This is a genomic window from Bacillus sp. NS1, from assembly GCF_058248265.1.
Window position 1 is genome coordinate 815,952 of sequence record NZ_JBZAZF010000003.1, and the last position, 167,468, is coordinate 983,419.

The following is a 167,468-nucleotide window of genomic DNA, read 5'->3' on the forward strand; positions in this document are numbered from 1 at the left end:
TGAGCCTTTTACTACGGATGCAATTAATGAAATTACCGAGCAGATCAATCAGCTCGCCAAAAAAGGCATCGTCCCGACAAGACGCCTTGTATCAAAAGAAATGGTCAAAGAATACGTAAGCCGTATGTAAGCTGGATGATCCTGTCGCGAGTGAATCTCCTGCCGGAAGCATATACTATATGTATCCGACGTAAGGGGGGATTCATGTTGGGCAGAACAAAACTGGGAAACAGAAATGCACAGGCGAATAACAATGCCAAAAAGAAAAACGGATTTCAAACCCATTTTGACTCTTACGCAGGACGCGAAGCTGAAAAGCTGATCGCCAGCAACAAAAGACACAACGACTGATGTTATTAAAACAGTATCTCTAATCGAAGAGATGCTGTTTTTTATTTTTCGGCTGCTTTATGGTAAAATAGAAAGAATGAAAGAAAAGGGAGTTAACTTATGAATAATAATAATAAACTATTGCTAGTTGACGGCATGGCTCTTTTATTCCGGGCTTTTTTTGCCACGGCCGTGCATCGTAACTTTATGATAAATGACAGCGGGGTGCCGACGAACGGCGTCAACGGATTTTTAAAGCATTTGATCACAGCTGTTGAAACATTCCAGCCGACACACGTCGTCTGCTGCTGGGACATGGGAAGCAAAACGTACCGAAATGACCTGTTCCAAGATTATAAGGCGAACCGCAGCGCACCGCCTGTGGAGCTGATCCCGCAGTTTGATTTGGCAAAGGAAGCGGCTGATGAGCTTGGTATCATGAATATCGGCTTTGCCGGGTATGAGGCGGATGATTGTATCGGAACCCTTGCCGCTTTGTTTGCGAATGAAGCTGACATTACGATTGTAACAGGGGACAGAGATTTACTTCAGCTGTTAACGGATAAAGTAAGCGTGGCTCTGCTCCAAAAAGGAATTGGAAATTATAAAGTCTATACAACAGAGACTTTTTATGAAGAAACAGGCGTCCTGCCGAAGGCTTTAATAGATATTAAAGCGCTTATGGGTGATTCCAGTGATAACTATCCTGGTGTCAAAGGAATTGGAGAAAAAACAGCCTACAAACTGATTCGTGAATACGAAACGATTGACCGGTTATTAGAAAATCTTTCTCTTCTTCCGAAGGGACAGCAGGGGAAAATTCAGCAAGGTTTGAGCGATTTGGAGATGTCGAGGAAGCTTGCGGAAATTCATTGCTCCGTGCCGCTGGTCTGCACATTAAAAGACGCTCTATTTACCCTGAAAATGGAGCAGGCGGCTGACATGCTTCGCCGCCACCAAATCAAAGGAATTGAGCGTATGCTCGAAAAACTGAACGCTAGAGAGATCGTGTAGATCTTCTCTAGCGTTTTGTGTTGCTTTTTTTGGCTCTTTCCTCAAGCTCTGTTTTAGGGTCGTTATGTGTATTGCCTTCCAGGTCGCCTTGCGGAGTCACACCGCCGGTCAGCCGGCCTTTATCTTTCTTTTTCATGTTTGTTCACCTCGTCATTAGGATGACCATTGATCGAGATTTAATTCTTATCATTCAGCCGAACTGCTTCTTTTGCCAGATGGTCGGCTTTTTGGTTTTGCTTGCCCGGTATCCATTTGATGAAAAAAAGAGGGAAGGCCGCTTTTAATCGGATGATTTCTTCCACATACGGGTGAAACGTTTTATTTTTAACCATTTCAAACTCAGCGGCCCGTTCCACAATATCTGAATCGGTTCGAAAGGAAACAGATTGATACCCGCGCTTTGCACATAGCTTCATCCCTTCAATTAACGCAATAAATTCCGCTTCCTGGTTTGTATGCATTCCGATTGGAATAGAGAAAGATTCTGCTTTTCCTTCATGTTTGATAAAAATGCCGATACCGGAAGGCCCGGGATTACCGGCACTTGCGCCGTCTACATATATTTCTGTAGGCATTATGAACCCCTTTCGTCATTCGGTATCATTTTTTTTGCTGCATAGGCATAAGGCAATGAAATCAAAGATACCGCAAACTTAATCAAATATGTAGAAATAAAAATATGAAGCCAAACGCCTGCAGGATAAATGCCGAAAAAAGCGACTCCAGTAAATATAAATGTATCAAACAGCTGGCTGACAGCTGTACTGCCGCCATTTCTGAGCCATAAAAGCCGATCAGAAGGAAATATCCTTCTAATTGCCGAATATACATAAACATCCAGCGTTTGGCTGAAGATAAAGGCAAGCAGACTTCCTAGCGCGACGCGTGGAAGGAATCCGAAAATCGTTTCCAGCGCTGTTTGTGATATGTCGCTGGAAGCCGGTTCGAAAAGCAGCACGCCCTGCATGACAAATGTCAGCGTCAGGAGTGTTGAGAATCCGAGCCATACCGCTTTTTTGGCTTCAGCCGGTCCGTATTTTTCATTCAGCACATCTGTCGCAAAAAAGATTGTGCCGTACATCACATTTCCGAGTGTTGCTGTTAAGCCAAACAGTTCGACTGTTTTGACGACTTGAAGGTTGGCGCAGACTGTCGCAAAACCGATCCAAACAAATAGTCCCATTTTGCCAAATCCTTTATAAAATAAAAGAACAATGATAAAATGAATGATCGCAAAAATGATCCAAAACGAATTATTAAACAAAATGAAAAAGCTTCCTTTCCGGGGTAAGATTGGTTTGATTATAGCACAAGCCCGGCAACTAATGAATGGTAAGGTGATCGTAATGAAGCTCAGACCGCATATGAAAATAGAAGCAAAAGGGACGGGATCCGTCTCATTTTTGGGCGAAGACTGGCTGACTGCTCAGCAAGCACGTATGCTCGCCAGAGAACTTGGCCGTTTTCCATACATGAAAGAACTCGAGTTCGAAGACGAGAAAGGCGGCAGCTGGTCGCTGAAGGAATTGGAAAAGCTGACAGAGGAGCTTGCTCAAGAGCCTGATGACATTACTGTTTACTTTGACGGCAGTTTCGATAAGGAGAGCGAACTGGCCGGACTCGGAATCGTCGTTTATTATTCATTGGGAGGAATCCGGCATCGCTTGAGAAAAAATAAAAGCTTCCGGCTGAAAACCAATAATGAAGCTGAATACGCGGCGCTTTATGAAGCAATAAGAGAAGTAAGAGAGCTTGGGGCAAGCAGAAATTCAATTACGATCAAAGGGGACTCACTTGTTGTGCTGAATCAGCTTGACGGCAGCTGGCCTTGCTATGATCCGTCTCATAATGAATGGCTGGACAAAATAGAGGCACTCCTTGAATCGCTGAAGCTTACTCCAACCTACGAAACCATACAGCGGAAAGACAACCAGGAAGCTGACGGCCTCGCTAAAAAAATTCTATCTCATCAATTCGTAGAAAGCCACACGAAATTAGACCGTAACGGAGATGACGAAATTGGATAAGAAAATGATTTTTAAAGAACTGACAGAACTGCACGATGAATATTGCAAGGACTGTTTTATTAAGAAGCAGTTTCGCAAAGAATTTGGCAAAACCTATGCGCATTCATTTTGTATTAATAAATGTACGGTTGGTGAAAAGCTGAAAGCATATGGAGATGTCTTAACCAACCACTAAAGAATAAAAACCGCAGAAGCTGCGGTTTTTATTCTTTGAATTCATCAAGCTGGTGCTGGCTGTCATCCAGCAGCTGCTGTTGCTGCTGTACAAATTCAGGATCATCGAGAGCTGCCAGCTCTTCAGTTTGTGACAGTTCTCTTGCATCGTCAATGGCTTGGTATGCGGAATCGACTAATGTTGTGCTTTGGCCTCTCGTCGCAGCTCCTGTCGTTTTCTGCGCTGTTTCCACCGCTAGTTCCAGCTGCCGCTTATCCGTAAAGCCAGTTTGATCCTCATCATGAAATTCTGAAGTCACAAAAAACACCTCCGCAATTATTTTGCAGAGTTTTTTTAAAATATATGTACCAAAATAGAAAATAAAATGAAAATAAGCCGATATAACTATTGAACCAGAAAAAATAGGACTGTTTTACTATTTGAGGTATCTTGGCAGAGAAGGGGAGCAGCTATGGATGATAAAGACTTAAAGTCGATCCTTCACAAAACATTTATAGAAATATACAGTGATTTAGAAGAACTGGCGGATATCGCGAAAAAAGGGAAGCCGTCAATGGAAAAACATGTTGAAGAGATTGAACAGAGGTGCAAGCAAAATATTTTGGCGATTGAGATCCAGATGAAAATCAAATAGGAGAGGCAAATGCCTCTCCTCTATTTGTCATCTCATCATCATGTACTGAGTTTAGAGTTTTACAACATTAGAAGCTTGAGGTCCACGATTACCTTCGACAATTTCAAAAGAAACTTCTTGTCCTTCTTCTAATGATTTGTATCCATCTCCTTCGATAGCTGTGAAGTGAACAAATACATCGTCTCCGCCTTCAACTTCAATGAAGCCGAATCCTTTTTCGTTGTTGAACCATTTTACTTTACCGTTTTGCATATTGCTTAATTCCTCCTAGTACTGTAGCACCCGTGTGCTAAAAAAAATTTTGTCACCATTTAACAACGTTGATTCATTGTTAAATGATGGTTCAACTATACACCATCTGGGAGCACCCGTCAAGTTGTGAAACTGCTTATTTTTCAAAAGAAGGGCAAGTTTCACAAAAAAATGTAACCGCTTTTATAAAAAATTGAATATAAATAAAAAGAGCACACGAATTTCATGTGCTCTCCAAAACAACATTAAGATAGCGCTTTGGCTTTTTGTTTGGCTGTCATCATTTCTGATTCCTTCAGGATATCCTCTAGAATCACTTCAGATGAGTTTGCTAAATGAAGGTCCTTAATGTTTTTCTTCATGCGCTGTAACGTATCTTCATCTGCGAGAAGGGAAGTGACTGACTCGAGAATCTCTTCATGACGGTTCACGACGATGGCAGCTCCCCGATCTTCAAAGAAGTTTGCATTTTCTTTTTCCTGGCCAGGCACTGGTTTGTACAGAATGACAGGCACACCGATGGCAGTCGCTTCCGTCAAAGTAATGCCTCCAGGTTTTGTAATCATGCAATCTGTGATCCGGAACAGCTCATCAATGCGCTCCACATAGCCAAGAACTTTTAATTTGTCACCGTTTTCTGCTTCAAGCGCACTTAAAGATTCTTTTAAAGCCGTGTTTTTTCCGCATACGACAACCACTTGCACATGGTCATCTTTGACAAGGTTTTCGCACAGCTCTTTTACATTCTTTAATACTCCGTGGGCGCCAGCCATGATCAGAAGCACTTTTTTGTTTGGTGAAAGATTGTATTTTTTATATATCGGCTCCACTGGCATGGATTCTTCAAATTGCGGCCTGATTGGAATCCCGGTGATTTTCACATTGCTTGGATGAGTGCCGATCTCCAACAGTTTTTCCTTCACATAATCTGTCGCCACATAATATTTATCCACGTTTTCGTGAACCCAAATTTTATGAAGGCAAAAATCAGTCATAACGTTGAAGGTAGGGATGACTCTTCCTGTTCGGCGTCTGTATTCCGGCACGACGATCATCGGAAATGTATTAATAATAATATCGGGCTGATGTTCCTCGACAAGTTCGCCCAATCGTTTATTACCCATTTTAAAGTAAATATTGAATTTACGTTTATTATAGATTTTGTCAACTCCGTAATAAAACAAACGATAAAACTGTTTCCCGATTGAGAAGCTTTTTAAATAAAGGTACTGAGTTACCTCTGAAACAATCGGATTTGACTCTTGGTACAAATTAGAAACTGTTACATGCTGAAAGCCGAGACGTACACATTGCTCATAAAGCGTTTTGGCTACCTGCACATGTCCATTTCCGTAATTTGCAGTCAAAATTAATACTCTTTTATTGGTATTCAAGTAAATTCACCTCAATGTAATCAACAACAAGCAAGCTTCATGCATCGTAAGGAGTTATTGTCTATACATAAACATAACACAAATACATAATCGAATTATTAATGCAGTGAAAAAATTAAGCTAATTTTAAAAGATTTGATTCCAGTATTTTAAAATTTTGTTATACGCAGACTGAATCAGATGTATTTTATCATATTTTTTGCTCAGCGTATCACTAAAAAAAGAAAAATTAGTCCCATTCATAAGGAGTTTCTTGGTAAACGTAATAATTCAGCCAGTTCATAAACAATAATGTCGCATGCGCTTTCCAGCGATTCACCGGCTCATTGCTGTCTTCTGCAAAATAATGTTTAGGCGCCTCGACAGTAGAAAGGTTTCGTTCCAGATCTCTTTCATACTCTTGAAGAAGCGTATTTGTATCATATTCGGGGTGCCCTGTTAAAAAGACTTGTTTTTCGTCTTTAGACACAATTAAGCAAACCCCAGCTTCCTTAGATGCGGTAAGAATATTTAACTCGGGCACTGCTTGAAGCTGCTCCATATTTATATCTGTATGCCGGGAATGCGGCACGTAGTATAGCTCGTCAAAACCTCTGACCAATCTCTCGTGTTTTGAAAGAACTGTATGTTCGAACACACCGAAGATTTTTTTCGGCGTTTGAATTTTTTCTACACCGTAATGGTAATACAAACCTGCTTGAGCGCCCCAGCAAATATGCAAGGTTGAAGTGACATTTGTTTTGCTCCACTCCATGATCTCTTTGAGCTCTTCCCAATATGAAACATCTTCAAACGCCAAATGCTCGATCGGCGCACCGGTGATAATCATACCGTCAAACTTCTTGTGACGGATATTGGAAAAAGTCGTGTAAAATTCGTCAAGGTGTTCTCTTGCAGTATTTTTCGGCGTATGTGTGCTTGGGATCAAAAATGTAAAATGAACCTGTAAAGGCGAATTTCCAAGCAATCTGAGAAGCTGGGTCTCTGTTTGGATTTTTTTCGGCATCAAATTCAATATGATAATTTTTTGCGGCCGGATATCCTGATGAAATGCTCTACTTTCATCCATTACAAATATATGTTCACTCTCAAGCACCTGTTTTGCCGGCAGGTGTGTTGGTATATTAATAGGCAACGTGCCACCTCCATCATTTCCCCGTTTGATTTTCTTCATTATAGGAATTTTCACGCCAATTTTCAATCTATCTATAAGTGTTGAAGGGGAAACAACAGAAAACTCTTTAAATAAAACGCATAGATACACCTTTTGGTTTCACAGTAAAATGATTTTTCATGATGTATCTCAGAAGGGAATTGTATTATTTTATAGAATGATAAGATAAAAAATGAGCCGCATGAATTTATAATGAGCAGATGCTCACAGCTTATTTGATTCATTTCTTAAGAGTTCTGATAAATGATGTTTGCATTTTGAATTGAGCTATAAAAAAGGTAAAATAATCAGCAGCAGGGACATAGGAGGGACTTACATGTCTATATATGATATGAAGGTACGTACAATAACAGGGAAAGACATGACACTTCAGCCTTTTGCCGGAAAGATATTGATGATCGTGAATACAGCGAGTAAATGCGGCTTTACTCCCCAATTGAAGCAGCTTCAGGAGTTATATGATACATATCAGCAGGAAGGCCTGGAGATATTAGGGTTCCCCTGCAATCAATTTATGAACCAAGAGCCTGGTGACGAGGCAGGCATAAAGGATTTTTGTGAAACAAATTACGGTGTTACGTTTCCTATGTTTTCAAAAGTGGAAGTAAACGGGAAAAACGCCCACCCGCTGTTTGTGTATTTGACAGAGCATGCGAAAGGGATGCTGGGAACTAAGGCGATCAAGTGGAATTTCACGAAGTTTATAGTGGACAGAAACGGAGAAATCGTTGGCCGCTATTCACCAAATACAAATCCGAAAGAGCTGGAAGATGTTATCGTAAAACTATTAGGGCAATAAAAAGGGTGTTTTTATGAAGGAATTGAAGCAGGCAGAACAAATCAGGACATGGGTTCAATCTGTCCTAACTGGCGAAAGTTCTGGACATGATTGGTTTCATATATCAAGAGTTGCGGATCTTGCTTTGTATATTGGAGAAAAGGAAAACGCGGATTTGTTCATTATTGAAACAGCAGCGTTGGTTCATGATTTAATTGATATCAAACTCCCTGATGCGGTCAGGCTTTCTGTGAGCGAAGTATATGATCAGCTCGTTTCTTTCGGAATTGGGAAAAAGGATGCTGACAGAGTGATTCACATTATCACAAGGATGTCCTTTCGGGACAGGGGAAAGCTTGAGGAGGAGCCGCTCTCAACTGAGGGAAAAGTCGTACAGGATGCTGACAGGCTTGATGCGATCGGTGCTGTCGGCATTGCGAGAGCTTTCATGTTTGCGGGCGCAAAAGGGCATGGCCTTTATGGAGATGATCAAAGCGCCTACGCTCATTTTTTTCAAAAGCTGCTGCGGCTGAAAGGTATGATGAATACAGACACCGCACGGGAACTGGCAGAAGAAAGGCACGATTTTATGCTTCAGTTTGTCCGCCAATTAGAAAAAGACATACCCGGGATTGATGCCAAAACATCGTAATAGAAGGCTTGAAGCGACTATGATAGAATAAGTCACAGATATGCTATAGGAGGACGATCATGAAGATAAAATCAATTGAACCTACGCCAAGCCCGAATACAATGAAGGTCATCTTAACAGAAGAGCTTCCGGCGGGCAAAAGCAATAACTATAAACCGGATCAAGCAGAAGGCGCACCGCCTGTTATAGCGGAAATCCTTAAAATAGAAGGGGTAAAAGGGGTATATCACGTCGCTGATTTTCTTGCTGTTGAACGGAACGCAAGATACGACTGGAAAGACATTTTACCGCAAGTCCGCACTGCATTTGGGATGGAAAGTGCTGAAAGCAAAGAAGAAAACCGCTCTGATCAAGAGTCTTTTGGAGAGGTGAAAGTTTTTGTGCAAATGTTCAGCGGCATTCCTATGCAGGTCAAGTTGACGGATGGGGAGCGGGAAGAGCGCTTCGGCTTACCTGAACGCTTTCAGCAGGCGATCTTAAAACTCAGATCTGAAGCTTCAAATGTTGTGTTTGAGCGGGTCTGGAAAGAACAAGGTGTCAGATTCGGCGACTTCAATGAAATCGGTCATGACGTGACAGAAGAGCTTCAGGCCGCATACAGTGATGAACGGCTGAAACGGCTGACAGAAGCAGCCGCTCAAGGAAAGGGAGAAGCAAAACAAGCTGTACAGCGCAAAGCATATAAAGTAACGCTTGACATGCTGGATGATGAGGACTGGAAAAAGCGTTATGCACATCTGGAACAGATGGATCCGAAAGAGGAGGATATCCCGGTTTTACAGAAGGCATTGGATGATCCCAAGGTGTCCATCAGAAGACAGGCTGTTGTGTACTTAGGAATGATTGAAACACCAGGTGTTCTTCCTCTATTGTATAAAGCACTTGAGGACAAAGCAGTCTCAGTCAGAAGAACGGCTGGAGACTGCCTGTCTGATATCGGGGACCCTCAAGCCATTCCTGCTATGATCAAGTCGTTAAGCGACTCCAGCAAGCTTGTCCGCTGGCGTGCGGCTATGTTCCTGTACGAAGTCGGCGATGAAAGTGCAATTGAAGCTTTGCGTGCTGCCGAAGACGACCCCGAATTTGAGGTCAGCCTTCAAGTGAAAATGGCGCTAGAACGTATTGAGCATGGGGAAGAAGCAAAAGGCTCTGTGTGGAAACAAATGACGGAGAGCAGAAAAAAAGGTGAATAAAGAATAAAAAGGGTGCAGATCATGCACCTTTTTTATGTGAATTCACTTTTTATAAAAATTATTTCGAATATTGTTGAAAAATATCCGAAAACTATTTATAGTAAGTAACAATATTAATAGTTGGAGGGTTCACATCGACAGAAAGCTATATAAATATAAAAACATGAAGGAAACAATCAAGGCGAGGGCGGCCTGAATTTTATCTTTTAGCAAAAACAGCCCACAAATAAACTGAAAATTGTTAAAATAAAATCCAGTCTAACAATTGAAAGAATTTAGGGGGATCACCATGGCAGAATTACGCAGTAACATGATCACACAAGGAATCGATAGAGCTCCGCACCGCAGTTTGCTTCGTGCAGCAGGTGTAAAAGAAGAAGATTTCGGCAAGCCGTTTATTGCGGTTTGTAATTCATACATTGATATCGTTCCCGGTCATGTTCACTTGCAGGAGTTTGGGAAAATCGTAAAAGAAGCAATCAGAGAAGCTGGGGGCGTACCGTTTGAATTTAATACCATCGGAGTAGATGACGGCATCGCGATGGGGCATATCGGCATGAGATATTCGCTGCCGAGCCGTGAAATCATTGCTGACTCTGTGGAAACGGTTGTATCCGCACACTGGTTTGACGGAATGGTCTGTATTCCGAACTGTGACAAAATCACGCCGGGAATGCTTATGGCGGCAATGCGCATTAACATTCCTACGATTTTTGTCAGCGGCGGGCCGATGGCGGCAGGAAGAACTAGTGACGGGCGAAAAATCTCCCTTTCCTCAGTATTCGAAGGGGTAGGCGCTTACCAAGCAGGAAAAATTAACGAAAACGAACTTCAAGAACTAGAGCAGTTCGGATGCCCAACATGCGGATCTTGCTCCGGCATGTTTACGGCAAACTCAATGAACTGCCTGTCTGAGGCACTTGGACTTGCTTTGCCAGGTAACGGAACCATTCTTGCGACAGCACCGGAACGCAAAGAGTTTGTCAGAAAGTCGGCTGCGCAATTAATGGAAACCATTCGCAAAGATATCAAACCGCGTGATATCGTCACTGTAAAAGCGATTGATAACGCGTTTGCACTCGATATGGCGCTCGGCGGTTCAACAAATACCGTTCTTCATACGCTTGCCCTTGCAAACGAAGCCGGCGTTGAATATTCTTTAGAACGCATTAACGAAGTCGCTGAACGCGTGCCGCACTTGGCTAAGCTGGCGCCTGCATCAGATGTGTTTATTGAAGATCTTCATGAAGCGGGCGGCGTGTCAGCGGCGCTGAATGAGCTTTCCAAGAAAGAAGGAGCGCTCCATTTGGACGCGCTGACTGTTACAGGAAAAACACTTGGAGAAACCATTGCCGGACATGAAGTAAAGGACTATGACGTCATCCATCCGCTGGATCAACCATTCACTGAAAAGGGAGGTCTCGCTGTTTTATTCGGTAGTCTGGCTCCGGATGGCGCTATCATTAAAACAGGCGGCGTACAAAACGGAATCACGAGACACGAAGGGCCGGCTGTTGTATTTGATTCTCAGGATGAGGCGCTTGACGGCATTATCAACCGGAAAGTAAAAGAAGGCGACGTTGTCATCATTCGATACGAAGGGCCAAAAGGCGGACCTGGCATGCCGGAAATGCTTGCGCCTACTTCTCAAATCGTTGGAATGGGACTAGGACCAAAAGTAGCATTGATTACTGATGGACGTTTTTCCGGAGCCTCCCGAGGACTCTCAATCGGCCACGTATCACCAGAGGCCGCAGAGGGAGGGCCGCTAGCCTTTGTTGAAAACGGAGACCATATCATTGTTGATATTGAAAAACGTATCTTGGATGTACAAGTGCCAGAGGAAGAATGGGAAAAACGGAAAGCGAACTGGAAAGGTTTTGAACCAAAAGTGAAAACCGGCTACTTGGCACGTTATTCTAAACTTGTGACAAGCGCCAACACTGGCGGTATCATGAAAATCTAGGCAGCGGGGAACTCTTTCTCCTATTTTAAGGCGTGAACATTTGAAATCCGGTCCCCTCTATAGTATCCTTTACTTCAGATGAAGGATACTAGAGGGGGCTTTTATTATGTCAATGGCTTATGAAGAATATATGCGCCAGCTTGTCGTACCGATGCGCCGCGAGCTGACTGGAGCAGGTTTTGATGAATTAACAACAGCGGAAGAAGTAGAAAACTTTATGGAAAAGGCAGAGGGCACAACTCTTGTAGTCGTTAACTCTGTGTGCGGCTGTGCAGCTGGCCTAGCGCGTCCTGCGGCAACACAGGCAGTCCTCCAGAATGACAAAACACCTGACAATACGGTGACTGTATTTGCAGGCCAAGATAAAGAAGCTACTGCAAAAATGCGTGAGTATTTTACTGGTCAGGAGCCTTCTTCACCGTCAATGGCTCTATTGAAAGGCAAAGAAGTCGTACATTTTATTCCACGTCATGAAATTGAGGGACACGATATGGAAGAGATTATGAAAAATTTGACCGCAGCCTTTGATGCACACTGCTAAATGCCCGTTTTCCGGGCATTTTCTTTTTGGGAGTACAGAAGATGATAACAACAAGCTATAGACCGTCTGAACACACCATAAAAACCGCAAAGAAGCTTTCTAAAGAGCTGAATATGCCATATTGCAGCCGAAATAAACAAACGGTTGAAAACCTGCTGAAGTCAGCTGAACGTGATGTGCTTGTGGTCGGCAAAGAGCGGTTTGAGCTTTATACGAAACAAGGTGCCAAATTCTTTTTTCACCCGAATACAGCGATGTTCAGAGCCAAACGCTTCATACGAGGTGAACAGGAGCCGATGCTTCAGGCAGCTGGTTTATCGGAAGGGGATACGTTTTTAGATTGCACACTCGGGCTGGGTTCGGATGCCATTATCGCAAGTATGGCAGTAGGCGATACGGGTTCTGTGATTGGGATTGAAAAAAGCCATCTTGTTTCCGTTCTGGTGAGGATGGGACTGCAATCATGGGAAACGGGCATAGAAGAGCTTCAAGCTGCAATGAGAAGAATCCACGTGAAGAATGGGGATAGCTTTGAATACATCAAGCAGCTTCCTGACAACTCTGTTGATGTGGTTTATTTTGATCCAATGTTTCATGAGCCTGTAGAGACGTCTGACGGTATCGCGCCTTTACGGGATTTGGCAGAGGATTCCGTTTTGCACGAAGGGTATATCAAAGAAGCGGTGCGCGCTGCCAGAAAAAGTGTTGTGCTAAAAGACCACTGGAAGAGCCCGCGATTTGAACAGTTTGGTTTTACCGTCATGAAAAGAAAAACAGCATTATTCCATTATGGCGTTATTCAAGCCGCAAGCAAAACAAGCCCGTGATTGCTATCACGGGCTTTCTGTTAATCGGTGACTTCCATGACGACAAAGTATAACAATGTTAAGAGTGAAACTGTGGCAAACAAAGCGTCAATCATGCGGAAGGCCTCCTTTCACAGAATATTGTAAGCGTTTTTACACAAACCGCAAAGCAACGAATCTCCTAATTTGCATATCAGTTTCATATCATACATGACTTGCATGTTTCGGGTGTGCTAAAATAAGAGAAACATGACAATAAAATAGAGAGGAATAAGCAGTCATGAAATTGTGGATGAGGAAGACTCTTGTAGTTTTATTTACCATCGTAACGTTCGGGCTCGTATCTCCTCCGGCTGCTCTTATGGCGGACAAGCCCTCCGGACAGCCGAGCAGTCTTGAGCAGAATGATTACACCGCTTTTTATGATGAGCATGACCTGTACGATGATGCTGAGTCGGAAGACAGGCAAGACCCTGATCTGCTTTTTCAATCGTACAAGGAACAGCTCCTTGACAGTGCTGAGGATCAGTCCTTTTTGAAATTCGGCAGCAAAATCGCTCCGGTCATTGAGGATGACTATCGGAAAGAGATCCTGCCGCAAATTGAAAACGTGATTAGTGATTATTTAGCAACATTGCAAGATGATGAGGCATATCAAGATGTTGTGATTTCAAGCATGCCTTCAGCGGGCAAAACGGAAAAAATTTTCAACGTTTACAATCGGACGACTGGAGAAGATCTTCTCAGATTTCACGTGCGAAGAGACCACCCGCCTCACGATGGCTACTGGTTTAATTTTCACTATCATACAGCAGAGGATGGATTTCAATCACATCATGAGCTTGGGAGCATTTACTGGGACCGCAACACGCCTCCCAACTGGATGAGTGCGTAAAGGAGATGCCATTAGACATGAAAAAGTACACAATGAATGAAATGGTCGATATAACAAAAGATATGCTAAATAAACGGGGCGTTATGATAGAAGATATTGCGCAGATTGTTCAAAAACTTCAGGAAAAATACAATCCAAATCTGCCGCTCAGTGTATGCATGGAGAATGTAGAAAAAGTGATGAACAAACGTGAAATTATTCATGCTGTTTTAACAGGCCTTGCACTTGATCAGCTCGCTGAACAGAAACTTCTTCCGGAGCCGCTGCAGCACCTTGTTGAAACGGATGAACCGCTTTACGGCATAGATGAAATTATCCCTCTTTCAATCGTTAATGTGTACGGATCGATCGGCTTGACCAACTTTGGTTATTTGGATAAAGAGAAGATTGGTATTATTAAGGAACTCGATGAAAGTCCGGACGGTATTCATACCTTTTTAGATGATATTGTGGCAGCCCTTGCAGCAGCAGCGGCGAGCAGGATTGCCCATACGCATCAGGATCTGCAAGATGAAGAAAAAGAACAGGATGAAAAGCCTGTCATTAGCTGACTATAAAAAAATCATTTCTGGGTTCAGAAGTGATTTTTTATTGTGTTACACTACTAGAAGACTACTTTTAAAGGATGAAAAAAATGAAACAGTATAAGGATTTATGCAGACATGTCTTAGAGCATGGCGAAAAAAAAGGAGACCGGACAGGGACCGGAACAATCAGCACCTTCGGTTATCAAATGAGATTTAATTTACAAGAAGGCTTTCCGATGCTGACCACAAAAAAACTCCACTTTAAATCAATTGCGCATGAGCTGCTTTGGTTTTTAAAAGGGGATACCAATGTGCGCTATCTGCAGGAAAACGGAGTGCGGATCTGGAATGAGTGGGCTGATGAAAACGGTGAACTCGGACCTGTATACGGTTCCCAATGGCGTTCTTGGCGGGGAGCTGACGGAGAAACCGTTGATCAAATTTCCCGTCTTATTGAAGAAATTAAGACAAATCCAAACTCCAGGCGCTTAATCGTCAGTGCATGGAATGTTGGTGAAATTGATAAAATGGCGTTGCCGCCGTGCCATTGCCTGTTCCAATTCTATGTGTCTGACGGCAAGCTGTCCTGTCAGTTATATCAGCGCTCTGCTGATGTTTTCCTCGGTGTGCCGTTTAATATTGCTTCTTATGCCTTGTTAACCATGATGATTGCTCATGTGACTGGGCTTGAACCGGGCGAGTTTATTCATACATTTGGCGATGTTCATATTTATCAAAATCATATTGAACAGGTCAATTTGCAGCTGAAAAGAGATGTTCGTCCGCTGCCGAAGCTTCGTTTCGCCAGAGAGGTTGATTCTATTTTCAACTTTGCATTTGAAGACTTTATCATCAAGGATTATGATCCGCATCCTCATATAAAAGGAGCGGTCAGCGTATGATTTCGTTCATTTTTGCGATGGATGCCAACAGGCTGATCGGCAAGGACAATGATTTGCCGTGGCATTTGCCCAATGATCTAGCGTACTTTAAAAAAGTAACATCGGGCCATTCAATCATTATGGGCCGGAAAACATTTGAATCAATTGGACGTCCGCTTCCAAACCGGAAAAATATTGTCGTTACATCAGCGCCGGCTTCAAAATTTCCGGGATGCACGGTTATCAGTTCGGTAAAGGATGTTTTGGACATTTGTTCAGGCTCTGAGGAATGCTTTGTGATCGGAGGGGCTCAGCTCTACACAGCGCTGTTCCCTTATGCGGACAGATTGTATATGACGAAAATTCATCACGAGTTTGAGGGTGACCGCCACTTCCCTGAATTTGATGAAACCAATTGGAAGCTGGTTTCTTCTAAGCGGGGGATCAAGGACGAAAAAAACCAGTACGATTACGATTTTCTGATGTATGAAAAAAAGAATTCTTCTGAAGCGGGAGGATTTTAATTGGTTCGCTACAGCTTGCTAGTGGTTTATATTGTGTATATGCTGTTAAAAAATATGAAACAATTATTTAATCAAAGGATGCTTGACCCCCGTCTGTCATACAAAAAACAGATGACGCTTGTCTACAAGCAGCCAAAGGCATTTTTCGAAGGCTGTATCGGCATCACCGGTTCAGTTATAACGATCCATCAGCCTGAGCCGATACCGAGCGGTCCTGTTTTGTATGTGCATCCCCGTTTGCGTTTGGCTGAACTGGCTTTAATTGCTGGATATATTGAGGAACCGGCCGGCTTTATTGCCAAATCAAAAGTATTTCGCTTGCCTTTTATCGGGCAATGGCTAGATCGGATGGATGTGATTTCAGACGGGGATTCAGAAAAGGTATATGAAGATGTGACGATCCAGCTGGAAAAAGGACAAAGCCTGATTCTTTCATTAGATGGTTCTATAGATCCTGTAGAGCTTGCGGTCCGCTATCATCTTCCGTTGGTGATGGTGGAAACGAAAGGAACAGATGACCTGCAAAAGGGATCGTTCTTTAAACGTTTAAAACCAGCAGACATTGAATTGTCCTTTTCAAAAGCTTATATACCTGCAAATGAAAAACAATTACGAGCATGAAAAAGCGCAGTCTTAAAGACTGCGCTTTTCTGTTACGAAATGAAAGGCACCTTCACACAATAAAACAGCACACAGAAAAACATCGCAGCGCTTCCGCCTAATACAAAGCTATGCCAAATGGCATGATGGAAGGGGATCTTTTTCCAAATGTAAAAAATGGTTCCGACAGAGTATAAAATGCCGCCGAGAAAAAGAAGGCTGAATCCCGCTCCGCTCAGCGAAGCATATAAAGGTTTAACTGCGATAATCATCAGCCACCCCATAATCAAATACACTAAGGTTGATAATAGGATAAAGCGTTTCACGAAGAAAATTTTAAAAACGATTCCGCCTAGGGCAAGAGACCATACGATAACCAGCAGGGTGAAGCCGAGTGTGCCTTTCAGCGGCCCAAGCAAAAAAGGCGTATAGGTCCCGGCGATTAGTACATAAATGGCGCTATGATCAATAATCTCCAAAATATCCTTCGTCTTTTTATGTGTGATGCTGTGAAGCAGTGTTGAGCTTAAATATAACAGCAGCATAGAGACACCGAATATTGAAAAGCTGACAATGTCCCATGCGGACCCGTAATGAGCCGCAAATATGATCAAAAACACTAATGCCGGTATGGATAAGAGGACACCAATGCCGTGTGTAATCGCATTGGCGATCTCTTCTTTGATTGTAAACAAGTGCATTCTCCTTTCGATCGCTAGATCATTTGATTTTTTAGCGTTTCTAAAAAGGTCAAGCCCTCTAAAGTAATTTTAGTGCCGGCGCGTCCACGGCTTTTTGTGACATAATCTTTTTTCTCCAGATAATCGAGACGGCTTCTGACCTGCTGCGGAGTTAACGAGGTTTGGCTGTTTTTGCTATGTTCAGAAATGATTCTTCTGCTGGCAGGTTCTCCTTTTTCGTTTAACGCTTTTATTGTTTCCAAAATAAACAAAAACTCGGCTTTTTCCATTAAAGTCAGCAGCTTTGCTTTTTTCTTCGATGCTTTTCCGTCTATTGCGCCTCTTATATATGGAGGCACGTCATATGGATGAATCGTTCCCCCGTTTGAGACTGCCGCCATATAATCTGTGGCGTTTTTTAATTCCCTGACATTTCCTTCAAATGTGTGCTGCTCAAGCAGCGGAAAGACTGAGGGATCAATTAACAATTGCTGACCGGAATTTGAGAGAAAATACTGTGTCAAAAGCGGTATATCGCTTTTTCGTTCAGACAATTCCGGCAGTGTGAGCGTTAAAATATTCAGCCTGTAAAATAAGTCTTGCCTGAATGTATGTTCCGCGCTTCCGCTTGCAGAAGCACAGATGATTCGCGGTTTCTCCGTGTCTGAATCAAGCGCTTTTAGCAGCTGAGCTTGTACAGAAGGAGGCATGTGCCATACTTCATCAAGAAAAAGGGTTCCTCGAGCCGTTTTTTGAAACGCGCCTGAGTGTCCATTAGGGCCAAAAAGCTCACGCATAAGGCTTTCTTCCGAATGGGTACTGCAATTGACGCTAATAAAGGGCTCGCTGTATCTCGAAGATCTCTGGTGTATGGCTTGTGCAAAATGATCTTTTCCTGTGCCGATTTTTCCTGTTATCAGGACAGGATGCTCAGATAGTGAGAACTGCTTGGCGATTCGTTTCGCTTCCAGGAATGTTTGATGTTCTCCGATTAGATGTTGAAATGGTTTAGGTTTAATTATTGGTGCGGTATTCATCAATTGGCTCCTTTTGGTTCTAATTGGTTTTATTATATCATGCTTTTTGGCTGAAAACACCTCTTATTTACGATCATCTTTTTTCTTAGGCCCCCAGGATACTGGTGAAGCAGGTGTTACGCCAAGATGTAGTGAATGTTGTCTGTATTTTTTTAATTATTAAATATAAATAATTGTCTTATTTTTTGAATATTCGTGTTATAATGGCATATTAAATAGGGATTTAAAACAAGAAAGGAATCTGTACATGAAACCGTTGCTTAAAGAAAACTCTCTCATCCAAGTGAAAGACATTTTGAAGGCTCACCAAAACGTGAAGGACGTTGTAATTCACACACCTTTGCAAAGGAATGACAGACTTTCTGAGAGATATGAATGCAATATTTATTTGAAACGTGAAGACTTGCAAGTTGTCAGATCTTTTAAGCTCAGAGGGGCTTATCATAAAATCAAACAACTTTCCAGCGAGCAGACTGAAAACGGAGTTGTGTGTGCAAGTGCCGGAAACCACGCTCAAGGGGTGGCGTTCTCGTGTAAACATCTTGGCATTCACGGGAAAATTTTTATGCCGTCTACAACACCGAGACAAAAAGTATCTCAAGTTGAACTATTCGGTAAAGGATTTATCGATATTATTTTGACAGGTGATACGTTTGACGATGCGTATAAAAGCGCAGTTGAATGCTGTGAGGAGGAATCCCGGACGTTTATCCATCCGTTCGATGATCCGGATGTGATGGCGGGACAAGGAACATTGGCGGTCGAGATTTTAAACGATATTGATACAGAACCGCATTTTCTTTTTGCAAGTGTCGGAGGAGGCGGCCTTCTCTCAGGAGTAGGTACATATTTGAAAAACGTGTCTCCTGATACAAAGGTAATTGCTGTTGAGCCAGAGGGAGCGGCATCCTACTTTGAATCAAACAAAGCTGGGCATGTCGTTACACTTGATAAAATTGATAAGTTTGTAGATGGAGCAGCTGTTAAAAAAATTGGGGAGGAAACTTTCCAAACGCTGGAATCTGTCGTTGATGACATTCTCCTTGTGCCTGAAGGGAAAGTATGTACATCCATTCTTGAATTATATAACGAATGTGCGATTGTTGCTGAACCGGCTGGAGCTCTTTCTGTTGCAGCACTTGATTTGTACAAGAATGAAATTAAAGGAAAAAATGTGGTTTGTGTGGTCAGCGGGGGCAATAACGATATCGGAAGGATGCAGGAAATGAAGGAGCGATCCTTGATCTTTGAAGGACTTCAGCATTATTTTATCGTCAATTTTCCGCAAAGAGCGGGAGCGCTCCGCGAATTTCTTGACGAAGTCCTCGGGCCTAATGATGACATTACAAGATTCGAATATACGAAGAAAAATAATAAAAGCAACGGACCTGCTCTTGTCGGCATCGAGCTGCAGAACAAAGCCGACTATGGGCCGCTGATTGAACGGATGAACAGAAAACCGTTTCACTATGTAGAAGTGAATAAGGATGAGGACTTGTTCCATTTGCTAATCTAATTTTTTAACACAACCGCGTAAAATGACAGACAGCCCGGCTCGCATTGTATATAATAGAAGAAAAACAAAAAAAGAGGATTGATAGCTTGTTACTCAAAAGCCTAGAGTTCAAACGCAGAGACGGGATTCAGGTGAAAGTGACAGAAATACCTGTATTAAAGGAAGATGAGCACTATTTCTTTATGTTACATTACCATTTGCAATTCTACTTAAAAGAAGTGTTTTCATCAAACAGCAGGACAAAAGTGTATTCTTTCCGACATTATATGAAGCGCCGGATGAAATGGGCAGATTATCAGGCTGTTTTTCATCAAGCGGTGTTAAAGCACAACGCGTAATATGCCGTTTATACCTGTATGTCTCCCTTTGTAATCGTTGATTGGGAGCATGCAGGATTTTTTTTGCCCGGTATCGAATACAAACATGGAATACAGCAGGCAAGGCCGATTTTGGAAAGCGCTTTTATGCTGGCTGGAAAGGGTGAATGTCATGAAGGTTATCAAGAGTTTAACGGCAGGTCTGCTTTTTCTGCTATTATGTGCCTGCGGAGGACAACAGATTAAAGATCCGCTCAATTACGAGGTGGAGCCTTTTACATTTCAAAACCAAGACGGCAAGGACGTTTCTTTAGAAAGTTTAAAAGGGGAAGTATGGCTGGCGGATTTTATTTTTACCAATTGTGAAACTGTTTGTCCGCCGATGACCGCTCATATGACCGATCTGCAAAAAAAATTGAAAGCTGAGAATATAGATGTCCGCATTGTATCCTTTAGTGTCGACCCAGAAAACGATAAGCCGAAACAGCTGAAAAAATTTGCCGCAAATTATCCATTATCTTTTGATAACTGGGATTTCCTCACGGGATACAGTCAGAGTGACATTGAGGCGTTCGCGCTTAAGAGCTTTAAAGCGATTGTAAAGAAACCGGAGGGAGAGGACCAAGTCATTCATCAATCTTCTTTTTATTTGGTAGGCCCGGACGGCAAGGTGCTGAAAGATTATAATGGAGTGGAAAATACTCCGTACGATGACATTATCGCTGATGTGAAGTCAGCCAGTACACTCAAGTAAGCTAGAAGACTAGGCATTTTCAAATCTTCTAAAACATGATACACTTTCCACTAGTAGAATGGGAAGGAGCAACAAGATTGAAGCTGCGCATTTTTTCACTCATGGCCAGTTTGATTTTGCTTCTTACTGCTTGTACGGGGATACGTACAGCATCTGAGGGAAAACAAAAAGCTCATGAACCGAAAACGAAAGAGCACATTGTCATTGCGGCTGTCGGAGATTCGCTGACAGAAGGAGTCGGAGATCCAGACGGAGAGGGATATGTCGGCAAGGTTGCGGATTCCATCCGATCAGATAAACAAGTTAAAACGGTAGACGTAAAAAATTATGCCGTGAAAGGGAACCGTTCGGATGAGTTATTAGAGAAACTAAAAGATAAAAAGGTTCAAAAAGGCATAAAGGACGCAGATTATGTCTTTTTTACCATTGGCGGTAATGATTTGATGAAAGTCCTTCATCAAAACTTTCTGCAATTAACCGTTGAACCGTTTCAGGAAGCGGAAAAGCCGTACGAAAAGCGTTTTGAAAAAATCATTTCAGAAATTCGGGAGCTGAATGATCACGCTGAGCTGATTTATGTCAGCATGTATAATCCGTTTACGTTTACATTATCTGAATTAAATGAAATAAATGGAGTCGTCACTGATTGGAACCAAATTGCTGCAAAAGAGCTAAAAAAAGATAAACATGCGAAAATCATTCGTATTGAAGACTTGTTCAATGAAAAAAGTGACAGCAGCCGAATTTCTGAGGAAGATGATTTTCATCCTAATGGTACGGGTTATTCCCTTATCGCGAAGCGCGTCTATCAAGCCATAAAAAAAGAAGGATTACCGAAAGAGTAGGGTGACATCATGAATATGTGGAAACGACTGTTTTTTATATTGCTTGCAATCAATATGATCCTTGCCGTTGGGTTTATGGCATTTGTTATGCTGCCGGGAGAACAAGCTCAGGTAAAGGATTCAGCTGAGAGCGAGTATGGATTTCAAGTGACAAGCACAAAAGAATCATTAGCTGCGTTTGTCAACTCATATTTAAACGACAAAGCATCAAACAAGCTTGATTACAAAGTAGAGATAGATGATGATGTTCATGTCGCAGGGAAAATCAAGGCTTTTTCCACGTCCATTGATGCGTTTGTCGCTTTTGAACCGACCGTGAAAAAAAATGGTGATGTGGAGCTGAATGTTACGAAGTTTTCGTTAGGGAAATTGAGTATACCGATTAGCTTTGTGTTAAATTATATGGACAGCTTTTACGAATTGCCGTCATTTGTCCACGTTCATCCCGGCGATAAAAGCATTGAAGTGCGTCTGTCAGAAATGCCTTTAACGAATGGAATGTATGTCAAAGCGGATAAAATAAATTTAGAAAAAGATGAAATTGAGTTTTCCTATTACCATCCCAAACAATAGAGGTGACTGAAAATGAACCGGATTTACCAGTATTTCAGTTTATTATCCTTTACATTTTCTCTGTATTTTGGCTGGCTTGCATATCATCATCTAGCCGCTGAAGATATGGACCAAATGTACTTGAACATTTCCTATTGTGCCTTGTTCCTAAGTGTGATGGTGTTTACATTCGGTATGAGAGACCGGAAAAAAACCGATAAATCATGAAAAAAGAGACATGAAACAACGTCTCTTTTTTCGTGCGGTCTGACGAAAATTTGAGAACATAAGGAGAAAAAATGAAAGCATACGATTTTACACAGGGGAATGTGCTGAAACAGCTTGTGCTGTTTTCAACGCCTATTATGCTCGGAAACGCATTGCAGGTTTCCTTTCAATTTATAGACAGTTTGTGGATCGGCAATTTACTGGGGGCACAGGCTCTAGGGGCAGCAGCAGTATCAAGCACGATTGTTATAACCGTGCTGTCTTTTATTTTGGGCCTTAACAATGCGACGTTAACAATATTGTCACAGCAAAAGGGAAAAGATGATGAAAAAGGAATGGCGTCGTATATTAACGCTTTTGTCGTTTTATTAACAGGTTTAAGCATCGGATTCGGCGCGGCCGGTTTTTTTCTGTCAGAGCACTTGCTTCGTCTTCTGAAAACGCCGGAGTCGATGATACCGCTTGCTGAGACCTATTTACAGATTCAATTTATCGGCATTTTATTTTTGTTTGGCTATAACTTTATCAGTACTGTGCTTCGGGCGCTCGGCGACAGCAAGACACCTCTCCGGTTTATTGCGTTTGCCGTTGTGCTGAATACAGTGTTGGCACCGCTCTTTATTTCTGTGTTCCGCATGGGGATAGCGGGAGCTGCTTATTCGACGATTTTGTCACAGGGTATTGCGTTTCTATATGGATTGTTCTATGTCATCAAACACAAGCTTGTGCCGTTCTCTATTCCGCGAGTGCCCAAGTGGGAAGAGTCCGCGCTGATTTTGAAACTTGGGATTCCAGCCGGTCTGCAGATGATGGTGATCACAGGCGGAATGATGGCGATTATGAGTGTTGTCAACTCATACGGGGAGCAAGTGGTGTCAGGCTTCGGAGCGGTGCAGCGGCTCGATAGCATCATTACGCTACCAGCAATGGCTGCCGGTACGGCGGTTAACAGTATGGCAGGGCAAAATATCGGAATCGGAAACTATAAAAGAGTGGGGACGATTGCAAGGCTAGGTGTGATGGCTGTTATTTCTTGCATGCTGGTGATTGCAGTTGTGATTTGGGTATTTGGTAAATACCTTATGAGGTTATTTATCAGCGAGCCCGATGCGGTAGCGTTTGGTGAACAATATTTGCGATGGATTGCGTTTTTCTATCCTTTTATCGGGATTAACTTTGTACTGAACGGAATTGTCAGAGCTGCGGGAGCGATGCTGCAGGTTCTTGTTTTAAATTTGATATCGTTTTGGGTTTTGAGATATCCTTTCACAGCTCTATTTTCAGCTTGGCTTGGACAGAAAGGAATCGGGCTCGGCATCGGAATGAGTTTTTTATTAAGCAGCTGTGCGGCGTTTTTGTATTACAGATACGGCCGTTGGAAAACAATGAAATTGTTCACTGGAAAATAAGTGAAGCGCTTCAAAAAGCACATACCCATATGTAGCGGTATGTGCTTTTTTTTACCGTTTTTTATCTAGTTTGCTGAAGAGCTCAATTAGTGAGGCAAGTTCGGCATCACTGTAGCAGTCAAAGCGTTTAAAGAAATATTCCGTTTTTTTCTCGTTGAAATGCTGGAGGACTTTTTCGCCCGCTTCAGTGATATGAATGCGGATGATGCGTCTGTCTTCCTTCGATCTGATTCTCGTAATCCATTCCTTTTCTACTAACGCATCAGTCACGGCTGTAATGTGGCTTGCCGATACCTCTAAAATAGGCGCAAATTCGGTGACTTTTTTAGGCCCTTGTTCACTGAGGATCCGCAGAATGGTGAATTCATTCCGTGACAGCTCTTTATCTAGAATCTCATTGATTTCATTGCGTATTTGTTTAAAGACTTTACGGAGTAAAGTTTCCATATCGTACATCATCTGTGTTCTTACTTTCAAATTTGTGAACCTCCATTACATAAGCATATTGCTTAAAACCTATAGATTTTATTGAAAAGCAGAATCATTTTCATTCTATTTTTACATGCTATAATATAATAATACCACGTATTAACAAAGGAGGCACCAGTATGTCTGAAAAAAAAGAAATCGCCACATTTGCAGGAGGCTGTTTTTGGTGTATGGTTAAACCTTTTGACGAACAGCCGGGAATTGAAAAAGTGGTGTCCGGGTATACAGGCGGCCATACTGAAAACCCTACGTATGAAGAGGTGTGCAGTGAAACGACAGGACATCGTGAAGCCGTTCAAATCACGTTTCATCCTGATGTGTTCCCTTATGAAAAACTGCTTGAATTATTTTGGCAGCAAATCGACCCGACAGATGCCGGCGGCCAGTTTGCTGATCGCGGCAGTTCCTACCGTGCAGCCATTTTTTATCATAATGATAAACAAAAGGAGCTTGCGGAAGCTTCCAAGCAGCGCTTGGCGGAAAGCGGGATCTTCAAAGATCCGATTGTAACAGACATTTTAAAAGCTGAACCATTCTATGAAGCGGAAGGCTACCATCAGCATTTTTATAAAAAGAATCCAGGACATTATCAGCGCTACCGGACAGGTTCTGGACGTGCCGGATTTATCAGCGAGCATTGGGGGGCGAAATAAATGGCGTACAATAAAGAAGAAAAAATTAAGTCACTAAATCGCATGCAATATGAGGTGACGCAAAATAACGGCACGGAGCCGCCGTTTCAAAATGAATATTGGGATCATAAAGAAGAAGGGCTGTATGTAGACATTGTGTCAGGCAAGCCGTTGTTTACATCAAAGGATAAATTTGATTCCCACTGCGGCTGGCCAAGCTTTACAAAGCCAATTGAAGAAGAAGAAGTGGAAGAAAAACTAGACACGAGCCACGGCATGATTCGCACAGAAGTGAGAAGCCGTACCGCTGATTCTCATCTTGGCCATGTATTTAATGACGGACCGGGTCCAAGCAGGCTTCGTTATTGCATAAATTCAGCGGCGCTGCGGTTTGTGCCGAAAGATAAGCTGAAAGAAGAAGGATACGAAAGTTATCTGCATCTCTTTGATAAATAAAACACAAAAAACAAGCCTGCCTAATGGATAGACAGGCTTGTTTTTATGCCTTTTTTTCTTGATGCAATTCTTCAATAATCTGGGCAATTCTGTCTTTTGTAATGAGAGGGGCTTGATTTGATTGATACCCAGGCAGATTGACTTTGCGAAAATCAGGATGTTTTTCAGGTTCTGGAAGGATCGCATAAAGATTGCCCCATTCATACAGTGATTCAATTTCATGAGGAGATGTTAATTCTTCGTGAAGCTTTTCACCTGGACGTTTGCCGACTTCTACTGCAGCCGGCCGCGGAAGCCCGTGCTGCGATGCATATTCTTCAAACCCATGAATCAGTTCTTCAAGTTTCAGTGATTCCATTTTAAAAATAAAGGTTTCTCCGCCTTTTGTAATAGCAGCTGATTGCAATGTCAGGGTAGCCGCATCGTCTATTGACATGAAAAATCTGGTCATGTTCTTGTCTGTGATGGTCAGCGGTTCACCCTCCATCATTTGTTCAAATAAAATAGGGATGACCGAACCCCTTGAGCCGAGAACATTTCCGAAGCGGACTGAACAAAACACGGTTCCTCTGTTTTGAACGTGGCGGTTTGCTTGATGAAACAGCTTTTCGGATAACAGCTTGGTGGCACCCATTGTGTTCACAGGAGATACAGCTTTATCTGTGCTGATATTGATGACATGCTGCACTCGGTGTAAAAGGGCAGCCTCCACCACATTCTGTCCGCCGATAAGATTGGTCTGGATCGCTTCAAATGGATGGTCTTCACATGTCGGAACCTGTTTCAGCGCAGCCGCGTGAAAGACGATATCAACGCCTTTCATCACCTGATTCACCCTTCTGTAATCGCGCACATCTCCGAGTACAAATAAAAGCCGCTTATCCTCCGCATACTTTTGGCTCATGACATACTGTTTACTGTCGTCTTTGCTGAACACAATCACTTGTTTAGGTGTAAGCAGCAAAAGGCGTTTGACAATTTGACTCCCGATTGAACCCGTTCCGCCAGTGACTAAAACTGTTTTGTTATGGAAAAATGGTTCCAGCTCTGCTGTTTGCTGTTTAGGCATGGCTTATCCTCCAACTCTCGTTTCTCTACCATGCATCATATGTTCAACTTTGTAATCGAGTTAATGAAAGCAACCAATAAAACAAAATTTAGGGGAATGATCATGTCACAAAGTGTTCTTTTTTAAAAGAAAATGGAAAAATAGACGCAGCTAGAGGAAAAAATACTAAATAAACAATGTACTAAATTTTCAATGTTATTGTATTTCGCGCCGCAAAAGCCAATCTGACCGATTCATTTCACGTACCTCGTAGGCAAAAGTGGTTTATGAGTCAGAAACACTATAAAAAAAGGTTCATTTTCCTCACAGTTAAACACCTGTATATATTTTACAATAGAAGTGATAGTGATAAAGAGGAGGGTACCAAATGAAGGTTTCAAAAACAATGCTGCTAAGCACTGCTGCGGGATTATTGCTTATCCTGACAGCAAACTCGGTGTCGGCTCATCATGTAAATGCGGAACATCATTTTAAAGTGACAGCGCAAACCGAGACAGATCCTGTCGCTTCTGGCGATGACGCAGCAGATGACCCGGCCATTTGGGTTCATGAAAAACATCCGGAAAAAAGCAAGCTGATCACGACAAATAAGAAGTCAGGGCTCGTCGTGTATGATGTAGACGGCAAGCAGCTTCATTCTTACGAATTTGGCAAGCTCAATAATGTCGATCTGCGCTATGGTTTTCCATTGAACGGCGAAAAAATTGATATTGCTGCCGCCTCCAATCGGTCTGAAGGAAAGAATACAATCGAAGTATATGCAATTGACGGGGATAAAGGAAAATTGAAAAGCATTACAGATCCGAAACATCCTATTTCTACTGATATTTCTGAGGTATACGGCTTCAGCCTGTATCACAGCCAGAAAACAGGAGCATTTTACGCATTAGTGACAGGCAAACAAGGAGAATTTGAGCAATATGAAATTGCTGATAATGGAAAGGGTTATGTAACAGGAAAAAAAGTGCGCGAATTTAAATTGAATTCTCAGACTGAAGGCCTTGTTGCAGATGATGAATATGGGAACCTGTATATAGCAGAGGAAGATGAGGCCATTTGGAAATTTCATGCTGAGCCAGGCGGAGGATCAAAGGGGCAGGTTGTCGACCGTGCGACAGGAGAACATTTGACAGCTGATATAGAAGGACTGACGATCTATTATGCACCAAACGGCAAAGGATATCTCATGGCCTCAAGTCAGGGAAATAACAGCTATGCAATGTATGAACGGCAGGGAAGCAATCGCTATGTAGCCAACTTTGACATCACAGATGGCGAGAAGATAGACGGTACTAGTGATACGGACGGTATTGATGTTCTCGGTTTCGGACTTGGCCCAAAATATCCTTACGGGATTTTTGTGGCGCAGGACGGCGAAAATATCGACAACGGACAAGCCGTCAATCAAAACTTCAAAATTGTGTCGTGGGAACAGATTGCACAGCATCTTGGCGGAAAGCCTGATCTTCATAAACAGGTGAATCCGAGGAAGCTAAAGGACCGTTCCGATGGTTAGAAAAAAAGCAGCTGAAAAAGCTGCTTTTTTCTGTGAATGAAAAAATCGTTCATAGCAATGAACGATTTTTTTAAGAAAGCGCCAGATGAATCGCCTTTAGTTTTTCAGGAAGCTCATCATACGTATTTGCGGGTACGGTCTCTTTGTAATTGGATGCCGCAACTTTATGCCGTTCTTCAGGATGGTTGAGATAGAAAGCGGCTTTTTCCTTAAAATCGTTGAAGTTGTGATAAGAAATAAAGGATGAAAAAGGATGGGCCGCGGGTAAATCTGTTAATTGAAATGCTTCGCATGCAGCGATATCAAACGTTCGGTTATTAAAACTGGCATTTTTGATGCGAATGTTATTTTTGTTGAAAGCAAAATGATAAGGCCGATGCGTATTGATCACGATGTCTGCCCCGTTATAATAATGAACGGCCTGTTCGGGTGGAATCCATGTACTGACGACATCAATATGAGGCTGTTTGAGCACTTTTTTAGGCAGATATTTTCTCCATTCCTTTCCGATTACTCGAACCGTGAAAGGCAGATGTACCGCTTCTTTCATTAGCTGAACCCGATTAGGGTAAGGGTAGCCGATGATAAGCAGATTTGAATGAAAGGAATGTTCGGTGTCCATTTTTTTAAACAGCCGATGATTAACTGGAATCGGAACATAATAGACGTGCTGGAAGCCAAGCCCCCGATAATAGAGCGCGGCATTTTGTTCAATCGTTAATATGGCGTCAGCATGTTTAATCACCTGAAGACTGATATCAATATAAAATGGGTCTTCGGTTAGCCAAATATACACGGGAATACCCTTACCCTTTAACCAGGTCAGCCAGTCGTGAGGAACGCGGTCTCCAACCATCATAAGTGCGAAGTCTGGCTGAAACGTTTCGATCTTCACCAGAGATTCTGTTTCTGGTGTATCTGCTGACATATACTCTGTATGAGTATTCCGAAAACATTCTTCAGCCCAGCGATCAAAATAACTGTATATTCCTCCGTATCCCGACTGGATATACAAGACTTTCATCAGATGTTATGAAAAGAACGTAACGCTTTCTACTTTGTCTACATCAATTAATGTTGTAGCTTGACCTGCCGGAGTGACGGAGCTTTCCTGTGTTACAAATACGATACCGTGAACTTGATCGAAAGCAACAAAGACAACCGGGCCGATCATGTCACCGGAATCAGTCACAATGCTGATTGTCGTGCCTGGCGTAACTCTGGCAAAAATCCATCTTGCCGGAAGGGAAGGATCTAAAAGAGATTCAGCCGTAACGGTTTCGCTTTCATCTACTTTTTGATCAATGGCAGCTTCAAGCATATCTTTAAGATTATTATCCACGTTTACTCCTCCTTCTGTTGAGAATAAAGGGCTTAAAAGGGTTTTAATCAAATCCTTTTTTAACTGTGCATTTTCAGAGCTCATTACACACACCTCCTATCCAATAGTGAACTCACGTTAATCATATTCTTCTAATTGCCAATTGGTATGAGTCGAACGCCGTACCTGATCTATTTTTCAATATATTTAAGCAAAATGCTGAATTTTTAAAAGAGTGGACATAGCCTATACCATAAATTGAAGTCTTTCATATTGTGAAACAGAGTATAAGGAAAAGGGAGAGGGATTGTTTGGATTTAGAACACGTGAATCAAGAAGAAAATCAAGATGAACTTCATTTTATTCTGCTTTTGCTGATTCTGCTCATACGTCAATCATCTTCTGAAGGAAATCCATCTGATCTCAGACGACAGCTCGTATTTGCAAAAGAGCTTGGCGTACCGATTTCAACAGTTCATCTGTCGAATGGAGATACGCTTCAAAACGTCATCGTAAAAGAGGTTCTGACTGATTTGGTTATTTTTCAAAACCCGTTAAATAACACGAGATCGAATGTCGCACTCTCAAGTATTGTAAGCTGGGGTGCTTTTTAAATGATGACAGAGGCTCTGCTTGCTGCGGAGCCGTTTTTATGTTTGACGATAGGGGGCTGTATAGATGGGAGAAAAAGTGTCTATTATTTTAACAAGTTACAACAAACATGATTATCTGCAAAAAGCGATTGAAAGCGTCCTGAAGCAAACGTATGATCATTGGGAGCTTTTTATTATGGATGATCATTCTAATGAAGAAACAACAGCGGTGATTCACAAGTACCTTCATGACCAGCGCATTCGTTATCAAAACAGTTTCATACATCCTGCAGAACGATTAAAAACAACCCGTTATGCCACATTAATTAACGCAGCACTCCCATTTGCCGACGGCGATTACATTTCCTATCTCACCGATGACACTGTTTATCATCCTGAGCGGCTGAGCCGTATGGTGCAGACGTTTTTAGATAAGCCTGAAGCACAGGTTGTCTATTCAAAACAAAAAGTTGTACATGTAAACGAACGGGGAGAGGAAATCTCACATTTCTATAGAAATGCCAATGCAGTGCTAGATCAGGCCGCTTTTCAAGTCGATCATTGCTCAGTTATGCATCGCCGTTCGTTACTTGATCGTATTCAACATAAATATGGAAGCTATTGGGATGACGATATGAAGCATTGGAATCATGGCGACTCAATTTTTTGGGCCAGGATCAACAACTTTGCTCCATTTCTGCCGATAAATGAAGTATTAGATACAACCTATAAAACCCCCGATTCATTTCAAAATGCGTATCGGTTTCTGCCCGCCGATTTAATTGACGGCTCTTTTGTAAAAGGATCAGATCAAAATGTGTATTTTCTTGATCAGGGTGTAAGACATCCTGTCGGGGAAAGGTGGAGTTCGTTGTATCTAAATCGGACTGTGGCTGTTCCAGACCCGTATATATTCCAATATAGGATTGGAAAAATTTTAAACATTCCGAATTATATTTTGGTAAAGGAAGCTGATCATCCTGCAATATTTTATATCGAAGCCGGAAAAAAAAGACGGATTGTAGGTCAGTATGCTTTTCAGTTTTATCAATTTAAAAGAAGAGACATACTGACAATTGAAAAAGAAGAACTGAAGTCGCTGCCGGAAGGGCTGCCGATTACGTGGGAACGATCTGGATTAATCGAAAATCCGCCTGGGCGAAGGCTGTTTTTCATAGAACGCGAACCGTTTTTGTTTCTAAACGGCGTCTTTCACCCGATTAGTGAACAAGTAGCAAGGAAATTCTTTTTACATCAGAAGCCCATATCCGCTTCTTTCCGAAATATTCAGCAATTTCCAATTGGAAAGCCGTTTTATCCGGTGTACGATGAGATTATAAAGAAATTGAATATTGCAACTGAATAAAGGGATAGGTCATTAAAAGGAGACGTTCATGACAGGACATTATTCAAAAACGGAACATCAATATATATTGTTAACGTCTGAATCGGCATCGTTTGATCATTACAGCGTTTACAGAGATCCGAAGCTTCCGCAAATTTTTTCTCATAACTTTGTTCAGCTCCATGATACGTTTCCATTGGAGCGGTTACTGGACTTTTTGCCCTCCGTTCCAAAGCTGCTTGATGCGAATTATCTCCATTTAAAAGCGTCGCCGCTGCATGTTTTTCCGCTCGGTTTGAAGCAATCACTTGTCAAAAGCGGGTTTGTCGTCGAGGATGAGCTGTTATATGACATGAAGCTTAGTGACTGGAAGGGGCAGATGGGGCATCCGTTAACGGCGTGGGGGACGGCAAAAAGCCTTAGCGATGGATCTTCTATTATGAAAATTTATGATTCCATTTATATTGGAGAAGCGATCGCTGAACAAAAATTAAAAAGAAAATATCCTTTTTACGAATCGGGTGCGATCATCCTTGTTGTTTGTTACAGCGACCAAGCACAGAAGATTCCGATTGGCTGTGGCGAGTTGTTCATTCATCGGCAAGAGAAAACGGCTAAAATCGAAGAAGTGGCCATTTTGGATCAGTTTCAAAGGAAGGGCTATGGCAGTATCTTAGTAAAAGAAATGCTGTCCATCGCCAAATCATTAGGAATGGAAGCAGCCTATTTAGTGGCTACAAGCACTGACGGCGCAACCCATTTTTACGAAAAGCTGACGTTTAAAAAATATGAGCGGGTGCATACTGTTTTTCATTATTTCCTGACATGAAATAGGCGTTTGCACAAACCATTTGGGACTTGGCCCGCATAAAATGCCGTATATCGTGATAAGAAAGGATGAAAACAACATGTATAGATATTCTGGATACGGTTACGGATTTGGCTGCGGGACCAATACGTTTGTATTGATTGTTGTCTTGTTCATTTTATTAATTATTGTCGGAGCCGCTTTCATTTGCTAGATGATGAAATTTCAAAAGGAGCCTTTCCGTTCAGGAAGGCTTTTTTTGTGTGAAAAAGTTTTTGCGGGGAACGTCATGCCGCAAATTGAACACTCATACAATATATCAAATGGGTTTTTGAGGTGGGAGCATGAGCAGTTATTTGATTAAGCCGGAGCTTAGTTCGGCCTATCCGGTGGTTAGCTATGCAAAGGGTTCATATGTTTATGATCAGACCGGGAAAAGATATCTTGACGGCTCATCAGGTGCGGTGACATGCAATATCGGCCATGGGGTTTCTGATGTGACTGAGAAGCTGAAAGAACAGCTTGATCAAGTGTCTTTTGCTTACCGATCACAGTTTACGAGCGAGCCTGCCGAGCAATTAGCGGCTCTCTTGGCGCAGGAGCTGCCGGGAGATGTGAATTGGTCTTTTTTTGTCAACAGTGGATCAGAAGCGATAGAAACAGCTATGAAAATCGCCGTACAGTATTGGCAGGAAAAAAAGCAAACACAAAAATCCATCTTTTTGTCGCGGTGGAGCAGTTACCACGGAATAACTTTGGGAGCGCTTTCATTATCTGGTTTTTATGAAAGGAGATATCGATTCACCCATCTCGTTGAACGATATCCCGCTATTTCAGCTCCTCATGTTTATCGGCGGAATCATGGAACGGAAGAAGGTTTTGTTCAGGCTGCAGCTGATGAACTGGAAACAGCCATCAAAAGAATCGGAAGCCAATTTATCGCCGGCTTTGTGGCTGAGCCTATTATTGGTGCCGCAGGAGCAGCGATTACTCCGCCTCCGGGATATTATGAGAGATTAATGGAAGTATGCCGCACACACGAAGTGCTCTTTATTGCAGACGAAGTGATGACAGGGCTTGGGAGAACAGGAAGGATGCTCGCGACAGAGCATTGGCACACCGTTCCTGATATAGCTGTACTGGGGAAGGGTCTCGGTGCCGGGTATGCGCCTATTGCCGCGTCCGTTGTATCTGATTCTATTATTGAAACGATAAAACAAGGTTCAGGTGTGATTATGAGCGGTCACACATATAGTGCACATCCCTATTCAGCCAAAGCCGCTCTTGAAGTTTTGCGTTATGTGTTAAAGCAAGACTTGATCAAACAATCAGAAAAAAAGGGGGCTGTACTGAAAAAGAAGCTTGATGAAAGAGCGTCTCAAAGCGGAATCATAGGTGATGTGCGCGGAAAAGGTCTGCTATTAGGTGTTGAATTTGTAGCGGACAAGAAAACGAAGAACGTTTTCCCGCCAGAGCAGGCGGTTACCCAGCGTATTGTCGGCGAGGCGAAAAAACGCGGGCTGATTGTTTATCCTGCCAAAGCGGGAATAGACAGCGGAGAAGGAGATGCTGTCATTATTGCTCCTCCTTTTACCATTTCAGAAGGTGAAGTAGAAGAGCTGACATCAATTTTTTCAGAAACAGTTGCAGCGGTCGAAAAAATACTGAAAAAGGATTGAAATCAAATGGCGCCATTTCAAAAAACAATCAGCATCGAAACAGCAATTGCAGATGTTCAGGACGGATCGGTCCTGATGTTTGGCGGTTTTGGGGGAGTCGGCTCGCCTCCTTCATTGATTGAAGCTATATTGGATAGCGGCGTAACGGATTTAACCGTCATTTGCAATGATGCCGGGTTCCCGGAAATAGGGATCGGCCCGCTCATTGTCAATAAACGAGTCAAAACCCTGATCGCATCGCATATCGGTTCCAATCCTGTAGCCGGAAAACAGATGACAGACGGGACGTTAGAGGTTCAATTTTCACCGCAGGGAACGCTCGCAGAACGGATTCGCGCGGGCGGATCAGGACTCGGCGGCATTTTAACAGACGTCGGTATTGATAATCAAATGGTTTGTGAGGAAAAGGACATCGTGTCGGTGGCTGGCAAGCGATACTTGGTTGAAGAGGCGCTGACGGCTGATTTTGCTTTCATCAATGCGCACATTGCCGATGAATTCGGCAATTTAACGTATGACAAAACAGCACGCAATATGAATCCGCTTATGGCAATGGCCGCCAGGAGAACCTTTGCCGAGGTTAAACATATTGTCACGATGGGAGAGATCTCCGAAGAAATGATTGTCACACCGGGGGTTTTTGTCGAGGGGGTTGTGAGAAGCGAAGGAGTGAAGTGGAAATGGGCTTGGGAGTAGCAGAGAGAGAGCAGATCGCAAAGCGGGCCGCGTCTGAAATCAAGCCGGGCATGATTGTAAATCTCGGTATCGGCATCCCATCCTTGGTGCCGAACTTTTTGCCGCCTGACATGCAGGTCATGCTGCAGGCGGAAAACGGAGTGCTCGGCATTGGAGAAAGCCCCGGAAAGGGTGAAGAGGATGAACATTTATGCAACGCTGCGGGTTATCCTGTCCGCGCTGTAAAAGGGGCGTCTTATTTTGATACAACAATGTCTTTTGCGATGATCAGAAGAGGCAAAATTGACATTACGATTTTAGGCGCCCTGCAGGTGAGCCAGTCAGGTGATTTGGCAAATTGGCTTGTCCCGGGAAAAAAGGTGCCGGGCATGGGCGGAGCGATGGAACTGGCCCAAAAAGCGAAAAAAGTGGTTGTCGTCATGAGTCATACAGATCAAAAGGGAAGGCCTAAATTAACAGAAACATGCACGCTTCCGTTAACTGCAGCAGGCTGTGTAGATTTGATCATTACTGAAAAAGCTGTTCTTGAGGTCGGAGCCCATCATTTCATTTTAAAAGAGCTGATGAATGGCTCGACAATCGACGAGGTAACGAGGCTGACTGACGCTGAAATCAAAATAGATATGCCTTTCTCTTAAAAGGGGGAATGAGGATGCAAGACATTGAGAGAAAAGTAACCGGGTGGCTTGATCAGCATTCTGCCAAAGCCATTCGTCTTCTCAAAAGGCTGATTGGAGAAAAAAGCACTTTGGGCTCTGAGTTTCATGCCCAAGCTGTTGTGCTTGAAAAGCTGCGGCAATTTCACATGGACATTGACGTGTGGGAGCCAAGCCTAAAGCAATTAAAACAGCATCCCTACTTTAAATCAGACCGTTCCGATTTTCATGAGAGCCCGAACATCGTTGCAAAAAAAACGGGAGCGGGCGGGGGCCGGTCGCTGATCTTAAACGGTCATATCGATGTTGTGCCTGAAGGAAGCGTAAAGGATTGGAAGTATGAACCGTATCAAGCTTTCGAAGAAGACGGTAAAATATACGGCCGCGGCTCAACGGATATGAAGGGAGGCAATACAGCCCTTCTTTTTGCTTTAGAAGCCCTGCACGCCTGCGATGTTAAATTGAAGGGAGATGTATTGTTTCAAAGTGTTGTAGATGAAGAGTGCGGCGGTGCGGGAACACTGTCTGCCATCATGAGAGGCTATCGTGCTGACGGGGCACTGATCCCAGAACCGACAAATATGAAACTATTTATAAAGCAGCAGGGCTCGATGTGGTTTCGGATCACAGTGAAGGGATTAGCGGCACATGGGGGCACACGCTATGAGGGTGTAAGTGCGATTGAAAAAAGCATGCACGTTATCACAGCCATACAAGAGCTGGAGAAAGTCCGAAATGCGAGAATTTCAGATCCGCTGTATGACAATGTCCCAATACCGGTACCAGTGAATATCGGCACCATCTCAGGGGGTGCATGGCCTTCTTCAGTTGCAGACCGTGTCGTTATAGAAGGAAGATGCGGAATTGCTCCCCATGAAAAACCAGAAGCAGTAAAACTTGAATTGGAAAACTGGCTGAAGGATTTAGAATACCATGACGAATGGTTTAAACGCCATCCGGTAACAGTAGAATGGTTCGGCGCTCAATGGCTGCCGAATGATTTACCTGATGATCACCCTTTAATTTCAGTGCTTCAATCAGCCTATCAAAAAACGAGACAGACAGAGCCAATCATCGAAGCTTCGCCATGGGGAACGGACGGAGGGCTTTTATACCATGCAGGAGATACGCCAGTGATTGTCTTCGGGCCTGGGGAAACAAAAACAGCTCATCAGGCAAATGAATACATTGAGATTGAAGCCATGATAGAATCTGCTAAAATCATTGCACTTTTTGTTATGGATTGGTGCGGACTTCATACAGACGGGGAGGATGCGGATGCTCAAGTCGATAAAGAGTAACGGTGTTACAGTAGTACTGGACCTCGACGGCTTTAATAAACGAATCAGAGTGGTTCGTTATGACGGAGCCATTGAGAAGGCTCTGCCTGATATCGTGGCAGCGGCAAAAGAAGAGGATGCCGAAAAAATCATCGTCTATACGAAACAGCATGATGAGGCAGTGCTAGCCCAACAATTGTTTGTGCCGGAGGGTTTTCTCAAGGGCTATTATCTCGGCCACCCGGCTTGTGTCATGGTCCGTTACCTCACAGAAAACCGGAGACAAACAGATTCTTATATACAGGAACAGGAAACGATCGAAGCTTTATACCGCTCAGCCCCTCGCTTCCGCAGCGATAATACACCCGCCTTTACGATGAGAAAAGCAGAAACGAACGACATGTATCAGCTATCGATGCTGTATAAAAAAGTATTCCGTACGTACCCGACCCCGGTATTTGACCCTGCTTATATTGAAAAGACGATGAATACAAATACGATGTATTATGTCATGCTTGACCATGACCGCCTGATCAGCGCAGCAAGCGCGGAAATCAATCCAGGGCTGGGGCATGCAGAAATAACCGACTGCGCTGTGCTTCCGGAATATCGAGGCCATTCGCTGACAAGCTTTTTAATCGAGGCATTAGAAAAAGAAATGGCTGAAGAGAATATCTTTCATGTATTTTCTCTCGCCCGCGCTGCGTCTTTTGGGATGAATGCTGTGTTGTACCATTCCGGTTATCAGTACGGAGGAAGGCTGATCAATAATTGCTATATAGCGGAAGGTCTTGAAAACATGAATATTTGGTGCAAGCACCTGTAAGTCAAAAAATGATGCACAAGGAGGAATTCATTTGGAAAACAAATGGTACAAACCGAAACGGCATTGGAAGGAGATAGAGTTATGGAAGGACGTTCCGGAAGAGAAATGGAACGATTGGCTTTGGCAGCTGACACATACGGTAAGAACGTTAGATGATTTAAAAAAAGTCATTAACTTGACCGAAGATGAAGAGGAAGGCGTCAGAATTTCAACCAAAACGATCCCCTTAAATATTACACCTTACTATGCTTCTTTAATGGACCCCGATAACCCAAGATGCCCGGTCCGCATGCAGTCTGTACCGCTTTCTGAAGAAATGCATAAAACAAAATACGATCTGGAAGACCCGCTACATGAGGATGAAGATTCACCAGTACCCGGTCTGACGCACCGTTATCCCGACCGTGTGCTGTTTCTTGTCACCAATCAATGTTCCATGTACTGCCGCTACTGCACAAGAAGACGTTTTTCCGGACAAATCGGAATGGGAGTTCCTAAAAAACAGCTTGATGCTGCAATTGCTTATATCCGGGAAACACCCGAAATCCGCGATTGTTTAATTTCAGGCGGTGACGGACTGCTAATCAATGACCAAATTTTAGAATACATTTTAAAAGAGCTGCGCAGCATTCCGCATCTGGAAGTAATCAGAATCGGAACAAGGGCGCCGGTCGTCTTTCCGCAGCGCATCACCGATGAGCTGTGCGAGATTTTGAAAAAATATCATCCAGTCTGGCTGAACACCCATTTCAACACAAGCATCGAAATGACAGAGGAATCCGTTGAGGCCTGTGAAAAATTGGTGAACGCGGGAGTGCCGGTCGGAAATCAGGCCGTCGTGTTAGCCGGTATTAATGATTCCGTTCCAATCATGAAAAAGCTCATGCACGACTTGGTAAAAATCAGAGTCCGTCCGTATTATATTTATCAATGTGATCTGTCAGAAGGCATCGGGCATTTCAGAGCTCCTGTTTCCAAAGGTTTGGAGATTATTGAGGGGTTGCGAGGCCATACCTCAGGCTATGCCGTTCCTACCTTTGTCGTTGATGCACCAGGCGGCGGGGGGAAAATCGCCCTGCAGCCAAACTATGTACTGTCGCAAAGCCCTGACAAAGTCATCTTAAGAAATTTTGAAGGTGTGATTACGTCATATCCGGAACCGGAGAATTATATCCCTAACCAGGCCGACGCCTATTTCGAGTCCGTTTTCCCTGAAATCGCTGACAAAAAGGAGCCGATCGGGCTCAGTGCTATTTTTGCTGACAAAGAGGTGTCATTTACACCAGAAAATGTAGCCAGAATCAAAAGGAGAGAGGCATACACATCGAATCCGGAGCATGAAACATTAAAAGACCGGCGTGAGAAAAGAGACCAGCTAAAAGAAAAGAAATTTTTGGCGCAGCAGAAAAAACTGAAAGAGGCTGAAAGCGGAGGCGATTCTTCATGAAAATTTGCGAATGGTGCGGCGAACTTGAAGCGGTCTCTGGCAAGAACACAGTGTACTGGGAGCTCCCTGACGGAACTAGAGCCATAGAACTGACAGACACTCCCGCCATGGTGTGTGCTTCCTGCGGAATGACCTATCAAGAGGAAACCACGATTAAGGAGATTGAGGATCAGCTGCTTTTGATTCAAACAAAAAAACTGCCTGAAAGCCTGACATATCAGCAGCTCATGGAGAAAGAAAGGATTTTGAAACGCAACTATTTTGACTTCTCCTGAATGATGTTTCGGTATTCTTTTGTTGTAATTTTACACTTGAACTGTATAATAGAACAACAAAAGACAGACACCAGGAGGGGAAACCCATGAAATCCTTTTATCACTATTTATTGAAATACAGACACCCGAAGCCGCAGGACAGCATCAGTGAATTTGCCAATCAGGCGTATGAGGACCACAGCTTTCCGAAAACCTCAACCGATTATCATGAAATCAGTTCATATTTGGAACTAAACGCTGATTACCTTCACACGATGGCGACGTTTGATGAAGCTTGGGATTTATACGAGGCTGAGGTGCACGGCAGATAATATTTGTTTCATCCGCAGATCACTGCGGATTTTTTTATGTCCTCACCCATACCATAATTGGATATTTCCTTTGGTTTTCATGCCCATGCGAATTGGCGTCACCCGGCATACGATAGCGTATGAGAAATGTTGCGGCGAGGGGGAGACACCATGAAGCAAAATAAACCGAAATTCCAAGTAGGGGATATCGTAGTCGTCATTATGTATGGAACAGTCGGCACCATCACAAAAGTACACCAAATTGATAAACATTATCTTTATGAAGTGAATCATAATGAAGTCTTATACTTTGAATCGTCCATTCAGCTTTATAAAGATTATGAGGGTGTCATTGTCGACATGGAAAAGCTTGATATTGAGTATGAATTCCTTATTGGGGACGTCGTTTATGTCAAAGATTATGGAAAAGAACTCTTTCGCATTATTGGCCATAGAACAGAAATTTGGAGATATTTAGAAGATGGCTGGGAAGATATTATTTATGAGCTGACCCGTTTAAAGGATGGAGAGTGGCTTGAAACGGAGGAAGAGGATCTCACGCTGGTGCTGAGAAAATATGAAATGGACCAGTTTGTACACCAGCTTTTGTTTGTCCACTATGTCGGAGAAACTGGCCATGAGATCGGCGAAGATATCGCATCGTCTGCTCTTCTTCAGTTTGAAGGCGATGATGAAGATCAAGATACCCTTCACATCCTTGCTGTATCAATTGTTGATGAGCTTCTGGATATTTACAATGACTACAAAATTCTGTATGAAATGTTTCGAGATGAAGAATATAAAGATATGATGATGTTTGTTCTGGAAAGTTTAAAAGAACATTTCAGTTAGTTTGTGAACATACGGATCAAGACATATAAAAAATAAGGCAGACAGCCCCAAATCATCACATGCGTCATTCCTTTGAGCGTTTTTTCCATTATGATATCAAATCTTTCTCCGTCCAATGCTTCCATCATTTTAGCAATCATTGCGTCAGCCTCCCATGGCTAGTTTTTTATTCAATGTATATGACTGAAAGAATTGTTTAGAACACAGGGTATAATTCAGCCTGTTTTTTCATAAAACATAAAAAAGGAGGCGGTACGGAGATGAAAGAAATAGATCTTGTGATTGATACGGAAGAAATCGCTGAATTTTTTTACAGAGAGCTTGCAAGACGGGGCTACATACCGAGTGAGGATGAGCTGTTTGAAATCGCTGATATTACCTTTGATTATTTGATAGAAAAATGTATGATAGATGAAGAGCTGGATGAAGATGATTGAGGTTCAAAAACCGGAGCGATCAGCTCCGGTTTTATTATTTGTGATTTATGACTTCTGTGAAATCGAGGTGGTTAAATTGTTGTACAAGCCCGTTAGTCTGTTTCTTTTCTTTCTTTTACTAGCTGCGGCCATTCATACAAATGCTGTTCAATCAGCGGATGAAGCGATAAGCAAGGCAGCTGTTTTGATCCGTCAGCCATGGCTTAATGATGTCATGACAGGGATTACGCATCTTGGTGCTTCTTCTTTTCTGCTCCCTCTTATCGTGATCATTGGAGCTGGTCTGTTTTTTTACAGAAAAACATGGGACGGCCTTTTGATGCTCTTGGTATTTGGTGCAGATCGGCTGTTAAACAAAGTCTTAAAAGAATGGATCGAACGAGTGAGGCCTGATTTTGCACCGCTGGTTCATGAATCATCTTTCAGCTTTCCGAGCGGCCACTCTATGAACGCTGCCTGTGTCTATCCTGTCATTGCCTACTTTTTAGTGAAACATCTCCCGTTTTTGTCCAAACATAAAAAAATAGTATATACAATAGCTGGTTTGATCACAGTTTTGGTCGGCATAAGCAGAGTCTACCTGGGGGTTCATTTTGTAACCGACGTGTTAGGAGGCTTTAGTCTTGGTTTGCTTCTGTTTTTCCTTGTAAAAGGTTTTGACGAAAAGATGAAGCGGTTTCGACAAAAATAGAGAGAGGAAAACGTGACAAAAACGCCAATATGTTAAAGAAATAAAAGGGAGGGGATCTTGATGATGTTATCCGTGTTTAAAAAGAAGTCTTGTTCCTATGACGTGACAATATTTCAGACACCCCGGTTTGGCGAAAAAAAGGGCTACAGAGCCGTCTATCGAACTGAACTCAACGGGAGCGATCATCAAGACGTGCTGAAAAGAGCATTCTCTTTATTTAATGTATTTGACACCGTTCCAAGTGATTATGATGCGAGATTTATGGCCACAGGGGACGTGATTCTGATTGATGAAGGCAGAAAAGGGAAAACATATTACAAACTGCTTCCCGCCGGATGGAGAAAAATTAATCGTCTGATTGTACAAACGACATAACGAAAAGAAAACTGCGGATTTCCGCAGTTTTCTGCAGTTTAAGGCTTGCGTTTGGCAGCGGAATACTCTTTCCCGTGTGCCTCTTCAGCTGCAATTACGTCCTTTGCAGGTATGTGGTTGTTCTTTTTTTGTCCGGTGATCCGGTTGCGCTGTTTTTTACCCATGTCCTATCCCTCCTTCCTGCGGTTAGGTTTTCAAATAAACACGCCGATTATCCCGTTTTTCTCAGGAAGTGCCCAAACGGCCTCGGAACATTTCTTTTTTTGCCATATTCCTTTATAATCAATGCTGAAGTTTGTCTCATCATGATGTTCGTTGTAAAATGAACGGACTGGATGATAATTTAGATTTACAGGAGGATATGAGATGAGTGTACATATAGGTGCTGAAAAAGGACAGGTTGCGGATACAGTGCTTTTGCCGGGAGACCCTCTCAGAGCAAAATTTATTGCTGAAACGTATCTTGAAAATGTAGAATGCTACAATGAAGTGAGAGGCATGTATGGATTTACGGGTACATATAAAGGCAAAAAAATCTCCGTGCAAGGCACGGGAATGGGCGTTCCGTCTATTTCAATTTATGTGAATGAATTAATTCAAAGCTACGACGTGCAAAATCTAATAAGAGTAGGTTCTTGCGGCGCTATCCGTAAAGATGTCAAAGTGCGGGACGTCATTTTGGCTATGACCTCCTCAACTGATTCACAAATGAACAGAGTCGCTTTCGGAAGCATCGATTTTGCGCCTTGCGCAGATTTCGGGCTTTTAAAAAATGCCTATGATGCTGCAAAGGATAAAGACGTGCCGGTGACGGTAGGAAGCGTATTTACAGCTGATCAGTTCTACAATGACGATTCGCAAATCGAAAAGCTTGCAAAGTATGGTGTGCTGGGTGTTGAGATGGAAACAACTGCGTTGTATACATTAGCAGCGAAGCACGGAAGAAAAGCGCTGTCAATTCTCACCGTGAGTGACCACGTTTTAACAGGAGAAGAAACGACAGCGGAAGAGCGTCAAACTACATTTCATGATATGATAGAAGTGGCTTTACATTCCGTATCACAATAAAATAAATCAAGAGGCGTGCTGGGTGCCGGCAGCCTCTTCTTTGTGAATGCGGAAATGATTGATAAAAGGAAGGTAATGTAATATGAAAAAGTCCGGTAAATGGTTCTCACTGGCTGCCGCTTTGAGTGTAACGGCAATAGTCGGAGCCGGCTGCAGCATGTCGAATGGAGATGCTCAAAAGGATACGAAAACCACAGCAGAAACAAAGCAAACAGAACAAAAAACAGCTGACAGCAAAAAAACAAACACTCAAGACAATGAGTTTTCATTGGAAAGCAAATATTTCAATAACACTAAAAAAGTAGACGGTCTGGAAACCATTCAAAATCCAGAAAATATACTCGCGCTTGTCAATAAACAATACGCACTGCCCGGAAACTATGAACCTAGCGATCTAGTCATACCTGATGTAGAGTTTTCTTTTGAAGAAAAGATTCAAAAACGTTACATCAGAAAAGAAGCGGCTGATGCATTAAAAACGATGTTCGATGCTGCGAAAAAGGAAGGCTATGAACTGGCAGCTGTCTCGGGCTATCGTTCGTATGACAGACAGAAAGTCATTTTTGACAATGAAGTAAGCCTAAAAGGGGAAAAGAAGGCGAAGGAAGCGGTCGCTTACCCGGGTGAGAGCGAGCATCAAACAGGCCTTGCGATGGACATTTCGAGCCGGAGCAATGGCTTTGAGCTAAATGAAGCGTTCGGAAGCACGGCAGACGGAAAATGGGTACAGGACAATGCTTATAAATATGGCTTTATCATTCGTTATCCGAAAAATAAAGAAGATATCACGAAATATGAATATGAGCCATGGCATCTGCGTTATGTAGGCAAAAAGGCTGCAAAGGTCATCCAAGATAATGATTTAACGCTCGAAGAATACTTTGAAAAAGTGAAGAAAATCTAAAAGAGAAAGCCCGCTTACAATTGATAAGCGGGCTTCATTGTGTCTAGTGAATCTAGCATTAAATAGATAGTTATTCTATGCTTACCAGAAGAATAAACCAGCCAGAGCCACTCCTGTAATTAAACCGAGGGAAATACCGTAAGCCGCTCCATATCCCCAATAACCGCCCCAATATCCGTAACCGAAGCCTCTTGGCCCTGCGCCGGCCGGAGCTATATATACTTTGTCTCTTGTGACACGGGTAATTCTGCCGACGTGAACTCTTCCGCCTCTCTCTGTAATTCTGACGACTTTACCTTGATGGTTTCGGCAAAGATGGTAATATCTTTCCAATATTGTGTCCCTCCTAAACTGACTTTCTACCAGCATATGATAGATAGGAGAAAAAGGTTGGACGAAAACAGGGGGCGATACGCCGTTTTACTTATACGCGATAAAGATACAATGACCCATATACTCGCTATATATCTGCATGAGTTCATAATGTGTTTGAAGCGTATCGTAATAAATAGGAGCAATCGTTTGCGATAAATCCATTTCTGTGGTTGGCTCAAATTCCATGTCGTCCGGAAGAAGTGTTATCGCTTTAGTACTTTGAAAGCCATAAGACTTTAAGATTTTATGCCACTCGGTTTCTTCATGTAGGCAAGTAAAACCGTAGAAATCCATCATTCGCTCTTTTTCTGCAGGGGGCATCGGTTTTTTTAAAGCTGCTTCTATACCAATCAGCATCCCGCCGGGCTTCAATACTCTTGAAATTTCTTGAAGGGAGGATGTGAGATGGGAAAAACTGAGGACCGATTCTGACAGGACGCAGGAAAAGGACTCAGAAGAAAAGGGGAGGTGTTCCAGCTCCGCCTGATATGCAGGGATGGCAAGCCCTTCATTTGCAAATCTTTTTTTCGCTTTCTCAAGCATGATAGGATCTTTATCAACGACTGTTACAGGATACAGTAAATGTCCTAAGTAAGCCGCAGTTTGGCCTGTTCCGCATCCGGCATCAAGTATCGGCTGATTCGGGGAGGGCGCAGCCTTTTGCAATACCGCTTTTGAAAAAGCAAGCCCGCCTGGATGCGCGCCCGCGACACCGAATAAGGACAGCATTTCTAAATATCGGCTCAATATCAAATCCTCCTTTTTCTTTATCATATGTCGTATAAAGACATAGGTTTATGAAATGCGAAAGAAGGGCGTTTCTCTTTCATTTCTGCTCCGAGTTGACGAATAAGTATTCGTCCATGATAATATTGTAAGAAGAAAAAGGTGGTGTTTAATTGAAACGGCAATTTAAACTGTTTTTGATTGTGCTGATCACTGCGGTTGTCGCTTCAGCGCTTACTTTATTTATTACGGGCAATTCCAGTATCCTGGGCCAGAAATCAGCAAGCACGGGAGACAGCAAGTTCGACAAATTAAATAAAGCGTATGAGCAAATCAAAAGTGATTATTACCAAAAAACAGATGATGACAAATTAGTAGACGGAGCAATTAAAGGAATGATTCAATCTCTGGATGATCCGTATTCCACATACATGGATCAAGAGGAAGCAAAATCATTCGACGAGACGATTTCTGCATCCTTTGAAGGCATCGGAGCCCAAGTAGAGGAGAAAGACGGTCAAATCCTTATTGTGTCGCCAATTAAAGGTTCACCTGCTGAAAAAGCCGGAATCAAACCGAAGGACCAAATCCTGAAGGTGAACGGGAAAAGCGTTAAAGGCATGAATGTAAATCAAGCCGTCGCTTTAATCCGCGGCAAAAAGGGCACAAAAGTGAAGCTTGAGCTGAACAGGGCGGGAGTCGGAAATATCGATCTTTCCATTAAACGCGATACCATTCCTGTAGAGACCGTCTATTCCGAGATGAAAGACAACAACATCGGCGAAATCCAAATCACTTCTTTCTCTGAAACAACTGCTAAAGAGCTGACAGATGCGATTGACAGTTTAGAGAAAAAAGGCGCCAAAGGCTATATTTTAGACTTGAGGAGCAACCCGGGCGGCTTAATGGATCAGGCGATTACGATGAGCAACCTGTTTATCGATAAGGGTAAGAACATCATGCAGGTTGAATACAAAAACGGCTCAAAAGAAGTTATGAAGGCCGAAAAAGAACGAAAAGTGACCAAGCCGACCGTCGTTTTAGTAAATGACGGCACAGCCAGCGCCGCGGAAATTATGGCAGCTGCCCTTCATGAGTCGTCAGGCATACCGTTAATCGGCGAAACGACATTTGGCAAAGGCACAGTGCAAACAGCAAAAGAATATGAAGATGGCTCTACCGTCAAACTGACAATCGCCAAATGGCTGACTGCCGACGGTGAATGGATTCACAAAAAAGGCATCAAGCCTCAAGTGAAAGCAGAGCTGCCTGATTACGCGAAGCTGCCGTATTTGGACGCGGATAAAACGTATAAATCAGGTGATTCAGGCACAAACGTCAAAGTAGCTCAGCAAATGTTCAAAGCACTTGGCTACAAGGTAAAGGTTAACAGTACGTACGACCAGGATTTTGTATCTGTGGTTAAACAGTTCCAGAAAAAAGAGAAGCTGAAAGAAACAGGTGTACTGACTGGCGATACAACAATGAAATTAATGACAGAACTTCAAAAGAAGCTGTCAAATAATGATACGCAAATGGAAAAAGCAATTGAAACACTGAAAAAAGAAATGTAAAAACCATACGCGGTTTCCGCGTATGGTTTTTTTATGCACCCTTTTGATTCGAGTTAGCGTCTTGTTTTTTACCAAATAAACCTTCAATGACAGGATTGGACCCTGCCTTTTTGACGAACAGCGGATTCAGAATAACCACCGCGATGATGTTGGCGGCCAATCCCCAGAACCCTTCATAAATGCCATGTGCGGATTGAGTGGCATATACAATAAACGTTACCGCAAGGCCGACTAATAATCCGATAACCGTCGCTTCTTTGGTTTGATGCTTCCAGAATAGACTGACAGCAATCGCCGGGAAGATTTGCACCATGCCAGATACACCTAATAGCTGAAGTGTCACTAAGGCAGTCGGGAACAGCATTCCAAACAGAAGCGCAAGGCCGATGACAACAAACACCATTGAACGTGTGATGAGGGTCAGCTTGCTTTGAGACACATTCGGATGAATCAAATCCCGATATAGGTTATTGGCGAATAAATTTGATGCCCCGATTGCCATGATGGAACAAGGAATCAATGAAGCAAGTGCAATAGTGGCATATGCAAAACCTTGTGTCACGCCGCCATAAGATGTTTGAATCAAATGCAGCAGCGCCAGTCTTGGGTTTGTATCTTCCGGCAGGACAAGAAAGGCGATAAAGCCAAGAAAAATGACCAAAATTAACACAATATTATAAAGAGGCAAAAACATACTGTTTTTTCTTACTGCATCGGCGCTTTTCGCTGTGAAAACTCCTGTAGCGGCATGTGCCCACATAAATAGTGCCAGTGCTGAAACAATAGATGCTGTGATAAACCAAGGAATGCCTTTTGGCCCTTCTGTCGGTATCGTCAGCATATGCGGCGCTTCCTTCACTAACGTGTCAATCATTGGCGTCCAGCCGTTAAAATGAATAAGAGGGAGGGACACCACCATAAACAGCATAATGACCCATACTAAGATGTCTTTAATGATAGCCGTAAATGTAGGCCCTTTAATCCCGCTGAAGAATGTGTAAAGAGCAACAAGAATAAATGAGATGACCACAACGAATTTTACGTTAATATACCCGGTGCCGGCAACTTGGAGCGTATCTTGAATGCCGCTCAGCTGAAGACATATGTACGGTATAAGCATGAGTACACCGACGATGGCAACAAGGCTTGCTAAAAGCTTACTGTCAAAACGTTCCCGTGCATAATCTGCAAGTGTCGTTAATTTATGAATTTTTGCAACTTTCCAAAGTTTCGGCAGGAAGAAGTAGGCGATAAAGTAGGCCAAGACAGAATAAGGAATAGCAAAAAATGCTACACTTCCGCCTGTAAAAGCAGTACTGGTTAACCCTAAGAAAGTATAGGCCGTATAGAGGTCAGCGCCTACTAAAAACCAGACGAGAAGACCGCCAAAACGTCTGCCGCCGACAGACCATTCTTCCACCGAGGCGCGTGAGGATTTGTCTCTTCCGGCGAGAAATCCGATACAGACAACGGTTAAAACGATAATAGCTGTAATGAGAAGTGCAGTCAGATTCCCTTGCATTATTCAAGTCCTCCATCTTTTTTTTGCATCTGATAAATGCCAAACGAGCATAACGGCGTAATGATAATCCACATTAGCAGCCAAAAGTGGAAAAACGGAAGGCCGAAAATAATGGGTTCAATTCGATTCACAAGCGGCAATAGCGCAAGCTGAGCGAATGGTAAAAGAATGAGAATAACAATAAGTGCTTTTTTAACCATTTACTTTCCTCCTGAATCATGATAATGCTCACTATAATAGCAGTTGTAAGAAAAGATCACAAGATAATTATTAGAAAAAAGTGATTTTTTCAATTATTTAATCAAAACACATGGTTTGCATCTTCTTCAATAAAGGTTTAAAATAATAAATATCTTGAATTCGAGATAAGTAGGAGTGGGAAAATGAAAACAGAAGGATTGCACCATGTCACAGCATTCGCCAGAAATCCGCAAGAAAATTTGCGGTTTTATACAGAAGTGCTCGGGCTGCGGCTTGTTAAAAAAACAGTAAACTTTGATGATCCAGGAACGTATCATTTTTACTTTGGGAATCAAATTGGAGATCCCGGTACAATTATGACCTTTTTCCCGTTCCAAGGAAGCGGACAGGGAACGGTGGGCAAAGGCCAAGCGGGCCGGGTTTATTTTTCAGTTCCTAAAGGCTCCATGTCTTTTTGGAAGGAACGTCTTGAGAAAAACGGGCTGAACCTAGAGGAGAAAACGTTATTCGGTGAAAAGGGTCTTATTTTTGATGATACGGAAGACCTTCCGCTAGCGATCATTGAGGATGCGAAAAGCGGCAAAAGCGAGTGGACGCCTGACGGCATTTCAAAACATGAAGCGATTACGGGAATGAAAGGCGTGCTGCTGTATTCCTATGACCCGCAGGCGACTATTCAATTGTTAACGGAAAGCTTTGGATACACTAAAGCGGCGGAAGAAGCCCAGATTATCAGACTGACATCCTCAGCGGCTATCGGCGGCGTCATTGACATACATTTACACCCTGAAAAAAGAGGGGTGGGAGGTTATGGCACGGTACACCATGTAGCGTTTCGGACAACAAAAGAGGAACAGGCGAATTGGCTGCCGATTATTGCGAAAAACCTTCTTCCTTCGTCAGAAATCCTTGACAGAGAATACTTTACATCCGTTTATTTCAGGGAGAAAGGCGGTATCTTATTTGAAATCGCCACAGATGAACCTGGCTTTATGACAGATGAAACGTTTGATGAGCTAGGAACCTCATTAAAACTGCCTAAATGGCTGGAGAAACATAACAGCAAATTACAGACATTTTGCCTGAACTTTAAAAGGGGGACTTTACGATGAAGCATATTTATGAAAAAGGGACATCTGACAACGTACTTTTGCTGTTACATGGCACCGGAGGAAATGAACACGATTTGCTTTCATTGGGACGGTTTATAGACCCTCATGCCCATTTGCTTGGTGTCAGAGGATCGGTACTTGAAAATGGAATGCCGCGATTTTTCAAACGACTGAGTGAAGGTGTCTTTGATGAAAAGGACCTCGTGGAGCGGACAAGAGAATTGAAAAACTTTATCGACGAGGCTGCTGAAACGCATCAATTTGACCGCAGCCGAGTGATCGCGGTCGGTTATTCAAACGGCGCAAATATTGCGGCAAGCCTGCTTTTCCATTATAAAGATGTCCTAAAAGGGGCTATTCTGCATCATCCGATGGTTCCGATTCGCGGTATACAGCTGCCTGATATGACAGGACTCCCTGTTTTTATCGGTGCCGGGAAATACGACCCTCTCTGCACGAAGGAAGAATCAGAAGAGCTTCACCGCTATTTACGTGACAGCGGGGCATCAGCCTCCGTTTTTTGGCAGGATGGGGACCATCAGCTGACTCAGCATGAAGCTGAACAGGCTCGTGAATGGTACAAAGCTGCGATTGTATAAAAAAACCTTAGTCCGTATTTCGGACTAAGGTTTTTCATATCCTTACAGCCAAGTTGACACTTTTGAAAGCGGTAAGCGATTGCTTTGATGAGCAGGTTTCACTGCTTTTCCGATTGAAATAAGCATAACCGGAACAAAACGCTCACTGATATCAAATTGCTTTTGGAACTGCTCTTTGTTAAATCCGCCGATTGCGCAAGTGTCATAACCCTTTGCTTTTGCGGCAATCATAAGCTGCATAGCGGCTAAAGAAGCATTTAAGAAAGCGGAATCACGTGCGAATTGCTCGCTTTGGTAGGCGCCGTTAATTTGGCCAAGCAATGTTTGTTTGATTTCATCTGTAATATAGCCTTGGCTTGCTAATTCAGCGTAAACTTCTTCACCATTTTCGTTTGCTTTTAAATCGCCTAAAATAGCAACAACAGCAGAAGACTCAACGATTTGTTTTTGGTTATACGCTACAGGAAGAAGCGCCGCTTTTGATTCATCGCTGTGGAATACTGTGAAATGCCAATGCTGAAGGTTCCAAGCTGAAGGCGCTTTAGCCGCAAGGTCCAATAGCTCAGTCAGCTCCTCCTTAGAGATCGGAGCATTTGTATCATATTCCTTTACAGATGCACGTGCTTTTAAAACATCCAGAGTATTCGTCATAGTGTTTCCTCCTTCGGATAAACGTGGTATGATAATAGAAAAGTTAGAAGCTTACTAAATGTAACTTGAAAGATTATTGTAATGGATCATTGAATACATGTCAATCAATAGATGAAGGGATGAGGACTTGTGGGAAATACAATGTGCCCTAAAATGGAATCCGCTTTCTCATTGCTGGGAAAACGATGGAACGGTCTGATCATCCATGTGCTTATGGATGGGCCGAAACGGTTTAAAGAGATAACGGAAACAATACCGATGATCAGCCAAAAAATGCTGGCAGAGCGCCTTAAGGAGCTTGAACAAAACGAGATTGTCGAACGGCAGGTTCTCCCTGAAACGCCGGTCAAAGTCATCTACACGCTGACTGAAAAAGGAACAGCGCTTCAAACTGTATTCCAAGAGATGCAGGCATGGGCCGATCAATTTTGCGAGCCCGGTGACACAGTGTGCGAAGAAGAGAAATAGGGAAAGAGGCGTTCCGGGAAAGGGCCTTTGATAAAGTCATGTAAGGGGGGTTCATACCGTTTACATGACTTTTTATATTCGCCAGTAAGAGTCTAAGCCGGCGTTTCTTTTACAGATTTGCAAAAGTAATGTTAATATGAAGCGAATATACAAAAATAGGAAAGGGTCAATCTGTGAAAAAATTATTAGCAGCTAACCTATTGTTAATGGGGATCATCATTTATCTCGTTATGCAAGTCGGCAAAACGGAACTCTATCTGCCTGAATTTTATAGTTACGGCCAAAACCCAGTCAGCTTCCATTGGAATTACATTGACATCGAAACTGGATTTAAAAAAGGAGATCCAGGCTCTATCCACCAAATTTGGATCACTCCGTTATACCTCGTTTTGCTGGCAGTTTTCGTTCTGATGATTGCCGCTTTTATCAAAAAGAAATAAGAGAATAAAAGAGAGAGCCTCTGATGAAGCTCTCTTTTTTTACTATGTTTCATTACTTTATAGTTTTCCATTCAAAAACTGCGCCTCACCGAGACCGAAACTCCAGTCTGCGTCACCATTCTCGGTGATGGAAACCATTAGGTCTTCTGGGGAAACACCGCATTCTGCTTCTAGCTTTTCAGCCAGCAGGGCATACAATTTTTTCTTTTGGCTTTCTGTTCTAGTTTTGCTTGTCATACTAATGATGACTAGATCTTTGCTTCGTTGAAACCCTAATCCTGTATCCTGGATCATTAGTTCGTTTTCCGGATGCTGATGGACAATTTGATAACGGTCTCTTTTCGGAACACCAAACGCTTCGACCATCGCTTGGTGGGCAGTATCTAATAACAATTGCAGTGATTTTTCATCACGGCCTTCAATTAAATCAAAACGTAATAATGGCATGTGAATTCCTCCTCTTGAGAAGTTGTAATCCGTCTGTTTTCACATCGTTAGATTGCTTCCAGACAATGGATAGATAAAAAGAGTGGCTGTTTACTTGATAAAAAACATAACATATAACCAAAAGTTAATCAACATATAACTAAAAATCATTTAGGTAGGCAATAGGCAATCGTGAAAAATCCATAAAACAATTGACAGTCATTGATAATGAGATTAGTATGAATATACTAGTTAACCAAGAGATGACAATGATATAACCAAGATGTTTTTAGTTATTGTTGAAAGCGTTTTCTTTTTTGAGGTACTGAAATATTGTCATCGTATCATTTTTAAAATACATATGGAGGGGTATCATGCCGATTTTTATCGTTGCTGTCGGAGTACTGATTCTGTTATTTCTCATTATTAAAGTAAAATTAAATACCTTTGTCTCACTTATTGTCGTTTCATTTTTAGTAGCCATCGGACTTGGGATGGATATCAATAAAATTGTTCTTTCAATTGAAGCGGGAATCGGCGGGCAGCTTGGGCATTTAGCTTTAGTGTTTGGACTTGGCGCGATGCTCGGAAGGCTTGTCTCAGATGCTGGGGGCGGCTATCGGATTGCCATTACGCTGATTGACAAATTCGAAAAGAAACGAATACAGGCCGCGGTGGTTATTGCCTCGTTTATCATCGGCATTGCCCTGTTTTTTGAAGTCGGTCTTGTTCTGTTGATTCCGATTGTGTATGCGATAGCGAAAGAATTAAAAATGCCTTTTCTCTATCTGGGAATCCCGATGGCAGCCGCCTTAAATGTTACTCACGGATTTTTGCCTCCGCATCCTGCGCCAACTGCCATCTCAGTCGCATACGGGGCCCATATTGGCCAGGTGCTGCTTTTGGGAATCATCATCGCTGTTCCGACAACTGTGATTGCCGGGCCTTTATTCAATAAATTTGCAATGAAGCGGTTTCCCGGTGCGTATCAAAAACGCGGAAATTTATCGGCGTTAGGGCCGAGGAAAGAATTTCAGCTGGATGAAACACCAGGCTTTGCGATCAGTGTTGTCACGTCTTTATTTCCGGTTATCTTTATGGCGATTGCGACTGTTTTTTCTTTATTATTGAAAGAACATTCAAAAGGAAAAGACATTATAGAATTTATCGGCACACCGGGGACGGCAATGGTAATTTCGCTTTTGCTTGCGCTCTTTACGATGGGATATGCGCGTAAAATACCTATGAAGGAGATCAGCAAATCATTATCAGAATCAATTTCGCAAATCGCGATGATGCTGCTCATCATAGGTGGGGGAGGGGCGTTTAAACAAGTGCTGATTGACGGCGGGGTCGGTGATTATGTTGCTGATCTTTTCAGTCAAACAAACATGTCGCCGCTGCTTGTTGCATGGATCATTGCTGCTGTTCTGCGCCTATGTTTGGGCTCTGCTACCGTGGCTGCGCTTACCACTGCGGGAATGGCAGCTCCGCTTATGCAGGCGGGCAGTGTAAACCCGGCATTAATGGTACTGGCAACCGGAGCGGGAAGTGTCATCGCTTGTCATGTGAATGATGCAGGATTTTGGATGGTAAAGGAATTTTTCGGCTTGAGCATGAAAGAAACATTTCAAACTTGGACGCTGCTTACAACAGTTCTCTCAGTAACCGGGCTCGGCTGTGTGTTATTGGCAGGGCTTGTGATGTAACACCCATAGATTCAGTCCATAGCCCAATCGTTTTTCTTCCTTGTTGAATACCTTACGTATAGGCAGACATAAAGGAGGAAAAATCATGTACCCTCATCATTCGTATTATCGCGGGAACCCAGATCCAGCCGGATACCCGGCGCGTAATCCTTTCTTGTTTGGTGCTCCTTTAGTCGGTGGTTTATTAGGCGGTTTTCTCGGGAGTGCTCTGTTTAACTATCCCCGTCCCTATGCTTATCCGCCTGGCCCTTACGGATACGGAGGCGCACCGTACGGTTTTGGTGCCGGCTCGCCATACGGGGGTTATCCCGGCTTCTATTAATAAAAACGGCCTGCATCGGTGCAGGCCGTTTTTTATCGGATGATTTCTACCTCGGACATATTGTAGTCTTGCTGCTTCTGAAACATGACTTCCAGAAGGCCATCCTTATAGACGGCTTTTGTTCCTTTGCGTTTGACTAAACAAGGAAGGTTTACTTTTTTTGGATGATCTGAGTTTGGAAAGTTTTCTAACAATAATTCGTGAGATGTGTGTTTGATTCTCACCTGTTCCAGCTGCTCTTCATTGATTGGTACCTTTACAAACACATGGTCTGCTGTTTCGAATGTATCAATATCAGATTTGGCATCAGGTTTGGCGGGCTTTTCTTTTTGGGGGAGTGGATCGCGGAAAGGAAATTGAGCCGCATAGTCACTGCCGAACACACTTTCCATCACACGATTTACATACGTTTCAACTTCTTTTGGATCAGCTTTTTTTAATGCTTCCTTGGAAAATTGATTGTGGAAAGGAAAGTACTTGTTCCACTCAAACATCGTCATCACACCCTTTCTTCATGGACAAAATAGTATATGCCCGGCAGATCTTTCACGTGATATAATATAAGATGCTCTAAAGAAAGGCAGGGATTTACATGCAATATTCAGAGACAAAAAAAGGCGTTCTTTACACAGCCGTTTCCTTTACCATGTGGGGACTGTTTCCGCTCTATTGGAAGCTTCTCGAACAGCTGCCGGCTCTTGATATTTTGGCTCACCGCATTATATGGTCTTTTGTTTTTATGTGTATCGTACTTTTTTTCTTGCGGGAATGGAAAGCAGGGTGGCAGGAGCTGCGCTCTTTGAAAAAGAACGGAGGCATCCTTTCTTTATTTCTCGCTTCTATCTTGATTTCGATTAACTGGTTTGTATACATATGGGCGGTCAACCATGGATTTTTGCTTGAAGCCAGTCTTGGCTATTACATTAATCCGCTTGTATCAGTCCTACTTGGTATTTTATTTTTAAAGGAAAAACTGAATCGCCTGCAACTGGTGGCGGTTTCGATTGCGGCGGCCGGCGTCATCATCTCAGCATTCCAATATGGCTCCATTCCTTATGTAGCGCTTCTGCTCGCATTCAGCTTCGGGCTGTACGGGCTAAGCAAAAAAAGAACAAGACTGCCGAGCGCTATCGGTTTAACGCTGGAAACATTCATGATTATGCCGATTGCTTTGGGATATTTGCTGTTGAGCGGCCATGTTCAGCCAGCGGGTGCAGAAAGCGGGGGCACGTGGATGCTTCTCTTTTTTGCTGGTGTGTTTACGGCTTTGCCGCTATTATTGTTTGCGGAAGGAGCGAAACGGCTGCCGCTGTATCAAGTCGGTATCTTGCAATATATTGCACCGACTATTACCTTGCTGATCGGGCTGTTTGTTTACCATGAGCCATTTTCAAGCTCGAAGGCTTTTACATTCAGCTGTATATGGGCTGCACTGCTCTTGTTTACGTTTTCACAAGTAAAGTGGAAACGGGCGTCAAAAAGCCATTGAGGCCTTTGGCTTTTCAGTTGAAGCATATATTATGTATAATCATTTCATGTATGTAAGACATAAAGGAGCAAGACGATGGACAATGATAAAGAGATAGTAAAAGCCTACGCCTCACTTTGGAACAACAGATCTCTCGCAAGTGATGAGGCGGAAGCGGTAGCAGAGGCGATTGATCTTGAGCTTTTGGATAAACGAACACATCCGAGGCTCCGAAAACCGATGCTGGAAAAATATTTTGCCGCGATCCAGCGCATTGTGAATTCACAGCTCGAACCGGCTGTGAAATATCAGCTGGTCAAATTACATACAGAACGTGTAGAGCATCTAAAAGAAGAAAGAGGGGAGCAATCATGAAAGCAATCATAAAAGAAGATGTGCAAGCATCTTTGGAACGATATGCGGACCGCCCTGTATATATCCATTTAGAAACCACAACCGGTTCTTATTCAGCACACTTAAATGAAAAAAACATGACGGTTGTTGCATACATCCGCAATGCAAAAGTCACCTATCATCAGGCAAAAATCAAAGGAAGCGGACCTTACCGTGTGGGCTTAAAAACAGAAGAAGGCTGGATTTATGCTGAAGGTTTGACTGAATACACGATAGATGAAGAAAACCGTTTATTAATGGCGGGACACCTGCCGGGCGGTAAACTGGCTATTTCTCTGCAAATCAGTGAAAAACCGTTCACAGTTTAAAGAAAAGGGTGAAAAATAATGAAAGAACACGTACTTGTAATCCTGCCTCACCCTGATGACGAATCATATGGAGTGGCAGGCCTGATAGCCTTAAACAGAAAAAAAGACATTCCCGTTACTTACGCCTGCGCCACTTTAGGTGAAATGGGCAGAAATATGGGGGATCCGTTTTTTGCCAATCGGGAAACATTGCCGTTATTGAGAAAACAAGAGCTTATTAACGCTTGCAAGGAAATGGATATCAATGATCTTCGAATGCTTGGGCTCCGTGACAAAACGCTCGAATTTGAAGACGATGAGTATTTAGCTGATATCATGGAAGAGATCATAGATGATGTAAAACCAAGTTTAATTGTCACATTTTATCCTGGACACGGCGTGCACCCTGACCATGATGCATGCGGGGAAGCGGTTATTCGTGCATTGTACCGCAAAAAGAAAGAAGACCGTCCGCGCACGCTCTGCATGGCCATTACACGCAACAGAGAAGAGGTTCTCGGCGAAGCTGATGTCGTACTGGATATTAAAGAAGTAGCTGATATTAAAATGAATGCGTTAAGAGCTCACCGCACTCAAACAGAAGGCATGCTTAGAGAGCTTGAAGAAAAATTGAAAAACAATGAACCTGTTATGGCAACATGGTTTGAGGAAGAAGTATATTGGACATATCAATGGAATGATTAATCAAAAAGGTATAAGGCCTTTAAGCCTTATACCTTTTTTAATTTCAAGTCAGATGCAATCGCTGAAGCGAGGGTGGACCTCAAGGAAATATCTTCGAAAGACAACCCTAACTGAACCGCTGTTTGCGCGATTTCTGGACGGATTCCCGACAAAGTTGAAGAAACGCCGATTAAACGAAGCGCTTCAATCAAACTGAACAGCTGATGGGCAACCATCGTATCAATCACAGCTACTCCTGATAAATCAATATACAGTTGTGTCACCTTTTTCTCCGCACATTGATGCAGGGTGTTTTCCATAATCAGTTTGGCACGGACTGTATCAATATCTCCGATTAAAGGCAGCAGTCCGACGCTGTGAAACAGCACGATGACCGGCGCGCTCAATTCAGTAATCATATCTTTTTGTGCCTGAAGCTGAAGGCTTGTGTTTTTGTACATTTCTTCTATAAAAATATGGATCACAAGATCAAACGCTTTTATAAGGGAATGATAAAGGTCTTCGGCTTCTTCGCCTCCCACAGTGTCCTGATTGAGATGGACAAATTCTTTCACATAGGAAACATATAAATCTCTTACTCTAACAAACTCCCGGATAATATAGTGGATGGGAGTCTTTAAATGCTCTTGATCCTGTGTCACTTCAAAGGCCCATTCTTTCAGTATAGGCAGGTATACCTCCTCATCATCTATAAAAATGCGATTTATCTTATAATTGAAGGCAAGATTCTGGCTCTTTATATTGTGAATAACAGCAGGGTCTGTTGACGCATAAATGGAATTCGGATCAGTCTCCTCGATTGTTTCATACCATGTTGAACTGATGGTCTCCGCATGCTGAGAAAGATATTCGTATAATTCCTTATTTTTTGCCATGATGATCACCTCTTTTAAATGTATTGTTTTTGCGAATAACGTTTTTGCAGTTTAGCCAGCCTGAAAAACAGTCCAACTGCTCCGGCGGCGAGTCCTGCAATTAATCCAATCCAATAGCCAAACGCGCCTAGGCTTGTAAACGTACCGACCACATAACCGACCGGAAGGCCAATGACCCAGTAAGAGACAAATGCGGCCGCAAGCGTATAGTTCACATCTTTGTATCCCCTGAGTGCTCCCTGGATCGGTGCTGCAACAGCATCGGATAGCTGAAAAAACAGCGCATAAATTAAAAAGTGTTGTGTCAAGCGGAGCACATCGGGGTCAGAAGTGTACATGCCGGCAATTTGCTCTCTGAATAAAAGGATACAGGCTGCTGTCAACAAAGAAAAACCGATCGCCATCATGATGCCAATTAAGCTATATGAGCGCGCATCCTTAAAACGGGCTGCACCGGCTTCAAAACCGACAACAATTGTTAAAGCCATGGACACGCTGAGCGGCAGCATATATAAAAGTGAAGCAAAGTTCATGGCTGCCTGGTGGGACGCGATGGTCACTGTATTAAAATGGCTCATCAGGAGCGTGACAGCTGCAAAAATGCTCGTTTCAAAAAATACGGCGAACCCAATAGGCAGCCCGATTTTGAGCATGTTTTTGCATGCTTTCCAAGAGAACTTATGCATTGTAAGGAAAATCCCGTATTCGGAAAACGGCGAGGATTTATGAATAATGAAAAAACTGATGATGCAGATACACCAATATGTAAGCGCGGACGCTAGACCGGCACCGACGCCGCCAAGTGCCGGCATTCCGAATTTCCCAAAGATGAATACATAATTCAATGCAAAATTGATCGGAAGTGAACTGAGTGTAATCATCATTGTGACTCTCGTTTTTCCTAATGAGTCAATGAATGATCTCAAAACGGTGTAAACAAATAAAGGGAAAATTCCCAGTGACAAAAAGCCTAAAAAGTGTTTGGCAATCTGATGCACGTGAGTCTCAAGGTGCAACCGGCCAAGAATAAGGTCAACTGCAGCATATCCAATCGCTAAAACGGCGATGCTAAGAAGCGCGGCCACGTATACTGCCTGTAAAACAGTAAAGGGAATCTTCTGTTTTTTTTCAGCGCCTAATAACTGAGCGACAATCGGGGTGACCGCCATTAATATACCTGCAAGTCCTGTATAAACAGGGGTCCAAAGGCTTGAGCCAATGGCGACACCGGCTAAATCAGCGGGGCTGACTTTCCCTGACATCACTGTATCTAAAAAAGTCATAAGAGAAAGTCCCGCCTGGGTAATTAATATCGGAATTAAAATGTGTAAAAGCTGTTTGATCTTTTGCCTGGCGTTTCGAGTTTCTTTCATACATTGATCTCCGTTTCTTTTTCATAACGAGAGAAATTATAACATTTTATGTATAAAAAGCAATGAACGCCGAACCTATTCTTTTTTTGTCGGTTTCGTTTTTCTAAACATTTGGGCATAAATAAAAGAAAGCGAAATCACGCCTAAAAAGGTGCAAACATACTGAATGATTCTTTCGATTTCCATTCTTTACATCCCTCCTTTACCAATAGAATGTGCATCAATAAGATTAGCATGCGTGAAAAGTTGGAAATTTGAAAAGGAGTTGAAGGTCTATGCGTTATGAACAGATATCCGAAAATGCATTTAAGGGAAAAATACAAGTGTATTTAGAGCAAATATTAGGTGATGTGTCGCTAATCTTAAAAACGCTTCACGATAAAGACCAGTGCCTTCTTTGTGAATTGGATGAATTGGGGCACATTTTTCAGGACATGCAAGGCATCGCATCATCCTTTTATTTGCAATCATACATTGAGGAATTTACGCCGGCATTTATCGAGCTTGCCAAGGCAATTAAAACCCTATCGGAACATAAGCATGGTGCTTTAATTGTGATTGAAAGAGCGGACCCTGTTGAACATTTTATTCAAAAAGGAACATCCCTTCATGCGGAGATCAGCGCTTCATTAATTGAGAGCATCTTTTTCCCCGGAAATCCTCTACATGACGGCGCATTATTGGTAAGGGAAAATAAACTTGTCTCAGCAGCCAATGTCCTTCCGCTGACAACAAAGGAAGTGGATGTCCATTTGGGAACCAGGCACCGCGCTGCCCTTGGAATGTCGGGGTATACGGATGCGCTTGTGCTCGTTGTTTCAGAGGAGACAGGGAAGATGTCGTTTGCAAAAGACGGTGTTTTATATCCGTTAATTTCGCCAAGAACGTAAAAATAAATAAAAGGGCCTGATAATGAATCCTATCATGAGACAAAACGACTGAATTCGGACCTTTTTTTAAGCATTCACTTCAAGCTGAATGCTTTTTGTCTTGAAGACAGGAAATATAAACTGGTAGAAAAGTTATATTATATGAATATTAATTAAGTTAAATACTTTACCTGATTATGTATTTATAGTACCGTATAAAATATTACATAAATTTTAAAGGAAGGGTGTTTCTGCATGGCTCATGTATTAATGATCGGTTTTCCCGGTGAAGGGCATATTAATCCGTCTATCGGTGTAATGAAGGAACTGAAATCACGGGGAGAACATATTACCTACTACGCAGTGAAGGAATACAAAGAAAAAATTGCAGCTCTTGATATTGAGTTTCGTGAGTACCATGATTTTCGGGAAGATTACTTCGGAAAAAACGCAACCGGAGATGAAGAAAGAGATTTCGCAGAATTGATCTGCGCCTTTTTGAAAGGCTGTAAGGATATTGCGACACATATTTATGATGAAGTCAAACATGAATCGTATGATTATGTCATATATGATCACCATCTTTTGGCAGGTAAAATCATTGCCAACCTGCTGAAGCTGCCGAGGTTTTCATTGTGTACAACCTTTGCAATGAATGAGGAATTTGTAAAGGAAATGATGGGGGCTTACATGAAAGGATCAATTGAAGATTCACCTCATTATGATTCTTACCAGCAGCTTGTAAAAACATTAAATGCTGATTTTCAAACAGAGATCAAGAAGCCATTTGATGTTTTGTCTTCAGATGGGGACTTGACGATTGTCTTCACATCAAGGGAATTTCAGCCAATGGCTGAGCAATTCGGTGAACGGTATGTATTTGTCGGCCCTTCCATTACAGAAAGAGCCGGAAACAGCGATTTCCCATTTGATCAGATTGACAATGAAAATGTGCTGTTTATTTCGATGGGAACGATTTTTAACAATCAAAAGCAGTTTTTTAATCAATGTCTCGAGGTGTGTAAAGACTTTGACGGTAAAGTTGTGCTTTCCATTGGCAAACAAATTAAAGCAAGTGAGTTAAACGACATTCCGGAGAATTTCATTGTACGCCCGTATGTCCCTCAGCTTGAAATTCTAAAAAGAGCCAGCTTATTTGTGACCCACGGCGGAATGAACAGCACAAGTGAAGGTTTGTATTTTGAAACCCCGCTCGTAGTCATTCCGATGGGAGCTGACCAATTTGCCGTCGGAAATCAAGTAGAAAAAATCGGCGCAGGAAAAGTGCTGAAAAAAGAACAATTATCTGAAAGCCTTCTAAAAGAAACGATTCAAGAAGTAATGAACAATCCTGTATTTGCTGAAAAGGCGAAAGACATTGGACAATCACTGAAAGCGGCAGGCGGCTCTAAAAAAGCGGCCGACAGCATTCTTGAAGTTGTAAAACACAAAACTCAATCAGCCAACGCATAGTATAAAAGCCTGTTCTTATCAAAAGGACAGGCATTTTGGCATTTTCGTAAGAAAGCAGAGGAAGGGATTTGACACGCCAATAGAGAATTGATAAGAAAAACAGACAAGAAAGGAGGAAAATCTGCTTCGTTCATCAATAGAAAACCATCATTTTTGCCCCCGCTTAAATAGTTCCTTAGACTTTCGAAAAACATATGCAGGTTATGTAAAATGTTAGGTGTTTATTTGAAGGTTTAAAGGTCGAACGATGCTGAAATTGCTGCCAAAAGTTTGAAAAGGGTGTAACTTGCTGAAAAAGTGACGATAAAACTGATGTGTGCTATTTTTGGAAATAAAATACTAGCTGTTTTTTGCGCTATAAACAGTTTAGGAGGTTGAATGAATGAAAAAGAAGATTGTAGCCGGCTTGGCTGTTTCCGCAGTTGTCGGGTCATCGATGGCCACAGCACCCGCGGAAGCAAAAACGATAAAAGTAAAAAGCGGTGACTCTCTTTGGAAGCTTTCCCGCCAATATGATACGACAATATCAGCTCTGAAATCCGAAAACAAATTGAAATCAACGGTTCTTTATGTCGGACAAAGCCTTAAGATTCCTGAAAGCAGCAAAAAAAGCACGACATCCTCATCAAACTCAAACAAAACGTCAACATATACAGTTGCATATGGTGATTCGCTATGGATGATTGCTAAAAATCATAAAATGAGTGTTTCTGAGCTTAAAAGCTTAAACAGCCTGACCAGCGACCTAATTCGTCCCGGACAAAAGCTTACGATCAAAGGGACAAGCAATTCAAGCGGTTCAAACGGATCGAAGAAGAACAGCGGTTCCAATTCTTCAGGCTCTTCGAAAAGTACATACACGGTTAAGCTTGGTGACTCACTGTGGAAAATCGCAAACAGCTTAAATATGACTGTAGCTGAATTGAAAACCTTAAATGGTTTAACATCAGATACGCTTTATCCTAAACAGGTACTCAAAATAAAAGGAAGCAGCTCACCCAAGAGCGGAAACAGCGGTTCCAAGAAGCCGTCAAACTCTAATTCCTCAAAAACAACTACATACAAGGTGAAAGCAGGAGATTCGCTGTGGAAAATCGCGAATCAGCTCGGAGTCACTGTGCAAAGCATCCGAGATAAAAACAATTTATCATCTGATGTCTTGCAAATCGGACAGGTGCTGACCATTTCGGGAACAACAAAGTCTAACAATTCAAATCAGACAAAGCCAAAGGACAACTCAGGATCAAACATTCAAATAGGTTCGAAGATTGACAGAATGATAACAGAAGCGAAAAAATATGTCGGGGTACCATACCGCTGGGGCGGAAACACGCCTGCTGGTTTTGATTGCAGCGGCTTCATTTATTACCTCATTAATAATGTATCATCGATATCGAGATTGAGTACGGCAGGATATTGGAATGTCATGCAAAAAGTCAGCCAGCCGTCAGTTGGAGACTTTGTATTCTTTACCACATATAAATCCGGCCCGTCTCACATGGGGATATATCTTGGCGGCGGAGACTTTATTCATGCAAGCTCTTCGGGCGTCGACATTTCCAATCTCAGCAATTCATATTGGAAACAGCGCTACTTGGGCGCAAGAAGCTATTTTTAAAAATGAGTATGACAAAAAGCCTTTTTATAGGCTTTTTTGTTTATATCAGACAATGATTGACCACACTGTTAGAAAAAACAAGGGGGAGACAGTATGTACCGTCTCTTGCTGTTGATGATGGTGACGGCACTGGGAGCTGCGGGATGCGGACAAAAAAACCCTCATGATCCTCCTAAGCGGGTACCGGAAAAAGAGGCAGTTGAAACGTCAGCGTTTGGTCATCATGTCCAGCTGGTTAATCGTGAAGGCAAAGTTGTCGGTTTTATAGAAATCAAAGAATCAGAAGACGAAGGACTCGACATTCATATTTCCGCAAAGAGCCTGCGTCCCGGCGCTTCACTCGGTTTTCATATCCATGAGAAAGGTTCATGTGTCAGGCCGGATTTCGAATCAGCAGGAGGTCACTTTAATCCGCTGAACAAAGAACACGGCTTCAACAATCCGATGGGGCATCATGCCGGAGATCTGCCGAACCTTGAGGTCGGTGCTGATGGAAAAGTAGATGTCATTATGAATGCGCCGGACACCTCACTGAAAAAAGGAAGTAAACTAAATATTCTCGACCAGGACGGTAGTGCGTTTATTATTCATGAACATGCCGACGATTATTTGACGAATCCAAGCGGTAATTCAGGTGCGCGTATCGTCTGCGGAGCCCTTTCCGGCAATAACGAGAAGCAGTAAAATCATCCAAGCCCTTTTGTATTGAGCATACAGGGGCTTTTTTAGTATACTCGTTAATGGAATACGAATAGGAAAGGGAACCTGTCTATGACAACTCAATTACAGCACTTAACATTGCCGGAAGATATACAACAAAAGCTATTATCATATCAAGATCAGCCGATTTCCCCAGAGTTCCAGTCGCTCATCGGGACGTCAGGCTATGAGGCGGAGGATGAAGCGATTTTATTCGACGCTATAATCGCATTAGCCATGGGAAAAAATGTCCTGCTGAAAGGGCCTACAGGCTCGGGAAAAACAAAGCTGGCAGAAACACTGTCCAGCTATTTTCATAAACCGATGCACAGTGTCAACTGTTCAGTTGACTTGGACGCAGAAGCTCTGGTCGGCTATAAAACGATTGAAAATCAATCTGGCCAGGCGACGATCGAGTTTGTTTCAGGGCCTGTCACAAAAGCTATGAAAGAAGGCCATTTTCTTTATATAGATGAAATTAATATGGCAAAGCCGGAAACACTGCCTATTTTAAACGGTGTATTAGATTACAGAAAAATGATGACAAATCCGTTTACAGGCGAGGTCATTCGGGCTAAAGGCGGCTTTGGAGTCATTGCGGCCATCAATGAAGGCTATGTCGGGACTGTTCCGCTGAATGAAGCATTGAAAAACCGTTTTGTCATCATCGATGTGCCTTATATTAAAGGCGAGCTGCTGAAACAAGTGCTCATGTCTCAGTCAGCCCTGCAAGATGAGAAATTGATTGACCGGTTTATCACACTTTCCTCCGACCTGATCGTTCAGGCCAATAACGGACAGGTGTCTGAAGAAGCGGCATCCATCAGAGCTTTAATCGATACATGTGATTTAGCCGCTTATATTCCGCCGCGTCGTGCCATCGAGCGGGGAATTGTAGAGAAGCTTGATGATGACCGGGAAAAGGCGGCCGTCCGAAATATCGCAGAAACTCTGTTTGAATGAGGGAGCTGCGATGAAATTTATCAAATTTAACGACAGCACAATTGATTCGTTTTTATTTATGATGTTGACTGATTTGGCCAAAACACTCACCAAGAGTGAAGCGGTAGAAGTGGAGTATGGCGTTCAGTCCTATTACAATCCATTTGAAAAGAAAATCTATATGAGCCACTTTTGGAAAGACAGGGCAGCGGAGGACATGGAAGCGGGTCTGAAAAGCGACGTCTACCTGCGTTCGGTCGGAATGAGATATAGCTCGCTGCACGAGTTTGCAAACTTTTTGGATGATATCCATCGGCATCTTACATTCAAAAGCTTTGCCAAGCAGCTGTTTATGCTGCTTGAGGACATTAGGATCGAGGAATGCATCAAACACGATCGTCCGGGTACGAAACATGTATTTGCGAAGCGAAAAGACATGTACAGAAAACACTTCTCCACCCAGCTGACCTTGAATTTGGAACGAAGCATTTTTACGGATGCCCTCTTTTGCGCAATCTATGTCAAGCTAACAACGGAATCACCGCTCGAGACTCTTCCGTCTATGCGTGATGATATCGATCTGATGCGTCCGTTTATTGAGCAGCAGCTCTTGCGTGTATATGAAGCAGATTCGACGCGGCAGGTTCTTAAAATTGTTGAAGACCTTATGGACGGACTTGAAGAGGTGCTCGATAAAGACATGCTGAACACCTACTTCTTTTTGCCTGAGCTAGATTACGCAAAAGCTGCAGAGCAACCGTTATTTGAAGAAGAGAAAAAAGCGCCGAAGCTGAGTGATGACATCACGCTTCCAAAAAAATCTGACGGTGATGAGGATATCCATGAAGAAGAAATGCCGACATGGCACCGGGAAACAGAAGCGCCGTCTAAAAGCTTCCTTCAATTTGATATTGAACACGGCGCAAAATCAGATTTAGGAAAAGACGCTTCAAGGGAAGGCGACGATGGAGATCAAGCCCTTGGCTCTGTCCAAGGATCAGCCAGACAAACAAAACGGAAAGACTATTCCAAGCTGGAAGCGCTGGAGTCCCAAAAAGACCAGCCGAACGGAGCAGGTATGGCTGACGGCAAAGAAAATAAATACGCATTTCCGATTTACAAAGAACCGCAGCCGGCAACAAGTGAAGAAGAGCTTTCTTATAAACAGCAGGCAAAAACAATTGAATCGTATCAAAAGCGTTTAAAACAAATGATTCAAAAAACGCTGGAGCATAAAAAAACATTGCCAAGAACAGACCTTCATGCTGGACGGCTGAACAATAAGCTTCTCCGTTACTTCACTGAGCGAAATCCGCGTCTATTCTACAAAAAACAAGAGCCATCATCAGAAATTGACGCGGTTTTTACATTGCTGGTCGATTGTTCTGCCAGCATGTTCGACAAAATGGACGAAACAAAGCGGGGAATCGTGCTGTTTCACGAAGCGTTGAAATCGGTAGCGGTTCCGCATCAGATTGTCGGCTTTTGGGAGGACACAAACGATGCGACCGAAACAAGCCAGCCAAACTATTTCAATACAGTTATTCCCTTCCAATCATCATTAAGACAAGACGCTGGACCTGCAATTATGCAGCTTGAGCCTGAGGAAGATAACCGTGACGGCTATGCGATCCGGCAAATGACGAAAAAAATGCTGCAGCGCAGCGAGGCGCAAAAGTTCTTGATCGTTTTTTCAGATGGAGAGCCGGCCGCGTTTGGCTACGAACAAAACGGGATTGTCGATACAAGTGAAGCGGTTATTGAAGCCCGAAAGAGAGGAATAGAAGTGATAAATGTTTTTCTCTCCAACTCAGAAATAGAAGAATCGCAAATGAAGACCATCCAGGATATGTACGGAAAATTCAGTATATTTGTCCCAGATGTTGATCAGCTTCCGGATGTTCTGTATCCGCTGCTGAAAAAACTGCTCCATAAAAGCATAGGATAGCCCTTTATCCTATGCTTTTTGGTGTTTCTTTTTTCAAATGATTAAATTTTTTGTTTTTTATAAAGGTTTTTTACTATTTTGTGAACAATCAAGGTAGAATCAAATTGCAAACAGTGGTAAAATATCGTTGGAAGCGTTTTTATTACATAATTTTGGACACAGCGTTCGAAAGTTATTTTAAGATAGTGAATCATTCACTTGATTATCTAAGTTGGGGGTAATATTCAAATGTTTCAAAATAGTATGAAACAACGAATGAATTGGGAAGATTTTTACGGTCCGAACCTCGGCTATGCGCTGGAGCTTTACGATCAGTATACCCAGGATCCGAACAGCATCGATCCGGATCTAAAGGAAATGTTCGACGAGCTCGGTGCTCCGCCAAGCGATATAAAAGAGGCCTCGGGAACAAAAGAAAAGGGACGTGTTACAGCCGATCTGATTCAAAAGATCGCATCCGCAGTCAGACTTGCAGAAGATATCCGAACCTATGGCCATTTAAACGCTTCCGTCAATCCGCTCAGAAAGGATGGGAAAAAGAGTGAACTCTTTCCATTATCCGATTACGGGCTAACAGAAGAAGAAATAAAAGCAATACCTGCGTCAGTGATTTGCAAAGACGCTCCTAAAAACATTACGAACGGTTTAGAAGCCATTCAGTATTTACGAAATACGTATAAAAGGACCATTTCATTTGAATTTGACCATGTGCATGACTTTAAAGAGCGCGAGTGGTTGACGAAAATGATTGAATCCGGCGAGCTGTTCCAGAAGAACTCAGCTGAAAAGCTGTCGGCTGTTCTGGAAAGACTGACAGAAGTAGAAGGCTTCGAGCAATTTTTGCACCGCACATTCGTCGGACAGAAGCGCTTTTCCATTGAGGGTTTAGATGCTCTAGTTCCAGTGCTCGATGACATTATTGCACAATCTGTCAAATCCGGCACGACGAGTGTCAACATCGGGATGGCGCACAGGGGGCGCCTGAATGTCTTGGCACACGTGCTCGGCAAACCGTATGAAATCATTTTCTCTGAATTCCAGCATGCGCCGAACAAAGACCTTGTTCCGTCTGAGGGATCAATCGGAATCAGCTACGGATGGACAGGGGATGTCAAATACCATCTCGGGGCGAATCGGGAGCTTCAAGACGCTGAAACAAGATCAGCGCGCATTACGTTAGCAAACAACCCGAGCCACTTGGAATTTATCAATCCGATTGTTGAAGGCAGCACGAGAGCGGCACAGGAAACGAGAACACAAAGCGGATACCCGGTGCAAGATGAAACAAAATCGCTTGCCATTTTAATTCATGGAGACGCTGCATTCCCTGGGGAAGGAATCGTCGCTGAAACATTGAATTTAAGCTCTTTAAAAGGGTATCAAGTAGGCGGTGCGATTCATATTATCGCCAATAACATGATCGGATTCACAACAGAAAGCGCTGAATCTAGATCGACAAACTATGCCAGTGACCTTGCGAAGGGCTATGAAATTCCAATTGTTCACGTTAATGCGGACGATCCTGAAGCTTGTCTTTCTGCTGTTAAGTTTGCGGTCGAATACCGAAAAACATTCAACAAGGACTTTCTGATTGACTTGATCGGGTACAGACGCTACGGACATAACGAAATGGATGAGCCGTCTACTACTCAGCCGATGCTATATGATGCTGTCAGAAAACATCCGACCGTCAAACAAATTTTTGCCGAAAAGCTCGTAAATGAAGGCGTGCTTACCGAGGAAGTTGTTCAAAACATTGAAAAATCGGTAACGAAGCGCATTGAGGATGCTTATCAGAAAGTGCCGGCTAAAAAGGAACATACCGTCTGTGAAATTGAACTTCCAGAGCCTGTTTCAAACGGTTTCCCTGATGTGGACACATCCATTGATTTTGATGTGCTCCGCAAGCTGAATGGCGAATTAATCAACTGGCCGGAGTCATTTAACGTTTTCGGCAAGCTTAAGCGCATTTTAGAAAGACGCGCCAAGGCGTTCGATGATGACAGAAAAGTGGAATGGTCTTTGGCTGAATCACTTGCGTTTGCTTCTATTTTGAAAGACGGAACACCGATTCGTTTAACAGGACAGGATTCTGAGCGCGGAACGTTTGCCCAAAGAAACCTTGTGCTTCATGACAGTGAGACGGGTGAAGAATTTGTGCCGCTTCATCACTTATCTGACTGCAGTACATCATTTGCTGTTCATAACAGCCCGCTGTCTGAAGGATCGGTTCTCGGCTTTGAATACGGCTATAATGTGCATTCACCGGAAACGCTTGTATTATGGGAAGCGCAGTACGGAGATTTTGCCAACGCTGCTCAAGTGTATTTTGACCAATTCATTTCTGCCGGCCGCGCGAAATGGGGCCAAAAATCCGGATTAGTCATGCTGCTTCCGCACGGTTACGAAGGGCAGGGTCCTGAGCACTCAAGCGGAAGAATCGAGCGGTTCCTGCAGCTTGCCGCGGAAAACAACTGGACGGTTGCCAACCTGACAAGCGCCGCACAATATTTCCATATTTTAAGAAGACAGGCTAAAATGCTGCTTCGTGAAGAAATTAGGCCGCTAGTCATTATGACACCGAAGAGCCTTCTTCGTAATCCGAATACGGTTTCCGAAGTGCAGGAGCTCAGCGAAAGCCGCTTCCAGCCTGTTTACGAACAGTCCGGACTTTCTCATGACTATGAAAAAGTAACCAGACTTGTATTGTCCAGCGGTAAAGTGTCCATAGACATCAGCGACCATTTCAATAAGCTAGAAGACGGTAAAGAATGGCTTCACATTGCGAGAATTGAACAGCTGTATCCATTCCCTGCAAAAGGAGTCAAAGAATTATTTGCAAAACTTCCGAACCTGAAAGAAATTGTTTGGGTACAGGAAGAGCCGCAGAACATGGGGGCCTGGAGTTATATCAGCCCGTATTTGACAGAGATTGCACCACAGGGAGTAAGCGTTCAATATATTGGACGAAGAAGACGATCCAGCCCTGCAGAGGGAGATCCGACAGTTCATAAAAAAGAACAGGAACGTATTGTATCTGATAGCTTGACTCGCAAAAACTAAGGGGGAAATGAAAAAATGGCGGAAATTAAGGTACCTGAATTAGCAGAATCAATCTCAGAAGGAACAATAGCCCAATGGTTGAAGCAGCCTGGTGATTATGTAGAACAGGGTGAATATCTGCTTGAACTAGAAACGGACAAAGTAAATGTTGAATTGACAGCAGAAGAATCGGGTGTACTTCAAGAGGTATTGAAAGATTCGGGTGATACCGTCCAAGTTGGAGAAATTATCGGTACGATTTCAGAAGGCGCGGGTGAAAGTTCTGCCCCTGCACCTTCAGAGAAAGCTGAAAGCAAAGATAGCGAGAAAGAAGAGAAGCAGGCTGAACCAGCTGTACAAGAGGTGAGCGAGGAAGCGCAAACTGAAGCAAAATCAAGAACGATCGCTTCTCCTTCAGCCCGTAAGCTGGCAAGAGAGAAAGGAATTGACCTGTCTCAGGTTCCTACGGGAGATCCGTTAGGAAGAGTGCGCAAGCAGGATGTCGAAGCGTACGAAAAACCAGCGTCAAAACCGGCTCCTCAGAAACAACAGCAGCCTCAGGCTCAAAAAGCACAGCAAAGCTTTGACAAACCTGTCGAAGTGCAAAAAATGTCACGCCGCAGACAAACGATTGCAAAACGCCTTGTAGAGGTACAGCAAACATCAGCGATGCTGACTACATTTAATGAAGTAGACATGACGGCTGTCATGAATCTGAGAAAACGCCGCAAAGATCAATTCTTTGAGCAAAACGAAGTGAAGCTTGGCTTTATGTCTTTCTTTACGAAAGCGGTCGTTGCCGCATTGAAGAAATATCCGCTGCTGAATGCGGAAATTCATGGCGATGAGCTGATCGTTAAGAAATTCTACGATATCGGGATTGCTGTTGCAGCTGATGAAGGCCTTGTCGTTCCGGTCGTACGGGATGCGGACCGTCTGACATTTGCAGGAATCGAAAAAGAAATCGGCGAGCTTGCGAAAAAAGCAAGAAACAATAAATTAACCCTTGGCGAGCTTCAGGGCGGTTCCTTCACCATTACAAACGGAGGGACTTTCGGTTCACTGATGTCGACTCCGATTTTAAACAGCCCTCAAGTCGGTATACTGGGTATGCATAAGATTCAGCTGCGCCCTGTGGCTATTGATGAAGAACGTTTCGAAAACCGTCCGATGATGTATATCGCTTTATCTTATGATCACCGGATTGTAGACGGTAAAGAAGCGGTTGGTTTCCTAGTGACAATCAAAAATTTACTCGAAGATCCTGAACAGCTTTTATTAGAGGGCTAATAAAAAAAGGTACATCACTTCATCGTGATGTACCTTTTTTGATGCGTATTTAAAGAGACAGATCGCTGCTGTTGGCTGCTGTTTGTTTCTTTTTCGCTTTTTTTGACCAGTATGTTGCAAGCATTGATCCAGAAAGGTTATGCCACACACTGAATATCGCGCTTGGTACGGCAGATAGCGGTGAGAAATGAGCCGTGGCGAGTGCAGCCCCAAGCCCTGAATTCTGCATGCCAACTTCGATTGCAATTGCTTTTTGAGACGGATAATCCATTCTTAAAAGTTTTGCGCAAAGAAATCCAAGCAAATAACCGATACCGTTATGCAGGATGACAACAGAAAAAATGAGAAATCCTGATTGAAGCAGATTTTCCCGGTTGCCGCTGACGACAGCTGAGACAATTGCAACGATGCCAATAACAGAAATAAGCGGCAGGGCATGTACGGCTTTTGCCACTTGTTTTCTGAAAAACATTTTGACGATCACGCCTGCAATAATCGGAAATAAAACAGCCTGTAAGATTGAAATAAATAAAGACCCTGGCGAGACAGGAAGCCATTCCTTGGCAAACAGCATAATCAAAAGCGGTGTTAAAACAGGCGCCAACAAGGTAGAAATTGTTGTAACAGCAACAGAAAGGGCCGTATTTCCTTTTGCCAAAAATGTCATGACATTAGAAGCTGTGCCACCAGGACAGCATCCGACAAGAATAACACCCACTGCGATTTCAGCTGGAAGGTGCAGTCCAACTGCCAGACCGAAAGCTACGAGCGGCATGATGGTATACTGAACTATCACCCCAATAATGACATGCCAAGGTTTTCTGATCAGCTCCTTGAAATCATCGGCTTGCAGTGTAAGACCCATTCCAAACATGATAATGCCAAGAAAAATCGTAATATAAGAACTGATCCACGTAAAAAAAGACGGGAAAGAAAATCCCAGGACGGCAAAAACAATGACCCATATGCCAAAGGTTTGTCCCGCGAAATGACTGATTCTTCTAATGATGTCCATCAAAACACTCCTTACACACATTTATCAAGAACTTCAGCAGAAATTCTCACAGATTTTGAAGCATTCTCTTATTATAATTAATTTTCTGAATAATTCAATATTAATAGATGAATTAACTTTTGATAGATAACAATAAATATATTATGTAAACTAAATAAAATGTTCTTGACTATATAGGAAGATATTCTTACAATGAATCTTTATAATGGTTAGATAAAATAGGAGTGATAGGGTGAAGGAAGCGAATCAATGGTCTTCGAAGCTCGGCTTTATTTTAGCCGCGGCAGGATCAGCTATCGGGCTTGGCGCGATATGGAAATTTCCATATGTAGCGGGAACCAGCGGAGGAGGCGCATTTTTACTTATTTTTATTTTGTTTACGGTTTTAATCGGACTGCCTTTATTGTTAGGTGAATTTATCATAGGCAGAAAAACACAGAAAGATGCCGTACAGTCCTATAAAACACTTGCTCCGGGAACGAAGTGGCATTGGATCGGTTATTTAGGCATGGCGACGTGCTTTATTCTTTTATCTTTTTACAGTGTCGTCGGCGGATGGATTTTAATTTATATTACAAAAGGCCTCACTGGCGGTTTATCGCAAACATCTGGTTTTGATACGATATTTGCAAATACGATTTCAAATCCTTATCTGGCTGTAGGAGGCCAGCTGCTCTTTATGGTGGTGACAATATTAGTTGTTGCAAAAGGGGTTAGCAGCGGAATTGAAAAAGCAAGTCAAGTATTAATGCCGGCGCTTTTTATATTATTTGTTATTTTAATGGTGCGTTCCGTTACACTTGATGGCGCGATGGAAGGGCTCAAGTTTTTCCTGATGCCTGATTTAACTGCGATTGATGCCAATACGATTTTATATGCGATGGGCCAATCCTTTTTCTTATTAAGTGTCGGTGTATCTGTCATGGTAACGTATAGCTCTTATTTAGAAAAACAGGAAAATCTTGTGCAGTCCGCTGTATCAGTAACTGTATTGAACATGCTTGTTGCCGTAATGGCAGGAATTGCGATTTTTCCAGCTGTATTTTCATTCGGCCTCAAACCAGACCAAGGGCCGGTACTGTTATTTAACGTACTGCCGACTGTGTTTAATCAAATGCCGTTCGGAATTATCTTTTTATTAGCATTTTTAATTCTATTTTTATTTGCGGCATTGACATCCGCTTTCTCAATGCTGGAAATTTTGGTCGCAGTGCTTTCAAAAGGCGATGTCAATAAGAGAAAACGATTCGCCTGGTTAGGCGGAATTGCTATTTTTATTGTCGGTGTGCCATCTGCATTATCATACGGGGTCTTAAGTGACGTCTCTCTATTTCACTTGTCTATTTTTGATGCGGCCGACTACCTTGTGAGCAATATTTTAATGCCGTTAGGCGCGTTATTGATTTCTATTTTTGTTCCGCTAAAAATACCGAAACAGGATTTGTTTGATGAGCTGAAAAGCGGTTCCAATCTCAAACGAAAGTGGTTTGCGGTTTGGCTGCTGCTCATTCGTTATCTATCTCCTGTTGCTATTATCATCGTATTTTTGCATGTGGTAGGCATTTTTTAAAATATGAAGCCCCCCGGAAAAGGGGGCTTTTTTTAATAGAGTTTCCAAACAACTTCTTTTGCCTGCTCGAAACGTTTTTCTGCCTCGCGCCAATCCACGACATTCCACCAATGATCGACATAGCTTGCCCGGTCATTTTTATATTGCAAATAGTAGGCATGTTCCCATACGTCAAGCGGTAAAAGAGGGATCACATCCCATTGGCTTAAATGCTGGTGCTTTTCTGCCGTTAAAATCTCCAGCCGTCCCGATCGAGGTGCCCAGACCAAAATGGCCCAGCCGACACCTTCTACTTTTTTAGCGGCCTGCGTAAAATGTTCTTTAAAAGCGGAGTAGCTTCCAAATGAAAGATCAATCATTTGGAACAATGCCCCTGTAGGACGCCTTTTTCCGTTTGGATGCATCGAAAACCAAAAAATACTGTGCAAATAATGGCCTGCTCCATGGAATGCAAGTTCTCTTTCCCAATGAGTGACCAAATCAAAATTTTTTGATGCTCTCGCTTTCTTAAGCTCTAATTCTGCTTTGTTCAAACCGTCAACATAGCTTTGATGATGCTTCGTATGATGGAGGACCATAATCTCGCGTGAAATATAAGGCTCTAAGGCGGAATATTTGTACGGAAGCTTTGGCAGCACATGTTTTCCTATAGGGACATAAGCGCGTCTTTCACTTGTATCCTCTGATTCTGTAATATCCCGATATAGGGAAGCAGCCTGATTATACCAATCTTCTTCTGTTGTTTGATCATCTTCCAGTGCTTCAATCATCTTGTCGATTTGATCTTCAAACTGATCAAGCTGTCCTCGTTTTTGAATCTGATCCTTCAGGGCTTCACACCAATTGAACATCTCCGTTTGATAAGATTCACGTTTCATTTGCTGTCTCCTTTTCGATAGAATTCAAATACTTCCCGACAGCCAGCAAAGAGAATACATATGGATAACTGTGATAGCGGATATAAAATTGCTTTGGCAATCCGATTCCGGCGGGATAGGCAAAGCTATCGGCGCCATGAGAACTGCTGTCAGTAAGGTATTGCATACCTTTCATAACAGATGGGTGTTCAGAATTTTCGTATGTGAGCAAAGCGTCTAAAGCCCAGGCCGTTTGTACAATGGTTCCTTTATGAAGCGGGACGTACGTTTTGACTTCGGCACTTTTACAGGATTCTCCCCAACTGCCGTCATCATGCTGTATGGATTTGAGCCAGCGCAAGGCCTTTTGTATAGCAGGGTGCTTTCGGTCAACCCCGCAGGCATGCATACCCGTAAGAGCAGCCCATGTGCCGTAAATGTAGCAAACACCCCATCTTCCGTACCAAGACCCATTTTGTTCTTGATGTTCAAAAAGCCAGTTCATGGCGCGCTGAATATGTTGATGTTTCTCAGTGAAACCAGCTTTCTCGCCTAAAAAGTGCAGTACACGTCCGGTAAGGTCGGCGGTTGAAGGATCAACTGCCGCATCCTCGGCGGATTCAAGCGGGAGAAGGCGAATCAGAGGATGGTTCACATTTTTTTCAAAAGCAGAAAATCCGCCGTCATTGTTTTGCATCGATAAAAGCCAAGACACCCCTCGTTCCCAAGCTGAAGGAGAATAACTGCGGGGAAGCGCTTTTAATACGGCTGCAGTATCGTCACAGTCAGGGTTATTTGTATTGATGTTTGAAAATCCCCAGCCGCCGGGGGCGGCACTCGGATTTTTGACAGACCAATCTGCTATTTTCGTATGCTGGCGTTCTAGCAAAAAGGCAGCTGCTTTTGTAATAGAGCCGTCTGTTTCGTGCACACCGTTTTTTTGGAGGGCATAGCTGATCAGAGCTGTATCCCAAACAGTTGAAGTAGAGTTTTCAAGATAAGGAATTTCGTTGCACTTTGTCACCAGTGATTTGATGCCGTTAATCGCCCTCCTGATAACAGGAGAGTAGCGTGACACACCAAGTGACAGAAGGCTGTAAACCATAAATATGGTTGCGCTCGCATAGCTGTATAATGTTCCGTCTTTTTCGATCCGGTCCAGCATATATGTTTTAGCCGTCTGTAAGCCTAGCTGCTGAAAAGCAAAGGGTGCATGAAAAATGCGCTTCCAATGTGACCAAATAGGCGTGAGATCTCTTTCTTCAAAAGCATCAGATCGAAGCCATGTAAAAGGGTTTTTTGTCATGTGCGGATCGAGATGGCGAAGAGATGGAATATTGCGGTTTTTAAGAACGAATCGCTGATTGAGTGTTACGGCCATAGGAGCAAAATGAATTCGGGCATATGTGCTGAACTGATAGAAATGAACCGGTAATGTTGGGGGGAGCGCCATGAGCGATAATGGTAAATACAAAACAGGCCAAGGATACAGCCCGTTCACGGCAAGCATCCATTTTGTCATGAAATGAACATGTCTCAAACCGCCATGTGAGATGATAAATTGTTCAGCTTTCCTCATGTGCGGGTCAGATCTGTGAAAACATCCTGAAGCCAGCATCCCGACATATCCTTGGACGGTAGCTGTTATATTTCCACTCGTTTCATCAGGATAATTGATGAATGTGCCGTCGGGCTGCTGTTTTTCGCGAATGCCGGCTGCAAGCGCTGATATCAGTTCTTTTTCATTGTCGCCTTCATCTAGTGAGGTGAGGAGCAAAATAAAAAAGGAATTTGTCATGATTGGTCCTTCAAAGCAAAATGTCCACGAACCGTTAGCATTTTGCCTGTCTTTTAACTCTGCAATGGTTTTCTTTTGATAACGCCTCACTTTCTCCTGAAGTGTGCCCATCACGCTCAACTCCTTCAGAAGCATATATATTCAGCGTCTTTTACCGCCATTACAGAAAGAAAAAAACTGCTGGCAGGCAGCAGTTTTTTGACATACATGTCAGTCTTCGAGATTTATCCATACACTTTTAACTTCTGTGTAGTTATTTAAGGCATATGATCCCATTTCTCGTCCGAGTCCTGACTGTTTATAACCTCCGAACGGAGATGCTGCGTCAAATACATTATAGCAGTTCACCCAGACGGTTCCGGCTTGAAGACGGTCCGCGATATAGTGGGCATGCTTGACGTTCTCTGTCCATAGTCCGGCCGCGAGTCCATATTCTGAATGATTCGCTCGTTCAATGACTTCATCGACTGTTTCGTACGGAATGGCAGTCAGTACCGGTCCGAAAATTTCTTCTTTTGCGATGGTCATCTCGTCTTCAACATTGGCAAACACAGTCGGTGCGACAAAATATCCTTGTTCAAAAGGACAGCTTCCGCCAGTCACTGCTTTTGCTCCTTCGTCTTTTCCCTTTTGAATATAGGAAAGAACGCGTTCGTGCTGTTCCTTGCTCACGAGAGGCCCGATTTGTGTATCCTTATGAAGTCCCGCTCCTTGGCGGAGTGATTCAGCATAAGAGACCATCTCATTGACGACTTCATCATACTGGTCTTTATGAATGAAAACACGCGAGCCCGCACAGCAGACTTGGCCCTGGTTAAACATCACACCGTTTAAAGCGCCTGGGATCGCTTTTTTCAAATTCGCATCAGGCAGAAGAATATTAGGTGATTTTCCGCCAAGCTCCAAGGTAACACGCTTAATGCTTTTCGCAGCGGTGGACATGATTTTTTTTCCGATTTCAGTGGAACCGGTAAAGGCTATTTTATCAACCGCTTCATGGTTCGTCAGCGCTTCTCCCGCATCTTCACCGAATCCCGGAATGATATTGATGACACCATCCGGGAAGCCGGCTTGGTCAATTAATTCTGCCAAATAAAGAGCTGAAAGCGGTGTTTGTTCAGCTGGTTTAAGCACGATTGTACAGCCTGTTGCCAGAGCCGCGCCCATTTTCCACATCGCCATCAGGAGCGGGAAGTTCCATGGAATGATCTGACCGACGACGCCTACAGGTTCATGGCGCGTATAATTAAAATAAGCGCCGGAAACCGGAATTGTCTGTCCTGTTATTTTTGTACACCAGCCGGCGTAATAGCGCATATGCTCAATAGCCAGCGGTATATCTCCATTAGTCGTTTCGTTTATCGGTTTCCCGTTATCAAGCGTTTCAAGCTGAGCAAGCTCAGTTTTATGCTCTTCCATTAAGTCTGCCAGCTTATACATCAGTCTGCTTCTTGAAGCTGGAGACATTGTTCTCCATTCGCCTTGGTCAAAGGCTTTCCGGGCAGCTTTAACCGCTTTGTCCACATCCGCAGCCTGGGCTTCATACAGCGTCATTAAGGTTTCGCCGGTTGCCGGGTTGGGCGTGTCAAAGGTTGCCCCTGAGGCACTCGGAACAAACTTTCCATCAATATAAAGCTTCTTTGTTCCCTGTAAAAATGTCTCCAGCCTTTTCGTCACTTGCATCGTTAAAGAACTCATCCGTAACAAACCTCCAGTCAATTTTTATGGTCTGTTTTGAGATTCTTGGTGATAGCACATTAATTCCTTGATTGAATGGCAGAAATAAGCTGTGTTATTTGCTGTAAGAGTAAGCGTATACAAACATTCTATAATAGAAAACAAGGCAAAATCAATGAATAACCGATATTGCAATTTGTAAAAGAAAAAAGCTACAATAAGCGTATAGATATGTAAAGGAGATTTCGTTTATGATTCATAACAATTGGTTTGAAAAAGAAACAATCAAAAAGGTAAAATGTGTGCAGACAAACGCAAAAAAATATATCGTGAACCGCGTTTTAACTCCGGGAAAAGAATATGAAGTGAAAAATGAAACAGAGGAGTTTCTCTTTGTGATCGACAATACGAATAAAGTCGGCGGCTATTATAAAGAATACTTCGAAGAGATCTAATACCTGAATAAAGCAGAGAGTATATAAAACCGCAGCCGAGCTGCGGTTTTTTCTGTAAAACAGGAAAAATAAAACAAAACCAATGAAAACTTTAAAACCACTTTTTTAAAAACATTGCTGAATATTGAAACTTTTTTCTCGATACGAGCGTATTACTTGATGACAACAGCACAATAGACGAAAAACAAATCAAAAATTTGAAAAATGTAATCTGTTCGTAATGGTTTAAATGTCTTCTATGTCGTATTCTTATATAGGGATAAAGGACTTATTTTTATGTAGTGAATGATAAAACAAATAGATAAATGCAGAAAGAGGGGTTCTTCATTGGGTATTTTTTCTGTTAGCAGATCAACGGATGCAAAGAAGCTTGAAGCTTTGCTCGTTGAAGGGGAAAGAATAGAATCGATTTATAAGCTCCGGGTGGACCAAATTTGCTTTACAAATAAGCGGATTATTTTCTTTGACAATAAAATGTTTTCTAAAAAGAAGGTTCGTGTATTTCTTCCATATAAAACAATTGAAAGCTTTGCGATCCAAGAAGCGGGCATGTTTGACCCGGACACTGGGCTCTTATTGATGACAAGAAGCAAAACGTTCGAATTAGAATTTGCGAAAGACACCGATTTAAGCGAAGTTCAAGCGGTGCTGACAAAGCACTTGTGCAGCTGAATATTTGATGGGCCAGCCGTTCAAAAAATGGTTAGGCTTTTTTTTTATATAAAAAGCAAAGCAGAGCAGAGCTCACATGCTCTGTTCTGTTTACGCCACTTACATGCCGTCAGAAGAGTAGGACAAAAAGTGCCAAAGAAAATCCGAAGCATCAACGCCAGCGGTCAAGATCCGTTCAAAAAGGCAGTAGCTCATCTTTCCATCAATGTCCCATGTTTGACAGGAGGCGAAACGGGAAACAGGATAGAAAGGAGAGGATATACATGGCACTGACAAAAGAACAAACACAGCATCTCTATCATAAATTGCTCGATATGCAAAAAGAATTGTCTGGCGAGAAAAAGGAAACAGAATCAATGACTGAAGAAGTTGGGGAGCTTTCCAATGGGGTTGACAACCACATGGCAGACCACGGCACGCTCGTCACAGACCGGATGACAGACCAAACGGTGAGAGAGATTGACCGGGAGCTGTTAGAGGAGGTCAACCATGCATTACAAAAAATGAAAGATGGAACGTACGGAGTGTGTGAAAAAACTGGCCAAGACATTCCTTATGAAAGGCTTGAAGCTGTTCCCTATGCAAGAATGACAGTGGAGGCCCAAGCTGATATGGAGGATGATTTAGAGACAGACGCTCCATCATTTGAAAGAGAGTTTCACGAGCAGGTAAAAGATCTATCCAATAAAGAAACCATTGATCAAAAAAGCTCTCAGACGTATGAGATTTTGGACCGTGAACAAGATTCGAAGTGAAAATGGCAAGCAAGTACACCGATATTAGATGTACTTGCTTTTTTTTTGAAAAAAAATCTCATATTCAAAATAAAGTGATTGACTTCGAGTAAAAAAGAAAGTAACATACTATTTGTAAGTAAATATAAAAAGTTTACCGGGAGGAATACAAATGTCTACAGTATTATTTGTAAAATCGAGCGACCGTACAGCTGAAGAAGGCGTATCAACTAAACTTTACGAAGCTTTCTTAGCTGCTTATAAAGAAAACAACCCTGCTGATGAAGTGGTTGAATTAGATCTTCATAAAGAGAACCTTCCTTACCTTGGAAGAGATATGATTAACGGAACATTTAAAGCTGGTCAAGGAATGGAAATGACAGAAGAAGAGAAAAAACAAGCAGCAATTGCTGACAAATATCTGAATCAGTTTGTAAAAGCTGACAAAGTTGTTTTCGCATTCCCGCTTTGGAACTTCACAGTGCCAGCAGTTCTTCATACTTATGTTGATTACCTGTCTCGTGCAGGCGTTACATTCAAATACACACAAGAAGGACCAGTTGGTTTAATGGGCGACAAAAAAGTTGCACTTCTTAACGCGCGCGGCGGCATTTACTCTGAAGGACCAATGGCTGCACTTGAAATGTCATTAAACTTCATGAAAACAGTTCTTGGTTTCTGGGGTGTTCAAGACTTGCACACAGTTGTCATCGAAGGACATAACGCAGCGCCTGATCAAGCACAAGAAATTGTTGAAAAAGGTTTACAAGAAGCGAAAGATCTTGCTGCAAAATTCTAATTTTAAACAAAAACTTCTATCATTGCGATAGGAGTTTTTTTGTATACATATTATATAGAAGAAAGTGATCTCTCGCTTTTGGCGAAAATCCGCTGCTTTTTATTGTAATATATTTTTTGATTGTCGAATCGTCAGATATAATAGCGAAAAATCGCTTTTAATCACTGGAAAAAGTTTTTCTAAACAATTGTTCTGACCTCTTGATAAAAAGCAACTGATGGTGTACTATATTAAAGAAGCTACTTTGTGCGTATTGTTAATTAAGTTTTAACCTTTAAGCTGTAATAGGGAGTTTTATATCGAAGCTGGAATGTCATGCCTCCATTGCAGAGGACGACAGGAACGTTTCTGCAAACACCCACTTTGAGGAGTGGTGGTTTAAAACTTTCTTACTTGCATACGGCAAGACGTAGCGAAAGCCATTTCCTTTTTGGAAATGGCTTTTTATTTTATCTAAAAAAGATAGGTATAGTGAAAATTCAATTTCTGTGTGAAAGAAATGAAGGCCGCTTTTTTATGATATGATGGGAGAAATTCAAGGAAAAGCGAGGTTTACACGTTATGTTACATAGAGCCCAATCCCTTCTGGCCCATTACTTCGGTTATGAAAAGCTTCGCAGCGGCCAAGAAGAAGCGATCCGCTCGGTGACGGAAGCGAGGCAAAATACGGCCTGCATTATGCCGACGGGAGGAGGCAAATCGATTTGCTATCAAATTCCGGCATTGATGTTTGAAGGGACAACGATCGTCATTTCGCCGTTGATTTCCTTGATGAAGGATCAAGTCGATGCGTTAGAAGAAGCGGGGATTAACGCCGCCTACATTAACAGCACACAATCCAATCAGGAAATATATGAGAGGCTGAACGGGCTCAAAGAAGGGGCTTATAAGCTTTTTTACATTACACCGGAGCGACTAACATCCACGGAGTTTATACGGATTTTGCAGGGCATTGATGTTCCTTTAGTCGCAATAGACGAGGCGCACTGTATTTCTCAATGGGGCCACGATTTCAGGCCAAGCTACAGAAATATTGAAATCTTGTTCCGTGAATTACATGACAAGCCTGTTATCATGGCATTAACAGCAACGGCCACACCAGAGGTCCATGAGGATATTTGCAAACAGCTGCATATTCAAAAAGAAAACACGGTACATACCGGATTTTCCCGAGACAATTTAACCTTTAAAGTAGCAAAAGGGGAAAATAAGGATCGTTTTATTGATGAATATGTGCAAAACAACAAACATGAAGCTGGGATTGTCTACACAGCGACTAGAAAAGAAGCTGATCGGATTTATGAGAGATTGAAACGAAATCAGATCAGTGCAGGCCGATATCACGGGGGCTTGGCTGATGACGTGAGAAAAGAGCAGCAGGAAAGGTTTCTTAATGATGAGCTGCAAGTGATGGTGGCAACCTCTGCTTTTGGAATGGGCATTGATAAATCAAATATCAGATTTGTCCTGCATGCACAAATTCCGAAAGATATGGAAAGCTACTATCAAGAGGCTGGTAGAGCTGGACGAGACGGTCTTGCCAGCGAATGTGTTCTCTTGTTTTCACCGCAGGATATTATGGTGCAGCGTTTCTTAATTGAACAATCAGAGCATGAAGAGAAACAAAAGCAGGATTTAAAAAAGCTGAGACAAATGGTCGACTATTGTCACACGGAAGATTGTCTGCAGCGATTTATCCTTATGTATTTCGGAGAAAAGGAGCCTGATGCGTGCGGACAGTGCGGAAACTGCACTGATACAAGGACGGCCCATGACGTAACACGAGAGGCGCAAATGGTCTTATCGTGTATCATTCGCATGAAAGAACGGTTTGGCAAGACGATGGTTGCCCAGGTGCTCGCCGGCTCTAAAAATAAAAAAGTTCTTGAAAACGGCTTTTCCGATCTCTCAACATACGGGATATTAAAACACCAATCAGTAGGGGAAATCAGTGATTTTATCGAATTTCTTATTTCTGACGATTTCATCAGGATGTCAGACGGAACGTTTCCGACTCTTTTTGTCAGCAGTAAAGGAAGGGATGTGCTGAGAGGAGAATTCTCAGTAACGAGAAAAGAAGCGTTAAAAGCAGCAGCGATTACTGAAAATGACGAGCTGTTTGAACGATTGCGCATGGTTCGAAAAGAAATTGCGGCAGAGCAGGGTGTTCCTCCTTTTGTCGTTTTCTCTGATCAAACGTTAAAAGAAATGTCAGGAAAACAGCCCGTAAATGATAAGGAACTTCTGTCTATAAAAGGAGTTGGAGAACAAAAAAGAGCAAAATACGGCCGGCTTTTTTTACAAGAAATACAAGCTTATGCAGGGGTGACAGACTAAAAAAACAGTAAATCAACCTTTTTTTCTATAAAAAACACATTTTATTTTCTCTTTTTTTCCTCAAAATAAAAAGACTTGCGAAGCCTATTATATCAAGGGTTCAGCAAGTCTTTCCAACAGAGAGAAATCCTTCATGTAAAGGAACTGTAATCTAAATCATATCTTTTTGTTATTGATTTGACATTTACGTGTGTTACGATATCACCTGTTAGCCGCCAATAAAAAGCTAACAAGGGAGGATTTACTTATGAAGAAGACGATTATGTCCTTTGTAGCAGTTGCTGCACTTTCATCAACTGCATTCGGAGCTCACGCTTCTGCAAAAGAAATTACGGTGCAAAAGGGTGATACGCTCTGGGGAATCTCTCAGAAAAACGGAGTGAACCTAAAGGACCTAAAAGAATGGAACAAGTTAACTTCTGATAAAATCATTGCAGGAGAAAAACTGACCATTTCTTCAGAAGAAACAACCACTACTGGGCAATATACAATTAAAGCGGGAGATACGCTTTCTAAGATTGCTCAACAATTCGGTACGACAGTCAATAACCTGAAAGTTTGGAATAACCTAAGCTCTGACATGATCTATGCTGGATCTACGCTTTCAGTGAAAGGTCAGGCAACAGCAGCAAACACAGTTACTGAGAATACGCAAACAAGCGCACCTCAAACTGAAACAAAACAAGAAGCTGTGCAAAAAGAGCAACCTAAACAAGAAACAGTTCAACAACAACCAAAACAAGAAACAAAGGCTGCAGCAGAAACTTCTGTTCCAACAGAAGAAAAGGCTGTTCAATCAAATACAAATAATCAAGAAGCTTCAAAAGAACTAACAGTTACTGCTACTGCTTACACTGCTAACGACGGCGGCATTTCCGGCGTTACAGCAACAGGCGTTGACTTAAATAAGAACCCGAACGCGAAAGTTATTGCGGTTGATCCTAATGTGATTCCGCTAGGTTCTAAAGTCTATGTTGAAGGTTACGGTGAAGCAACAGCAGCAGACACTGGCGGCGCTATTAAAGGAAATAAAATCGACGTATTTGTGCCCAATAAAAGTGATGCATCTAATTGGGGCGTCAAAACTGTAAGTGTAAAAATCTTAAACTAATCATATAGATTGTGATAAAAGACGTGAGCTATTGGCTTGCGTCTTTTTTCGTATGTTTAGGGATGTATATATGTATCATATGCTGATAAAAGAAAAGCGGTTCCGATGTTTTTCACGTGTGAAAAATGGGTAGATGGTAAATGCCCCTATCATCTAACTATTTACAGAAGGAGTTGCTGGCTGTTGCTTTGGATCATTGTATCTTTTCTGGTTATCAATATCGGGATATTTCTATTTTCATGGCGGAGAACAAAGGAGGTTAACTTGCAATCGTCCGATGGATATTTTCTCGGAGGAAGAACCCTTACTGCGCTATATATCGGAAGCTCGCTGCTGTTAACCAATTTATCAACCGAGCAGATGGTCGGGTTAAATGGGCAAAGCTATGCAGGGTCTATGACAGCGATGTCATGGGAAGCGAGTGCACCGCTCGCGTTGATTTTCCTGGCCCTTGTCTTTTTGCCCCGTTATTTGAAAACGGGAATTACCACGATACCTGATTTTCTAGAACAGCGGTTTGATCAAAGAACAAGACAGATCGTTTCTGTTCTGCTCATCATCGGCTACGCTGTTTCATTCCTGCCGACAGTATTGTATTCAGGGGCTCTCGTGTTGAATCAAGTATTCCGCATTACAGAGACGTTTGGCATCAGCACATTTATGGCAGTTTTATTGATATCCTTGATCATTGGCGTAACGAGCTGCTGTTATATCTTTTTTGGCGGATTGAAAGCCGCTGCATCAGCAGATGCCATATACGGAATCGGATTAATTTTCGGCGGTTTTTTTATCGTGATATTAGGCATTCTTGCAGTCGGACAAGGCAGCTTTGGGGGCGGAGTTGCTCAACTGACGGCTTTACATACTGAAAAACTCAATTCAATTGATATCAGCAATTCGGCAGATGTACCGTGGCCGACAATTTTAACAGGGCTATTAGTGAATAATCTCTTTTATTGGGCTGTTAACCAAGCGATTGTTCAGCGTGCATTAGGAGCGAAAAACTTGGCTGAAGGACAAAAGGGCGCTCTTTTAGCAGGTTTCTTTAAACTTATCGGCGTTTTTTATTTAGTCGTCCCTGGAGTGATTGCCTTTCATTTATATGGGGGCGGAATTGAAAATGCAGACAGTGTATATCCCCGGCTGATCGTCGATCTATTGCCGGCATCGCTTACCGGTGTATTCGCCGCTATTTTATTCGGAGCGATTTTGAGCTCGTTCAACGGCTCTCTGAACAGTACCATTACGTTGTTTACGCTGGACATATACAAACCGTTATGTAAGCCTCAAGCAGATGAAGCTGATCTCGTCAAAACAGGAAGGATTTTCGTCGCAGTTCTCGGGATTGTATCGATTGTTATCGCACCCTTTATTTTATATGCGCCATCAGGGCTGTACAGCTATCTTCAAGAGATGTTCGGATTTTTTAATGTACCGATATTAGCAGCGATCGTCGTAGGTTTTTTCACAAAAAAAGTGCCGGCTTTAGCTGTGAAAATAGCGATACCAGCCCATATAGTTTTATACGGCTTATCAAAAATCTATTTAGGGCACATTCATTTTCTGTACATCCTAGCCGTACTCTTTCCATTTTCAGTGGCTGTTATGCTTCTGACAGGAAAGCTGTATCCGAGGAAAACAGAATATAAGCTCGAGCACAATCCGCAAGTGGATGTAACACCCTGGAAACACGTAAAGCTGGTGTCGTGTATCATTATTATTCTAGTTGCGGCGACGTACCTTTTGTTTTCCCCATGGGGAATTGCGGACTAACAAAAAGGATCTTGGCAGGTGCCAAGATCCTTTTTTATTTAAACCAGCCTTTTTCCTTTGATCGGGTAATGGCTTCTATTCGGTTTTTCACTTCAAGTTTGTCTAGAATCATTGAGATATAATTTCTCACCGTCCCGCTTTTGATGCTGAGTTCCTGAGCGATTTCTTTTGTATTTTTACCGTCAGCCACAAGTTCAAGCACTTCTTTTTCTCTGTCTGTAAGCGGGTTAGCCTCGCTGTATATGTCCTCCATCAGTTCAGGTGCATAGATGCGTTTTCCGTTCATGACGCTTCGAATGGCACTCGCGAGTTCTTCGCTCGGGCTGTCTTTTAACAAATAGCCCTTAACGCCTGTTTTAATGGCTCTCTGAAAGTAGCCGGGTCTAGTAAAAGTGGTTAAGATAATAATTTTGCAGCCTGTATCCTTTAACTCCTCAGCAGCCTCAAGCCCCGTTTTTCCGGGCATTTCAATGTCCATAATGCATACGTCAGGCTGATGTTTTTTAACAAAATCAACAGCATCTTGACCGTTTGTACCTTTGCCTACGACTTCCATATCGTCTTCTAAGTTTAGAAGTGATCCTAAAGCGCCCAAGAGCATTTGCTGATCTTCCGCAATAAATATACTAATCATGTTAGCCATCCTTTTTTGTTTATTTTGAGTTATTAGGAATTGACATGGTAAGCTTGGTGCCGTTTTTTGTATCGATGTGAAGGCTCCCGTTTGCAAACTCAAGCCGTTCTCTCATGCCAAGCAGGCCATGTCCTTTTGAAAAGTATTTCTCTTCACCTTGAAATGTTCCATCGTCAGTCACTGTAATGACAACTTCCTCCCAGAGCTGCTGAATGTCGACTCGGCAGGTCTTAGCCTGACTGTGTTTGACGACATTAGTGACAGCTTCCTTTAAGCACATACTCAATATGTTTTCATTAAGCAATGAGATATTTTCAGGTAATTTCTCTTCTTCATAGATAAACGTAATGCCGGCTGCTTCAAGAATTTGTTTGATGTTTATGATTTCATCCTTGAGCCGGATGCCTTTCATGGAGGATACGATTTTTCTGACTTCATTTAAAGACGTTCTCGCAGTTTGCTGAACGCTTTTCAGTTCACGTGTTGCTTGTTCAGGATCTTTGTAAATCAATTTTCTCGCCAAGTCGCTTTTTAAACCGATTAGAGAAAGCTTTTGCCCAAGTGTATCGTGGAGGTCACGGGCAATTCGCTGCCGCTCTTCTAATTTTACCAGCTCAGCAATCCGTTCATTTGCATCCTCGAGTTTTTCTTCCAGCCGTTCGCGCTCCTTGCGGCTTCTTATGCTAAAGGGCAATAAAATCGCGCTAATGAGTGTAATGACGACAAAAGGAATTTGAGTCAGAAAAAATTCCTTTTTTAATACGAGACTGAAATTAGCTGCAACGGCTGCGCTTATTAAATGGACGTAATATAAAATATGAAAGGGGACGCGTTCCTTTATGTTTCCAATAAAATAGGCGATAAAAAAAGCAAAATAAATATAACTGAACATAGTAATTGAAGCGGTTGAAATGCCGATTAACAAAAACGCCCACAAATAAATGGCCCAGCCTTTTGAGACAAATGCAAATCTATATACCGAAAAAAATAAAAGCGTCAAAATGATGCCGACGATGATAACAACTGTAGATGATGATTTCCATATAAAGTAGAAGGGGAGGATGAAAAATATCGTCCATATATAGGGCGTAATCCCGCTAAGTTTTTGAAATGTAAAATGTTTTTTAATCATGATATTACCTCATTTTCAGCTTTTCATCTTACATGTAACTTTATCATTGCGAAAGCCAGAATGCACCCTCAAACAATAAAAAGGAAGCCTTCTAAGAGAAGACCTCCTTCATCATCAGGCGTTCTTCCGCAGTTTCTGTTTTTCTGTTGAATCAGGCGGAAGGCTGGAAGGTATATGTTTGATATCCCGAAATGATACAAATTGTTTTGTATCTTCATCCCAAAGGCGGAATGCAAGTGACTGCAGACTTGTTTTTAAGGTAATTGTCGGTACGTTTTTTAATGGTTCATGATGTTCATGAGCAACTTCAAGCTTATAGTTAGGCACCTTTGGGCTCAAATGGTGAACGTGGTGGTACCCGATATTGCCTGTCAGCCATTGAAGCAGTTTCGGGAGTTTATAAAATGAACTGCCTTCCACTGCTGCCTGGACGTAGCTCCAGTTTTCATCTTCTTCAAAATAAGAATCTTCAAATGTATGCTGCACATAAAACAGCCATACACCGATTGAACCTGAGATCAGAAAAATAGGGCCTTGCACCAGTAAAAACGATTGCCAGCCAAAGATTAGACAGCAAGCAGCAGCCAACGCCACAATCGCCAGATTCGTAAGGTGTGTGTTCACACGCTCCTTACGTCTTGCACCTTTTTTGTTAAAACGGTTGGTGATCAGAAAAACATAAATCGGTCCGAGAATAAACATGATAAACGGATTTCTATAAAGTCTATATGCAAGTTTTGTTCGTCTGGATGCAGCTTTATATTCGTTTACAGTTAACATCCAGATGTCTCCTGTGCCGCGTTTATCCAGATTGCTGCTTGTCGCATGATGAATTGAATGGCTATGCTGCCATTGTAGATACGGGAATAAAGTCAGAACACCTGTCACAAAACCGAGAATATGGTTATAGCGCTTTTGTTTGAAAAATGATTGATGGCAGCAGTCGTGGAAAATGATAAAAATTCTTGTCAAAAATCCTGCGGCAATCACTGTTAATGCTAACGTAAGGAGATAGGAGACATTGAGGCTGAGATAAGCCAGAAACCATAGTCCGAAGAAGGGAATAAACGTGTTCAAAAGCTGAATCAGGCTGTTTTTTGTTTCGGGCTGAGCAAAAGTAGCAACTTGCTTTGTCAGCTGTTTTTGTTTATGCGCAATGGTTTGTTCAGTCATAGTAAGTATCCTCTCATTGTGTGTCTACGTTCAGTATACGCGAATGAGAGAAGTCCTTTGTAGTAGCACACATCATGCATCAGATATGACATTTGTCATACCTCCTCGTGCTTGCACAAATGTTTGCGTTAAAAAGCTTGTAAAAAGAAATTTACAAGCTGATTAATGTTTATCAATCCATATTCGTGAGGTGCCTGAAACAGCTTCAATCCTGCATGTTCCCCCTATAGGAAACGTGGCAATTGGTGAGGTGTGTCCGGCATTTACATTTACGATGATTGGGAGACCGGATAATTCTTTTTTTGTGCCAATGATGGCTTTAACAAGATCCATTGATACGTTTGATGCTTTTTGAAATCTGCCGATCAAAATCGCCTTTACATGTGAAAAAGCGGGGAGGTGGATGAGTGATTGCAGATCGCGGTCAAACATATGGATGTCTGACATATCATCATCTTCAATCAATAAAATAGTATGTTCTGTTTCAGGAAAATACTCCGTTCCCTGCAGCAAATTAAGCGTGCATAGGTTTCCGCCAATTAAAGTGCCTTCCGCATAACCTTCTTGGATTACAACAGGGCCGTTATTAGGATAAAAACGCCTGTTTTCTTGATCCATAAACCAGCGGTCATCGCTCCACTCACTTGAAGGAAGAATTTCAAACGAGTCGTCCGAAGCGCAGCAAGAAAGAAAATACTCTTGTGTATAATCAAGCCCTTTTTTCATTGCAAATGTTGAAAAGTGGGGGCATGAATAAGTAACAAGGCCCGTTTTTTGATAAATGGCGTTGCAAAGAGCTGTTATATCGGAATATCCGCACAGAATTTTAGGATGCTGTTTGATTTTCTCGTAATCAAGATAACGCAGCAGCTGATTTGAATTGAAACCGCCGAGTGTTGTTAAAATTGCTTTGACTCCGGGGTCAAAAAAAGCAGTGTGCAGGTCATGGACTCTTGACTCGATAGAGGATGAATCAAATTCGTTACATTCATTGGCATGTTCAGCGATGGTTACCCGATAACCTAAGCGTTCTAACGCAGTTTTTGCTTGCATTTTTGCTTCATTCGATAATATGGACATGCTGGTCGCGGGAGACACGATCCGAATTTCGTCTCCCTTTTTCAGTTTTGAGGCGTACATAGAGCCCTCCATTAATGGTTTTACACCATTACAGCACATCTTGGATCATTCTTCCAGAATTTTTTACAAATCAACCCACTTAATGCAGCCTGATTGTGTATCATGATCGACGGATACTTTGAATTGATGTTTTTCATAAAAATGAATCAGCCGGTCTACGTGATTCCAGTCCCGTTTGGCAATGTCACCGGTGACTTTCGGTATGTTGTGGTCTCTGGCGATATCTTTTAAATATTTCATGCAAATGGAACCAAAGCCGTGATTCGGAGGGCCTTTTATGTCGCCGATATGAATGGCATCGTCCTTGTAAGACGCTACAAGTGAAAAGCAGCCTTTTCCTCTATAAGCCGTTTTACAATCGGTAAGCATAATTTTGCATGTTTGGCCATCATCAATCGAGGAAACGATCATCCACTCTTCATGTTTCGATTGATCAATACCAAGCACTTTGGCATCTTTAGATAGGTCCTTCATATTCTCTTGCATGCGGTAAATTTGAAATTCTAAATCAAGTAGTTCTTCCTCAAGTTCTTGACGATTTTTTTCTTTAACAGTAAACAAGATCAATCTCCTTTCAAAAAACAGCTTAGAAACACAGTTACCAATTGTATTAGATGAGAGGTGCATTGTAAATAACAAATCCATTATTACTAGAAATTGCAAAAGTAAGGTTTGATCGTTTTTAAGAGAGGAAAAAGGAAACTAACCTGTGAAAAAGGAGGAATCGGAATGGCGATTGATTCATTGATTAACAAATTACAGTATGTCCAATTGGAACCGCCGGATAAAATTCTCTCCCTATATCTTAATACAGACATGAGAGATCCAGAGCAGCAGGGGGGAGAATGGAAAATTGCGCTAAAATCAGGCTTCGGCCGATTAAAGGAGTATTTGGCAGCAAGTGATCCAGGGGAAGAGAAGTGTCTTGATGGAATCAGAACGAAAATTGATCAATACCTTAATGAAATGGGAAAAGACATGCCCCGCAGTCTCGTATTTTTTGTTTCCGACAGCGGTATATGGGAACCAATTAAGCTTCAAATCCCTGTAGAAACAAGATTTTACTGGGAAGAAACAGCCGTTCTGGATCAGTTGAAGGATTTGCGCCAAACGTACCCAAGTACGGCGTTTATTTTAACTCAGCAGCATGAAGTGAAAATTATTGAAACCGTTTTAGGAAAGATTGAGGCGGTTGAGCATTATGAGTACAATATCATCAATGAGTCTTGGGAGAATTTCCATTCCTCTGCAAAAAAAACGGTGCCATTGGAAGAGAACCGAATGAGGGAACATGTGACGGAGAACCAAACGAGACTGTATAAGCGGCTGGCTGCCAATCTAGATCAAAAAGCGGCCGCGAAAAGATGGGAACGAATGGTCATCGCCGGTGATAAAGAAACGGCGGATATCTTAGATCAGCATATGAACAAACCCATTCATTCGAAAATCCAAAAGAACCTGCTAAATGAAAATGAACATAAGGCCGTTGAGCATTTGATCAAAGAGGCGTAAATCTAACAGGCCGGGGCTAAAAGCCGCCGGCCTTTGAAGTGTGTCTAATTTCTGACGAAGCAATCGAAAACGTTGACATCTTCTTTGAATTTGCATACGATTTGGATAGCCAGTACAAATTAGGAGAGGTCACCAAATGAATCAAACAGAAAATAAACCGAAAAATTATACGGGGATTGTCCTTACGCTGACAGTTCTGATTAACGGTTTAATCGCAGTGCTGTTTTTTATGCCTAAATTAGATCAGTTCAGCCATGCGAATATTCACATTTTGCCCATGCTGAATGCGATATTCAACAGCTTTACGTTTATCTTCTTATTGGCCGCGCTGATTATGATTAAACAGAAAAATATCAAAGCTCATAAACGCTTTATTTTAGCAGCATTCACAACAACATTACTATTTTTGATTTGCTATGTTGTTTACCACTCGATTGCTGAGAATACGCTGTATGGCGGAGAAGGTATTATGCGCACGATTTACTTCTTTATTTTAATTACGCATATCTGTCTTTCTGCAATCATTGTGCCGCTTGCGCTGTTTACGCTGATCAGAGGCTTCAGCATGCAGGTGGAACGCCATAAAAAAATTGCCAGATGGACAATGCCGCTGTGGCTGTATGTAAGCCTTACAGGCGTTATTGTATATCTGATGATATCACCTTATTATTAAAAGCCATACTCTGTATGGCTTTTTTAAACGTTTTTAAACATGGCAAAAGCCCAAATCTGTTTTGGGCTTTTGTCAGTAAATTGATAGACTCCTATTTATGAGCCTTTGATTCCATGGTTTCAAGTGTTGCAACCTGCAAAGATTCTTCAACAGTTTTTGTTTTTTCTTTTACTTTTTCTGCATACGTGTAATCACCGTAGCAATACGGATAGCGGAAATTGTTCACATTTCCCCCGCAAGTATACAGATCGGGATTTTTTTTGACTTGCTGCTCGGAGTATTGTTTTGCCAATTCCTCAGTATGCGTTCCTCCATGTTCAGCTACAAAATCAATGTAACCTGCCCCCATGTTGTAGCTTTGAATAATGGTATCCAAATCCACACCTTTTTCCTTACCGGTCTTGTACATGAGGGTAAATTGCTTGATGCCTTGTTTAACACTGAGTTGAGGGTCTGTTATCTCATTGCGTTTTAACCCCAGAGATTCAGAGGACTGCATGGGATCATTGCCTTTTCCTTTTGACTCCTGATACATCATGCCAAGAATGAGCGATGTATAATTTGAGAGTCCTTGGTTTTCAAGCTCGTCTTCCACCAGCGGTTTATAATCTGTTAAACGTTCCAAAACAATCGTTTTCGTATCGATCGGAAGTTTTTTGATTAAATCCCGGTTGAAAAAAAGCAAGACCAATAAAAAAGAGGCGATGACAAAGACAAAAATCATCATAAAACCCGCAGCAGCGAAACAGCCTTTTCTCTTTTTCTTCACTGTGTTTCACCCTCAATGTTTGGAGCAGTATGACCATTTTATTATGACATAGAACGATATATCAGACCAAGTAAAAACCTGATTTGAAACATAAATTTAAACTATGAGATTGAATTGGAACACAAGCAGGCTGGTTTGCACCCAAGCGCATTTGTTATAAGATAAAAGTATGAATAAAGAAAGGTGATACAGATGACTGAATTTAGAGAAACGGACCGGACGGCTGCTGATCTGGATGAGGAAACCTTGTTTCTAGTCTCTCAAACATTCAAAGCGCTTTCTGATCCTACCAGAATCAGAATTCTCCATTTATTATCCCAGGGTGAACATGCAGTAAACGGAATTGCAGAAAAGCTGAATTTATTGCAATCCACAGTATCCCACCAGCTCAGATTCTTAAAAAATCTTCGGCTTGTCAAATCGCGCAGAGAAGGAACATCCATTTATTACTCACCGGAGGATGAACACGTTTTAGATGTTCTTCAGCAAATGATCCATCATACACAACATGATTAAAAAAGACATCCTTGCTTAATCGCTGTTAGCGGGCAAGGATGTCTTTTTCTTTATTGTGTCCGTTCTGATCGAGTTCGTTTCTGCTGAGCTTGATGACAAAAGAAGAAAAACCGATATAATAAACAGCTATCAGAAAAAAGACGCCAATTGTCAGAGGATCCGTTCCAATTGACTGACTGTAAGATCCAATGCTGTTTAGATCAGGCGAAGTAAGATAAAGCTCTGTCACTCGATACAGAAATCTTGATAGAAACAAGGTTAAGAGAATCATTTCTACCCAAATATGAGTCCGAAAATAAATTTTTCCTCTGCGTTTTTCAAAGGAGATGTTTTTCTTTGCGAAAACGACAAGGAGCCATCCGCCAAGAATGCCGAAAATGAGATATCCATATAAAAAAGGGTGAATGACGCTGAATATTGAAAGACCAAAAGCAAACAGCGAGAAAAGAATCATACGGGTGAACAGCCAGCGAGGCTTCAGCGGCTGATATCCGATGGACCTTTTAATTTTTTTATACAGAAAAAAGATGATAATCATGGCAGGATAAACGCTTTGAAGTGTTAGATGCATGATGTGAAATCCCCTCCGTTGAGAAGTGTATGCTTATCCGGTTCGAAATAGTAGCTGAAATCAATACTGAACACAAAAAAGAAGGGGAAACCCCTGTTTTCATAACATATGCAAGGGGTATTTGGGCCGCATAATAGATATGCCCAAGCTTTATAAAAATGTTATGATTGTAAAATAAAAGAAGAAAAGGTGCAAAGAATGAAACTGGAACGTTTGTTAGCGATGGTTGTGTTATTAATCAGCAAAAAACAAGTGCAGGCCGCCGAACTTGCTGAGCTGTTTGAAGTGTCCGTCAGAACAATTTACCGTGATATTGAGACGATCAATAGAGCTGGTATTCCGATTGTAACCTCACAGGGCTCCGGGGGCGGGATTGGCATTATGGAGACATATCGGCTTGAGAGAGAATGGCTAAAAGAGGAAGAGCTGTTTGCGATCGCTTCCGCTTTGCAGAGTGTCTCATCTATGTATGAACCTGTTTCTCACAGCACAGCTTATCAAAAAATCAAGCACCTCATACCGGAGCAGTCTGCTGAAGCATTTAAGCACCAAACTGAAAAATGGTTTATTGACATGACGGCTTGGGGCCAGACTGAGGATCAAAAGGCGCTTCGTGAGAAAATCAGCGCCGCCATCGATCGATTGTCAACGATATTATTTACATATACAAACGCAAGCGGGGAAACACTTCAACGGGAAACGGAACCTTACACATTGGTTTGCAAGGCGGGGCACTGGTATTTATATGCCTATTGTCTGGTTAGAAACGATTTTCGCTTTTTTAAACTTAACCGAATGAAAGATCTGACCATTTTACATCATTCCTATATCAGAAAAGACATTCAGCTGGATTCCTTGCCGTGGGATAGGTGCTGGTACCAAAAGGACCGTTTAACTGAACTGATTATTCTTGTTCAGCCGCCTGCACGTCAGCGCATACGTGAATGGTTCGGAAATGAAGTGCTTCATTGTGATGAAAGTGAAAACTGCCGGGCAGTGATTTCTCTTCCCGAAGATCAATGGCTGATCGGTTTTTTGCTGCAGTTCGGAAAAGATATTGAGGTTTTGCAACCTCTTCATATAAGGGATAAAGTAAAAGAAACCATTCATCAAATGCAAAAAGTATATGAAACCTGACACACTGCTGTCAGGTTTCTTTTTTTATAATCTAGGTAAAAAGGAGGGATCGTATGAGTTTTTCACATATGACACACTTAGAACAGAAATGGTTTACCGGACTGTCACAGCGGACCAGCAACGCATTGGAAATGACGGAAGAAAGACGGATCCCGGCACTGTGGGACCAATTCTGGAAGCAGGATAGGAGTGTTCTTTTTTCACAGGCAAAAGATCAGAGCATTATCGCCTTATATTCCAATTACGAACAGGAGACGAAAGGGTTTTACACGTTTTCAGTCGGAACGTTTCAAGAGGACAGCACCCTTCTGGAATCATATGAAAGCATTGATTTGCCAGCTTCCGCTTATGCTGTATTCACTTCCAGAATCGGCCCTATTGAAGAGATTGTGCTTGAAACATGGAAGGAAATTTGGACTTGGGATAAGCGTCATCTGCGTACTTATACAGGTGACTTTGAGATATATGATCAAAGTGCAGCAGTACCACAACGGGCGCAAGTGAATATATATGTCGCCATAAAAAGTTAATAAACGCTTGAAAAACTAATGGTGTTAGTTAATAATAAAACTAACGCCATTAGTTTTTGTTAGGAGGAATAAAAAATGAGAGTTACCCAGTATCAAACGGTTTGGCAGCTGACTTTTTTTCCGGTCTTGTTTCCGGTCAATTGCTATTTAGTAGAGGAAGAAAACGAAGTCACCCTTATTGATGCCGCACTGCCAAGCAGCTATAAAGGAATTATTCAAGCTGTAAATCAGCTGGGAAAACCGGTTCAGCATATTTTACTGACCCATGCACATGGGGATCATGTCGGATCACTTGATGCATTGACACAAGCGTTTCCTCATGCAAAGGTGATGATCTCAGAACGGGATTCTTTCCTTCTGCAAGGTGATACATCCTTGCGTCATGATGAGCCGCAGACACCTATAAAAGGAGGTATTCCGAAACACGTTCAAACAAAGCCGCACCATCTGCTGACGGGCGGTGAAACAATTGGTTCTCTGCTTGCAATTTCTACACCAGGCCATACACCGGGCAGTATGTCATTTCTTGATACAAGGAACGGCACTATAATAGCAGGAGATGCATTTCAATTACGCGGAGGAATCGCTGTATCAGGCCAGGTAAAATGGACGTTTCCTTTTCCTGCCTTCGCCACATGGAATAAGGAGGAGGCCATCAAAAGCGCACAATTGCTCGCCGACAAGGCGCCTTCCTGTCTCGCAGTCGGACATGGGAATTTTCTGAGATCACCCTCAGAGCGGATGAAACAGGCGATACAAAAAGCAAAGAAAGGATGATAGCATGTCACCCAGAATAGGATTGAACCAAAACATGATTGTAGACGCGGCAGCGGAGATTGCCGATCAGGAAGGTTTGAATAGTGTCACGCTTGCCGCACTGTCTAAAAAAATGAATGTTCGCCCTCCATCACTGTATAATCATGTCAACGGGCTGCAAGCAATCAAAACAGAGCTTGCTGTCAGCGGACTGACAAGGCTTTATGATCAAATGGCCGACTCCGTAACCGAACAAAAGGGAGATATCGCTATGCTCTCTTTAGCTCATGCATATGTAGATTTTGCAGTTCAAAATCCCGGATATTATGAGGCGGCTTTGCTTAAGGTTCAGGACAAAAGGGCGGAAATCGTCTCAGAACAAATTGTTCAGCTTGTCACGCAGCTGCTCATTGAAAACGGCTATGCAAGCGAAGAGACTGCCATTCACGCGACAAGGGGGCTCAGAAGTTTGCTGCATGGCTTTACTGCTTTAATCGCAAAAGAAGCATTTGAACGTGAAGAGGATATTTCAGAAAGCCTGTCATTTTCAATTCAGACATTTTTGTCAGGATTATTAATAAACAATAAAAATATTATGTAAACTAATAAATAGATGTCTTATATTTCTGAATATTGTATAATGTCATGGTAGTATACATAGGGGAGAGACAGGCTATGGGTGACATTCACAAAATAGAGCGGTTAGCGGCAGTTTCATGGCCGTCTTATATTCAGAAAAGGATGGGACAATGGCTTCTCAGAGCGAACTTTGGCGTAACCAAAAGGGCGAACAGTGTGTGGACCTCTGCGGTTACACCTGAAGGAGATTACCAGCAAGCGGCCGAGCATTTTTATAAAAACTTAGGCTTGCCTGTTTGTTTTCATATCAGCAATGCTTCTCCGAATGGGCTTGATGACGCATTGGCAGACAGCGGATATGAAAAGGCAGACGAGTGCTTTCAAATGACAGCATTGTGCCGGGACATTATGAGCCATACTGATGACAACAGCCGATTTACATACAAGCGGGAACAGGAGCCGTCGTCTGTTTGGATTGATGATTTTATACGATTGGAAGGATTTTCGCCGGAGCGGCACCGAGGCTACACAAACATTTTTGAACGCATGCCGCCGTGTAAAGCCTTTTTCACGATGTATGACCAAGAGAGTCTGACAGCAGTTGGAACGGCTTCTGTCATTGATGGCTACGGGGGACTCAGCAACATCGTTGTAGCCAAGCAGCATAGAGGAAAAGGGACAGGAACTCAAATAATTAGGGCGTTGACTGAATGGGCAATCAATAACGGAGCGAAGTACATGTATTTGCAAGTGCTGAAAGAAAATCTGGCGGCAATTTCTTTATATGAAAAAATCGGATTTTCGACTATATCGGAACATCATTATCGGATCAAAAAATGACCAAAGGAAGGGGTTTGCTAATGGACTCGCTTCAAGAGATTATTTGCGAAAAACGGACATATACACGACTTTATCATTCACATAAGCACGAATACAGTCAATTTCTTTTTCCGCTTGAAGGGAGTATTGATCTTGAGACAGAAGGGCGCCAGGTAAAATTATGGCCGGATCATTTTTTATATATCCCGCCGGAGTGTGAGCATCGTTTCCGTTCAATAGGCCGTAATGAATGTCTTGTACTGGACGTTCCGCTTTTTGCGATGAAAATTGACGAATATCATGCAGGATCGGGAATTGAAGCTGCGCTTGATCCTTTCTGGTCTTCAATCAGGTACTTGCTGACAGAGGAAGCAAAGGCCGGCACAGCAAACTCGCTTCATATGCTTGTTCAATACATAAAAGAAAAGCTGCAATCCCATACCTACGCCTCAATTGCATACATTCACAGCCATTTATCTGAGCAGCTGACGATTAAGAAGCTGGCAGAAATAGAGCATTACCACCCAGCTTACTATTCAAGCTGGTTCAAAAAGCAGACGGGTAAGTCCCCGCAGAACTATATCGCTGATCTTCGCCTTGAGGAAGCGAAACGAATGGTGATGGAGAAAAATGAAACCCTTACTGTCGTGAGCGAGGCTCTGGGCTTTCAAAATCTATCTTCATTTACTAGATGGTTCACGAAAAGTACAGGCATGCCGCCCCGGCTATATCGAAACACCTTATATTCGGATAAAAAATGATGGTTCTTTGGTTAAACGAACCTTGGATATCTCTTTTATAATAAAAGAAAAAGGAGTTATTGATATGGCGGCCATTGAGGACTTTGAGAAATTAGATATCAGAACAGGCACTATTGTAAAAGCGGAGGAATTTCCTGAGGCAAGAGTCCCGGCGATTAAACTGTTGATTGATTTTGGAGCAGAAATCGGCATGAAACAATCGAGCGCGCAAATCACGAAGCGTTACCAGCCGGAAAATCTCATCAACAAGCAAATCATAGCAGTTGTCAACTTTCCGCCGCGCCGGATCGCGGGATTTAAATCAGAAGTGCTGGTTCTCGCCGGCATTCCCGGCCAGGGCGATGTCGTCCTACTGCAGCCGGATCAGCCCGTTCCAAACGGCACAAAAATCGGATAACACAAAAAAGACGTTTGCCTAAGGCAAACGTCTTTGCGTATTGAGGCGATGCACCACACGCCACATTCGTGTGTGCCGCAAAGGGCATGTACATCGGCTTACACAATTCAGCTCATCGCTATATGAATATAGCATGGTGGGTGAAAGATTGCAAGGGTTACTTTGTTATTGAATGAATTTGTCATCTGATCATGATCTGACTATATGAAATATTTGCTACATAACGAGCTTTAGCATAAGAGGTAAGCAAGATCTAAGGTAAACGACTGATTTCATAAGCGGCACGGATTCCAGATTCAATCGCGCCTTGCATCCACGCATGAGTGAGTGAGACATGTTCTCCTGCGAAATGTATTCTTCCCTCAGGGACAGGAATATAAGGATACAGCTCTAATTCTTGTCCTGGTTCGAAAGCTGTAAAGGCCCCCGCCGAATAAGGGTTCTGACTCCAGCTAAAAGAGGCGCCGGACACAAATTCAGACCATACAATATCGCCATATATTTCAGATAAATTCAGTAACGTATACTGAATACGTTCACCTTCTGAAAGACTGTCCCACATCAGTGCCTCGTCTGCCCATGTATAACTCGCCAGAACAACAGCATGTCCATTTGCTCCAATACCAGTGCTTGGATAATACGAAAATCGAATCGGAAGATCAGTAATAGATTTCCCGCCGCGCTGCCCGGCTTTTTCCCAAAATCGGCTTTTAAACTCTATGCCGATTTTTGTTGCGCTCATATAGTTCAGTTCGCGAATTGCCCTCCGTTTATAGTAGGAAAAAGAATGGTATGGTTCGACTTTCACAAATCGCAATGTTGAAAAAGGAATGGTTACAATAGCGAGATCAGCTGTGAACGTTGTATGTTCTGCTGTTTGTTGATGCTGACAATGGATCGTAACGTTGTTCTCATTTTGAGAAATTCCCATCATTTTTTGATGGTATAGAATATTTGTTTTCAGTTGAGGAAGAAACGCGTAAGGAAGCCGATCCATACCGCCTGTTATCTCATAGAAATGAGAAGGCGATGAAAAAAAGATGGATTCTCGTAACACTTCAACAAGAGACATCCCCATATACGCTTCCATATCCAGAAGTATACCAATCATATCGATCGCGCCATATGAAAAGAAAGTGCTTAAGAAAGAGCTTAATGAATAATTCTTGTATTGGTTTTCAACAATCTGCCAATTTCTTGCAGGGTTTTGATTAATAAAGTTTAATATAGGCTGCAATACAGAAAGCAATAGTTCTTCAGCCGATTTCCCTTTTTCGTTCGGTGCAACGGGGTATCTTAATATCTGAGGATTTCGTTCAAAAATATGGAGACGTGTTTTGATTCCATTCGTATATATGATATCCATGGGGGTTCTGTTGATAAATACATTTGTTGGCAGTCTGAATTTCTTTATATATTCTAAGGTTAGCAAATGGTTATTCGGTATACGCATCGGACCAACATTTAAATACAATCCATCACTAAAGGGAGACCTCAAAGTGCAGACACGGCCGCCTGCTCTGCCGCTCGCTTCGAGAATCGTTACTCTGTGACCGGCATTTTTTAGCAAAGATGCTGATACAAGCCCGGCCAATCCAGCTCCTACAACAATAATATGCTTTGGATGCTGCGATGCGCTAAGGCCGTTTCTAATGATCTTCATCAAGTCTTCATCCATTAGAGAATTCACTTTTGGGAGGCACCTCTTTTTCAAATTTATTGCATTATATTCAGTAAAAAGGGCGCTCATCACGATTTGTTCATATCTTTTGAAATTTGTATGCCAAATGGGACGTTTATTCTCGTTACAAGAACAATAATGGGGTGAGGTATTTGACTATTGTTTTGTTCTGAGGGATATATCATGGAGTTCCTTGTTACATTTTCAAAGGACAAAGCAATCATGATGACATTCAAAGTTTTGAAGCTAAACACCAGATTACCCTTTCAGAGGATTATCGGAAGTTCATGGCACTACATAACGGTGCGAAAATTTTTGAGATTCTTTCTGATGGGGAGAATATAGGTGGAGGACTTCAGCTATTTAGCCTTGAAGAGATTGAAGAGGAACTAAAATATGAGGATTTGTTTGAAGGTATCAATGGTATCCCAATTGGCTACTTATTGGAAGAATGCCATTTAATGATCGATAAAGATAAAGTGAATCAAGGTGATCCCAACTATCTTTATATATTTGAAAGTGGTTTAGAGTATACTCCATTAAATTTAAATTTTGAGATATTTCTAGGTCGGTATATACAATCCTATGGGGCAACTTTTTGGGAATGGCGCTATTATACCGCAGAAAATTATTATTGAACAAGATAATGCGATGTATAAGGCAGTCAGATTTGGCTGTCTTTTTCTGTTATTGAAATAGTTGATTATGGTAAAATTTACATGGAATGAAAGTAGGGTACGAGAATCTTGAACCGGCTCAGGTACAGCTTGCAGTGCAAATTGAACAGGCCAAACAGCTAGAAAGCGCAGGAGAAATCACCTGGGATATCGTAAAAGGTGTAATGCTCTTTACTAAGTTTTACTCGGGTAAAACAGTGAGAAGTATCTCAGTTACGTTATCAAATATTGAGGAAGATGTTAATCAGCAGCTGAGTTTATTTGAAGTGGATAATGAAAAGAGAAGGAAACTCGGGTTTGTAATGGATGGGATTAGTAGTAAATAACCGCTCAAAAGCGATTCTGAGAGCAGTTTCTTATACACTTGCAGGGAAGCACTTCACAGAGCTGGGCTTACTGGTGGACATAAATCAAAAAAATACGATGATAAATCTACAATGTTAATTTGCTGCTTTAATAGAGAAACATAACGTATTTTGTCACCAACACTTTTGGTTCTGCTGAATACAGAAAACATCATTTATTATACCATTAGACACATTACAGATTACTTATTTTTACTTAAATCGTTGGAAGTGGTTTTTCATCTGAGATAATAAAAATATAACTTTTCTCAATAAACGAGGTGAAAATCAATGAATGGTATAGAATTTTTAGAATCTGTGTCGCAACTTGGACAAATAATTTTATTGTTCTCCGGCTACGCCCTTTATTGGAGATTGAGTAAAATAAAAAGAGAACGAAGACTTACAAAATATGAAACTTTTCTTAGGTTCTTTGTAATGTTCGGGATATTAGCATGGGCGCTTTCGTTTCTTACTTTGCATTTGTGGTAACAAACTTTCCATTAAAATTTTATTTTGATGACAAAAGACCACACTGACTGTATTTTACAGTGCGGTCTTTTGAATTTAATTAGCAAATGATTAATCAAGAGTTGACAAATTAGTAACACCCATTGCTCAATAATGTTTCTAATGCGTTAAACATTAAACAAAAAATTATTTCCGCAAAATCTTCTCCATCGCTTTTCCCTTTGCTAACTCATCGATCAGCTTATCCAAATAACGAATTTCCTGCATAGTTGGTTCTTCGATGTCTTCCACTCGGACACCGCAGACCACACCTTTGATCAAAGCTCGTGAAGGATTCAGTTGGGGGGCTTCCGCAAAGAAGGTCTCGAAGTCTGTCTGTTTTTCCAGTTGCGCTTCTAACTCTTCCTGGCTATATCCTGTTAACCAACGGATGATTTCATCTACTTCTGTTTTCGTACGTCCTTTTTTCTCCACCTTCGTAACATAAAGGGGATAGACCCTTGCGATACTCATTGTATAGATCTGATGTTTGGTCATGATTTCTCCTCGCTTGTATGGTTTTCTTTAATATATCACGAAATATATTGAGTACAAACAAAGTAGCCGTTTGTAAGTGTCAAGATTCCCTCGCATAGTTATAGAAGTAGCCTAGTTCTAAAAGACCCCTTTAGTCAATTATCAAACAATTCCATTCGGTTGACGGCATTTACAAGTAAACTTGTTCCAAGGGGATTTAGAAAATGAAGAAGAGAATTACATATGTACTGCTTGTTCTTCTAGCAGTAGTAGCTTTCGCTTTCATTGATTCACCAAAAACCATAGCAGGAGAAGCGTCACCACCTTTATCATGTGCAAATTACGGGAAAAATATCTGAAGGAAACGATTTTGTTTGGGATGTCATTAACTTTAATCAAACCAAAGCTCCGAGCATTTAGCATTGCGTTCAGGCACTTTATTTACAGCCAAAAATTGATTTTGAAAGAGAGTGAACAAGGTGATTAGCACATCTAATTATGATGTAACCAAAGATCCGAAATTCTTAGCATTCTGCAGCTGCTACAGAAGGGTATGGAGGAAATAATTCAGCTCTCAGAAAAAATGAGGTAGTTGAGCCCGAGAATAAAAAAAGCTCACTTGACCTTAATAAGTCTTTAGATTATTGGAAATCGAGATTAAATGGTGGAGGTAGCCTTTATGCAATGGATTCGCAGGTATTAGATATTATCAGAAAAGCTTACAACTTAGAGGCATGGTTAACAAAGATAATATGCTGTTGCGAAAAACAAAGCTATAAAGGCTTATAAAAATTTAATATCGAAACAATACCCAAAATAAAAGTTGTATGTTGAATATGGATCGGAACTTATTATTCGAAATAAGTATATCCAGGCTGTATATTTTAAACACTATGAGTCTCAAATAAATAGAACTTCCTTATACAAAAACTAATTCAGGATTTCTTTAGGGGATTATGCAGTAACGGAGTCGGCTCGAACAAAGTTTTTTTATGTACTAATGGTAGCGGGAAATGAAGAAAGAACCTGGTGAAATTGCCCAGGTTCTTTTTGTATTGCACAAAAACAGACACGGTGATATAATCAGACCGCGTGCGCTTTCTGTGTAAAAAGTTATAAATACCCATCTTATATTTTTATTATATCATGCTGGAAAGCTCTCGTCAATTTTTTTTGAAGGGGAGATGTAGAATGAATTCTTTGGTTCTTGATTTTCACGAAATGGAAAAAACACAGCTTTTGCTCGTTGGGGGAAAAGGGTTAAATTTAGGGGAATTATCAAAAATTCAAGGGATACAAGTACCGGAAGGATTTTGTGTTACAACAGTGGGATACCAAAAAGCCATCGAACAAAACGAAATGTATCATGTTTTGTTGGATCGACTAACCATGCTAAAAGCAGAGGATCGAGACCAAATTGGTGAAATCAGCAGGAAGATACGGCAAATCATTATGGAAGTGGAAATTCCTTCTGACGTTGTAAAAGCAGTTACTCATTATCTCTCTCTGTTAGGCGAGGAACATGCCTACGCAGTGCGGTCCAGTGCGACGGCTGAGGATTTACCACATGCCTCTTTCGCCGGTCAGCAAGACACCTATCTAAATATTATCGGCAAAGATGAGATCTTGCAGCATATCAGCAAATGTTGGGCTTCACTGTTTACGGACCGCGCGGTCATCTACCGTATGCAGAATGGTTTCGATCACAGGCAAGTTTATTTATCAGTTATCGTTCAAAAGATGGTTTTTCCGCAGGCTTCAGGGATTTTATTCACCTCTGATCCAATTACCTCCAACCGAAAGCTGCTATCCATTGATGCCGGTTTTGGACTTGGAGAAGCGTTGGTCTCCGGTTTGGTATCTGCCGATAATTATAAAGTCCGCGATGAGGAAATCGTCGAGAGGAGGATAGCAACCAAAAAATTGGCTATCTATGGACGTAAAGAGGGCGGAACAGAGAGAAGGCAGATTGATCCTGATCAACAAATGACTCAAACCCTTACTGAAGAACAAATTTTACAATTAGCATGCATCGGAAGACAGATCGAAGCTTATTTCGGTCAGCCGCAAGATATCGAATGGTGTTTGGCTGATGATACATTTTATATTGTCCAGAGTCGGCCAGTCACGACTTTATACCCTATCCCTGAAACCGGCGATCAAGAAAATCACGTCTATATTTCTGTTGGTCATCAGCAAATGATGACAGATCCCATAAAACCATTGGGGTTGTCTTTTTACCTGTTAATTACTCCTGCACCTATGCGTATAGCCGGCGGGAGGTTGTTTGTTGATGTTGCACATTGGCTGGCTACAACTGTCGGCCGGGAAACTTTATTAAATACCATGGAATCCGATCCGCTCATAAAAGGCGCACTCATGACCATAATAGAGCGGGACTTTATAAAATTGTTACCAAATGATAAAAAAGAACAGAATCTCGGTCAAAGCCGTAAAGGTATTCCGTTTGCGGGTGCTCAAGCACAAATCGAAAACGATCCGGCCATCGTCTCTGATTTGATGAAGCGCAGTCAAACATCGATAGAAGAGTTAAAACAAACTATCCAAACGAAATCGGGAGCCGATTTATTTAATTTTATCCTGGAAGATCTCAAGCAATTAAAGAAGATTTTATTTGATCCGCAAAGTTCGGCTGTGATTAAAGCCGCTATGGATGCTTCAAGTTGGGTCAATGAACATATGAACAAGTGGTTGGGTGAAAAAAACGCAGCAGATACGCTTTCTCAATCTGTACCGGGCAATATTACTTCGGAAATGGGTTTGGCGTTAATGGATGTCGCAGATGTGATTCGTCCTTATCCGGAAGTCATTAATTATTTACAGCATATAAAAGAGGATGACTGTTTGGATGAACTGCTTCAACTGGAGGGTGGACAGGAGGCTCTGGACGCTATCTATGATTATCTCAGTAAATATGGAATGCGATGTGCCGGAGAAATCGACATTTCCAGAGCTCGTTGGAGCGAAAAACCAACTACACTTGTCCCCATGATTCTGAATAATATCAAAAACTTTGAGCCTAATGCCAGCCATCAGAAATTTGAGCAAGGGCGGCAGGAGGCTTTGAAGAAAGAACAAGAGTTATTAGACCGATTGAAGCAATTACCGGATGGTGAACAAAAAGCCAAAGAAACCAAACGAATGATCGACATCATCCGGAATTTCAGCGGTTACCGGGAGTATCCAAAATACGGCATGGTTCATCGCTACTTCGTTTATAAGCAGGCTTTACTGAAAGAAGCCGAACGACTCGTACAAGCGGGTCTTATCCATGAAAAAGAAGACATATTTGATCTCACGTTTGAAGAACTTCACCAAGCTGTACGCACCAATCAACTAGATTACCAGATCATCAGCAAACGAAAAGAGGAGTACAAATTATATGAAAAACTAACTCCACCGCGTGTGATTACCTCTGACGGTGAAATCATTACAGGGCAGTATAATCAGGAAAATCTCCCAGCCGATGCTATTGCAGGCCTGGCTGTTTCTTCCGGAGTTATAGAGGGGCGGGCACGTGTCATCTTAAACATGAAAGACGCTGTTCTAGAGGATGGAGATATATTAGTCACCTCCTATACTGATCCTAGCTGGACACCATTGTTTGTATCCATAAAAGGCCTAGTCACCGAAGTTGGCGGACTGATGACCCATGGAGCAGTTATCGCGCGTGAATATGGCTTACCAGCAGTTGTCGGAGTGGAGAATGCTACCCAACTGATAAAAGATGGGCAACGAATTCGGGTGCATGGTACAGAAGGGTATATCGAAATATTGTAATTGCTGTCTATTGCTCAAAGGAAAATGAGAGTTGAGCAAAGTACGTTGAAATCATCAATAGCCTTATTCAACAAACGAAAGACGATGGACAACGAACATAATGCAGTTGGTACATTTATCAATTATAAAAGAACTCTCTAGATTTGGAGGGTTCTTACATTATGGTTCTTAAAGAAAAGAGTATTGTCAAATGAAATACAGAAAGAAACCAGTTGTTGTCGATGCTATTCAGTGTACGGGTGAAAATTATACAGATATTGAAGAGTTTCTGGGCGATCCATTACTCTCTGATGAGTATGATGGACTTTTGATTGATACTTTAGAGGGAAAAATGATTGTAGGTAAAGACGATTACACCATAAAAAAGTGAGTATGGGAAACTTTATGTTTGTACGTCTACAGATTTTGAGAATGTAAACTGAAAAAAATTTAATTGAAAGATAGTTTTAATTAAGGAAATAAATATGGAGGGTGAATATAGATTGTCCTTGTTCTGGTTTAAGGATAATTCAAACATTCAAGTTGACACCTAGTATAGCAAGGATTTCATGAATATCTGCTAGTGTTGTAATGTTGCTTATAGTGTCAATAAATTGAGTATCCATGTTACCAACTCTCATCAAAAAAAGTCACAAAAAGAGGAACAAGTAAAGCGAACAATTTCTTTGCTGGTGTCGCAGCTGCGGAAATCCGCCTTCTGTGTTTGAAAGGAAATTATACCTTAGTTTTCCATATGGGATGAAAAATGAGTGGTAGATGAGGCTGATTAATAGGCTTGTTAGACCAATCAAGGTATTAATTTTAATAGTATGGCTAGCGAGCGATGGAGTGGCAAAGGCTATACTATATAATAATGCAACATTTCGTGAGCGGATTGAAACACTCCGTCACAGCAGATAAAAAGCCCTTCTGCAAAGCAGGTTTAGTATGATGAAAATAATAAAGACGAGATTATCCGAATTATTAAAGCGGTAAGTGAAACAATTAGAGCAGGAGAACAAGATTTAGACCAATTAAAGGTGTGCGTATGCAGAAGCTACAAGAAGATATAGCTGAGGCAACCTCCCCTTTGTTGTTCAAGTAAGGGCCAGATTGTTGAATAAGGATAGTATTTAAAGAGGTTATTGTTGTCTTAATATCGAATAAAGATTAAGTTGAAGTATTTTTGATGGGAGCTACTTTATAATGTATATAACAACAAAAAGGTTATTGATACGTGAATTTGAATTCAAAGACTGGCAAGCTGTATATGAGTATACATCAGATATTCATGTTATGAAGTATATACCAGAAGGGGTTTTTACTGAAGAGGATGCAAAAGAATTTGTAAATAAAAACAAAGGTGATAAGGCTGAAAAATTTCCTGTAGTACTAATAGATGAAGATTGTCTTATAGGCCATATTGTTTTTTATAAGTATTTTGGTGAACATACATATGAGATTGGGTGGGTGTTTAATCCAAATTATCAAAATAGAGGGTATGCTTCTGAAGCAGCACAAGCCATCTTGGAATATGGATTTACAGAAATGAACTTACATAGGATTATAGCTACGTGTCAACCTGAGAATATTCCATCATACCGAGTTATGGAGAAAATTGGAATGAGAAGAGAAGGCTTTTTTAAAAAGTGTATTCCTAAAGGCAATGAATGGTGGGATGAATATTATTACGCAATTTTAAAGGAAGAGTGGAAATGAACTATTAAGAGCTTTTAAGTCTTACCTCTTCAATAAATGTTCTATTATTGAATGCAGCAACATTGGCGATACAAAATATTGAGAGATGAAGCGCATCTGCAGCAAGCAGAGCGCTTTTTTTATGAGGAATCTCAATAAAAAGAGACATGAGCAATATGGATAAAATAAGTTAATGTCAAATAAAGTGTAAACAATGTGAAAAGCCGATCTCAACGAAAACGATAGAAGTCGAATATAGTCACCTAATCCTGGTCACGCAAGCAATATTAGTTAGTCTAAGTTTGGAATAAAACTTAATCAAATTTATGTTATTAACAATATTGATAAATGAACAAAAAGGAAAGAACATGTTTTGAAAAAAGATTGATCAAAACATGTTTTATAATGTAATTGGTTAACATCTTATTTAATCACTTGATTTACATTTGCGGGGGTTCCAAACCAAATTTTGTCCATTCCTCTTTTGCTGGACCATAAATACCTGGAACGCTTAACCCTGCTTGTCTCATAAGAACAGTCATTTGTCCTCGATGGTGATTTTGATGTTGAATTAAAAACATCAAAAGTGAGCCATTTGGCAATTGTTGACCAATAAAGTTGATTCGTTCTTGAAGTGTATGGTCAGTCCATTGGGTTTTTATTGCCTGTACAAATGCATTACTGGCTTGATGATAACTATCTGCTATAAACTGGGCCGAAGAAGGAACTGGATAATCTTCAGCTGGAGCGTGAAACGTTAAGTCTGTGTTTGAGGTAATGATACGAATGGCAGCAACAGTATGCCAAGCAATGCGGCCTAAAGTCCAATTTTGTGAAGTTATTTCCTGTTTAAGTGATTCATCAGTTAGACAATTTAGTATTCTTTGTGTTGCATCGGCTTCGAACTCCCAAGATTTAAAAAAATGATTTAAGGTTTGAAACACAAAAATCCTCCTTATAATTTTTTTGTTTTCTTTCTGTAAACCTGTAGTTCAATTATAATGTCACGTTTAGATAAAAAGAACAGAACTTTAAAAGGCATTGCGACATTCTTATAATCGTCACAACTTTAATTCAAAGCTACATTCAAAACCAACCTAAATGATAAGGAAGTCAAATAAGATTTGCTTGATGTTGAAATGCAAAATTCCTTTTTTACAAGGGTTCTGAATAAAACAACTGTTTTAAAGAGAAAGGGGAACAGCCTTACTTCTAATTAGAGACGATTCAGGAGAAGTACATAACAAGTAAAGAACCCAGCTGCAGTTTTTGATTCAGGGTTGCAGTGTTTTATTAATAATAGGTGTAGAAGAATCCATACAAGAATACCTTGAGAATATGCAGAACACATATCAAGCGCAGGGTTAAATGATATTGCAGATGATTTGTGTTTTATAGAGTTCCAAAAGATTGATAGGGTGTTCGTATCTGTGACTAAAATGGAAAGCTATATGCAAAGAGTGTTTGTCAATAAGCTGAAGAACAAAGGAGCTGGGGAACGTGTAATTCTTTAAATTTCACGTGATCATAAATAAAGAAGGAGATTACCTCACATGTAATGAATTATTATAGTAGGAAAGAGAAAAATTTTACAACAAAGGGAGGAATGAGTTAGTAATGAAGGGTTTTATCAAGGGTGCTGTTCTAACTGCTGTTCTAGGTGTTGGTGGTACTTTATTTGCAGGTGATGTATCTGCACACGGGTATATAAAAGAACCGGCTAGTCGAGCGTACATGGGGTCATTAGAAAAACAAATAATTGGTTGGACGGCGGCTGCACAAAAATATGGTTCCGTAATTGATAGTCCTCAATCGGTAGAAGGGCCAAAAGGGTTTCCATCTGCGGGTCCACCAGATGGGAAAATTGCATCAGCAAATGGAGGCTCGGGGCAAATTGACTTTGGATTAGACAGGCAGACTGCAGATTATTGGGTAAAACAAAACATGCGCGGGGGCCTAAACACCTTTACTTGGCACTATACTGCTCCTCACGCAACATCAAAGTGGCACTATTATATAACCAAGAAAGGTTGGAATCCCAATAAACCTTTAACTAGAGATGAGTTTGAATTAATTGGAACTGTAGATCACGATGGTTCAAAGGCTGATACTAATCTTTCTCATAAGATTTATGTACCAACTGATCGCAGTGGTTATCATGTCATTCTAGGGGTGTGGGATGTTGCGGATACTTCTAATGCCTTTTATAACGTAATTGATGTAAACATCTTACGGTGATGTTGAACCTCTACGGTTTTAATAGCTAACACCAGTTATGACTATATGGAGAAAGCGGTTAGTGTATCGGTTAGTGAAGTGTTGACTGTAATAACAAAGAAAAATGTAACGGAACCGGGAGAACACAAATTGTTTGAGTATGGGAGTTCCACAATCAAATGGGAAGCTGTAAAGCTTCTAAGGGAGCTATAGATCGGTTTGATGTTCGTGCATCTGCCGATCTTTTTTAACCCTAATAGAAGTGTACTCCAAAAGTATTTTGGTATATGCTTCATTTAGACCTCTCAATTACCTCTTAGAATCTTTTATATGGTGAAATTTAGTAGGGTAATTTAAATGGAGGAGCTTTATGGAAGAAGGAAATGTAGTTCACATGACACTCAATGGTATTAAGAAAGCCGTTTTTAATTGTGGTACATTCCCTAATGATTATAAAGCGTTTTTGTTACTACATAATAGGATGGAAATGTTTGATGGTATTGAATTACTTAGCACAGAAGGAATGATTGGTCACAATGAAGTCCAAGATTTCCCCGAGGGATACCTACTAATTAGATATCATTTAGTATTATAAACTGGTTTCAGAATAAGAAGACTCCAAAAAGGAGTCTTCAGCTACTATTTGAGATCGTTAAGGACGATTTTTGCTGCCTCAGCGATAAGAGCATTATCATAACTAGCATCTTTCGTAAATCGGTTAGATAGGATTGCCAAAACAATAGGAGCTCTATTAGGCGGCCAAACGATAGCAATGTCGTTTCGTGTTCCGTAACTTCCGGCTCCGGATTTATCGCCGACTTCCCATCCTATAGGAGCGCCTGCCCGAATCAGTTCGTCACCAGTAGCGTTCCCCCGCATCCAATCAGTTAAGATCGTGCGCTTATCAGCCGTGAGAGTGTTATCCACAGTGAAAGCTTTAAGGTCGGTTGCTAGTGCTTTTGCGGTGCTTGTGTCACGAATATCTCCAGGAATGGCAGAGTTTAGATCTGTCTCGAATCGATTAGCTTTGGTTACATGATCCCCAATCTGTTTCAGTGACTTTTCGAAACCTTTAGGGCCGCCAAGTTGTTGCAACAATATGTTCCCAGCAGTATTATCGCTGTAACGGATAGCAGCCTCTGAAATTTCCTTCAGGCTCATGCCTGTATCTACGTGTTTTTCTGTGATTGGAGAATATGTAACTAGATCGTCTTTGCTATAGTGGATGACTTCATTAAGTTTATCAATTGGGTTTTTCTTTAGGACAGCAGCTGCGGCTAAAACTTTATAGGTTGATGCGTAAGCAAACCGTTCATTCGGCCGATAGGTGATAGTCTTGTTTGTGCCTGTGTCAATTGCATAAACGCCAAGCCTGGCATCAAATTTTTTCTCAAGCTGAACAAATTTTTTACTAGTTATACGGCTTGTCATTTTTGTGTCTCCTATGGCTTTTGCTTCAGCATGCGTTGAACCGTCAAAGGGTTTGAAACCAGTAAGGCTTAAACATAAAAGTCCAATACATAATCCAAGTTTTAATGTCGCTTTATTTTTCAAATGAATCAAGGCCCCCTAAGTTGATTTTGTATTCACCTTCTATTAATACCACAAAAATAGGAGCAAAATCGATATATTTCCAATGAATCTTAGACAAAACCGTATCATTTATCTCGTTTTCTAATGTCTAATATGTTAAGAGAACAGGGGCGATGAGGGAAAAAGGAAGGAACAAGAAAATAGATGAAAACGAATTTTAAAGGTGAACATCATGTGAAATCTTACATCACTGATAATAGGGCAGGTGTAGTAAGGGATTTTTATAATCGTTCCTATTGCCACCCATATGGCATTATTTAAAAGGATGGGCACGAATTCATCCTAATGGGCTTTATCAATTATGATTGGAGTGTTATGGATGCAAAGAAAAAACGTTTATCTTTATGTATTTCATACAATGTCAGACTGGGAATATGGATATTTAATTGCAGAACTTCATTCAGGGAGATACTTTAGAAAAGGTGTAGCACCATTAAAAGTAGTTACAGTAGGAGTTAATAAAGAAATGATTACGACGATGGGAGGGCTAAGCATAAAACCAGATATTTCTCTTGATGAGTGTACTCTTGAGAGTAAAGATCTTTTGATTTTACCCGGAGGGAATACTTGGGGAGAAGAGATTCATCAACCGATCTTGAAAAAGGTAGGCGAAGCTTTAGAGCTTGGCACGATTGTAGCTGCAATTTGTGGTGCAACCGAGGGTCTCGCGAATTATGGCTATTTAGATTCGAGAAAGCATACAAGCAATGATTTAGAGTATATGAAAATGGTCTGTCCTACTTATAAAGGAGAAACATTTTACGAGATGAGACCGGCAGTATCTGATGAAAATTTGGTAACTGCATCGGGAATAGCTCCCTTGGAATTTGCGATGGAAGTACTGAAAAAACTAGATGTATTTGCACCAGATACATTGCATTTATGGTATAAGCTGAATAAGACCCATAAACCTGAATACTTCTTCGAGTTAATGAATACAATAAATTGATAGAATCATTACCAATTGCCCCTGAAATGAAGGGGCATTTTTTTGTTAAAGTCTAAATAATCATGAATGATGGAATATGTCTATTTATTAGAAAGAAAGCGCGTAACCGAAGGGAAGTAGGGTGAAACAAAAATTTGAAACAATAACAGCATGTAGCACGTATCGATAATAAAGTTTAAATATAAGTTGCATAATTTGCTTTTTTGTTTAGGCTGATATAACTGATGGAAAGGGGTATCCACATGCAACTTCATCATACACAAAGCGGAAAACAAAACAATCATCTTAAATGGTCGGTAACTATTTTGCTCAGTTGGGGAACGTTCGTTTTTGCTTTGTTTTTTGCTACTTTAATTGGTACAATGGCCCGCCAATCAGGGGCTTCCAAGCTTTTGCAGCAAGGTATCCAAGCAGGTTTAGTAACATTAATTACTGTCCCGTTGCTCTACATTCTTCTTAAACGGTTTTCTAGTAGTTCATTCTACTCTATCGGACTTTCTGGATGGCGGGAAGCCATACCAAAAGCCAGTATGGGAGCAATGTATGTAATTGTCCTATCCGGATCTGGATTTGCTATCGCCCATTTATTGGGCTGGATCAAAATTACACATTTTCACTTCTCTGCCCATTTAGTTACAGTATTGCTCTTAAACATGATGATCGCTTTCTTTTATGAAGCTTTTCCTGAGGAATTAACTTTTCGTGGGGCGGTGTACTATGCTCTAAACAGGCGATTTAATTGTTTCATAGCCTTGCTCCTACAGCCGATCTTATTTGTGCTTGCACCATTAACAGTAAGTGGTTTGCAATATATAGCAGGAATTGAATCACCTGCTATCACATTAGATTATATTGTTTTATTGTTGTTTTTTGGATTCATCCTTCAACTCCTGCGTATTGTAACAAAAAGCTTATGGACGTCTATAGCCTTTCATCTAGCCTTTCTCGGAAATTCACGGTTCTTCGTCCTGCAGGGGGATCAACGTTTTATTACCTATGAAGAAATTATTCCAGGAGTAGGAGCGCTGTTTGTGATCTTTTTTATGTTGCTTATTGTCGGTACTCTACTGCTAATACCTGCAGTAGTAGCTCGCTGGCAGCGTAGAAATAAGAGAAACGGCCAAGATGATTAATATCTGAATGAAACGGAAGTTTTATACACAAAAGTATAGAATTGTTTACTGTGAAAATGGTAACCTTTATGAATGAGAATATATTATGTAAAAAAGATTTTTTCATTTGATACTGTTTACAGGACTTTCAAACATTATAAAATCGAATTATCATGCGACCATAATGGATTGAATGGAAAGAGAATGCTGATTCAAGAGTAAGGGCTGAAGGGTTTATACGGGGTGTTATTCCGGAAAATATATGTAAAAATGGTTAAAGTAGATGAACGAAAAAATTTTTGAAAAGGGGTGACAGGTCATTAAAAAACTAGTTTTGCTTTCCAGTTTTATTGGAATCCTGTTATCAATCGTTGGACAAATATTTGGGATCTTATCTGATTTCTTTATTCCGGGAAATGCTCGGTTTATAGGTGTTATAGCGGGAATTTTTGTGTTACTTAGTTTGAAGGCAAGAAGTGTAGCAGTGCAATCATTTATCGTAGGATCAAGTACGGTGATAGGAATTATGGGTGCAGGAATTTTATATTTTCCAGCTGCAGTTATCAATATCTTTATTGGTTTCGAACTTAACAAAAAGATGAGAGAAGGAAACACTAAAGAGTATGTCTGAATAGATTGCTTTTTGTTTAAGAATGTAGAGAAGAATTGTGGCATAAAAGTAAAGTAATAATCGTTTTATTCAGAGTGAGGTTTATATGGAATTAAAATTTTACAGGCCACTTAGAACAAATGAAGTCGAGTTTTTTCAGGTAATACAAATAGAAACTTCAGATATTTATGGTTATATCTTAATTGTTGATTCAAAAAGAAAAGAAAAGCTGTGTGATAATCCAGTTTTAATTGGTATAGAGGATGAAAATGAATACGAGGGTTCCTCCAACTTTCTTCAGGTCATTGCATTCACTGAAGAAAGATATCTTGATGACTTTACAGCTGATACCTTTTCTTTTATAGATGGCCTGTTAAACATGAAACCAGATTGTCACTTCTTTATTAAAGAACACGTATATAAAACCAATTCTGAGTTGCTGGACTTTGATTTTCCTTTTGATATGACACCTATTATGGACTTCATTAAACCATATGCACTAGAGATAAACAAAGACATCAAGCTTAACAATATTAGCAACAGTGATTTCAATTACCTTTCACAAAAATAATTGAAAAAAATGAAGGTGAAAGATGATAATTGATTTTTACTAATTCAGAATTGCTTGGCTTTACTTTGAAGGGAGTCGAGTAAGATGGATAAGAAAAAGGATGAAATACAAAGAAAATATAGGGAACAAATGAGAGAGAAGACTGAACAAGAAAAAGAAGATAGCAGTTCACATACTTTTGAGATTGTTATTGTACTAGCCATCATTATCTTAATGTTTTTCTTTAATTCAGTATTTAAGGCTTTTTAGATAAAAAAATCCTCTTTGGTCAGCTGGAAAAATTCAAGGTGGAAAAAATTGATCATACATAAGCAATTATTATTTGAATTTTGCCGAAATATAAGCACTATACAATTGTATTACAAAAGCACCTCGGAAGTACTTGCTCATCAACCTAAACGCCAGCCATTAAAGCTAATGTCTCACATGCAGACATTAGCTTTTTCATTGTTTAATAGACTGCCGTCAGGATCCTAGAAGACGCATTCTTAAGCCGTCTCCTGTCATACGAGGCCAACATCGACAAGGAAAAAGTTAGCTTTAAAAATTCACACTTTCTGTCGTGAAAATCTAAATGTATTCATAAAAATGCCGCAGCATATCAGCAGTGCGCCGATGATGATGTTTACGGTGATTTGTTCGTGCAATTGCAACCATCCAAAGAATAGAGCCAAAACGGGAACGAACATTAATGCCATGGATGCTTTTGACGCTTCGATTTGATTGAGCACCCAAAACCATACGACAAATGTAAAGCCTGTAGAAAGCAAACCATTAAACAGCAATGACCAAACCGCCTGATATGACCACTTGGCTGAATGGACCGGCTCCAATATAAAGGAAAACACCAACAACATGACGGCTCCCATCAGAAGGTGCCAGGCATTCATATGAATGATATCGATATGCTTGAATTGAAGCTTGCTAAACACATTCGCAATTCCCCAGCTAAGCGCTGCCGCAAGGACGCACAGTTCTCCAAATAAAGCGCTTTGATCGACATTCAGCATTTCTTTTCCAAATATGAATAAAAGTCCGAAGAAGCCGCTTATCAGCCCGATCGTTTTATATACATTCATTTTCTCGTTTAATGTAAAATGGCTGATCACCGTAACAAATATAGGCATCGTATATACCAAAACAGAGGTTTTCCCTGAATCGACAAACTGCATTCCATACGTTAAGATCCCCATATAGCCCAGGCCCATCAGCAGGCTCATGATGATATAGCTTTTGACATATTGTTTTCCAATTAAAAGTTTTTTTCTTTGAATGAAGAGAATGAGAAATAAAGGAACCGCCCCGATGAACAGACGCAATGCAGAAAACAAAAGCGGGGGAATGTCATGAATTCCTACTTTCATCGCAACCCAAGTATAGCCCCAAATAAGTGTGACAGATATGATTCCCAGTATGACTTTTACCATTAATAAGCCGCCTTTCTTGTTTAAATATCGTGCTGGTTTCTATCATATGTTACATTTATATATAACTGAAATACATTTATATTATCGGGGGTATAACCAAATGGTTATGAATATGAACCATCTTCACATATTTATAAAAGTCGGGGAGAAATTGAACATTACAGAAGCGGCAAAAGAATTGTTCATCTCTCAGCCGGCAGTAAGCAAAGCGATAAAAAACCTCGAAAACTCGCTCCAGCTCAAATTATTGATCAGGGATAAACATCATGGTTTAGTGCTGACTGACGTCGGAAAGGAAATTTTGCTGCTGGCGAGGCAAATGAAGGGGATTGAAAGCAAAATATATCAAGTAGCCAACAGGGAAAACAAGCTGTTAAGCGGGAAGGTGAAAATCGGTTCATTTCCTGCTGTTTCAACAAATATCATGCCGCAGGCGATTGCGGCATTCAGATCAAACTACCCGCTGATCCGCATAGAATTGGTCGAGGGGACCTCTGATCAAATCAAAGGATGGGTCCAGGATCGGACGGTTGATATTGGGATCGCGGCATCTCCATTTGAACCGTTTGACTATCAACTATTATGTAACGACTATATGGTGGCCGTCATCCCTCCGCAAGATGAGGAATTAAAACAGGAAAAGCATGTCGACCTCAACACATATCAAGATGACCTTATTTTTTGCAAAGGCGGTCATGAAATTGCAATGTCAAACACGTTTCAGCAGCACCATATTGAATTAAAGGAAAACTTGACTGTGCAAAATGCCGAAACCTTGATCAATATGGTCAAAAATAACTTGGGCATAGGCATTATTTCAAACTTTACACTTTCATCTGTTCCGCATCAATTGATCAAAAAAGACATCATTCCCAGGATTACCCGTGATATTGGCGTCATCGCGCACTCATTTGATGAAATAACGCCGGCGGCGCATGAGTTTATCAAGGTATTGAAAGCTGTCGTCATCTGAATCCGTAGTCGTAATAAGGTGGCTCTAGTCAAGAAGAGGAGCGTAAAAACTCCTAGTTTAAGACGTTTTATAAAAAGAGTTCGAAGACTTTATTAATGTTCTTAGAGGATGGCCAAAGACGGTGAGCAAACCCTAGAGGAAAATGAATACTCATCGGTAGAGTTACAAAAAAGAAAAAAGCAACAATTCGAACGTTGCTTTTTCATTTTATTTGGTACTTTATACGCTAGGAGAACTTCAACCTAAAAAGGTTCATCAATCTCTGTCTTTGTGGGATTCTGTTCCTTAACTTGTTTTAACGTCGCTACTATAAGAAAGCTGACAATTACTAATAAGAGCCATGAACTCACCTTTCCTAGATGAACAAGACTCCATGCCTCGGTTTGATTTGGGTATTTCCAAGCCCCAAAAAATGTTGCGATATTTTCTGCTATCCATATAAAAAATCCGATAAGCACAAAAGAAAGTGCGAGTGGCATACGGTAACGGGTTCCATTTACCTCGTATATGACCCATGTTTGCCAAAAGACAATGATGACAAGTCCAGATAACCACCAGCGAACGTCAATTGAATAATGATGGGTGAAAAAATTTAAATAAATTGCAGCAGCAAGCAGAACAACTGCAAAAAACGGCGGCCACTTAACCAATTCAACCTTAAGTCTCCTCCACGCCTGGCATAGATAACTGGCTACACTTGCGTACATGAACCCGCTATACAAAGGGACCCCGGAAATTTTGGAATATCCTTCTTCTGGATAAGACCAGGAGCCCATGTGTACTTTGAAAAGTTCAAGAGCAAGTCCAATAAGGTGGAACAATGTAATCACCTTTAATTCATCCCGTGTTTCTAGACCGGAACGCACCATCCACCACTGCATGAGAACACAGATGATGAGCAGCCAGTCATACCGTGGCAAAAAAGGAAGAGGGATGAGTTGTGTAATAGCCAAAGAGGCAAAAATAACGAAAGGAAACAAACATGAAAGTGCCTGTTCCCAACCAAAACGAACGAGTTGTTTTAAGGCTCTCATGATGTGCGATTCCTCCAAAGGGTTTTTCTGAATATATGTAAGGAACGCTTCGTATAGCAGCTAAATGGAGATAGGGTTACGTCCATAGAATCACCACCAAATCACTTTGTTTTTTTATGTGTCTTCTTCACTTTGGTATTCCAAAATATCTCCGGGCTGACATTCTAGAGCCTTACAAATTGCTTCTAAGGTTGATAATCGAATGGCCTTTGCTTTTCCGTTTTTTAGTATGGAAAGATTAGCCATTGTGATGCCGACTCTCTCCGAAAGTTCTGTTACGCTCATTTTCCTTTTAGCAAGCATTACATCAATATTGATAATAATTGCCATGTTCATCACCTCAGACTGTTAAGTCATTTTCTGATTTTATATCAATTGCTTCTTTTAAGAGTTTTTGAAGAACAGCAGCAAAGACCGCAATCACCATTGAAGCAAAAATAATGACCAATCCGATGACTATGATACCCGGGGCGTCGTCTATCTCGGCCATCAGATAAAAGATCGGCAGGCCTGCTGCAAATAAGATACTGATTGTGACCGCACAGTGTTTTATATTCCTTAAAGCTTTTACGGAAATTTTAGAGAAAGCTTTGTTCTTGTCAATATAGCTTAAAAGTTTGAAAGCTTGATAAAGAGCAAAGTAAAAGGGTATCGCCGTCATATACAAATAGATGAAAATAAGATATTTCATATAAACGATAGTAGGAAATAATTCTGCTGCATAATTGGCTATCTTAGGCACCACAAAAATGCACAAAGCCAGAATCGGAATTCCAATAAGAATAACGGAAATCTTTAAAAATAGTGTTGAGACTCGATTCATAAAAAGCACCTCACTGATTTGTTGTCATTCTGAATGTAACACGATATTTATCGTTTTACAATAAAAAAGTATTGAAATAAATTATATTATTGTTGTTATAAGGGATCTTTTTCATTTTAGGATAAGACAAAAAAAGCATTTCTCATTCCAGGGAGATGCTCTATCATGTTTAAACCTGTGCAAACGAATTGAACCATGTGCTTCAGTCAGCTCGGGGAATTGGTGTGAACTCGATCTTGAAGGGTTTTTTTATTGCACAAAAATAAGTGAATCTACATATTCAAACAAACGATGGAAAGAAATACATCAAAGGATAAGCTGCTGTTCATACTAATGGTCGGGAGGTAAACCGACTTATGATACAAATTTGGATCACTGGTCTTTTATTATTGGCTCAACCGAGCGGGCCGCCTGACAGCTTAACGGTCACACAGCAAGGAAGGACGATTGCTACTGTTAACCGTGAAAATTTCACAATGCCTCTTCCCGGTACCCCGATGATTGACCATGAAAAGTACCGTAAATTCATCGAACAGCTGGATCGGCAAATTTACCGGGAGCCGAAAAATGCTGTGCTTAACGAACAGGGAAGCATCGTCCCGGGCAGGGTTGGTTACAAACTGTATCAACAGGCATTTATGGCAAAGTTTTATGCTTATTTCTATGGCCAAGGCCCCTCCAAGGTAGAAGTGCCGGAATTGAACATTTATCCGAAAGTGGACAGCGAAATGCTTGCTCACATCAGTACCCAGCGGCTCGGTCAGTACGTAACATATTTTAATTCGAATAATAAAAGCCGTTCACATAATATTTCTCTTTCTGCCAAAGCGATTGACAATCATGTTGTGTTCCCTAATGAGACATTTTCATTTAACCAGGTTGTCGGAATGAGAACTCGGGACAAAGGATACAAGAGCGCGCCCATTATCGTAAAAGGTGAGTTGTCTGAAGGTGTAGGCGGAGGAATTTGCCAAGTATCATCTACACTATTTAATGCAGTCGATCGCGCAGGGCTGCGAATCGTTCAGCGCTATTCTCATACAAGAAGCGTGCCGTATGTTCCGCCTGGACGTGATGCTACAGTAAGCTGGGGAGGTCCTGACTTTCGCTTTGAAAATCAATATAACCAGCCAATTCTAATCCGGGCAAAGCAGCATGGGGGAAGTATGGTTGTTACACTATACTCTTCTGATGTGGTCAATAACCAACTGAGAAAAGTTCCTAAAGCCCCATCTCAAATACCGAAAGAAATAAATGCCGAGCGGCAATAGGATACCATTATTGGACAAGTGAATGAAAAAGAAAGGAGGGATAAATGAAGTGAAGAAGGTATTATTTTTCTTATATGTAATATTATTTGCGTTTACTTTTGTTCAATCAAAAGCGCACGCCCTTACTTTTACGGTGTTGCCCATTACACAGAAAACAGAACAGTGGTCAGTAGAAGTAAGTGAAGCAAAAAATGCAAAGGAATTTGCGGCACCTAAGAAAGGGAAATATAATGTTTATTCCTTGGAAGTCAGAAATATTGGGAAAGAAGCAGCTACGGTGGATGTGCAATTGTATAGAAATGATCCTGATTCAATCACAAGGTTTTCACTTTTTGGATGCCCCGATGAAAATTGTGTAAAACATAAAGAGGATGCTAAAACGTTAGCTGAAAGTTTAAACGATGGCTCGCCGTTGAGGTTCAAGCATTTTATGCTGGCAGATAAAGCCTCTGAATTAGAAGTTGTTATTATATGGACGCAAAAGGGGCAAGAAGGACGCCATTTAAAACAGACATTTAAATTCACTGAAGATGGCGTTAATTAGGCGTTATAAATTTGCCAGTCCTAGAAATAAAATATTCATATTTCTTATATAGATGAGATGAATCACCATTAAGCATACTGCAAAGAAAGGGAAGAGGGAGAGTAAAACTGATAAGATGGGATGGTTTTGATGATTAGATCCATTACTTTGCCAGAGGAAAAAACGAAAATAACAGTTGGAAAACCAATCAAAGATGAGTCAAACGTCAAAGTTACTGCAATTTTTGACTATAGAGAAGAACCAGAAGAAGCTTTTTGGATACACTTATCTGATGGAAGTGAAATGTTTGTCGAGGATCATAAAGTCTTTATTGAATACGAATAGAGAAGTATTGAATTGAACAAGCAGTTGAATCACTTCCTGCGCATTTTAGCCTGACATTGTAAAGATAAAGACTGTTACACCTTTGAAAAAGCAAAAAAAGCACCCCAGTTATTCATTAAAGCCGTTAATTTCAAAATTCTCTATGTCGAGATTTAGGTTTTTCAATTGTTTCAACAGAACTTCAAATTTTAAACAACCCCCATTTTTTAATTCTTCTAGTATATTTTCAGGATGAGCAATTTTCATCCCGGACTCAATCCATTGTTTGCGATACAATTGAAATACCGCCTCAATTAAATGATCCGGAGTGAAAATAACCTATTCTTACATCACGATCCCCATTGTAGCCAAACTCAAAATCGCAACTTCTGAAGCAATCTTGCTCATCTAAACCTCTCTGTCTCCAAATTCATATCACAAAGATATTATCACAGTCATAGGGTATTTTTGTTAAAGAATGTAATCATTTTGAAGGTAATTGACTCAATGAAACAAAACATGCATTAAAGAGCATGTTATAAGTTTTAATCTTGTCCCTGTAACGCTTTAATTTAAGTTCTTATCAGTAACATTTTGACCCCATTTTCCTACTAAGTATGAGGGAAGTGAGGAAAATCATGAGAAAAAAGAACAACATTAAATGGAAGTTGATAATTGCTGTATTGTTAATCATCTGCATCGTAGCAATCATTGTAATGATCTCAGGAAACAAAGTGAAATATGAGGGCAGCGGAAGAAGCGGACTGTGGGTTTCTAACCTTGAAAAATCAGACAAGACGTCAATTGGACCTAATTACTTTCTAAATTTGTATTGGCAGGGGAGTAAGAAAGACGAGAAAAGGACTGTTGTTGAAAGAATTACTCTGTATGTAGATGGCAAAAAATATCAAGATGACAACATAAATGAGTACGACTTATCAGAATCACTGGTGAAGAAATGCCAGGTGGAGGACACATGGAGGACCACATCGCTACCTTTGATTATATGCCTGAAGATGAAGTGATAGGACATGATGTATTAGTGAAAGTAGAGTGAAAGACAGGCCAGAAAAAACAGACAGAAGAAATCATATTACATAAGAAGCCATGGTATAAAAGATAGCTTATTTGCTGAATTCTAGGCACAACCATATAAGATCATGCATAGGCTGGAATAAAGTCTTGTTCATTTCTAAAGAGGTGCTTGCTATTGGAAAAACAACCAATCAATCATGAAGACAGAAACGTGCCGCAGCCTATTCGAAGTGATGGAGCTGGAGCTATTGATGCGGGTCCGCGAAATATGATGCGGGATATTCAAAATCCAAATATACTTGTTCCGCCTGTTACAGACGAAGGTATGATTCCTAATTTGAGATTTTCATTCTCAGATGCTCCCATGAAATTAGATCACGGCGGCTGGTCACGAGAAATCACCGTCAGGCAGCTTCCGATTTCAACTGCAATTGCAGGAGTAAATATGAGCTTAACTGCGGGAGGAGTACGCGAACTTCATTGGCATAAACAAGCGGAATGGGCTTATATGCTTTTGGGACGGGCTCGTATCACCGCTGTTGACCAAGAGGGGCGAAATTTCATTGCTGATGTTGGCCCTGGCGATCTATGGTACTTTCCCGCAGGAATTCCGCATTCTATTCAAGGGTTGGAACACTGCGAATTTCTCCTCGTTTTTGATGATGGAAACTTTTCTGAGTTTTCAACGTTAACCATTTCAGATTGGTTTGCACACACGCCAAAAGATGTTCTGTCTGCAAATTTTGGTGTGCCGGACAATGCTTTTCGCTCTCTTCCTTCAGAACAAGTCTATATCTATCAAGGGAATGTGCCAGGACCAATAGACAGTGAAGACATTCAGTCACCCCACGGGAAAGTCCCCTTGCCCTTCAAATATGAGTTGTTGAATCAAACCCCCAGTCAAACGCCGGGTGGGAGCGTACGAATTGTAGACTCTTCTAACTTCCCGATTTCTAAAAACATAGCGGCAGCACTTGTTCAGATTGAGCCTGGCGCGATGAGAGAGCTTCATTGGCACCCCAATAGCGATGAGTGGCAGTATTATCTGACAGGACAGGGACGCATGACAGTATTTATCGGGAATGGGACTGCCCGCACATTTGATTATAGAGCAGGCGACGTTGGATACGTGCCTTCTAATGCTGGACATTATATACAAAACACTGGTACAGAAACGTTATGGTTTTTAGAAATGTTCAAAAGTGACCGCTATGCAGATGTGTCACTTAACCAGTGGATGGCATTGACGCCTAAAGAATTAGTGCAAAGTAACTTGAATGCAGGATCAGTATTGCTCGATTCTCTGCGTAAGAAGAAGGTCCCTGTTGTCAAATATCCCGGCACGTAAAGAAGGTAACCGATCAAACAACAGCTTTCATATTATTAAGATAAAAACTGTAATAAGGAAGAATTTGGTCATGCGTATTTCATGAATACAATAAACAGTAATTTAATCCCTATGTATACGTTATGTAGGGTTTTTCTGCTTGCGTAGTATAGTGATGAGCTTTAAAATGTTTGTGTGGAAATGATAACCATTCTAGTTGGCCATTTATAGCAATTTTCAAAATTCGATTTTGCTATAACAAAAAATCTCATAGCCTATCTTTATCTATTCAATCAGTTGATTACGTAAAATGAGATTGGCTTTAATACGGGGGGCGGGAATGAAAGCACTCACTTTCATATCCAGTTTTACTGCTATTGGAACCTCAATATTGGGGCAATGGCTAGGAGTGCTGGATGATTCTTATGCTGTTGGTAATGCTTGGTTTATAGGTGTTTTAGCTGGATTGATTACACTTCTCATTTTGATTGACAGTCAAGTTATGACAAAAAGTTTCATAGTAAGCTTAAGCACAATTTCAGGCATTATGGGAGTAGGATTTTTATATCTCCCAGCTGCAATCATCAACATTTTTATAGGTATTAAACTTGAAAAGAAAAAGAAAGAAGAAGACCTTAATTGAAGGCAAAATCATAATGTATTTCTTAGGCGGTGAAGTGTATAGATTTACACACATGGGCTTATATCATATCTACAATCATAGGTGCTGCAGGCTTCATAAGTTTAATGTGTTTCAGCTCTTTTTACGATAAAACTGAAAAGTAAAGCGATTTTCATTCTAGATGTTACAAAACACTTTGCTTTTTCTGCAAAGGATTAAGATGTAATAAGAAATGTAAACCCTATCATCTGAAGGAGTTTACATTTCTTATATATAGTTTACATAATATTATTATTTTAAATCCGCCGCATAAAAAGACCTAATTGATCTATGTACTAAATATTCATTATAACTAGAGTGGATTTGCACTAAGAAACAAAGCTTTTTACATAACCTATATTGTAGCTTCATCACTACACACGATTCTGTACATCAAGAAGCGCAGGTGAATTATTCTTAGGTGAGTTCACTAAAGGTGAAACCTGATATGCTTCCATGTCATCAGCATCATAAGGCAGCAGTAAGCTTTGCAGATCATCAGGATCTGTATTTAGAGGATTCAGCCACTCTTTTTCTTGATCATGAGTCAATATAACCGGCATTCGGTCGTGTATATCTTTCATGAGTTCATTAGGCGTAGTTGTGATGATTGTACAGGTGTAAAGAGGGTCCCCTTGATGTGTTTTCCACTTTTCATATAAGCCGGCAAACGCAAAAAGAGCGGATGATTTCAGTTTGATCCGCATCGGAATTTTGGTTTTGGGATCAAGCCGTTTCCATTCATAAAAACTGTCGGCTGGAATGATGCAGCGTTTGCTGACAAGCGGTTTCCGAAAGGCCTGTTTCTCGGTTATTGTTTCAGCTCGAGCGTTGATCATTTTATAGCCGATCTTTTCATCTTTGGCCCAGGGAGGAATAAGACCCCATCTAAGTTTGCCGAGGCGATTATTTGCTCCATCATTGATGATTGCCAGGATGTTTTGTGATGGTGCGACATTATAACTTGGATGGTATTCGTCCTTAGGCAAAAATTGATCGATGTCAAACTGGTCAATAATATCTTCAAATGTAGAGAATAAAGTAAACCTGCCGCACATGTTCATCATCCTTTTTTTGGGTTATTTGAATATTGTACAGGCTGGATACATGAAAATCAAAAATGCGAAATGGTCGATGGGAAAGAAGGAATGCGGGACGAACCTTTATTCAATAGAGTGTCAGAACAATTGTACAAATTATGTTTATTGATTTTAAGATTCTGTAAACTTGATTGAATGGTTATTCCATTATTTGTATAATAACTTTATAGCATAGATTTTACAACACTAATGCGATAAGGAGGAAAGTGAAATGAAGAAAATTGGGTTTGCTGTTTTGATGTCATTTTTCGTTTTTATCAGCTTAGTTCCAACAGTTGATGCTGCTGTCATTGATCATGACAAAGTAGTAGGGTTCAATGAAGTTACCCCAACGACTATTTCTCAAAAAGCCGCGAAACGGTTCCAGCCGTATTTGAAGGTTTATAGCGGCTGTGTACCCTTTCCGGCAGTAGATGCACAAGGCAATACGAGTGGCGGGTTAGAGCCGACTGGAGCGCCTGAAGGGCATTGCAGCAAACATACTGGACAAGTTTATTCACGTTCAACCTGGTACAACGATGTGTGGGCAATGATGTATGCTTGGTATTTTCCGAAGGATGAGGCTTCCCCAAGATTGGGGCATAGACATGACTGGGAAGGAATCGTAGTTTGGATCGACAATCCGGCTAATCAAAATCCTAAAGTTTTGTCAATTGCATACTCTGGACACGGAAAGTTTACAAATGTTCAACCAAATGAAAGGAATATGAAGGATACACATCCTTTAATTGCCTACGATAGCACATGGCCATTAAATCATGCATTACATATTAGTGATCAAGTAGGGGGCACTCAGCCATTAATTGGGTGGGAAGACTTAACTCCGGCAGCGAGGGATGCTTTAAATACAACGGATTTCGATAAAGCGAATGTCCCTTTTAATGATCCTAATTTCATGAATCATTTAGAAAAGGCATGGTTTAGATAATTCATGAAGTATGGTGCTGGATCAGTCATTAGATTGGTTCAGCGTTATCATGACAGGATGCAGGAAACTGACCCCAAAGACTTATTTATTAAAGTTTATATTGATCAAAGTTTCCAATTCCAATATATTGAAATAAAAAGGCTGGAGGAAACAAAATGAAAAAGTTTTTAATATTAATCTTAGCTTTGTTTTTGATGACAATCCATGCAGGGAATGCTTCAGCAGCTATTGTGAAAAATGAGGAAAAAGTAAGTTTTACGATGACAGAAAATCAAAAAGAGTTCATGATGTCCGATGAGTCAAATCCAAATAGGTTTCCGTCTCAGTTCGGATATCGATTCACAATTTTTGATGCAGAAGGATGCACGCTTCATGCTAGAATATTTCGCCTGTCTCTATCAGGAAATGAAATCACGCTAAGTGAGAAAGATTTCACAGGCAACCATTTCGATTTCAGTGCAACTGATCAAGCAGAAGCGATGCCGTACAAAAATCATTATTTAGAGTTAACGAAAGGTCAGAACTGTGGAGAAGTTAAAGTTAAAGGTTTATACGGTTATCAGTTTGATAATGTATACGAATATTGATAAAAGTTTGAATGTGAAGGCCGATCAAAAACGGGGCCTTTTTTTACTGTCTAAAGATAAGAATGAAAAGGGCATTGATCAATTGTTTTTTATGCGTAGAAAACTCTGATATCGGTATCTATGGCGGGGGGCAAAAAAATTTAGAGCCAAGCTTTCTTTTCTTTTGTCTCTGCAGTTTAAATGATGTAGAGAAAAGATGATTTGTTAAAATAAATATATAGTCACGATAACTCATTGCGAGAGGGGAATGTTTATGTCCAAGACAGCGATAGTTACGGGTTCTGCAGGAGGATTAGGAAGGGGCATCGCAGAGAGATTATGTAAAGATGGTTTTCGTGTAGTGCTGCATGATATTAATGAAGCAATGCTGCAGGAAACTGTTTCAGATTTCAAAAAGAAACACGTTCATGTGATTGGAGTGAAAGGTGATGTATCGAAACGTGATGACCAATTCAATTTGGTGAAAGAAGCAGTAGAACAATTTGGTCATTTGGATGTTTTTGTAAACAATGCGGGTATTGAAGCTGTTTCACCATTATTGGAGATAACCGAAGAACAGTTGAATAGATTATTTCAGGTTAACGTGAATGGAGTTGTCTTTGGCACTCAAGCAGCCGCTGACCAGTTTATGAAACAAAAAACTAAGGGCAAAATCATTAACGCATGTAGTATAGCTGGTCACGAATCATTTGAAATGCTTGGCACATATTCAGCGACGAAGCATGCGGTAAAGTCTTTTACACATTCAGCTGCTAAAGAGCTGGCGAAGTATAAAATAACAGTGAATGCATATTGTCCCGGAGTCGCAAAAACGAAAATGTGGGACAGAATTGATGAAGAAATGGTAAAACACAGTGATGATTTACAGCCAGGGGAAGCTTTTGAAAAATTTTCTTCCGAAATAGCCCTTAAAAGATATCAAACACCTAACGATGTTGCTAATTTGGTATCATTTTTAGCTTCAGATGCCTCAGATTACATTACCGGTCAAGCGATATTAACTGATGGCGGTCTAGTTTATAGATGATAAAAACAAATGACATTCAAAAAGAAGAATCTAGTTTGTTGAATGTCATATGGATTCATTTTAGTTGCGAAAAACTGGTATAATAAGAAAACAGGTTGAAAAGTTATTGTGAAAAAGAAAATACGCTTTTGGTAAGAATGATTTGACTGGCCCTTGGCTTGATGGAGTATAATAAGGTCGCTTAAAAATAGCCTATAAGTATAAAAAGAGGCTCGGCGTTTTTTACGCAGGCCTCTTTTGTGTCAGTAGCCAAATACAAGAGTTGTACTTTGTGATCCGGCATATTTTGTGACAAATTCTTTTGTATACTCCGGCGTTTGGACACGGTAGCTGTAATTAGATCCGGGATTCCAGGAAGTCAGCGGAGAGGTTTGCTTGTTGAGAGACGGGTAACTGCCTATATCTTTAAAATAACCAGTGCCCTTGTCATCGAGGATTCCGCCTTTTTCACTGCCTTTCCCAAAGTAATTATATTCGGAATATATTTTTGCTTTTGTAGCGATCGTAATCGCCTGATTAAAATTGTTGCTGTAATTGTTTTTAACATGAAAGTATCCGTATCTCATGAGACCCGGGCCTCTTACATACAAGTTCTCAAAATAATTGTTGGCGATTGTCATGTGGGGATAGCCGTCATATTGATGCTGCGAATCATCTGGGTATCCTAAAATCAAACCGTATTTATGATTTGCGAATTTTGAGTTGCTGATGGTAATATAATCTGCTGCTTTTCCGATATACAGGAGTTTGTCCAAATCACTACCGCTTGCACTATAGCTGTGGCCTGAGAATGTGACGTGGTCAATCCAATAGTTGATGCCGGAATCTAAATAAAGCTGGATATCATTATTTCCATTAATCTGCGGACTGTGTTCAAATGTCAGATTTTGAAAAATGACGTTTCCAGAGGCAGATGAAGTGGTTAAATAAATATTTTTTAGCGTTTTTTTCGCGTAAGAGCCTACGAGTGTTTTATTTGAGCCAATGGTAACTGTTGTTTTCGAAGATGCGGAAAGATCATTTTGAAGCACTAAAATTTTCGGAGTGGATCCTCCTAGATGGGTTTTTAAATCATTTACGCTTTGAATGTAAACAATCTGACCGTTTTTCCCCCCAGTTGTGCTCGCTTTAGAAATGCCTTTTTCATTTTTAGCATTTCCAGCGAATCCTAAAAGGCCATTCGTTGAGGTATTTGGAAAATCGACAGCTCCAAACGCTTTACCAGGCAAGAGAACCAATAACAAACCGAACACAGCGAACCATAAACAAAATCGTTTCATTGCATGCTTCCTTTCAAATGTAATAGTTTCCTCGTAAGGATTATTATTACAATAAATAAAAAGGAATGATAGGTTCAATCTTCCTAATTAATGCTGGATTATTTAAAATACAGATTGCGCTAAAAGACACACTAACAATCAGAAAGGATTGATGCACCGTTGACTGCAGCAGCTTATCGAAACACCTTGCTTTCACTTCTATGTTTAACAGCTGGAATCGTGGATGTAATCGGGTATTTAAGCCTGGGACATGTGTTCACAGCGAATATGACTGGAAATATTGTATTATTTGGGTTAGCGATCGGCAAATCTCTTCAAGTCACAGTTTTTAATTCTTTGACTGCGCTAATCGGATTTATATGCGGCGTAATGATTTCAACACTGATGGTCGGAAAGGCAGAAAATACTCTTTGGCCTTCTGCTGTGACAAAAGCGCTGGCACTTGAAGCATTCATTTTGTTCGTCTTTGCTTGTCTTTCTTTTTATTCAGTTTTTGTTCCTGTATACATCCTTATTATTCTCTTGAGCATTTCCATGGGGATTCAAACAATAGCAGCCAAAAAGCTCGGCGTCGCAGGTATTTCTTCAACTGTGTTGACAGGAACATTGGCTTCTCTTTTAGAGGATTTGTCCGACCGTTTGTTTTTTAAGAAGCAGAAGAAGACATTCTTAAGAGATGCTGTGTTAAGGGCGCTGGCTATTATCTTATATTGTGTGGGGGCCATTATTGTAGCTTTAGCTGAGCCTGATTTTTATGACATCATCATTTGGGTTCCGATTGTGCTGATATTTGGCATCATGATGACAGCTAAGTTGAAACTGAGCGGGAAAAAATAAATGTCTCCTGCTTAGCTGTTACGAGGTTTATTGCGACGTGAAAAATAGCTCAGCATAAACAAGTAATTCGGCTGATGTGCATACTCATTCATTTGTATTGGCTTTTTCATAAAAACCCTTCCTTTGATATATGAATAATAGTGAATCTGTCTTAAAATCATCTATGAATCTATTTCCTCTTTCAAACCAGGTGGATTGAGTCTTACAATGATAATGATTCTCATTTGAAGTCTGGGTGAAGGAGGACATGTATGAAAAAAAATATCAGTGCAATTGTTGGTGTGGTTTTGTTGATGATCCTTTGTTTTTCCCCGCAAGCTTCGGCAGCATATGACGACCTGCATGAAGGCTATGCAACGTATACAGGGTCAGGTTATTCAGGGGGAGCTTTTCTGCTGGATCCCATTCCTTCCGACATGGAGATTACGGCAATAAATCCCGCTGATCTCAATTACGGGGGAGTGAAAGCGGCACTTGCAGGCTCTTACTTGGAAGTCGAAGGGCCAAAAGGAAAAACAATTGTCTACGTTACCGATCTGTATCCTGAAGGCGCTCGGGGAGCTCTTGATCTGTCACCTAATGCCTTTCGTAAAATCGGTAATATGAAAGACGGAAAAATTAATATTAAATGGCGTGTTGTCAAAGTACCTATCGCCGGAAATTTCACGTACCGGATCAAAGAAGGCAGCAGCAGGTGGTGGGCTGCAATCCAAATCAGAAATCACAAGTATCCTGTTATGAAAATGGAATATGAAAAGGATGGTAAGTGGATTAACATGGAGAAAATGGACTATAACCATTTTGTCAGCACTAATGTAGGGACAAGCTCTCTGAAAGTCAGAATGACTGACATCCGCGGTAAAGTTGTGAAAGACACCATTCCGAAGCTTCCTGAAAGCGGAACGTCCAATGCATATAAAGTGCCGGGCCATGTACAGTTTCCCGAATGAAAAATACGAAACAGCGGACCTTTTCCCGCTGTTTTTTCATTTCGTTATATGAATAGATTAGATATCAATCATTACTATCTGCATGTAAAAACGCTTTAATCATGTTCACTTGCTGCTGCTTTGGATAACTGGTGTACAGCCTGCTGGAAATCCGAATAGGATCTCCGAAAAAGTATCTTTCGTAGTGAGTTTGCCTTGTGCCGAATGAACTCATTGTTAAATCCCACGCCAAACGGAAAATTTTCACACGCTCTTCAGCGTTTGTATTAGTTGCTTGGAGGTATTGGTCAAGATCTTCCCGTATCTCTGAGTCAAACGCATTTTCTGTCGGCAGCGTCACCATTCCGCTAGCGCCAATTAATTGTATGATTTCAGTAAATCGCGGATATAGAGTAGGAATGATCGTACTGATGACTTGAAGAGGAATCAAACTGGGACGCATATAGCCGAATTCATCTAACTGAGCGTCATTTTCTGATTTGTCAATGAGTGCTTTGATTGTTTCCAATCCAACAATAATTTCAGAGAGCTTTTCTTGTATGTGCTGGTATTCAGAAACATTAATGGTGTCGACCAAAAGTTGTGCAACACCTAATAGAAATTCAATTTTAATCATTTGCCTAATGACGACCTGATGAAAGGTAAAGGCATGAAAAGAGCTTTTTGTCATGAAATCTTTTGCTGCTTCAACATTATCGTAAAAAAACACCCGATCCCATGGCACTAACACGTGATCGAAAACAACAATTGAATCCATTTCTTCATACCTTGAGCTTAAGGGATGATTAAAGGCCGACTCGCTTAATACAAATGATTCTCTAGTGATAAATTTGATGCCTTTTGTATTAGAGGGAATCGAAAAAGCAAAGGCTTCATCCGTTTCAAAGAAAAATTTAGGTACTGAAAAAACTAAGATTTCATCCGTTAATCCGCCTTGGGTAGCTAGCAGACGCGCGCCATGTACAATTAATCCTTTTTCGGTCCTATCAATGACTTTAGCAGATATCGGTTTTTCACTGAAGCCAAAATAGGATTGTGACCGGTTCACTTGGGGGGTAATGAATGTATGGGTAAAGGAAAGATCACGCTTAGAAGCTTGCTTATACACGTCTAGTATATGTTCCGGAAAACATTTATCTCGATCTCTAAAAAGCTCTGCTGACGATGCAAAGCTCATCATCACCGTATTCATGTAATCCGGACTTCTTCCCATCATTCCATGGGTATGTCTAGCCCAATGTTCAATCATGTTCCTTCTTTTTTTCAAATCGCTCTTGGTTTTAGGTTGGAGATAGGACAGACCGATTCGATCATGATCTCCAGGAAGGCGATAAGTCAATTCATTCATTAACTCATCCTTCGTTTGCAAATCATAAAGCGAGCTTTTCGTTTTGAGTATTCCTTTAAATGCAGGATGATCAGAAATATGACCCTGTATTTTCTCGCCATCATACCATATTTCGTTTTCTAGTTTATTCAATCGCTCAATGAATTCTTTTCCATTGATGATCCCCATTTGACATTTCGCTCCTTCGAATCATGCTGCGTATTGTTATTATATTTTCGAAAGAACAGCCTGTTCAGCCAATTTGAGATAGGAAAAGCCTTTTTTAATATCCCATATAGAAAAAACGAAAAGGAGAATTTAAAATACAGAAGTGGAATCATCACAGGAACAGCTTAATTTAATAGAGGAAATCTCAAGAATCTCTATTCCAGTTGGCGGAAGAACTTCAAACCGCCATTCATCGTTTTAGATATTAATTAGGTTACATCACGTTAAAAATCCCATCTAATTCGGTGGGGTTTTACAACATCGTTACAGTGGTTGTTTCTAAAAATCGGAACTAACTTCTTTCAAGTTAGCTCCGTTTGAATGACTAGTCCAAATTTTGATCAATAGTCCCTTCAAAATAATCATCGCTCACCTGTTCATGAGTTTCAGCCAATCCTTTTTCCAATTGCGTGGATCCTTTATAATCTGAGGGGGCGAAATATTTTCCAGCCACATCTGTGGTGTCATTTATGTTTTCTTTATTATGATTTTGAGTTTCAGCGTTTGCATTTTCTGTCTTACCACTTTCATTTACAGTCTGCTGAAAATCATATTCCTTGTCAATTGAAGAAAATCTTTTGTAGTCATCCGGTCTGTCTGCTCCATTTTTTTGAGTCACTTTACTCACTCCAGATTATTGAAATTTAATTGTGTCATATCAAATTAAGGTTAAAAAGTTTATTTGTTTCTTTTAGGATCAGAACCATGTTTTTTAGGATCATCTACTTTAAAAGCTGTTTCAGTCTCATGGTCATTTCTTATTTGCTCCATACTTGAATTTTGAATTCCTTTTTTACTCATTGGTGTCACCCCTTTACGAAAAGTGTTGAATATCAACTCTTCTTATTCTGTCTGTTAGGCAGGTATTCATTCGCTTTTTTTCACTGGTTCTTTCCATTAGGCAAGAGAGTAAGTTTCATGTCAGTCATATTATTTAATATGGGTAAAGGTCATTTTGAAACCTTTTGTTAGCACACTGCGTATATCAAGAGGCTTTATAAAGGCTGAGAAAACACTGTACAATACTTTTGGAAGAAAGCGTTTTATTCAATTGGTTATTGATTAAAAATTTAAAAATAGAGGTGTTGGGGATGAGTATTCACATTGCTGGTGCGCCTTGCTGCTGGGGTGTAGACGATCCGAAAAATCCATATCTTCCGCCATGGGAGAGAGTGCTGAAGGAAGCATCCCAAGCCGGTTATAAAGGGATCGAGCTGGGGCCGTACGGCTATATTCCGATTGATATCGAACGAGTTCAAGCTGAGTTTTCTAAGAGCAATTTGTCCATTGTTGCCGGTACCATTTTCGATGATTTAGTAACAGCGTCAAATTTGGAAAAATTGCTGCAGCAAGCAGACGATATATGTTCTTTTATGACAAACCTTCATTTCTCTTTTCAGGAAAAAAGGGGGCACTTTACACCGCCTTATTTGGTCCTGATTGACTGGGGACACGACGAAAGAGATTACAAGGCGGGGCACCCTGATCAAGCGCAACGGTTATCTAAAAAGGACTGGAACCGTATGATGTCTCATATTCGGACAATCGCGCAACGGGCATGGAAGCGATATGGTGTGCGGACCGTCATCCATCCTCATGCAGGGGGCTATATTGAGTTTGAGGATGAAATTCAGCAATTATTAAAGGATATCCCATACGATATTGCGGGCCTTTGTCTTGATACAGGGCATTTGTATTATTCAAAGATGGATCCGGAACAATGGCTCAGAGACTGTGCGGACCGTATCGACTATATCCATTTTAAAGATATTGATGAAAATGTATATCAGCAGGTGATGGGGGAGCATATCCGCTTTTTTGATGCTTGCGCAAAAGGAGTCATGTGTCCGATTGGCCAAGGAATCATTAACTATGATTCAATTCATAAATTGCTGAACGACATTCATTATGACGGCTACATTACGATCGAACAGGAACGTGATCCGAGAAACTCTGATGCTAGTTTAAGAGATGTCAGTCAGAGTATTGCTTATTTAAAAAGTGTTGGTTACGAGTGATGGGGAAGCCAGAATGAATAACGGTGATAGACCGATAAGCTGGGCAATGGTTGGCGGTCGGTGAAGTCAGATTGAATACATTCATCGTTCAGCAGCAATTGCGTGATCATCACTTCCAATTAGTGCAGGCGCATCTGATATCATTCCGGAACGGGGAAAAGAGTTCGGTCCTGAATTTACATGTTTCTACGGAACGCTGTTATTCAGATTTTCGGAACATGTTTGAAGAAGAAGCCAAACATGAAGACAGAATTGAGGCTTGAAGCGGGAGTGGAAGGTGTCCATTGGGTGGAATATTAATAACATGCTGAAAGCGCTACGAAAGCATACGTTTATCAAGATCATAACGTTATCAATCAGCAGGAAAATAAAAAACAAATTGTGTGGAAAGGTCGTTTTTAGCGTTTTGAGAAAAGAAAAATAATTGTGTTTTGATCGTTTTATCACCGCTTTATGGCCAAAAGTTTTGGTGGTGGTCAATCCATACAGCTAAACTGAGAAGAACGTGATAATGAATCTCGTTCTCCTCAGATTTGCTTTATTCACCCTGATGTTTCTCAACTAATGTGAATGTCCATTCTTTTAACATATGTTTCTGTATATACCTTTTTCCGTTTATTTCTATGTAAGGAATGTCTTTCATGTCTCCGGCTAACTGTTTTGCCTCTGTTGTTGTTATTCCTAAAAAATGACCGATATAAAAGTAAATATCTCTTTCTTTTATAAGCAAGATATCACTCTGTTCATTACCTTTTGATTGGTTCATCTGCTTTAAGCCTTCTCCGATAAAATATCCAGCCAAAGCAACACCGATTCCTAAAAAAACGTCCATATGCATGCCTCCATTATGTCGATGTTATGTTATACGAGCTTGGCATACTCCGGGTTTCATTATTAACCAAAAAAACCGCCATAACGTGCTCTGGGCGGTTTTTTCGTTCATGCTTTTTCAATCTTCACACGGCCAGAAAAAAAGGTGGCGCCGCCGCCCATATCGGACAAGCGATCTGGGGTAAGCGCGTTTACAAGCTGTTTTTTTCCTGGTTCATCCGCCCATAATCCTTGGCTGACTACGACACCGGGCAGCACTTGTTCTCCGACTGCAGCGGTCAGCTCGCATTCTCCCCGGCCGTTCCAAATTCGTACAGGATCCCCATCAACGATTCCATGTTCTTCAGCATCTTTTGTGTTGATAAAGAGCTTTGGCGTTTTCTCAAGCTTGATGTGCTTTACATTGTTGGAGAACGTTGAGTTTAAGTAATTATGGTTTGGCCCCGGAACATACATAAACGGATGTTCGTCATCGCATGGAAGAGGCGTATGTGTCGGTAAAGCCGGGAAACCAGCTTGTTTCATTCTCTCTGAATATAATTCTATTTTTCCGCTTGGAGTTGGGAGTTCGCCTGGAAACAGCGGCTTTTCGCGTTGCGCTTTCATAAATGAATGCTTAGTAAGTGAATCGTAATCAATTTCCGCCAAATATGGGTTATCCGGATGGTCAAGTGCCTGGCGGATTAATTCTGCATCTGAATCTTTGAGCTCCTGGTCTGTGAATCCCATTGCTTCAGCAAGTAATCGGAACACCTCAGTGTTAGACTTGCTTTCTCCATATCTCTCAATCACCGGCAGCTGAAGCTGAATGTAATGGTGCCAGTAGGAGGTATAAAAATCAGTATTTTCAAAAGCGGATGTTGCAGGCAGTACAATGTCCGCATATGCAGCTGTTTCCGTTAAAAACAAATCATGAACCACAGTAAACAGGTCTTCCCGCAACAATCCCTGTCTGACTTTGTTCGCTTCTGGCGCGACAACGGCCGGATTCGTCCCGTAAATAAAAAGAGAGCGAATAGGTGGATCTGTTTCCAAAAGCACTTTGCCCAGCTGATTCATATTAAACGATCTCGGTGTGTGCCCTTTCAGTAAGTCAGGCCGCTGCAAGGCACTTGTGTTATATTCTAAAATTCCGCTGTTATGCTTAATTGCACCGCCCCCTGTGTGCAGCCATTGGCCGGTGATCGCCGGAAGACAGGCAATCGTCCGTACAATCATCCCGCCGTTATCGTGGTGCTGGAGTCCGTTTCCGATTCTGATAAAAGAAGGGGAGGTTTCGCCGTACATTCTTGCCAGCTGATAAATATCTTCGGTACTGACACCAGTGATCAGTGATACCTTTTCCGGATCATACTGTTTCACGTGTTCACGGAGCTCTTCATAGCCGACCGTGTATTCAGACAGAAATGCTTTATCATGAAGGTTTTCTTTAAATAAGATGTTCATGATGCCAAGGGCAAGTGCGCTGTCAGTTCCGGGTTTTATGGGAATAAACCAATCTGCGAGACGTCCTGTCTGATTTTGATGAACATCAATGACGACAATTTTGGCACCTTGTTTTCGTGCTTTTTGGGCGATAGTAATTTGGTGCATATTTGTGCTGACTGCGTTGATTCCCCAAAAAATAAATAGTTTCGTATGAATGGTTTCCTCGGGATCGATTCCCGCACTTATACCCATCGTATATTTATAGCCCTCAGATCCCGCTTTGCTGCAAATCGTTCGTTCAAGCTGGCTTGAGCCCATGCGGTAAAAGAATCGGCGGTCCATTCCTTCAGCTGTTAATTTGCCCATATTCCCGTAAAAACTGTATGGAAGTATGCTTTCAGCGCCCTCTTCATCAATTAGCTGTTTCCAGCGTGAGGTGATGGTATCGATCGCCTCTTCCCAAGAAATCGGTTCAAATATTGCCCGGCCTTTCGCCCCTGTCCGTTTGAGGGGTGTAGTCAGCCGCTTTTCATCATAAATGCGCTCCGTCATGTTTCGGACTTTGTTGCAAATGTTTCCGGCCGTGACTGGATGATCAGGATCACCTTGGACTTTCACAATTTTTCCGTCTTTTTTATGTATTAACAATCCGCACTGATCCGGGCAGTCAAGCGAGCAAACGGATTTAAAAATGCCGTTTTGTTGTGTGGCAAAAGATTTCATGGCCCAGTTCCTCTCTCTAGTTAGATATATTGTAAGAATTATAACATTTCGGATGATAACGTCAATTCTGAAAAAAGAGATTGACATCAATCTGAGACTTCTTTATTATAAACGTATTCTTCATTCCGAAAATTACATATTCAACGTTTTCTATCCAGAGAGGTGGAGGGACTGGCCCTATGAAACCTCGGCAACATTATTGTGCCAATTCCAGCAAGCGTCAGCTTGAAAGATAGGAAAGCAAGGTTTATACCGGCGTCTGTCAGTAAACAGGGCACGCTTATACATGAATCTCTTTCCATCTTCGGAAAGAGATTTTTTTTTATGAAAAATATGATGAAAAGGATGTTTTGCACCATGACGGTTTTGGTTACAGCACCGTACAACGAAGAAGGAAGAAAAGAGCTTGAAGAATTGTTCGGCTCAGTTATTTATCATTCCTGGAAGGAACAAGGCCGGGCATACCGGGAAGATGAACTCATTCAACTACTAAAAGAATCACATGCGATAGGCTTGATTACTGAGCTTGATCAAGTAACAGACAACGTATTTGCATCTGTTTCAGGCCTTTCATTTGTGGGCGTGTGCAGAGGAATGCCCTCCAATGTGGATGTGGCTGCAGCGTCAAAAAGGGGCATACCCGTTTTCTATACACCTGGGCGGAATGCACAAGCCGTTGCTGAAATGTTTATCGGCAATGTGATTTCCTTTCTCCGCCATACCAGCACCTCTAATCAATGGCTGAAGGATGGAAAATGGGACAGCGATTACTTGCAGGCTTATGTCAAATTCAAAGGGAATGAATTAACGGGAAAAACGGTCGGCATGGTTGGGTTCGGCGCGGTAGGGCAAAGGATTGCAAAACTGTTGACAGCGTTCGGCTGTAAAATAAAGTATTACGATCCATACGTACAGGACGATCTTCCCCTATATGAAAAAGTATCTCTTAAAACGGTGTTTTCAGACAGTGATATCGTTTCTGTCCATCTGCCTCGTACCGAGGAAACACTAGGACTTATTGATCGGTCGTATTTTGATCTAATGAAAGAGAGTGCGATTTTCGTCAATACTTCGAGAGCAGTTGTGGTAAACCGTGAAGATCTTTTATCTGTATTAAAAGAACATAAAATCAGAGGAGCGATTTTAGACGTTTTTTATCATGAACCTCCAGAGGAATCAGATTACGAATTCATCTCATTGGCTAATGTTCTGGCAACACCGCATCTTGCTGGAGCAACCTTCGAAGTGGAGGATCATCACGTGACGATCTTGAACGGAGCTCTCAAAAAGTGGAAGGGTGAAAAAACTCTTAATATTCCGACATTGTATAACAAAGATGAACTAAAAACAGAGGTATAAGAAAGGAGGGTAACGCAATGAAAAAACAAAAAGGCTATCTCGTTTTTGATATCGGCACAGGGAATGCGAGAGTAGCGGTCGTGAGTGTATCGGGAAATGTTCAAACAGTTGAACGGGAGGACATCGTGTATTCAACCGATACGCTTTACCCAGACAGCCGTTATTTTTCTCCTCAGTTGCTGTGGAAGCAAGTGATGAAACTGGCAAAACGTGCACTTTCTCGTTCTCGTGATATTGACATCATTGGTTTGACATCGACGAGTCAAAGACAGGGGATTGTGCTGATCGATCAAAACGGCGACTCTTTTCTCGGGCTGCCGAACATTGATAATCGCGGCCGTGAGTGGGAGGAGTGCATACCCAATCGAGAAGAGATATACAGCCGCACAGGCCGCCTTCCGACTGCACTTTTTTCTGCGCTCAAGCTTTATGGTTTAAAACAGCGTCAGCCCTCTTTATGGCAAAAAACTGCTAGCTTTACGAGCATCAGTGATTGGGTGACATACCAGCTGAGCGGAATTTTGACATATGAACCTTCGCAGGCAACAGAAACCCTGCTGTTTGACGTAAAGCAAAACACTTGGTCAGAAGAGATGTGCGGCATATTCGGCTTTTCACCATTTATCCTTCCGCCTCTAGTAAGATCGGGAACAGCGGTTGGAACAATAACAAATGAGTATGCATCCGAATTAGGTCTTTCTATAAATGCGAAGGTGATAGCAGGGGGCGGGGATACACAGCTGGCTGTGAAAAGCACCCGCGCTGCGCTTGAGGACATTGCCATCGTATCAGGGACAACAACGCCAATAACCAAAATTACTGCTGGCCATGGCGACACAAAACATAAAGCATGGCTGAATTGCCATACAGATCAAGGACATTGGCTTGTGGAAACGAATCCGGGAATTACCGGCCTGAATTATCAAAAATTAAAACAGATTTTTTATCCCAATGAATCGTACGAAGTAATGGAGGAAGAGATTTCTGCACTTGCTAAAGAAGACAATGCATGTGTGGCGGCTCTCGGTTCTTACTTATCGGCAGAAAAGAATGCGTTAACGAAAGGCGGTTTTCTTTTTGATGCCCCGCTTTCAGCAAATTTAAAGAGAGCACATTTTGTACGCGCGGCGCTGCAAGAAATCGCATTTTCGATCAAATGGAACTTTGACATATTAACAGAGGTGACTTCGTTTGAACGTGACTATGTTTGGGTGTGCGGAGGAGGATTCCAAAGCAAAGCGCTCACTCAATATACCGCGGACCTTCTTCAGAAGAAAATCTATGTCCAAGAGGGATATCATCAGGCCTCTGTCGTTGGGGCTGCAGTCATTTGCAATGAAACCTTTCAATTGACGGAAGAGATGGCAGCAAATGTCCGGGTGATCAAACCGCAGGACTGTCAGGTCCAACTTGCTTTATATGAGGAATGGAAGCAAACACAGCGCTTTTTTTCAAGTTCAGACAAAGTGTTGATATAAGGGGGCATTTGCTGCTTTTTTGAGGAATTATCTAATTTTTGGCTTTAATGAGGTAATACGGTAATTGATGTTAGCATCTAAGGAGGAGACAGATATGTTGGATAAAATCGGAATACCAAAGCGGCTAGCTTGGGGGTTTTTAGGGGTTGTTTTGTTTATGATGGGAGACGGGCTTGAACAAGGGTGGCTCAGCCCTTTTCTGATCGAAAACGGGCTTACGGTTCAGCAATCCGCTTCAATTTTTAGTATATACGGGGTTGCACTTGCCATAGCTTCCTGGTTTTCGGGTGTATGTCTTGAAGCATTTGGCGCAAAACGGACGATGTTTATGGGGCTGTTGTTTTATGTGATCGGTACAGCTGCCTTTATCGTGTTTGGATTTGAACAGCTGAACCTTCCTGTGATGTATGTGACTTACTTCGTAAAAGGGTTAGGCTACCCGCTTTTTGCTTATTCTTTCTTGACATGGGTCATTTACAGAACACCGCAAAGCAAACTAAGCACTGCTGTCGGCTGGTTTTGGATTGCATATTGCCTGGGCATGTTTGTGTTCGGCGCTTGGTACTCAAGCTATGCGATCAAAGCGTTCGGTTATTTGAATACGCTTTGGAGCTCTATTTTCTGGGTATGTCTTGGTGCATTCTTCGCATTGTTTATCAATAAAGACCGTTTTGAAAAGAAGAAAAGAAAAAGATCAGAAACAGCCGAGGAGCTTTTAAAAGGGGTTACCATTCTTTTTACAAATCCGCGGGTGCTTACAGGCGGCATCATCAGAATCATCAACAGCATTGGTACATATGGTTTCCCAGTCTTTTTGCCGATGCACATGGCTCAGCATGGAATTTCAACCAATGTTTGGCTGCAGATATGGGGAACGATTTTTCTAGGGAACATTGTGTTCAACCTTATTTTTGGAATTGTCGGCGATAAGTTCGGCTGGAAAAATACTGTTATTTGGTTCGGGGGAGTCGGGTGCGGCATTTTCACGGTCTTATTATATTATGCACCTGTTTTCTCCGGTGGAAGTTTAGCAGTTGTCAGCGTGATCGGCTTTATTTGGGGAGGTTTGCTGGCAGGCTATGTGCCGATTGGTGCAATTGTGCCGACGGTAGCCGGAAAAGACAAAGGAGCGGCCATGTCTGTATTGAATTTGGCTGCAGGTTTATCAGCGTTTGTCGGTCCTGCGCTCGCTTGGCTGTTCATCGGTCTCATCGGTGCAGAAGGCGTTGTCTGGATCTTTGCGGTCCTTTATCTTGCGAGCGCGATCCTGACGAAATGCATTCATATACCTGAAGAAAAAGCAGTACAGGAGGAAACCTCTCCTCAATATGCATCTTAATTAGAAAGCGCCCTGTTTTAGGGTGCTTTTCATCTTTTGTCCAGTGATGTAAGGATTTCCATGCTTGCAACAGCATTCGCTATCTTTATGGCTTCTGTGATGGACCGAAACATCAGTTTGATGGCGAGCGGTATCAGTGTGGTCACTTGTGTATTGTCAGGCTGTTTTATTTCTTTTGCTCCACATCACCCATTATTGAATGCCCTTTGTGCGATACTGCCGCAAAAAGCATATATGACTTTCATTCATGGGGTAGAAATGGGGGATTCAATGTGGGAATACAAGGCTCAGGTTGTCTATATTTTGATGTGGTCGGCTTTGTTTTGTTTCCTTGGGGTGTGTATTACAAGAAGAAGGACCAATAAAGGGATTTATGAATAGGGGGGAAAAGAACATGAGATGCATAGTGGTCTATGCATCTTTTTTTGTGCGTTATATGATCATAAGAGGTGAAAATCTTGAGGGAAGTGATCAAGAATCAAGATGTAATAGCTGGTGCAGGTTATGAATCTGACATTTTAAAGGGAAGGGGGATGTACGTGCAGAGCATACCGTTCATTCTCTTGATTTTAAAATAGAATATACATTTGTATCATAAGGAATTCCATCTTGATACATGTACTGTCGTAAGACGCCTTCTTTTTGGAATCCCATTTTTATGAGCAGTCGATTTGAGGCTTCATTTTGAGTAAAAACAACTGCACCAATACGCGTCAGTCCAAGAGCAGAAAATCCGTAGGATACAACCTCTGAAAGGGCTTCCAATGCAAATCCGTTTCGCCAATGCGCCGGAATGATTTCATAACCGATCTCTGCACGCCGATGCTTTTGAGCCAAAGCATGAAAGCCAATTGTTCCGATAAGTTCTTTGGTGTCTCTTCGTTCAATTCCCCACCGTATACCGCGTTTTTCTTGATAAAGGCCGGCAAACGTTTGAACCATTGAAATAGCCTTTTCTATAGATTCCATATTTTCAAGTCCGTAATAGCGTGTCACCGCATGGTCAGAAAAACAAGCAAAAATGGCTTCTGCATCTTGATCTTTGATTTGCCTAAGTGTAAGCCGATCCGTTTCTAATACAGGAAACATTCCACCACTCCCCAAGATTGTGTTTTGTTTATCATATCTCTTTCATTTCCTCTTTTCTATAGTGAAGTCAAACCTGAGGCAGCAAAGGAACGAATTTGTCTTTCTAGTTGCTCTTTATTTTTGTTGAACTGTTTCAACCGATGGCCGTTTGCGCCTGATGGGTGGGGAAAGCCGCGAAGGCAAAAAAAATTCCTGATGCAGTGATGGCTGATCAGTGTATCACACACTGTTTCGGCTGCTTTTCCTAACGGTATGAGAAGAGCCGGTCCTGTCAATTTATTAAGCTCAGCAGGGAAGTGCCCAAAAGCATAAATGCTTAGGATAGGTGAGCGAGTGATAGCTGGCCTGTAACCGGTATAGTTTTTTTTTTGCTGAATGAAGACAGGATATTTGATAACGGAAGTTGTATGAAGCATATGCCGTAAGTCTCCAAAAAGCTGTGCGGCGCTTTGAATGCCTAAAGCCTGTGGCAGCCCGCAAAAATCCAGCATCGAGATCAGGTTATGCCTCATCGAACCGGAGAGACCTGCTGCTTTTTTCGTGTCTACTGCCATTTGCTCAACAGACCGGCCGCACCGCAGGCTTTCTGCGGCTGTTTCGTATGCTGTTTTCATCTGGGAAAAACCTGGCGTGATTCCGGCAATCACAATAGAGGCAGTCCGGTTGATATATTCATTATGAGGTGAATAGTAGATGGCAAGTTCGTTTTCTTGATGGAGACGAAATGGAGAAGCAAGCAAATCAGACCTTGTAAGAGAAGAAGGAAGAGAATGCAGTTTCTCTGCGAACTCTTTTAAGCAGCTGCGGTTTACAATCATTCGTAAGCCTCCTCAAAAAAATAATATCCCATTGTCCATTCTGATCGTAACAATGGGATATCATACATCTTTATCTGCTATTTAAATGGCCTGCCTGCCACACCTCTTTGACTGCTTGAGGAACTTCTTTTACTTCAGCTGTTGTTTGTTGAAATACGTATTTTTTCATTTGGACATCCTGCTGAATCTCCTTTTGTTTCTGCGTCAGCAGCTGGGCTTCTGTTTTTAATCCTTCGACTTGTTTTTGCATAGCTTGGGTAACAGAGGTGAGCTCCTTTAGTGCGGGATCTATTTTTTTCTTGTTTTGAATCACATTAATCCCTAAATAAATGATAGAAATTGCCAATACTGCGAGACTGATATAAACAATAACCATATGTTCACTCCTTTTCTTATGTCATTACCCTGTTTTCGCTTTTTTAATCAGAAGAAATGATGTTTGTACAGTTCGTTTGATTTGCGTATTGGATTTATTGTACTTATAATGTGATATCGTACATATGTAAACAAAGAAAGGGTGCTTCAATTGCAAAGTTTACAAAATAAAACTGCTCTTATCACAGGCGGAGGTAGAGGGATAGGCCGCGCTACAGCTCTTGCGCTTGCGAAAGAAGGCGTGAATATTGGGTTAATCGGCCGGACTGCCGCAAATGTTGAAAAAGTGGCTGAAGAAGTCAAAGCGCTTGGTGTAAAGGCAGCATTTGCCGCTGCAGATGTAAAAGATGCCGAGCAGGTTAACCAAGCTGTAGCTCTAGTGAAGGAACAGCTCGGTGATATCGATATCCTCATTAATAACGCTGGCATCAGCAAATTTGGCGGTTTCTTAGATCTGTCAGCTGATGAGTGGGAAAATATTGTACAAGTCAACCTAATGGGTGTGTATCATGTGACTCGCGCGGTGCTTCCGGAAATGATCGAGCGCAAAGCCGGTGACATCATTAATATTTCTTCTACAGCGGGGCAAAGAGGAGCTGCTGCAACTAGTGCTTACAGCGCTTCTAAATTTGCGGTTCTCGGGTTAACAGAGTCTCTTATGCAAGAAGTGAGAAAGCATAATATCAGAGTCAGCGCGTTAACGCCGAGCACTGTTGCTAGTGATATGTCTATTGAATTGAACTTGACAGACGGTAATCCTGAGAAGGTTATGCAGCCAGAGGATCTTGCTGAATACATGGTGGCACAATTGAAATTAGATCCGCGAATTTTCATCAAAACAGCGGGACTATGGTCAACAAATCCGTAAAAATGAAAAGCCTGTCTAGGGGACTGACCACATAGGATGAGACAAATAAAAACACCTTCAAGTTTGAAAACGGATGATTGTTATCCGAAATTAGACTTGGAGGTGTTTTTTCTATGGGGACAAGAGTGAGTTATTCGGTTGAAGTTAAACAGAAGGCTGTAGACATGAGGTTGGCAGGCGTGCCTATGAAAGAGATCATGCAGAAATTGAATATTAAGAATAAGACACAGGTTCAGACATGGGTTAGATGGCATAAGGCTGGGGATACACATCGATTCCCAGCAATCCCGCTGCTGGTCATAATGGACAGGGGGATACTGTCATAAATCGGTAAATGAAATAGCTGGTCTTTTTCGAAAGTATAATTCTTTCATGGAATTGAGGTTGGCGTAACGTTCTTCCTTAGAAGGGCGTGCAGCTTGATATATCATTCTATCATCTCCTTTCTTATACGTTACCAAACCATGTTTTTTCAATTCAATGGACATAGATAGAATGAAGAAAAGGTAATTCGGACAATCGTTTTACATTGAAGATCATTGGAAAACCCGCTATAATAGAACTAAGTAAACTATGTACCAAATGTTCAATGTTTATTTTTTATTCCGCTACAATGATAAACAGCAAATATGAAAATTACTGCATTATCAGTCAATAATATAAAGAAGGAAAACAATAGAAGGAAATTGAATATTTAGTACATAGTGTTCTCAGTGATAGCGGAAGGAGTGCAAATAATGAAAGAAGAAAAAAGAAGTTCAACTGGCTTTTTAGTTAAACAGCGTGCATTTTTGAAACTTTATATGATAACGATGACAGAGCAAGAGAGGCTCTACGGATTAAAGCTGCTTGAAGTTCTTCGGTCTGAATTTAAAGAGATTGGATTTAAACCAAATCATACAGAAGTATACCGGTCTTTGCATGAGCTTCTTGATGACGGGATATTAAAGCAAATCAAAGTAAAAAAAGAAGGGGCTAAGCTCCAGGAAGTCGTCCTCTATCAATTTAAAGATTACGAGGCTGCCAAACTATATAAAAAACAGCTGAAGGTTGAACTGGACCGCTGTAAAAAACTGATTGAAAAAGCGCTCTCAGATAATTTTTAATAGAAACAAACACCCGCGCAGCAGTGTGCATCGGGTGTTTTCTGCTTTACATTATACATATTTGTCGAAAAGATACAATACAAATCAATGATGACCTTCACACTTGACATCATTTCCTCACGTGGTAACATTTTAAACGTGTGAAAATGCGAACAAATAAGCGAACAAAGGAGATGTTACCGATCTTTGATCAAAAAAAAGTAGCCTTTATAGGAGCAGGATCTATGGCGGAAGGAATGATATCAGGTATCGTTCGTGCCAACAAAATCCCGAAACAAAACATCTGCGTTACAAACCGTAGCAATACAGAGCGATTAGCTGAACTTGAACTTCAATATGGAATTAAAGGCGCCTCACCGAACCAAATGTGTATTGAAGACATGGATGTGCTCATTTTGGCAATGAAGCCAAAAGACGCCGAAAGCGCTCTGTCATCATTAAAATCACGTATTCAACCCCATCAATTAATCTTGTCGGTCCTTGCCGGCATAACCACCTCTTTTATTGAACAATCATTGCTTAATCAACAGCCGGTTGTCAGAGTGATGCCCAACACCTCCAGTATGATCGGCGCTTCTGCAACTGCCATTGCGCTTGGCAAGTATGTGTCAGAAGACCTGCAAAAGCTGGCTGAAGCATTGCTCGGATGTATGGGTGAAGTCTATACAATCCAAGAAAACCAAATGGACATATTCACCGGAATTGCCGGCAGCGGCCCCGCGTATTTTTATTATTTAATGGAATTCATTGAAAAGACAGGCGAGGAAGCGGGCCTCGATAAACAGTTATCTCGAAGCATCGGCGCACAGACGCTTTTAGGTGCCGCAAAAATGCTCATGGAAACAGGAGAACAGCCTGAGGTTTTAAGAGACAATATCACGTCACCGAACGGAACAACTGCTGCCGGGCTGCAAGCCTTGAAAAAGAGCGGCGGCGGAGAAGCGATTTCTCAAGCGATTAAGCATGCGGCAAAGCGTTCAAAGGAAATCAGCGATGATATTGAAAAAACAGCGGCCCCGCTATCAGGAGTGATAAAGTGACGCCTGATACAAACATGAAAAGAGTTGTTGTGAAAATTGGAAGCAGTTCATTAACAAGCCTTCATGGAGAAATCAGCATTCGAAAATTAGAAGCGTTAGTCGACCAGGTCGTCAAACTCAAAGACGCCGGCTATGAAGTGATTTTGGTTTCCTCAGGCGCAGTGGCGGCGGGATATCGAAAGCTTGGATTTATCCGAAGACCAGAGAAGCTTCCGGAAAAACAAGCATCAGCCTCAATCGGCCAAGGCCTGCTGATGGAAGCTTATTCAAAGCTGTTTTTGGCACACGGCTATGTTGCATCCCAAATTTTAATTACAAGAAGCGATTTTTCTGATGAATATCGATATAACAATGTCCGGAATACAATGAATGTACTCCTCGAACGCGGTATTATCCCGATTATCAACGAAAATGATACAGTTACCGTCAATCGGCTCAAGTTTGGCGACAATGATACGTTAGCAGCAAAAGTCGCAGGATTAATTGATGCAGATATGCTTGTGATTTTATCAGATATCGACGGATTATATGACGGCAATCCGCGCACAAATACAGAAGCGAAAAGGATAGAGCGGGTAAGTGAGATAACGCCTGACATCGAAGCGTGTGCAGGTGACACTGGCAGCGGCGTCGGCACTGGCGGTATGCGTTCTAAGCTTGATGCGTTTAAAATCGTAATGGCATCTGGAATTAAAGGGTTTCTTGGTCAGGCAGATGCCGATGATATTTTATATCAAGCCGTTCATGAAGTAGCGGAAGGCACCTATTTTGAAGCAGAGGGGATGCTTCCGTTGAATCAAAAGGAGCAGTGGATCGCTTTTAATTCCGGTCCGGAAGGTGAAATGATTTTATCAGATGATTATTCACGTAAAATAACAAACGGGCAAACAAGTTTATATCTGGACGGTGTACAGGAGATTAAAGGAAAATTCAAAAGCGGATCAGTTGTTCGGCTGATGGATTCACAAGGGGCAGAAATCGGGCTCGGAATCGTCAATTATTCTTCTGTACAGCTTCAAGAATCGGAAAAGAAGGAAGAGCTGATAAACAAAGCTTTGATTGATCAAGAAGCATTTGTTTGCCATGTAGATTTATCTTTGCCTGTAAATTAATTTGCAGTAAAAAACCCGAAGCTTCTTTTATAGAAGCTCGGGTTCATTTTTTATTGATACTGCTCCAGCTTAGAGAAGAATTGAATGACAAACTCATAAAAGTCATTCGCAGACGGAGCAAGCTCTCTGTTTTTCGGTTTAATGATCCCGACAGTCCGTTTTACTTGAGGAAACTCAATCGGAATTTTCACAGTAAAACGAGGTGTCGTTTCAGCAAAAGTGCTTTCAGGCAGAAGAGTAACGCCCATTCCCGCTGACACCAATCCTTTGATGGCATCTAAATCCTCACCCTCCGTAGAAACGAGAGGAGCAAATCCGGCTTGTTTGCAAGCGTCAATTGCCATTTTTCTTAGCACAAATCCTTCTGGGAACAATACAAACTGGTCGTTGCGCAAATCGATTAAATGAACCGTTTTTTGTTTGGCAAGCGGATGATTTAATGGAACAAGCGCGTAAATTTTTTCTGTGAATAAAATTTTCCCTGCTATGTCAGGAAAATTCGTTGGCACCGGCCCTAATAAGGCCAAATCAATATCGCGGTTTCTGACAGCTTCAATCAGAAACTTATAGGAGCCTTGGCGCAGCAAAAACTCGACGTGCGGATATTCTTCTTTAAATGCTGAAATGACAGTCGGCAAAAGCTGGCTGGCGAGGCTTGTAGGAAAGCCGATCTTTACAGTTCCGCGATGCGGGTCGAGATACTCGTCAATTTGTTCTTTCGCATAATCGATGGCTTTCATAGCCGTTTTCACATGAATTAAAAACTCTTTTCCGATCGGCGTGAGTTTGATATTTCTCCCTTCACGCTCAAATAATGTCACATTTAATTCTTCTTCAAGATTTGCAATTTGTCTGCTGATTGCTGATTGGGCCACATGCAAATGATCAGCGGCTTCTGAAACGTGTTCTCTTTCGGCCACCTCCATAAAATAACGCAGTTGGCGCAGCTCCATGTTTGTCTCACATCCATCTATCTCATTTTGAGATTCTTTTGATCTAAATTATATATTGTTTATATCGTTTTGAAAACCTACAATGATTATAGAGTGTTAGATTTTATGACCGGTATTATCGGAAATTGATCGGGGGAGAGGAATTATGACGTACAATCAAATGCCAAAAGCTCAAGGTCTCTACCGTCCTGAATTTGAACATGATGCATGCGGAATCGGCCTATATGCACACTTAAAAGGCAAGCAGACTCACGACATCGTCAAACAAGGGCTTAAGATGCTTTGCCAACTAGACCACAGAGGAGGCCAAGGCAGTGATCCGGATACAGGAGACGGAGCCGGCTTACTGGTTCAAATCCCTGATGCTTTCTTTAGGAAAGAGTGCAAAGACATCAATCTGCCGGAAAAAGGGCGTTACGGGGTAGGAATGGTCTTTTTCTCACAGAAGGAAGAGGAAAGAATAAAAATCGAGAAGCAAATCAATGCACTGATTGAACAAGAAGGCCAAGCTGTTCTTGGATGGAGAACTGTACCTGTAAATGTCGGAAAAATCGGAACAGTAGCGCAAAAAAGCTGTCCGTTTGTCCGTCAGGTATTTATTGGGGCAAGTTCTGATCTGAAGGACAATTTGTCTTTTGAACGAAAATTGTATGTCATTCGTAAACAGGCTGAAAACTGGGGAGTAACGGAAGGTTTTGATTTTTATTTTGCCAGTCTTTCAAGCCAGACCATCGTATATAAAGGCCTTTTAACACCTGAACAAGTTGATGCGTTTTATTCTGATTTGCAAGATGAAGCATTCGTTTCTGCTTTTGCGCTTGTCCATTCACGCTTCAGCACCAACACATTCCCTACATGGGAAAGAGCGCATCCAAACCGCTATTTGGTTCACAATGGTGAAATCAACACCCTTCGAGGAAACATCAACTGGATGAGAGCACGTGAGCAGCAATTTGTATCTGAAAGTTTTGGTGAGGACTTAAACAAAATTCTGCCGATTTTGAATGCTGACGGCAGTGACTCTTCCATTTTGGATAATGCATTTGAGTTTTTTGTGATGGCTGGACGCCAACCGGCACATACAGCAATGATGCTCATTCCTGAGCCATGGACGGAAAATACGCATATGTCTAAGGAAAAAAGAGCGTTCTACGAGTACCATAGTTCCCTGATGGAGCCCTGGGACGGACCGACAGCCATTTCATTTACTGACGGGAAACAAATCGGTGCGATCCTTGACCGGAATGGTCTCCGTCCGGCCCGTTATTATGTAACAAAAGATGATTATATTATTTTCTCATCTGAAGTAGGCGTTATTGAAGTTGAACAGGAGAACGTTTTATATAAAAACCGTCTCGAACCTGGAAAAATGCTTTTAATCGACCTGGAAGAAGGCCGCATTATCTCGGATGAAGAAGTCAAAACACAAATTGCAACTGAATTCCCGTACCAAAAGTGGCTTGAAGAAGAGCTTGTGCAAGTAAATCCTGATCCGGAATCAAGAGAGGAAGAACAGTTTACAGATCTTCTTACTCGCCAGAAGGCATTTGGATACACATATGAAGATATCCAAAAATATTTAATTCCTGTCATTAAAGAAGGCAAGGATCCTCTCGGTTCAATGGGAAATGACGCGCCGCTTGCTGTTCTGTCAGACCGCGCGCAATCACTGTTTAACTACTTTAAGCAGCTGTTTGCACAAGTAACGAACCCGCCAATCGACGCGATTCGTGAGCAGCTTGTGACATCTACGATGACCTGGCTAGGTGCAGAAGGCGATCTTCTTCACCCGAGTGAGCGAAACGTTCGCCGTATTAAACTGTATACACCTGTTTTATCAAATGAACAGTTTTACGCATTAAAAACGATTGTTCATCCTGATTTAAAAAGTCAAAAAATCGATGTGCTGTTTTCAGAGGATCTTGAACGCGGATTAAAGGATATGTTCACGCAGGCAGAGAAAGCCATCAGCCAAGGCGTAAGCCTGTTAATTTTATCAGATAAAAAGATGAACGAACGCTTGACACCAATACCGCCGCTTCTGGCAGTCAGCGCGCTGCATCAGCATTTAATCCGCAAAGGGCTGCGTACGAAAGTCAGCATCATTGTGGAATCAGGAGAAGCGCGTGAAGTACACCACTTTGCAGCATTAATCGGTTACGGCGCAGATGCGATTAATCCTTATCTCGCTTATGCGACCTACAAGCAGGAAATTGATGAAGGCCGTTTGGATATCAGCTATGAAGAAGCAGTCAGCAAATATGGAAAAAGCATTACTGAAGGTGTCGTAAAAGTCATGTCCAAGATGGGGATTTCAACTGTACAAAGCTATAGAGGCGCACAAATCTTTGAAGCGGTAGGAATCAGCCGTGATGTAATAGATCGCTATTTCACAGGGACTGCATCACAGCTCGGCGGCATCGACATAAAAACAATTGCAGAAGAGGCGCAGCGCCGCCACCGGGAAGCGTATCAGGATGATTACAGCAAAACGCTTGAACCAGGAAGTGACTTCCAATGGAGAAACGGCGGAGAGCATCACGCGTTTAACCCAAAAACGATTCATACCTTACAATGGGCGTGCCGCAGAAATGATTACAATCTGTTTAAACAATATACAAAAGCAGCAGATGAAGAACGTATCGGATTTTTACGGAACTTGTTCGGATTTGAAGAAAACCGCAAGCCTCTGAAATTGGAGGAGGTCGAATCCGCTGAATCGATTGTCAAACGCTTTAAAACGGGTGCGATGTCATTTGGATCCTTGAGTAAGGAAGCACACGAAGCCTTAGCAATCGCGATGAACCGTCTTGGCGGAAAAAGCAACAGCGGTGAGGGCGGAGAAGATCCAAAACGCTTTGTTCCAGATGAAAACGGCGATGACAGAAGAAGTGCAATCAAACAAATTGCATCCGGACGTTTCGGTGTCAAAAGCCATTACCTCGTCAATGCAGATGAGCTGCAGATAAAAATGGCGCAAGGTGCTAAGCCGGGTGAAGGCGGACAGCTGCCTGGCAATAAGGTATATCCTTGGGTTGCCGATGTCCGCGGATCAACTCCTGGTGTCGGATTAATCTCACCACCGCCGCACCATGATATTTATTCGATTGAGGATTTAGCCCAGCTGATCCACGATTTGAAAAATGCCAATCGTGACGCCAGAATCAGCGTGAAGCTGGTGTCAAAAGCAGGCGTAGGTACAATCGCTGCAGGTGTGGCGAAAGCGACTGCAGATGTCATTGTGATCAGCGGTTACGACGGAGGTACAGGCGCCTCTCCAAAAACCAGTATTAAACATACAGGTCTTCCGTGGGAGCTTGGTCTCGCAGAAGCACATCAAACGTTAATGCTGAACGGACTCCGCGACCGTGTTGTATTAGAAACAGACGGAAAGCTCATGACGGGCCGGGACGTTGTGATGGCTGCCTTGCTAGGAGCTGAAGAATTCGGTTTCGCAACGGCTCCGTTAGTTGTACTCGGTTGTGTCATGATGCGTGCCTGTCATTTGGATACATGTCCTGTCGGGGTAGCAACACAAAATCCTGAGCTTCGCAAAAAGTTCATGGGCGATCCTGATCATATTGTGAACTATATGCTGTTCATTGCTGAAGAAGTTCGTGAGTACATGGCTGCGTTAGGCTTCAAGACATTTGATGAAATGATCGGCCGCACTGACGTACTTAATGTGAGTGAGCGGGCGAAGGCGCATTGGAAGGCAAGCCAGCTCGATTTGTCTACACTTCTTTATCAGCCCGAAGGCGTACGAACGTTCCAATCGCCGCAAAATCATAAAATTGATCAATCGCTTGATATCACAGCGATCCTCCCGGCCGTACAAGAAGCCATTGAGTCTGGAAAAGAAGCGGATGTTTCTATCGAAATCAACAATACAAATCGTGTAGCCGGAACGATAACAGGCAGTGAAATTTCAAAACGCTACGGAGAAGAAGGGCTTCCGGAAGATACGATCAAGCTGCAGTTTACCGGATCAGCCGGACAAAGCTTTGGAGCCTTCGTTCCTAAAGGGATGACACTTTATTTGGACGGAGACTCAAATGACTATGTCGGAAAAGGGCTTTCTGGAGGAAAAATCATCGTCAAGTCACCGGAAGGATTTAATTCTGCATCAGATGACAACGTCATAATCGGCAACGTAGCGTTCTACGGGGCGACAAGCGGAGAAGCATACATTAACGGACGTGCGGGTGAACGCTTTGCCGTTCGAAACAGCGGTGTGAACGTGGTTGTAGAAGGTATCGGCGACCACGGCTGTGAATACATGACTGGCGGCAGTGTTGTCGTACTCGGTGATGTAGGCAAAAACTTCGCTGCAGGTATGTCAGGCGGAATCGCTTATGTTCTCGCTGAAGATATAAAAGCGTTTAAACGCAAATGCAACCTTGAAATGATTTTATTTGAATCATTAGAGGATGAGAAAGAAATCGAACAAATCAAAACAATGCTTGAAAAGCATGCTGGGTATACAAACAGCCAAAAAGCTGCAGACCTGCTTGATCAGTGGGAAGACAGCGTGAAAAAATTCGTCAAAGTCATTCCGAAAAACTATAAACATATGCTTGCAAGCATCGAAGAGCAAAAAGCTGCAGGCTTATCAGATGAAGAAGCGGTCATGTTCGCATTTGAAGCCAACACGAAGCCAAAGCAGAATACAGCAACATCGGGACAAAAACAAGCGGTAGTACAGTAAGGAAGGGGAGAGGAACATGGGGAAACCAACTGGATTTATGGAGATCAAACGAGAAAAACCTGCTGAGCGGGACCCTCTCACTCGCTTAAAGGATTGGAAAGAATATTCTGCTCCTTTTTCAGAAGAAGCATCGAAACGGCAGGGGGCGCGGTGTATGGATTGCGGTACACCGTTTTGCCAGATCGGTGCAGACATTAACGGATTTACCTCTGGTTGTCCGATTTACAACTTAATTCCTGAATGGAATGATCTTGTCTACCGGGGCAGATGGAAAGAAGCATTGGAACGACTGTTGAAAACAAACAACTTTCCTGAATTCACAGGGCGGGTATGTCCCGCTCCTTGTGAAGGATCATGTACATTAGCGATTTCAGACCCGGCCGTATCAATTAAAAACATCGAGCGGACTATTATCGACAAAGGATTTGAGAACGGCTGGATTCAGCCTAGAATTCCTAAAAAACGAACTGGCAAAAAAGTGGCCATTGTCGGATCAGGCCCAGCCGGACTGGCGAGTGCAGACCAACTGAATCAAGCAGGGCATTCCGTCACTGTTTTTGAGCGCTCAGACAGAGCGGGCGGCCTTTTAACATACGGCATTCCGAACATGAAGCTTGAGAAGGGCATTGTAGAACGCCGGGTTAAATTGCTGACGCAAGAAGGGATTGATTTTGTCACGAACACAGAGATCGGCGTTGACATTACAGCTGATGAGCTGAAGGAGCAATTTGACGCTGTAATTCTGTGCACAGGCGCTCAAAAACAGCGGGATCTACTAATCGAAGGGCGCGACTCAAAAGGAGTCCATTACGCGATGGACTACCTGACACTCGCAACAAAAAGCTATTTAGATTCTAACTTTAAAGACAAACAATTCATTGATGCCAAAGGGAAAGATGTCATCGTAATCGGAGGCGGAGATACAGGAGCTGACTGTGTCGCTACTGCTCTGCGGCAAAAAGCCAAAAGCGTACACCAATTTGGTAAACACCCGAAACTTCCGCCAGCCCGCACGAATGACAATATGTGGCCTGAACAGCCGCACGTCTTTACGCTTGAATATGCGTATGAAGAAGCAGAAGCAAAATTCGGAAGAGATCCGAGGGAATACTCTATTCAAACGAAAAAATTGGTTGCTGATAAAAATGGCAAACTGAAAGAGCTTCATACTATCCAAATGGAGAAAGTGAAAAATGAGCACGGAAAATACGAGTTCCGCGAGCTGCCTGGAACGGAAAAAGTATGGCCTGCTCAGCTTGTCTTCATCGCTATCGGCTTTGAAGGCACAGAACAACCGCTGTTGAAACAGTTCGGTGTTGATTCTGAAAATAACAAAATCAGCGCAGCATATGGGGATTATCAAACAAATATCGATGGCGTATTCGCCGCAGGGGATGCAAGAAGAGGCCAAAGCTTAATCGTATGGGCGATTAATGAAGGCCGTGAAGTGGCGCGTGAAGTAGATCGATACTTGATGGGGAGTTCAGTTCTTCCGTAAATAAAGGGGATTATGATATAAAGGAAACCGGTCTGATTGCCAGCCGGTTTCTTTTTTACTCCATTACGATTCCGATGTTACCAAACTGTCTGCCTTCCTGCATTCTCGTATATGCTTTACATGCTTTTTCTAAAGGATATGTGCGGTCAATTACAGGTCGCAGCTTATGTTTTTCAATAAAAGCGAGCATATCATGAAATTCTTCACAGCTTCCCATTGAGGTTCCCAATACATTGATCTGAGGAAAGAATATAGAACGCACCGGAAAACAGAGATCGTCACCTGAGCTTGCCCCAAAGCTGACAATACGGCCGTTCGGTTTTACATGGCGGAAGTATTCCGAAAAAAGGGCAGGGCCTATGCTGTCAAGAATAACATCAGCCTTTTTTCCCTGCATCTGTTCATCCCAATTGCTGTAGCTGTCAATTGCGTAATCAGCACCTAATTGCAGCGCCTTTTTTCTTTTCTCCTCACTGCGGGAGGTCACACTTACCGTTGCTCCAATCGCTTTAGCCATAAACAAAGCGTAGGTTGCAACACCACTGCCGATGCCGGGTATCAATAGGTGCTCCTCTTTTTTCAATTGGGCTTTTGTAAACAAGGCCCGATATGCAGTTAAAGCGGATAAAGGTAAAACGCCTGCTTCTTCCCAGGATAAATAAGAAGGTTTTTTGATTGCATTTTGTGAAGGGATGATCACGTATTCAGCCAGCGTTCCGTCAGAAGGCCCTCCCAGAATCTCAGGTACAGGCGGTACGTTCTCTGTCAAATCCCAGTTCAATGTCGGGAAAATGATTACTTCTGTTTGAATAGCAACGTTTTTCACGCCTTCACCAACCTCTTCAATAATACCAGCGCCGTCAGACCCCAGTATTACACGAGGATCTCGTTCAGACTTGTTTTTCATAAGAAACAGGTCACGATGATTTAGACCTGCAGATTTTAATTTGACTTTTACCTCTCCGTATCCGGGCTTTTTTGATGGAATGTCTTGAAATGATAATCCCTGCAGTCCGGTTTTTCCATTGTGAATTACAGCTTTCATACTGTCTGCCTCCTAATAGAATCGTATTTTCATATCTTTACATATTTTACATAGCGGTTTTCTTCAAGTAAAATGAACAAAAATGATAGCCGATATCACTTTTAATCATAGCAAGAAGGTGAGAGCCCATGGAAAGCGGAGATTTAAGGATTTTTCGTGCTGTTGCCCGCGAAGGAAGCACAACGAAAGCAGCCCAAATGCTGAATTATGTTCAGTCGAATGTGACAGCCAGAATACATAACCTTGAGGAAGATTTGAATATCAGGCTTTTTCATCGAACGAATCGGGGGATGAAGCTGACCGCTGCTGGAGAAAATCTTTTGCAATATGCTGATCAAGTATTATCGCTGTTAGAAGAAGCTGAAAAATCGGCACAGGTGAGCCAGCATCCGAAAGGGCCTTTGCGGATCGGATCGTTGGAAACAACGGCGGTAACGCATCTGCCCGAACATGCGGCCTCCTTTCTCAGACGTTTTCCTGAAGTAGATTTATCAGTGAACACAGCTGATACGCATAATTTGATTCAACAGGTTCTTGATCATAAAGTTGATGGCGCGTTTGTTTACGGGCCGGTTAAGCACACTGATGTCAGACAAATCCATGTTTCCCGTGATGAATTGGTTTTGATTTCATTTTGTGAAGGGACGGCAGAAGATATGCTTCGGCAACCGATGCTCTTTTTCGGAGCTGGCTGTTCTCATCGTTCCAGAATCAAAAGATTACTTGAGGAAGCAGGCATTCAAAATCAAAAAATCATAGAGTTTGGCACATTGGAAGCCATTATAAGAGGAGTATCCGCCGGGTTGGGTACGGCGCTCCTCCCGAAGTCCGCTGTCGACTGCTCCATTTATCGTAGGAATGTATGGGTTCATCAGCTTCCAGCAGCATATCAAGACTTAGAGATCGTATTTATATACAGGAAAGACTTCTTTATTACAAGTGCGTTTCAGAGGTTTATTGATGAGATAAGAGAAATAAAATGATGTATAAAAAAGCGTAGCCGATTGTCAAGACAGCCGGTATACAACAGAGTATCACCTAAACGCAAGTGAATATCAAAGTATGCATACAAAAAAACTGTACTCATTTGAAGCGAGTACAGTTTTTTCCTTTTTATTTCCGTTTTAAATTGATGCCGATCGCCGCGCCGTTTCTGCTTGAATCAGCTACGCCTTTAAAGGTGCCGTTTTCATGGTCGATAGAAATACTTTGTACGTTTCCGATTTCCACCGGGCTTTTGCCGAATTTATGGCCCATGCCGTTTAGTTTACTTAGGACGTCTTCAGGAACTCCGTCTTCGTATCGGTAGGAGCTCATGCTGTTTGTGTAAATTCTCGGCTCTTCAACAGCAGCTTTTAATTCCATGCCGTATTCGATGTGATAGAGAATGGTTTGCAAAACCGATGAAATAATGGTGGCCCCGCCAGGAGATCCGACGGTGAGGACAGGCTTGTCATCCTTAAATAAAATGGTCGGGGTCATACTGCTTAAAGGCCGTTTGTTTGGCTGTACTTCATTAGCTCCACCAGGAACCGCATCAAAATCTGTTAATTCATTGTTTAAAATGACGCCGTAATCAGGAACCATAATACCAGTTCCGAAAAGCTGTTCGATTGTCGTTGTATAGGAAACAACATTTCCCCAGCGGTCGGCAACTGTAAAGTGGGTTGTTTGGCCTTCTACTTTGTCTTTCGGCTGTTCGACTTGCTTATAGTTTGCCGATCCTTCTTGGTATTTCCAAGGATCACCGGCTTTCGGTTTTTTATTGACTTGATCTAAATTGATTAATTGCTGGCGTTCTTTAATATAATCGGGGTGAAGCAAACCTTTGAGAGGAACGTTTACAAATTCGGGATCACCTGCGTAAGACGCACGGTCGGCATAAGACAAATGCATCGTTTCAGCAAGCAGTTGATATTTTTCCCATGAGCGGACATCGTATTGTGAAAGGTTAAAATCATCAAGTATTTTCAGCATTTGCAATAAGAAAATACCGCCAGAGCTTGGAGGAGGAGTAGTTGCGATTTGATAGCCTTGATAGTCTCCCCAAATCGGTTCATCGATTGTAATATCATAATTTTCTAAATCTTTCTTCGTCATTGACCCGCCGAAATCCTGTACTGTGTCAGAAAGCGCTTTGGCAAATTTTCCTTCATAAAAAGCGTCAGTGCCTTTTGAGCGAATGAGCTTAAACGTTTTTGCCAAATCCTTTTGAATCAATGTATCGCCTTCTTTAAGCGGCTCGCCATTTGGCAAAAATACATCTTTTGCGGCAGTCCGTGACAGCTTTTCCTGATAATTCGAAATGGCATCTGCCAACACCGAATCAATCGGAAATCCTTTTTCAGCAAGTTTAATAGAAGGGGTGATTAATTGTTTCATCGAGCGGGTTCCCCATTTATCCAGAGCTTCCTCCAGTCCTTTCAGCGTACCTGGAACACCGACAGCAGTTCCTTTTGTCACACGCTCAGAGAAAGGAATGGCTTTGCCGTTTTCATCGAGAAACATATCGGGAGTTGCGCCTGCTGGAGCACGTTCACGACTGTCAATGATCGTTGTATCCTTTGTTTTTCCGTCATACACCATCATAAAACCGCCGCCGCCAATGCCTGACATCATCGGCTCTGTTACATTGAGTGCAAATTGAATGGCAACCGCCGCGTCAATGGCATTTCCTCCTTTTTTCAGCACATCAGCACCGATTTCCGAAGCGAGAGGATGTGCGGTGGCAACCATGCCGTCTTTCCCTACATCTACTTGTTTGTACTCATCGTAGCTTTTGGGCGGCTTTTTAGCTTCCGCGTGAAAAGGGACACTTCCAGCGACTAACAGAACACTAAGCAGAGCTGTTAAACAGACGTTCCACGTTCTTTTCATGTTCTCCCTCCTATATGAAGCTGTTATGTTACAATCTTAGCGTAAAAAACTTACAGCGTTTTCACAAGTGACAAATGGTATATTATATAGAACATTAACCCGTTTTTCTGTGCAAAATTGATTATATTGATATGAGCCATGTGCTATATTAGAATCAGAGCTACGGATTAAGAAAGGACTGCTATATGTATTTAACGATTAAAGAAACAGCAGAATATGCAAATCTTTCAGAGGATTATATTAAAAGCTTGGTGATCGAAGGAAAAATCAGGGCCGTTCATGATGGTGAGCAATTTTTAATTTATAAGGGGCAGTTCAAAACACATCTCGAACAGCTGGAAAATTACAAAGCGCTTGTGCAGGAAATATTAAATGAACCAATCCCGGAAGATATTGATGTAAAGGATGAAGATTAGGACACAATTTCAAATTGTGTCTTTTTTTGTATATCCTTTTAAAAACAACAGAAAAATCGAATCGTCAGATTTTGTTTTAAGAGGTTTTTTGATGATATATAGAGCAATGAGTATCAAATAGGTTAAGAGCTTTATATGAGGGTATAAAACGCATTTGCGAGGGAGGAGTTTTCGAAAGCCTCTGTTATTCGCTTATGTAACACTATGTATATTATGTTACATAAATGCCGCCGCACTTTGACATTCAACGTTTTTCAGCTATAATAGTAACATAGACCTCAAAACGTTACATAACGGTTTTTAAGGAGTTTTTTGATGCATATTGTACAGCCGATTCGCAGTTTAGAGAAAATCCAAGATGTAAAACAGTATTTGCTAAACAAAAATAAGCGGGATTATTTTCTGTTTATCTTCGGCATCAACAGTGCGCTCCGCATTTCTGATATTCTGCCGCTGCAAGTGAAGGACGTTAAAAATAAGGATCATTTATGGGCGACTGAAAGCAAAACGAAAAAGAAAAGGAAGATTTTGATTTTAGAATCGCTGAAACACGAAATATACGAGTATACGAAAGACATGAAAGAAAACGAATATCTTTTTAAATCTGTACGGACAAGGAAGCCGATTTCCCGCATTCAGGCCTACAGGATTTTAAGAGAAGCCGCCGCAGCGTGCGGACTTGAGGAGATAGGGACACATACGCTCCGGAAAACGTTTGGCTATCACTTTTACCAGCGGACAAAAGACATTGCAGAGCTGCAGAGAATACTGAATCATTCATCACCCTCGATTACAATGCGGTATATCGGTATTGATGAAGATACAACTAGGGCCGCGTATAAGGTTTTTGGAGGGCTTTAATATAAACCGCTTGAAAATATTGATCATCAGAGCTACTATATAAATACAAAAGCTCTAGTAGCACAGCGGATAGTGCAGCAGTTTCCTAAACTGCAGGTCGGGAGTTCGAATCTCTCCTAGAGCGTTCGTTATATTCACAAAAAGACAACAGGCTATTCGTCTGTTGTCTTTCTTTATGTCAAATAAAAAACGCCCGCTTATACCGGGCGTTTTTCTTATATAACTGCGTCAAATTGATTGACTTTCCATTTTTTATTCTCTTTTACAAATGTCACTTTCCGTTTCGCTGAAGGTGATCCATCTAAAGTAGGAACAGTAAATTCGTATGTGACTGTGCCGCCTTTTTTAGATATCAGTTTAGCGCTTGATTTTTTCCAATTTAAAAGGTTGTCTCCGTCACCGATTGGCACGGCAAGTTTACCTTTTGAAACAGTAAAATGATAGTCTTTAAAGCCTTTTTCGATTGCTGTTTTTGTGAAAATAGGAGTTAAGTAATTCACTGCTTTTGCTTTAGTGCCTAGATCACTGCACATATACACATATTGAAGATTTTGATACTCAAATGTGCCTGATGGGCAAACTGCTTTTTTCTCTTTTGGATTGTGGCCGCTCATTGTGTTCCAAAAGTGTTCTCTTGCTGATAATGCCAGCTGCAGTGCTTGTTTTTGTGATAAATCACCTGAAGTATTTTTCGCAAATGCATTTGTGCTTAATGACAGAATAAGTGCAATAGTTGTTAGAAATAGAAGACATTTTTTCATTATGGTTCACTCCTTCAAAATCTCTTTCTCTTATGTTACAAATGTTACAATAATTACGGATAGATTACAATACTTTTGCATAAATTATTTTTTATTCTTTTACTCACAAAGAAATAGGCTGTTACTTGCTAGTTTATTCTTCTTAAGCTAAAAAGATGTGTAAAATGAGAAGAATCGGGAAGGGTTTCATATGTACAGTGATGAATAATAACATGTTGCATATCCTGTTTTTGTCAAAAAAATGGGAACATGTTTACAAACGAATTCAAACAAAGGAGCTTTCAATATGGAAACATCACAAGAACAACTTGTAACTCAGAAAAGCAATCCATCTGTCTGGCGGTCTATGTCACTCTTTTTAGTGCCGCTTCTGCTAAGCAATGTGCTGCAATCAGTCGGCCAGCTAGTCGGGATGATGGCTGTAGGCAGATGGCTTGGTGTTGATGCGGTTGCAGCTGTATCATCCTTTTTCCCGTTATTTTTTCTTTTAATCTCATTTACCATTGGAATCGGTTCAGGAAGTTCGATCCTGATCGGACAAGCCTACGGGGCGAAGAATGAGGAGCGGTTAAAGGCTGTTGTCGGAACGACGCTAACGTTTACATTTTTATTAGGGGTTGTGTTAGCCGTCATCGGCAGTATATTCACCTTGGATATACTTCGTTTAATGGGCACGCCTGAAAATGTCATTCATGTCAGCGCCAGCTATGCACGCATTTTATTTTACGCTATGCCGTTTATGTTTTTATATTTTGCTTATACAACATTTTTGCGCGGAACAGGGGATTCGAAGACACCGTTTTATACGCTTATTGTGAGCACGGTCATTAACATAGCGCTTCTGCCTGTCTTAATCCTTGGCATGTTCGGTTTTCCGAAACTAGGCATATACGGCTCCGCATATGCAACCGTCATTTCCACAATTGCGACATTTCTCGTATTAATGGTGTACTTGCGAAAACGAAACCATCCGCTGCAATTTGATAAAACGGTGCGGCGTTATTTGAAAATGGATAAGGAACTGCTGGCTCTCCTGCTGCGCCTCGGGATTCCATCAAGCATCAATATGATTCTCGTCTCATTATCAGAGATAGCGGTTATTTCATTCGTCAACCATTACGGTTCTAATGCGACAGCTGCATACGGCGTGGTCAACCAGGTAGCCAGCTATGTGCAGATGCCGGCCGTCAGCCTTGGCATTGCAGTATCTATTTTCGCTGCGCAATCGATCGGAGCGAACGAGTTTGACCGCTTAAAGCAGGTCATTCGTGTCGGGATTTGGCTGAATTATATCATTGGCGGCGTGCTGATCATTCTAATCTATGTTTTTTCACAGCAGATTTTAGCGTTATTTTTAACCGAGAAAGACACACTTTACATCGCGCATCGTCTCTTGATGATTACATTGTGGAGCTATTTGCTCTTTGGAAATGCCCAAATTATTTCTGCGACGATGCGGGCAAGCGGAACGGTTTTATGGCCAACTGTTATCAGTATTTTCGCTATCTGGGGAGTAGAGGTGCCTGTCGCGTTCGTACTTTCCCACTACACAAAACTTGAGATACTCGGCGTCTGGGTTGGCTATCCGGCTGCGTTTGCTGTCAGCTTGCTGCTGATTTATGGATATTATCAATTTGTGTGGAAAAAGAAACAGATTACACGCCTCATTCAATAGCCTCCCGAATTACACCGTTCATCATTTGAACGGTGTTTTTTTATTTGATAGGGAAAACATAAAATGGAGGAAATATAGCACAGGACATTGAATTCTTATACAAGCAATGAATCAAGGAGAGGTTGAAGACACATGACTAACTATGTTGAGAAGATTACGCATTTAGGAACACCTGCCATCAAAGCAGGCAACGAACATATAGAAATGATTGTCGTTCCCGAGTGGGGGAGCAACGTCATTTCTCTCGTGGACAAATCAACGAATATCCAGCTTTTGCGTGAACCGGAAACAGCAGAAAGCTTCCATGACACACCAACATTGTATGGCATTCCGATCTTGTTTCCGCCTAACCGGATAAGTGACGGTACATTCAGTTTCCGGGGCAGAACATATCATTTTGATGTCAACGAAAAGGATAAACACAACCATCTTCATGGGTTTCTTTATCAGGAAAAATGGAACGCAGTGACCATGAAGCAAACTGACGAAGAAGTGATCGTCGAAACGGAAATTGATCTTTCAGAGATTCCTCATGTGTATAAACAATTCCCGCATCATGCAGTCGTTCGGATGACTTACACGCTAAGGGAGAATACTCTATTTAAATATGCGACGGTCATGAACAAAGGAAAGGAAGCGTTTCCTTGGGGGATCGGTTATCATACTACATTTGTGTTTCCAGAAGAAAGCTCGTTATTCTCCCTGGCAGCAGATCAGCAATGGGAGTTGGATGAACGCCTGCTTCCGACCGGAAAGCTGACGGATGTACCATATAAAGAAGCCTTGCATGAAGGGATGGATTTACGCCACAAGCAGCTGGATGATGTCTTTTTATCTGCTTATCAGAAAAGAGGCGGAGAAAATCAAGCAGTCATTTATCATCAGCATGCACATATAAGCATTATTTATAAAGCAGATGAGCAATTTAAACATTGGGTTGTATACAATGCGGACGGAAAACAGGGGTATTTATGCCCTGAACCTTACACATGGGTAACAAACGCTGTGAATCTAGACTTGCCTTCATCACTCACTGGTTTACAAGTGCTTGAGCCGGGAGAAGAAACGACAGCCAAAAGCAGTATCACCATTGAACTGAATCATCAATAGCCAATGATGAGGCGCAGAGAGGCGGGGATAAAAAAATGAAAAAAAGCATAAAGCTTTATGTTGCTGTTTTGCTGCTTTTTGTCGTTGCATCGGTACCTTATATGCATCAGGCTGCGCAAGCGGCTGAAAAACAAGATGCACTTGCCGGGCAGATCGATAAGGTTTTAGCTGATCATCCTGCACTCGAAGGCGCAATGGCCGGCATCACTGTTCGCTCTGCGGATACAGGTGCTGTTCTATACGAACATTCAGGAGAAGTCCGGATGAGGCCCGCCTCTTCTCTGAAGCTTTTGACAGCTGCCGCGGCACTTTCTGTCCTTGGCGAGGACTATTCCTTTACAACCGAGGTCCGGACAGACGGCACACTTAAAGGGAAAAAGCTGAATGGAAACCTTTATTTGAGAGGAAAAGGAGATCCGACGCTTTTACCATCTGATTTTGAAGAAATGGCTGAGAAATTGAAACAGTCAGGCGTGAACGTGGTGAAAGGCAATCTAATCGGTGATGATACATGGTATGACGGCATCCGATTATCACCTGATATGCCATGGAGTGATGAATACACGTATTACGGTGCGCAAGTCTCTGCTTTAACAGCGTCTCCGAATGAAGACTATGATGCAGGCACCGTGATTGTAGAGGTCACCCCGGGTAAAAAAGAAGGGGAAAAGCCTGCTGTATCTATATCTCCGAAGACGGATTATGTAACGATTAAGAACAATGCTGAAACGACTGCGGCCGGCCAAAAGAAAGACCTTACGATCGAAAGAGAGCATGGGAAAAACACGATTACAATTGAAGGGAGTGTACCAGCTGACGCAAGCAGGACAAAGGAATGGATTGCTGTCTGGGAACCGGCTGGATACGCCCTGGATTTATTTAAGCAGGCACTAAAAAAGCAAGGAATTACTGTAAAAGGGAATGTCAAGACGGGCGCTGCGCCCGGTTCGTCAGACATGTTAATCTCTCATCGCTCAATGCCTTTGTCAAAACTATTTGTGCCGTTTATGAAATTAAGCAATAACGGACATGCCGAGGTGCTCGTAAAAGAAATGGGGAAAGTGAAAAAAGAAGAGGGGAGCTGGGAAAAGGGACTCGAGGTATTAAACAGTACACTTCCGGAATTTGGTGTTGATCCCAAATCACTTGTCTTAAGGGATGGATCAGGAGTCTCTCATATTAATGCTGTATCCTCAGATCAACTCTCACAGCTGTTATACGACATTCAAGATCAGAGTTGGTTCTCGGCTTATCTAAATTCTTTACCTGTTGCAGGCAAACCTGACAGAATGGTAGGCGGAACGCTGAGAAACCGCATGAAAGATACTCCTGCACAAGGAAAAGTAAGGGCAAAAACCGGATCGCTAAGTACGGTCAGCTCTCTATCCGGTTACGCAGAAACAAAGAGCGGAAAAAAGCTTGTTTTCTCTATTCTGCTAAACGGATTGATTGATGAAGAGGATGGAAAAGATATTGAGGATCAAATTGCTGTCGTTTTAGCAAATCAATAATAGTGTCAGGCCTGTTTTCCAAGAGAAAACAGGTTGTTTTATGTCTTCAATAATATTCCGGTCGCATCTGCCAACAAATAGAAAGATTACGCGCAACAGCAAATTAGCACAATTGAAAAATTAGTGTGTAAGACCTGAATTAAAATGATACTTTTATCACTTTATGTTCAAATATTTGATGAAGATAGAAACCAAAACTAAAGAAATAATACTATATTCAAAAAAATGTTATAAAAATTTAATATTTTTTATTGTACTTTAAAAAATATCCGTTAATATAGTGCATATATGGATTATATAGTCATATAATTTCTTTTATTGTCATTTTTCTACTTTTTTCTTATCCTCTTATTATGAGAACTGGAGGGAATCCGTTGAGCCAACATACTTATTCTTTAACCCATGCCCAAAGGAGAGTGTGGTTTACCGAACTGCTGGAGCCAGGTACCAGCATTTGCAATCTTACGGCCTGTGTGAAATTCAGAGGCAATATTGATCTTGATGTTCTAGAGGGCGCGCTAAATCATTCTATCTCCCGCAACGACGCCATCAGGTTTCAGCTGCTAGAAGGAGAAGAGCTTGAGCCGCGATTGTGCCTTACTGAATATAAATATACTTCACTGGGAATAATAGATTTTTCAAACGTTGAAATGATAGAAATAGAGCAATGGATACAAAAACAAGCGAGAATCCCATTTAAACTATTCAACTCGCCTCTTTATCAATTTTATCTCCTTAGAATCCACAATCATGAGGTTTGGCTGTTTGCTAAATTCCATCATATTATAATGGACGGCATCTCCTTAAACGTGATGGGAAATCAAATTATAGATCTTTATCAAAAAATGAAAAAGCAAGATCCTTTACCCGATCAGCCTGAACCTTCTTACTTGAGCTACATCGAAAAAGAGAGTCAATATTTACAGTCTTCACGTTTTGCAAAAGACCGTTTATTTTGGACTCAAACCTTTCAGAATCCGCCGGAATACCACTCATTAGCCGGCCAGACGTCTTTACAAAAACAGAGCACATCCGCATCCAGAGATACCATCACCCTTTCACCTCATCTAGGGCAAACGATTCGGATCTTTTGTGAAGAACAAAAGATCAATATCATTTCCTTATTCATGGCTTCATTTTACATATGCATCAGCCGGATCACTTCTAAAAAAGACCTTGCCATCGGCACCTACTATGGCAACAGAGGGTCAAAGGCTGAAAAAGAGATGCTCGGCATGTTCGTCAGTTCTCTTCCCATCAGAATAACGGTTGATCCTGACGCGGACTTTCTATCCTTTGTCCGCAGAGTAGGCAGGGAACAGCTTTCCGTTATGCGTCACCAACGGTTTCCTTATAATTTGCTGGTAAATGAATTAAGAATAGAACAGAAGGATTTACACAACCTTATTGGTATATCTATGCAGTATCACCCGCTCCAATGGTACAATGCAGACGGTTTTGACTATGAAACGGCGCTTTATTTCAGCGGATACACCGCGAACGAGCTTTCTGTTCAAATACAGGAACGGACAGACACCGGAACTATTCAATTAAATTTCGACTATCAAAATATCTTGTTTTCTCTTGAGGATATTAAGCGAATACAAAACCATCTGCTTACGTTAATGGAAAATGCCCTTCAACATCCGCACAGTTTCATAAAAGAATTAGATATGACTAATATAAGAGAGAAACAAAAATTGTTGTATGAGTTTAATAAGACGGAAGCTGTTTCGCCTGAAGCCCCGACCCTGCACGGACTGTTTGAACGACAGGCGGCTGTCACACCGGAACGGCCGGCCATCCGCTTTTCCGGCGGTTCGCTGACGTACGCTGAGCTTGACATGTATGCCAGTCGGCTGGCTGCGCGCCTCGCGGCACGCGGCGTCACGAAGGAATGCATCGTCGGTGTCCTGTCTGAACGGTCACCTGAAATGCTGATAGCTGTCCTTGCTGTATTGAAGGCAGGCGGGGCGTATTTGCCGCTTGATCCTGCATATCCAAAGGAACGGCTGAGCTACATGTTGAAAGACAGCGGGGCCGCGCTCTTGCTGACGCAGCCGGGATGTTCCGCACCGAACTTTTCCGGGGAGACGCTTGAAGTGGACACGGCATCTCTTGCGAGCGAAAAAGCAGAAAGTCATGTATTTGCTCCTG

175 protein-coding genes, 1 tRNA gene, 1 other RNA gene, 11 pseudogenes and 1 riboswitch (1 of these 189 only partly in view) are annotated in these 167,468 nt (G+C 41.7%); of the genes and pseudogenes, 129 read left to right on the plus strand and 59 right to left on the minus strand.

Annotated elements, in window-relative coordinates:
* The 3 genes from AC4CV5_RS14765 to exnP all read left to right on the plus strand — a co-directional run.
* A protein-coding gene (locus AC4CV5_RS14765) for a YpbS family protein (protein WP_166851525.1) crosses the window boundary here: on the plus strand, positions 1-130 show its 3' portion. The gene continues 128 nt to the left of window position 1, outside the view; only the last 130 of its 258 coding nucleotides appear in the window; its start codon lies off the left edge, out of view; the stop codon is at positions 128-130.
* Positions 131-204: 74 nt separating this feature from the next.
* Positions 205-351 carry a hypothetical protein gene (locus AC4CV5_RS14770; RefSeq protein WP_003230761.1) on the plus strand — a complete coding sequence of 49 codons (147 nt, stop codon included), beginning with the start codon at positions 205-207 and terminating at the stop codon, positions 349-351.
* A gap of 99 nt (positions 352-450) precedes the next feature.
* The gene (gene exnP / locus AC4CV5_RS14775) at positions 451-1,344 is read left to right on the plus strand and encodes a 5'-3' exonuclease ExnP (RefSeq protein WP_166851528.1); all 894 of its coding nucleotides are present in this window, start codon (positions 451-453) and stop codon (positions 1,342-1,344) included.
* A gap of 7 nt (positions 1,345-1,351) precedes the next feature.
* On the opposite strand, the gene sspL is transcribed toward exnP, so the two are convergent.
* From sspL to AC4CV5_RS14790, 3 genes are read right to left on the minus strand one after another with little or no spacing between them, the layout of a single operon-like run.
* On the minus strand, positions 1,352-1,480 hold the full coding sequence (gene sspL / locus AC4CV5_RS14780) for a small, acid-soluble spore protein L (RefSeq protein WP_003218255.1): 129 nt from the start codon (positions 1,478-1,480) through the stop codon (positions 1,352-1,354).
* A 40-nt stretch (positions 1,481-1,520) separates the two neighbouring features.
* Positions 1,521-1,919 (minus strand): reverse transcriptase-like protein, encoded by a 399-nt coding sequence (locus tag AC4CV5_RS14785; RefSeq protein WP_166851531.1) that lies wholly within the window; start codon positions 1,917-1,919, stop codon positions 1,521-1,523.
* Complete coding sequence (locus AC4CV5_RS14790) at positions 1,919-2,608, minus strand: queuosine precursor transporter (RefSeq protein WP_166851534.1); 690 nt, start codon at positions 2,606-2,608, stop codon at positions 1,919-1,921. The genes AC4CV5_RS14785 and AC4CV5_RS14790 overlap by 1 nt, the downstream gene beginning before the upstream one ends.
* Before the next feature lie 82 nt (positions 2,609-2,690).
* On the opposite strand from AC4CV5_RS14790, the gene AC4CV5_RS14795 reads away from it, so the two are divergent.
* Both AC4CV5_RS14795 and AC4CV5_RS14800 read left to right on the plus strand, forming a co-directional pair.
* A complete protein-coding gene (locus AC4CV5_RS14795; protein WP_166854645.1) occupies positions 2,691-3,371 on the plus strand; it encodes a ribonuclease H family protein in 681 nt (226 codons plus the stop codon).
* Positions 3,364-3,546 (plus strand): zinc-finger domain-containing protein, encoded by a 183-nt coding sequence (locus AC4CV5_RS14800; RefSeq protein ID WP_004397944.1) that lies wholly within the window; start codon positions 3,364-3,366, stop codon positions 3,544-3,546. Before AC4CV5_RS14795 ends, AC4CV5_RS14800 begins: the two co-directional genes overlap by 8 nt.
* A gap of 28 nt (positions 3,547-3,574) precedes the next feature.
* Here the strand turns inward: AC4CV5_RS14800 and AC4CV5_RS14805 are convergent, their stop codons facing one another.
* A complete protein-coding gene (locus AC4CV5_RS14805; RefSeq protein ID WP_166851538.1) occupies positions 3,575-3,844 on the minus strand; it encodes a DUF2564 family protein in 270 nt (89 codons plus the stop codon).
* Positions 3,845-3,997: 153 nt separating this feature from the next.
* Between AC4CV5_RS14805 and degR the strand changes: the two genes are divergently transcribed.
* The gene (gene degR, locus AC4CV5_RS14810) at positions 3,998-4,180 is read left to right on the plus strand and encodes a transcriptional regulator DegR (RefSeq protein WP_003218247.1); all 183 of its coding nucleotides are present in this window, start codon (positions 3,998-4,000) and stop codon (positions 4,178-4,180) included.
* Positions 4,181-4,231: 51 nt separating this feature from the next.
* Here the strand turns inward: degR and cspD are convergent, their stop codons facing one another.
* The 4 genes from cspD to metA form a co-directional block, all read right to left on the minus strand.
* Positions 4,232-4,432 carry a cold-shock protein CspD gene (gene cspD, locus AC4CV5_RS14815; RefSeq protein WP_003230776.1) on the minus strand — a complete coding sequence of 67 codons (201 nt, stop codon included), beginning with the start codon at positions 4,430-4,432 and terminating at the stop codon, positions 4,232-4,234.
* A 15-nt stretch (positions 4,433-4,447) separates the two neighbouring features.
* Positions 4,448-4,597: a hypothetical protein gene (locus AC4CV5_RS14820; RefSeq protein WP_166851540.1), complete on the minus strand. Its 150-nt coding sequence runs from the start codon at positions 4,595-4,597 to the stop codon at positions 4,448-4,450.
* Positions 4,598-4,677: 80 nt separating this feature from the next.
* Entirely contained in the window at positions 4,678-5,826 is a 1,149-nt protein-coding gene (locus AC4CV5_RS14825) for a diglucosyl diacylglycerol synthase (RefSeq protein ID WP_166851542.1), read from the minus strand.
* A gap of 229 nt (positions 5,827-6,055) precedes the next feature.
* A complete protein-coding gene (gene metA, locus AC4CV5_RS14830) occupies positions 6,056-6,961 on the minus strand; it encodes a homoserine O-acetyltransferase MetA (RefSeq protein ID WP_373923237.1) in 906 nt (301 codons plus the stop codon).
* A 355-nt stretch (positions 6,962-7,316) separates the two neighbouring features.
* Here metA and AC4CV5_RS14835 point away from each other — a divergent pair, with 355 nt between their 5' ends.
* The 11 genes from AC4CV5_RS14835 (at position 7,317) to AC4CV5_RS14885 (ending at position 16,384) form a co-directional block, all read left to right on the plus strand.
* Positions 7,317-7,799: a glutathione peroxidase gene (locus tag AC4CV5_RS14835; protein WP_166851545.1), complete on the plus strand. Its 483-nt coding sequence runs from the start codon at positions 7,317-7,319 to the stop codon at positions 7,797-7,799.
* A gap of 13 nt (positions 7,800-7,812) precedes the next feature.
* Entirely contained in the window at positions 7,813-8,430 is a 618-nt protein-coding gene (locus tag AC4CV5_RS14840; RefSeq protein WP_490923103.1) for an HD domain-containing protein, read from the plus strand.
* A 59-nt stretch (positions 8,431-8,489) separates the two neighbouring features.
* Positions 8,490-9,623, plus strand: a complete 1,134-nt coding sequence (locus AC4CV5_RS14845) for a conserved virulence factor C family protein (protein ID WP_490923104.1) — start codon at positions 8,490-8,492, stop codon at positions 9,621-9,623.
* Between the two features lie 289 nt (positions 9,624-9,912).
* Positions 9,913-11,589 carry a dihydroxy-acid dehydratase gene (gene ilvD, locus AC4CV5_RS14850; protein ID WP_166851550.1) on the plus strand — a complete coding sequence of 559 codons (1,677 nt, stop codon included), beginning with the start codon at positions 9,913-9,915 and terminating at the stop codon, positions 11,587-11,589.
* A 106-nt stretch (positions 11,590-11,695) separates the two neighbouring features.
* Positions 11,696-12,130, plus strand: coding sequence for a bacilliredoxin BrxA (gene brxA, locus AC4CV5_RS14855; protein ID WP_166851562.1), 435 nt, complete (start codon positions 11,696-11,698; stop codon positions 12,128-12,130).
* Between the two features lie 41 nt (positions 12,131-12,171).
* Entirely contained in the window at positions 12,172-12,957 is a 786-nt protein-coding gene (locus tag AC4CV5_RS14860) for a class I SAM-dependent methyltransferase (RefSeq protein WP_248601950.1), read from the plus strand.
* 259 nt (positions 12,958-13,216) lie between these two features.
* On the plus strand, positions 13,217-13,831 hold the full coding sequence (locus tag AC4CV5_RS14865; protein WP_222143031.1) for a YpjP family protein: 615 nt from the start codon (positions 13,217-13,219) through the stop codon (positions 13,829-13,831).
* 17 nt (positions 13,832-13,848) lie between these two features.
* Positions 13,849-14,382 (plus strand): phosphatidylglycerophosphatase A family protein, encoded by a 534-nt coding sequence (locus AC4CV5_RS14870; protein ID WP_490923105.1) that lies wholly within the window; start codon positions 13,849-13,851, stop codon positions 14,380-14,382.
* Positions 14,383-14,465: 83 nt separating this feature from the next.
* Positions 14,466-15,260, plus strand: a complete 795-nt coding sequence (locus AC4CV5_RS14875; protein WP_166851570.1) for a thymidylate synthase — start codon at positions 14,466-14,468, stop codon at positions 15,258-15,260.
* On the plus strand, positions 15,257-15,763 hold the full coding sequence (dfrA, locus tag AC4CV5_RS14880) for a dihydrofolate reductase DfrA (RefSeq protein WP_490923106.1): 507 nt from the start codon (positions 15,257-15,259) through the stop codon (positions 15,761-15,763). The genes AC4CV5_RS14875 and dfrA overlap by 4 nt, the downstream gene beginning before the upstream one ends.
* Positions 15,764-16,384 carry a lysophospholipid acyltransferase family protein gene (locus tag AC4CV5_RS14885; protein WP_166851574.1) on the plus strand — a complete coding sequence of 207 codons (621 nt, stop codon included), beginning with the start codon at positions 15,764-15,766 and terminating at the stop codon, positions 16,382-16,384.
* A 32-nt stretch (positions 16,385-16,416) separates the two neighbouring features.
* Here AC4CV5_RS14885 and trhA read toward each other — a convergent pair whose 3' ends face one another.
* Both trhA and AC4CV5_RS14895 read right to left on the minus strand, forming a co-directional pair.
* Positions 16,417-17,058 (minus strand): PAQR family membrane homeostasis protein TrhA, encoded by a 642-nt coding sequence (gene trhA / locus AC4CV5_RS14890; protein ID WP_326221754.1) that lies wholly within the window; start codon positions 17,056-17,058, stop codon positions 16,417-16,419.
* Positions 17,059-17,078: 20 nt separating this feature from the next.
* On the minus strand, positions 17,079-18,080 hold the full coding sequence (locus AC4CV5_RS14895) for a sigma 54-interacting transcriptional regulator (protein WP_490923107.1): 1,002 nt from the start codon (positions 18,078-18,080) through the stop codon (positions 17,079-17,081).
* Positions 18,081-18,327: 247 nt separating this feature from the next.
* On the opposite strand from AC4CV5_RS14895, the gene ilvA reads away from it, so the two are divergent.
* The 7 genes from ilvA (at position 18,328) to AC4CV5_RS14930 (ending at position 23,701) form a co-directional block, all read left to right on the plus strand.
* The gene (ilvA, locus tag AC4CV5_RS14900) at positions 18,328-19,596 is read left to right on the plus strand and encodes a threonine ammonia-lyase IlvA (RefSeq protein WP_490923108.1); all 1,269 of its coding nucleotides are present in this window, start codon (positions 18,328-18,330) and stop codon (positions 19,594-19,596) included.
* 86 nt (positions 19,597-19,682) lie between these two features.
* Positions 19,683-19,934, plus strand: coding sequence for a DUF2535 family protein (locus AC4CV5_RS14905; RefSeq protein WP_490923109.1), 252 nt, complete (start codon positions 19,683-19,685; stop codon positions 19,932-19,934).
* Positions 19,935-20,085: 151 nt separating this feature from the next.
* Positions 20,086-20,667 (plus strand): cytochrome c oxidase assembly accessory protein ScuA, encoded by a 582-nt coding sequence (gene scuA, locus AC4CV5_RS14910; protein WP_166851606.1) that lies wholly within the window; start codon positions 20,086-20,088, stop codon positions 20,665-20,667.
* Between the two features lie 77 nt (positions 20,668-20,744).
* On the plus strand, positions 20,745-21,512 hold the full coding sequence (locus tag AC4CV5_RS14915; RefSeq protein WP_166851609.1) for an SGNH/GDSL hydrolase family protein: 768 nt from the start codon (positions 20,745-20,747) through the stop codon (positions 21,510-21,512).
* A 9-nt stretch (positions 21,513-21,521) separates the two neighbouring features.
* Positions 21,522-22,085, plus strand: coding sequence for a YpmS family protein (locus AC4CV5_RS14920; protein ID WP_222143025.1), 564 nt, complete (start codon positions 21,522-21,524; stop codon positions 22,083-22,085).
* 12 nt (positions 22,086-22,097) lie between these two features.
* On the plus strand, positions 22,098-22,292 hold the full coding sequence (gene ypmT / locus AC4CV5_RS14925) for a protein YpmT (protein ID WP_166851615.1): 195 nt from the start codon (positions 22,098-22,100) through the stop codon (positions 22,290-22,292).
* 71 nt (positions 22,293-22,363) lie between these two features.
* Positions 22,364-23,701, plus strand: coding sequence for an MATE family efflux transporter (locus tag AC4CV5_RS14930; RefSeq protein ID WP_166851618.1), 1,338 nt, complete (start codon positions 22,364-22,366; stop codon positions 23,699-23,701).
* 51 nt (positions 23,702-23,752) lie between these two features.
* On the opposite strand, the gene AC4CV5_RS14935 is transcribed toward AC4CV5_RS14930, so the two are convergent.
* The gene (locus AC4CV5_RS14935; protein ID WP_003241533.1) at positions 23,753-24,178 is read right to left on the minus strand and encodes a MarR family transcriptional regulator; all 426 of its coding nucleotides are present in this window, start codon (positions 24,176-24,178) and stop codon (positions 23,753-23,755) included.
* 131 nt (positions 24,179-24,309) lie between these two features.
* On the opposite strand from AC4CV5_RS14935, the gene msrA reads away from it, so the two are divergent.
* The gene (gene msrA / locus AC4CV5_RS14940; RefSeq protein ID WP_222143023.1) at positions 24,310-24,843 is read left to right on the plus strand and encodes a peptide-methionine (S)-S-oxide reductase MsrA; all 534 of its coding nucleotides are present in this window, start codon (positions 24,310-24,312) and stop codon (positions 24,841-24,843) included.
* Positions 24,844-25,278 carry a peptide-methionine (R)-S-oxide reductase MsrB gene (gene msrB / locus AC4CV5_RS14945; protein WP_166851623.1) on the plus strand — a complete coding sequence of 145 codons (435 nt, stop codon included), beginning with the start codon at positions 24,844-24,846 and terminating at the stop codon, positions 25,276-25,278. It begins immediately after the preceding gene.
* A gap of 43 nt (positions 25,279-25,321) precedes the next feature.
* Here the strand turns inward: msrB and AC4CV5_RS14950 are convergent, their stop codons facing one another.
* Positions 25,322-26,347 (minus strand): SDR family NAD(P)-dependent oxidoreductase, encoded by a 1,026-nt coding sequence (locus AC4CV5_RS14950; protein ID WP_490923111.1) that lies wholly within the window; start codon positions 26,345-26,347, stop codon positions 25,322-25,324.
* Positions 26,348-26,714: 367 nt separating this feature from the next.
* Between AC4CV5_RS14950 and AC4CV5_RS14955 the strand changes: the two genes are divergently transcribed.
* A complete protein-coding gene (locus tag AC4CV5_RS14955) occupies positions 26,715-27,863 on the plus strand; it encodes a phytase (RefSeq protein ID WP_490923112.1) in 1,149 nt (382 codons plus the stop codon).
* 70 nt (positions 27,864-27,933) lie between these two features.
* On the opposite strand, the gene cgeB is transcribed toward AC4CV5_RS14955, so the two are convergent.
* Both cgeB and cgeA read right to left on the minus strand, forming a co-directional pair.
* On the minus strand, positions 27,934-28,887 hold the full coding sequence (gene cgeB, locus AC4CV5_RS14960; protein ID WP_166851633.1) for a spore maturation protein CgeB: 954 nt from the start codon (positions 28,885-28,887) through the stop codon (positions 27,934-27,936).
* Positions 28,888-28,893: 6 nt separating this feature from the next.
* Complete coding sequence (gene cgeA, locus AC4CV5_RS14965; protein ID WP_166851636.1) at positions 28,894-29,289, minus strand: spore crust protein CgeA; 396 nt, start codon at positions 29,287-29,289, stop codon at positions 28,894-28,896.
* Between the two features lie 206 nt (positions 29,290-29,495).
* Here cgeA and cgeC point away from each other — a divergent pair, with 206 nt between their 5' ends.
* The 14 genes and pseudogenes from cgeC to AC4CV5_RS15035 all read left to right on the plus strand — a co-directional run bounded on the left by cgeC (position 29,496) and on the right by AC4CV5_RS15035 (position 39,931).
* Positions 29,496-29,798: a spore maturation protein CgeC gene (cgeC, locus tag AC4CV5_RS14970; protein ID WP_248601945.1), complete on the plus strand. Its 303-nt coding sequence runs from the start codon at positions 29,496-29,498 to the stop codon at positions 29,796-29,798.
* A 64-nt stretch (positions 29,799-29,862) separates the two neighbouring features.
* Positions 29,863-31,143 carry a spore maturation glycosyltransferase CgeD gene (cgeD, locus tag AC4CV5_RS14975; protein WP_490923113.1) on the plus strand — a complete coding sequence of 427 codons (1,281 nt, stop codon included), beginning with the start codon at positions 29,863-29,865 and terminating at the stop codon, positions 31,141-31,143.
* 28 nt (positions 31,144-31,171) lie between these two features.
* Positions 31,172-31,951 carry a spore maturation N-acetyltransferase CgeE gene (cgeE, locus tag AC4CV5_RS14980; RefSeq protein WP_456520279.1) on the plus strand — a complete coding sequence of 260 codons (780 nt, stop codon included), beginning with the start codon at positions 31,172-31,174 and terminating at the stop codon, positions 31,949-31,951.
* A gap of 1 nt (position 31,952) precedes the next feature.
* A complete protein-coding gene (locus AC4CV5_RS14985) occupies positions 31,953-32,144 on the plus strand; it encodes a YjcZ family sporulation protein (protein WP_376768343.1) in 192 nt (63 codons plus the stop codon).
* Positions 32,138-32,294 (plus strand): annotated as a pseudogene (locus tag AC4CV5_RS14990) (hypothetical protein). The gene AC4CV5_RS14985 and the pseudogene AC4CV5_RS14990 overlap by 7 nt, the downstream one beginning before the upstream one ends.
* On the plus strand, positions 32,275-33,609 hold the full coding sequence (locus AC4CV5_RS14995; protein ID WP_490923114.1) for an aspartate aminotransferase family protein: 1,335 nt from the start codon (positions 32,275-32,277) through the stop codon (positions 33,607-33,609). Before AC4CV5_RS14990 ends, AC4CV5_RS14995 begins: the two are co-directional and overlap by 20 nt.
* 6 nt (positions 33,610-33,615) lie before the next feature.
* The gene (locus tag AC4CV5_RS15000) at positions 33,616-34,305 is read left to right on the plus strand and encodes a CoA transferase subunit A (protein ID WP_490923115.1); all 690 of its coding nucleotides are present in this window, start codon (positions 33,616-33,618) and stop codon (positions 34,303-34,305) included.
* Positions 34,290-34,943, plus strand: a complete 654-nt coding sequence (locus AC4CV5_RS15005; protein ID WP_222143016.1) for a 3-oxoacid CoA-transferase subunit B — start codon at positions 34,290-34,292, stop codon at positions 34,941-34,943. The genes AC4CV5_RS15000 and AC4CV5_RS15005 overlap by 16 nt, the downstream gene beginning before the upstream one ends.
* A gap of 8 nt (positions 34,944-34,951) precedes the next feature.
* On the plus strand, positions 34,952-36,262 hold the full coding sequence (locus tag AC4CV5_RS15010) for a peptidase (protein ID WP_490923116.1): 1,311 nt from the start codon (positions 34,952-34,954) through the stop codon (positions 36,260-36,262).
* Positions 36,240-37,067, plus strand: coding sequence for a putative beta-lysine N-acetyltransferase (gene ablB, locus AC4CV5_RS15015; protein WP_490923117.1), 828 nt, complete (start codon positions 36,240-36,242; stop codon positions 37,065-37,067). Before AC4CV5_RS15010 ends, ablB begins: the two co-directional genes overlap by 23 nt.
* 31 nt (positions 37,068-37,098) lie before the next feature.
* The gene (gene kamA, locus AC4CV5_RS15020) at positions 37,099-38,514 is read left to right on the plus strand and encodes a lysine 2,3-aminomutase (protein ID WP_222143013.1); all 1,416 of its coding nucleotides are present in this window, start codon (positions 37,099-37,101) and stop codon (positions 38,512-38,514) included.
* On the plus strand, positions 38,511-38,789 hold the full coding sequence (locus AC4CV5_RS15025) for a YokU family protein (RefSeq protein ID WP_166852042.1): 279 nt from the start codon (positions 38,511-38,513) through the stop codon (positions 38,787-38,789). Before kamA ends, AC4CV5_RS15025 begins: the two co-directional genes overlap by 4 nt.
* An 86-nt stretch (positions 38,790-38,875) precedes the next feature.
* Positions 38,876-39,100 carry a YozE family protein gene (locus tag AC4CV5_RS15030; RefSeq protein WP_166852045.1) on the plus strand — a complete coding sequence of 75 codons (225 nt, stop codon included), beginning with the start codon at positions 38,876-38,878 and terminating at the stop codon, positions 39,098-39,100.
* A gap of 150 nt (positions 39,101-39,250) precedes the next feature.
* Positions 39,251-39,931, plus strand: coding sequence for a germination protein YodN (locus AC4CV5_RS15035; RefSeq protein ID WP_014114114.1), 681 nt, complete (start codon positions 39,251-39,253; stop codon positions 39,929-39,931).
* Here the strand turns inward: AC4CV5_RS15035 and AC4CV5_RS15040 are convergent.
* Entirely contained in the window at positions 39,928-40,071 is a 144-nt protein-coding gene (locus AC4CV5_RS15040; RefSeq protein WP_003218150.1) for a hypothetical protein, read from the minus strand. The two genes, AC4CV5_RS15035 and AC4CV5_RS15040, sit on opposite strands and share 4 nt — an antisense overlap.
* A gap of 120 nt (positions 40,072-40,191) precedes the next feature.
* Between AC4CV5_RS15040 and AC4CV5_RS15045 the strand changes: the two genes are divergently transcribed.
* From AC4CV5_RS15045 to yodL, 3 genes are all read left to right on the plus strand, one after another.
* Positions 40,192-40,368, plus strand: a complete 177-nt coding sequence (locus tag AC4CV5_RS15045; protein ID WP_003241581.1) for a YozD family protein — start codon at positions 40,192-40,194, stop codon at positions 40,366-40,368.
* 79 nt (positions 40,369-40,447) lie between these two features.
* Positions 40,448-41,059 carry a phosphatidylglycerophosphatase PgpB gene (gene pgpB, locus AC4CV5_RS15050; RefSeq protein WP_222143011.1) on the plus strand — a complete coding sequence of 204 codons (612 nt, stop codon included), beginning with the start codon at positions 40,448-40,450 and terminating at the stop codon, positions 41,057-41,059.
* A 60-nt stretch (positions 41,060-41,119) separates the two neighbouring features.
* Positions 41,120-41,434: a shape determination protein YodL gene (gene yodL, locus AC4CV5_RS15055; RefSeq protein WP_003218144.1), complete on the plus strand. Its 315-nt coding sequence runs from the start codon at positions 41,120-41,122 to the stop codon at positions 41,432-41,434.
* A 38-nt stretch (positions 41,435-41,472) separates the two neighbouring features.
* On the opposite strand, the gene AC4CV5_RS15060 is transcribed toward yodL, so the two are convergent.
* Entirely contained in the window at positions 41,473-41,598 is a 126-nt protein-coding gene (locus AC4CV5_RS15060; protein ID WP_003218142.1) for a hypothetical protein, read from the minus strand.
* Between the two features lie 202 nt (positions 41,599-41,800).
* Between AC4CV5_RS15060 and deoD the strand changes: the two genes are divergently transcribed.
* Together deoD and ldcB are read left to right on the plus strand one after the other, a co-directional pair.
* A complete protein-coding gene (gene deoD, locus AC4CV5_RS15065) occupies positions 41,801-42,502 on the plus strand; it encodes a purine-nucleoside phosphorylase (protein ID WP_166852048.1) in 702 nt (233 codons plus the stop codon).
* Positions 42,503-42,584: 82 nt separating this feature from the next.
* Positions 42,585-43,406 carry an LD-carboxypeptidase LdcB gene (gene ldcB / locus AC4CV5_RS15070; RefSeq protein WP_222143010.1) on the plus strand — a complete coding sequence of 274 codons (822 nt, stop codon included), beginning with the start codon at positions 42,585-42,587 and terminating at the stop codon, positions 43,404-43,406.
* Positions 43,407-43,487: 81 nt separating this feature from the next.
* On the opposite strand, the gene AC4CV5_RS15075 is transcribed toward ldcB, so the two are convergent.
* Both AC4CV5_RS15075 and AC4CV5_RS15080 read right to left on the minus strand, forming a co-directional pair.
* Positions 43,488-43,739 (minus strand): hypothetical protein, encoded by a 252-nt coding sequence (locus tag AC4CV5_RS15075; RefSeq protein ID WP_166852056.1) that lies wholly within the window; start codon positions 43,737-43,739, stop codon positions 43,488-43,490.
* Positions 43,740-43,826: 87 nt separating this feature from the next.
* The gene (locus tag AC4CV5_RS15080; RefSeq protein WP_166852058.1) at positions 43,827-44,528 is read right to left on the minus strand and encodes a class I SAM-dependent methyltransferase; all 702 of its coding nucleotides are present in this window, start codon (positions 44,526-44,528) and stop codon (positions 43,827-43,829) included.
* A 152-nt stretch (positions 44,529-44,680) separates the two neighbouring features.
* Between AC4CV5_RS15080 and ctpA the strand changes: the two genes are divergently transcribed.
* The gene (gene ctpA / locus AC4CV5_RS15085; protein WP_490923118.1) at positions 44,681-46,081 is read left to right on the plus strand and encodes a carboxy-terminal processing protease CtpA; all 1,401 of its coding nucleotides are present in this window, start codon (positions 44,681-44,683) and stop codon (positions 46,079-46,081) included.
* A gap of 31 nt (positions 46,082-46,112) precedes the next feature.
* On the opposite strand, the gene AC4CV5_RS15090 is transcribed toward ctpA, so the two are convergent.
* Both AC4CV5_RS15090 and AC4CV5_RS15095 read right to left on the minus strand, forming a co-directional pair.
* Positions 46,113-47,603 (minus strand): sodium:solute symporter family protein, encoded by a 1,491-nt coding sequence (locus AC4CV5_RS15090; protein WP_326221775.1) that lies wholly within the window; start codon positions 47,601-47,603, stop codon positions 46,113-46,115.
* On the minus strand, positions 47,603-47,803 hold the full coding sequence (locus tag AC4CV5_RS15095) for a DUF3311 domain-containing protein (RefSeq protein WP_166852067.1): 201 nt from the start codon (positions 47,801-47,803) through the stop codon (positions 47,603-47,605). The genes AC4CV5_RS15090 and AC4CV5_RS15095 overlap by 1 nt, the downstream gene beginning before the upstream one ends.
* A gap of 183 nt (positions 47,804-47,986) precedes the next feature.
* Here AC4CV5_RS15095 and AC4CV5_RS15100 point away from each other — a divergent pair.
* Positions 47,987-48,897 (plus strand): annotated as a pseudogene (locus AC4CV5_RS15100) (ring-cleaving dioxygenase).
* Between the two features lie 15 nt (positions 48,898-48,912).
* Positions 48,913-49,515 (plus strand): alpha/beta hydrolase, encoded by a 603-nt coding sequence (locus AC4CV5_RS15105; protein WP_222143005.1) that lies wholly within the window; start codon positions 48,913-48,915, stop codon positions 49,513-49,515.
* 42 nt (positions 49,516-49,557) lie between these two features.
* Here AC4CV5_RS15105 and AC4CV5_RS15110 read toward each other — a convergent pair whose 3' ends face one another.
* Positions 49,558-50,166: a nitroreductase family protein gene (locus AC4CV5_RS15110; RefSeq protein WP_166852076.1), complete on the minus strand. Its 609-nt coding sequence runs from the start codon at positions 50,164-50,166 to the stop codon at positions 49,558-49,560.
* 129 nt (positions 50,167-50,295) lie between these two features.
* Between AC4CV5_RS15110 and yodB the strand changes: the two genes are divergently transcribed.
* A complete protein-coding gene (gene yodB / locus AC4CV5_RS15115; RefSeq protein ID WP_088679220.1) occupies positions 50,296-50,634 on the plus strand; it encodes a transcriptional regulator YodB in 339 nt (112 codons plus the stop codon).
* A 173-nt stretch (positions 50,635-50,807) separates the two neighbouring features.
* Positions 50,808-51,074: a hypothetical protein gene (locus tag AC4CV5_RS15120; protein ID WP_312857238.1), complete on the plus strand. Its 267-nt coding sequence runs from the start codon at positions 50,808-50,810 to the stop codon at positions 51,072-51,074.
* A 57-nt stretch (positions 51,075-51,131) separates the two neighbouring features.
* Here the strand turns inward: AC4CV5_RS15120 and AC4CV5_RS15125 are convergent, their stop codons facing one another.
* Positions 51,132-51,521, minus strand: a complete 390-nt coding sequence (locus AC4CV5_RS15125) for a tautomerase family protein (protein WP_166852079.1) — start codon at positions 51,519-51,521, stop codon at positions 51,132-51,134.
* 353 nt (positions 51,522-51,874) lie between these two features.
* On the opposite strand from AC4CV5_RS15125, the gene AC4CV5_RS15130 reads away from it, so the two are divergent.
* Both AC4CV5_RS15130 and AC4CV5_RS15135 read left to right on the plus strand, forming a co-directional pair.
* A complete protein-coding gene (locus AC4CV5_RS15130) occupies positions 51,875-53,209 on the plus strand; it encodes a gluconate:H+ symporter (protein WP_222143004.1) in 1,335 nt (444 codons plus the stop codon).
* 85 nt (positions 53,210-53,294) lie between these two features.
* The gene (locus AC4CV5_RS15135) at positions 53,295-53,531 is read left to right on the plus strand and encodes a hypothetical protein (RefSeq protein WP_166852085.1); all 237 of its coding nucleotides are present in this window, start codon (positions 53,295-53,297) and stop codon (positions 53,529-53,531) included.
* Between the two features lie 32 nt (positions 53,532-53,563).
* Here AC4CV5_RS15135 and AC4CV5_RS15140 read toward each other — a convergent pair whose 3' ends face one another.
* Positions 53,564-54,025 carry an Hsp20/alpha crystallin family protein gene (locus AC4CV5_RS15140; protein WP_166852087.1) on the minus strand — a complete coding sequence of 154 codons (462 nt, stop codon included), beginning with the start codon at positions 54,023-54,025 and terminating at the stop codon, positions 53,564-53,566.
* A 98-nt stretch (positions 54,026-54,123) separates the two neighbouring features.
* On the opposite strand from AC4CV5_RS15140, the gene rarD reads away from it, so the two are divergent.
* The 4 genes from rarD to bshB2 all read left to right on the plus strand — a co-directional run bounded on the left by rarD (position 54,124) and on the right by bshB2 (position 56,405).
* On the plus strand, positions 54,124-55,020 hold the full coding sequence (rarD, locus tag AC4CV5_RS15145; protein ID WP_166852091.1) for an EamA family transporter RarD: 897 nt from the start codon (positions 54,124-54,126) through the stop codon (positions 55,018-55,020).
* 75 nt (positions 55,021-55,095) lie between these two features.
* On the plus strand, positions 55,096-55,374 hold the full coding sequence (locus tag AC4CV5_RS15150; protein WP_166852094.1) for a hypothetical protein: 279 nt from the start codon (positions 55,096-55,098) through the stop codon (positions 55,372-55,374).
* Positions 55,371-55,721 (plus strand): YojF family protein, encoded by a 351-nt coding sequence (locus AC4CV5_RS15155; RefSeq protein WP_003220097.1) that lies wholly within the window; start codon positions 55,371-55,373, stop codon positions 55,719-55,721. Before AC4CV5_RS15150 ends, AC4CV5_RS15155 begins: the two co-directional genes overlap by 4 nt.
* A gap of 18 nt (positions 55,722-55,739) precedes the next feature.
* Positions 55,740-56,405, plus strand: coding sequence for a bacillithiol biosynthesis deacetylase BshB2 (gene bshB2 / locus AC4CV5_RS15160; RefSeq protein WP_003220099.1), 666 nt, complete (start codon positions 55,740-55,742; stop codon positions 56,403-56,405).
* 26 nt (positions 56,406-56,431) lie between these two features.
* Here the strand turns inward: bshB2 and rsbRC are convergent, their stop codons facing one another.
* Both rsbRC and AC4CV5_RS15170 read right to left on the minus strand, forming a co-directional pair.
* Positions 56,432-57,280 carry an RsbT co-antagonist RsbRC gene (rsbRC, locus tag AC4CV5_RS15165; RefSeq protein ID WP_222143002.1) on the minus strand — a complete coding sequence of 283 codons (849 nt, stop codon included), beginning with the start codon at positions 57,278-57,280 and terminating at the stop codon, positions 56,432-56,434.
* Positions 57,281-57,294: 14 nt separating this feature from the next.
* The gene (locus tag AC4CV5_RS15170) at positions 57,295-58,653 is read right to left on the minus strand and encodes an MATE family efflux transporter (RefSeq protein ID WP_166852100.1); all 1,359 of its coding nucleotides are present in this window, start codon (positions 58,651-58,653) and stop codon (positions 57,295-57,297) included.
* 275 nt (positions 58,654-58,928) lie between these two features.
* Between AC4CV5_RS15170 and cdaS the strand changes: the two genes are divergently transcribed.
* The 8 genes from cdaS (at position 58,929) to odhB (ending at position 70,534) form a co-directional block, all read left to right on the plus strand.
* Positions 58,929-59,543 carry a cyclic di-AMP synthase CdaS gene (gene cdaS, locus AC4CV5_RS15175; protein ID WP_166852103.1) on the plus strand — a complete coding sequence of 205 codons (615 nt, stop codon included), beginning with the start codon at positions 58,929-58,931 and terminating at the stop codon, positions 59,541-59,543.
* 234 nt (positions 59,544-59,777) lie between these two features.
* A complete protein-coding gene (locus tag AC4CV5_RS15180; RefSeq protein WP_456520269.1) occupies positions 59,778-60,995 on the plus strand; it encodes a macrolide family glycosyltransferase in 1,218 nt (405 codons plus the stop codon).
* A gap of 382 nt (positions 60,996-61,377) precedes the next feature.
* A complete protein-coding gene (cwlS, locus tag AC4CV5_RS15185; protein ID WP_222143000.1) occupies positions 61,378-62,613 on the plus strand; it encodes a D-gamma-glutamyl-meso-diaminopimelic acid endopeptidase CwlS in 1,236 nt (411 codons plus the stop codon).
* A 93-nt stretch (positions 62,614-62,706) separates the two neighbouring features.
* Positions 62,707-63,297 carry a superoxide dismutase family protein gene (locus AC4CV5_RS15190; RefSeq protein WP_166852112.1) on the plus strand — a complete coding sequence of 197 codons (591 nt, stop codon included), beginning with the start codon at positions 62,707-62,709 and terminating at the stop codon, positions 63,295-63,297.
* Positions 63,298-63,384: 87 nt separating this feature from the next.
* Positions 63,385-64,275 (plus strand): AAA family ATPase, encoded by an 891-nt coding sequence (locus AC4CV5_RS15195; protein WP_222142999.1) that lies wholly within the window; start codon positions 63,385-63,387, stop codon positions 64,273-64,275.
* Between the two features lie 10 nt (positions 64,276-64,285).
* A complete protein-coding gene (locus AC4CV5_RS15200) occupies positions 64,286-66,202 on the plus strand; it encodes a nitric oxide reductase activation protein NorD (protein WP_166852117.1) in 1,917 nt (638 codons plus the stop codon).
* 228 nt (positions 66,203-66,430) lie between these two features.
* Positions 66,431-69,265 (plus strand): 2-oxoglutarate dehydrogenase E1 component, encoded by a 2,835-nt coding sequence (gene sucA, locus AC4CV5_RS15205; RefSeq protein WP_166852120.1) that lies wholly within the window; start codon positions 66,431-66,433, stop codon positions 69,263-69,265.
* A gap of 15 nt (positions 69,266-69,280) precedes the next feature.
* Entirely contained in the window at positions 69,281-70,534 is a 1,254-nt protein-coding gene (gene odhB, locus AC4CV5_RS15210; protein WP_166852122.1) for a 2-oxoglutarate dehydrogenase complex dihydrolipoyllysine-residue succinyltransferase, read from the plus strand.
* 49 nt (positions 70,535-70,583) lie between these two features.
* Here the strand turns inward: odhB and AC4CV5_RS15215 are convergent, their stop codons facing one another.
* Positions 70,584-71,549, minus strand: coding sequence for a bile acid:sodium symporter family transporter (locus AC4CV5_RS15215; protein WP_166852124.1), 966 nt, complete (start codon positions 71,547-71,549; stop codon positions 70,584-70,586).
* A gap of 232 nt (positions 71,550-71,781) precedes the next feature.
* Between AC4CV5_RS15215 and AC4CV5_RS15220 the strand changes: the two genes are divergently transcribed.
* Complete coding sequence (locus AC4CV5_RS15220; protein WP_166852126.1) at positions 71,782-73,119, plus strand: sodium-dependent transporter; 1,338 nt, start codon at positions 71,782-71,784, stop codon at positions 73,117-73,119.
* 32 nt (positions 73,120-73,151) lie between these two features.
* On the opposite strand, the gene AC4CV5_RS15225 is transcribed toward AC4CV5_RS15220, so the two are convergent.
* From AC4CV5_RS15225 to dhaS, 3 genes are all read right to left on the minus strand, one after another.
* Positions 73,152-73,997 carry a superoxide dismutase gene (locus AC4CV5_RS15225; RefSeq protein ID WP_490923122.1) on the minus strand — a complete coding sequence of 282 codons (846 nt, stop codon included), beginning with the start codon at positions 73,995-73,997 and terminating at the stop codon, positions 73,152-73,154.
* Positions 73,987-75,885, minus strand: coding sequence for a terpene cyclase/mutase family protein (locus AC4CV5_RS15230; RefSeq protein ID WP_490923123.1), 1,899 nt, complete (start codon positions 75,883-75,885; stop codon positions 73,987-73,989). The genes AC4CV5_RS15225 and AC4CV5_RS15230 overlap by 11 nt, the downstream gene beginning before the upstream one ends.
* Positions 75,886-75,984: 99 nt before the next feature.
* Positions 75,985-77,472, minus strand: coding sequence for an aldehyde dehydrogenase DhaS (gene dhaS / locus AC4CV5_RS15235; RefSeq protein ID WP_222142993.1), 1,488 nt, complete (start codon positions 77,470-77,472; stop codon positions 75,985-75,987).
* Between the two features lie 230 nt (positions 77,473-77,702).
* On the opposite strand from dhaS, the gene AC4CV5_RS15240 reads away from it, so the two are divergent.
* The 8 genes from AC4CV5_RS15240 to AC4CV5_RS15275 all read left to right on the plus strand — a co-directional run bounded on the left by AC4CV5_RS15240 (position 77,703) and on the right by AC4CV5_RS15275 (position 85,332).
* Positions 77,703-77,906 (plus strand): DUF6501 family protein, encoded by a 204-nt coding sequence (locus AC4CV5_RS15240; protein WP_166852134.1) that lies wholly within the window; start codon positions 77,703-77,705, stop codon positions 77,904-77,906.
* Between the two features lie 327 nt (positions 77,907-78,233).
* Positions 78,234-78,578, plus strand: coding sequence for a PH domain-containing protein (locus tag AC4CV5_RS15245; RefSeq protein WP_003220141.1), 345 nt, complete (start codon positions 78,234-78,236; stop codon positions 78,576-78,578).
* 263 nt (positions 78,579-78,841) lie between these two features.
* Positions 78,842-79,333 (plus strand): TraR/DksA family transcriptional regulator, encoded by a 492-nt coding sequence (locus AC4CV5_RS15250; RefSeq protein ID WP_166852136.1) that lies wholly within the window; start codon positions 78,842-78,844, stop codon positions 79,331-79,333.
* Positions 79,334-79,484: 151 nt separating this feature from the next.
* On the plus strand, positions 79,485-80,111 hold the full coding sequence (azoJ, locus tag AC4CV5_RS15255; protein WP_003220143.1) for an FMN-dependent NADH-azoreductase AzoJ: 627 nt from the start codon (positions 79,485-79,487) through the stop codon (positions 80,109-80,111).
* 233 nt (positions 80,112-80,344) lie between these two features.
* A non-coding RNA gene (ssrS, locus tag AC4CV5_RS15260) (6S RNA) lies at positions 80,345-80,531 on the plus strand.
* Positions 80,532-80,672: 141 nt separating this feature from the next.
* Positions 80,673-82,448, plus strand: coding sequence for a DNA helicase RecQ (recQ, locus tag AC4CV5_RS15265; RefSeq protein WP_490923124.1), 1,776 nt, complete (start codon positions 80,673-80,675; stop codon positions 82,446-82,448).
* A gap of 247 nt (positions 82,449-82,695) precedes the next feature.
* The gene (locus AC4CV5_RS15270) at positions 82,696-83,559 is read left to right on the plus strand and encodes a LysM peptidoglycan-binding and 3D domain-containing protein (RefSeq protein WP_166852142.1); all 864 of its coding nucleotides are present in this window, start codon (positions 82,696-82,698) and stop codon (positions 83,557-83,559) included.
* 183 nt (positions 83,560-83,742) lie between these two features.
* Positions 83,743-85,332 carry a solute:sodium symporter family transporter gene (locus tag AC4CV5_RS15275; RefSeq protein WP_490923126.1) on the plus strand — a complete coding sequence of 530 codons (1,590 nt, stop codon included), beginning with the start codon at positions 83,743-83,745 and terminating at the stop codon, positions 85,330-85,332.
* A 34-nt stretch (positions 85,333-85,366) separates the two neighbouring features.
* Here the strand turns inward: AC4CV5_RS15275 and desR are convergent, their stop codons facing one another.
* The 5 genes from desR to AC4CV5_RS15300 all read right to left on the minus strand — a co-directional run bounded on the left by desR (position 85,367) and on the right by AC4CV5_RS15300 (position 89,972).
* On the minus strand, positions 85,367-85,966 hold the full coding sequence (desR, locus tag AC4CV5_RS15280; protein WP_373923380.1) for a two-component system response regulator DesR: 600 nt from the start codon (positions 85,964-85,966) through the stop codon (positions 85,367-85,369).
* Positions 85,967-85,985: 19 nt separating this feature from the next.
* Positions 85,986-87,098, minus strand: a complete 1,113-nt coding sequence (gene desK, locus AC4CV5_RS15285; protein WP_166852151.1) for a two-component sensor histidine kinase DesK — start codon at positions 87,096-87,098, stop codon at positions 85,986-85,988.
* A gap of 114 nt (positions 87,099-87,212) precedes the next feature.
* Positions 87,213-88,271 (minus strand): Delta(5) desaturase DesA, encoded by a 1,059-nt coding sequence (gene desA / locus AC4CV5_RS15290; RefSeq protein WP_166852154.1) that lies wholly within the window; start codon positions 88,269-88,271, stop codon positions 87,213-87,215.
* A gap of 162 nt (positions 88,272-88,433) precedes the next feature.
* Entirely contained in the window at positions 88,434-89,411 is a 978-nt protein-coding gene (locus tag AC4CV5_RS15295; RefSeq protein ID WP_490923129.1) for a S66 family peptidase, read from the minus strand.
* 63 nt (positions 89,412-89,474) lie between these two features.
* The gene (locus AC4CV5_RS15300; RefSeq protein ID WP_166852160.1) at positions 89,475-89,972 is read right to left on the minus strand and encodes a GNAT family N-acetyltransferase; all 498 of its coding nucleotides are present in this window, start codon (positions 89,970-89,972) and stop codon (positions 89,475-89,477) included.
* Between the two features lie 168 nt (positions 89,973-90,140).
* On the opposite strand from AC4CV5_RS15300, the gene AC4CV5_RS15305 reads away from it, so the two are divergent.
* Positions 90,141-90,923, plus strand: a complete 783-nt coding sequence (locus AC4CV5_RS15305; RefSeq protein ID WP_222142987.1) for a VLRF1 family aeRF1-type release factor — start codon at positions 90,141-90,143, stop codon at positions 90,921-90,923.
* Positions 90,924-91,059: 136 nt separating this feature from the next.
* Positions 91,060-91,596, plus strand: coding sequence for a DUF420 domain-containing protein (locus AC4CV5_RS15310; RefSeq protein ID WP_166852166.1), 537 nt, complete (start codon positions 91,060-91,062; stop codon positions 91,594-91,596).
* Between the two features lie 91 nt (positions 91,597-91,687).
* Here the strand turns inward: AC4CV5_RS15310 and AC4CV5_RS15315 are convergent, their stop codons facing one another.
* Positions 91,688-92,365, minus strand: a complete 678-nt coding sequence (locus AC4CV5_RS15315) for a lysozyme family protein (RefSeq protein WP_166852169.1) — start codon at positions 92,363-92,365, stop codon at positions 91,688-91,690.
* Between the two features lie 192 nt (positions 92,366-92,557).
* Between AC4CV5_RS15315 and czrA the strand changes: the two genes are divergently transcribed.
* Complete coding sequence (czrA, locus tag AC4CV5_RS15320) at positions 92,558-92,881, plus strand: Zn(II)-responsive metalloregulatory transcriptional repressor CzrA (protein WP_490923132.1); 324 nt, start codon at positions 92,558-92,560, stop codon at positions 92,879-92,881.
* A gap of 25 nt (positions 92,882-92,906) precedes the next feature.
* Here the strand turns inward: czrA and csk22 are convergent, their stop codons facing one another.
* Complete coding sequence (csk22, locus tag AC4CV5_RS15325) at positions 92,907-93,452, minus strand: mother cell-specific sporulation protein Csk22 (RefSeq protein ID WP_166852172.1); 546 nt, start codon at positions 93,450-93,452, stop codon at positions 92,907-92,909.
* A gap of 198 nt (positions 93,453-93,650) precedes the next feature.
* On the opposite strand from csk22, the gene AC4CV5_RS15330 reads away from it, so the two are divergent.
* From AC4CV5_RS15330 to csaA, 7 genes are all read left to right on the plus strand, one after another.
* The gene (locus AC4CV5_RS15330) at positions 93,651-94,589 is read left to right on the plus strand and encodes a helix-turn-helix transcriptional regulator (RefSeq protein WP_373923385.1); all 939 of its coding nucleotides are present in this window, start codon (positions 93,651-93,653) and stop codon (positions 94,587-94,589) included.
* A gap of 53 nt (positions 94,590-94,642) precedes the next feature.
* On the plus strand, positions 94,643-95,119 hold the full coding sequence (locus AC4CV5_RS15335; RefSeq protein ID WP_373923386.1) for a GyrI-like domain-containing protein: 477 nt from the start codon (positions 94,643-94,645) through the stop codon (positions 95,117-95,119).
* 75 nt (positions 95,120-95,194) lie between these two features.
* Positions 95,195-95,896: an MBL fold metallo-hydrolase gene (locus AC4CV5_RS15340; protein WP_166852181.1), complete on the plus strand. Its 702-nt coding sequence runs from the start codon at positions 95,195-95,197 to the stop codon at positions 95,894-95,896.
* A gap of 4 nt (positions 95,897-95,900) precedes the next feature.
* Positions 95,901-96,476, plus strand: coding sequence for a TetR/AcrR family transcriptional regulator (locus AC4CV5_RS15345; protein ID WP_166852184.1), 576 nt, complete (start codon positions 95,901-95,903; stop codon positions 96,474-96,476).
* 74 nt (positions 96,477-96,550) lie between these two features.
* Entirely contained in the window at positions 96,551-97,294 is a 744-nt protein-coding gene (locus tag AC4CV5_RS15350) for a GNAT family N-acetyltransferase (protein WP_490923136.1), read from the plus strand.
* A gap of 14 nt (positions 97,295-97,308) precedes the next feature.
* Positions 97,309-98,034: an AraC family transcriptional regulator gene (locus tag AC4CV5_RS15355; RefSeq protein WP_456521010.1), complete on the plus strand. Its 726-nt coding sequence runs from the start codon at positions 97,309-97,311 to the stop codon at positions 98,032-98,034.
* Between the two features lie 64 nt (positions 98,035-98,098).
* Complete coding sequence (csaA, locus tag AC4CV5_RS15360) at positions 98,099-98,431, plus strand: chaperone CsaA (RefSeq protein ID WP_490923137.1); 333 nt, start codon at positions 98,099-98,101, stop codon at positions 98,429-98,431.
* A 253-nt stretch (positions 98,432-98,684) separates the two neighbouring features.
* On the opposite strand, the gene AC4CV5_RS15365 is transcribed toward csaA, so the two are convergent.
* Positions 98,685-100,121 carry a flavin monoamine oxidase family protein gene (locus AC4CV5_RS15365; protein ID WP_490923138.1) on the minus strand — a complete coding sequence of 479 codons (1,437 nt, stop codon included), beginning with the start codon at positions 100,119-100,121 and terminating at the stop codon, positions 98,685-98,687.
* A 150-nt stretch (positions 100,122-100,271) separates the two neighbouring features.
* Between AC4CV5_RS15365 and AC4CV5_RS15370 the strand changes: the two are divergent.
* The 3 genes and pseudogenes from AC4CV5_RS15370 to AC4CV5_RS15380 form a co-directional block, all read left to right on the plus strand.
* Positions 100,272-100,750, plus strand: a pseudogene (locus tag AC4CV5_RS15370) (SMI1/KNR4 family protein); the annotation flags it as partial.
* A gap of 89 nt (positions 100,751-100,839) precedes the next feature.
* Positions 100,840-101,259, plus strand: a pseudogene (locus tag AC4CV5_RS15375) (hypothetical protein); the annotation flags it as partial.
* 165 nt (positions 101,260-101,424) lie between these two features.
* Complete coding sequence (locus AC4CV5_RS15380; protein ID WP_248601942.1) at positions 101,425-101,625, plus strand: hypothetical protein; 201 nt, start codon at positions 101,425-101,427, stop codon at positions 101,623-101,625.
* A 165-nt stretch (positions 101,626-101,790) separates the two neighbouring features.
* Here AC4CV5_RS15380 and AC4CV5_RS15385 read toward each other — a convergent pair whose 3' ends face one another.
* Positions 101,791-102,141: a DUF2200 domain-containing protein gene (locus tag AC4CV5_RS15385; RefSeq protein ID WP_222142981.1), complete on the minus strand. Its 351-nt coding sequence runs from the start codon at positions 102,139-102,141 to the stop codon at positions 101,791-101,793.
* 458 nt (positions 102,142-102,599) lie between these two features.
* Between AC4CV5_RS15385 and AC4CV5_RS15390 the strand changes: the two are divergent.
* The 4 genes and pseudogenes from AC4CV5_RS15390 (at position 102,600) to AC4CV5_RS15405 (ending at position 107,619) form a co-directional block, all read left to right on the plus strand.
* Positions 102,600-102,940, plus strand: a pseudogene (locus AC4CV5_RS15390) (hypothetical protein).
* A gap of 371 nt (positions 102,941-103,311) precedes the next feature.
* Entirely contained in the window at positions 103,312-105,921 is a 2,610-nt protein-coding gene (gene ppsA / locus AC4CV5_RS15395) for a phosphoenolpyruvate synthase (protein ID WP_490923140.1), read from the plus strand.
* 190 nt (positions 105,922-106,111) lie between these two features.
* Positions 106,112-106,291 carry a hypothetical protein gene (locus AC4CV5_RS15400; protein WP_166852246.1) on the plus strand — a complete coding sequence of 60 codons (180 nt, stop codon included), beginning with the start codon at positions 106,112-106,114 and terminating at the stop codon, positions 106,289-106,291.
* 815 nt (positions 106,292-107,106) lie between these two features.
* A complete protein-coding gene (locus AC4CV5_RS15405; RefSeq protein WP_222142979.1) occupies positions 107,107-107,619 on the plus strand; it encodes a GNAT family N-acetyltransferase in 513 nt (170 codons plus the stop codon).
* 419 nt (positions 107,620-108,038) lie between these two features.
* Here AC4CV5_RS15405 and AC4CV5_RS15410 read toward each other — a convergent pair whose 3' ends face one another.
* Positions 108,039-108,542 (minus strand): DinB family protein, encoded by a 504-nt coding sequence (locus tag AC4CV5_RS15410; protein WP_166852251.1) that lies wholly within the window; start codon positions 108,540-108,542, stop codon positions 108,039-108,041.
* A 673-nt stretch (positions 108,543-109,215) separates the two neighbouring features.
* Here AC4CV5_RS15410 and AC4CV5_RS15415 point away from each other — a divergent pair.
* Positions 109,216-109,836, plus strand: a complete 621-nt coding sequence (locus AC4CV5_RS15415; RefSeq protein ID WP_166852254.1) for a lytic polysaccharide monooxygenase auxiliary activity family 9 protein — start codon at positions 109,216-109,218, stop codon at positions 109,834-109,836.
* 373 nt (positions 109,837-110,209) lie between these two features.
* Positions 110,210-110,398, plus strand: a pseudogene (locus AC4CV5_RS15420) (hypothetical protein); the annotation flags it as partial.
* 56 nt (positions 110,399-110,454) lie between these two features.
* On the opposite strand, the gene bla reads toward AC4CV5_RS15420, so the two are convergent.
* Positions 110,455-111,375 (minus strand): class A beta-lactamase, encoded by a 921-nt coding sequence (gene bla, locus AC4CV5_RS15425; protein WP_222143406.1) that lies wholly within the window; start codon positions 111,373-111,375, stop codon positions 110,455-110,457.
* Positions 111,376-111,727: 352 nt separating this feature from the next.
* Here bla and AC4CV5_RS15430 point away from each other — a divergent pair, with 352 nt between their 5' ends.
* From AC4CV5_RS15430 to AC4CV5_RS15445, 4 genes are all read left to right on the plus strand, one after another.
* On the plus strand, positions 111,728-112,357 hold the full coding sequence (locus tag AC4CV5_RS15430) for a type 1 glutamine amidotransferase family protein (protein WP_490923141.1): 630 nt from the start codon (positions 111,728-111,730) through the stop codon (positions 112,355-112,357).
* Positions 112,358-112,599: 242 nt separating this feature from the next.
* Positions 112,600-113,490 carry a CPBP family intramembrane glutamic endopeptidase gene (locus AC4CV5_RS15435; protein WP_490923142.1) on the plus strand — a complete coding sequence of 297 codons (891 nt, stop codon included), beginning with the start codon at positions 112,600-112,602 and terminating at the stop codon, positions 113,488-113,490.
* A gap of 695 nt (positions 113,491-114,185) precedes the next feature.
* On the plus strand, positions 114,186-114,650 hold the full coding sequence (locus tag AC4CV5_RS15440; protein WP_248601941.1) for a hypothetical protein: 465 nt from the start codon (positions 114,186-114,188) through the stop codon (positions 114,648-114,650).
* An 84-nt stretch (positions 114,651-114,734) separates the two neighbouring features.
* Positions 114,735-114,899 carry a hypothetical protein gene (locus tag AC4CV5_RS15445; RefSeq protein WP_148961642.1) on the plus strand — a complete coding sequence of 55 codons (165 nt, stop codon included), beginning with the start codon at positions 114,735-114,737 and terminating at the stop codon, positions 114,897-114,899.
* 299 nt (positions 114,900-115,198) lie between these two features.
* Here AC4CV5_RS15445 and AC4CV5_RS15450 read toward each other — a convergent pair whose 3' ends face one another.
* Positions 115,199-116,077: a DMT family transporter gene (locus AC4CV5_RS15450; RefSeq protein ID WP_490923144.1), complete on the minus strand. Its 879-nt coding sequence runs from the start codon at positions 116,075-116,077 to the stop codon at positions 115,199-115,201.
* Between the two features lie 100 nt (positions 116,078-116,177).
* Here AC4CV5_RS15450 and AC4CV5_RS15455 point away from each other — a divergent pair, with 100 nt between their 5' ends.
* Positions 116,178-117,050: a LysR family transcriptional regulator gene (locus AC4CV5_RS15455; RefSeq protein WP_490923145.1), complete on the plus strand. Its 873-nt coding sequence runs from the start codon at positions 116,178-116,180 to the stop codon at positions 117,048-117,050.
* Positions 117,051-117,292: 242 nt separating this feature from the next.
* Here AC4CV5_RS15455 and AC4CV5_RS15460 read toward each other — a convergent pair whose 3' ends face one another.
* From AC4CV5_RS15460 to AC4CV5_RS15470, 3 genes are all read right to left on the minus strand, one after another.
* Positions 117,293-118,084 carry a DUF817 domain-containing protein gene (locus tag AC4CV5_RS15460; RefSeq protein WP_490923146.1) on the minus strand — a complete coding sequence of 264 codons (792 nt, stop codon included), beginning with the start codon at positions 118,082-118,084 and terminating at the stop codon, positions 117,293-117,295.
* Between the two features lie 114 nt (positions 118,085-118,198).
* Complete coding sequence (locus tag AC4CV5_RS15465; protein WP_166852272.1) at positions 118,199-118,414, minus strand: helix-turn-helix domain-containing protein; 216 nt, start codon at positions 118,412-118,414, stop codon at positions 118,199-118,201.
* A 10-nt stretch (positions 118,415-118,424) separates the two neighbouring features.
* Positions 118,425-118,907: a DUF2975 domain-containing protein gene (locus tag AC4CV5_RS15470; RefSeq protein WP_166852275.1), complete on the minus strand. Its 483-nt coding sequence runs from the start codon at positions 118,905-118,907 to the stop codon at positions 118,425-118,427.
* Between the two features lie 356 nt (positions 118,908-119,263).
* On the opposite strand from AC4CV5_RS15470, the gene AC4CV5_RS15475 reads away from it, so the two are divergent.
* The 3 genes and pseudogenes from AC4CV5_RS15475 to AC4CV5_RS15485 all read left to right on the plus strand — a co-directional run.
* Positions 119,264-120,178, plus strand: a complete 915-nt coding sequence (locus AC4CV5_RS15475; protein WP_166852278.1) for a VanW family protein — start codon at positions 119,264-119,266, stop codon at positions 120,176-120,178.
* Positions 120,179-120,227: 49 nt separating this feature from the next.
* Positions 120,228-120,722, plus strand: a complete 495-nt coding sequence (locus AC4CV5_RS15480; RefSeq protein WP_166852281.1) for a YozF family protein — start codon at positions 120,228-120,230, stop codon at positions 120,720-120,722.
* 129 nt (positions 120,723-120,851) lie between these two features.
* Positions 120,852-121,050, plus strand: a pseudogene (locus tag AC4CV5_RS15485) (hypothetical protein); the annotation flags it as partial.
* A 104-nt stretch (positions 121,051-121,154) separates the two neighbouring features.
* Here AC4CV5_RS15485 and AC4CV5_RS15490 read toward each other — a convergent pair.
* Positions 121,155-121,410, minus strand: a pseudogene (locus tag AC4CV5_RS15490) (hypothetical protein); the annotation flags it as partial.
* 253 nt (positions 121,411-121,663) lie between these two features.
* Between AC4CV5_RS15490 and AC4CV5_RS15495 the strand changes: the two are divergent.
* From AC4CV5_RS15495 to AC4CV5_RS15505, 3 genes and pseudogenes are all read left to right on the plus strand, one after another.
* Positions 121,664-122,148 (plus strand): annotated as a pseudogene (locus tag AC4CV5_RS15495) (DUF4944 domain-containing protein).
* Positions 122,149-122,229: 81 nt separating this feature from the next.
* On the plus strand, positions 122,230-123,408 hold the full coding sequence (gene oxdD, locus AC4CV5_RS15500) for an oxalate decarboxylase (protein WP_490923148.1): 1,179 nt from the start codon (positions 122,230-122,232) through the stop codon (positions 123,406-123,408).
* Positions 123,409-123,727: 319 nt separating this feature from the next.
* The gene (locus AC4CV5_RS15505) at positions 123,728-124,030 is read left to right on the plus strand and encodes a hypothetical protein (protein WP_166852287.1); all 303 of its coding nucleotides are present in this window, start codon (positions 123,728-123,730) and stop codon (positions 124,028-124,030) included.
* 392 nt (positions 124,031-124,422) lie between these two features.
* On the opposite strand, the gene AC4CV5_RS15510 is transcribed toward AC4CV5_RS15505, so the two are convergent.
* On the minus strand, positions 124,423-125,106 hold the full coding sequence (locus tag AC4CV5_RS15510; protein WP_166852290.1) for an SOS response-associated peptidase: 684 nt from the start codon (positions 125,104-125,106) through the stop codon (positions 124,423-124,425).
* A gap of 253 nt (positions 125,107-125,359) precedes the next feature.
* Here AC4CV5_RS15510 and AC4CV5_RS15515 point away from each other — a divergent pair, with 253 nt between their 5' ends.
* From AC4CV5_RS15515 to AC4CV5_RS15525, 3 genes are all read left to right on the plus strand, one after another.
* On the plus strand, positions 125,360-126,076 hold the full coding sequence (locus AC4CV5_RS15515) for an NPP1 family protein (protein ID WP_166852293.1): 717 nt from the start codon (positions 125,360-125,362) through the stop codon (positions 126,074-126,076).
* Positions 126,077-126,231: 155 nt separating this feature from the next.
* On the plus strand, positions 126,232-126,663 hold the full coding sequence (locus AC4CV5_RS15520) for a hypothetical protein (protein WP_490923149.1): 432 nt from the start codon (positions 126,232-126,234) through the stop codon (positions 126,661-126,663).
* A 253-nt stretch (positions 126,664-126,916) separates the two neighbouring features.
* Complete coding sequence (locus AC4CV5_RS15525; RefSeq protein ID WP_490923151.1) at positions 126,917-127,690, plus strand: acetoin reductase; 774 nt, start codon at positions 126,917-126,919, stop codon at positions 127,688-127,690.
* 242 nt (positions 127,691-127,932) lie between these two features.
* Here AC4CV5_RS15525 and AC4CV5_RS15530 read toward each other — a convergent pair whose 3' ends face one another.
* Entirely contained in the window at positions 127,933-128,970 is a 1,038-nt protein-coding gene (locus tag AC4CV5_RS15530) for a polysaccharide lyase family 1 protein (RefSeq protein WP_490923152.1), read from the minus strand.
* Between the two features lie 159 nt (positions 128,971-129,129).
* Here AC4CV5_RS15530 and AC4CV5_RS15535 point away from each other — a divergent pair, with 159 nt between their 5' ends.
* Positions 129,130-129,807, plus strand: a complete 678-nt coding sequence (locus tag AC4CV5_RS15535; RefSeq protein WP_490923153.1) for a YoaK family protein — start codon at positions 129,130-129,132, stop codon at positions 129,805-129,807.
* Positions 129,808-130,058: 251 nt separating this feature from the next.
* Positions 130,059-130,757 (plus strand): expansin ExlX, encoded by a 699-nt coding sequence (gene exlX, locus AC4CV5_RS15540; RefSeq protein WP_490923154.1) that lies wholly within the window; start codon positions 130,059-130,061, stop codon positions 130,755-130,757.
* 64 nt (positions 130,758-130,821) lie between these two features.
* Here the strand turns inward: exlX and hpaB are convergent, their stop codons facing one another.
* The 3 genes from hpaB to AC4CV5_RS15555 all read right to left on the minus strand — a co-directional run bounded on the left by hpaB (position 130,822) and on the right by AC4CV5_RS15555 (position 133,113).
* Positions 130,822-132,273 (minus strand): 4-hydroxyphenylacetate 3-monooxygenase, oxygenase component, encoded by a 1,452-nt coding sequence (gene hpaB / locus AC4CV5_RS15545; RefSeq protein WP_490923155.1) that lies wholly within the window; start codon positions 132,271-132,273, stop codon positions 130,822-130,824.
* A gap of 364 nt (positions 132,274-132,637) precedes the next feature.
* Positions 132,638-132,931, minus strand: a complete 294-nt coding sequence (locus AC4CV5_RS15550; RefSeq protein WP_490923156.1) for a YozQ family protein — start codon at positions 132,929-132,931, stop codon at positions 132,638-132,640.
* A gap of 59 nt (positions 132,932-132,990) precedes the next feature.
* Positions 132,991-133,113, minus strand: a complete 123-nt coding sequence (locus AC4CV5_RS15555) for a biofilm-forming protein (protein WP_166852317.1) — start codon at positions 133,111-133,113, stop codon at positions 132,991-132,993.
* Between the two features lie 290 nt (positions 133,114-133,403).
* Here AC4CV5_RS15555 and AC4CV5_RS15560 point away from each other — a divergent pair, with 290 nt between their 5' ends.
* Positions 133,404-134,330, plus strand: coding sequence for a sugar phosphate isomerase/epimerase family protein (locus tag AC4CV5_RS15560; RefSeq protein ID WP_373923413.1), 927 nt, complete (start codon positions 133,404-133,406; stop codon positions 134,328-134,330).
* Positions 134,331-134,868: 538 nt separating this feature from the next.
* Here AC4CV5_RS15560 and AC4CV5_RS15565 read toward each other — a convergent pair.
* Both AC4CV5_RS15565 and AC4CV5_RS15570 read right to left on the minus strand, forming a co-directional pair.
* Complete coding sequence (locus AC4CV5_RS15565) at positions 134,869-135,162, minus strand: hypothetical protein (RefSeq protein WP_166852320.1); 294 nt, start codon at positions 135,160-135,162, stop codon at positions 134,869-134,871.
* 107 nt (positions 135,163-135,269) lie between these two features.
* Entirely contained in the window at positions 135,270-137,312 is a 2,043-nt protein-coding gene (locus AC4CV5_RS15570; protein ID WP_490923157.1) for a molybdopterin oxidoreductase family protein, read from the minus strand.
* 147 nt (positions 137,313-137,459) lie between these two features.
* A riboswitch (SAM riboswitch) is annotated at positions 137,460-137,551 on the plus strand.
* Between the two features lie 85 nt (positions 137,552-137,636).
* Between AC4CV5_RS15570 and AC4CV5_RS15575 the strand changes: the two genes are divergently transcribed.
* The 4 genes from AC4CV5_RS15575 to AC4CV5_RS15590 all read left to right on the plus strand — a co-directional run bounded on the left by AC4CV5_RS15575 (position 137,637) and on the right by AC4CV5_RS15590 (position 141,869).
* Complete coding sequence (locus AC4CV5_RS15575; RefSeq protein WP_490923159.1) at positions 137,637-138,671, plus strand: 2-hydroxyacid dehydrogenase; 1,035 nt, start codon at positions 137,637-137,639, stop codon at positions 138,669-138,671.
* A 17-nt stretch (positions 138,672-138,688) separates the two neighbouring features.
* Entirely contained in the window at positions 138,689-140,149 is a 1,461-nt protein-coding gene (locus tag AC4CV5_RS15580) for an FGGY-family carbohydrate kinase (RefSeq protein ID WP_490923161.1), read from the plus strand.
* 94 nt (positions 140,150-140,243) lie between these two features.
* Positions 140,244-141,488 carry an MFS transporter gene (locus tag AC4CV5_RS15585; RefSeq protein WP_166852332.1) on the plus strand — a complete coding sequence of 415 codons (1,245 nt, stop codon included), beginning with the start codon at positions 140,244-140,246 and terminating at the stop codon, positions 141,486-141,488.
* A 36-nt stretch (positions 141,489-141,524) separates the two neighbouring features.
* Positions 141,525-141,869, plus strand: a complete 345-nt coding sequence (locus tag AC4CV5_RS15590) for a hypothetical protein (protein ID WP_490923163.1) — start codon at positions 141,525-141,527, stop codon at positions 141,867-141,869.
* Between the two features lie 174 nt (positions 141,870-142,043).
* Here AC4CV5_RS15590 and AC4CV5_RS15595 read toward each other — a convergent pair whose 3' ends face one another.
* The 3 genes and pseudogenes from AC4CV5_RS15595 to AC4CV5_RS15605 form a co-directional block, all read right to left on the minus strand.
* Complete coding sequence (locus AC4CV5_RS15595) at positions 142,044-142,577, minus strand: GNAT family N-acetyltransferase (protein ID WP_166852335.1); 534 nt, start codon at positions 142,575-142,577, stop codon at positions 142,044-142,046.
* A gap of 42 nt (positions 142,578-142,619) precedes the next feature.
* Positions 142,620-143,395 (minus strand): annotated as a pseudogene (locus AC4CV5_RS15600) (hypothetical protein).
* Positions 143,396-143,465: 70 nt separating this feature from the next.
* Positions 143,466-143,771 (minus strand): DUF948 domain-containing protein, encoded by a 306-nt coding sequence (locus AC4CV5_RS15605; RefSeq protein WP_490923166.1) that lies wholly within the window; start codon positions 143,769-143,771, stop codon positions 143,466-143,468.
* 150 nt (positions 143,772-143,921) lie between these two features.
* On the opposite strand from AC4CV5_RS15605, the gene AC4CV5_RS15610 reads away from it, so the two are divergent.
* The 5 genes and pseudogenes from AC4CV5_RS15610 to proB all read left to right on the plus strand — a co-directional run bounded on the left by AC4CV5_RS15610 (position 143,922) and on the right by proB (position 147,896).
* Positions 143,922-144,638, plus strand: coding sequence for a 3-ketoacyl-ACP reductase (locus AC4CV5_RS15610; RefSeq protein WP_166852341.1), 717 nt, complete (start codon positions 143,922-143,924; stop codon positions 144,636-144,638).
* A 113-nt stretch (positions 144,639-144,751) separates the two neighbouring features.
* Positions 144,752-144,916 (plus strand): annotated as a pseudogene (locus AC4CV5_RS15615) (IS3 family transposase); the annotation flags it as partial.
* Between the two features lie 459 nt (positions 144,917-145,375).
* On the plus strand, positions 145,376-145,744 hold the full coding sequence (gene rtp, locus AC4CV5_RS15620; protein ID WP_003220337.1) for a replication termination protein: 369 nt from the start codon (positions 145,376-145,378) through the stop codon (positions 145,742-145,744).
* 146 nt (positions 145,745-145,890) lie between these two features.
* Complete coding sequence (gene proC / locus AC4CV5_RS15625; protein WP_166852343.1) at positions 145,891-146,784, plus strand: pyrroline-5-carboxylate reductase; 894 nt, start codon at positions 145,891-145,893, stop codon at positions 146,782-146,784.
* On the plus strand, positions 146,781-147,896 hold the full coding sequence (gene proB, locus AC4CV5_RS15630; RefSeq protein ID WP_490923169.1) for a glutamate 5-kinase: 1,116 nt from the start codon (positions 146,781-146,783) through the stop codon (positions 147,894-147,896). Before proC ends, proB begins: the two co-directional genes overlap by 4 nt.
* A 50-nt stretch (positions 147,897-147,946) precedes the next feature.
* On the opposite strand, the gene gltC is transcribed toward proB, so the two are convergent.
* Positions 147,947-148,849 carry a glutamate biosynthesis transcriptional regulator GltC gene (gene gltC / locus AC4CV5_RS15635; protein WP_166852349.1) on the minus strand — a complete coding sequence of 301 codons (903 nt, stop codon included), beginning with the start codon at positions 148,847-148,849 and terminating at the stop codon, positions 147,947-147,949.
* Positions 148,850-148,994: 145 nt separating this feature from the next.
* Between gltC and gltB the strand changes: the two genes are divergently transcribed.
* Both gltB and gltD read left to right on the plus strand, forming a co-directional pair.
* A complete protein-coding gene (gene gltB / locus AC4CV5_RS15640) occupies positions 148,995-153,557 on the plus strand; it encodes a glutamate synthase large subunit (protein WP_490923170.1) in 4,563 nt (1,520 codons plus the stop codon).
* Positions 153,558-153,573: 16 nt separating this feature from the next.
* Entirely contained in the window at positions 153,574-155,055 is a 1,482-nt protein-coding gene (gltD, locus tag AC4CV5_RS15645; protein WP_166852356.1) for a glutamate synthase small subunit, read from the plus strand.
* Between the two features lie 55 nt (positions 155,056-155,110).
* Here the strand turns inward: gltD and AC4CV5_RS15650 are convergent, their stop codons facing one another.
* On the minus strand, positions 155,111-156,100 hold the full coding sequence (locus tag AC4CV5_RS15650; protein ID WP_490923172.1) for a zinc-binding dehydrogenase: 990 nt from the start codon (positions 156,098-156,100) through the stop codon (positions 155,111-155,113).
* A gap of 128 nt (positions 156,101-156,228) precedes the next feature.
* Between AC4CV5_RS15650 and yofA the strand changes: the two genes are divergently transcribed.
* Positions 156,229-157,083, plus strand: coding sequence for a LysR family transcriptional regulator YofA (gene yofA / locus AC4CV5_RS15655; RefSeq protein WP_490923174.1), 855 nt, complete (start codon positions 156,229-156,231; stop codon positions 157,081-157,083).
* Between the two features lie 130 nt (positions 157,084-157,213).
* Here yofA and ggt read toward each other — a convergent pair whose 3' ends face one another.
* Positions 157,214-158,977, minus strand: a complete 1,764-nt coding sequence (gene ggt, locus AC4CV5_RS15660) for a gamma-glutamyltransferase (RefSeq protein ID WP_222142956.1) — start codon at positions 158,975-158,977, stop codon at positions 157,214-157,216.
* Positions 158,978-159,162: 185 nt separating this feature from the next.
* Between ggt and AC4CV5_RS15665 the strand changes: the two genes are divergently transcribed.
* The 3 genes from AC4CV5_RS15665 to AC4CV5_RS15675 all read left to right on the plus strand — a co-directional run bounded on the left by AC4CV5_RS15665 (position 159,163) and on the right by AC4CV5_RS15675 (position 160,378).
* Positions 159,163-159,393, plus strand: coding sequence for an excisionase family DNA-binding protein (locus tag AC4CV5_RS15665; RefSeq protein WP_166852368.1), 231 nt, complete (start codon positions 159,163-159,165; stop codon positions 159,391-159,393).
* 315 nt (positions 159,394-159,708) lie between these two features.
* Positions 159,709-160,254, plus strand: a complete 546-nt coding sequence (locus AC4CV5_RS15670; RefSeq protein ID WP_060398741.1) for a site-specific integrase — start codon at positions 159,709-159,711, stop codon at positions 160,252-160,254.
* Between the two features lie 51 nt (positions 160,255-160,305).
* A tRNA-Arg gene (locus AC4CV5_RS15675) sits at positions 160,306-160,378 on the plus strand.
* A 91-nt stretch (positions 160,379-160,469) separates the two neighbouring features.
* Here the strand turns inward: AC4CV5_RS15675 and iseA are convergent.
* Complete coding sequence (gene iseA / locus AC4CV5_RS15680) at positions 160,470-161,015, minus strand: DL-endopeptidase inhibitor IseA (RefSeq protein WP_373923429.1); 546 nt, start codon at positions 161,013-161,015, stop codon at positions 160,470-160,472.
* A 286-nt stretch (positions 161,016-161,301) separates the two neighbouring features.
* On the opposite strand from iseA, the gene AC4CV5_RS15685 reads away from it, so the two are divergent.
* From AC4CV5_RS15685 to AC4CV5_RS15700, 4 genes are all read left to right on the plus strand, one after another.
* Entirely contained in the window at positions 161,302-162,690 is a 1,389-nt protein-coding gene (locus tag AC4CV5_RS15685; RefSeq protein ID WP_456520982.1) for an MATE family efflux transporter, read from the plus strand.
* Between the two features lie 132 nt (positions 162,691-162,822).
* Positions 162,823-163,800 carry an aldose 1-epimerase gene (gene galM / locus AC4CV5_RS15690; RefSeq protein WP_490923176.1) on the plus strand — a complete coding sequence of 326 codons (978 nt, stop codon included), beginning with the start codon at positions 162,823-162,825 and terminating at the stop codon, positions 163,798-163,800.
* A gap of 35 nt (positions 163,801-163,835) precedes the next feature.
* On the plus strand, positions 163,836-165,311 hold the full coding sequence (gene dacB, locus AC4CV5_RS15695; RefSeq protein ID WP_490923177.1) for a D-alanyl-D-alanine carboxypeptidase/D-alanyl-D-alanine endopeptidase: 1,476 nt from the start codon (positions 163,836-163,838) through the stop codon (positions 165,309-165,311).
* Between the two features lie 374 nt (positions 165,312-165,685).
* A partial coding sequence (locus tag AC4CV5_RS15700; protein ID WP_490923178.1) for a condensation domain-containing protein occupies positions 165,686-167,468 on the plus strand: 1,783 nt, incomplete at its 3' end.

Coding starts and splice junctions, on each gene's coding strand:
- AC4CV5_RS14770 (WP_003230761.1), top strand. CDS start 205: ATGTTGGGCAGAACAAAACTGGGAAACAGAAATGCACAGGCGAATAAC.
- exnP (WP_166851528.1), top strand. CDS start 451: ATGAATAATAATAATAAACTATTGCTAGTTGACGGCATGGCTCTTTTA.
- sspL (WP_003218255.1), bottom strand. CDS start 1,480: ATGAAAAAGAAAGATAAAGGCCGGCTGACCGGCGGTGTGACTCCGCAA.
- AC4CV5_RS14785 (WP_166851531.1), bottom strand. CDS start 1,919: ATGCCTACAGAAATATATGTAGACGGCGCAAGTGCCGGTAATCCCGGG.
- AC4CV5_RS14795 (WP_166854645.1), top strand. CDS start 2,691: ATGAAGCTCAGACCGCATATGAAAATAGAAGCAAAAGGGACGGGATCC.
- degR (WP_003218247.1), top strand. CDS start 3,998: ATGGATGATAAAGACTTAAAGTCGATCCTTCACAAAACATTTATAGAA.
- cspD (WP_003230776.1), bottom strand. CDS start 4,432: ATGCAAAACGGTAAAGTAAAATGGTTCAACAACGAAAAAGGATTCGGC.
- AC4CV5_RS14835 (WP_166851545.1), top strand. CDS start 7,317: ATGTCTATATATGATATGAAGGTACGTACAATAACAGGGAAAGACATG.
- AC4CV5_RS14840 (WP_490923103.1), top strand. CDS start 7,813: ATGAAGGAATTGAAGCAGGCAGAACAAATCAGGACATGGGTTCAATCT.
- AC4CV5_RS14845 (WP_490923104.1), top strand. CDS start 8,490: ATGAAGATAAAATCAATTGAACCTACGCCAAGCCCGAATACAATGAAG.
- ilvD (WP_166851550.1), top strand. CDS start 9,913: ATGGCAGAATTACGCAGTAACATGATCACACAAGGAATCGATAGAGCT.
- brxA (WP_166851562.1), top strand. CDS start 11,696: ATGTCAATGGCTTATGAAGAATATATGCGCCAGCTTGTCGTACCGATG.
- AC4CV5_RS14860 (WP_248601950.1), top strand. CDS start 12,172: ATGATAACAACAAGCTATAGACCGTCTGAACACACCATAAAAACCGCA.
- AC4CV5_RS14865 (WP_222143031.1), top strand. CDS start 13,217: ATGAAATTGTGGATGAGGAAGACTCTTGTAGTTTTATTTACCATCGTA.
- AC4CV5_RS14870 (WP_490923105.1), top strand. CDS start 13,849: ATGAAAAAGTACACAATGAATGAAATGGTCGATATAACAAAAGATATG.
- AC4CV5_RS14875 (WP_166851570.1), top strand. CDS start 14,466: ATGAAACAGTATAAGGATTTATGCAGACATGTCTTAGAGCATGGCGAA.
- dfrA (WP_490923106.1), top strand. CDS start 15,257: ATGATTTCGTTCATTTTTGCGATGGATGCCAACAGGCTGATCGGCAAG.
- AC4CV5_RS14895 (WP_490923107.1), bottom strand. CDS start 18,080: ATGAATACCGCACCAATAATTAAACCTAAACCATTTCAACATCTAATC.
- ilvA (WP_490923108.1), top strand. CDS start 18,328: ATGAAACCGTTGCTTAAAGAAAACTCTCTCATCCAAGTGAAAGACATT.
- scuA (WP_166851606.1), top strand. CDS start 20,086: ATGAAGGTTATCAAGAGTTTAACGGCAGGTCTGCTTTTTCTGCTATTA.
- AC4CV5_RS14920 (WP_222143025.1), top strand. CDS start 21,522: ATGAATATGTGGAAACGACTGTTTTTTATATTGCTTGCAATCAATATG.
- ypmT (WP_166851615.1), top strand. CDS start 22,098: ATGAACCGGATTTACCAGTATTTCAGTTTATTATCCTTTACATTTTCT.
- AC4CV5_RS14930 (WP_166851618.1), top strand. CDS start 22,364: ATGAAAGCATACGATTTTACACAGGGGAATGTGCTGAAACAGCTTGTG.
- msrA (WP_222143023.1), top strand. CDS start 24,310: ATGTCTGAAAAAAAAGAAATCGCCACATTTGCAGGAGGCTGTTTTTGG.
- msrB (WP_166851623.1), top strand. CDS start 24,844: ATGGCGTACAATAAAGAAGAAAAAATTAAGTCACTAAATCGCATGCAA.
- AC4CV5_RS14950 (WP_490923111.1), bottom strand. CDS start 26,347: ATGCCTAAACAGCAAACAGCAGAGCTGGAACCATTTTTCCATAACAAA.
- AC4CV5_RS14955 (WP_490923112.1), top strand. CDS start 26,715: ATGAAGGTTTCAAAAACAATGCTGCTAAGCACTGCTGCGGGATTATTG.
- cgeB (WP_166851633.1), bottom strand. CDS start 28,887: ATGAAAGTCTTGTATATCCAGTCGGGATACGGAGGAATATACAGTTAT.
- cgeA (WP_166851636.1), bottom strand. CDS start 29,289: ATGAGCTCTGAAAATGCACAGTTAAAAAAGGATTTGATTAAAACCCTT.
- cgeD (WP_490923113.1), top strand. CDS start 29,863: ATGGGAGAAAAAGTGTCTATTATTTTAACAAGTTACAACAAACATGAT.
- cgeE (WP_456520279.1), top strand. CDS start 31,172: ATGACAGGACATTATTCAAAAACGGAACATCAATATATATTGTTAACG.
- AC4CV5_RS14995 (WP_490923114.1), top strand. CDS start 32,275: ATGAGCAGTTATTTGATTAAGCCGGAGCTTAGTTCGGCCTATCCGGTG.
- AC4CV5_RS15000 (WP_490923115.1), top strand. CDS start 33,616: ATGGCGCCATTTCAAAAAACAATCAGCATCGAAACAGCAATTGCAGAT.
- AC4CV5_RS15005 (WP_222143016.1), top strand. CDS start 34,290: ATGGGCTTGGGAGTAGCAGAGAGAGAGCAGATCGCAAAGCGGGCCGCG.
- AC4CV5_RS15010 (WP_490923116.1), top strand. CDS start 34,952: ATGAGGATGCAAGACATTGAGAGAAAAGTAACCGGGTGGCTTGATCAG.
- ablB (WP_490923117.1), top strand. CDS start 36,240: ATGCTCAAGTCGATAAAGAGTAACGGTGTTACAGTAGTACTGGACCTC.
- AC4CV5_RS15025 (WP_166852042.1), top strand. CDS start 38,511: ATGAAAATTTGCGAATGGTGCGGCGAACTTGAAGCGGTCTCTGGCAAG.
- AC4CV5_RS15030 (WP_166852045.1), top strand. CDS start 38,876: ATGAAATCCTTTTATCACTATTTATTGAAATACAGACACCCGAAGCCG.
- AC4CV5_RS15035 (WP_014114114.1), top strand. CDS start 39,251: ATGAAGCAAAATAAACCGAAATTCCAAGTAGGGGATATCGTAGTCGTC.
- AC4CV5_RS15040 (WP_003218150.1), bottom strand. CDS start 40,071: ATGATTGCTAAAATGATGGAAGCATTGGACGGAGAAAGATTTGATATC.
- AC4CV5_RS15045 (WP_003241581.1), top strand. CDS start 40,192: ATGAAAGAAATAGATCTTGTGATTGATACGGAAGAAATCGCTGAATTT.
- yodL (WP_003218144.1), top strand. CDS start 41,120: ATGATGTTATCCGTGTTTAAAAAGAAGTCTTGTTCCTATGACGTGACA.
- AC4CV5_RS15060 (WP_003218142.1), bottom strand. CDS start 41,598: ATGGGTAAAAAACAGCGCAACCGGATCACCGGACAAAAAAAGAACAAC.
- deoD (WP_166852048.1), top strand. CDS start 41,801: ATGAGTGTACATATAGGTGCTGAAAAAGGACAGGTTGCGGATACAGTG.
- ldcB (WP_222143010.1), top strand. CDS start 42,585: ATGAAAAAGTCCGGTAAATGGTTCTCACTGGCTGCCGCTTTGAGTGTA.
- AC4CV5_RS15090 (WP_326221775.1), bottom strand. CDS start 47,603: ATGCAAGGGAATCTGACTGCACTTCTCATTACAGCTATTATCGTTTTA.
- AC4CV5_RS15095 (WP_166852067.1), bottom strand. CDS start 47,803: ATGGTTAAAAAAGCACTTATTGTTATTCTCATTCTTTTACCATTCGCT.
- AC4CV5_RS15105 (WP_222143005.1), top strand. CDS start 48,913: ATGAAGCATATTTATGAAAAAGGGACATCTGACAACGTACTTTTGCTG.
- AC4CV5_RS15110 (WP_166852076.1), bottom strand. CDS start 50,166: ATGACGAATACTCTGGATGTTTTAAAAGCACGTGCATCTGTAAAGGAA.
- AC4CV5_RS15125 (WP_166852079.1), bottom strand. CDS start 51,521: ATGCCATTATTACGTTTTGATTTAATTGAAGGCCGTGATGAAAAATCA.
- AC4CV5_RS15130 (WP_222143004.1), top strand. CDS start 51,875: ATGCCGATTTTTATCGTTGCTGTCGGAGTACTGATTCTGTTATTTCTC.
- AC4CV5_RS15135 (WP_166852085.1), top strand. CDS start 53,295: ATGTACCCTCATCATTCGTATTATCGCGGGAACCCAGATCCAGCCGGA.
- AC4CV5_RS15140 (WP_166852087.1), bottom strand. CDS start 54,025: ATGTTTGAGTGGAACAAGTACTTTCCTTTCCACAATCAATTTTCCAAG.
- rarD (WP_166852091.1), top strand. CDS start 54,124: ATGCAATATTCAGAGACAAAAAAAGGCGTTCTTTACACAGCCGTTTCC.
- AC4CV5_RS15150 (WP_166852094.1), top strand. CDS start 55,096: ATGGACAATGATAAAGAGATAGTAAAAGCCTACGCCTCACTTTGGAAC.
- AC4CV5_RS15155 (WP_003220097.1), top strand. CDS start 55,371: ATGAAAGCAATCATAAAAGAAGATGTGCAAGCATCTTTGGAACGATAT.
- bshB2 (WP_003220099.1), top strand. CDS start 55,740: ATGAAAGAACACGTACTTGTAATCCTGCCTCACCCTGATGACGAATCA.
- rsbRC (WP_222143002.1), bottom strand. CDS start 57,280: ATGGCAAAAAATAAGGAATTATACGAATATCTTTCTCAGCATGCGGAG.
- AC4CV5_RS15170 (WP_166852100.1), bottom strand. CDS start 58,653: ATGAAAGAAACTCGAAACGCCAGGCAAAAGATCAAACAGCTTTTACAC.
- cdaS (WP_166852103.1), top strand. CDS start 58,929: ATGCGTTATGAACAGATATCCGAAAATGCATTTAAGGGAAAAATACAA.
- AC4CV5_RS15180 (WP_456520269.1), top strand. CDS start 59,778: ATGGCTCATGTATTAATGATCGGTTTTCCCGGTGAAGGGCATATTAAT.
- cwlS (WP_222143000.1), top strand. CDS start 61,378: ATGAAAAAGAAGATTGTAGCCGGCTTGGCTGTTTCCGCAGTTGTCGGG.
- AC4CV5_RS15190 (WP_166852112.1), top strand. CDS start 62,707: ATGTACCGTCTCTTGCTGTTGATGATGGTGACGGCACTGGGAGCTGCG.
- AC4CV5_RS15195 (WP_222142999.1), top strand. CDS start 63,385: ATGACAACTCAATTACAGCACTTAACATTGCCGGAAGATATACAACAA.
- AC4CV5_RS15200 (WP_166852117.1), top strand. CDS start 64,286: ATGAAATTTATCAAATTTAACGACAGCACAATTGATTCGTTTTTATTT.
- sucA (WP_166852120.1), top strand. CDS start 66,431: ATGTTTCAAAATAGTATGAAACAACGAATGAATTGGGAAGATTTTTAC.
- odhB (WP_166852122.1), top strand. CDS start 69,281: ATGGCGGAAATTAAGGTACCTGAATTAGCAGAATCAATCTCAGAAGGA.
- AC4CV5_RS15215 (WP_166852124.1), bottom strand. CDS start 71,549: ATGGACATCATTAGAAGAATCAGTCATTTCGCGGGACAAACCTTTGGC.
- AC4CV5_RS15225 (WP_490923122.1), bottom strand. CDS start 73,997: ATGAAACGTGAATCTTATCAAACGGAGATGTTCAATTGGTGTGAAGCC.
- AC4CV5_RS15230 (WP_490923123.1), bottom strand. CDS start 75,885: ATGGGCACACTTCAGGAGAAAGTGAGGCGTTATCAAAAGAAAACCATT.
- dhaS (WP_222142993.1), bottom strand. CDS start 77,472: ATGAGTTCTTTAACGATGCAAGTGACGAAAAGGCTGGAGACATTTTTA.
- AC4CV5_RS15240 (WP_166852134.1), top strand. CDS start 77,703: ATGATTCATAACAATTGGTTTGAAAAAGAAACAATCAAAAAGGTAAAA.
- AC4CV5_RS15250 (WP_166852136.1), top strand. CDS start 78,842: ATGGCACTGACAAAAGAACAAACACAGCATCTCTATCATAAATTGCTC.
- azoJ (WP_003220143.1), top strand. CDS start 79,485: ATGTCTACAGTATTATTTGTAAAATCGAGCGACCGTACAGCTGAAGAA.
- recQ (WP_490923124.1), top strand. CDS start 80,673: ATGTTACATAGAGCCCAATCCCTTCTGGCCCATTACTTCGGTTATGAA.
- AC4CV5_RS15270 (WP_166852142.1), top strand. CDS start 82,696: ATGAAGAAGACGATTATGTCCTTTGTAGCAGTTGCTGCACTTTCATCA.
- desR (WP_373923380.1), bottom strand. CDS start 85,966: ATGATTAGTATATTTATTGCGGAAGATCAGCAAATGCTCTTGGGCGCT.
- desK (WP_166852151.1), bottom strand. CDS start 87,098: ATGATTAAAAAACATTTTACATTTCAAAAACTTAGCGGGATTACGCCC.
- desA (WP_166852154.1), bottom strand. CDS start 88,271: ATGACTGAACAAACCATTGCGCATAAACAAAAACAGCTGACAAAGCAA.
- AC4CV5_RS15295 (WP_490923129.1), bottom strand. CDS start 89,411: ATGTACGCCTCAAAACTGAAAAAGGGAGACGAAATTCGGATCGTGTCT.
- AC4CV5_RS15305 (WP_222142987.1), top strand. CDS start 90,141: ATGGCGATTGATTCATTGATTAACAAATTACAGTATGTCCAATTGGAA.
- AC4CV5_RS15310 (WP_166852166.1), top strand. CDS start 91,060: ATGAATCAAACAGAAAATAAACCGAAAAATTATACGGGGATTGTCCTT.
- czrA (WP_490923132.1), top strand. CDS start 92,558: ATGACTGAATTTAGAGAAACGGACCGGACGGCTGCTGATCTGGATGAG.
- csk22 (WP_166852172.1), bottom strand. CDS start 93,452: ATGCATCTAACACTTCAAAGCGTTTATCCTGCCATGATTATCATCTTT.
- AC4CV5_RS15330 (WP_373923385.1), top strand. CDS start 93,651: ATGAAACTGGAACGTTTGTTAGCGATGGTTGTGTTATTAATCAGCAAA.
- AC4CV5_RS15335 (WP_373923386.1), top strand. CDS start 94,643: ATGAGTTTTTCACATATGACACACTTAGAACAGAAATGGTTTACCGGA.
- AC4CV5_RS15340 (WP_166852181.1), top strand. CDS start 95,195: ATGAGAGTTACCCAGTATCAAACGGTTTGGCAGCTGACTTTTTTTCCG.
- AC4CV5_RS15345 (WP_166852184.1), top strand. CDS start 95,901: ATGTCACCCAGAATAGGATTGAACCAAAACATGATTGTAGACGCGGCA.
- AC4CV5_RS15350 (WP_490923136.1), top strand. CDS start 96,551: ATGGGTGACATTCACAAAATAGAGCGGTTAGCGGCAGTTTCATGGCCG.
- csaA (WP_490923137.1), top strand. CDS start 98,099: ATGGCGGCCATTGAGGACTTTGAGAAATTAGATATCAGAACAGGCACT.
- AC4CV5_RS15380 (WP_248601942.1), top strand. CDS start 101,425: ATGAATGGTATAGAATTTTTAGAATCTGTGTCGCAACTTGGACAAATA.
- AC4CV5_RS15385 (WP_222142981.1), bottom strand. CDS start 102,141: ATGACCAAACATCAGATCTATACAATGAGTATCGCAAGGGTCTATCCC.
- ppsA (WP_490923140.1), top strand. CDS start 103,312: ATGAATTCTTTGGTTCTTGATTTTCACGAAATGGAAAAAACACAGCTT.
- AC4CV5_RS15400 (WP_166852246.1), top strand. CDS start 106,112: ATGAAATACAGAAAGAAACCAGTTGTTGTCGATGCTATTCAGTGTACG.
- AC4CV5_RS15405 (WP_222142979.1), top strand. CDS start 107,107: ATGTATATAACAACAAAAAGGTTATTGATACGTGAATTTGAATTCAAA.
- AC4CV5_RS15415 (WP_166852254.1), top strand. CDS start 109,216: ATGAAGGGTTTTATCAAGGGTGCTGTTCTAACTGCTGTTCTAGGTGTT.
- AC4CV5_RS15430 (WP_490923141.1), top strand. CDS start 111,728: ATGCAAAGAAAAAACGTTTATCTTTATGTATTTCATACAATGTCAGAC.
- AC4CV5_RS15435 (WP_490923142.1), top strand. CDS start 112,600: ATGCAACTTCATCATACACAAAGCGGAAAACAAAACAATCATCTTAAA.
- AC4CV5_RS15440 (WP_248601941.1), top strand. CDS start 114,186: ATGGAATTAAAATTTTACAGGCCACTTAGAACAAATGAAGTCGAGTTT.
- AC4CV5_RS15445 (WP_148961642.1), top strand. CDS start 114,735: ATGGATAAGAAAAAGGATGAAATACAAAGAAAATATAGGGAACAAATG.
- AC4CV5_RS15450 (WP_490923144.1), bottom strand. CDS start 116,077: ATGGTAAAAGTCATACTGGGAATCATATCTGTCACACTTATTTGGGGC.
- AC4CV5_RS15455 (WP_490923145.1), top strand. CDS start 116,178: ATGGTTATGAATATGAACCATCTTCACATATTTATAAAAGTCGGGGAG.
- AC4CV5_RS15460 (WP_490923146.1), bottom strand. CDS start 118,084: ATGAGAGCCTTAAAACAACTCGTTCGTTTTGGTTGGGAACAGGCACTT.
- AC4CV5_RS15465 (WP_166852272.1), bottom strand. CDS start 118,414: ATGGCAATTATTATCAATATTGATGTAATGCTTGCTAAAAGGAAAATG.
- AC4CV5_RS15470 (WP_166852275.1), bottom strand. CDS start 118,907: ATGAATCGAGTCTCAACACTATTTTTAAAGATTTCCGTTATTCTTATT.
- AC4CV5_RS15475 (WP_166852278.1), top strand. CDS start 119,264: ATGATACAAATTTGGATCACTGGTCTTTTATTATTGGCTCAACCGAGC.
- AC4CV5_RS15505 (WP_166852287.1), top strand. CDS start 123,728: ATGAAAGCACTCACTTTCATATCCAGTTTTACTGCTATTGGAACCTCA.
- AC4CV5_RS15510 (WP_166852290.1), bottom strand. CDS start 125,106: ATGTGCGGCAGGTTTACTTTATTCTCTACATTTGAAGATATTATTGAC.
- AC4CV5_RS15515 (WP_166852293.1), top strand. CDS start 125,360: ATGAAGAAAATTGGGTTTGCTGTTTTGATGTCATTTTTCGTTTTTATC.
- AC4CV5_RS15520 (WP_490923149.1), top strand. CDS start 126,232: ATGAAAAAGTTTTTAATATTAATCTTAGCTTTGTTTTTGATGACAATC.
- AC4CV5_RS15525 (WP_490923151.1), top strand. CDS start 126,917: ATGTCCAAGACAGCGATAGTTACGGGTTCTGCAGGAGGATTAGGAAGG.
- AC4CV5_RS15530 (WP_490923152.1), bottom strand. CDS start 128,970: ATGAAACGATTTTGTTTATGGTTCGCTGTGTTCGGTTTGTTATTGGTT.
- exlX (WP_490923154.1), top strand. CDS start 130,059: ATGAAAAAAAATATCAGTGCAATTGTTGGTGTGGTTTTGTTGATGATC.
- hpaB (WP_490923155.1), bottom strand. CDS start 132,273: ATGGGGATCATCAATGGAAAAGAATTCATTGAGCGATTGAATAAACTA.
- AC4CV5_RS15555 (WP_166852317.1), bottom strand. CDS start 133,113: ATGAGTAAAAAAGGAATTCAAAATTCAAGTATGGAGCAAATAAGAAAT.
- AC4CV5_RS15560 (WP_373923413.1), top strand. CDS start 133,404: ATGAGTATTCACATTGCTGGTGCGCCTTGCTGCTGGGGTGTAGACGAT.
- AC4CV5_RS15565 (WP_166852320.1), bottom strand. CDS start 135,162: ATGGACGTTTTTTTAGGAATCGGTGTTGCTTTGGCTGGATATTTTATC.
- AC4CV5_RS15570 (WP_490923157.1), bottom strand. CDS start 137,312: ATGAAATCTTTTGCCACACAACAAAACGGCATTTTTAAATCCGTTTGC.
- AC4CV5_RS15575 (WP_490923159.1), top strand. CDS start 137,637: ATGAAAAATATGATGAAAAGGATGTTTTGCACCATGACGGTTTTGGTT.
- AC4CV5_RS15580 (WP_490923161.1), top strand. CDS start 138,689: ATGAAAAAACAAAAAGGCTATCTCGTTTTTGATATCGGCACAGGGAAT.
- AC4CV5_RS15585 (WP_166852332.1), top strand. CDS start 140,244: ATGTTGGATAAAATCGGAATACCAAAGCGGCTAGCTTGGGGGTTTTTA.
- AC4CV5_RS15595 (WP_166852335.1), bottom strand. CDS start 142,577: ATGTTTCCTGTATTAGAAACGGATCGGCTTACACTTAGGCAAATCAAA.
- AC4CV5_RS15605 (WP_490923166.1), bottom strand. CDS start 143,771: ATGGTTATTGTTTATATCAGTCTCGCAGTATTGGCAATTTCTATCATT.
- rtp (WP_003220337.1), top strand. CDS start 145,376: ATGAAAGAAGAAAAAAGAAGTTCAACTGGCTTTTTAGTTAAACAGCGT.
- proC (WP_166852343.1), top strand. CDS start 145,891: ATGCGAACAAATAAGCGAACAAAGGAGATGTTACCGATCTTTGATCAA.
- gltC (WP_166852349.1), bottom strand. CDS start 148,849: ATGGAGCTGCGCCAACTGCGTTATTTTATGGAGGTGGCCGAAAGAGAA.
- gltB (WP_490923170.1), top strand. CDS start 148,995: ATGACGTACAATCAAATGCCAAAAGCTCAAGGTCTCTACCGTCCTGAA.
- gltD (WP_166852356.1), top strand. CDS start 153,574: ATGGGGAAACCAACTGGATTTATGGAGATCAAACGAGAAAAACCTGCT.
- AC4CV5_RS15650 (WP_490923172.1), bottom strand. CDS start 156,100: ATGAAAGCTGTAATTCACAATGGAAAAACCGGACTGCAGGGATTATCA.
- yofA (WP_490923174.1), top strand. CDS start 156,229: ATGGAAAGCGGAGATTTAAGGATTTTTCGTGCTGTTGCCCGCGAAGGA.
- ggt (WP_222142956.1), bottom strand. CDS start 158,977: ATGAAAAGAACGTGGAACGTCTGTTTAACAGCTCTGCTTAGTGTTCTG.
- AC4CV5_RS15665 (WP_166852368.1), top strand. CDS start 159,163: ATGTATTTAACGATTAAAGAAACAGCAGAATATGCAAATCTTTCAGAG.
- AC4CV5_RS15670 (WP_060398741.1), top strand. CDS start 159,709: ATGCATATTGTACAGCCGATTCGCAGTTTAGAGAAAATCCAAGATGTA.
- iseA (WP_373923429.1), bottom strand. CDS start 161,015: ATGAAAAAATGTCTTCTATTTCTAACAACTATTGCACTTATTCTGTCA.
- AC4CV5_RS15685 (WP_456520982.1), top strand. CDS start 161,302: ATGGAAACATCACAAGAACAACTTGTAACTCAGAAAAGCAATCCATCT.
- galM (WP_490923176.1), top strand. CDS start 162,823: ATGACTAACTATGTTGAGAAGATTACGCATTTAGGAACACCTGCCATC.
- dacB (WP_490923177.1), top strand. CDS start 163,836: ATGAAAAAAAGCATAAAGCTTTATGTTGCTGTTTTGCTGCTTTTTGTC.